The 220358-nt window shown below is 60.6% G+C and carries 251 protein-coding genes and 1 tRNA gene (1 of these 252 cut by a window edge); 71 read left to right on the top strand and 181 right to left on the bottom strand.

What is annotated here, in order from left to right; all coding sequences use genetic code 11:
- Nucleotides 1-80 precede the first annotated feature (80 nt).
- From HWY37_RS18310 to HWY37_RS18230, 17 genes are all read right to left on the bottom strand, one after another.
- Nucleotides 81-377, bottom strand: coding sequence for a hypothetical protein (locus HWY37_RS18310; protein WP_176089461.1), 297 nt, complete (start codon nt 375-377; stop codon nt 81-83).
- Entirely contained in the window at nt 355-1698 is a 1344-nt protein-coding gene (locus tag HWY37_RS18305; protein WP_176089460.1) for a hypothetical protein, read from the bottom strand. Before HWY37_RS18305 ends, HWY37_RS18310 begins: the two co-directional genes overlap by 23 nt.
- A 13-nt stretch (nt 1699-1711) precedes the next feature.
- Nucleotides 1712-2554 carry a CYTH domain-containing protein gene (locus tag HWY37_RS18300; protein ID WP_176089459.1) on the bottom strand — a complete coding sequence of 281 codons (843 nt, stop codon included), beginning with the start codon at nt 2552-2554 and terminating at the stop codon, nt 1712-1714.
- A complete protein-coding gene (locus HWY37_RS18295) occupies nt 2555-2995 on the bottom strand; it encodes a DUF551 domain-containing protein (protein WP_176089458.1) in 441 nt (146 codons plus the stop codon).
- A gap of 11 nt (nt 2996-3006) precedes the next feature.
- Nucleotides 3007-3744, bottom strand: coding sequence for a hypothetical protein (locus HWY37_RS18290; RefSeq protein WP_176089457.1), 738 nt, complete (start codon nt 3742-3744; stop codon nt 3007-3009).
- Nucleotides 3741-4205 (bottom strand): hypothetical protein, encoded by a 465-nt coding sequence (locus HWY37_RS18285; RefSeq protein WP_176089456.1) that lies wholly within the window; start codon nt 4203-4205, stop codon nt 3741-3743. Before HWY37_RS18285 ends, HWY37_RS18290 begins: the two co-directional genes overlap by 4 nt.
- Nucleotides 4206-4215: 10 nt before the next feature.
- Nucleotides 4216-4941, bottom strand: a complete 726-nt coding sequence (locus HWY37_RS18280) for a DUF262 domain-containing protein (RefSeq protein ID WP_176089455.1) — start codon at nt 4939-4941, stop codon at nt 4216-4218.
- Nucleotides 4942-4974: 33 nt separating this feature from the next.
- On the bottom strand, nt 4975-5229 hold the full coding sequence (locus tag HWY37_RS18275; RefSeq protein WP_176089454.1) for a hypothetical protein: 255 nt from the start codon (nt 5227-5229) through the stop codon (nt 4975-4977).
- A 36-nt stretch (nt 5230-5265) separates the two neighbouring features.
- A complete protein-coding gene (locus HWY37_RS18270) occupies nt 5266-5481 on the bottom strand; it encodes a hypothetical protein (protein ID WP_176089453.1) in 216 nt (71 codons plus the stop codon).
- 76 nt (nt 5482-5557) lie between these two features.
- The gene (locus HWY37_RS18265) at nt 5558-6214 is read right to left on the bottom strand and encodes a beta/alpha barrel domain-containing protein (RefSeq protein WP_176089452.1); all 657 of its coding nucleotides are present in this window, start codon (nt 6212-6214) and stop codon (nt 5558-5560) included.
- A 111-nt stretch (nt 6215-6325) separates the two neighbouring features.
- Nucleotides 6326-6874, bottom strand: a complete 549-nt coding sequence (locus tag HWY37_RS18260) for a hypothetical protein (protein ID WP_176089451.1) — start codon at nt 6872-6874, stop codon at nt 6326-6328.
- Between the two features lie 112 nt (nt 6875-6986).
- The gene (locus HWY37_RS18255; protein ID WP_176089450.1) at nt 6987-7295 is read right to left on the bottom strand and encodes a hypothetical protein; all 309 of its coding nucleotides are present in this window, start codon (nt 7293-7295) and stop codon (nt 6987-6989) included.
- Between the two features lie 52 nt (nt 7296-7347).
- Entirely contained in the window at nt 7348-7887 is a 540-nt protein-coding gene (locus HWY37_RS18250) for a hypothetical protein (protein ID WP_176089449.1), read from the bottom strand.
- A gap of 5 nt (nt 7888-7892) precedes the next feature.
- Complete coding sequence (locus HWY37_RS18245; protein WP_176089448.1) at nt 7893-8129, bottom strand: hypothetical protein; 237 nt, start codon at nt 8127-8129, stop codon at nt 7893-7895.
- Between the two features lie 66 nt (nt 8130-8195).
- Complete coding sequence (locus tag HWY37_RS18240) at nt 8196-8867, bottom strand: 5' nucleotidase, NT5C type (protein WP_176089447.1); 672 nt, start codon at nt 8865-8867, stop codon at nt 8196-8198.
- Between the two features lie 20 nt (nt 8868-8887).
- Entirely contained in the window at nt 8888-9424 is a 537-nt protein-coding gene (locus tag HWY37_RS18235; RefSeq protein WP_176089446.1) for a hypothetical protein, read from the bottom strand.
- Between the two features lie 13 nt (nt 9425-9437).
- Nucleotides 9438-9770, bottom strand: coding sequence for a hypothetical protein (locus HWY37_RS18230; RefSeq protein WP_176089445.1), 333 nt, complete (start codon nt 9768-9770; stop codon nt 9438-9440).
- A 96-nt stretch (nt 9771-9866) separates the two neighbouring features.
- Here HWY37_RS18230 and HWY37_RS18225 point away from each other — a divergent pair, with 96 nt between their 5' ends.
- On the top strand, nt 9867-10352 hold the full coding sequence (locus tag HWY37_RS18225) for a hypothetical protein (protein WP_176089444.1): 486 nt from the start codon (nt 9867-9869) through the stop codon (nt 10350-10352).
- A 65-nt stretch (nt 10353-10417) separates the two neighbouring features.
- Here the strand turns inward: HWY37_RS18225 and HWY37_RS18220 are convergent, their stop codons facing one another.
- The 51 genes from HWY37_RS18220 to HWY37_RS17970 form a co-directional block, all read right to left on the bottom strand.
- Nucleotides 10418-11083: a hypothetical protein gene (locus HWY37_RS18220; RefSeq protein WP_176089443.1), complete on the bottom strand. Its 666-nt coding sequence runs from the start codon at nt 11081-11083 to the stop codon at nt 10418-10420.
- 33 nt (nt 11084-11116) lie between these two features.
- On the bottom strand, nt 11117-11509 hold the full coding sequence (locus tag HWY37_RS18215) for a hypothetical protein (RefSeq protein ID WP_176089442.1): 393 nt from the start codon (nt 11507-11509) through the stop codon (nt 11117-11119).
- 10 nt (nt 11510-11519) lie between these two features.
- Nucleotides 11520-12092 (bottom strand): hypothetical protein, encoded by a 573-nt coding sequence (locus tag HWY37_RS18210; RefSeq protein ID WP_176089441.1) that lies wholly within the window; start codon nt 12090-12092, stop codon nt 11520-11522.
- Between the two features lie 69 nt (nt 12093-12161).
- The gene (locus HWY37_RS18205; protein WP_246302348.1) at nt 12162-12737 is read right to left on the bottom strand and encodes a type II toxin-antitoxin system antitoxin SocA domain-containing protein; all 576 of its coding nucleotides are present in this window, start codon (nt 12735-12737) and stop codon (nt 12162-12164) included.
- A 5-nt stretch (nt 12738-12742) separates the two neighbouring features.
- The gene (gene rnhA, locus HWY37_RS18200) at nt 12743-13195 is read right to left on the bottom strand and encodes a ribonuclease HI (RefSeq protein ID WP_176089439.1); all 453 of its coding nucleotides are present in this window, start codon (nt 13193-13195) and stop codon (nt 12743-12745) included.
- A 15-nt stretch (nt 13196-13210) separates the two neighbouring features.
- Nucleotides 13211-13654, bottom strand: coding sequence for a hypothetical protein (locus HWY37_RS18195; protein WP_176089438.1), 444 nt, complete (start codon nt 13652-13654; stop codon nt 13211-13213).
- Nucleotides 13655-13657: 3 nt separating this feature from the next.
- Entirely contained in the window at nt 13658-13828 is a 171-nt protein-coding gene (locus HWY37_RS18190; RefSeq protein ID WP_176089437.1) for a hypothetical protein, read from the bottom strand.
- Nucleotides 13829-13893: 65 nt separating this feature from the next.
- Nucleotides 13894-14106 carry a hypothetical protein gene (locus HWY37_RS18185; RefSeq protein WP_176089436.1) on the bottom strand — a complete coding sequence of 71 codons (213 nt, stop codon included), beginning with the start codon at nt 14104-14106 and terminating at the stop codon, nt 13894-13896.
- A 299-nt stretch (nt 14107-14405) separates the two neighbouring features.
- Entirely contained in the window at nt 14406-14888 is a 483-nt protein-coding gene (locus tag HWY37_RS18180) for a hypothetical protein (protein ID WP_246302343.1), read from the bottom strand.
- 161 nt (nt 14889-15049) lie between these two features.
- Nucleotides 15050-15577, bottom strand: coding sequence for an HD domain-containing protein (locus HWY37_RS18175; protein ID WP_176089435.1), 528 nt, complete (start codon nt 15575-15577; stop codon nt 15050-15052).
- Between the two features lie 11 nt (nt 15578-15588).
- On the bottom strand, nt 15589-16149 hold the full coding sequence (locus HWY37_RS18170) for a hypothetical protein (protein ID WP_176089434.1): 561 nt from the start codon (nt 16147-16149) through the stop codon (nt 15589-15591).
- Nucleotides 16146-16919: a hypothetical protein gene (locus HWY37_RS18165; protein ID WP_176089433.1), complete on the bottom strand. Its 774-nt coding sequence runs from the start codon at nt 16917-16919 to the stop codon at nt 16146-16148. The genes HWY37_RS18170 and HWY37_RS18165 overlap by 4 nt, the downstream gene beginning before the upstream one ends.
- Nucleotides 16920-17011: 92 nt before the next feature.
- Nucleotides 17012-17248, bottom strand: a complete 237-nt coding sequence (locus HWY37_RS18160) for a hypothetical protein (protein ID WP_176089432.1) — start codon at nt 17246-17248, stop codon at nt 17012-17014.
- Between the two features lie 205 nt (nt 17249-17453).
- Complete coding sequence (locus tag HWY37_RS18155) at nt 17454-17714, bottom strand: hypothetical protein (RefSeq protein ID WP_176089431.1); 261 nt, start codon at nt 17712-17714, stop codon at nt 17454-17456.
- A 23-nt stretch (nt 17715-17737) separates the two neighbouring features.
- On the bottom strand, nt 17738-18187 hold the full coding sequence (locus HWY37_RS18150; RefSeq protein ID WP_176089430.1) for a hypothetical protein: 450 nt from the start codon (nt 18185-18187) through the stop codon (nt 17738-17740).
- A complete protein-coding gene (locus HWY37_RS18145) occupies nt 18165-18902 on the bottom strand; it encodes a P-loop NTPase family protein (RefSeq protein WP_176089429.1) in 738 nt (245 codons plus the stop codon). The genes HWY37_RS18150 and HWY37_RS18145 overlap by 23 nt, the downstream gene beginning before the upstream one ends.
- Before the next feature lie 467 nt (nt 18903-19369).
- Nucleotides 19370-19738, bottom strand: a complete 369-nt coding sequence (locus HWY37_RS18140; RefSeq protein WP_176089428.1) for a hypothetical protein — start codon at nt 19736-19738, stop codon at nt 19370-19372.
- A gap of 108 nt (nt 19739-19846) precedes the next feature.
- Nucleotides 19847-20392: a hypothetical protein gene (locus tag HWY37_RS18135; protein ID WP_176089427.1), complete on the bottom strand. Its 546-nt coding sequence runs from the start codon at nt 20390-20392 to the stop codon at nt 19847-19849.
- The gene (locus HWY37_RS18130) at nt 20385-20954 is read right to left on the bottom strand and encodes a hypothetical protein (protein WP_176089426.1); all 570 of its coding nucleotides are present in this window, start codon (nt 20952-20954) and stop codon (nt 20385-20387) included. The genes HWY37_RS18135 and HWY37_RS18130 overlap by 8 nt, the downstream gene beginning before the upstream one ends.
- 253 nt (nt 20955-21207) lie before the next feature.
- On the bottom strand, nt 21208-23352 hold the full coding sequence (locus tag HWY37_RS18125; RefSeq protein ID WP_176089425.1) for a vWA domain-containing protein: 2145 nt from the start codon (nt 23350-23352) through the stop codon (nt 21208-21210).
- A 299-nt stretch (nt 23353-23651) separates the two neighbouring features.
- Nucleotides 23652-24314, bottom strand: coding sequence for a hypothetical protein (locus tag HWY37_RS18120; RefSeq protein WP_176089424.1), 663 nt, complete (start codon nt 24312-24314; stop codon nt 23652-23654).
- Between the two features lie 82 nt (nt 24315-24396).
- On the bottom strand, nt 24397-25077 hold the full coding sequence (locus HWY37_RS18115) for a PDZ domain-containing protein (RefSeq protein WP_176089423.1): 681 nt from the start codon (nt 25075-25077) through the stop codon (nt 24397-24399).
- 113 nt (nt 25078-25190) lie between these two features.
- Nucleotides 25191-25832 carry a hypothetical protein gene (locus HWY37_RS18110; protein ID WP_176089422.1) on the bottom strand — a complete coding sequence of 214 codons (642 nt, stop codon included), beginning with the start codon at nt 25830-25832 and terminating at the stop codon, nt 25191-25193.
- A 34-nt stretch (nt 25833-25866) separates the two neighbouring features.
- Entirely contained in the window at nt 25867-26115 is a 249-nt protein-coding gene (locus HWY37_RS18105) for a hypothetical protein (RefSeq protein ID WP_176089421.1), read from the bottom strand.
- A gap of 168 nt (nt 26116-26283) precedes the next feature.
- Nucleotides 26284-26991 carry a hypothetical protein gene (locus tag HWY37_RS18100; RefSeq protein ID WP_176089420.1) on the bottom strand — a complete coding sequence of 236 codons (708 nt, stop codon included), beginning with the start codon at nt 26989-26991 and terminating at the stop codon, nt 26284-26286.
- A gap of 12 nt (nt 26992-27003) precedes the next feature.
- Nucleotides 27004-27645, bottom strand: a complete 642-nt coding sequence (locus HWY37_RS18095) for a GIN domain-containing protein (RefSeq protein WP_176089419.1) — start codon at nt 27643-27645, stop codon at nt 27004-27006.
- A gap of 33 nt (nt 27646-27678) precedes the next feature.
- A complete protein-coding gene (locus HWY37_RS18090) occupies nt 27679-28632 on the bottom strand; it encodes an MYG1 family protein (RefSeq protein ID WP_246302342.1) in 954 nt (317 codons plus the stop codon).
- A 111-nt stretch (nt 28633-28743) separates the two neighbouring features.
- Nucleotides 28744-30243: an RCC1 domain-containing protein gene (locus tag HWY37_RS18085; protein ID WP_176089418.1), complete on the bottom strand. Its 1500-nt coding sequence runs from the start codon at nt 30241-30243 to the stop codon at nt 28744-28746.
- A gap of 44 nt (nt 30244-30287) precedes the next feature.
- Entirely contained in the window at nt 30288-30800 is a 513-nt protein-coding gene (locus tag HWY37_RS18080) for a hypothetical protein (protein ID WP_176089417.1), read from the bottom strand.
- Nucleotides 30800-31360 carry a hypothetical protein gene (locus tag HWY37_RS18075; protein WP_176089416.1) on the bottom strand — a complete coding sequence of 187 codons (561 nt, stop codon included), beginning with the start codon at nt 31358-31360 and terminating at the stop codon, nt 30800-30802. Before HWY37_RS18075 ends, HWY37_RS18080 begins: the two co-directional genes overlap by 1 nt.
- 13 nt (nt 31361-31373) lie before the next feature.
- Complete coding sequence (locus HWY37_RS18070) at nt 31374-32561, bottom strand: type II secretion system F family protein (protein ID WP_176089415.1); 1188 nt, start codon at nt 32559-32561, stop codon at nt 31374-31376.
- Complete coding sequence (locus HWY37_RS18065; protein ID WP_217706394.1) at nt 32558-34027, bottom strand: GspE/PulE family protein; 1470 nt, start codon at nt 34025-34027, stop codon at nt 32558-32560. The genes HWY37_RS18070 and HWY37_RS18065 overlap by 4 nt, the downstream gene beginning before the upstream one ends.
- A gap of 215 nt (nt 34028-34242) precedes the next feature.
- Entirely contained in the window at nt 34243-35751 is a 1509-nt protein-coding gene (locus tag HWY37_RS18060) for an RCC1 domain-containing protein (RefSeq protein WP_176089414.1), read from the bottom strand.
- Between the two features lie 148 nt (nt 35752-35899).
- Nucleotides 35900-36340 carry a hypothetical protein gene (locus HWY37_RS18055; RefSeq protein ID WP_176089413.1) on the bottom strand — a complete coding sequence of 147 codons (441 nt, stop codon included), beginning with the start codon at nt 36338-36340 and terminating at the stop codon, nt 35900-35902.
- A 141-nt stretch (nt 36341-36481) separates the two neighbouring features.
- Nucleotides 36482-37177, bottom strand: a complete 696-nt coding sequence (locus HWY37_RS18050) for a hypothetical protein (RefSeq protein ID WP_176089412.1) — start codon at nt 37175-37177, stop codon at nt 36482-36484.
- A gap of 10 nt (nt 37178-37187) precedes the next feature.
- A complete protein-coding gene (locus tag HWY37_RS18045; protein WP_176089411.1) occupies nt 37188-37751 on the bottom strand; it encodes a hypothetical protein in 564 nt (187 codons plus the stop codon).
- A gap of 116 nt (nt 37752-37867) precedes the next feature.
- Nucleotides 37868-38314 carry a hypothetical protein gene (locus HWY37_RS18040; RefSeq protein WP_176089410.1) on the bottom strand — a complete coding sequence of 149 codons (447 nt, stop codon included), beginning with the start codon at nt 38312-38314 and terminating at the stop codon, nt 37868-37870.
- A 17-nt stretch (nt 38315-38331) separates the two neighbouring features.
- Complete coding sequence (locus HWY37_RS18035) at nt 38332-38553, bottom strand: hypothetical protein (protein ID WP_176089409.1); 222 nt, start codon at nt 38551-38553, stop codon at nt 38332-38334.
- Between the two features lie 136 nt (nt 38554-38689).
- Entirely contained in the window at nt 38690-39148 is a 459-nt protein-coding gene (locus tag HWY37_RS18030; protein WP_176089408.1) for a hypothetical protein, read from the bottom strand.
- A gap of 314 nt (nt 39149-39462) precedes the next feature.
- Nucleotides 39463-39783, bottom strand: coding sequence for a hypothetical protein (locus tag HWY37_RS18025; RefSeq protein ID WP_176089407.1), 321 nt, complete (start codon nt 39781-39783; stop codon nt 39463-39465).
- A gap of 4 nt (nt 39784-39787) precedes the next feature.
- Nucleotides 39788-40156, bottom strand: coding sequence for a hypothetical protein (locus tag HWY37_RS18020; protein WP_176089406.1), 369 nt, complete (start codon nt 40154-40156; stop codon nt 39788-39790).
- Between the two features lie 36 nt (nt 40157-40192).
- Nucleotides 40193-40987: a hypothetical protein gene (locus tag HWY37_RS18015; protein ID WP_176089405.1), complete on the bottom strand. Its 795-nt coding sequence runs from the start codon at nt 40985-40987 to the stop codon at nt 40193-40195.
- Nucleotides 40987-42549 carry a type II secretion system protein GspD gene (locus HWY37_RS18010; RefSeq protein ID WP_176089404.1) on the bottom strand — a complete coding sequence of 521 codons (1563 nt, stop codon included), beginning with the start codon at nt 42547-42549 and terminating at the stop codon, nt 40987-40989. The genes HWY37_RS18015 and HWY37_RS18010 overlap by 1 nt, the downstream gene beginning before the upstream one ends.
- A gap of 9 nt (nt 42550-42558) precedes the next feature.
- Nucleotides 42559-43191 (bottom strand): hypothetical protein, encoded by a 633-nt coding sequence (locus HWY37_RS18005; RefSeq protein ID WP_176089403.1) that lies wholly within the window; start codon nt 43189-43191, stop codon nt 42559-42561.
- A 142-nt stretch (nt 43192-43333) separates the two neighbouring features.
- Nucleotides 43334-44665, bottom strand: coding sequence for a hypothetical protein (locus tag HWY37_RS18000; RefSeq protein WP_176089402.1), 1332 nt, complete (start codon nt 44663-44665; stop codon nt 43334-43336).
- 195 nt (nt 44666-44860) lie between these two features.
- Nucleotides 44861-45751 carry a hypothetical protein gene (locus HWY37_RS17995; RefSeq protein WP_176089401.1) on the bottom strand — a complete coding sequence of 297 codons (891 nt, stop codon included), beginning with the start codon at nt 45749-45751 and terminating at the stop codon, nt 44861-44863.
- Nucleotides 45752-45910: 159 nt separating this feature from the next.
- Nucleotides 45911-46129: a hypothetical protein gene (locus HWY37_RS17990; protein ID WP_176089400.1), complete on the bottom strand. Its 219-nt coding sequence runs from the start codon at nt 46127-46129 to the stop codon at nt 45911-45913.
- A 62-nt stretch (nt 46130-46191) separates the two neighbouring features.
- Nucleotides 46192-47643: a cation:proton antiporter gene (locus HWY37_RS17985; protein ID WP_176089399.1), complete on the bottom strand. Its 1452-nt coding sequence runs from the start codon at nt 47641-47643 to the stop codon at nt 46192-46194.
- Between the two features lie 129 nt (nt 47644-47772).
- The gene (locus HWY37_RS17980) at nt 47773-49194 is read right to left on the bottom strand and encodes an Ig domain-containing protein (protein ID WP_176089398.1); all 1422 of its coding nucleotides are present in this window, start codon (nt 49192-49194) and stop codon (nt 47773-47775) included.
- A 104-nt stretch (nt 49195-49298) separates the two neighbouring features.
- Nucleotides 49299-49706, bottom strand: coding sequence for a hypothetical protein (locus HWY37_RS17975; protein ID WP_176089397.1), 408 nt, complete (start codon nt 49704-49706; stop codon nt 49299-49301).
- A gap of 74 nt (nt 49707-49780) precedes the next feature.
- Nucleotides 49781-50167 carry a hypothetical protein gene (locus tag HWY37_RS17970; RefSeq protein ID WP_176089396.1) on the bottom strand — a complete coding sequence of 129 codons (387 nt, stop codon included), beginning with the start codon at nt 50165-50167 and terminating at the stop codon, nt 49781-49783.
- 145 nt (nt 50168-50312) lie between these two features.
- On the opposite strand from HWY37_RS17970, the gene HWY37_RS17965 reads away from it, so the two are divergent.
- Nucleotides 50313-50612 (top strand): hypothetical protein, encoded by a 300-nt coding sequence (locus HWY37_RS17965; protein WP_176089395.1) that lies wholly within the window; start codon nt 50313-50315, stop codon nt 50610-50612.
- Nucleotides 50613-50782: 170 nt separating this feature from the next.
- Complete coding sequence (locus tag HWY37_RS17960) at nt 50783-52231, top strand: RCC1 domain-containing protein (RefSeq protein WP_176089394.1); 1449 nt, start codon at nt 50783-50785, stop codon at nt 52229-52231.
- Nucleotides 52232-52247: 16 nt separating this feature from the next.
- On the opposite strand, the gene HWY37_RS17955 is transcribed toward HWY37_RS17960, so the two are convergent.
- Nucleotides 52248-52664, bottom strand: coding sequence for a DUF6283 family protein (locus HWY37_RS17955; protein WP_176089393.1), 417 nt, complete (start codon nt 52662-52664; stop codon nt 52248-52250).
- A 10-nt stretch (nt 52665-52674) separates the two neighbouring features.
- Nucleotides 52675-52938, bottom strand: a complete 264-nt coding sequence (locus tag HWY37_RS17950) for a hypothetical protein (RefSeq protein ID WP_176089392.1) — start codon at nt 52936-52938, stop codon at nt 52675-52677.
- A gap of 185 nt (nt 52939-53123) precedes the next feature.
- Between HWY37_RS17950 and HWY37_RS17945 the strand changes: the two genes are divergently transcribed.
- The 4 genes from HWY37_RS17945 to HWY37_RS17930 all read left to right on the top strand — a co-directional run bounded on the left by HWY37_RS17945 (nt 53124) and on the right by HWY37_RS17930 (nt 55011).
- Nucleotides 53124-53534, top strand: a complete 411-nt coding sequence (locus HWY37_RS17945) for a hypothetical protein (protein ID WP_176089391.1) — start codon at nt 53124-53126, stop codon at nt 53532-53534.
- A gap of 35 nt (nt 53535-53569) precedes the next feature.
- A complete protein-coding gene (locus HWY37_RS17940; RefSeq protein WP_176089390.1) occupies nt 53570-54160 on the top strand; it encodes a hypothetical protein in 591 nt (196 codons plus the stop codon).
- On the top strand, nt 54160-54462 hold the full coding sequence (locus tag HWY37_RS17935) for a hypothetical protein (protein ID WP_176089389.1): 303 nt from the start codon (nt 54160-54162) through the stop codon (nt 54460-54462). The genes HWY37_RS17940 and HWY37_RS17935 overlap by 1 nt, the downstream gene beginning before the upstream one ends.
- A gap of 93 nt (nt 54463-54555) precedes the next feature.
- A complete protein-coding gene (locus HWY37_RS17930) occupies nt 54556-55011 on the top strand; it encodes a hypothetical protein (RefSeq protein WP_176089388.1) in 456 nt (151 codons plus the stop codon).
- Between the two features lie 110 nt (nt 55012-55121).
- Here the strand turns inward: HWY37_RS17930 and HWY37_RS17925 are convergent, their stop codons facing one another.
- On the bottom strand, nt 55122-55415 hold the full coding sequence (locus HWY37_RS17925) for a hypothetical protein (RefSeq protein WP_176089387.1): 294 nt from the start codon (nt 55413-55415) through the stop codon (nt 55122-55124).
- A 115-nt stretch (nt 55416-55530) separates the two neighbouring features.
- Between HWY37_RS17925 and HWY37_RS17920 the strand changes: the two genes are divergently transcribed.
- The 3 genes from HWY37_RS17920 (at nt 55531) to HWY37_RS17910 (ending at nt 57967) form a co-directional block, all read left to right on the top strand.
- A tRNA-OTHER gene (locus HWY37_RS17920) sits at nt 55531-55599 on the top strand.
- A gap of 64 nt (nt 55600-55663) precedes the next feature.
- Nucleotides 55664-57616: a hypothetical protein gene (locus HWY37_RS17915; protein WP_176089386.1), complete on the top strand. Its 1953-nt coding sequence runs from the start codon at nt 55664-55666 to the stop codon at nt 57614-57616.
- A gap of 102 nt (nt 57617-57718) precedes the next feature.
- Nucleotides 57719-57967 (top strand): hypothetical protein, encoded by a 249-nt coding sequence (locus HWY37_RS17910; RefSeq protein ID WP_176089385.1) that lies wholly within the window; start codon nt 57719-57721, stop codon nt 57965-57967.
- A gap of 71 nt (nt 57968-58038) precedes the next feature.
- Here HWY37_RS17910 and HWY37_RS17905 read toward each other — a convergent pair whose 3' ends face one another.
- Nucleotides 58039-58581, bottom strand: a complete 543-nt coding sequence (locus tag HWY37_RS17905) for a hypothetical protein (RefSeq protein ID WP_176089384.1) — start codon at nt 58579-58581, stop codon at nt 58039-58041.
- A gap of 284 nt (nt 58582-58865) precedes the next feature.
- On the opposite strand from HWY37_RS17905, the gene HWY37_RS17900 reads away from it, so the two are divergent.
- The 3 genes from HWY37_RS17900 (at nt 58866) to HWY37_RS17890 (ending at nt 61382) form a co-directional block, all read left to right on the top strand.
- Nucleotides 58866-59237 carry a hypothetical protein gene (locus HWY37_RS17900; RefSeq protein WP_176089383.1) on the top strand — a complete coding sequence of 124 codons (372 nt, stop codon included), beginning with the start codon at nt 58866-58868 and terminating at the stop codon, nt 59235-59237.
- Nucleotides 59237-59554 (top strand): hypothetical protein, encoded by a 318-nt coding sequence (locus tag HWY37_RS17895; protein WP_176089382.1) that lies wholly within the window; start codon nt 59237-59239, stop codon nt 59552-59554. The genes HWY37_RS17900 and HWY37_RS17895 overlap by 1 nt, the downstream gene beginning before the upstream one ends.
- A gap of 88 nt (nt 59555-59642) precedes the next feature.
- The gene (locus tag HWY37_RS17890) at nt 59643-61382 is read left to right on the top strand and encodes an AI-2E family transporter (RefSeq protein ID WP_176089381.1); all 1740 of its coding nucleotides are present in this window, start codon (nt 59643-59645) and stop codon (nt 61380-61382) included.
- Between the two features lie 59 nt (nt 61383-61441).
- On the opposite strand, the gene HWY37_RS17885 is transcribed toward HWY37_RS17890, so the two are convergent.
- Entirely contained in the window at nt 61442-62203 is a 762-nt protein-coding gene (locus HWY37_RS17885) for a hypothetical protein (protein ID WP_176089380.1), read from the bottom strand.
- Nucleotides 62204-62509: 306 nt separating this feature from the next.
- Between HWY37_RS17885 and HWY37_RS17880 the strand changes: the two genes are divergently transcribed.
- From HWY37_RS17880 to HWY37_RS17870, 3 genes are all read left to right on the top strand, one after another.
- A complete protein-coding gene (locus tag HWY37_RS17880; RefSeq protein ID WP_176089379.1) occupies nt 62510-62935 on the top strand; it encodes a hypothetical protein in 426 nt (141 codons plus the stop codon).
- Nucleotides 62932-63345 carry a hypothetical protein gene (locus HWY37_RS17875; RefSeq protein ID WP_176089378.1) on the top strand — a complete coding sequence of 138 codons (414 nt, stop codon included), beginning with the start codon at nt 62932-62934 and terminating at the stop codon, nt 63343-63345. Before HWY37_RS17880 ends, HWY37_RS17875 begins: the two co-directional genes overlap by 4 nt.
- Nucleotides 63346-63579: 234 nt before the next feature.
- Nucleotides 63580-64074, top strand: a complete 495-nt coding sequence (locus HWY37_RS17870; protein WP_176089377.1) for a hypothetical protein — start codon at nt 63580-63582, stop codon at nt 64072-64074.
- 421 nt (nt 64075-64495) lie between these two features.
- On the opposite strand, the gene HWY37_RS17865 is transcribed toward HWY37_RS17870, so the two are convergent.
- The 11 genes from HWY37_RS17865 to HWY37_RS17815 all read right to left on the bottom strand — a co-directional run bounded on the left by HWY37_RS17865 (nt 64496) and on the right by HWY37_RS17815 (nt 71796).
- Nucleotides 64496-65044 carry a hypothetical protein gene (locus HWY37_RS17865; RefSeq protein ID WP_176089376.1) on the bottom strand — a complete coding sequence of 183 codons (549 nt, stop codon included), beginning with the start codon at nt 65042-65044 and terminating at the stop codon, nt 64496-64498.
- Nucleotides 65045-65054: 10 nt separating this feature from the next.
- Nucleotides 65055-66083, bottom strand: a complete 1029-nt coding sequence (locus tag HWY37_RS17860) for a DNA-methyltransferase (protein ID WP_176089375.1) — start codon at nt 66081-66083, stop codon at nt 65055-65057.
- 135 nt (nt 66084-66218) lie between these two features.
- Nucleotides 66219-66668, bottom strand: a complete 450-nt coding sequence (locus tag HWY37_RS17855) for a hypothetical protein (protein WP_176089374.1) — start codon at nt 66666-66668, stop codon at nt 66219-66221.
- A gap of 90 nt (nt 66669-66758) precedes the next feature.
- Complete coding sequence (locus HWY37_RS17850; RefSeq protein ID WP_176089373.1) at nt 66759-67235, bottom strand: hypothetical protein; 477 nt, start codon at nt 67233-67235, stop codon at nt 66759-66761.
- Between the two features lie 87 nt (nt 67236-67322).
- Nucleotides 67323-67685, bottom strand: coding sequence for a hypothetical protein (locus HWY37_RS17845; protein ID WP_176089372.1), 363 nt, complete (start codon nt 67683-67685; stop codon nt 67323-67325).
- Between the two features lie 9 nt (nt 67686-67694).
- Nucleotides 67695-67997, bottom strand: coding sequence for a hypothetical protein (locus tag HWY37_RS17840; protein WP_176089371.1), 303 nt, complete (start codon nt 67995-67997; stop codon nt 67695-67697).
- A 53-nt stretch (nt 67998-68050) separates the two neighbouring features.
- On the bottom strand, nt 68051-68191 hold the full coding sequence (locus HWY37_RS17835; RefSeq protein WP_176089370.1) for a hypothetical protein: 141 nt from the start codon (nt 68189-68191) through the stop codon (nt 68051-68053).
- 1 nt (nt 68192) lies between these two features.
- Nucleotides 68193-68567 (bottom strand): hypothetical protein, encoded by a 375-nt coding sequence (locus HWY37_RS17830; protein WP_176089369.1) that lies wholly within the window; start codon nt 68565-68567, stop codon nt 68193-68195.
- A 163-nt stretch (nt 68568-68730) separates the two neighbouring features.
- Complete coding sequence (locus tag HWY37_RS17825) at nt 68731-70206, bottom strand: Fic family protein (RefSeq protein ID WP_246302341.1); 1476 nt, start codon at nt 70204-70206, stop codon at nt 68731-68733.
- 405 nt (nt 70207-70611) lie between these two features.
- The gene (locus HWY37_RS17820) at nt 70612-71451 is read right to left on the bottom strand and encodes a hypothetical protein (protein ID WP_176089367.1); all 840 of its coding nucleotides are present in this window, start codon (nt 71449-71451) and stop codon (nt 70612-70614) included.
- A gap of 69 nt (nt 71452-71520) precedes the next feature.
- Entirely contained in the window at nt 71521-71796 is a 276-nt protein-coding gene (locus HWY37_RS17815) for a hypothetical protein (protein WP_176089366.1), read from the bottom strand.
- A gap of 205 nt (nt 71797-72001) precedes the next feature.
- Between HWY37_RS17815 and HWY37_RS17810 the strand changes: the two genes are divergently transcribed.
- The 7 genes from HWY37_RS17810 to HWY37_RS17780 all read left to right on the top strand — a co-directional run bounded on the left by HWY37_RS17810 (nt 72002) and on the right by HWY37_RS17780 (nt 74732).
- Complete coding sequence (locus HWY37_RS17810; RefSeq protein ID WP_176089365.1) at nt 72002-72208, top strand: hypothetical protein; 207 nt, start codon at nt 72002-72004, stop codon at nt 72206-72208.
- A 10-nt stretch (nt 72209-72218) separates the two neighbouring features.
- Nucleotides 72219-72482: a hypothetical protein gene (locus tag HWY37_RS17805; protein WP_176089364.1), complete on the top strand. Its 264-nt coding sequence runs from the start codon at nt 72219-72221 to the stop codon at nt 72480-72482.
- A gap of 13 nt (nt 72483-72495) precedes the next feature.
- On the top strand, nt 72496-72903 hold the full coding sequence (locus tag HWY37_RS17800) for a hypothetical protein (RefSeq protein WP_176089363.1): 408 nt from the start codon (nt 72496-72498) through the stop codon (nt 72901-72903).
- A gap of 28 nt (nt 72904-72931) precedes the next feature.
- Nucleotides 72932-73291: a hypothetical protein gene (locus tag HWY37_RS17795; protein ID WP_176089362.1), complete on the top strand. Its 360-nt coding sequence runs from the start codon at nt 72932-72934 to the stop codon at nt 73289-73291.
- A gap of 22 nt (nt 73292-73313) precedes the next feature.
- Entirely contained in the window at nt 73314-73607 is a 294-nt protein-coding gene (locus HWY37_RS17790) for a hypothetical protein (protein WP_176089361.1), read from the top strand.
- Nucleotides 73608-73702: 95 nt separating this feature from the next.
- Nucleotides 73703-74044 carry a hypothetical protein gene (locus HWY37_RS17785; RefSeq protein ID WP_176089360.1) on the top strand — a complete coding sequence of 114 codons (342 nt, stop codon included), beginning with the start codon at nt 73703-73705 and terminating at the stop codon, nt 74042-74044.
- Nucleotides 74045-74147: 103 nt separating this feature from the next.
- Nucleotides 74148-74732: a hypothetical protein gene (locus HWY37_RS17780; RefSeq protein ID WP_176089359.1), complete on the top strand. Its 585-nt coding sequence runs from the start codon at nt 74148-74150 to the stop codon at nt 74730-74732.
- 37 nt (nt 74733-74769) lie between these two features.
- Here the strand turns inward: HWY37_RS17780 and HWY37_RS17775 are convergent, their stop codons facing one another.
- The 8 genes from HWY37_RS17775 to HWY37_RS17740 form a co-directional block, all read right to left on the bottom strand.
- On the bottom strand, nt 74770-75258 hold the full coding sequence (locus tag HWY37_RS17775) for a hypothetical protein (RefSeq protein ID WP_176089358.1): 489 nt from the start codon (nt 75256-75258) through the stop codon (nt 74770-74772).
- A 72-nt stretch (nt 75259-75330) separates the two neighbouring features.
- Nucleotides 75331-75738, bottom strand: coding sequence for a hypothetical protein (locus HWY37_RS17770; protein WP_176089357.1), 408 nt, complete (start codon nt 75736-75738; stop codon nt 75331-75333).
- A gap of 138 nt (nt 75739-75876) precedes the next feature.
- Entirely contained in the window at nt 75877-76887 is a 1011-nt protein-coding gene (locus tag HWY37_RS17765; RefSeq protein ID WP_176089356.1) for a hypothetical protein, read from the bottom strand.
- Nucleotides 76888-77017: 130 nt separating this feature from the next.
- Nucleotides 77018-77359, bottom strand: coding sequence for a hypothetical protein (locus HWY37_RS17760; protein ID WP_176089355.1), 342 nt, complete (start codon nt 77357-77359; stop codon nt 77018-77020).
- A gap of 313 nt (nt 77360-77672) precedes the next feature.
- Complete coding sequence (locus HWY37_RS17755; protein ID WP_176089354.1) at nt 77673-78386, bottom strand: hypothetical protein; 714 nt, start codon at nt 78384-78386, stop codon at nt 77673-77675.
- 20 nt (nt 78387-78406) lie between these two features.
- On the bottom strand, nt 78407-78802 hold the full coding sequence (locus HWY37_RS17750; protein ID WP_176089353.1) for a hypothetical protein: 396 nt from the start codon (nt 78800-78802) through the stop codon (nt 78407-78409).
- 506 nt (nt 78803-79308) lie between these two features.
- A complete protein-coding gene (locus tag HWY37_RS17745; RefSeq protein WP_176089352.1) occupies nt 79309-82137 on the bottom strand; it encodes a preprotein translocase subunit SecA in 2829 nt (942 codons plus the stop codon).
- Nucleotides 82138-82246: 109 nt separating this feature from the next.
- Entirely contained in the window at nt 82247-82798 is a 552-nt protein-coding gene (locus HWY37_RS17740) for an HD domain-containing protein (protein WP_176089351.1), read from the bottom strand.
- Nucleotides 82799-84582: 1784 nt separating this feature from the next.
- On the opposite strand from HWY37_RS17740, the gene HWY37_RS17735 reads away from it, so the two are divergent.
- Entirely contained in the window at nt 84583-85026 is a 444-nt protein-coding gene (locus tag HWY37_RS17735; RefSeq protein ID WP_176089350.1) for a hypothetical protein, read from the top strand.
- Between the two features lie 106 nt (nt 85027-85132).
- Nucleotides 85133-85339 (top strand): hypothetical protein, encoded by a 207-nt coding sequence (locus HWY37_RS17730; protein ID WP_176089349.1) that lies wholly within the window; start codon nt 85133-85135, stop codon nt 85337-85339.
- A gap of 68 nt (nt 85340-85407) precedes the next feature.
- Here the strand turns inward: HWY37_RS17730 and HWY37_RS17725 are convergent, their stop codons facing one another.
- On the bottom strand, nt 85408-86079 hold the full coding sequence (locus HWY37_RS17725; protein WP_176089348.1) for an ABC transporter ATPase: 672 nt from the start codon (nt 86077-86079) through the stop codon (nt 85408-85410).
- Between the two features lie 155 nt (nt 86080-86234).
- Nucleotides 86235-87317, bottom strand: coding sequence for a helicase RepA family protein (locus tag HWY37_RS17720; protein ID WP_176089347.1), 1083 nt, complete (start codon nt 87315-87317; stop codon nt 86235-86237).
- A 350-nt stretch (nt 87318-87667) separates the two neighbouring features.
- On the opposite strand from HWY37_RS17720, the gene HWY37_RS17715 reads away from it, so the two are divergent.
- The 3 genes from HWY37_RS17715 (at nt 87668) to HWY37_RS17705 (ending at nt 95201) form a co-directional block, all read left to right on the top strand.
- Nucleotides 87668-88432: a hypothetical protein gene (locus HWY37_RS17715; RefSeq protein ID WP_176089346.1), complete on the top strand. Its 765-nt coding sequence runs from the start codon at nt 87668-87670 to the stop codon at nt 88430-88432.
- 3053 nt (nt 88433-91485) lie between these two features.
- A complete protein-coding gene (locus tag HWY37_RS17710; protein WP_176089345.1) occupies nt 91486-94725 on the top strand; it encodes a hypothetical protein in 3240 nt (1079 codons plus the stop codon).
- 161 nt (nt 94726-94886) lie between these two features.
- Nucleotides 94887-95201: a hypothetical protein gene (locus HWY37_RS17705; RefSeq protein WP_176089344.1), complete on the top strand. Its 315-nt coding sequence runs from the start codon at nt 94887-94889 to the stop codon at nt 95199-95201.
- Between the two features lie 331 nt (nt 95202-95532).
- Here HWY37_RS17705 and HWY37_RS17700 read toward each other — a convergent pair whose 3' ends face one another.
- Nucleotides 95533-96012, bottom strand: coding sequence for a hypothetical protein (locus tag HWY37_RS17700; RefSeq protein WP_176089343.1), 480 nt, complete (start codon nt 96010-96012; stop codon nt 95533-95535).
- Between the two features lie 479 nt (nt 96013-96491).
- Here HWY37_RS17700 and HWY37_RS17695 point away from each other — a divergent pair, with 479 nt between their 5' ends.
- From HWY37_RS17695 to HWY37_RS17680, 4 genes are all read left to right on the top strand, one after another.
- The gene (locus HWY37_RS17695) at nt 96492-98225 is read left to right on the top strand and encodes a hypothetical protein (RefSeq protein WP_176089342.1); all 1734 of its coding nucleotides are present in this window, start codon (nt 96492-96494) and stop codon (nt 98223-98225) included.
- 169 nt (nt 98226-98394) lie between these two features.
- Nucleotides 98395-98958 (top strand): hypothetical protein, encoded by a 564-nt coding sequence (locus HWY37_RS17690; RefSeq protein ID WP_176089341.1) that lies wholly within the window; start codon nt 98395-98397, stop codon nt 98956-98958.
- A 32-nt stretch (nt 98959-98990) separates the two neighbouring features.
- Nucleotides 98991-99431 carry a hypothetical protein gene (locus tag HWY37_RS17685; RefSeq protein WP_176089340.1) on the top strand — a complete coding sequence of 147 codons (441 nt, stop codon included), beginning with the start codon at nt 98991-98993 and terminating at the stop codon, nt 99429-99431.
- Between the two features lie 62 nt (nt 99432-99493).
- On the top strand, nt 99494-100093 hold the full coding sequence (locus tag HWY37_RS17680) for a thymidine kinase (RefSeq protein WP_176089339.1): 600 nt from the start codon (nt 99494-99496) through the stop codon (nt 100091-100093).
- A gap of 98 nt (nt 100094-100191) precedes the next feature.
- On the opposite strand, the gene HWY37_RS17675 is transcribed toward HWY37_RS17680, so the two are convergent.
- From HWY37_RS17675 to HWY37_RS17635, 9 genes are all read right to left on the bottom strand, one after another.
- Nucleotides 100192-100944 carry a hypothetical protein gene (locus HWY37_RS17675; RefSeq protein ID WP_176089338.1) on the bottom strand — a complete coding sequence of 251 codons (753 nt, stop codon included), beginning with the start codon at nt 100942-100944 and terminating at the stop codon, nt 100192-100194.
- A 162-nt stretch (nt 100945-101106) separates the two neighbouring features.
- Complete coding sequence (locus HWY37_RS17670; RefSeq protein WP_176089337.1) at nt 101107-101778, bottom strand: hypothetical protein; 672 nt, start codon at nt 101776-101778, stop codon at nt 101107-101109.
- 42 nt (nt 101779-101820) lie between these two features.
- Nucleotides 101821-102603, bottom strand: coding sequence for a hypothetical protein (locus HWY37_RS17665; RefSeq protein ID WP_176089336.1), 783 nt, complete (start codon nt 102601-102603; stop codon nt 101821-101823).
- Nucleotides 102604-102797: 194 nt separating this feature from the next.
- Nucleotides 102798-103385 (bottom strand): hypothetical protein, encoded by a 588-nt coding sequence (locus HWY37_RS17660; RefSeq protein ID WP_176089335.1) that lies wholly within the window; start codon nt 103383-103385, stop codon nt 102798-102800.
- A 40-nt stretch (nt 103386-103425) separates the two neighbouring features.
- A complete protein-coding gene (locus HWY37_RS17655) occupies nt 103426-104529 on the bottom strand; it encodes a hypothetical protein (protein WP_176089334.1) in 1104 nt (367 codons plus the stop codon).
- 116 nt (nt 104530-104645) lie between these two features.
- Nucleotides 104646-105014, bottom strand: coding sequence for a hypothetical protein (locus HWY37_RS17650; protein WP_176089333.1), 369 nt, complete (start codon nt 105012-105014; stop codon nt 104646-104648).
- 26 nt (nt 105015-105040) lie between these two features.
- The gene (gene recA / locus HWY37_RS17645; protein ID WP_281372235.1) at nt 105041-106033 is read right to left on the bottom strand and encodes a recombinase RecA; all 993 of its coding nucleotides are present in this window, start codon (nt 106031-106033) and stop codon (nt 105041-105043) included.
- A gap of 174 nt (nt 106034-106207) precedes the next feature.
- A complete protein-coding gene (locus HWY37_RS17640) occupies nt 106208-106828 on the bottom strand; it encodes a hypothetical protein (protein ID WP_176089332.1) in 621 nt (206 codons plus the stop codon).
- Between the two features lie 113 nt (nt 106829-106941).
- Nucleotides 106942-107748 carry a mechanosensitive ion channel domain-containing protein gene (locus tag HWY37_RS17635; protein ID WP_176089331.1) on the bottom strand — a complete coding sequence of 269 codons (807 nt, stop codon included), beginning with the start codon at nt 107746-107748 and terminating at the stop codon, nt 106942-106944.
- A gap of 299 nt (nt 107749-108047) precedes the next feature.
- Here HWY37_RS17635 and HWY37_RS17630 point away from each other — a divergent pair, with 299 nt between their 5' ends.
- From HWY37_RS17630 to HWY37_RS17615, 4 genes are all read left to right on the top strand, one after another.
- Complete coding sequence (locus HWY37_RS17630; protein ID WP_176089330.1) at nt 108048-109157, top strand: YqaJ viral recombinase family protein; 1110 nt, start codon at nt 108048-108050, stop codon at nt 109155-109157.
- Nucleotides 109157-109765, top strand: a complete 609-nt coding sequence (locus HWY37_RS17625) for a Rossmann-fold NAD(P)-binding domain-containing protein (RefSeq protein ID WP_176089329.1) — start codon at nt 109157-109159, stop codon at nt 109763-109765. Before HWY37_RS17630 ends, HWY37_RS17625 begins: the two co-directional genes overlap by 1 nt.
- A gap of 139 nt (nt 109766-109904) precedes the next feature.
- Nucleotides 109905-110264: a hypothetical protein gene (locus HWY37_RS17620; RefSeq protein ID WP_176089328.1), complete on the top strand. Its 360-nt coding sequence runs from the start codon at nt 109905-109907 to the stop codon at nt 110262-110264.
- A gap of 681 nt (nt 110265-110945) precedes the next feature.
- The gene (locus HWY37_RS17615) at nt 110946-111764 is read left to right on the top strand and encodes a hypothetical protein (RefSeq protein WP_176089327.1); all 819 of its coding nucleotides are present in this window, start codon (nt 110946-110948) and stop codon (nt 111762-111764) included.
- A 98-nt stretch (nt 111765-111862) separates the two neighbouring features.
- Here HWY37_RS17615 and HWY37_RS17610 read toward each other — a convergent pair whose 3' ends face one another.
- Together HWY37_RS17610 and HWY37_RS17605 are read right to left on the bottom strand one after the other, a co-directional pair.
- The gene (locus tag HWY37_RS17610) at nt 111863-112480 is read right to left on the bottom strand and encodes a hypothetical protein (protein ID WP_176089326.1); all 618 of its coding nucleotides are present in this window, start codon (nt 112478-112480) and stop codon (nt 111863-111865) included.
- A 98-nt stretch (nt 112481-112578) separates the two neighbouring features.
- The gene (locus tag HWY37_RS17605) at nt 112579-113244 is read right to left on the bottom strand and encodes a hypothetical protein (protein WP_176089325.1); all 666 of its coding nucleotides are present in this window, start codon (nt 113242-113244) and stop codon (nt 112579-112581) included.
- Between the two features lie 267 nt (nt 113245-113511).
- Between HWY37_RS17605 and HWY37_RS17600 the strand changes: the two genes are divergently transcribed.
- From HWY37_RS17600 to HWY37_RS17585, 4 genes are all read left to right on the top strand, one after another.
- Nucleotides 113512-115170 (top strand): Sak single strand annealing protein, encoded by a 1659-nt coding sequence (locus HWY37_RS17600; RefSeq protein WP_176089324.1) that lies wholly within the window; start codon nt 113512-113514, stop codon nt 115168-115170.
- Nucleotides 115171-115263: 93 nt separating this feature from the next.
- Nucleotides 115264-115734, top strand: coding sequence for an aminoacyl-tRNA hydrolase (locus tag HWY37_RS17595; protein ID WP_217706393.1), 471 nt, complete (start codon nt 115264-115266; stop codon nt 115732-115734).
- Between the two features lie 94 nt (nt 115735-115828).
- Complete coding sequence (locus tag HWY37_RS17590) at nt 115829-116368, top strand: hypothetical protein (RefSeq protein ID WP_176089323.1); 540 nt, start codon at nt 115829-115831, stop codon at nt 116366-116368.
- 21 nt (nt 116369-116389) lie between these two features.
- Nucleotides 116390-116983 (top strand): hypothetical protein, encoded by a 594-nt coding sequence (locus tag HWY37_RS17585; RefSeq protein ID WP_176089322.1) that lies wholly within the window; start codon nt 116390-116392, stop codon nt 116981-116983.
- A 99-nt stretch (nt 116984-117082) separates the two neighbouring features.
- On the opposite strand, the gene HWY37_RS17580 is transcribed toward HWY37_RS17585, so the two are convergent.
- Nucleotides 117083-117598, bottom strand: coding sequence for a hypothetical protein (locus tag HWY37_RS17580; protein ID WP_176089321.1), 516 nt, complete (start codon nt 117596-117598; stop codon nt 117083-117085).
- A 90-nt stretch (nt 117599-117688) separates the two neighbouring features.
- Between HWY37_RS17580 and HWY37_RS17575 the strand changes: the two genes are divergently transcribed.
- Entirely contained in the window at nt 117689-118369 is a 681-nt protein-coding gene (locus HWY37_RS17575) for a hypothetical protein (protein ID WP_176089320.1), read from the top strand.
- A gap of 155 nt (nt 118370-118524) precedes the next feature.
- Complete coding sequence (locus HWY37_RS17570) at nt 118525-118878, top strand: hypothetical protein (protein ID WP_176089319.1); 354 nt, start codon at nt 118525-118527, stop codon at nt 118876-118878.
- A gap of 70 nt (nt 118879-118948) precedes the next feature.
- Here the strand turns inward: HWY37_RS17570 and HWY37_RS17565 are convergent, their stop codons facing one another.
- From HWY37_RS17565 to HWY37_RS17530, 8 genes are all read right to left on the bottom strand, one after another.
- Nucleotides 118949-119248, bottom strand: coding sequence for a hypothetical protein (locus tag HWY37_RS17565; RefSeq protein WP_176089318.1), 300 nt, complete (start codon nt 119246-119248; stop codon nt 118949-118951).
- Nucleotides 119248-120267 carry a TrbC family F-type conjugative pilus assembly protein gene (locus tag HWY37_RS17560; RefSeq protein ID WP_176089317.1) on the bottom strand — a complete coding sequence of 340 codons (1020 nt, stop codon included), beginning with the start codon at nt 120265-120267 and terminating at the stop codon, nt 119248-119250. Before HWY37_RS17560 ends, HWY37_RS17565 begins: the two co-directional genes overlap by 1 nt.
- Before the next feature lie 169 nt (nt 120268-120436).
- The gene (locus tag HWY37_RS17555; RefSeq protein ID WP_176089316.1) at nt 120437-121855 is read right to left on the bottom strand and encodes a TraU family protein; all 1419 of its coding nucleotides are present in this window, start codon (nt 121853-121855) and stop codon (nt 120437-120439) included.
- A complete protein-coding gene (locus tag HWY37_RS17550; protein ID WP_176089315.1) occupies nt 121852-122706 on the bottom strand; it encodes a hypothetical protein in 855 nt (284 codons plus the stop codon). Before HWY37_RS17550 ends, HWY37_RS17555 begins: the two co-directional genes overlap by 4 nt.
- 12 nt (nt 122707-122718) lie before the next feature.
- Nucleotides 122719-123774, bottom strand: a complete 1056-nt coding sequence (locus HWY37_RS17545) for a hypothetical protein (RefSeq protein ID WP_176089314.1) — start codon at nt 123772-123774, stop codon at nt 122719-122721.
- 241 nt (nt 123775-124015) lie between these two features.
- On the bottom strand, nt 124016-124333 hold the full coding sequence (locus HWY37_RS17540) for a DUF2274 domain-containing protein (protein ID WP_176089313.1): 318 nt from the start codon (nt 124331-124333) through the stop codon (nt 124016-124018).
- A gap of 83 nt (nt 124334-124416) precedes the next feature.
- On the bottom strand, nt 124417-124797 hold the full coding sequence (locus HWY37_RS17535) for a hypothetical protein (RefSeq protein WP_176089312.1): 381 nt from the start codon (nt 124795-124797) through the stop codon (nt 124417-124419).
- Between the two features lie 200 nt (nt 124798-124997).
- Nucleotides 124998-125555 (bottom strand): hypothetical protein, encoded by a 558-nt coding sequence (locus tag HWY37_RS17530; RefSeq protein ID WP_176089311.1) that lies wholly within the window; start codon nt 125553-125555, stop codon nt 124998-125000.
- Between the two features lie 140 nt (nt 125556-125695).
- Between HWY37_RS17530 and HWY37_RS17525 the strand changes: the two genes are divergently transcribed.
- Nucleotides 125696-126301 (top strand): hypothetical protein, encoded by a 606-nt coding sequence (locus HWY37_RS17525; protein ID WP_176089310.1) that lies wholly within the window; start codon nt 125696-125698, stop codon nt 126299-126301.
- Here the strand turns inward: HWY37_RS17525 and dsbG are convergent, their stop codons facing one another.
- Nucleotides 126302-127156: a thiol:disulfide interchange protein DsbG gene (gene dsbG / locus HWY37_RS17520; RefSeq protein ID WP_176089309.1), complete on the bottom strand. Its 855-nt coding sequence runs from the start codon at nt 127154-127156 to the stop codon at nt 126302-126304.
- Between the two features lie 221 nt (nt 127157-127377).
- Between dsbG and HWY37_RS17515 the strand changes: the two genes are divergently transcribed.
- The gene (locus HWY37_RS17515; protein ID WP_176089308.1) at nt 127378-128640 is read left to right on the top strand and encodes a hypothetical protein; all 1263 of its coding nucleotides are present in this window, start codon (nt 127378-127380) and stop codon (nt 128638-128640) included.
- A 99-nt stretch (nt 128641-128739) separates the two neighbouring features.
- On the opposite strand, the gene HWY37_RS17510 is transcribed toward HWY37_RS17515, so the two are convergent.
- A complete protein-coding gene (locus HWY37_RS17510) occupies nt 128740-130173 on the bottom strand; it encodes a replication initiation protein (protein WP_176089307.1) in 1434 nt (477 codons plus the stop codon).
- 1093 nt (nt 130174-131266) lie between these two features.
- Between HWY37_RS17510 and HWY37_RS17505 the strand changes: the two genes are divergently transcribed.
- Nucleotides 131267-132469, top strand: coding sequence for an AAA family ATPase (locus HWY37_RS17505; protein ID WP_176089306.1), 1203 nt, complete (start codon nt 131267-131269; stop codon nt 132467-132469).
- Nucleotides 132466-133449: a ParB/RepB/Spo0J family partition protein gene (locus HWY37_RS17500; RefSeq protein ID WP_176089305.1), complete on the top strand. Its 984-nt coding sequence runs from the start codon at nt 132466-132468 to the stop codon at nt 133447-133449. The genes HWY37_RS17505 and HWY37_RS17500 overlap by 4 nt, the downstream gene beginning before the upstream one ends.
- A gap of 690 nt (nt 133450-134139) precedes the next feature.
- Here the strand turns inward: HWY37_RS17500 and HWY37_RS17495 are convergent.
- The 5 genes from HWY37_RS17495 to HWY37_RS17475 all read right to left on the bottom strand — a co-directional run bounded on the left by HWY37_RS17495 (nt 134140) and on the right by HWY37_RS17475 (nt 137668).
- On the bottom strand, nt 134140-135960 hold the full coding sequence (locus HWY37_RS17495; RefSeq protein WP_176089304.1) for a phage integrase family protein: 1821 nt from the start codon (nt 135958-135960) through the stop codon (nt 134140-134142).
- 141 nt (nt 135961-136101) lie between these two features.
- Nucleotides 136102-136698 carry a hypothetical protein gene (locus HWY37_RS17490; RefSeq protein ID WP_176089303.1) on the bottom strand — a complete coding sequence of 199 codons (597 nt, stop codon included), beginning with the start codon at nt 136696-136698 and terminating at the stop codon, nt 136102-136104.
- Nucleotides 136699-136762: 64 nt separating this feature from the next.
- Entirely contained in the window at nt 136763-137044 is a 282-nt protein-coding gene (locus tag HWY37_RS17485) for a hypothetical protein (RefSeq protein ID WP_176089302.1), read from the bottom strand.
- A 117-nt stretch (nt 137045-137161) separates the two neighbouring features.
- Nucleotides 137162-137302, bottom strand: coding sequence for a hypothetical protein (locus HWY37_RS17480; protein ID WP_176089301.1), 141 nt, complete (start codon nt 137300-137302; stop codon nt 137162-137164).
- A 57-nt stretch (nt 137303-137359) separates the two neighbouring features.
- On the bottom strand, nt 137360-137668 hold the full coding sequence (locus HWY37_RS17475) for a hypothetical protein (protein WP_176089300.1): 309 nt from the start codon (nt 137666-137668) through the stop codon (nt 137360-137362).
- A 125-nt stretch (nt 137669-137793) separates the two neighbouring features.
- Here HWY37_RS17475 and HWY37_RS17470 point away from each other — a divergent pair, with 125 nt between their 5' ends.
- The 4 genes from HWY37_RS17470 to HWY37_RS17455 all read left to right on the top strand — a co-directional run bounded on the left by HWY37_RS17470 (nt 137794) and on the right by HWY37_RS17455 (nt 140952).
- Nucleotides 137794-138297: a hypothetical protein gene (locus HWY37_RS17470; RefSeq protein ID WP_176089299.1), complete on the top strand. Its 504-nt coding sequence runs from the start codon at nt 137794-137796 to the stop codon at nt 138295-138297.
- A gap of 133 nt (nt 138298-138430) precedes the next feature.
- Nucleotides 138431-139111, top strand: a complete 681-nt coding sequence (locus tag HWY37_RS17465) for a DNA-binding protein (RefSeq protein WP_176089298.1) — start codon at nt 138431-138433, stop codon at nt 139109-139111.
- Between the two features lie 474 nt (nt 139112-139585).
- Nucleotides 139586-140629, top strand: coding sequence for an SEL1-like repeat protein (locus HWY37_RS17460; protein ID WP_176089297.1), 1044 nt, complete (start codon nt 139586-139588; stop codon nt 140627-140629).
- A complete protein-coding gene (locus tag HWY37_RS17455) occupies nt 140629-140952 on the top strand; it encodes a DUF2623 family protein (protein WP_176089296.1) in 324 nt (107 codons plus the stop codon). Before HWY37_RS17460 ends, HWY37_RS17455 begins: the two co-directional genes overlap by 1 nt.
- A 116-nt stretch (nt 140953-141068) precedes the next feature.
- Here the strand turns inward: HWY37_RS17455 and HWY37_RS17450 are convergent, their stop codons facing one another.
- Entirely contained in the window at nt 141069-141344 is a 276-nt protein-coding gene (locus HWY37_RS17450) for a hypothetical protein (protein ID WP_176089295.1), read from the bottom strand.
- Nucleotides 141345-141402: 58 nt separating this feature from the next.
- On the bottom strand, nt 141403-141741 hold the full coding sequence (locus tag HWY37_RS17445) for a hypothetical protein (protein WP_176089294.1): 339 nt from the start codon (nt 141739-141741) through the stop codon (nt 141403-141405).
- A 356-nt stretch (nt 141742-142097) separates the two neighbouring features.
- Between HWY37_RS17445 and HWY37_RS17440 the strand changes: the two genes are divergently transcribed.
- On the top strand, nt 142098-142289 hold the full coding sequence (locus HWY37_RS17440; RefSeq protein ID WP_176089293.1) for a hypothetical protein: 192 nt from the start codon (nt 142098-142100) through the stop codon (nt 142287-142289).
- Nucleotides 142290-142400: 111 nt separating this feature from the next.
- On the opposite strand, the gene HWY37_RS17435 is transcribed toward HWY37_RS17440, so the two are convergent.
- From HWY37_RS17435 to HWY37_RS17405, 7 genes are all read right to left on the bottom strand, one after another.
- Nucleotides 142401-142787, bottom strand: coding sequence for a hypothetical protein (locus HWY37_RS17435; protein WP_176089292.1), 387 nt, complete (start codon nt 142785-142787; stop codon nt 142401-142403).
- A 120-nt stretch (nt 142788-142907) separates the two neighbouring features.
- Nucleotides 142908-143258, bottom strand: coding sequence for a hypothetical protein (locus HWY37_RS17430; protein ID WP_176089291.1), 351 nt, complete (start codon nt 143256-143258; stop codon nt 142908-142910).
- A 29-nt stretch (nt 143259-143287) separates the two neighbouring features.
- Nucleotides 143288-143587 carry a hypothetical protein gene (locus HWY37_RS17425; protein WP_176089290.1) on the bottom strand — a complete coding sequence of 100 codons (300 nt, stop codon included), beginning with the start codon at nt 143585-143587 and terminating at the stop codon, nt 143288-143290.
- A gap of 51 nt (nt 143588-143638) precedes the next feature.
- The gene (locus HWY37_RS17420) at nt 143639-144487 is read right to left on the bottom strand and encodes an ADP-ribosylglycohydrolase family protein (protein ID WP_176089289.1); all 849 of its coding nucleotides are present in this window, start codon (nt 144485-144487) and stop codon (nt 143639-143641) included.
- A gap of 182 nt (nt 144488-144669) precedes the next feature.
- Nucleotides 144670-145800 carry a hypothetical protein gene (locus HWY37_RS17415; RefSeq protein WP_176089288.1) on the bottom strand — a complete coding sequence of 377 codons (1131 nt, stop codon included), beginning with the start codon at nt 145798-145800 and terminating at the stop codon, nt 144670-144672.
- Between the two features lie 356 nt (nt 145801-146156).
- Entirely contained in the window at nt 146157-147452 is a 1296-nt protein-coding gene (locus tag HWY37_RS17410; RefSeq protein ID WP_176089287.1) for a Y-family DNA polymerase, read from the bottom strand.
- Nucleotides 147453-147459: 7 nt separating this feature from the next.
- The gene (locus HWY37_RS17405) at nt 147460-147894 is read right to left on the bottom strand and encodes a LexA family protein (RefSeq protein WP_176089665.1); all 435 of its coding nucleotides are present in this window, start codon (nt 147892-147894) and stop codon (nt 147460-147462) included.
- Nucleotides 147895-147910: 16 nt separating this feature from the next.
- Between HWY37_RS17405 and HWY37_RS17400 the strand changes: the two genes are divergently transcribed.
- Both HWY37_RS17400 and HWY37_RS17395 read left to right on the top strand, forming a co-directional pair.
- Nucleotides 147911-149743 carry an RCC1 domain-containing protein gene (locus HWY37_RS17400; protein ID WP_176089286.1) on the top strand — a complete coding sequence of 611 codons (1833 nt, stop codon included), beginning with the start codon at nt 147911-147913 and terminating at the stop codon, nt 149741-149743.
- Nucleotides 149744-150032: 289 nt separating this feature from the next.
- A complete protein-coding gene (locus tag HWY37_RS17395; RefSeq protein WP_176089285.1) occupies nt 150033-150653 on the top strand; it encodes a hypothetical protein in 621 nt (206 codons plus the stop codon).
- A 49-nt stretch (nt 150654-150702) separates the two neighbouring features.
- On the opposite strand, the gene HWY37_RS17390 is transcribed toward HWY37_RS17395, so the two are convergent.
- From HWY37_RS17390 to HWY37_RS17370, 5 genes are all read right to left on the bottom strand, one after another.
- On the bottom strand, nt 150703-151545 hold the full coding sequence (locus HWY37_RS17390) for a hypothetical protein (protein ID WP_176089284.1): 843 nt from the start codon (nt 151543-151545) through the stop codon (nt 150703-150705).
- A 14-nt stretch (nt 151546-151559) separates the two neighbouring features.
- A complete protein-coding gene (locus HWY37_RS17385; protein WP_176089283.1) occupies nt 151560-151943 on the bottom strand; it encodes a hypothetical protein in 384 nt (127 codons plus the stop codon).
- Between the two features lie 79 nt (nt 151944-152022).
- The gene (locus HWY37_RS17380) at nt 152023-152541 is read right to left on the bottom strand and encodes an ADP-ribosyltransferase-containing protein (RefSeq protein WP_176089282.1); all 519 of its coding nucleotides are present in this window, start codon (nt 152539-152541) and stop codon (nt 152023-152025) included.
- Nucleotides 152542-152679: 138 nt separating this feature from the next.
- Nucleotides 152680-153213, bottom strand: coding sequence for an ADP-ribosyltransferase-containing protein (locus HWY37_RS17375; protein ID WP_176089281.1), 534 nt, complete (start codon nt 153211-153213; stop codon nt 152680-152682).
- A 159-nt stretch (nt 153214-153372) separates the two neighbouring features.
- Nucleotides 153373-154044 (bottom strand): phosphopantothenoylcysteine decarboxylase, encoded by a 672-nt coding sequence (locus HWY37_RS17370; RefSeq protein ID WP_176089280.1) that lies wholly within the window; start codon nt 154042-154044, stop codon nt 153373-153375.
- Between the two features lie 84 nt (nt 154045-154128).
- Here HWY37_RS17370 and HWY37_RS17365 point away from each other — a divergent pair, with 84 nt between their 5' ends.
- From HWY37_RS17365 to HWY37_RS17350, 4 genes are read left to right on the top strand one after another with little or no spacing between them, the layout of a single operon-like run.
- Nucleotides 154129-154536 carry a hypothetical protein gene (locus HWY37_RS17365; RefSeq protein ID WP_176089279.1) on the top strand — a complete coding sequence of 136 codons (408 nt, stop codon included), beginning with the start codon at nt 154129-154131 and terminating at the stop codon, nt 154534-154536.
- Nucleotides 154533-154925, top strand: coding sequence for a hypothetical protein (locus tag HWY37_RS17360; protein WP_176089278.1), 393 nt, complete (start codon nt 154533-154535; stop codon nt 154923-154925). Before HWY37_RS17365 ends, HWY37_RS17360 begins: the two co-directional genes overlap by 4 nt.
- A gap of 12 nt (nt 154926-154937) precedes the next feature.
- A complete protein-coding gene (locus HWY37_RS17355; protein ID WP_176089277.1) occupies nt 154938-155192 on the top strand; it encodes a hypothetical protein in 255 nt (84 codons plus the stop codon).
- A 35-nt stretch (nt 155193-155227) separates the two neighbouring features.
- Nucleotides 155228-155641, top strand: coding sequence for a hypothetical protein (locus HWY37_RS17350; protein WP_176089276.1), 414 nt, complete (start codon nt 155228-155230; stop codon nt 155639-155641).
- A gap of 160 nt (nt 155642-155801) precedes the next feature.
- Here HWY37_RS17350 and HWY37_RS17345 read toward each other — a convergent pair whose 3' ends face one another.
- The 9 genes from HWY37_RS17345 to HWY37_RS17305 all read right to left on the bottom strand — a co-directional run bounded on the left by HWY37_RS17345 (nt 155802) and on the right by HWY37_RS17305 (nt 164021).
- A complete protein-coding gene (locus HWY37_RS17345) occupies nt 155802-156875 on the bottom strand; it encodes an adenine nucleotide alpha hydrolase family protein (RefSeq protein WP_217706392.1) in 1074 nt (357 codons plus the stop codon).
- A gap of 183 nt (nt 156876-157058) precedes the next feature.
- Nucleotides 157059-158261 carry a hypothetical protein gene (locus tag HWY37_RS17340; protein ID WP_176089275.1) on the bottom strand — a complete coding sequence of 401 codons (1203 nt, stop codon included), beginning with the start codon at nt 158259-158261 and terminating at the stop codon, nt 157059-157061.
- Between the two features lie 163 nt (nt 158262-158424).
- The gene (locus HWY37_RS17335; RefSeq protein WP_176089274.1) at nt 158425-158832 is read right to left on the bottom strand and encodes a hypothetical protein; all 408 of its coding nucleotides are present in this window, start codon (nt 158830-158832) and stop codon (nt 158425-158427) included.
- Nucleotides 158833-158936: 104 nt separating this feature from the next.
- Nucleotides 158937-159284 (bottom strand): hypothetical protein, encoded by a 348-nt coding sequence (locus HWY37_RS17330; protein ID WP_176089273.1) that lies wholly within the window; start codon nt 159282-159284, stop codon nt 158937-158939.
- Between the two features lie 134 nt (nt 159285-159418).
- Nucleotides 159419-159931, bottom strand: a complete 513-nt coding sequence (locus HWY37_RS17325) for a hypothetical protein (RefSeq protein WP_176089272.1) — start codon at nt 159929-159931, stop codon at nt 159419-159421.
- Nucleotides 159932-160039: 108 nt separating this feature from the next.
- Nucleotides 160040-160411, bottom strand: coding sequence for a hypothetical protein (locus HWY37_RS17320; protein ID WP_176089271.1), 372 nt, complete (start codon nt 160409-160411; stop codon nt 160040-160042).
- Nucleotides 160412-160531: 120 nt separating this feature from the next.
- Complete coding sequence (locus HWY37_RS17315) at nt 160532-161350, bottom strand: methyltransferase domain-containing protein (RefSeq protein WP_176089270.1); 819 nt, start codon at nt 161348-161350, stop codon at nt 160532-160534.
- Between the two features lie 143 nt (nt 161351-161493).
- The gene (locus HWY37_RS17310) at nt 161494-161946 is read right to left on the bottom strand and encodes a DUF4262 domain-containing protein (RefSeq protein ID WP_176089269.1); all 453 of its coding nucleotides are present in this window, start codon (nt 161944-161946) and stop codon (nt 161494-161496) included.
- Nucleotides 161947-162080: 134 nt separating this feature from the next.
- Entirely contained in the window at nt 162081-164021 is a 1941-nt protein-coding gene (locus HWY37_RS17305; RefSeq protein ID WP_176089268.1) for a helicase-related protein, read from the bottom strand.
- A 109-nt stretch (nt 164022-164130) separates the two neighbouring features.
- On the opposite strand from HWY37_RS17305, the gene HWY37_RS17300 reads away from it, so the two are divergent.
- Nucleotides 164131-164550 carry a hypothetical protein gene (locus tag HWY37_RS17300; RefSeq protein WP_176089267.1) on the top strand — a complete coding sequence of 140 codons (420 nt, stop codon included), beginning with the start codon at nt 164131-164133 and terminating at the stop codon, nt 164548-164550.
- 41 nt (nt 164551-164591) lie between these two features.
- On the opposite strand, the gene HWY37_RS17295 is transcribed toward HWY37_RS17300, so the two are convergent.
- From HWY37_RS17295 to recJ, 8 genes are all read right to left on the bottom strand, one after another.
- Entirely contained in the window at nt 164592-165131 is a 540-nt protein-coding gene (locus tag HWY37_RS17295) for a C40 family peptidase (protein WP_176089266.1), read from the bottom strand.
- Between the two features lie 190 nt (nt 165132-165321).
- Entirely contained in the window at nt 165322-165804 is a 483-nt protein-coding gene (locus tag HWY37_RS17290; protein ID WP_176089265.1) for a hypothetical protein, read from the bottom strand.
- Nucleotides 165805-165923: 119 nt separating this feature from the next.
- Nucleotides 165924-166298, bottom strand: a complete 375-nt coding sequence (locus tag HWY37_RS17285) for a hypothetical protein (RefSeq protein WP_176089264.1) — start codon at nt 166296-166298, stop codon at nt 165924-165926.
- 146 nt (nt 166299-166444) lie between these two features.
- A complete protein-coding gene (locus HWY37_RS17280) occupies nt 166445-166918 on the bottom strand; it encodes a hypothetical protein (RefSeq protein WP_176089263.1) in 474 nt (157 codons plus the stop codon).
- Nucleotides 166919-167045: 127 nt separating this feature from the next.
- Nucleotides 167046-168368, bottom strand: a complete 1323-nt coding sequence (locus HWY37_RS17275; protein ID WP_246302340.1) for a multifunctional CCA addition/repair protein — start codon at nt 168366-168368, stop codon at nt 167046-167048.
- A gap of 534 nt (nt 168369-168902) precedes the next feature.
- Nucleotides 168903-169811, bottom strand: coding sequence for a recombination-associated protein RdgC (locus tag HWY37_RS17270; protein WP_176089262.1), 909 nt, complete (start codon nt 169809-169811; stop codon nt 168903-168905).
- A 72-nt stretch (nt 169812-169883) separates the two neighbouring features.
- Nucleotides 169884-170225, bottom strand: a complete 342-nt coding sequence (locus HWY37_RS17265) for a hypothetical protein (RefSeq protein ID WP_176089261.1) — start codon at nt 170223-170225, stop codon at nt 169884-169886.
- 88 nt (nt 170226-170313) lie between these two features.
- Nucleotides 170314-172104, bottom strand: a complete 1791-nt coding sequence (gene recJ / locus HWY37_RS17260; protein WP_176089260.1) for a single-stranded-DNA-specific exonuclease RecJ — start codon at nt 172102-172104, stop codon at nt 170314-170316.
- A 133-nt stretch (nt 172105-172237) separates the two neighbouring features.
- Between recJ and HWY37_RS17255 the strand changes: the two genes are divergently transcribed.
- The 5 genes from HWY37_RS17255 to HWY37_RS17235 all read left to right on the top strand — a co-directional run bounded on the left by HWY37_RS17255 (nt 172238) and on the right by HWY37_RS17235 (nt 178431).
- Nucleotides 172238-172675: a hypothetical protein gene (locus tag HWY37_RS17255; protein WP_176089259.1), complete on the top strand. Its 438-nt coding sequence runs from the start codon at nt 172238-172240 to the stop codon at nt 172673-172675.
- Nucleotides 172675-174816 (top strand): AAA family ATPase, encoded by a 2142-nt coding sequence (locus tag HWY37_RS17250; RefSeq protein WP_176089258.1) that lies wholly within the window; start codon nt 172675-172677, stop codon nt 174814-174816. Before HWY37_RS17255 ends, HWY37_RS17250 begins: the two co-directional genes overlap by 1 nt.
- Complete coding sequence (locus HWY37_RS17245) at nt 174809-175810, top strand: metallophosphoesterase (protein ID WP_176089257.1); 1002 nt, start codon at nt 174809-174811, stop codon at nt 175808-175810. The genes HWY37_RS17250 and HWY37_RS17245 overlap by 8 nt, the downstream gene beginning before the upstream one ends.
- A gap of 93 nt (nt 175811-175903) precedes the next feature.
- Nucleotides 175904-176218 (top strand): hypothetical protein, encoded by a 315-nt coding sequence (locus tag HWY37_RS17240; protein WP_176089256.1) that lies wholly within the window; start codon nt 175904-175906, stop codon nt 176216-176218.
- Nucleotides 176219-176316: 98 nt separating this feature from the next.
- Entirely contained in the window at nt 176317-178431 is a 2115-nt protein-coding gene (locus tag HWY37_RS17235; RefSeq protein ID WP_176089255.1) for a hypothetical protein, read from the top strand.
- 16 nt (nt 178432-178447) lie between these two features.
- On the opposite strand, the gene HWY37_RS17230 is transcribed toward HWY37_RS17235, so the two are convergent.
- The 9 genes from HWY37_RS17230 to HWY37_RS17190 all read right to left on the bottom strand — a co-directional run bounded on the left by HWY37_RS17230 (nt 178448) and on the right by HWY37_RS17190 (nt 190461).
- The gene (locus tag HWY37_RS17230) at nt 178448-179080 is read right to left on the bottom strand and encodes a hypothetical protein (protein ID WP_176089254.1); all 633 of its coding nucleotides are present in this window, start codon (nt 179078-179080) and stop codon (nt 178448-178450) included.
- A gap of 78 nt (nt 179081-179158) precedes the next feature.
- Entirely contained in the window at nt 179159-179500 is a 342-nt protein-coding gene (locus HWY37_RS17225; protein WP_176089253.1) for a hypothetical protein, read from the bottom strand.
- 63 nt (nt 179501-179563) lie between these two features.
- The gene (locus tag HWY37_RS17220; RefSeq protein ID WP_176089252.1) at nt 179564-179773 is read right to left on the bottom strand and encodes a hypothetical protein; all 210 of its coding nucleotides are present in this window, start codon (nt 179771-179773) and stop codon (nt 179564-179566) included.
- The gene (locus HWY37_RS17215; RefSeq protein WP_176089251.1) at nt 179757-180050 is read right to left on the bottom strand and encodes a hypothetical protein; all 294 of its coding nucleotides are present in this window, start codon (nt 180048-180050) and stop codon (nt 179757-179759) included. The genes HWY37_RS17220 and HWY37_RS17215 overlap by 17 nt, the downstream gene beginning before the upstream one ends.
- 19 nt (nt 180051-180069) lie before the next feature.
- Complete coding sequence (locus HWY37_RS17210; protein WP_176089250.1) at nt 180070-181344, bottom strand: type IV secretory system conjugative DNA transfer family protein; 1275 nt, start codon at nt 181342-181344, stop codon at nt 180070-180072.
- A 134-nt stretch (nt 181345-181478) separates the two neighbouring features.
- Entirely contained in the window at nt 181479-182807 is a 1329-nt protein-coding gene (locus HWY37_RS17205) for an SPFH domain-containing protein (protein WP_217706391.1), read from the bottom strand.
- 129 nt (nt 182808-182936) lie between these two features.
- Nucleotides 182937-184673 carry a type IV secretory system conjugative DNA transfer family protein gene (locus HWY37_RS17200; RefSeq protein WP_176089249.1) on the bottom strand — a complete coding sequence of 579 codons (1737 nt, stop codon included), beginning with the start codon at nt 184671-184673 and terminating at the stop codon, nt 182937-182939.
- Between the two features lie 8 nt (nt 184674-184681).
- Nucleotides 184682-188161 (bottom strand): conjugal transfer protein TraN, encoded by a 3480-nt coding sequence (gene traN / locus HWY37_RS17195; RefSeq protein WP_176089248.1) that lies wholly within the window; start codon nt 188159-188161, stop codon nt 184682-184684.
- A 122-nt stretch (nt 188162-188283) separates the two neighbouring features.
- Entirely contained in the window at nt 188284-190461 is a 2178-nt protein-coding gene (locus tag HWY37_RS17190; RefSeq protein ID WP_176089247.1) for an HD domain-containing protein, read from the bottom strand.
- 293 nt (nt 190462-190754) lie between these two features.
- Here HWY37_RS17190 and HWY37_RS17185 point away from each other — a divergent pair, with 293 nt between their 5' ends.
- Complete coding sequence (locus HWY37_RS17185; protein ID WP_176089246.1) at nt 190755-191081, top strand: hypothetical protein; 327 nt, start codon at nt 190755-190757, stop codon at nt 191079-191081.
- A 76-nt stretch (nt 191082-191157) separates the two neighbouring features.
- On the opposite strand, the gene HWY37_RS17180 is transcribed toward HWY37_RS17185, so the two are convergent.
- The 15 genes from HWY37_RS17180 to HWY37_RS17110 all read right to left on the bottom strand — a co-directional run bounded on the left by HWY37_RS17180 (nt 191158) and on the right by HWY37_RS17110 (nt 209201).
- The gene (locus HWY37_RS17180) at nt 191158-194652 is read right to left on the bottom strand and encodes a conjugal transfer protein TraG N-terminal domain-containing protein (RefSeq protein ID WP_176089245.1); all 3495 of its coding nucleotides are present in this window, start codon (nt 194650-194652) and stop codon (nt 191158-191160) included.
- Between the two features lie 47 nt (nt 194653-194699).
- Nucleotides 194700-196562 (bottom strand): conjugal transfer protein TraH, encoded by a 1863-nt coding sequence (locus HWY37_RS17175; RefSeq protein ID WP_176089244.1) that lies wholly within the window; start codon nt 196560-196562, stop codon nt 194700-194702.
- Nucleotides 196563-196653: 91 nt separating this feature from the next.
- Nucleotides 196654-197814, bottom strand: a complete 1161-nt coding sequence (traF, locus tag HWY37_RS17170; protein WP_176089243.1) for a conjugal transfer protein TraF — start codon at nt 197812-197814, stop codon at nt 196654-196656.
- Between the two features lie 102 nt (nt 197815-197916).
- The gene (locus HWY37_RS17165) at nt 197917-198201 is read right to left on the bottom strand and encodes a hypothetical protein (RefSeq protein WP_176089242.1); all 285 of its coding nucleotides are present in this window, start codon (nt 198199-198201) and stop codon (nt 197917-197919) included.
- 33 nt (nt 198202-198234) lie between these two features.
- On the bottom strand, nt 198235-198891 hold the full coding sequence (locus tag HWY37_RS17160; protein ID WP_176089241.1) for a S26 family signal peptidase: 657 nt from the start codon (nt 198889-198891) through the stop codon (nt 198235-198237).
- A gap of 2 nt (nt 198892-198893) precedes the next feature.
- Nucleotides 198894-199550 (bottom strand): hypothetical protein, encoded by a 657-nt coding sequence (locus HWY37_RS17155; RefSeq protein WP_176089240.1) that lies wholly within the window; start codon nt 199548-199550, stop codon nt 198894-198896.
- A 90-nt stretch (nt 199551-199640) separates the two neighbouring features.
- The gene (locus HWY37_RS17150; protein WP_176089239.1) at nt 199641-202496 is read right to left on the bottom strand and encodes a TraC family protein; all 2856 of its coding nucleotides are present in this window, start codon (nt 202494-202496) and stop codon (nt 199641-199643) included.
- 52 nt (nt 202497-202548) lie between these two features.
- Nucleotides 202549-203355: a hypothetical protein gene (locus HWY37_RS17145; RefSeq protein WP_176089238.1), complete on the bottom strand. Its 807-nt coding sequence runs from the start codon at nt 203353-203355 to the stop codon at nt 202549-202551.
- A 62-nt stretch (nt 203356-203417) separates the two neighbouring features.
- Nucleotides 203418-203840: a disulfide isomerase DsbC N-terminal domain-containing protein gene (locus HWY37_RS17140; protein WP_176089237.1), complete on the bottom strand. Its 423-nt coding sequence runs from the start codon at nt 203838-203840 to the stop codon at nt 203418-203420.
- 8 nt (nt 203841-203848) lie between these two features.
- Nucleotides 203849-205213, bottom strand: a complete 1365-nt coding sequence (locus HWY37_RS17135; RefSeq protein ID WP_176089236.1) for a TrbI/VirB10 family protein — start codon at nt 205211-205213, stop codon at nt 203849-203851.
- The gene (locus tag HWY37_RS17130; protein WP_176089235.1) at nt 205213-206349 is read right to left on the bottom strand and encodes a TraK domain-containing protein; all 1137 of its coding nucleotides are present in this window, start codon (nt 206347-206349) and stop codon (nt 205213-205215) included. Before HWY37_RS17130 ends, HWY37_RS17135 begins: the two co-directional genes overlap by 1 nt.
- Before the next feature lie 39 nt (nt 206350-206388).
- Nucleotides 206389-207024, bottom strand: a complete 636-nt coding sequence (locus tag HWY37_RS17125) for a TraE/TraK family type IV conjugative transfer system protein (protein ID WP_176089234.1) — start codon at nt 207022-207024, stop codon at nt 206389-206391.
- 90 nt (nt 207025-207114) lie between these two features.
- The gene (locus HWY37_RS17120) at nt 207115-207423 is read right to left on the bottom strand and encodes a type IV conjugative transfer system protein TraL (RefSeq protein ID WP_176089233.1); all 309 of its coding nucleotides are present in this window, start codon (nt 207421-207423) and stop codon (nt 207115-207117) included.
- 77 nt (nt 207424-207500) lie between these two features.
- Complete coding sequence (gene traA, locus HWY37_RS17115; RefSeq protein WP_176089232.1) at nt 207501-207875, bottom strand: TraA family conjugative transfer protein; 375 nt, start codon at nt 207873-207875, stop codon at nt 207501-207503.
- A gap of 72 nt (nt 207876-207947) precedes the next feature.
- Nucleotides 207948-209201: a hypothetical protein gene (locus HWY37_RS17110; protein ID WP_176089231.1), complete on the bottom strand. Its 1254-nt coding sequence runs from the start codon at nt 209199-209201 to the stop codon at nt 207948-207950.
- Between the two features lie 178 nt (nt 209202-209379).
- Here HWY37_RS17110 and HWY37_RS17105 point away from each other — a divergent pair, with 178 nt between their 5' ends.
- Nucleotides 209380-211806, top strand: a complete 2427-nt coding sequence (locus HWY37_RS17105; protein ID WP_176089230.1) for a helicase C-terminal domain-containing protein — start codon at nt 209380-209382, stop codon at nt 211804-211806.
- A gap of 30 nt (nt 211807-211836) precedes the next feature.
- Here HWY37_RS17105 and HWY37_RS17100 read toward each other — a convergent pair whose 3' ends face one another.
- From HWY37_RS17100 to recD2, 3 genes are all read right to left on the bottom strand, one after another.
- Nucleotides 211837-212166, bottom strand: coding sequence for a hypothetical protein (locus HWY37_RS17100; RefSeq protein ID WP_176089229.1), 330 nt, complete (start codon nt 212164-212166; stop codon nt 211837-211839).
- A 49-nt stretch (nt 212167-212215) separates the two neighbouring features.
- Nucleotides 212216-212827, bottom strand: coding sequence for a hypothetical protein (locus tag HWY37_RS17095; RefSeq protein ID WP_176089228.1), 612 nt, complete (start codon nt 212825-212827; stop codon nt 212216-212218).
- A gap of 175 nt (nt 212828-213002) precedes the next feature.
- Entirely contained in the window at nt 213003-215411 is a 2409-nt protein-coding gene (recD2, locus tag HWY37_RS17090) for an SF1B family DNA helicase RecD2 (protein ID WP_176089227.1), read from the bottom strand.
- Nucleotides 215412-215660: 249 nt separating this feature from the next.
- Between recD2 and HWY37_RS17085 the strand changes: the two genes are divergently transcribed.
- The 5 genes from HWY37_RS17085 (at nt 215661) to HWY37_RS17065 (ending at nt 218742) form a co-directional block, all read left to right on the top strand.
- A complete protein-coding gene (locus tag HWY37_RS17085) occupies nt 215661-216086 on the top strand; it encodes a hypothetical protein (protein ID WP_176089226.1) in 426 nt (141 codons plus the stop codon).
- Nucleotides 216087-216137: 51 nt separating this feature from the next.
- Complete coding sequence (locus HWY37_RS17080) at nt 216138-216812, top strand: hypothetical protein (RefSeq protein ID WP_176089225.1); 675 nt, start codon at nt 216138-216140, stop codon at nt 216810-216812.
- Between the two features lie 12 nt (nt 216813-216824).
- A complete protein-coding gene (locus HWY37_RS17075) occupies nt 216825-217259 on the top strand; it encodes a hypothetical protein (RefSeq protein WP_176089224.1) in 435 nt (144 codons plus the stop codon).
- 107 nt (nt 217260-217366) lie between these two features.
- The gene (locus tag HWY37_RS17070; RefSeq protein ID WP_176089223.1) at nt 217367-217765 is read left to right on the top strand and encodes a hypothetical protein; all 399 of its coding nucleotides are present in this window, start codon (nt 217367-217369) and stop codon (nt 217763-217765) included.
- 80 nt (nt 217766-217845) lie between these two features.
- The gene (locus tag HWY37_RS17065; RefSeq protein ID WP_176089222.1) at nt 217846-218742 is read left to right on the top strand and encodes a radical SAM protein; all 897 of its coding nucleotides are present in this window, start codon (nt 217846-217848) and stop codon (nt 218740-218742) included.
- A gap of 3 nt (nt 218743-218745) precedes the next feature.
- On the opposite strand, the gene HWY37_RS17060 is transcribed toward HWY37_RS17065, so the two are convergent.
- Nucleotides 218746-219411, bottom strand: a complete 666-nt coding sequence (locus tag HWY37_RS17060; protein WP_176089221.1) for a phosphoadenosine phosphosulfate reductase — start codon at nt 219409-219411, stop codon at nt 218746-218748.
- Between the two features lie 359 nt (nt 219412-219770).
- On the opposite strand from HWY37_RS17060, the gene HWY37_RS17055 reads away from it, so the two are divergent.
- Nucleotides 219771-220358, top strand: the beginning of a protein-coding gene (locus HWY37_RS17055; protein ID WP_176089220.1) for a hypothetical protein. The gene runs 666 nt beyond the window's last position; the window shows 588 of its 1254 coding nt (coding positions 1-588); the start codon lies at nt 219771-219773; its stop codon lies beyond the right edge, outside the window.

Below are 220358 nucleotides of genomic sequence, written 5' to 3'. Positions count from 1 at the left end.
TATTGACAACGTGCATGGGCGCCCCGAAGCTGCATGAAGAAAGGCTGCCGGCTGCCGCCCCCTGCGTCGCGCGCCAGCGCTTATTCCTTGGCGCCCGGCTTGCGAGGAACCTGAAGCGCTGCCTGGCCCTCCTGCGTCAAGACCAGGCGCGTAACCGAAACCGCCGCGCCTGGCGCGCAGACAACCTCCTGGCCGGCGATGAGGCGCGACGCGCGAGCCGACTGCGCTCGTTCCATAGCGGCGATAGCGGGCCCGATCAGGCCCTTCGCGAACGCCGCCTGGTCAACGACGACACCTTCCAGCAGCTGACGGTAAGCGTGGCGGAGGTTGGCCAGGGCCCGAACCTCTTCCTGCTCAGGATTTTGATTTGTCCCCACTTTTTGCTCCTTGGCTGTTTGTCGCACGCAGATGCCACACCGGCATCTGTTCATCATCTGTCAGGCGCCCCCACAGTCGGAACCATCCCTCGACTTGGTGCTTCAGCAGGGCGCTGTTCGTGCCGTCCGCCTGGCTCTCGCACTCCTTCATCATGACCCAAAACCCGTGCTTGAAGTCCTCGAAGTCAGGAATCTTGATCGTATCGGCCGTGGCATAACCCCATTGCTGGACCAGCCGGCGCTGTACAGACTTGCTGCTCAGATTGTCACGGCGCGCCAGCACGAGGCCATCCTCCCTGATGATGGACATCGCCGCCAGCAAAAGCTCAGCGAGCCCACTGGGCGGGCTGGAGAACCCCCGCGACTGAATTTGCGATCGCAAATGAGTCATTGCGTTGACGACCGCTTCAGGCATTGGGTCGCCGGCGCGCTTCGCCGCCGATGTCAGCAGGATGTCGCGCGCCCTGTCCAACGGTGCGATCGCGTCCTGCGCCTGGCCCTTCTCGATCCGCAGGATGGCGCTCGTGATGGCAATCACGGCCGCGGCCTCACCCTCAGTCATCCCTTCGGTAGTCACCAGAGGGCCAGCCGCCGTTGGACCTTGAGGGCTCGACATGCCCGCGTCATTGATCGCGGTACGGGCGATGCGCCAGACCTGCTCCATCACATTCTTGGCAGCGGGGAGCCCGGCAACCAGCCCCATCAGCGATGTGAGACCCAAGCCATCGAGCGCGCTGCCGATGGGGGCCGTGTCGGTCGGTGTCGCAGATGGCGACGGGCCATTCACACCCTTGCCGACACCATCTTCGGGGGCAGCAGGCTTGGCCGAGGAGGAGCTCGCGCGATGGTCCAGCATGGCCGAAGCTGCGCGAGCGTCCGCCAGCAAGTCGCCACTGTTGAGGTCGGGCCCGATCTTGCGGACGAGTTCCGCCAGCGCCAGCACGTACGGAAGCTTGTCGTCGTGCAATGGGTCCGGATGGTCGTAGACGGCCACCCAGTTGTTCATGTCTGTGGGCCGATGGGAAGCCGGGTAGAAGCACTGATTTGACCACTCGCGGCCCTTCAACACATACCCGAACGGCTCGGGTGTGTCGCCCAGCGACGCGGCCACGGATCGAAACACGGAGCCCGCGCGGGCCTCGAGCTCGGCCAGCACAGTCTCCAGGTTGCCTTCCGCCTTGTTCATGATTTCCTGGACGGCCGCCGAGGCGGCCTCAAACAGCTGACCGCGCAGCAGCGCCAGGCGGAAAAAGGGATTGCTCTGATCAGGCTTGATGAAGGGGTCTTGTTCACCCGGCTTCGGATTCTGTGATTCGGTCATACGTTTGATGCTGCTATGGGTTGAAGACGGAATGCTCTTGGTTGAGCAAGCTGGTAGCCAGTGCCCGGGCGGAGTCGGGCCGGAACGCGATTTCCACGTTCGACAGGCCGCGATTGCCGGTGATTTCCGGGCCGAACCAGGTCGGGATCTGAAGCGGATGCGACAACGAGGGCACCTCGATCTCCGCGATGACGAGGCCGGCGGCCGCCCCCTCAAAGACGTCCAGCTCGAGGACCAGGCCGTCTTGCCGTGGGGTGCGATGACGGAGCTTTTGCACGCGCGCCAGGGAGATTGCCATCAGGTCGGTGGCCATCCGAACGGGTATAGCGTGCTCGAGCTCATCCACCCCTTCGGCAGGTTGACCACCGACCGGCGGGAGTGGTGCCTTCACCGTCTGGAAAGCACGGATCGATTGGCTGGCTGCAAACCGCTCGAGGCGAACGCGCACCACGGGACTGGCACCGAGGGCGGACAGGTAGCCCTGCTCGATGTGAGAACGGTTCGCCAGCGCCGCAACCGGAATGACGCCCGGCCGTACCAACCATCGCCGTTCGATCTCTGGCTTGCGTGACGGGGCATCCGCGACAGGGAACTCCCCGGTGATGGACTCCAACACGTCGGCTAGCAGGCGCACCTCCTGCTCGGCGATTGCACGGAGGGCGTCGGTCATGCGCGCACCGTAGTCCTTGATGCCTGTAGAGGCGGGAAGCAGCACTTCGGCGTCCGGGCTGTCTGCGCGGTGCCAGATGGTGGCTACATCGCGCAAGCTGCCATCCTGAACCCAGCCTTGGGTTTGAAGGTAGGCCTGCACTGCGGCCGGGGTGAATGATTTGGGCAGCTCGGAAAAGTTGGGCATTCAGTTATCCTGTGACGAGAGTTGTGTGGTTGCGGAGCTGATCGGCATGTTTCGCCAGGCAGCGTTGATCGCCGGCTGATTCTGTTGGAGCTGAGCCTCGATCGCACGGACACGTTGAAGCAGGCCAGCCATGAACTGCGCTTGGGCCGGATCCCTGCTGAGGCCTGTCAGCGCGGGGTCATGCGGCGCCAGCGGTGAGGGCATCCAGTGCGAAGCGCACAGCCCCAGGCCTGGAACGCTGAAGGCTCCTGTGACGGCGTTGTAAGAGCCACCGAGCACCCTGCCGGTCAGGTGCGGCTGCCAATCCTGGCCATCGACCACAAAAATCACTGCCTGCTTGTCTTCGGGGAGGCGCGTCTGGACAGGAATCCACTGTGGCAACGCCATGGCCAACAGGCTTGCCAGGAAGTGAAGCGAGTCGTCGTTTGCCGGGGTGTTCATGGGATTTATGCTCATGTGGGGTGGGTGTCTGCATGGAATCGCCCGTACCAAGCCCCCGTTGTCGCGCAGACGCGATCTGTGTAGCCATCCGCCCATCCCAAGAAGTGCTCAATGCCGGCCTCGCGCGCGAGGCGCGCATTCGTGCGGCGCACCCCAAGGGGCTGGGCCACGCTCGGGCGGTGAATCGGCAGATCGATGCTGACAAAGCACCCGGTCGACAGGCGTTCGTCGAATTCATCTTTCGGGAAGGAGCTGGTGCCGCGGGGAACGACACCGTGAATTTGCGCGCAGTCGAAGATCACGGCGGTCCCGTACTCGAGGGGAATTCGCTGCTCCAGCTGCGGAAACAACAGATCCAGCCCAGCATCATCTGACAGCCAAACCACCACGAAGGCGAAGTCAGAGAACGAATGGGCATCACTGTGAAAGGAGGCGCCCCGGCATGCCAGCGGGGACATGGTCAGCGTGCGCAACGTATTCTTCGTGATTCCAATGCCTGTCAGCCAGCTGCGCACCATCTGAGGTAAGTCGGAAGGGACGTAGACGCCCTCTTCGACAAGCCCTGCGACCTGGCCAGTAGCGATCTCGCCGCAGCTTGTGAGCATGTCCGACCAAACCTCCGTCGTGGCTTCGTCCATCAAAGGCAGCGCCAGCTTCGTGTGATGGATCTGAGGCCCGAGCGTCCTCATGGCCCCACTGGGCGCTTTGATACACAGACTGCTGTGATGCAGGTTTCGTCCCGTGGTCATGCCCTTCCCTTTCGAGAAGCCCTGCTCGGCATGTTGGCATCGTCATCGAGGACCACGCCGGGGAGGTTCATGCCGAGATCTGCCGTGGCTGCCTGAAGGGCGGCCAGCGCGGTAGGGCCCTGCCAGAAGCGCGGCCCATACATGCCCCGCTTGTCCTGCGGACCATAGGTGGCGCAAAAGGGTGCAACGGCGCGCTTCAGGAACCACACGCGCTCTGGGTCCATCACGTTGTCAGGATGGTTGCGCTCCAGCACCCACTCGCCGGTATCCAGCGCGGCCATGACGATTCCGGCTTCGGACTGAGCTGCCGACTGTGTCCTGGCTACGGCCTTGGCTAGCGCCGTAGTCAGGATGCGCTTGTTGTAGTCGCTGGCGCCGGCCGTCCACCGGACCTTGTCGAGAACGGCGTGCATTGCAGACTCCATAGCGGTTTCGGCAACAGGTGCTTGGCGGATGGTCATCGGTTTTCCTTCAAACGAGCGCAACCGCGCGCTCAAATTCATGCTCGGTCATGGACACCCCGGCCCGGCAGATGTGCAGAAATGCGTCTTTCGCTTCGATCGCGGTAGCGCCTTGAAGCACCGTCACGACCATGCGTGCATTGCGAACATGATTGGCGGCCTCATCGAACCAGGCCAAGGCTGCGTCCTTCTCCGCGTCGGTGTAGCCGGCCCAGCTCGTGCTCCACCGCTCAAGAATCAAGGAATTCGCTCGATCCGAGAGCAATGCGCTGAACGGAAGGTTGATGCCCGGCACCGCTTGTGCGACGGGCTGCCAGAAGACGTCCTTGGTCATGAGGTCCACGGCAAGAAAGCAACGGCGCTGGTCCTCGCCATTGAACCAGGTCTCACATTCTTGCCCGGTGACTCCATCCGGCTTCGCACCTCCCTCCCAAGCCAACCACGCCAGGGTTGCCAGCCTGTTTTGGCCGTCCAAGAGGTATGTGAGGTTGTCACCCGCGGCTGTGGCAAAAATGGGGCCCAGGCGACGAATAGCCGGCCCGGCCGTCGGCTGCCCCACCGGCTGCCAGAGCATTGCGCCACCGAGCGGATAGCCTCGAATGAGCGACTGAGCCATGGCTTGAACATCCGCCTTGCCCCAGACATACGAACGCTGGAATGCCGCCGGCACAATCAGCCCGGCCTGGACATCGCGCAGCATGCCAGTCAGGAAAGGGATGTTCTGGATGATTTTCATGACATTCTTTCTTGTGGACGTTCGGCCATGCGGTTACTCACCGCGCAGCAGCCCTTGATCGTCTTCCTTAGCACCCCCGTCCCCACCGTCTCCGTTGGAGATGTTCAGGTGCGCAAGGATCAGCTTGCGGTCCGCGCCATCGCTTGCACGCAGAGAGCATGCCGAACCCATGAACACCGTGATGCCCAGTTTCTGGGCATCATTGCAGACGCGCATCATCCGGCGGCGAATGGCCTCCACCTTCTTCGGGTCAAGCCCCGCGGCCGCACACTCGTTCTCGTTGACCATGGCGTCGATCTTTCGATGGTTTGTTTCAGCGGCCGATCACCCGGCCCTGGATTCAACGATCTCCGGGAAGGTCAGCTCCGCATCGAGCCCGGCCCCTGAGCTGGAAATCTCTTCCTGGATATCCGTGGCCGGGCAGCCATTAGCCTGATACCACTCGTCGCGGGCGCGCTTGTCGAAGACGACCACATTTTTATCGCCGGTGGTATAGAAGCCCAGGCGATTGGACGGGCACTCGTCGAGCAGCGCCTGCATGTTGTCGATCCATTTGCGTTCTGCGCGGGTGAGTGGCTTGCTTCGGCTTGGCATAGCAGTCCTAGTTCGCAAGCCGTCAGCGGCCGTAGACCGCCTCGCAGACCGCACGGCACCGCGCCAAGTCAAAACGATCCTGCTCGTCACGCAACCGACTTTCCATGTCGATCCAGTAGGTCGAAGCCCGCTGCCCGATATGCTGGACCGCCTGGGCGACGTTCTCTGGTCCGAGTCCACCGGCATAGCCATGGAGGATGCCCTCCGCCGCCGGCGCTGGCCAGGACTCCTGGACCACACCACGGCCGCCACTCTCGTCCAACAGCCATTGGACTTCTTGTGCCGCAGGAAAGCCGCCCCGCGCTTGCAGGATTGGGACCACGCCTTGAGCGCGAGCCCAGGCCTGGATCTGAGCCGGGTCCACCTTCGGATCCGCGGTGTTGATCTGCGCGCGCTGGAAAACGCCAGGCAGCAGAACATCCACCTCGCAGGCCCCCGTCTTGATGAGCTTGCGACTGTAGCCGCCACAGATGTGCGCCGACAGGGTCAACGCTCCTGCCTTCGCGCGGTGGCGCAGCTGGTTGACCCACTCGAACACCGGGTAGCGCCCCGTGCCTTGATGGAAGGGCGAGAACAGGATGCCCCATTCGATGGGGTAACGCTTCGACAGCGCGATCATGCCGTCGATGCACGTATGATGATCGGCGCCGGTGAAAGTGATGAACGCGGGTTTGGTCATGATGAACTTTCGTGCCGCTCGGTTGGCTACACACTAAGCACAGTATAACGCCGAAACGTCATACAGCCTACGGAGAAAATGAAAAAGCCGACACGAATGTCGGCTTCTTGATCAGCCTCGCGGCTTCTTGTACTGGGTGCGGCGGAATCGCTTCCAGTTGACGTCGTCGCGAGAGGCTACCCGATAGTCGTCCCACGCATTGGGGATATTGGCCGAACTGCGGGCGGGGCGCGGTGCGGGCTCATCTGGGTCGACCTGCTGTGCCTGTCGGCGCTCCGCCATGGTCTTCGGGTGGCGGAAATAGTGACCATTTCTCCAGCCGCCCGTGCCAGGGACAGGTCCCTCGCCGTTCCAGAAGCTGAAGCGGTGGAAGTAGCTGCGGCGTGGCAGAAGGTCATTGAAATCGGCTGCCGTGACAACGCGGCCCAGGTCATCCCGAAAGATGAATTCGGCCTCGCGGTACGTCGGAAAGCGGACCCAGCGTTCATTGATCAGGCAACGCTCGTGACCCGTGAATTCACGGAAGTGGGCTCCGACGTTCTTGACGATCCAGTCGTAGCCGAGGGCCTCGAGGGCCGCAGCAAAGGACGCAAAGGCGTGCGACAGGCCGTCACGGCGGAAGAGCGTCACCCCGGTAGTGTGCTCGGGGATTTTGTGCATAGATGACTCCTAGGTTGTTGTACCTAGAAGCCGTCCAGTGCGAATTCGATGGTTTTCGTTTTCATGTGGCCTAGTATATCTCAAATATGCTAAGTCACAATAACCCCAATCATCAGAGGGGATAGGCCAGGACGATCGCGAACGGTCCGGTAAGGCTTGAGATGAGGATGGAGGGCAAGCTCTTCAGCCAAATGCCCTTCATGCCCGCACGATACCGAAGCGGCCAACCAAAAGCGAACAGAAGCCCGAAAGACCACCAAACCGCCCAGGTTTGCCATCTCGATGCAGTGAGGCCGTAACGCTGCATCACGCCATCAAGGCCCAGGAAGCATGCCGCGAGGAATCCCACGAGAATTACGAGCGGGATCCACTCAAGCAGATACAGACCAGCGCCCTTTAGGCGCGCCGCCAGCGTCATCATGTCGGGCCTTTCAAGAGGCCATAATCAGCGCCACAGTTCAAATCCAACATGCTTAGGAGCCCCCGTGCGCACGCAAAGCAGCGTCGTGAACGCGCCGCGTGTCACTCTTTGTCCAAGCTTCGTCAGCATTGTTCTCGAGCACGTCGTTGTACGTCTGAGGCGCACTGAATCCCTCATCGAAAGCTTCACGCAAATCTTTGAGTGTGATAACGCCGCCTCGCACGCCGTGCGCCGTCAGGAAGGGAAGCAAGGCTTCGGCCAATGCCCCGGCACCGAGGCTATGGGCGCCATCGACCCGCCGGATCTCCTGCGCCAGCGCATCGACGTCGAGCTCGGCCGGAGCGGTTGAAAGAACGTGATGGCGCAGTCCCGCATTGACGATGCCGTGTGCCGCTCCCCGAGCATTCACGCCGGCGAAGGCGCGGCAGCGCTGCACCAGTTGCTCCAGCCGGCTGCCAGGACCCAGTTCGCCCGTTCTGTGGAGGCTGTCGACGTCGGCCGCCAGCTCACGGAGGTGTTCCTTGGCGTAGGCGCCCGCTGTGGCCTGGGCGGCCAACAGTTCATCACGGCTGAGATTGTTTGCGGTGGTCATGGCGTTCAGATGTCCTTGATGGTGTCGTGAAATTCCTTGAGCGCTTCGGCAACGAGCACGACGTCAGCCAGCGCAATCTTGCGCTTGGGGACTTCCAGGCTGATGGCCGTTGGCTCGTTCACCAGGAACATAGCGTGGGCAACACGGATATCTTTGTTGCCGATCTGCATGAAGCAGGTAGCTATGCCCCGGACGGTCCCGGACGGAGTATCGAAAACTTGGACTTCAATCTTGTGGCTCATGATGTTCCTCGCAAAGTGCAACTTAGTATACCTTATTTTCTCACTTCTGCGACACCACGAACACAATTATTTGGCTATTCGCGCACTGATTTCTTGAAGTTCTGCCAGCGACTCACGCGCGCTGCGGTGCAGAATTCCAATGCCGCCAGCCTGGCGCCATTCGTCGATATTGCGGCCGAGGTCATCGATCAACACCGCCCGCGGATGGGCGAATGCCGCCTTCGCGCGCCCACTGGGTACCAGGTTCACAGGCACCGCACTGCTCAGGTGCTGCCGCACCCAGGCGAACTTGTCTTGCGGGACAGTCACCAGCTCCCTGGTCAGCTTCGGCATAGCCGAAAGGATCTCCACGCGCATGCCCTGCTCTTGAGCGAAGGCATTCATCCCGTTCCAGAGGTCTGCGGAATCAGGCAGCGGCGCCAGGTCTCGGAACAGGTGCGGGACCTGGTCCAGGATGGCCCATGCCTCTGCACCGCGCATGCTCTTGTAGTCCTTGCCGATCAGCCGTGCCGCCTGGCCGTAGAAGTCGGTATGGACCCCGTCCAGGTCGCAGTAGATGATCCAGGGGCGAACGCCAGTGCTGTGAACTGCTTGCGGCCCAAAGATCGTGGCCAGGACTGCATGGAAGCGAGCGACATCGCCGTCCGACCACACGATCGGCTTGCCAGTGCAGGAGTGTATTCTCGTGCAGCCGCAACGGGAGCAGGCTGAGAACTCGAATTCGGGGCGATCGGACATGCGCATCTTTCTTGGCGGGATCAGGGTTTTCTCAGGACTTCGGCTTCAATGGCCGCTGGCGTCGGCTTCATGGTGGCGAACGCCTTTAGCGCGGCGTCCACGGTGAACAGGTGGGCATTGGCGGGGTCACTGATCGCCGCGAACGGCGCGTACAGCTCGTAGGCAGCCCGATCTCGCCACGCCGCCCAGATGAGGCGTGCCCCCATCATCGAATAGTGCTGGATGGCCGGATCCCAACACCCCGCCAGGGAGATACCGTCCTGCGCCACCCAAGCTTCAAACCGGAGGCGCTCCTCCTCATCCGGAGGAACCGGGATCCTGCCCGCACCGAGTTGATTGGCCAGCTTCAGCAGAGCATCAGAGGGCGCTCGACGTCCTATCGGCCCTGAATACGCAGGACGCGCCAGGCCGCATGCATACCAGGATTGCCAAAGAGCGTTCGGCGTGGCGTCAAGGTAGCGCCTGCGTCGAGCGTCCCAACCCTTGCCGATCGCCCAGCAATGCCCTGACATCCAGGATTCGAAGAGAAGCCGCTCAGCGGCTTTGCTCTGACGCATCTGTGGCCTGTCGCTATGCAGCCGCAAACATCGAGGAGAAGAGGCCAAAGACCACGAAACCCACCAGGTTGCCGAATATAGCCGTGCCCCCCACAAGTGCGAAGGCTCGGAGGCTATCGGTTGCCTTTACACCCCGGTCGGACAGCCAGCAGACCAGGAAAATGGCGCACCATTGGCTGGCTGCGACGCTGCCACTGGACGGCGGCAAGATCAGCGTGAAGACGAAGAAAATAAGGGTGCCGATGAGTGCTGCACGCAGGCCGCTGGCGTAGGTGGGCCGGAACATCTTCACACCGAATGCGGTGATCTGAGGCTCGCTGACCTTGTCGGATGGTTTCTGAGTCATGCCGGCAGTATATCGCGCAACAAGCCGTTTTGCTACATTCAGCGCTTTCAGTATGTTCGCTATACCTGATTGGTATTAACCAACCAAGGAAACAACATGCTGAAGTTCGAAACCAAGATCCCCGTCGTCATGCTGAATGAGCCGGCGAACTACCCTTTCGTCGTCCAGACGAAGAACACCGAAAACTGGAACTCTGTGGGTTCAGCCGTTACGCTACAGGCGGCGATCGACAAAGCAACTCAAGTCCAGAAACAGCATCCGCAGTTGCCGATCCGCATCGCGCATCACACCGGTGGTCTGGTGGTCACGTCCACTTTGCCAGCCTGGACGGCGCCCACCCCCGGCGAGTACCCCTATGACCTCGCGGTATGGTCCGGTGAAGGCAATCCCCCCGACATCGGAGCAACGATCACCATCCCGACCAATGACCTTGGCTCTGGCGTGGTCGCCGGCTACGCTGTGCAGGGAGGTTACCTGGGTGTGATGGTGCGCATGAACGAAGCCACTCGTCCCCTGTGGCACAAGAAGCAGAACCCCGAAAACATGCCTGTATTGGCATTCGGCGCTGAAATCAAGGTCTGATCCGTCCTCTCCCGCCCCGCACTACGCGGGGCTTTTTCTCGACCGATCTCACTAGCCTACCGCGATCAGACCGGCAGCACATCGGGCTGCTCGCCCCAGATTGCGATGAACTCAGGGGTGCCATTGTGGGCTTTCGAGTAGAGCCAGGACGGGCTGTAGCGCACATGCGGCAGATCCCAGATCACCTTGTGGCGATGGACCTGCTCATTCCCAATGAAAATGTAGCTTTTGCAGTTAGCCACGATCCAGGCTTCATCCACCCCGTACATGTTCCCGCCGGCTTCGGGGCGGCGCTCGTCGAACAGGTGGGTCACCCAACATGCGACCACGATATCGGGTTTGTGCAGCCGGACGGCCTGCTCAGCCTCCAGCCGCGCGAGATGCTGGCCGTAGGGGATCAGGGGCTGACCGAGGGCTGCGTAGTAGTTTCGAACATCCGAGCGGACCTGCAAGAAATTGTCGGTGCCCAGGATGCCGACTGCGCGCGACAGAACGCCGTTGCCCGCGCCGATTTCGATAGCCTTCTTCCCCGCCGTAGCCATTTTGAGCCAAGCCACCAATTCGGTGGTGGGAAGCCCATAGGCGCCAATGCGTGTGCCCAGCATGGCGCGCTCGAAAATGGTGGTCTCCGCATAGAAGGACGCAGGCTGGACGGTCAGCTCGCCATTCGCATCCAGCACCATCGGTCGGATGTCTCGAACTTTTCTTGGGTCCAGCGTACGAATGTCCATGCGTGCAGGTCGGTATCTGTAGAGACCTGAATTTTACCGGAGAGCCTGGTGGCCGGTACTTTCCCGTGTTCCCACGGCGCCGGGGAACAACAGCGGATTAGCTGCCGCGACTTGGCCGAGCAGCAGGATGGCGCCCTCGACGGCGTCGCGCAGGCGCGCCAGGCTGTCCTCGGTCGTCGCCGCTGGCATAGCCGACTGGCGCAGCGCGGCCGCAATCATGTCGTTCATGGTCGCCATGTCCGGCATCCCAAACCGCCCCGACTTCGCCGGCTCCAGGAATGGACGCATGTAGGAGACCAAAGCACGATGTCCCTCATACGCCGCCTGGCGCCCGCAGACGGTCATGACTTCCAGCGCCTTGGTGTAGCGCTGGGCAAGGTCGAAAAACTGGATGGGATCGAACACGGGAGTTTGGCTGGCTGACATTCTGTGCTCCTTAGGCGCCGGAGGTCCAACCGGCATTCGGATCGTTGCTGATCTTGCTGGCGATGGGAAGACCATATCCGCTGGTCCAGCCGTCATCGGCACCGGGACCGACCAGCACGTCATTGTTTGCGGCAGCTGGTGCATCATCACACTCGCCAGGAACGATGCCTTGTAGCGCCTGGACGGCGACATGTGCCCAAGCCCGCCAAGCCCCTTCCGTGGAATCCTGGAGATACGTAGACAGGGGCAGGCCGCCCAGGGTTTGCTTGAAGCGTTCGCCAGCCATCGGCGCAAGTTCCAGCGAAAGACCCTGCTTCTTGGCCCAGGCCTCGAAAATCGTCTGCTGCCGGCCGACGAACAGGGCGAGATCCGGCGAGCTGGCCTTCATGGCGCATTCTTCGCGAAGATCGTGAAGCAAGCGCACCGGTATCGAGACCTCGTTGTCTGCCTGTCGCTGCGTAAAGGGGTCCACGAATGTCCGTTCGAAGGGCCTCCCACGGACTTGTTCGGCCGCGTGGAAGTGGTCGACGATGGCGCAGGCTGCCGGGGCTTGAGTATGGGAAGCGGTCGATGCGTTGGTCATGCTGTGCTTTTCTGGCCTGGTTGTCGGCCCACGGACGGATGATGCTGTGCTTGATGGCAGACGGTCAGCCTACGCGGCTAACGCGACCGCCAAGGCTTCGCGCTCGCGATGCTTATCGATGATGGACTCAACCTGCGCGGGGCTGTATTGGAGGGCTTCCAAGATGCGGGCCAGGGGAATCCGCGCTCCGAATGGCTGGCGCGCATTCCATTCCGGCAAAGCGCCGATCAACGCCATGCTGGCGAGCGTGTACACGCTGTAGCGGGCTAGGATTTCCGAAGCCTCCTTCAGGCATTCCACGTCGGAGTCGCTGAGGTGGACCAGCACCTGCTCGATGTCTTCTGCGCCGGCGATCGGCGCCCGCAGACGGCACAGGCGCTCGCCGTCCTGCGTCACCCACGCGGCAATACCGTCCACTGCTCCCTTCCCGGTGCCGTTGAGGATAGCCGAGGTATGCACCTGTACGGGCCCGACGCCCGTAGCCATGATCTCGTCACCCGTCAGAGGCTCAGCATACTGGCGCAGCGACAGTCTCTCCGCGCAGTAGAGGATCCGCAGAAGCTTGTACACAGGCATCGGCCCGCCGCGGTGAAGCAGCCAAGCCAATGCGTGGGCGGTTCGTTGTTCGTTGTACACGCCGATCATTTCGCTCACTTGCGCACCAGGTCCACGCCCATGTTGGCCAGCGCATCGGCGCGCTCGTTGCCGGGGTCGCCAGCATGGCCCTTGACCCAGCGCCAGTCGATACGGTGGCCACCGCCTTGCACCAGGGCGTCCAGGCGCTGCCACAGCTCCACGTTCTTGACCGGTTCGCCGGCAGCAGTGCGCCAGCCCTTGCGCTTCCAGCCCGAGATCCATTCCGTGATGCCCTTGCGAACATACTGGCTGTCCAGGAAGAGGGTCACGGCGCTGGGTTGCGTCAATGCCTCGAGGCCTTTGATCACCGCCAGCATTTCCATACGGTTGTTCGTGGTATTCGGGTCGCCGTCGAACAGTTCGCGGGTGCCGGCAGCAGATTGCAGCACCACTCCCCAGCCGCCCGGGCCAGGGTTGCCCTTGCAAGCGCCGTCGGTGTAGATCGTCACAGGGGTACGGGTCGTCATAGGTTGTTGTCTTTCTCAGGTGGTTGTAGGGCCAATCAGTTTTTCCAGCTGTGCCAGGGCTTCAGCACGCAGATGACGCTTGGCTGGATCCTGAAACACGATGTCGGAGCTATTGAGGAGTGCTGTGCGCGCCAGCGCTGCGGACTGCTCAAGCAATTGCAGGCGGTCACGCAAAGCCTCGACCTCTGGTTTTCCTGCGGCAGTCTCTACGGCGCGCGCATACGCCGCTGATCCCACGTCACTCCGCAGATCTGCTCGCTTTGCCCATTCCGCGGCCTCGCACCAGCCCGCACCGAACAGCGAATCCTTGGCCGCGTCCAGCAGGTCAGCAGCGGATCGCGGCGTAGTGCCGGCTGCGGAAGGCGCCTTTCTGACCCCGCTCGGCGATTCCGGCGGGCACGCACAGCGCGTGAATTGCAGAACGAAAGTCCCGCAGCGAGGGCAAACATCGCAGATCACAGCTCAGGCCTTCAGCGCATAACCAGCGCCGGTCAGTGCGAGCCCCGTCGCCAGGCCGAACATCGTCACAAGAGTTGCCGCCTGCCAATCAGACCCCACGGGAAGAATGAAAAGCAGCGTGGCCATGAAAATGGTCAGGATAAGACCAGCAATGAACAGTGGAGACTTCGGCATGGTGGTATTTAACGCAGCTTTCTTCGCCGCTCGCACAGTATATGCTTTATGTAGCGTTTACGCAACTACTCGAGAAGCAACCCGAGCTGGCGGCCTGCTGTCGGATCACCGGTAACCTGGCAGATCAGCGCCAGCCACCCGCGTTCATGCGCGAGATCGAAGTCACAGACGCTCAGCGTCCCGCTTACCGGCCCCGTCAGACACACCCAGGCGCGACGGGGCTCCAGATCGAATGTGAGAGTGAGCGTCGATTCGTCCTGGTGCTTCCAGGTGAACACCGGGTTTCCTGATCTCGCCGCCTCCACCGTGTCAGGGGTGACGTTGGGCCAGAATTGCGCCAGTTGCTCCGCCAGCCATTGCAGGCCGGCAGGTGACGGGACGCGGCCGTGGCCATTGTCCCAGCCAGGCTCAAGCTCTGCCAGGCCCTGGAGACGTTGTACAGCCGTGGGTGGCGCGCGAAACTCGCACGCTTCGTCCGCCGTCTTTGCTCGGCAGAGACCTTGTACGGTCCCCTCCCCGCAACGCTTGCACCATACTACTTGTGCCACTTGTGCCTTTCTGATGCGGCCGCAGCCGCTTAGCTGAGCGCAACCAGGGGGACGGTCCAGCCCACGAAAACAGAACGCCCCTTGGCCTCACGCACACCATGGGGAACGGTATCATCGAAAATGAACCAGTCGCCGGCCTGCGGTGTGCTCTTCACGCGGCCCTGCTTGAAGGACAGGCCATCGTTGTGCAGCACGTAGCAGAGCAGAGGACCGTGCATGTCGTCTACGTGGGCGTCAACCCCCAGCGTCACCACGATGTCCTGACGCGCCTTGCCGTCGCAGGGCGAGCCCTCACGCAGCTTGTAGCCGCGATCAGCCAGGGCCTGCTTGGGCCACCAGGCCTCCAGCGCCGGCGCCCAGCTGGGGATACTGTGCACTTCAACGGCCTCATTGCTGAAGTCGTTGGCTTCCGCCGAATCGTATTCCTCGCGAGCCAGGCGCGCCGCTGCGGTCACTGCTGCCGGCGGCACCGGGATGTTGCCTTGGATCTCGCCGAATTTGATCTTTTGCATGGTGTCGGGGAGGAAGAAATTGATAGCGTTAGTATATGCGCAATGTGCTTATATAACAACAAAACCCCAAGCAATGCTTGTGGTTTTGTTGTTAGGGGACCAACGGCCAGAGGCGCTCTAAGCTAGGGCCAGGCGACCAGGAAAGGACGAATGCCGGGCGGTCAGCCGCCCGCCATCACCACCTCGGATGCGGCCACACAGGCAGCCTCGATATCCGCGACGATGCGCAGCTGCGTCTTCGTGAGCTTGCGCCGGTCGCGCAGGCGCGCCATAAGGGTCAGCGTGTCACCGACCATCTTGCCCGTGGGCTTGTCGCTGATGTTGTGCAGCCGGTCGACCAGCTTGATCACCAGGCCCCAGCTGGACATTCCGACCATCTTGTTGGTCTGGTACTCGAGCTTGCCGATCCGGGCAATTTCCTTTGGATCGTTGGTCAGCTCCTGCACCAGGGACGCCACTAGCGGCGAGAACATGCGCGCGATGGTAAGGAACGACACGCCGCAGTCTTCCATGACGTCGTGGAGGATCGCCGCGACGATCAGCTCCTCCAGGTGCTTGGACACCTTGTACTTGGCCAGCAGATAGCTGACGGCCACAGGGTGGGTCACGTAGGGTAGTCCATTGCCCTTACGCTTCTGGCCACGGTGGCACTTGTCCGCGAACTTGATCGCCTTCAACACCATCAACATGCAATGCCCTTTCAATCCAACCCGTGCAGGGTACGATAATCACGGTCGACCGTTCGCTCGGAAGGAGCACGATCCACCGGCAGCAAACCGTCATCCAGGATGGCGTGCTCGGCGCCGATGCGCGCCATCATTGCCAGGTCTCCGCCATTCAGGCTGCGGCCGCCGGCGAGCACCTGGTCGCGATAGCTGCGCACAGCAGGGATCCGCAGTTGGGCTACCGCGCGGGCACACAGCGTCGGCTCCAAGGGCACCGGCTCCAGCCAGGCCTGAGCGTCACGGATGACGCAAGTCAGCCGCTCCCACTGGGTCATGGCCAGGATGAGCGAAATGATGCCGAAGATAGTGGTGCCTTCCGGGAACGCGGAGGCCAACGCCCAGAAGGCCAGGCCCACGCCCGCCAGCACCGGGAGTGCGATCGACGCATCGTGCACCGCGGCGGGCGACAGGACTGTTTGCAAGCCGCGGTGGTCGGCCGCGAGCCACTGCTCCGGTGTCATTCGAAACATGGCCCGGGCATGGCGCAATGCTTGCAGGCCGGCGCCCAGATGTTTGCTTGCTACGAAACGGATCACAGATCACCGCCTTTCGGGGCGATATCCAGAACCTGACGTGGCTCACGGACAAGTACATCGATCTGCCGGAGTTTGAATTTTTTCTCCTTATTGCAAGCGGTACGAACCTCACAAATCAGGAGGGACGGGATCTCCGAAAAGAGCGCCGCAAGCGCAGCGCGCGTCTGGGGACAGTCGATGACGCCCTCATCACCATAGCCTTTAGTCCCGATCTGGAATCCGCGATCCTGAAGACTCTGGTACCACTGTGCAGCATTCAATTCATCGGTGACCGGCGTATCCGACATCAGTCCGCCCGGTGGGAAAAGATTGCCCGAGAGCTCGGCGTGCAGGTTGCCGTAGTCATCGAATCGCACATTCGATGCATGCCCAAAACCCCGCACCTTCCACCAGCGGCGAAAGGCTTCGCTGATCGCCCTCACCCCGAGAGACACATCAGCCTGTGCTGCCTGAGTTCCTATCTGGGATTCAAGCTCACGAACGCGACGATTTGCGGCGCGCATTCGAGCGGTCCGCTCTTCGAGCTCGGCAGCGCTCTCACACGGTACACCTGTAGCCTTGGAAAGATCCCGGATTTGCTGCTCGAGCAGACCAAGGCTGGTCACCGTAAATCCATCGGTCAGCGAATCGGTGTGGAGCTGCTGGTACAGCGTCTTGAGCATCAAGCTCGTCGTTCCAAGCTGTTTGAGAAGCACGGCCTTCTGATCGGCCGTCAATTGCACCGCTTGTTCGGAAGTGGTGCGCTGAAGATGGGCAATTGGCAATTCCATAAGCGCAGTATACCTGTTTTGGCGCCATTCGCCCACGAACACCTCGGCCTGCTGGTATCGCCTTGAGGTCTGGCCGCGCCACAGCTCGGCGACTAAGCCTGCGACAGTCTCGGCATTTTGTCGAAATCGACCCCAGTCATCAGACCAAAGAGATCTGCCGGTATCGCCACCTGGTCCGGCCGTAGAATTGACTGGCTGACGTACACCTGATCGGCGTTAGGCACAAACACTCCATGCGGCACGCCGGCAGCGGCGCCAAGCCACATCCGCGCACGGAAATCGCAGTGCCGCCCATCCTCAAGCACGACCCACCAATGCAGTCGGATCATCCCGGCCTCCGCCACGTGTAATGACCCAACATGTACCTGGTGCGGAATGCCATCTCGCAAGAGCATTGCCGATACCAAGCGCGACGCTCCGTCGCATTCCAGCGGAAGCGGATCGACAGCCGATAGCCAGTCGGGGAGGGATTGGAGAGAAGCAGTCACGCCGGCACGATACCCCGCACCTGGTCAGCCTGTCCAGCGACGTGTCTCATTGCTGCTGCGAGGTGCTTGTCGCAGCGTGAGCATCCAATCGAGCAAAGGTCCTGTGCATACGGTAGGCCGGCATCAACGCTACGACGAGCACGACCACAGCAACCGCCACGATGACCGCATACCCGGGCTTGTCGTTGAGGTACCACTGGAAGCCGGCGAGCAGCACCAGGCTGCCGAAGCCAAGCACGAACAAAGGCAATGCAAAGAAGAAGACCCGTGAGGGATGCTTGCGCCAATTGAACAGATTGCTCAGCATAGATCGCAGACTGTCCATCTAAGTCAATCCTTCAGCGGCACGGGGCCAATGCTTGAACGCTCAAAGGGATCTGGCCGGCGCCAGTACCGGTCCTTTCCTTTCAGAGGCATGTCTTTCGAGCGAGTCCGCCCTTCTCGCTGGGCCTCCTCCCACGCAAGGTAGTCGGCCCGGTGTTTCGCCCGCCAGGCCGACGCTTTAGTCGGGTGCAGGCTGACCAAGGCAGGAGCGCTTTCGTGGATGCAGGGGTTGTGGAAAACCCCCCAGAACTGGATGCCAGCCGGGGACATGGTTCCGGGCACGAGAACGCACTCGACAACCTGCGCATGCGGTACTACGTGCGCCGCGTACCTGGCGTTCTCTTCCAGGCTGGATAAAGCGATGCGCTCGCCGGCTTCGATCACGGCGAACGTGGGAGCAGAGTTCAGCCCCTGGAGCACAGCACTGGGCATATCAGAACCTTTCTTGATCGGCACGACCATCCTGCTGCGCTGGCGCGGGCACACCTTCGTGCCCAGCGGCCTCTCCATCAGCTGCGCAGTCATGACGCGGAACCACATAAAGCTCATGCTTGCGAGTTGGATCCAGCACGGCCGCGGTAGCGCCCACGAATACGCGCGGCGCTGCTCGGTACTCGATCTCGATGAGGACCAGCTCTTCAGGCAGAGCGTCAATAATCGGATTAAGGTCACGCGCCGCCTGGCTGATCATAATCACCAGGACTTGACGCTCCTGCGCCCTGAGCTTGAGCGCGCGAAGACCAGCAGTAACGCTTGCAGCGTCGAACTGCCAGACTTCATCAATCACCACGATTTCGGCCATTTCCGCTTGCGCACCAGTGAGGTCGAGATAGCCTGGTGTGGGACTGCCGGCCGGCGGTGGCGATGCGAAATGGACGGTTCCTGGCCAATCGTGCAGGACGTTCGCGATGGTGTAGCTCTTGCCAGAACCCGGCCAGCCGGTCACGAGAACCGCGGCAAATTGGGGGCGATCGCTATCGTCCGGCACATCCTCGACCAAAAGGTCCTTCAGGCGAAGGTGCGGCGGGGCCACATCAATTACCGTCACCGAACCCGGCTTCATGATGGCGTGCGTGTTCGTGTTGGACATTATTGCTTGGACGTCGGCCACCGCACCAGACTCGGAATTTTCGTGCCCACAATCGAAGGGATTGATAGAGTTTTGCTGCATATAACGGCTTGATAACAATAGAGGCTAGATGGTTAGACCGAGGATGGGTACTCGACAGGGAGATCGCATTCGAGGTGGCTCGGGGGGAGCCCTGTTTCGCTCTGGTTGAACAATTCGCACTGATCTTGGCCGATGGGCACCAGTACGAGCGTATGGCCTGACGACGGCCTGAAGGCTATCATTTGCGGTGCTGGGTCACCCTTAAATCCTCCAGTTGCCAAGGCCGCATCCGACACCTCACAGGGCCATCCGTCCACCAGACACGTCACAGCGAGTTGCGGATCAACTCCAGCTTCGAGGAGCTTGCCGACCCATTCGTGCAGCTGCTTGAGATTCATATAGTTTCCTACGAGTTGCGGATTCGCTGGTTTATAGTGCATAACAAATCGCGCATAGAACCAAACACAGGCATGAAAAGTATTCCCTGCCTGAGTCACCAAGCAGCTTGGCGAATTTCATGCTTTCCTTCACTTCGCGGCTCGACGCACGTCACTAATCAAATCGGACAGAGAAAAATTCGGTGCTTCACCATCTTTCAACTTGGCAAATCTTGCAAGGAGTGCTGCACTGACTTCCCTACCGTATTGCTTACGCACTAATGCTGTGTGCGCAATACCAACAAGTGCCGGGGAAAAGAATGCAAATGGAATTCCTAGTATTGAGCTGAACCAGCTCCCGCGCAGTCCATTCTGGTTACCACCGAAATAGACGACACCTACTAAGTAGCCGGCACCCATCACCAAGCCCAGCGTTAAAGCAGAACACATGGGCCAGAATGGTCCACATACGCTTAGCCCGATGAGACGATATGTATTCAATTTGGAGCAATTTGTCATACGCTTTCCTCTACTTCCCGACAATGATCGTGATTGGCTTGTGCCCGCCTTCCGGCGCACAACCATCCGCATATTTCACAGTGCCGAAAAACCACCTGTTCTGAGACCTTATTTACCTGTGTACTGATCGGCGATGCCGCCAGGTTGCAATGGGCAAATGGCGCGGGCATGGCAGGTGCTGCATCGAGGGTTCAACTCCTGAGCGGTCGGGGAGCCAGGCTTTGTCTGATTCCCGTCAAGGAAGAATTGATGTAGCGCATGTGATGCCGCGAGACTGATGATGACCGAAACTGCGACCGGGGTTATTGCGGTAACTATTGGAAGCCCGAATAAATGGATGGCCAGGCTGCTCACCCCACCCAAGGCAATCGCTGAAAGGCCCCATAATGGAGAACACTTAGCAACACCGATAACCATTGAAAGCATCATCAATACAACGAGTCCTGAGTTCACTGCCCAACTTGGAAGGAAAGCCTCCGTTGGATCGTAGAGCCTCATAACGACGTAGGCCACCAGGGCGGGAATTCCAGCTAATACCGAGAAAACAACGGCGCGCTGCGCCAGTTGCTGGGCCCAATGCACGCGCGCTTTGGGTGCAGGCTCCGCGGGAGCACATGCGATGGGAATAGTCTTTTGAATTGAACTTTTATCCACGCAGCAGCGCTCCGATCATGTCGAAGTTTTCAACATTGAGCGAAGTCACAACACCGGGCTCATCGCCGAATACAGCATCGCGAGGCCCATACGAAAACGAGAACGATCGGTTCCTGACCACCTTGATGACCACCAGGGTAGATGGCAAGTAGTCGGCAACCAATTTCAGGTGGGACAGGTTCTGGACGGTCAGAACGGTCAACTGAGCCATGCCAATCCCCGCGCGGAACCTCAGTTCGCCGAGCGCATTCTGGATACTGGCGAGTTCGTAGCCCATCGGCTCTTCGATCACCAACGGGCTGGATGCAGGAGCAGTCGAAAGATCGAGCGCCTCCCGGTGAGGAGCATCGAATCGCGGCGGGCCTCTCCTGGACGCCGTCGTCAGCGTGGCCAGTGCTGTGTTCACGACAACCGACTTGCCAGAGCCCGGAGGGCCTTCCACGATCACCAGTGGATAGTCTCCTGCCTGCGCGGCGGCTGCTCGCGCGAATAGATCTCGCACCATCGGCTGGATGATGCTGTCTGCAAAGGGGGCCAGGCCCCGCGTCATCGTTTGTGTCATATCGATATGGTAGAAAGCGAGCTGTCGCGAAGGCCCGCGCGCTGGCAGTGACCTTTGTGATGTGGCGCTTAGCCGTGGCCCCTCACCTTGAGGAAGATGACCGTGTTGGTGTTGGCGATCACCGCCTGGACTGCGGAAGCGGGCAGCAGGCGAATGGGATTCAGATCTGAGGTAGCGAGAAAGACCGGCATGGTTTGTCTTTTCAATGAGGCCAGAAAATGCCGCCCAGAGATTCCGGGCGGCGGGCGTAGGGTTACAGTGCGATCTGCACTTCCTTGAGCTTGGCCGTCACCGGCACGGGGCCGTACCCGACGACGTTGATGTCCATCGAGCCTTCGCCCATGGTGGTCAGGTCGGAGAACCAGGCGTGGCCCACCACGATGGCGAACTTCTGGCCGGCGAGCAGCTCCTGTGCCTCTCGGGTCTTCTTGACCAGTGCTTCGGTCTCGCTCTTGAGCCAGGCGGCCAGCACTGCGGTGCCGTCGGCCGCGCCCTTGTAGATCGGCGAGGCCATGAAGTCGGCGATGCGCTTGATCGCCGGCGCCATCAGGAACTCGCTCAGCTTGAGGGCCTTGCCCGCGGCGATGGACTTCTCGACATCTTCGACCTTGGGCAGCGACGACAGGCCCTTCACATCGATCTTCAGCTCGGGAGCGATGTAGTAGTCGCCGGACTTCACGGTCGTGCTCAGCGGGCTGAAGCCGTTGAAGGTGGTCAGGCCCAGGCCCTTCAGATACTCGGTCGCGTCCTCGCCGTACAGCATCAGGTACAGGTCGCTGGTCTTGGGCGCGATGCGCTTGCGCCAGTCGTTGAAGACCTTGGTTTCAGCCTTGAGGGCATTCAGGGCGACGACGGCAGCGAAGGTGTCCTTGGCGGCCACGGTGCTCACCATGCTGCGGTTGATCACCGGCAGCTTGGGGAACGTCAGAGCATAGACCTTGCCAGCCACCCAGGTTTCGCCGGCGAGCAGCCCTTGAGCCTGGAGCTTGTCGAACGAGTCCTTGCCCAGCGACACGGGCAGCGTACGGCTGTGAACGATGCCGTCGCGGATGATGGTGTAGTTGCGGAAGATGTGGGTGTCGATTTGCGCGGGCAGCTTGGCCGGGCGGTCATCGGGCAGGGCCACGGTACCGTCGATCTGCACCTTGATGCTCACGTTCGGACGCGTTTCGTTCCAGACCACGCTGGACACCGGGTAGCCCTTGGCCTTGTCCTTGGGCACGAACTTGACGCCTGGTTCCTTCTGCTCGGAAGCGGCACCGATACGCTCGTAGGCGAAGGCGGGGTGGTAGGGGTAGAACAGGTTGTCTTCAGAGCTCGTCAGCTCGCCCAGCAGGTGCAGCACGGTGTAGGCGTCAGCCTTGGGCACGGCCGTGGGGTCATAGCCATCGGCGTAGCGCTTGGAGACGTCGGCAGCGGCCGCCAGCGCGGCTTCCTGGAAGCGGCTGTAGTCTTCCTTGGAGAAGCAGTTCGTGAACTGGTTGATCAGCGCCACGTCGCCCAGGGCGCCCAGGGCCTCGAACACGGAGTTGGCATCGCTGCGGGCTGCCAGCTGAGCAGTGAATGCCCAGGCCTCGGCGGGCTTGTCGGTGACTTTGGCGAAGGGCTCGCCAGGGGCGGAGGTCTGGTAGCTCAGAGCCGACAGGCCTTCGGGTACTTGCACGACGCCGGCGGCATCGGGGGTGAAGTTGAGCAGGTCGGTGCCGACCAGGGCGAACACGGGGCCCACGGCCGGCTGGTCCAGCTTGATGGGCACGCGCTTGGTGCTGCCGCCGAGCGCACCTTCGAAGGCGTCGACGTAGCTGGTGAAGTCCTCGGAGAAGATCTGCTTGCCGCCCAGTGCCTCGGCCATCTTGGCCAGCAGGGGACGGTTGCAGTGCCAGCCGTATTCGACCACGGCGGCGCTGTCGACCAGCTTGGAGAGGGAGGAGCACAGGTCCAGAACGTCCTTCTCGGGGTTCTGGTTCTCGTAGCCGTCGGTCATGAAGAAGAAGTTGACCAGGTGGCCCGGCTCCGCCTTGCGCAGCTCTGCGACGAGCGTGGAGGCTTCTTGCAGGGGTTCCTTGAAGCCGGTCAGGCCCGTGGCGGTCAGGTAGCGGTCGATCGACTTGTGCAGGGCGCTCAGGTCCGCCATGCCGCGGATCTTCATGGCCTTGACCAGGGTGCCGCACTGGCCGCGGCCGGAGAACCAGATGATGGAGACGGTGTCGGCCTCGCCCACGACGGTGGCCAGGCGATTTTTCAGGTGGGTGCGCAGCTCGGGCAGGTCCGAATACATGGATCCGGAGATGTCGATCGCGATCAGGTGGTGAACAGGCGCCGGTGCCGCTGCGGCGGCGACGGCCAGCGGCTGCACGGCGAGAGCGAGCGCGCCGAGCTGGAAAATCTTGGTGGTCATTGATGTGGTCTTTCTAAGAAAAAGGACTGGGGCCAACGCCTCATTTCCTGGGTCTTAGTATAGTTCGCAAACTGCCTTCAGCCTACCGACGGGAAAGACCTTAACCTTCAGTCGGGTACTTGCTTGACGACCACGAAACGCCTGGCCACCTGAACCCGGTAGGGAGCTAAAAACCGAGCTAGTGGATGATTCAGAGTGATGTTCAGTTTTTGTTGTTGTTCAAAAAACATGAACTCCGCACAAAAATGAACAAGCCGGCGTGAAGCCGGCCATCGATAGGGGCTCAGGTAGCTTACCGGTCAGGCGTCAACATCAGCCGGCAGTCCATGAAGTCGACGACAGTCTGCGGCACGAGCCTCGTTCGTCTTCTTTGTGATGAGATCGGCAGCCACCTTTTCCGCAACCTCATAGTCGATCAACAGGATCTCACGTCCATTTTGAAGAATCTCATCACGGAAAGCGGTAATTTCAGGGTAATTTTCTACCAATACAAGCATCCCCGTGCAAGCATCGGGTGTATCGGCGATCGGGTCGAAGCGACGACGATGACTCGTCAAACGCTGAACGACGCTTGTAGCCTTATCAGATGGATATGAGCTACCACCTAAAGCGGCCAACAACACCACGAGCACAAGAACGCAATAAACCAAAGTATCCGAAAGGCCCAGCATCTCAGGGGAGAGCGCATCGTTGTGGCGAAGGATAATTACTGACAACATCACTACCAGAACAATGAACCCAACTAATACAAAACATCTAAGAATCACATCTGAGATGCGGGCCCAGCGCGACTCTCGCTGTGCCGCCAGGTCCATCCTACCTTGCGCCCAGGTACGCAGAGATGCCAGCTCCGACTCGCCAATCCCGCGCAGGTCATCGAGCCCGACATGATCGAACAACTCAAGGTACTTCACCTCCTCTCGCGGATCCGTAGGAAGTGGGTGCTTTTCCAGAAAATTCATGTTGGTTCCTCTCGTACAGACAAGGCTGTTTAGATCCGTTCAAACCTACTATTGAAATCAGGCGGTTAGCTCTCGCATCGGATCAGGCTTCAACCTTGGCCGGCAGTCCATGAAGACGACGACAGGCCGCTTCATGGCTCTTGATGACGTTCGCGGCGAGGAGGTGGTCGCTCAGCTGCGTGACAATCTCAAGGTCAATCTTCAAGATTTCACGACCTGTTCGAAGCACGTCGTCTCGGTAAGCGGCAACCTCTGGGTATTCATCTACCAGCTCAAGCATTTTCATGCACCCGCCAGTCTCACTGAGAGGAGCCAAGCGACGACGTTGGGTATTGAACTGGCCAGCCCTCACTTTAACTCTGTCGTGAGGGATCACAAGGATGAAAAAAACGAAAAATAAAAAAGCGATCAACGCCAGACAACCTGCCGCAGTATTATCCAACCACTGTGCACTAGACGGGCTCTTGAACAGGACCATCACCCAATCCACAGATCGGCTGTGGAGAAACTTCACAAGCATCAGCCCAACGTATCCTGCCAAGGAAGCAACAAAGACAACACCCAGCAAGTTAAAAATGGCATCCAATTGCTCGACACGATGCTTGCTATGTTCGTACCGCTCTTGAAGCCAGGCGCGCAGCCAAGCGAGCTCTGAGTCGCCCAACCCGCGCAAGTCATTTGACTCGATTTTTTCGAGCTGCTCGAGATACTTCTTTTCTTCACGGCGATGCGCGGGAAGAGGATACTTCTTCAGAAAACTCACGAGATGTCCTTTCGTACTGACAAGGCTGTGTAGCTCAGTTGCTACATACTGTTGAAATCCGGCGGTTAGCTCTCGATGCTGAACCAGGATGCAAGACGATGTTCGGTGAGTCTTCAGACAGCATGAAGCTGACGACATGCCTCCAGTTGAATGGCCTTGGCTTGCGCCTCCTCCAACTCATCTCGAAGCTCATACGCCATCTCCAAATCAATCAGCAACAGCTGGCGCCCAACCCCGATGACATCATTTCGGTATGCCAAGATTTCGGGATAGGATCGAACCAGCTCAAGCAGTTCACTGCAACCGTCCCGGCTTTCGTTCAAGGGCCCCAGCCGATCCGCTTGGTTCTTGAACGGCAAGGCACGTCCACGCACCAGCTTCCTCACCAGCGCTAAGCACCACATGAAACTGATTATCGCCGCAATAAGACAACAGCTGAAGCCGATGCCGATGAAAATGAACTCGCCCGCAACACCACCGTGGGGCCGGCCCAGAATCATTATCGTGACGAGTGTGCCGATTAAGGTAAGCGATACCACAAAGAAAGCCCTGAAAGCAAACTCATAGCAGCGAACGAATTGACGTTCCAAGTCGGCAAATTGCTGCTGACGTTGTTGGAGCCAGCCACGCAAAGAGGACGCATCATGATCGTCCAATGTTCGAATTGCATCTGGCCGCACCGTCTTCAACAGCGATAGGTACGCGAGCTCATTCTTTGCTTTGGCAGGGAGGGGGTTGTGTGTCAGAAAACTCACGGTATGTCCTTTCGTCCTGACAAGGAAGTGCGAATCAGTGGGCTCCGGCCATCGCGGTCATCCGACGTGCCTGACGCGTATCAGGCAGCCCGGCCACGAACTTGCGGAACTGGGCCTTGAAGTTGGCCAACGCACGATGGTCGCTGGGGGATCCTGGGATGATCTGCTTGGAGCCGTCGGCGCGGCGGGCACACAAGTGGCGGCCGCCCTGCTCCAAGGTCACCTGGCCCTTGGCCACAGCATCCTTGACCAACGGAGCGAATTCCTTCGGGATGCGGTTCATACAGACATCTCCCAGGTGGTAGGCAGCTCAAGGCGCGATATCGGTAGGCAGTTCATGATCTAGTGTCTCAAGAAAGTGGATAAGTTGAATAAAGTATAGCTATCCAAGCACTTTTTGCCCACTACGGCTCACAGAAATCGGCGAATCTGCAACACTTTTCAGTCGCCGTTAAGCGTAAGTCGAAGAAAATTTGCTGCGAAGGTCATAAATTTTGGCCCTGATGCACATGCCGATAGCATCAGCATGCTGCCAGGGCTTCACCCCGACCTCTTTGGGGAGAAAATACGGCGCGGTCTTACTCAATACGATCAGTGCGACGACTTCGCAGAGCCCTACCGCCAGTGACACTATGGCCCACGTAGCGAGCAGAAATACCAGGGCCTCAACTGGACTGTTGTTCGGGACATCGATATCGCACAAGGACAACCACCAGAAGGTCCCGCTCGAGATCAAGAGCATTGACATCTGCCAGGCTTTCAAGCGCTTTAACACCTTTCTCGCCTTCTGCTCGATCTGATCCAGGGATGCATCGCCGGTCTCCAAACTTAACCGACGTCTCAGGGCTTGTAGGGAAGCCAGAGCGTCGACTTCGGCCCATAACACGATGGCAGTGCAGCCCGCGAGAGCCAAGCCATGTACCTTGGTCGAATACATACCGCCCATCGCCAAGAGTGCGTGCACCAGAGTGGCCGCGGCCTCGTTTATCCACTGAGCCACGCTGGAGACATCAAAGCTGATGTCGGCCATAAGGCGAATAACCAAGTTGGCGCAACCAATGACCGCCGCCAACACGGCCCCAAGGATAAAGAACTTCCTCCGTGCGGCCGCCCTGATTGATTGCTCAAATGGATCCACCGCAAGTTTTTCGTTGGCCATATGCTTTACCTTTCACTGATCGCCATGCGAGACCCGCACTCGAGCCGCCCCTGTCTGCCGAATACGCTGTTCGTTCGGATTCCCGGTCACCGTAAGCGATGCCGATCCAGATGCCGCCACGCCCAACTTGGCCGTGACATGCAGACGGGCCTTCGCGGACCCACTGAGCTGCGCTTGGACCTCGCTCACCGACAACATACCCCCGGCCAGTTGGGAGGAGCCCGACGCCGCCAGCTTCAGGCGGTGGATCTGGCCCGACATCTCCGCCTTCGCGCTGCCCGAGAGGTCGACATGGAGCTCCGTACCGCTGACCGCCAGATGCTCCATCTTGGACGCGCCGCTCAGCTCTATAGCATGGAGCGCCGGCATCGTGATGTCCGCCTCGATGGGTCCAGGGGTGTTGATGTTTTCCGAGATATCCAGGATGAGTTGGCTGCCGACCACCCGAGCAGTAAGGACCTTCAACACCTCAGGCATCGCGCGCAATACAACCTGACACCGCGGGCCGGGAACCACGCTGATCCTGAAGGCACCGCCCGCCTGGATGGCCGTGAAATCCGGAATGTCCATCGGCCGGGAGACAGGCTCTTGCGAGGTGTCCGGCGTGGGGGAAGTGCGGCCGAACCAGCGTCCAATCGCAAGGGCTGAGAACATGCTGAATGCTGCTTTCGGGTGGGTGACGGCTAGTCAGCTGAGAGCTGCCTCGAGTGCCAGGGTTGCCAGGGCAATTGCGCCCTGCTTCGATGCGGCGCCACAGATGAACCGCGCATTGTGGCAGAAGACCGCGTCCGCGACGCCGGTGGCCTGGGCCAGATCCACATCGCGCAGGCCCGCCCAGGCAGCCGGAAGATCACATCGCGCCGTGAACGACTCTGCCGTCACCGGCACAGTCCGGACCTGGTGCTGAGCGTCCGCCGAATCCGGGTAGACCACGAAGAGCACGTCCGGCATGCTCTCGCAAACGACGGGGATCCAATCCAGGCCCGCGGCCGGCAGTACCAGGATGTGCCCATTTCCCTGTTGTTCCGCCTCGAGCACCAGCGCGCGACTGCGCATGGCGTTGTAGGCGTGGGCTGCGCAGCGCTCCAGCAGCACGCCGGCGTGGCGCACTGCCTGCATGAAGTTGTTGTAGCTGCGGCTCTCGAAGATGAAGGCTCGACGCTCGGGGGTATTGGGCACCGCCGAGGCTTCGATCTCCTCACGGGTCACGTTGAAGGCGTCGATCAGCATGGAGAACCCGAAGCGCCCGGCGGCGCCGGCCGCAGCTCCAGTGTCCGCCATGTCCACGTGCTGCACCAGATCGTCGTCGATACGCTGATGCAGCAGATCGAGATCGTCCGCGCTGAGGTCCTGATACAGCGAGTACAGGAAATCACGACCGTGAGCGTCCCATACCAGTCCCGCGCTGGCATAGACGACACCAGATGCGCGCGCGCCCGCAAATCCCTTTTGGTGATGGTCGAAGCGCCCCCGGGCTGAATCCCACTCTCCACCCACATCCACGGCGAAATCCGCCTGCGAGATCTGTTCCGGGTCCCTGGTACGCAGTAGCCTGGCATGAGGATGAAGATGCATCAGGATGGCAACGCCCACAACATCGTCTGCGTGGTGACTGCCGGAATGGGTAGCGATTGTGATCATGCGAGTCGATGCCTAAAATAAGCTGCGTAGTATACCCACTAACGCTCATTTGCCAACACAAGACGATAAAAGGCCGGCGGTGAGCCGGCCATATCTACACCATCCGCAGAATCACGCCGGCGCCAGAACCTCGGTCAGAACGTCAGTGCGCGTTGTCGTGCCGTTGCCCAGCTGGCCGTTGCCATTCGATCCGCGGCAAAGGGTATTTCCGTCTTGAACCAGGCAAAGGCTTCCGTTACCGCCACCCATTGTCGACACCCCTGTCACTCCCGGCATCTGAACAGGTGAGAGCTGGCGACCAGCAACCCCGAATTGACCAGTGCTGTTGTTGCCCCAGCACGAGACTGCACCTTGCGACGTAGTCGCGCAGAAGCCGTCGTACATGCCGAAGATGCCTTGCACTCCTGCCAGACCGTTGACGGGTCCTGGCCCTTCCATAGTCGTTGACGTGCCGCGTCCAAGCTGACCAAGTGCGTTGCCGCCCCAGCATTGAACACCGGTGGCGGTCACTCCGCAGGTGGACGCATTAGCCGAAGCAATGCGCGTCACACCTGATACACCCGGGAGCTGTCGCGGAGATGAAATTGCAAGATCCGTGTTCGTTGGATCCACCTGCTTGTTTGCGTTTGAACCCCAGCACCACACAGACCCATTGGTCAACGATGCGCAGGCGAACGCCCCGCCAAGGGAGATACTGGCGGCAGGGGCGGGAAGGCCTGCAACCTTCACCGGGATCGACGAATCGTTGGTTGCACCATTTCCCAGCTGTCCGTTTCCACCCATCCCCCAACACCAGACGGTACCCGATTGGATAGCACAAGCTGTTGAGCTCATGGCGGCAATCGCTGTAACACCGGAAGTCAAGCCCAGCACCTGGACAGGTACAGGTGAATTCGATGTGCTCCCGTTACCCAGCCGACCGCCACCGCCCCAGCCCCAGCATTTGGCAACGCCATCCTGAACAGCACAACTGAACTGTGACCCCGCCGCAATGGCGGACACCCCAGAACTCATTCCCAGGACTTGAACCGGACGCGAAGCAGGAATGTACTCAATGTTCCCATTACCCATCTCGCCATAAACATTGCTGCCCCAACAGGCTGCGCCGCCGTTGGTGGTGATCCCACAGGCATGCGTATTGCCAATCGACACTCCGGAAGAACGGAAGACCTGCCCGGCAATGACGATAGTGTACGTCTGCGACGCCTGGTGCGTCTTGTATTGAGCCCTTGCGGAGATCTGGGCTCCTTTCAGGTCCTTGACGATCGGCGTCCCCGTGATTGCGCCGTCAGGGCCGATCGAAAGACCCTCCGGCAGCGACGCGCCAGACCAGGAGACGCTGGCCGGTACAAAGTCCGGGTCGCCCTTCACAAACAGGAACGGGCTGAGCTCCGCGCTATAGGGCTTGCCGATCATGCCCTCAGGCAGCGCGCCTGCATTCAGCTGGAACGAGACAGGCTCCATAGGGTTCCCACCGGACTGCTTGCCAGGCAGGGGCGTGACCATGAAGTAATTGGATGCGTGCGCTACGCCAGTGCAGCTGGATACCGCTGCAACGGCCAGGACGGAAAGTGCGAAGCGACCGCGCGATACGAATGATTTGAAGGACATGACAGAATGAGTTGGGACGTAAGCCCCTTGTATAGCTATTTTCTTCAGAACGATGACGCTCTCAGGCCGTTTTCTGCGGCAGCCATGGCTTCTGATCTGGTTGGATACCCCTCGCCGTCCCAGGACATCTGTCCGTCGCCACCCCGATAAGACGTCTCGAACCCTGCGCAGAAATGCTCCCCCTCCTTCACCACGAGCGCGCGCCGCTCCGTCAGGCCGTCACAATCCATCCACCATTCGCCGAAACAGACGATATCGGGCCCCCCATCTTCAAGATGCGCCTGCTGCGATTGAGCCTCCTGGACACCCAGGTGAAACGCTGCCAAAAGGACAGGCTCCTCCGCGAACAGGAGCGGTGGCGCCTTCCCTTCTGGCCAGCAAACACCGATCTCCAGCGAGATGAGCTCGGCTCGTTCCTCAAGAAGCTTCGCCTCCGCCGGGTAGAGTGGAGCCGTCACCCGGGACAGGGCAAGCAGCGCGCGCGCCGTCAACGGCGATTGTGGCCAGTGGAAACAGGGCGTGAAGTCGGGAGCGGCGGGCGCCGGCGCATTCGCCATCAAAGCTGCGCCTCAGGAGCGGGTTCCGGCGCGGTGTTGGTCGTGCCCGGTGGAGGCGGCGGCGGGCCGTCGTAGTGCGACAGAATCAGCCAGACTGTGAGGTGAGTGCCGCCCGCGAAGTCGGCCGTAGCACCGCAGGTGTTACCCAGATAGGCGGATTCCAGCGGCATCAGAGCCTTAATGGGAAGCAAGACGTCCCGATCCTCAGGCGACGCCTGGAGGGGCTTCACACAGACGTAAGCGGCCGGCATCCCGAAGAGGTACCCAGTCTGGGCCTCCCAGGTGAACGTGCTGCGTACATTGGCCGGCATGAAGCCATAGGTGGGAACCAGCAGCGGCAGCATGTTGATGTCGGCGCCGGGGAAGATCACCTTGTTATCGGCGTCCCGGTGTGCCTGGAAGTAGCGCACATTGGCGTTCTGGAGCAGGCGCAGGCCTTTTGTGGTCTCCTTGAACACGACCTGGCGTTGCAGCGCCGCCGCAGGCACATGGCTGATGGAGATTGCCGTCAGCGCGGCCAGCAGCGCGATGCTGATGACGACGAGGATCAGATTGACCATGGTATTCCGCTCCTTACAGCATGTTCATGATCGACGACGTGCTCTGGAGCAGTGGCACGACAGAAACCCCGAACAGAACGAAGCCGGCGAGGGACAGGAAGATGGCCGAGAAGCCCTGAACGACGGGCACGAAGGTCTCCAGGCGCGAGCGATACAGGTTTTGGTACTGGATGGCCAGCTCCTCGATCGTGCGCGCCGTCTGCTCACGGTCCTGGGCTGTGGCCAGCGCCGCCTTGTCGGTGGGGTGCAGCATGTGCATCTCGTAGGGCCACGGACGAACCGTCCCCTTCACGATGGCCTTGAGCGCACGCTCGAGGTCATTGCGCAGCTCACCCTTAGGCGCCCCCTCAATCGTCAGCTTCAGGGCCTCCTCTACGCGCAGGCCCGCCTTCAAAAGCACAGCCAAACCGAAGAACACCATGTAGTTGGACTTGGCCATCACCATGTCCCGGTAGTAGGGAATCTTGGCAATGACACGGTCGACCGCCGCCGGCGCCAGCGGACGCAGTACGACGCCGAAAGTGAACAGGCCACCGACAATGATTGCGGCCGCAACGGCGATCCAGGTCACCACGTTGGCCATGGACATGATCCACCCCACGTTCACCCCGTCGCCCGAGATACTGACCAGGCTGGATTTCATGATCATGGGCGCCACGTACATGGTCGAGCCCAGGATGGTCACAACCCCGGCCACAAAGCCCATCAGCGCGCTCCAGATGCCCTTGCCGGACTCCTTCTTCACCCGGCTCAACTCGCGCTCGAAGCGCGCAGCCTCGCGGATGGCATACGCAAGGTCGCCACCGCGCGCACCGGTACGGATGATGGCCACGGCCACGTCCGGGAAGTACCGCGGCCCGGCTGCTTCCAGCGCATCGGGCAAGTCGTCTCCAGCCTCGATACGGTCCCGCAGGATCCGCGAGGCTTCCCGCACCGTACCCGTGAAGGACTGATAGATGATGCCCAGCGCTTCAGAGACCCCTACCTTGCTGGACAGCATGGACGCCAGGCGCTGGAAAAACACCAGGCGGTCTTCCAGGGACATCCGAGACCAGCCCGGGCCGCCCCCCGATGAATTCAGGGACAGCAGCTGGCCGCGCATGCGCCGGGCCTGGCGCTCAGCGTCCTCCCGCGTAGGCGCCGAGAGCACCGTCTCCACGGTGCGCCCGGAAACCATGTGCTTTGCCTTGAACGTCTTCATGCGGGCACCTCATCCATGCTGATACCGAACACGCGCTCGAACTCGGCGGGCGAAGTGCGCCCGGCCAGAACCTTGTCCCGACCGTCCTCTTGAATGGTTCGCCAGGAGACCTTTCCGTCGATCACGGCCTGCACGTCGTCGGCTGTATCGAAACTTGCCATCTCCGACACCACTTCGCGGCCCTTGTAGCCCGACTGGTGGCAGATTGCGCAGCCCTTGCCTTTGCAGGCGGAACAGTAGGTGCGCATGAGGCGCTGCACCATGATTCCGCGCAGCAGGTGGAGCAGCTCGTGTGGCTGCACGCCGATGTGGATGAGACGGCCGATCGTCACCAGGATCGAATCCGTGTGCAAGGTGGCCACGGTCAAGTGGCCCGTCTCCGCGGCCTTGAGCGCGTTCACCGCGGTGTCCAGGTCACGGACTTCACCGATCGAGATCACGTCCGGGTCGGCCCGCATGAACGCGCGCACGGCCGTCGAGAACGTCAGCCCCACCAGCTCATTCATGTTCACCTGGGTCGCGAACGGAATCAGGTGCTCGACCGGGTCCTCGGCGGTGTAGATGGCTCGCTCCAGGAAGTTCATCTCCCGCAGCGTCGCCGCCAGGGTCGTGGTCTTGCCTGAGCCTGTGGGCCCGCAAATAAGGCACAGGCCACCAGGCTTGCCGACGGCACGGCGCCAGAGATCGACGCGCGAGATGCCCAGCTTGTCCAGCTGCACATGCGCGGAGTCCGGGTCCAGAATCCGGATGACCAGCTTCTCACCGTTGTTGGTGGGGATGGCCGCCACGCGGAACGACACCATGCGCCCGGCGTACTCCATGGAGAAGCCACCGTCCTGCGGCCGACGGCGCTCCGCCATGTCCATCTTGGACAGGTCCTTGATACGAGAGATCAGAGCGACGTACTCGTCAAGCGTGCCCGCGTGCGAAAGCCGCAGAATCCCGTCGAGACGGGTCATCACTGTGTAGACGTTGGAGTCCGGCAGAATGTGAATGTCCGAACACCGCGAACGCATGGCATCAAAGAAGATCTTTTCCCAGGTCAACTGCTTGTTGCCACCCGCAGCATCTCGAACCTGCTCGAGGTATTCGGTGACCCGCGCGGGGTTCGTCGCGGTGAACACCAGCCGATAGTCGCCTGCATACGGCTCGAAGGCCTTGCGCACCATCGTGGGATTGGACAGCGTGCTGACGTAGAGCGTGTTGCCCACCGAAGCAGTGATCATGCTCCGCGTGTTGATGAGGATCTCGGGGGGAATGGCAGACTGAAAAACCGCTTCATCATGAAGCGAGTTGGGATTGATCTCGCGCAGTAGTTCGAAGAGCACGTCCTGGCGGATGAACCCCTTTCGCACCAGGATCTTGTTCAGACGTTCACGGGTGACGGTCTGTTCCATCTCCGCGGCGGCGAGTTTCTCCTTGGTGATCAGCTTGCGATCCAAGAGGAGACGACTGAGTTCTTGCACGTGTGAAGCCTTGATGTTGTGTGAGCACGCATTGCGTACTACTAAATGCGGAGCGGCCAGCCGGCATCGCCACGCTGGTTAGCATCGGAAATTAGTATAGGCACAAGCATGCTTTTTGCCTCCGGCCTATGGCCTCAGGGAGGTTGACCAGGTTAAACATGCGCAGAAAAAAGCCGCACGGTTGTGCGGCTCGTTATGCGGTTACTGACGGTCGTTCACTGAAGCTGGACCGAAACTGGTGTCAGCCTGGTAGCCGTGGTGCCGTCGCCCAAACTGGCACCCGCATTACTTCCCCAGCATTTCGCAAGACCGGACTGAATAGCGCATACGGAGTCATCCCCCGCGCTGAACTGCGAGACCGCCCCCAAACCGACAACGGCCGATGGCGTCTGGCGAACTCCGGTATCCCCTGTGCCAAGCTGGCCGCTTCCGTTTGCTCCCCAGCAAGCAACTCCGCTCGCTGTCGAGGCACACGAAAATCCTGTTCCTGCGGTAACCGCGCTGGGCTGCGTAATGTTCAATTCCAGTGGAATCAGCGATCCCGCAGTTGAGCCATCACCCAACTGTCCCGAAGCATTCGCTCCCCAGCAACGAACCCGGCGTGTATCACGCGGCGGAACGCCTTGGTAGTAGATTGCACAGGTGTGATCGTTTCCCACCGCGACGTAGCGGCCCATTTGCCCCGGGTTGATCGCAGTGGTCGGCGTAAATCGAAGGGCAGTTGTTCCATCGCCAATCTGGCCGGCATAGTTTGCGCCCCAGCACACTACGTTGGTCCCCTGAACCGCGCATGAGTGCCCGGAACGGGTAGAGATGTCCGTGACTGCTGAAGTAAGTCCAACTACCTGCGTCGGCTGCGTACGTCCGGTTGTTGTCCCATCGCCCACCTGACCTTGACTGTTGTATCCCCAGCAGTACGCCGCGCCAGACTGAACGGCACAGATCGTCGATGCGTTGCCTACTGCAACTTTGGTGACTCCAGCGTTCATTCCGGGAATCGACAGTGGCACACGGGATGATTGCGTGGTGCCATCCGCCAGCTGGCCAGCGCCGTTGTAGCCCCAGCACTTCAGCCCGCCAGATTGGATCGCGCATGTATTGGTGCCCCCAACGGCGACAGCCGTTACACCCGACGCCATACCGACGACAGGGACTGGGCTGGCTCGCGGAAATGTGGTGCCATCCCCAAGCTCGCCAGATCCGTTGGCACCCCAGCAGACAAGCCCCCCCTCCGGGGTCACCGCGCATGCATGGGATCCCGCCTTTGCGATCGCCACCGCTTGCAATGGCCTGCCATTCACAATAATGGTGTAGGTCTGGCGGCCCGACTTGTCCTTGTACGTGGCCTGCACTTCGAAGCGAGATCCAGTTGGGGTCGTCCTCGCCGCGGCCGAACCACTTAGAAGGCCATGCTCATCCATCACCAGCGCGGAGGGGAAACTGCCATCCTTGCTAGACACCTCGAACTTGACGGCGCCAGGGTCGAAGGTTGGATCTCCGGTGACCCGTACCAGGTCCGCGATGTTGAAGCTGTAGGGCGTCTGTACCGTCGCAGCCGGCAGCTCCGCCGGGGTCAGCGTGACGATGACATTGGCTTCAGGGGCTTTCACCAGCTTGCCGGGGCTGGGGGTGACGACGAAGAACCCGCCCGCGGCCGCGAGCCCAGGCTGCGCGAGCAAGGCGGAAACGGCGAGACACGTCAGGATACGGTTGATGCGGGACATGATGAATTCGCTAAAAGTGCTATTCCACGTATAGCGATATCGCTTCCTAACCGAGCATTTGACAAATTGCGCCTGGCGCCGCTTACAGTAGGTGGGAGTTGAGGAAGCGGGATGGCCAGGCGTCTAGGTGAGAAATCTCGTCACGCCCCTACCTCTGAGCAGTTTTCACGCTGATCCAGTTTCCATGCACCAGCCGCTCCCCTCCCGACCAGAACGGCGTATCGAGCGGCGGCTTCCCAAATGCGGCGAGGGGAACTGCGGGGTCCCGAAGCACGTACCCCAGCGTCGAATGTCGCTCCGCAACGACCCAGTGCCATATCTCCCGATGTGTTTTCTTGGCAGGTGTATCGTCGATCCGGTGCGCGTCATGAAAGCGGCCGTCCTCCCGCCGCTTGATCTTGAGGATGCCCACTCCCTCCAGGTGTTCCCATCCACCCCAGCGTCGCATCTGAGCTTGATGGCCCTGCCGATGGAGGGCGCGCAGCAGCTGCTTGAAGTTCGAAGAGAATGGATGCTGCTGACGATCGAGCCCGATGCATTCGAACACCGCGCGCGCCGCCTCATAGGTCGTCCCGGTAGCCATCGCCATGCATGCCACCCCGCAATCAGTGGGCCCGCGTTGACGCACCAGGCGCGTGCGGCAATCGGCTTCCCAGGGACCAGTGCTCCAGTCACGATCGGGCGGCTCTGCGATGTGCGAACTCGTGTTTGCGTGGTCCAGCATAGGCCGCTAGACGCCTTGCACCTCGATGCCAGCCATCTTGGCCAGAACGGTCAGCAGATCACCGCCATAGCCGCCCCCGCCCAGACCTTCCTCGATAGGCTCGATGTCTCGGTCCGTGGCCAGCAAGTTCTCCTGCTCCCAGCGCTCATGGCCGTTCGCGGTGGCCTCGCGCTCGGCGGCATATGGATCGCTCTTGTAGAGCCGCCAGGAGTCGTTATCCACGATGGCCACCGCGCCTGGATTCGCACGGATGATCGCCTCGAGGTTCTTGGCCCCGGGCGTGCTCGCGTCGGCTTCGCTTGCGGGCTCCCCCGAGATATCGACACCGAACAGCTCGAAGGCGTAGTCGACGGACCCGCCCACACAGCTGAGAATGCACTGGTCACCGCGGACAACGGCCGCCGCCATCCGATGATTCCCATCCTGCAACGGCCAAGACACGTGGCAGCCGAGCCTGGGAACGCCTACATCGATTTCGATTGCTCCCTTCCATCCGCGCACGGCCAGGAAGGCAATACGCTCGATGTGCATCTGGGTGGTCCAGCCAGCCGAGTTCGAGCACTTGGAAAACGAAGTCTCGCGCAGCCGGTTCTCGGAGATGGCCCGCTTCACGTCCTCGACGGTGAACGGTTCATCAGTCCAGGGATTCGTGAACGGGTCGCAGACCTTGAGAACCCGCGCGATAGGCAGCAGAACGTCCATTGCGTGCCCCTTAAAACAGTGGTTCGAAATCAGGGGCGCCCGGGACGGCCACGGGAACGGTAATCCCGCCGGTGTGCTTTGCCATGAGGGCTTGGAAGAACTCGCGTTTGTTCATGGGCCGGAAGCCCTCGGGCAGTTCTGAGAGAACCTTGTCTAACTCAGCCTTGAGGTACGCCTGGCTGGCGTAGCGGCCACGCTCACCCACGTCCACAGTCACGATACCGGTCTGCTCACCACTGGTGATGTAGATTTCCATCTCCAACGACACCGGGCCATGCAGATCCGTCTCCAGCAGCTCCATTCCTTCCTGGAACGGGACGAACTCGGATCCACCATAGGTCACCGAGGGCTCGCCTGTGAGGCGGGAGAGAAATTCCGGCTTGGTCATTGGGCGAAGCTCGCCACCGGGCTTGATCACTATCGACAGCACCTCCTCGAACGCGGAGGCCTGCGACTGCGGAGTCGGAAATTGCCCCTTCGGGCCCATAGCGAACTTGGCGACGCCGAAGCGCGAATGGTCCTGGGCTGTGACGTACGCGTGAAGCGTGAACAGTACGGGGGCGTGCATCAACATAGTATTTCAATCGTCGAAGTTCGTGTTGGTCTAGTATATCGCCGTTCTTACCATCCGCAACACACCCCCAAAAAAGCAAAAGCGCCCAAAGGGCGCTTTGCGGCAGGGTGCTTGGGTCAGGCCGGAGGCTGTCCTTCATCTGCATCAGGAACAACGCAGCAGCCGGTGAAGTCGGACGGGATGTCCGCGCAGGCCGGCGGCTCATCGGCAGTCAGGCCCAGACGCTTGTTGATTTCAACGCACGAGGAACGGCGCTTGGCTTCGGTGCCGCCAATGACCTGCGAAGCTTCGAAGGCGCTCTGGCTTGGCAGAGAAATGCCCCACCCTTCCGGGATGGCCTTGAGCTCGTATCCGACCAGATCATCGAGGCTTTGCGCGTGCTGCCCCGTTCGAGCCGAATAGGCAACCAACGCGCCCTTGATCTGGCTCACTTCGTTAAGCGAGCGTGCGATTTCTGCCTCTTCACGGCCCTTGGAGAGAGAGTCGTCACCGTAGTAGCTGGTTGCGAACACCAAGAGCGCGACCAGGGCAACTCCGATGACGGCGAGAATCAGATTGAACATGGAAGAATCCTTTTTTCTTAACGCGACGGGCGAGCCATCAGGATCCGACGAAGGATCCACTTTGCTGGCATGAACTTTGCACTTGCAAAGCTGATGACCGCACCCAGGCCCAGGAGAGCGGCCAGCCCAAAGGCGCCGTTCACGGTCAGGTAGACCGCTGCGATCACCGACACAACGCCGAGCACGACGTCCATTCGTTGCGCAACTTTGAAGAGGTCTACAGGGTGCTTTTGGCTCATGATCTGCGTATAGGTGAAAACGTTCGATTTCCGATGTGGTGGCATCGATAGCCCGACAATCAGAACTTCGACCTCACCTCTGGATACAAAAACGCCGGGCCGGCGAAACTCGCGGCCCGGCGCGTCCAGCCCTTGCTTAGAACTTGAACTGGAAGGTCAGCGTGTCGGCAGCGCTGGTGTAGCAGCCGAAAGCGGTGGCCGGTGCCGTGGCGGCAGCGGCCGCGGTCTTGGCGTCGGCGTCGCTCATGCCGGCCGACTTGTTGATGGCTTCGCACACGTCGGCAGCGGCGACACCGGCGGTGACCACGCGGTCGGTACCGTTGGTGCCGATGACGAAGACGTTGCCGTTCTTCAGCGCCGGGGGCGAGGACAGGTACTTGCCGGTGACCAGGGTGGCCACGTCAGCAGCGGGAGCGGCTTCCAGCGATTGGTACATCACGGCAGCGCCGGAGATTTGCTGGGCGCCCGAAACGTAGGCAGCGGCGTCGGCCTTGGCGCGGCCGGTCGTCAGCGTGTCACCACCGTGGTACATGGTGGCCGCGACCAGGGCAACGACGAGAGCGATGGAAACGATCGTGATGATCAAAGAAAACATGGTTCAGGAACTCCTATGGGGTATCGAGATACCGCTGCGGAAACTATCTCCGCTGCGGGGTTGGACTCTGCGTTGTGCATCGGTCACGAACATGTATAGACACAGGTGCCTGGCATGAACGCTGTTTTTTGATATACGACATCAAATTTCTTGCGTGCTAACGAATCTCCCTTTGTTTGCTGTACTTTTTCCATTAACTTTCAGGCGGCGAGCCAGGATTGGCCTGCAAACAGGGCTCGTTTTTCATGTGGTGAAACGAAAACGACCTCCTGGAGCAAGCGGAGGTCGTCATGTTGGCCCGGGCTTGGGCACGGTCAGTCGCGTGATGGCTGAGCTGCGTTTCCAGCGCCTCCTGCAAGCGAGCGGCGGTCATCAAGGGGCACGCCGGAGGCGCGGAGGCTCTCCGCCGCTCGCTGCCAGGTGAAATGGTCGGCGACGGTGCACGACCTACGCCCCTTGAGCTGGATTTCCAGCCGCACCGAGCCGCTGGGCCCTGCCAGCCAGGCTTGCTCGACCTGCTCCGGATGACGCATGGCCTTCGCGAGCACCTGGTGCGACTTGCGACGCGCAAGCACGACACCCGCAGCTAGGACGCCCACAGGGATCAGTGGTAAGCAGAACATCCACAGGGTCATGCCGTCACATCGTCTTGGGGGTGAGGGTGAAACTGATGCCAGGCTTGGAGCAGCCCGGACCGGCGCAGTATTCCTTCAGCCGATAGCCCGGGCAGCTGGCCACAAGCACTCCAGACTGATGCACCAGCGATTCCAGGTTCTCGTTGCGCACCAGGATCACCTGCAAATCGCCATTGGGCCGCTTGGACGGGCTGAAGCCGTTCGTACGCATCGTGGCAAGGCAGGCCTTGTCCGACACGGACAGACCCTCGCTGTTCTTCGTGAGGGCGTCCTTTGCAAGATAGGCGCCCCCACCCAGCAGGCCCACCGACAGCGCGGCGCCAACGATGAAAAAGACCACATTGCTGCGTTGGGTTTTGATGTAGGAACTCATGCTTTATGTCAGGTTCGGTCAGCGGCTCGGCCGCGATCAGGGCTGAAACTCCCAGTTCCAGCCGCGCGCATCCTTGCGCAATACGCGAATGGTCTTACCCTCCTTCTCGGCCGCCTGGCGCGCACGCTCAAGCTGCCAGGCAGGGTTGTCGGAGGCATCCGCCACCACACCCTTGCTCGCGAATGCGAACAGCGCGTCCGGCTCCGTCGCCCCCGACTTGATGATCACGTTCAGGGCCCCAGCCACGAGGAACGCCACCAGCGAGGTGCCCAGTAGCACGCCGCCGAGCGCCGCCAGGCCATTGCGATCGGGATAGATGGCAGACAGCTTGGTATCGCTCACGAACTCAGTGATCTGCCGGACGTCCCCTGGCTCACGCAGGTCGCTTTCCTCGTCGTCGTGGTGCACGAGCGAGAACAGCTGGTCGTGCGTCTGCTCGATGGCCAGGTGTTTTCCGTCGGCCAGGGCGATCCGGACCTGCTCGCCGTTGGCCAGCGCCTCGGCGACCTTCGCCGCGATCGAAAACTGCGGGCCGCCTTCGTGGATCTCGTAGATGATCCGGCCGTGATCGCGATCGTCGTACACGTGGATCCGGCCGAGCTCGACCGAGGTCAGGAGCTTGTCCGCCAGTCCTCGCGCATAGGCTTCGGCGTCCTTGCGAGAAGCCCCCGACAGCGAGCCCACCATCAGAAAGATGGGCAGGCCATCGGGCTCTTCGCCCTTGCCTGCGCCGGCCGCAGCTCCTCCTGCCTGGTCAGCACCAGGAGTCGCACCACCGAGAGGATCAGGGCGCGCCTTCGTAAAGGGCTTCCAATTGCGAAAAGACTTCATTACTTGCTCTCTCCTTCAGCTGCGGAGACCGGATGCGCACGTGCGCCTACCGTGAGCGGCATCGGCCGGACGTTGAGAGTCGTGTCGCCCACGGTGACGGTGGGACGCAGGACGATGAACATCTGGTTGCGGGAAATTTTCTCGGCCTTGGAACCGGTCGGCAATTTTTCCATGCCCGGCAGATTGTTGTAGTTGTTCGTGATCTGGTCGTAGGTAATGCCACCGGCGATCACCGTGTCGCCCAGCGCCAGGCTGCCAACGTTCTTGAACTCCATCTTCTGCATCTCAGGCTGGCTCAGCGTGCCGAGGTTCAGACCCGCTGGCAGCTCACGGAAGCCCACCAGAGACGAAAGATCGACAGCCACTTCAGCCGTCACTACGCGATCTGTCGCGTCATACAGCGGCGTAATCTCGATCTTGAGCCCGGACTGGATGATTTCGGTAGTGGCCGAGCCTGTAGTCGAGCCACCGGAAGCCGTGGCCGATCCGATCGACTTCACGTAGGGGATGTCGTTGCCAGACTTGATTTCAACAGGCAGTCCGCTGATCGTCTCCAGGATGACGTTCTGCTCGGTACGCGCGTTGCCGTAGGTGGACAGGGCCTTGATGGCGGCCGTAAGGCTGAAGTTGCTGTTTCGGAAGCGATAGATGAACCCTTCGCCGCCGGAGAACCCGCCCATCGTGCCAAGCGCCACCTTTGCTGCCTCGGTGACCAAGTCGGTACCCGTAGTGCCCGTGCCAGTACCGGGGACAGTGCCCACACCGGTTGTCGCCTGTGGATCCAGGTTGCCCAGGCCTGTTCCATTGCCTCCAGTGATGCCGGGCGCCATCCCGCGGCCGCCGCCCTGCACAGCCAGTTGCGACCAGTCGAAGCCCAGGTTCTTGTCCTTGTGCATGGTCACGGTAAGCACAGCGACTTGGAGCTTGATCTTCGCCGCATTTCGCGCGAAGTTGGCGAGATACTCCTCGAGATACTCAGCGACATCCGGCTTTGCAAAGTACACCACTTGTCCGGAGAACACGTCGCCCCGCACGTTGGTGCCCCCCATCTGCTTGACCGCCTCCTCGATCCACTTCATGTAGTCCTTGTGCTGAGTCAGCGTCGCGGCATAGCGGCTGCTTTCCGTGATGAAGATGACGCCATTGCGGAACTCGAAGGACACGTTCTCAGTGAGTGTCAGTTCGTCGATGAACTCCTTCAGGGTCCCGTCGAAGGAATAGGTCAGCCAGGTCTTGCCCGCCGATTCCGTCGACAGGCGCGAGACGACCCGCAATCCTTGAACGCGCAGGGCAAAGAGGATGTCGTCCAGCGTGAAGGTTTCACCCGGCCGCAGGTCGATCTTGACCTTGTGACTGGCGACCTTTTCAGGGATGTCATTGAACTTGCGCACCACCTTGCCCGCCTGCGACGGGTACGTAGTCAGCGCAGGCAGCGTGTTCCAGCCATCGGGCATGTTGTCCACGACCTCAGGCATGGTCATGCTCTTTTCGTAGTTCTCCGGGAAGGCCGAGCAGCCGGCCAGTGCAGCAGAAATGAGTACGGGGATCAGGAGTTTCTTCATGGTTTGGCCTTACTTCTTGGCTGTAGCTGGTTGTGTACCGGGCTTTGTTGTTGCGGCAGGCGTAGCAGCAGCGGCAGGTTTGGCCGGCGGCACGGGCGCCTGGCCAACGCGAGAAGTTGGTCCGACGGCTGGCGGCGGAGTTGTTGGCTTGCCAGGGGCCGAGGCAGCGGGAGCCGCGTCGGGCTGGGCGGCCTTTGCCAGCGCGCGTTCGGCCTCCTCTTGGTCGAACTGTTTCAGCTCCTCCGCGGTGAAAAGCATCCGGGCGTTGCCGGCCCGGACCAGGAAACGGCCATTGACCTCGCCGACAACGCGGTAGGTCTTGGGGACAGATGCCTTCACTTCCGGAGGCTCGGGTAGCGTGAGATTGCCCGGGCCGGCGGCGCCCGGCGCTGCTGGCGCTCCGCCGCTTTCCTTTAGTAGACGGATGTCCTGCTCGAGCTGGCTGAGCCGCTGGCGCAGCTGCTCGGTGTCCTTGCTGGCGCTCTGGCCGCCGAAGACGTCTGCATGAGCCACCGACCCAAGCGTGAAAAGAGCTGCTGCGATTGCGCCGGCGCAGAGTCCTTTGAGCGCACCCGCTGGGCGAGACGGACCGCGCCGCGCGCGGGAATCCATGGATGTGGTCACGAGAATGAGGCCCTTCAAACTGAAAGAATCCGAGCATCCTCTCGGGCAGCTCGGCATGCGATTTTTAGTATAGGTAGAACAGGCCTTTTGGCCGAAAGCCGGTTCTGAGGAAGACTGTGGAAATGAAAAACGGCCCAGCATGAAGCTGGGCCAGAGGTGCTTAGTGAACAGTCTTGGTCAAGTCGGCGACCAGGCTCAGGATCGTGTCCTCCATTTGGGAATCTGCGTCGGTACTGCCGAGAATTCCCCAGTCTTCGACGTCGTGGTCGTCGATCTTCTCGCCGGTGTGGCGATCGATCACATACACAACGACACCGTAGACCCACCCATTTGCCCAGTTGTTGTAGCCGTCGAGCATGGCGCGCACGTAGCGGGAAGCCTCCTTGCGCATAGCCTGATCGACGGCCTCACCCAGTTCAGGCCTAGCCAGCTCCAGAAGAGCCGCCTGTGCTTTCGCGTAGGTGGGGAAGTCTTCGCTCCAGGTGACACCGCCATCGAGGCTGTAGCAGGCACGGAGGGGATCCGATTCACTGCCGCAGGCGCCGAAGTATTTCACCTTGCCGAAGCCCAGCGCCTCCAGCACATTGCCAGTGATGTTTGCCACGGCATCGGCATCGGGGATCCAGACCGCTGCGCCACCAGAAGTGTCCCAGCGGCACTGCATCCCTTCACCCGAGATGCTGTAGCTCACAGCACTGTGCTCGTAGATGTCCAGCATGACGGCCAATGGATTGCCGATCTTGCCTTCGTCCAGCAGGCGTTCCCAGACCTTCTCGACCTCGTCTTCGCGCAAGGCGTATTCGAGATCGGTGAACGGGTCACGCTCGAGGCCGCTGACGCGCGTCCAATAGCGTTCATCGAACAGCTCGCTGGCCAGCTCGTCCATCGCATAGGCCCAGCCGGCGCGCAGGAACATGTCCTTCACGTAGGCCAGGATGTCCACCCAGCGGCCGGAGCGGCCACGGGCGCGACAACGATTTGCGAGCGACGTCATCGCCGAGCGATCCTTGCGGATCACCGACAACGCGTTCTCGACTGCCGCGAGCTGGACTTCATCCAACGTCAGGTCCTTGTTGCCATCGGAGTCGCGGCCCAGCGCTTTGTAGAACTCGCGCTCTTGGGCTGCATCACCGCGACGGCGACCACGATGGACGATCTTGCCATCGCCATTGCCGTCGATCGGATTGTCCGCACTGGAGTCCTGGTCGCTGATCACACCGCCGACCACAATGTGGCGGTCCGTTACGACCATCCGAGTCTCGAACTCGGGAGTCAGCGGCATGAGGTCCTTGACTTCGATCGAATCTCCCTCCGGATGGATGGAATCCACATCGGATATGGAATGACGAACGTCGACAACGCCAGGCATGGCCTGGGCTCGCAGCTCGAACGGTATGCCTTCCGCGCCGAGGATGGTCTCCGGGCGCAGGTTCGACAGTGCCAGCACACGGGCTTGGTTCTTCAGAGAGAATGCGCTCAGGTTGCGGTTCATGGTTTCTACCTTTCAGATTTGCCTTGTCACGGTCGTGAACTTCGGCGGGGGTTGATGGATTTCCTCAACCTCGTATAGGCAAGCTCGAGCCCAACGCGCGGGCGCCCACGGCCGCCACAGCTTCACAATATGAAAAGCCTCCATCCTGTTGGGGACAGAGGCTTGAGGGGGCCAGGTCAAACGTCCTGGCAGATATCACTCGGGCTGGGCTTCAGGCTTCCACTCAGCCAGGCGCTTGTCCAACTCCGGCAGGGCGTGGTTGATGGCGCCGATCTCCTGCTGGATCTCGGCCACATACCGCGAGAACAGCCGGGACCACATCGGATCGCCACGAGAAATTTTCTCGAGCGGACCTGTGCGTTCGCGGCGTGCCATGAGGTACTCCGGCTTTGACGCGCGATCCCTGTAGGCCTGTTCTTGCTCTTCAAGCCGCTTGCGCAGCGAGCCGATCAGCCACACGAGCCCCGCATTGGAGACTTCCAGCGGCGGAAAGATGACTCCGTTGCAGCTGGCCGTCTGGTATCCCATACCAGGTCGCTGGTAGCCATGGTGTGCCATGGCGCCGTTGACCACTGCGATGGGCCGGAAGCACACCGGGCAGGTCTTGACCACCTTGTTCGGGTTCACCGGCTTGGCCGGGGCCGAGCTGGCTGCGCGCCCCTTGACCACCTTCCCTTTCAGGTAGGCGACCGCTTCAGCCAGGGGCAGGACTTCCTTGCAATAGGCGCGCATGGCGTCCACGGCAGGATCCTCCACCTTGGTCTTGGCGACCTTCTTGCCGGTGGCAATGACGTCATGAAGGCACATGAGCGAGATGCTCCAGAACAGCTCCTCGACCGCCTTGGGCAACTCCTTGCCTTTGCCGTAGATGTGCGGTTCGCAGACCTGCTTCTTCCATGCCTCCTCGACGATGTTCCCCAGGGTGAATTTCACCTCCTGGAGAACCACGTTTCGTATGCTGTCGGATGCCAGTCCTTCGGCGACCTGATCGATCGCCTCGTCAAAACGATGTGGATTGCTTCGGACCGCACGCAACGTGGGGAACTGCTCGGGCGTCATTGGTGCCTGGGTGTGGGATTCGCTCATGGTTTTTCCTTTCGGGTTAGCCGGGCATGAACTGCCGCTGGCGCTGGTTTCTGGATGTCCTCCTTCGGGTATAGAGTCGTGCGGCCGTCGCGCGGCAAAAGAAAAAGCCCCTGGTATGGGCCCAGGGGCTTTGGTCAGGTGTCGAACGGAGCCGAGCGCTTAACTCTTTTTGGCGAACAGGCGGCGTGACAGCGTTTCAATAGCCAGGCCGGTGCCCTTCTCCTTCGCGAAGTCGGTGGCTGCTGCCAGCGCAGTCGCCGGGAGCGATTGGAGCTTGGCCACCGCGCGCAGGTACAGCCAGTAGCCGACGATGGCCACAACCACGAAGCCCACGATGGCTCCAGCGGCAAACCCGCTCAAGAATCCAAAAATCTCCATCTCATACTTCCTTTCTTCAGATCGGCTGACCAGATGCGGAGCCGAATTCCGTGTTGATCCGCTTAGCGCCGGACGATGCCCTGGAAGATCTCGTCCGGTTCTCCATGGAGCATTGGGTTGACTGGGCCGCTGGATCCCATAGGGAGCTGAGTGACGGCTGACCCCCGGTACTCCACCGGATCTTCGAGGGAGTATTGGCCGCCAGGGACCATGTCGCAGATCCGCTTGGCGATTTCTTCAGGGTCTCCCGCCAGCAGCGGGTTGTAACGGGCCGCGTCCTTTCGCTTGAGCCACCCCATGAACTTGCCCAGCGTGGTGGCTTGCACCAGCAGGCTGAAGATCACCACGACATAGGTGATACCGACGATCGTGTCGCGGCCGTCCAGCGACATGGGCAGCGACAGGGCCAGTGCGATCGAAATACCGCCGCGCAGGCCGCCCCAGGTCATGATCTCCACGGTGTTGGGGCTGGTGCGCTTGCGGAAGTTGCTCAGCACCAGGAAGGGAATGCCGACGCTGACGGCGCGGGCCACCAGGACCACCGGTACCGCGAGCAGGCCCAGCCAGATGACGCCCCAGTCCATGGTCAGCGCGATCACTTCCAGGCCGATCAGGCCGAACAGCAGCAGGTTCAGGAGCTCATCGAGCAGCTCCCAGAACGAGAACAGGTGCTCACGGGTGCTTTCGGACATGGCCTGCTTGCCGAGGTTGCCGATGACCAGGCCCATGATCACCACAGCGAGCGGCGCGGAGACGTGCAGCTGCTCAGCCAGGCTGAAGCCTGCGGTGGCCAGCGCCAGGGTGATCAGGATCTCCACGGCGTAGCTGTCGAGCTGGCGCAGCATGAGCGTGGCGCCGTAGCCAACGATCAGGCCGAGCACGGCGGCCCCGATGACCTCCTTGGCCAGGGACAGGGCAATGGATTCCGCACTGAGGGTCGCGGTGCCCGTTGCCAGGCCCAGCAGGGTCATGAAGGCCACCACAGCCGTCCCGTCGTTGAACAGCGCCTCGCCGGCGATCTTCGCCTCGAGCTCCGGCGCGACCTTTGCCTTCTTCAGCACGCTCAGCACCGCGATCGGGTCCGTCGGGGAGATCAACGCGCCGAACATCAGGCAGATCAGCAGGCTGACAGGAGTGCCGAGGGCGCTCAGGACGAAGTACAGTCCGCCGCCGACCACCGCGGTCGAGATCAACACGCCAACCGTGGCCAGCAGGAAAATCGAGAGCTTCTGCTGCTTCAGGCGCGTCAGGTCAACGTGCAGGGATCCGGCGAAGAGCAGCAGGCTCAGCAGGCCGTGGAACACCACGTCGGTGAAGTCAATCTGCTTGATCGCTGCTTTGGCGGCCTCGGTCATCCCAGGATGCTTGACGCCTACTGCGGTCACGATAGCGGACAGCGCCAGGCCCACCGCCGTGATGCCCAGGGTGTCCGGAAGTTTGACCCACTTGAAATTGATGAAGCCGCACAGCGCGACGACCGTGAATAGAATGCCAATGCCCTGGAATACAGACATGGTGAAGCCCTGCTCGGTGTTGTTGTAAAAAGGAAGGCGTCATTTTGCGGAAAACAGCAAAACGACGCCTTTTAGTATACCTTATTTCACGTTTTCAGCAACACACTTGCATGTAATTCGCGCCGCTTTTCACCGGAACCACATCAAAATGCCGTTGCCCCAGTGACCGTCGGCATAACTGTCGGGCCAGGCGTTGTCGTTCATGTTGCCCGTAACGCTACAGAATCCGCCGACGGGGCCCTCAAGGGATCCGTGCACAGGAAAACTCGTACCCGCCAGATAACCGTACTTGTTCAAGTCCACACCCCACATGAGGAACGTGCCGTCGGCCATGACAGAGAATGGCTGGCTAGTGCAGTTTGCGGTCATGGCAACGTCAGTGCAGGTGACAGAGGCATCGGGTTCCGTCACGTCCATTTGCGACCAGGTGCGCACGTTGTTGAGAGTCAGGCCCTTGTAGTAGGTGGCGGTGACTGCGGCGGCGTCACCGGCGACAACGGTGATCTTGGCCTGCTTGAAGGGGAACGCGTTGTACCAGCGGCCGACACCTACCGACCCGAACTGTGAACTGCTGACGGGCGTGAGTACCGCCGGCAGGTTCACGCCATCCCGGAAGCGATTCACACCGGTCGTATTCCGTCCCGAGTTCATCACCAGAGTCCACCCGCCGCCATCGGACTCCATGTCGCAGTAGACCTCGGTACGGGCACCGCCAGCACCGGGCTGCACGGTGTAGACGCCGGAACCCGTCGAACCGGCATATTGGTACGGCGCCGTGGGATGGCGGTAAGCATCACAGCTCTCGGCATAGGTGTCATTGCTCCAACGACGACCAGCGCCGTCGACCACAATCACAGGATCGGCTACCGTGATGGTGTATGCGGCCGAGGCCTGGGCGTTCGCATGCGTTACCTCGGCCGTGACCGCTTTCGAAGCGGCCGCTTCAGGGGTACCCGTGATTCGCCCTGCCGCGCTGAGGGTGAGGCCCTGGGGCAGCGTACCAGCTCCCGTCAACGTCCACACGAGCGGCGCATACGGTGCGCCAGTCAGGTCCAGGTAGCCTGCGAGGTCAGCCGTGTATGGTTTGCCCACGACCGCCGGCGGGAGCGCGGCGCCGCGCAGCGCCAACTCAACCCCTAGCACGTCAAGGGTGTAGGCCTGCTGAGCTTCCTTGCCCTTGTAGCGGGCACGCACCTCGATAGATGATGTACCCGCGGAATCCGGCCGCCCTCGAAGGTGGCCATCAGCCCCCAGGCTCATGCCGGGAGGTATCCCTCCGCTCGCAGTGAAGGCAACCCCCTGAGGATCGAAGGCGCCATCGCCAGTCACCTGGAGGTTCTCCAGGAAGCGATGAGAGTAATCGAGGCCCGCATGCCCAACAGGAAGCGAACTGGCCGACAGGCGGATTTGAACTACCGTTGCGGGTCCAGTGCTCTTGGCTGGCAGTGGCACGACGGTGAAGTACGCTGCCGAAATTGCTGGTGGCGTAGAGCCAAACAGCGCGGCCGCGGCGAGCAGGAAGGCGGTGGAGCGTAGTCGGATGCGCAACATGGTTAGAATCCGCAGAGATGTAGGCAGAATTGCGTATAGCGCCGACCACGGATTCTGGGAGCCAAACAGCGAAAAGCCCGGCAGTGGCGCCGGGCTTCAGAGATTTACATCGGTTTGACCACAAGGGTGTGCCAAGACTCACGTCCGCACCCGTCATGGCCATACACCAGATCAGGCGTCAGACCATTCTCTTGCGCCCACCCCTGGAACTCGCTCCACACGAAATGGTAGGGGTGCGACGGCTTTGCCATTCCATTATTGTCGTTCCAGCGATAGCTCTGAACGAGGCTGCCCACGTCGGACGGCATCTTCACGCCTTTCGGGGCCTTCCCGTGCTCGATGGCGCTGATGATTTGGCTCTTGCCTTGCTCGAAGAAGCTTTGCACTTTGAGCAGATCCGCGGCCGCTTTCGCGTCGCGCTCTGCTGCATCACGAGTGGCTTTCGCCACGCGCTCGGCTTCGGTTTGAGCATTGATGGATTTCAGGCGTTCTCCCAGAGAAACTGCGGTCATGATGTGTCCTTTGAAGTTGATGGGTCCGTCTCTGTATAGGGCGCAGGCAAGGTTCGCATCGAGCCCGGGCCGGCTCAGAGCTTCGCGGTCCCGAACGTCTGGTGCAGCGCGGTGACCAGCTCAGAGCGGTAGAACCCATAGGGGAACTCCTGCGCCGCCTTGCGCAGCGCCTGCTTCTGGGCTGCATCGGCATTTGCCGGGGTGCTGCGGATTTGCTCCAGCAGGGCGAGAGCGTGCGGCGCCAGCAGCTTGTCCTGCTCTTCCTGCAATTCCTTCACCCGCGCTTCCAGTTGGTGGGCGCGCTCCAGGGCGGCCTGCCGTTGGCCGTCTTGCCGCGCGGCGTGCTTGGCGGTCTTGGCGCGGGCGCGCCGGGCCGCCTGCGGCTGATCCGCCGTGCGCCGGTGAATGTCGTCGCCGGCCCAGGTACGGCCCTTGTTCGTGTCAGGTGTGAGGGGTCGCATTTCAGTGTTCCAGTTGTTGCTGGCAGTATATATCAGAATGCACATTACTCCCACAATGTCTGTGTTTGAGCTAGAGAGAACTTAGCTTCCTGGTCAGCAGACTGATGGCTATACGTGATCAGGACATTCAACACTGGAGGACACCATGTCAGATCACACCCGCCCTTCCTGGACCTTCGAGTTCTTCAAGCAGAACATCAGTCCCCATACGGAACTCACGCCGCAGACTTATGCCGCAATTCAAATCGTGCCGGAGCAGGTCCCGATTGAAGCACGGCGTAAAGGAGTAGGTGCCGAGTTCGTCATTTCGGGCGCTACTCGCCGCGAGTTAAGGCCGACCGTGGAGCGAGGCCTCATGCTTCGAATCACTGCGATCAACGACAGTTGGGTGTGGGCGGTTCCTGCCACCTACGTAGACCGATTCTGGGAAGCGCCTGGGTCTTAACAGGCTCATCACCTCTCAAGCACTCCGAATCCGGAGTGCTTTTTCATTGGAGCTTAGGCAGCAAAAGCCACTTGAGAACATTTATGACAGTTCTGTGACAAATAAGGCCTTTTTCGCTCAGATTGCTATACAAATATCAACAAATTCGATTGCCGCTGCGTTCTGTTCTCATGAAATTTCTCAAGCATTGTTTGCCTTTGGTAGCCGCCGCTGGCCTGGTCTTCGCTACCAGCGCCGCTTCCGCCGGCTACTTCGTCGTCACTCCCAGCCTGGGCAAGAAGGTGTCGGTGATCCCTGAACCAGAGATCACGGTCAATCTCAACGCAGGGACTTTGCCGCTGGGGACTCGCAACGTCCCCTTCAGCTACGCTCTTCAACCTCTTTTGGACGTCAAGGGCGATCCATCCTATGACGCGAGCAAAGCTGTCTTCTCCACGTCGACCGCCCTGCCCCCTGGTATGGCTCTTCAGCCTGATGGAACCCTGGGTGGGACGCCGCTGAAGCCCACCGCTTCGGGGATCTCGATCCAAGTGACAGCGGCCTACAAAGACAAGACGGGGCAGCAGCTCTACCAGCTGGTAATCAACGGCGTGCCGATCACTGCCTCTCGAATCTCGGCAAGCATGGGCCACGCGTGCGTGGTTACCCCTGAAGGAGCCGCGAAATGCTGGGGCGAAAATTCGTCCGGCCAGCTGGGTGACGGCACCTTCACGAATCAGGAATACCCCGTCCAGGTAGCAGGGCTTACCAGCGGAGTGACGCAGATCGAGGTTGGGTCCGAGCACACCTGCGCAGTCCACAACGGGGGCGTCAAGTGCTGGGGTTACGGTGACGACGGGCAGCTGGGCAACGGTGCGTACGGGAGCAGCGCGACCCCTGTGCAGGCTATCGGCCTGACAACCGGCGTGACGCAGCTAACCGCCGGCCGCCATCACAACTGCGCCATCGCCGCGGGCAAGGCATACTGCTGGGGGGTGAACGATGAATGGCAACTCGGCACATCTGCCTCCGGAGGCGCTCAAAGCCAACCGCAGCAGGTGTCCTGGTCGCCTACTGTGGGCAATGTGACCGCGATTGCCGCAAGCGCCTGGCAAACCTGCGCGGTTGCCGACGGCGCGGGGTACTGCTGGGGAAACACGGTCATGGGCAACTATCAGCTCCCCACCAAGGTTCCCGGTTTGACCACGGTATCGAAGATCGTCCCGGGTACCGGGGTAACCTGCGCAATTCAGGGCGGCGCGCTGCAATGCTGGGGCAACAACTCCTACGGCGGTGTCGGTGATGGATCGCTGACATACCGGCCTAACCCGACGCAGGTCTCGGGAATGGTCTCCGGGGTTTCCCATGTAACAGTGGCTGGGACCTTCACCTGCGCCGTCCAGAACGGCGGAGCGTTCTGCTGGGGATACAACGGCGGCGGACAGCTGGGCAATGGTTCGAGGACCAACAGCTCCACCCCCATCGGCGTATTTGGTGCCGCGTCGAACATCGCTGCGATCACTGGGAACGAAGAGTATGCCTGCATTCTTCAAGGGCAAAGGGCGAAATGCTGGGGCGACATGTTCCCTGGGAACGACGGCGCGCAATCCAGCGCGGTGCCGGTAGATTTGGAGCAATGAGGCATACGGCCTGCCGTCAACGGCAGGGCTTGAGCACGGGATCTTCCGGATCGACGCCATTCGCCACCGCCATGTCCCGATAGCTGTCATGCAGCTCGCAGCCCCCATCGGTGACGTCACCCTCAAGACGTCCTGACATGTAGGCAAGGCGGACAGCCAGATTGTTGTCCGCGCCACGTAACAGGAAGCCGGCGCACGTCGCCGGCTTCTTCGTTCCAGAATCGTGGCAGGCGAAGACGTGGTCGCTCATGTCGTAGGCCGTGTTGGCGGAGTGCCGGAAGCTTTCCGCCGGAAACTCGCCGACCGCGTCCGTGCGCCAGGGACATTTCGGGCACGGCTGACGCCGATAGCTGCCTTTCCCGCCCACCACCGTGACCACCTGGTGCTCCGGGCCGGCGGGGCGGACGTCTACGATTCGCGGCGCTTTCGACATTGCCGCCCCCTCAGATCGTGATCAGGTCCACAGGGACCTCGATGTTGTAGTGCTCCTGCATCAACGCGCAGAACTCCAGCCATTCAGCCCTCGCCGGCGCCTGGTGGGTGCAGCGCAGGCATTGGCCGGCGCCGGCGAGCTGGGCGGTCAGCGTGGTGTGCACGTCCATGCCAAAGACCTTCGAGAACCGGCCCACGGTCGAGCCGTCATCAGCGTGAACCCACACCGTCTTCCCGCAGGCGCTGACTTGGATTTGGTCGTTTTCGATGATCATGTTCGAAGGCTAAAAAACTGGTGGCCTAAGCATAGCGAGGTTCTCGTGCAAATGGCGAAAAATCCCAGCAAATACTGTCGGTTTTTCGTGCAAAACTTGCCGGCCTTGCGACAATATATCCATCTTGATGCACAATGCCTACATCAGCATTTCATCACCTCGAAGCGACAAGGACGATCACCACGATGAACCGCCAAGAAGTCATATCCATTGCGCATGCCGTCGGTTGGCCGATCGGCGAAAACTCTGAACTCGTCGAGTCGATACAGCGCCTGTGCCTGGAAGCGCAGACCCGTGAACGGGAGCGCATTGCAAGCGATTGCGAGATCGCTGCGATCCGCTTCGAGCAGCAGGCCAGCAGCACGCCCTCCACTGGAACGCATGCGGCCGAAGCGCAAGCGCTTCGAGCCTTCGCTGCAAGGCTGCGCGCCGCCGAGCCGGCCATCGAGCCACCCACCAAGGAGGCCGAGTTCGACGACTGCGCGAAGTCGCCTACTGGTAAGCACTGCGAGAAATGGTTCGCCAACAACAACTGCACGCATTGCGGCACAGGCGAGTGCGGCTCCGAAGTGATGTGGATCGAAATTCAACCCTAAGCGCCTGCTCTCTTCATTGAAAACTGAAAGACGCTATGACTCACCCCACCGGCTACACCTGCAAGACCTGCAACACCGCGCACCTCTACCCGGCATACGTGTGCGCGCACTGGGACGAAAAGCTCGACCACATCTGCGGCACCTGCGGCGCCAAGCACACCATCCTGAGGGGTGTCGCAACACAGCGCCAGCAGGGCACCCTGCCTTCCGAGCCGCCTGCCGACCAGTTCCGTCCCGGCGACGTCTGGAACAACTCCCGCGGCACGCCCCACCGCGTGGACACCGTCGTGCGTCGCGGCCGGGCCCACATGACGAATCTGAAGACCATGCGCACGGTCAATCGAGCCTGGGATGACATCGGATGGAAGTCCGGGAAACCCTGGGTACGCGTGAGCTGCGGTGCCGCTTCCGGCCAACCCCAAGGCAGCTACTACGTTCACTTCAACGGTGTATCGGTGTTCGTGAAGGAGGCCGAATTCTTTGAGCAGCAAAAGCGTGATGAGCCCTCCTGGAACACGTCCAGCTGGAAGGGCCCGATCTGCGCCGACAGCATCGAGCAGGCCAGGTCGATCGGCCAGCAGATGGCGGAGCGCGGGGAATGGATCGGCACTCGAAGGTTCGCGTAATGGCGAAGCGAAAACCCATGACGCGCGCGGCGGCGCTCGCCGCCCTGAGCGGAGTCCGGTTCGAGATGGCCTGCTTGAAGCACAAATCCGAGCATCCGACGCTTGGCACTCTGACCACCGAGGAGTGGTACGTGGTGAATGATCAGGCCGCCGCCGACAAGGTGCGCGACTTGACCGGTGCCGCGCAGGTGCTGTTCCACGTCACAGGGTCATTTCGTCCTATGGGCCAGTACCCGTTCGACATGCTCACCGTGGTCCTGGCCCCAGATGGCAATGTCCTGAACGCGTACTACGGCCCTTGACCGTACTTGCCGGAACGCGACGTAGCGGACACGGCATCGAGTGGAACTATCCGTGAGAAATCGACTCCAGCGAAGGCAATTCCGAAAGACCAAATGTTCACTCTCGTATCCGTCACAAAAATCCTGGACACCATCGCTGGCTGTGCCCGTAGATCACTGGCCCCCTCCGGCATTGCTCGAAAGGCTGCGCAGCCCGGCATCACGGCAGCTCAGGTCACGCAGGTCCTGCAAGTTTTGGAAGCATTGCCCTATGTGAGAGTGGATCGCACGCCGTCCGGCCGCATTTCAGGCTACGGGGCCAAGTATGGCGCATCTGGTAGTTGCTCCCGCCTGTTTAGCCGCAGCTCCCCTGGTGAGACAAGGTACTTTTACGAAACCCGCCTCGTCGAGTGCGTCCCGGAGCGGGACTATGCCGACGACGTAAAAGCCCGAAGGGCAATGGAAGCCTATGCGAAGGAACATGACCTCCCCATCCTGGACAACCTCGGCTGGACCACCCCGAGCATCGCGCCCTACGTCCTGCGTGCGTTGCTGACCCAAACCTCCTGACCCGACATCTGACCGTGCTTGCCAGATCGGCAGCCGATAGACCAGCGCCTGCTCAAGCAATGAAAAGCCGGCAACCATGAGGTCGCCGGCTTGAGGGGGATTATGCTGGCCTACCAGCGACGAGTGTTGCGCGGCGCCTCTGCGAGAAGCCTTTGCAGCACCGGATCGTCTGAAACGTCCAGTTCCAGAACGCCAGGCGGCAGTTCCTGAATCCAGTGCCCGCCAGGATTGGCGTGGTTGCGCCTCAGGTGTTCGCAGGCCTCGTCCTCGGACGGAAAAGGACCGTAGGCGCTAGCATGCTCGCGCCAGTCCCAGGCGTTCTGCGGTGCATGGCGATCCTCCAGGATGTAGAACCAGCTGTCGGTCTTCGTCTGAATGATCTGGCATTCGCTGTTGTTGCTCATAGGATGTGTCCTCCGGTAGTGATGTGCGTTGCACGATGGTCTCAAAGGCGTATAGACCTGGACTCCAGTCGGGCTTTGTGGGCGATTCGCAGAAATTTCGATATACTGTAATCCTGACCTCATAAGGCCTGGGCCTGGACTCTAAATCCTCCGCTCGGGAGTTCGATTCTCCCTGGGGTCGCCACTTTTATCCTGGTAGACCCGGTATCGCTACCAGGCGTTGATTCAGTCCGCCCAACCGTCCTCACATGCTCAAGCAACTGTCTCGGCTTCTCGCTCAACGACATCATCGTCCGCAACTGTCCAGCACGGGCGCGTCAGGCATCAGCGAACTGAGCTACGGCCGAGAACGATCGAGTCCGATTCTTGTAGGGGTATGTCGTACCGCGCCTGACCTGAGTCGTCTTCACGACACTGTCTCCACCGTTGGTCTGGGCTTCCATGTCACATTCGAGACAGCACAAGAAATGCTCGAAGAGCAAGCCATGGGCGAAACTCAGGGGCTCGCCGAAATGCGACACCATGCGGCAGCTTGCTATGGCTCTCGCACGTCCCTCGATATTCGTCGATACTTCACGGCCCAGCCATCCAGGCCAATGACGGAACCCGTCGACCTGGAATCTTGGAGCCAAGAGGTGCAATTTCTCAGCTTTGGCAGCATCGACGGCGATAGCTTTTTGGTGCCCAATACGCACCACGCTGAGGTACTGAAAGCCCGCTTTGCTCGTGCTTTCCAAGGAACGCACTTCCGTTGCCAGCTCCCCGCTCGGCCCTCGGCTGAAATTGACTCACCGCTGAAGTCGCTCTTGCTACGCGCAGCCATGGTCTCTCGCAACGAATTCTGGATGTGGGTGTCATTGATTCCTCACTGGGACCGTTTGACCGGGAGATTCGCCTGGCGGGCATGCATCGACCTCTGGTTCCCCTACCATCTGGTTCTTGCCCAGATTGCATATTGGGATTCGAAACGCGACGGTGCCATAGTGGAGTTGTCCCGTCGGGAAGCCAGCTATCCTCCTAACGAAAAGGAGATGCCTGATCACGAGAGCGAGTTTGTCTTCCAGTGGGTCAACGAGCTGTATCCAATGAGTTTGCTCGCACTGAAGGGCCGGCAAAACGATCAAGAATCAAGCGATATCGCGGGCCCTATCGTTTACAACTCCTTGAGCGAGCCTTCGGTGCTTGCCTTCAACCGTCATCTCCTGCCTTACGGAATGAATGGAGCCATCATTGGACTTCCGGGCACAGGCAAACACTACCTTGCCAACGCACTGGTATTCCACCATGTTGCTGGAGGCAATCCAGCGTGGATTATCCAAGCAGATGAGACCCAAGTGGAGGCCTACAGGGCCGCTGGCGTCAGGGTCGTTGATGCTGAGCATGGATTGAACCCCCTCGCGGACCGGAAGTATGCGGCCGAGTCCCCGGAGGTACTGGCAAGCTGGATCTTGGCCATAGCTGAAGTGGTGCCTCGTAACGACTGCACCCACGGCATCCTCCAATCTGCCATTCGGCACTTGGCTTCTACTGACGAACAGCTCAGTCTCTCTGCTGTCCTCAGCTACACGCGGGTGCTTTGCGAGCACTTCGTTGATGACCCCTCTGAGCTGCTAGCGAAGAAGCTTCAACCATTTCTCGAGGATGGGGAGTTCGAGCACTTGTTCAATGGACAAGCCCTCGATCTTGGCGATTCTCGACTTACAGTGTTCCCCGCTTACATCGCTGGCGTGCCCCAATCTCTTAGGGCCCTTCGAGATCTGAGTATCGCTCTTCTTGTCGACCAGCAATGGCGCCGTCAGAACAATGCTGCGGCCACGCCGCGACTTGCCTACATGCGGGGTGAAGCCGCCGACCCCGGGCCGTACGGCCAAGAAGTCTGGACATGGATTCTTCGCCGGAGCCGGATGGCTAATGGCGCTTGGCTGCACAGAATCAACTACGAGAATGTCGCGGTGCAACGCCAATGGATCACGCGGCTGATGGACAACGTTGGGTGGTCTGCGATCACTCAACTCCCTCCCGACGCAGATGTACCAGGGGTCAGTCAGGGTGCGGCCCTTATGGCGTCTACCATCGCCACAATCCCATACCGCGAAAGCCAGTTTGTGTACCAGGGGAACTATCCTCGAGCCGGTTTCGAGCAACATGGGATTTTCACCTTTCCAACACGGACTCTGCCATACCGCAAAAGCCAGTTTTAGAAGGGTCGGGCTTCGTCTGAATGATCTGGCATTCAGCGCCGAGGTCGCGCAGGCCGTGCTCGCGAACACTACGACTCGCATCATTCTTACGCATAGGGTTGCATGAGCAAACGCAGACATATTGGCAATGTTGTCGTCCTCAATGATGAGGATGGCACTGCGCCGTACCTCGGCCGCATCGATGCTCTAGGTGCGGAGCGCGGAGATATTTGTCCGCATTGCTTTCTTGAGCCCGACCACGACCAGGCCTGCACTGAATGGCCGAATGTTCAGGTGCTGGACCAAAATCTACAGCCCACTGGGGAGTGGGTGTACCACGTCCCGGAATGCCAGATGGCAGATCCAAAGTAGCGGAAGGCCAGCACACCTAGCCATGCCCGCCAACGAAAAAACCTCCCTGAAACAGGGAGGTAGAGACCGCGTCAGTAGGTCAAGTGCGACAGGCGGTTATAGGGCTTATTGTGCATGGCCAGGACGTATTCCATCTCAGCCAGACACTGCTCAGTGCCCCCACCACAGATATCTACATTCTCGACCGCCAGCATCGATTGAATATCAAAGGCGGGCAGCATCAACGGTGAGACTGGTGGCAAACAGTGCAGAGCATCCTCATCAAGTACCGATGTCAGATCGAGATTTCGAGAATCATTGATACCATTCTTGAGCAGGGCTCGTCCCGTTTGGATGATGATGTCGGGCTCCACGCCCCAGTCCATCCATCCTCGCAGAAATCCGTAGTCCTTCTCGATGAATCGGGCCTCTGCCAGGCGAGATTGCGTCGCGCCATTTCGCTCCAGGTACCAACGAACCGTATCTTCGGTATCGTCCGTGAGCCCTTCTCCGACCCAATAGATCACTAAAGGGCATCGAGAGCGATTGATCTGCTGGGCGACTTGTTTTGCTATGCAATCGCAGAATGAGCGATATGCCGGCTGAACATCAACGATGACGAGAGCTTTAGCCATAAGGGACCTCCAGATGTGTTGTTTCCTGCGAACGTATAGCCACAACACATCCAGGCCCTGGCAAGACGCCGGGGCCGTAAGGCGTCAGCTATTACCCCCACCCCAGATAGGGCTATGTAGCCTTGTGCAATTTTCACGCTATACTAAAGCCACATCAACCCAACTGCTGATCGCCATGCAATAGGTTTCCATCATTCGCCGTCAGATCGTCCCGATTCGGGGATCGCCTTGCTGTGCCAGACCTCACCTTCTTTTTTCTGTCTGACACACCCAAGGATTATCTGATGACGCAAATCTCTTTCTCCCCTCTCTCCGCCGAAGAACGCAAGGCCGTGCGCCTGAACTGGGTCAACCTGCATGCCCTGTCGACGGCCAGCGACTACATCGTTCGCGCTTTCCTGCTCGGCACTCCGCTGTCCAAGCACTTCTCGCCGATCACCAACGGCACCAAGCTCGCAAATGGCGCCAAGCCGTATGCCGGCGCCGAGAAGGCTGCGCAGCTGCTGCGTCGCCGCTTCAACGGCCAGACGTACCGCCAGCTGCTGGGCCTGAGCCAGCGCCAACTCGAGAACGACCCGGTGCACGCCGACCGCATCAAGGCGATGGAAGCCTGGAGCCGCGGCATTACCGACACTTCGCTGCCGGATATCCTGTGATGAGCGCTCCGGCTTACCTCTACGTGCTCGTGCGCAAGGATCTCTCCCCCGAGCAGATCGCGGTGCAGGCCAGCCATGCAGCGTTCGACGCCGGCAAGCAGTTCGGCGCCGGGCTGGACCCCTACCTGGTGCTGTGCGGGGTTGACGGCCCCGACGAACTTGCGGCCGCGCACGATCATCTCCTGGAGCACGAGCTGCCCCTTTGCCGGTTCTACGAGCCTGACAACGCCACAGGCTACTCCGCCCTGGCAAGCCTGGCTGTGGGCCAAAAGCAGCGCAAGGCATTCCGCCAATTCGAGCTGTATCGCGCGGCTTGATCGACCATGAATAGTAGGAGGCGGATCATAGGATCCGCCTTTTTCGTTTTGAGGCGGCATTACATCGCTTTATAAATATACTATTTCCATGAAAACTCTTCTTCTCATGGCCGATGACGGCCTGTCCAGCAGCGTTTGGCTGCACATGGCCATGCATCACCTCAACCAAGGGAAGGGAGTCCTCACAATTTCGGATCCTGGCAGCGGCCCGTACCCAGACGCGATCGGCACCGGTGACGCCCTGCCCACTTACGCGTCCGGGCTTGCGGGCCATCCACGCTTTCACTCGGTCCGCCTGGCAGATCCCGCCGTGCTGCTCGCCGTCTTGCTTGATCAGCGGCCCGACACGGTGCTCATGTTCGACATGGATGTCTTCGTGAAGGCAGAGAAGGATCCTCGCTGGCTCGAGGTGATCGCTTTCTGCGCACAAAGCGGGCACGACATGGTCCTCCCACATTACAACGGGCTGCAATGGCGCTATGGGTTGGCGGATCTCATGAAGGCACCAGACGGGGGAGTGGCCAACATCGCAAGCATCGCCTGGGATCGACTTGCCGGCCGTGACGTCGTCGCCGACAACATCGAGGCCGTGCGCACCTTGGTCCCTTCGCTCGCCGACCAGATCGAGCGTCCGGGCATCCGAATCCCGGCCTCGGCGGCCGGGCACCAGCCGGATCACCTCGGTGACTTCTGCTGGCAGAGCATCTCCAGGAACGGCAGCGTCGAATGGCGCATCCCCAAGCACTATGGCCCCAAGTTGCACGACCTCTCGCCATTCCCTGAGCTATGGACTGACCAGGCACCCGGAGGGCTGTCGACACCTGCGCCAAGCTCACTGGCAAGCCCATTCGACCTCAGTGCCGCCGGCATCGTCCTGGCGCTGCTCCTGATGGTCCTCCTGTTCGGTTTGATGCCGGGACTGCTCGCTGGCCTGGGCGCGTTCTCCCTCACCAGGTGGCTGACCAGGAACCGAGTGGTGCAGCGGCTCCTCGGGCGTCGCGCGGGGCCGCTGAGCGCCATGCTGGTGATCCTCCTTCCAATGCTCGCGATCGGCGTCGCAGGCCTGGAACTGGGGCGCTTCGTGGCCAGCGCTCTCAACAACGTGGCCGCTCTTTATGACCATGTGATGGGTGTGCTGCTGAAGTGGGGCGCAATGCTGCCGGCGCCATTCGATGATCTGCTTCCTTCGGACGCGGCCGGCTTGCAGGAAAAGCTTGCCGGCGCCGTCCAGGTCCACGGCCTGCGCCTGGCCGGAGTCGGCAAGACATGGATTGGTGCTCTCATCTTCGTCGTCGTGGGTGTGGTTGTGGGTGCACTGGCGGCGATCAGCGTGCCAACCAGCACCGGCAAGCTGGCGTTGGCCATGCGCGCCCGCGGCGCGCTGCTGCTCGCGGGATTCACGAAGGTCGTGATGGCCCAGGTATGGATCGCGGCCGTCAACACCCTGTTCACGGCGACCCTGCTGTTTGTCGCATTCCCCCTTATCGACGTGCACATTCCCTACGCCGCCTGGCTCGTCCTGCTGACCTTCGTCGCCGGCCTGCTGCCGATCGTGGGCAACCTGCTGTGCAACATCGTGCTGACCATCGCAGGCCTGGGCGTGGGTCCGCACATCGCGATCGCCTGCCTGGTGTTCCTGGTGGCCGTGCACAAGCTGGAATACTTCATCAACGCCAAGGTCATGGGCTCACAGATCAAGACGGCCGCATGGGAGCTGCTGATCGTGATGTTCGCGTTCGAGGCGGTCTTCGGAGTGGTGGGCCTGGTCGCGGCGCCGCTCTACTACGCCTACATGAAGATGGAACTGAGCCGGCTGGGATGGGTTTGACGTGTGAGTGAGACGAATGCCACGCGAAAAAGCCACCGCAATGCGGTGGCTTCGAGGTATTAGCCGGCCATCTTGTCGATACCGGCTTCGTTGATGTCGACCACACCGTCATCCAAGAGTCGGCGAGCGAAATCCTGCACGTCATTGCTTTCAGCAAACAGCACGTTGTCTGCAAAGTCCAGCTCCGCAGTACCACCAGCACCCCGCAATACCGAAACCAGATCATGAATGTAGACCGAAGTGGTCTGCACCGCGCAGTTCAGGTTCTTGGGGTAGCTCACAAAATGGAACTGAAAGGCTTCAACGACCAGCTGAGCCACGCCAAGACGCAGATGTGCCCCGTCGTTTTGCCAGGAAACAGGCCAGGCCGTGCTCAGGGTTCCCGAGAAGTTGCCCGCCTGATGCGCAGTGCCCTGCATCTCGAAAATCTTCTCGAGCAGGTCGCGCGTGAGCGTCACCTTCGCGTAGTCCGGAGCGATCGGCGAATCGTCGCCGGTCACGCCAGCGCCCAGGTAGAAATCCACAGGCTTTGCCAGCGCGTTCAGCGCGAGCTCGAAGTCGTCAGGTCCTTCCGAGGAGACCACGTCAGCCTTCAGCAAGCCGCTCAGGGTGTCCCAGTTCGAGTGGCCGAGCATGTGGCTGACTGCCTCGTAGGCCTTACTCACACGCATGCCCGGAACGTGGTCTCGCAGCGTATGGGCCATTCCAGCGATCATCTTGCGAACCACCTCGGGGGCAGACTGCGCACTGATGCTGGGAACGTCCTTGCGCAGGGATTGAGCCATGCTGGTAACGCGGTTCTTGTTCAGTTCAACTTGCATAATTAACTCCTGGATTATGAGGCGAAGCCCCGGTTGTTTCCTCGATGCACCCATTTCGATTCACCGCTTCGCCTAACAGGTCGTTAAGTTTTGTGGTGTACAGATCTGCTTTCACCATTCCCCTAAGGGTGGGTGCGACAGGCAGCAGAAGCCTGATTTCGTATAGCGCTGGTGCGCGCCTATGACGAAGCCACTATCTGGGAACTGAGCCGGCTGGGGGTGGGTTGGCCGCTGCATGCCTGACTACAGCGCAGGGGCTTTCTCCGCTACTTCGCCTTCTGCAACCACGACCATAGAATTCAGGCCATGACTCCTCAACAGAAACTCAAATGGGCCATCCTCCAGAAGTTGGCCAGCTGGCGAAAGCTGGACCTCGGGCCCATCACTGCGGCTAACGTCGACGAGCTCTACGACGAGCGGGACAGTGACGGCAGCGGTGAGCTCCAGGATGCGAGGAATGAGATCCGTTATTCCGGCGAGGATACGGGTCTCCCCGTCCAAGGGGTAGACCACATGCTGACGCGCCACTACGACTCCAAGTCCGTTGCCGCCATGATGCCGGACGGCACCTGGGTGGGCTGGATCTTCTGGTACGGCGGCGGAAAGTTCGGCGACCCTGACTCGATCAACTGGATCGACGGCGCCTACGATGTCAACTGCACCGAGAAACCCGTGACCGTCATCCAACGCTCGTTCCAGATCAAGTCGGCGCCGGCCGGGGTTGCTGCATGACCAGGATCCTGAAGCCGACACCTGGCCCGTGGCGCGTGGTGGCCCACAACAATCCCACCGTCCAACCCAACGATGACTGGACCGTGCAGGGCCCCAATGGCGAAGCCATTTGCTTCGAGGGCAAGGGGCTGCCGGAAGACGGCGATAACTCCACCCTGATCGCAGAGGCCGGCACCGTCCACCACGAGACCGGGAAATCGCCCCGCCAGCTGGCGGATGAGCTCAACGGCCTGGAGGCGGCACGGATCGCTTATGCCAGCGAGTTCCAGATGAACAGCGATTGCGAGCCGGATGTGGGCAGCATCCACGCGAACATTCGAGCGCTCAAGGCAGAACGTGACCGACTGCGTGCAGAACGGGATCAACTGCGTTTGGATCTGAGGCTGCACAATCTTCGATCAGATCTTTGAACCGGTTGCGACGTAAAACACTGATTGCGTCCAAGGCCAGGCGCACAGCCGGGCTTGTGCATTGCGGCGTTGAAAACTTGACGAGCGCTTTGTACGCCCCTAAAGCGCAACGCTTCTCTGCCGCGCATCCCGCCATAATGGAGATATAGCAGCAGTAGACGGCTATACAGCGCCGCGACCTATACCTACCAGGAACTCTGTAATCAATTTAGGCCATCACCTGGAGGAAACATCATGTCCGCAAAAAGCTACTTTGTTGAGAGCCAATTGGAAATCCGTGCGCGTCGTCCAGGTATCACCTCGAACAGCCGCACGAAGCCTTGGGCTAAACGTGCAACCAACAAGGCGACCAGAAAGGCAGAGCAATCTCGCCTGGACTCCGATTTGCAGGCTTTGTGCTCCACAGGCATGCCCATTCAGGGTCTATCGACGGCGGAGTTGGACGCACTAGCTGACCGTTTCATTGTCCTGGCGGCCCCCGCACCGGCGATGGTGGCGGAAGATGATCCGTTTGACGACGAGGGACAGCTGGACCTGCGCACAGAGGGCGATTTGCCTACTGAACTGCAAGGGGGTTTGCCCGACTGGATGCTGTCTTTTCTCGATGCGGCAAAAGGCAACGCCTTTGACTACCTGTCGTTGTTCGAGACCCGACAGGTGCCGACTGCTCGAGCCATGCGTGCGGCCAGTGGTTACTTGGCCGAAGAAACGGAAGCGTTCAGCCTCTGATCGCCTTCCACCATTGCCGAGGCCAGCGCCTCGTCTCTCCAAGAGCCCCTCCACCGGGGCTCTTACTTTTTCAGAGCTACAAGCAGGCGAGTGCCCTCCCCGACTAGGGGCCATGCCCGTCCTAGATAATTACCGAGAGGGTCTAATTAGATGGAGTTGAAGCGTCTGAGCCGGCGGCCTACGCTGCGCGACTAGGTATTAAGCTGTCCGGACTTTATCAAAAAAAGCTCCCACAATCCGGGGTGCATCTCTCGATCACCGGCCTCCCACTGCTGCCAGGTGCGCAGTGCGCTGTAAACGAGCACGCCGGCCTCAGTTTGGCTGAGCTTGCAGGCCTTGCGCCTGGCGACGATCTCAGCTGGCGCTGGAGGTACGCCAGCACCCTCGTTTGTCGGCTTTGCCACTTCGCGTGTCTTTCGCTTCATCGCCCTTCCCCTTCTGCCAGGCCGCTCGACCGCGCGGGCGCCCTCGGTGCACTTGCCGGGGCTTGCAGCGGGAAGTTACTTCCCATCGTCGCCGGATCACTGCGAAACAGATGCAGGAACGCGCTCGGCCGGCAGTTTTTCCTGGCCATGGCTCGGTCCTGAGCCGCAATGCGCTCCAACAGCTTCCCCGTGACGACCGCGAAGTGCATCGGGGCGCGGCCACGCCGAGGCGCGCGAGCCAGCTCAAGCTCGTGGCGATACAGGAACTTCTCCATCAGCAGCCGCGGCGACGCCCGGTGAATATGGCGATTCACGTAGCAGAGGCAGTCGGTGAACGCCGACTCATCGAGCACTGCACCCACGGCCGCCGCTCGCTCGATCAGGCAGTCATCGTGCAGGAAACCTCTCCCGCCCTCTGGGTGAACCTGCGTCCACACGGAGTCGGTCAGCATGTAGTCGTGGTGCGGCGTCCGTTCGAGCGGCAGGCCACAGTGCGTGCAGGTCGGCACGCGCCCGGCGTAGAAAGAAAGGTGGTCGTGCGGCATTGGTACCTCCTCAGGCGCCCACCAGCATGTCAAGCTCCGCCTGAGCGCTGAGCGGTGCAGCCGGCATCTCCACCCGCCGCGCCTCCGCCTGCCAGACGGCCACCGACTGATCCGTCACGCCCGGGAGCATTGTCACGAGCTCAGGCATCACCTTGGCCAGCCGGGCCCTGCGGGTATCCTCATAGAACAGGTCGGCGCCTACGAAGCCCCTCCCCGTCAGGACGCAGCCCTCGTGGGTCGAGCCGCTGCCCGAGAATGGATCGCAGACCAGTGCGCCGGCGTTGGTGTACAGCAGAATCGCTCGCTTGACCAGAGCCACAGGGAACTGGCACGGGTGGTCCGTCTTCTCTTGGTGGTTGGCCTTCACCTGGGGGATGTCATCCCAGACATTCGACGGCGCTGCACCCAGCGGGTGACCAGAGAGCCGACCTCGGTTCGGACCCTTGTAGGCCCGCTTGCCAGGCTGAAGCTGCGGCGTCCGTGCAGCGTTGGCATTGAAGGTCTGCTGGGGCCCCTTGGAGAACACCAGGATCGTCTCGTAGCGCTCCGACAGGCGGCGCTTGGGGGTGAGCCCATGCTTGAACGTCCAGACGATGCGGCTCTGGAACGTCAGGCCCATGCGGCGCAGGTCCTCGAACAGCATCACGTCCATGGGATACAGTTGATCAGTCCAGTCCCGCGTCTGGCCAACATTCAAGAAGAGCGTGCCGCCAGGCTTGAGCACGCGCGACATCTCGCCCAGGCACATCACCAGCCAGCCATAGAAGCGGCTGAAGCGCATGGCATCCACCCCGCTGTTGCCATAGCGCTTGTCCAGGTTGTAGGGCGGAGAGGTCAGGAAAAGGTCTACTGTGTCGTCCGGCAAGCCATCCAGGAAGTCCAGCACGTCCATGCGCGCCGTGGTGCCCATCACCTCGGCCAGGAAGTCCGCTTGCATCTGGGCCTTGGCCTGGGCGCGCTGGCGGATGCGCTGCTCCGTCTTGCGCGCGCCAGCATTGCACGCCAGGCGGTAGATCCGGCCGCGGGACCAGCCGGTCATTTCGCTCACCTGCTCGTACGTGTGCGAATTCAGGAGCTCGAGGACCGTTTGCTCAGTGATGTGTGTGGTATCCATGCGGCAATTATACGCTCATTGAGCGTATTTAGCGCGCTCGCCCGCAGCTGGCGGGGTGCGCTACGTCGGCCGAGGCCTGGTCATGAGTTCCGTCAGTCCTACCGACATCCGATCCAGGACTGTTTCATACTGGGCCTCCGAGAGCGATGCCAGGTGCTGACTGCCGAGAAACTGCCGATACTTGAGCTGCAAGACGCGGCTTTCCTTGATCTCGAGAAAGAACACCTGGTTGAATGGCAAAACCTTATCGGTAGCCTCACGCAGGTCCAGGCGGCCGACGGCAATCCCATTCATGACCTCACGCAGTTCCGACGTCACCTGCACATAGGTCAGCGGCATGGCGTCACGGAAGAACTGGGCCCGCGCACTACTCGCTGCCGTGACCGAACTGGGTACAGCAAGATACAGGTGTGTGTCGGGCACACGCTGCCTGTGGTCAATGCGTACGACCAGGGTACTCAGCATTGAAGAAACGGCGTCTGGGGAGAGTTTGGATGGATTTGATTTCATGGTAAGGCCTTCTCCCGATTATGCCGTCAAGAACAGCCTGGTCGTGAAAAAGCCCAGCATAGAAGCTGGGCTTGAGAGCGTTGCGTGATGTCAGCGCAACGAAGACGCTTTCACCTTTTCGTGATGCTTTTTCAGCTCGTCGGAGAGGACATCGGTCAGTTGGGAGATTTGCTCCGCACTGAGCGTTCCGATACACCAACTTCCGATGATCTGACTGTACCTGACGAGTACCCTGCCATTGCCCAACACCTCCAACGAATAGTGGTGGCCCAGCGGGGACGGAGTCAGGCTACCTTCGCGCCGCGGCTCGGAACCATAGACCCCGCGCCGGGCCAGAATTTCAAGCAGTTCAGGAGTGGCTTCCACATAAGGAAGCGGAAGCGTCTTGAAGTCGCGATGTAGAGCAAGACCAGCCTTCAGGAACACGTCGCTGTTCAATTCATGAGACAGCGCCAGATAAAGGTTCTTCAGCCCTGGAGTCACGCTGGCGTCGCCCATGTAAGTAGGCTTGCTCACCAGGTTCATGAGAGCTTCGATGGTCAGTTGGTTTGCTTGGGATTGGTGCATGGTGTCCTCCTTTGAAATGTGTCCTTGCTATTCGTATAGGCAAAGGAAAGCCCAGCACGAATGCTGGGCAGGAGGATGGTTGGTGCCTCAGTGGAGTTGCTGAGCAACGACGTTGCCTTGCTCGTCCAGGCAGGATGCCCGGCCGGCGATGACTTGGTCGTACAGCACCTTGGCGTGTCCGCTGATTGCGACCATCTTGTTCAGGTCCTCGAGCGTGAAGCGCCCGTGGATCATCACCAGATCGTCAGCCATCTCGGGATGGGGACCAGCCCGCAGACTCTCTTCGGCGTCGGCCAGCCAAGATGCGACCATCTTGACTTCGCCATGCTTGTGCCTGGTACCCGATGCCTTGTCCAGTGCGATCGCCACTTCGTCGAGGGGCGCGCCAACCGGCTTGCCATCGCGATGCAGCACATACTGGCCGCAGTTCAACTCATAGTGGATGCCCATGGTGTCACCTCACTCGGGCCAGCCGCAGCGCTTGTAGAACTCAGCGTTCGAGTGGTCCATTTTGGCTTTCGCCGCCGGCGAGAGGTGGTCGTACCAGAGATTGTCCATCGCCTGCACGCACGCACCTCGCGCCGAATGCCGCTGCTTGTTGTCCGGTCCCGAGTATTCGGTACTGGCCTTGGCAGCAGCTGCGCAGATTGCCTGTCCTGCCGCTATGGCGGCCGCGTAGCCGATGGTTCCGCCCTTGACGGTTTTCACCGCAGGGGTGGTGGCCTTGCGCTTGGTCGATTGCGTGCTTTGAACTTGTTCCATGGTGATCTCCTTCAGTGGGTCCTAAATGGTGCGGATTGCCTCGCACCTCGATTTCAATGAGCGTGGCGAGCGACATAGTCGCCGGCCTTGCGAATGGCTTCTTCCTGGGTGTGCCCGCTTCCGATGATGAGCTCGGGGCGCGTCGGGTGATGAACCACCCAGCGCTGGTGCAGCGGTGAGTAGGTGGCTTTCATGTCAGGCTTCCGCGTCCGCAAGGTCCTGATCGATCGCCTCAGCCGGACGCAAGCCACGAAGGAAGTACGAACGGAACGCTTCCTTGCGCTCATCGCTCAGGCCGCCCTCGGACTCGAAGTAATGAGCAAAACTGGCGATCCACGGCTCGAACGCAACACGCGCGTACGCGCCGTCCGTACCGAGTGCTTCGGGCAGATGCACCTTGGCCTCGGGCTTGACCGTAATCGTGTAGACGTCGAACGGTTCCGGATCGACCGAGAACCAGCAGCTTTCGACCATCAGATCGGAAACGATCTTGATCGCTTGCCACTGAGGGTATTGCTCTGTGACCAGCTCGGTGACGTCAGTGATGTTCAGGCGGGGCTCTTGGTTCATGATGGTTCCTTTCGGGTGGTAAATCTGAGAATGTCCTCCCTGTCGTATAGGCACGCCGGCGCAAATGAAAAAGCCCAGCGCAGTGCGCCGGGCTGAGTGGGGGTTGGGTCTAGATTTGATCGACTACGGGTGATCGACGGCGCAGTGCGCCTGATGCGAAAGGCTAAGGGAACACCAGGCGGAAGTTGCGCAGGTCTTCCTCAAAGGCGTTGCAGCGCTTGAGCGCTTCGTACAGATCGGATCGCGGCTGGGAATAGTCGAAAGCGGCAGTCCAGTCCTGGATGCGGGTCATCGCGCGGATGTAGGGGGCAGCGTCCGCGTGGTTGGACAGACTCTTGAGCGGCAGAAGGTAGTCCTCCCGGTAGACCGTCGGCACGATGATGCGCGATCGGCCAGCTGCACTGAGCACACAGTTCATGGCCAGACGCGCGGTACGGCCATTGCCATCCTTGAAGGGGTGCACCTCCGAAACGACGAACATCGTCATCAGCGCACGGGCAAGCGGGTCTTCCAGCGCTGCAATCCGATCAAAGCCTTCCCGCAGCGTCCCTTGCACGAGCTCGTGGGCCACAAAGAGCGTTGAGCCGGCCTGGTTGTTCTGATCCTTCCACTGGCCCGGGTTCTTGTCCAGGCGCGACTGCATGACCAGGGCATTGACGCTTTTGAGCCAGAGCAGGAAGTCGTCGGCGGTGGCCGCGGGCTTGTCACGCCAGTGGCTCTGCATCGCCGCCTGGAAGGTGCCCAGGATGTCGTGGGAGTCTTCCGGTCGATTGGCGATGAGCTTGCCTTCAAACACGATCTCCTCGGCTTCACTCACCAGGAACGTGGTGCCCTCGATGTAGTTGGAGAAGTACGACTCGAAGAAGGCGAAGTTTTCGCGCGCTACCCCGGTGTCCGCCGTGGACATCACCTCGGGCCAGACCTGCGAGCGCAGGCTGCTAAAGAGCGTGTCGAACAGCGCCAGCCGGGCCGGGTCATAAGGCCTGCCGGCCGCCCGCGCCAGCGCCTGCTTGCTATGCAGCTTCCGGCTTTCGTGCGTACCCAGCATGGCGCCCATGATGCCATCCAGGCGCTTGAACTCTTTCTGCCGGTCCAGCTTGTCAGCGAGCTTCCGGCAGGCGTCCCGGACCTCGTTGAAGCGATACTCCCCGCGAATGGTCAGCAGCTTGTCCAGCTCAGCCTCGATCACGTCCTGAGGCAGCACACGATCGCCGCCGGCGCGGCCTGTTGCCATGTTCTCCAGCAGCCATCGCGGCTGGCTGGCTAGGAACAGCTTCTTGTAAGGCATGTCGCCTTCTACGGCCCCTGGCCCTGGGATCACCTTTACGGACAGGCCAGGCAGCTCCAGCGTTCGCCGCGTGCTCCCGCGGGTCACATAAAGCCGGCCGTCGACCGGCTTGACGTCGCGCCCGCTGCGATAGCTCAGAACCGCGTCCGGAAGCAGGTGGCCCACAATGTTCAGCCAATGGCGATGAACCACCGCTTCAGGAGGGCTGCTCAGATTGCTGGTGTAAACCCCCTGATACAGCTTCAGCAGCTGCCCGGCGGCAGCTAGCCGCAGGATCTGGCGATCAAAGGCGCCATCCCCCTCGCCCGTAAAGACCACCTCAGGTAGCGTAACGTCGGTTTTTTGCTTCATTACCACGCGGAGCCCTCGCTGTTTGTCTGAAAACTAATCCATTGTACAGCTATTTGTCTGAAAAACACTCAATTACTTGTGTGCGCGATCTGTCGGATTTTGCTCTCAATACTGCTCGTCGCAACCCAGTTTGTCTTAAAACCACTCGTTTAGGTGGTGGTCTTGTCGGTTTTATACGCGATCGCACGTTAGACACCTATCTCGGACTAGGTCAACCTCCCCCCTCTTCGCACCCAGCTCGCTGGGGGTTTACTTTGCCTGCAACAAATTCTCATCCAGCGCTGTTAAACATGCTCGACACACAATAAAAAAGCCCAGCGCAGTGCGCCGGGCTGAGTGGGGTTGGATCTAGAGTCGATCGACTACGGGTGATCGAGGGTGCTCCTGGATGTCGCCGCGGTCGTTTCAGCGCTCACGGTCGACCAGCAGCAACTGCTCGACGTCCTTTGCGGCCGCCAGTTGCTCATTCGTCAGCAGCCGCTTCAGGTACCGCCGCTTTGCGGCGGTCAGGGCGCGCTTGGTGGCGTCATCCTCCCGCTTCATCATCGCGAACTGGCCAATGGCGCTGAAAACATTCTTCTCGAAGTCAGGGAGTGTCTTGAAGAACCTGGCGGAGACGAAATTGTCAGCTGCGCGATTTGCTCGTTCATCAAGCGTCGGAACATACGGCTCGAGTTCAGCCCATGTCGGCGAACGCTCGAACGCGATGTACCTGCCCTCGAATTCGAAGGTGAACGGCAGCCCGGACTTGTTGTCCAGGGCCTGGTCCCACGCCTTCTTGCGAGCATTCCACTCCCGGCGCGGTACACCCTCCTCCGGATCGACGTTGTTCCAGTAGCCGAAGCGCTCAACGATCTTTCGGTCCACGAGGAACGTCAGGACCAGGTCGCTCATCTCGCCACCCACGGCGCCAATGATGCGGCCGGCGGCCTTCGACTGCCAGCATTGCAGATTGATCTCCCAATCCACCGCTGGATCACGCGCCTGGGTCGCCCGCAGTCTGCGCAGCCGATCGGCTATCTGACTTTCGACACGCCATCTGGGCGCCTCCAGCCTGGCATTGCGGCTGCTCAGCTTGGACGTGCTGCTGCGGTCCATCAAAGACACCAGCATCGATGCATAGACCTTGCGGTAACGCTGACGCTGCATCTCCTCGATTTCGCTTGCCACCTTGGCCAGCACCTGGGTTACCTCGCCCAGGGTGGCGGGGATGAATTTGAAGCCTGTGTAGACCTTCGTGCTCATAGGGGTTCTCCTTGGTTGTTGCCTATGGCACGTATAGGGTTGGACTTGCGATGCCCGAGGATTGGAGGCTTAAACCGCACGATCTGGCAGCTTGGCGCAGTGGTAGACCGTGTAGGAGGTGCCCGGCACGACCAGCGCTTGGCACTCATGTTTCTTCACGAACGCATCAAGAAGCTGCACTTGCAGAGCTTGGTGCTCCGCAATGAGCTGCCGAGATCGCATCGTGCTTGAAAACAGGAATGAGCCTGAAACAAGCAAGAGCGATGTGGACATCATCATCAGAACAAGGCCCGGTGCTGCGTTGCCACGCTGAGTCCTTTTCGCGTCTGCGCGTTGGTGTTGCATGCATGTCTTTCGATTGGAGATGCACCGATTATCCGTATGCAGACAGGACCACCCTATTGACCAAGAAAAGCCCCGCGTGAAGCAAGGCTTTTGAGATTGACAACCTCGGTCAGTTGGCCGCAGCAACTGCGGCTTGTCGAATGTGACTTTCAGCTGCTCGGCGTGCCTATACCCATTGAGGACAACACACTGAAAGGACCTTCAAATGGCAACGATGTATGTGACAGGTGAACAAAACCTCTTCGTTCTGCGTCAAGCGCGGTTCAAAGACGCCCTGGCAAAGGGCACTGAACATCCCCATGACGTCTGCGCTTATGCGTATTCCGTGCCCGAAATGCACGAGATGGCGGATCGCCTCTGGCCCAACGACATCGACTACTCCCAAGTCGAGACCCCCGCAACTACCCACTGAGCGAGACACCATGGCACACGCAAGCACCCAACAGGATGCCGGCAAGCCGGTGCTCCACTACAGCACGGGCAATGGCTGGGCGACCCTCGGCTACGCGAAGTCGGTGAAAGGCGCCGCGGCCATCATCCGCCGGCACCTGAGCGACGCCTCGAAAGCCCTGCTCGAAAAGGCAGGCTTCTCGCTGAACGTCTCCGAGCGCACCGACCTTCAGATCGAGCTCAACGGCGGGCCGAAAGGCTACGTCTGGTCGATCGGCAAAACCATCAAGACATGAAAGGGACCATTGCATGAAACACGTTACGGCAATCGTCGAATTTCAGAAGCACGCGGCACGCGCCTTCTTCGCATCCGCCTGGGCTGACGCCGAGGAAGAAGCGGGTCAGGCTCGTTCCGGCGAGATCCTGGACCGCATACCAGCGGAAACGGATCCTGCTGCCTGGAACGCGGCTCGCACCCTCGTGATGGGCATGGAGCTGGGCAACAAGAATTCGATGACGGAGCTGATCCGCATTGTCGAAACCCAGGGCAACGGCGACAGGCCGAACACCCTGGAGTTCTTCGGCCACTACGCCGCCATGCAAGCCATGGGCCACGGCGTCGGCCTGGCAGATGCCTTCGGTGCAGCCGTGCACGAACAGGTGAAAGTGCCCTACATCGAGTTCGGCGCCCACTCCCTGTCCAAGGACTACTTCTAAAACCTGAAATCTTCCAGAGGAACACACCATGGCCACAACCAAGAACCCCTGCACGCTGTGCGGCAAGCCCGGTATCCCCGGTCTGATAGCTGGCGCTGGTAAATGCCAGTACCACTACAACGTGGGCCAGTTTGGCCGAGAGTGGGCCGACCGCGTGAAGGCCTCCGACGAAGTGCGTGAGCTGGCCCGCGTTGACGCGGAAAAGGCTCAAGAACACGGAGTGGACATCAACCCTTTCTCCACCGATGGCGCACGCCACCGCTGGCAACAAGGCTGGAATGGTGAACATCCGGAGCTGCTGGTCGTCGGCTCTACCGATTGGCGTCAATGGGAACGCGGCCGTCAGGCTCGCATCCTCCACGACACGACGCCCAACGCAGTTTGCTAATTGAACGACAAAAGGAACGAAAATGGCAACGATATCGAACCTCAAGCCCGGTCAGTCCTTGTTCAAGCTGGAACGCCGGCGCATGGGCAACACCACGCTGAGGACCACCGCGGTGATGCGCGTACTGATTCACGAGGTGCATGAAGACCACGTGATCGCCAGCGTCAACAGCAACACCCCGCGCAAGTATCGCTCGTCCGAGGTGTCCAAGTGGAAGGTCAACAAACCGGTCATGATCCAGTTCGCAATGGGATTTCAGCGCCCGGCCACGCGCGCTGAGATCGCTGAGATGAAGTCCAAGGCCACCACGGCCTGACAACTTCAGCTTCCCTCAGAGCCCCGCTTTTGCGGGGCTTTTCTTTTGGAAATGCCTATACCTGAAATGGAAACAACACTTTGAAGGGAATACTCATGTTCACGTCCAGCTCACCTGAAGTCATGGCAATGCAGATCCAGCAAGCGGACGCCCGCGAAAGGCTTGGCGACGCTATCGATCGCCACAGCTCAACGCCTGAATGGCGACGCCACCCGGAGGTCATAGCCAGTCAACGTGCCTACGACCACACTGTCGAGCAACTTGTTCAGATGCTGGGTGAGAACGCCCACTGCAACCTGGTCGACATCGAGCTGTACAGCAGCTTTTCCGATCTCCATAGCTCACAACGAGGATGCCGGCCGCGGCAATTTGTGAGCCGCATGGATTGCCGTGCTTATATCGAAAATGAAAGCTGCAACCCCTGCGCGAAGGAATAACTCCAACGCGCCCTCAAAGCCTCGCATTGCGGGGCTTTTCTTGTCTGGCCAATCGACGGACCTATACATCAGCAGGAAACAACCAATCGAAAGGAACCACACCATGGCCAAGCTTCAATGCAAAGACATCTGCGACTTGTCGGTCCTGCGGCTGCTCGCATCTCTTGCAACGCCGGCGACCCTCCATGAGGGCTACCCTCATAGCATCCATCCCGGACTGCCCAGCGAGGTACCGCCCAAGCTGCTGCGCTCGAAAATGGATTCGCTGATCCGCCGTAAGTTGGTCGCCGGGTGTGCCTGCGGCTGCCGAGGCGATTTCACGTTGACCGACGCCGGTCGAAAAGCGTTGGTCGACCGCCAGAACCCTGAATCTGCTGAAGTGAAAGCTTTGCAGCATCGACAGCGCGTTTGCTACCAGGCCGTTACCATCGCGATCAACAACGGCTTCGAGCGCGATCAACCGGAGTTCCTCGAGCCTCAAGCTGACTACGACAAGACGGTTCGCCAGCTGGTGGCGCTGCTCGGCGACGACGTGGCTTGCAGCCTGGTCGACTTCGAGACTCACCATCGATTCGAGTCTATTTGCAAAGAGCGGGTTGGCTTCGTGCCGAAACGCATGAATCGGCCGTTCTATACGCGGAACGAATGCTTGGACTATCTGAAAGACTCAGCAGACTACCTCATCTGAGTCTCAACCCCTCCAACGCCCCCTAAAGGGGCGTTTTTCATTGGGCTTTAGCCCGCAGCTCCAGACTAGCCTGCGTATCCACGTTTTCGAGGGCAGTTCTGCACCAGTAGCCACCTGCGCCAGCCCAGGTCACCACGGGCTGGCGAACGGTAGGCTCGACACAGCTGCGGTCAATGTAACCCTCGTCGATATAGTGAATCGTCACCACGCGCTTGCGCGTGCTCACCGTCGGCTTGCCGCGGGTACTGCGGATTTCTGAACCTGCTTTGATGACGACACGCTGGCCCTTCTTGAAGTAGATCGTGCCGAAGGGTCCGATGTACTGGGCGCTGTCCTGGCCACTTCGTACAAGCCAGTCCCGAGCAGCAGACAGAAACTCCACCATGTCGCGGGCTTGGTTGCGAGCTTCATCGTAGGTGCCAGGCGGAAAGAGCGCCAGCCTCTCCTTGTAGGTCGCCTCGTTTTGGGCGATCGCTGCATCCAGCGACGCCAGCGTGATGGGAGATTGGATGTTGGAGGGGTTCATGGCGCTTCGTCTGTTGGTGACATGGTCCGTCAGTACACCGGTACTCTGATCAGCGGGCACACTCCGGCCGTTTTACGACCGAACGGGCAGCCCGTCCGTCGTGCAGGCGTACGTGGACTGGGTGGTCTCACTTGTGGGGGATGCAATGGCCCCACCCTTGCTTGCGATCGGCACCAGCCCATCCGTGCGCCACACCTTGTGAGCACAGACACCGGCCTCGGTGTTCCGCGTCAGCAGTTCGCCCGTTTTGACGTAGCGATCCTTCTTCACGTCACATTCACCTGGCTTCACACTCGCAATGTCGATCGGCATCGTGCAGCCTTCGATTCCGCTGACGCTGGACGTGTACTCGTCGTACTGCCGGGTGTCCTTCAGGACGACAACGCCATCGGCCGCCATGGCGGTACTGAATGTCGAAGCGGCGATCAGGGCCGCCAGCGTCGAAGAAATCTTCACAAAGAGTGCGGTCTTCAGTTTCATGGCTAAATCAACTTTGGTTAAGGATGCATTCAGTATATCCATGTAATGCCATCCGTCAACTACGCTAACAGGTCGGCAAGTCCCCGCAATAAAGCAAGGACCTTGCCGCACCTCATCCCCTGGTCAGCAAATCAGTAGCTATGCCTGTACGGCAGCGCGCCCGACAAATCGCATCTGCTTACCGAAGAACGTGCGGATGTAGCGGTCCACCGACGGGTAAGCCGCATCGCCCTGCTCGCACCAGGCGTCCAGCCGGAACGGGAGATCTGGATCCTCGCAATCCGGATGCAACGCCGCCAGCAGCGCATGACCACGATCGGTGACCTGCCACATCCGAATCTGCTGACGATCCGGAGGATACAGCAGGCCCAACCAGCAAAGCGTGTTGACGATGTATGCCGATGATGAAGCACTCCCCAAGTGCTGAGTTCGCCCGTAGCGCCCTGTGCCTCCCCAGTTGTACATCTGAGAGATGATCTGCCCATCGCTCATTGGGGGCTGGTCACGAAGGAAGTACAACACCTGGAGGGCGTACTTCGAGAAAAATGGTGCATCGGCCGGCACTCCGACGGCACTCAAAACAGGACTCAGGATCGCACGGGCATTGACGACCCAATTCCAATCGAAATATCGCTTCACCATGCCGGCCGTAGCCAGGGCCTTCAGTGCGCTTTCACCAAAGGGCGTCATATGCTCGAACGCCCGTTCGACCGAATCCTTGTCCAGCGCAGGGATGATAAGCGCCTGGGCTGAGTCGACCCGATCGGCACCGAGAACCTGGGTGATAAACAGCGCGAAGCTGCTGGCGCCACTGCGGTCCGGATCTCCGCCAAATACGAGCAGATCGGCACCGGTGACCAGATCAATCGTCGTGGGAATAGGCTCCAGCTGCCCAGTCGGCCCTACCTTCGCAGCCACAGCGTCAGGGTACCGCGAGTTATCCCAGAACGCCCGATACTGCGGTTGGCGCACTACCGGGAAGCTCTTGTGCTTGAGCCCTCGTGGCAGCTTGGCTTCAAGCCCCCAACCCACGCCCACGTAGGGGCAAACATGCAGGAAGCTGACTTCATCGGCTGGCCACTTGCTTCGCGCGGCGGAAGCCAGTGCTCGGGATACCGAGGCCTTCTCGGTGATGATCAAGATTTTCATAGCTGATCCGTACTCCTGCAAGGCAGGAAGGTAGGTTTGCACGGCTTAGCCGTGGACTGGGCGCGGACCTATTCGGCCACGAATCTAGTATATCTGCATATATGCTTTCGTCAACTCTCAGCCACCTGAATCAGGTCGTGTGAGAGTCTGCCGTCCTTTGAGCCTTCGGCCGGGTCTCCCAGACCTGCAACTCCCACCAGGGACAACGCACCGCCCAGCCCCGCCCAGCGCCAGGTCGACTGCGCTTTCCCCAGGGCGACAGGTTCGCCGGCCGTCGTTGTATGTCGATCATCCAGCCCCTGCGATAGATCCAGGATATGCTCAGAGCGATCGGAATAGCCACCAGTACGCATGGCCACAGCAGCGACATCCAGAAAGCTCCGCGCACCTCGAAATTGTCCAGGTAAGCGATCCACGCCAACAGGACGTAGCCCACGGCCAGATAGAGGGCGATTCCAGTGATGATGCTCATTTGCGATTCTTCACGGTTTGCGTCACGACCTGTCGAGTCCACCATGGGCAGGACGTCACCCAGGTACGTTGGGTATGCCGGCGAGCGCCGCGGCCGCGAGGCACATACAGCGCGGGGCGATGCGTTATCCCCCGCAACCAGCCGTTGCTCTCCATCCGCATCCACTGCCTCAAGGCCGGGAAAAAGATGATCGCCAGCGGCCACAACGTTGACAACCAAAATGCCCGCCGAAGCGCAACCGTGTTTCGGTATGCCAGCCACGCCATTGTGATAAAGCCTACAGCGGTATACGCCACCAGGCCAGTAGCGAGGCTCATGTCGACCGCCGATTCCACTTCGCCATTACGTCATCTTTGCTGTCGCCGGCCACCTGTGCGCCACAACCGCCATAGGTTTCTGGGCAGTGCATCGTGTACACGGTTCCGTGCGACTCCCGCTCGTCGTCGATCATCAGGTAATGCCGAAGGCCGTCGTCTTCGCGCCAGCGTCCGGTTGGATAGAGCGTGTCGTCCCCGTCCATGTCAGGCTTCCTGCCGCAGAACGGGCACGGCGCCGGGTTTTCGGAGCTGTAGGCGGGCAACGAGCCGCCTGGGCCAGCATCCCCCGACTCGCGGGCCCCCAGCTCCTTGTAATGCCTGGCCACGCTGCCAAAGGCACAGAGGACGCCAGGCCCTGCTTCCCTGGGCAACGACGTCAGAAGGACCCTGGCGCCGGCCGCATCACGACGCCACAAATGCAGGAATTCGGATTGATCGTGTGGGGAGGTCGCAAGCGATACCTCCCATCCGGTGTCAGGCGTGACGATGGCGTTGATTTCGTCAACCGTCAGCCCAGGTACCCCTTGCATCAGCGTGCACAGGAGTTCCTTCTCACGCGCAGCCCGGGCTCGCAGGTCTGCGAGTGTCATCTCCACCAAGTATCGATGCGGAGACTCGGGATTCGGGCCCTGAATGATGTGCGTGTACAAGCCCTCGTAGAATTCGAGCAGTTGTTGGCCGGCGAGCGCCTGCGGTACGATTTGAGACATAAACCTTGCCTTTTCTGAAGTCAACGAAGACCAGACGCTCCGAAAAGCAGCATCGGGCCGAAAACTACCAGGCCCACTAAGCCGATAAATACGGCAGCCAGCCAGAATGCAATTTCCCGGCTCTTCGCCTCCGCGAATTCCTTCCGATCGCACACAGCCGCCACATCGATTTTTCGCGCTTCCTCGCCCTGGCCGGCCAGCGCCATTTCGGCTTGCTGTTTCATGATTGCGTCGCACGCGCGCCGATCCGCCTTCTGCTCGGGGGTATTCCCTGACAGCCGATCTGCACGTCGAGCTTCTTGAGCTACGCGAGCCTCTTCGAATTGAGGATCAACTTCCGTCCAGAGCTCCAGAGCGCCAAGGCCAAGCAGCGCAGCGACGAGAAGTGCAACGCCCCAACCATTCTTGCGGTTCATCGTGGATGGCATGTCTGCTGCGGCCTTAGCCGGCCCTGCGGCGGATCAAGTAAGACGCCGCCGGAGCGAGTGCCGCGCCGACAGCCAACACAACAATCGTGATCGAGATCCAGTTCACCTCCGTCCGCACAGGCGAATGGCGATCACACGTCAGACCGGCATCCGAAACCCGAGGACTCTTGGCCTGAGCTGGGACCAGGCTAGCCTGGTGCTGTAGCATCCGAATGCAGTCTGCGCGCTCGCGCGCAAGACGCTGCTGTGCCACGGCCTGGCGGTTTGCTTCAAACCGAGGGTCCACATCCGTCCAGTAGTCGACCCCGGCCAACCCGGTCACAAAAACCGCGGTGGCGATACTCGCAACCCAGGTTCTACGGGAGATCGTTCTCAACTTCGCTAGCATGGCGGTTTCCTCAATTTGGCATTATGCAACTTTCATAGTATAACGAAAGTCGCTGGAAGCAGCTACCGCGCGGGCCGGCGCTGCCGCACAACCCGCTGCCCGGATGTCACACCGTAGGTGCCACCGCGGCGCCGTCCTTCCAGGTCAGGACCCGAGTGAGGACACGGGAGTGCATTTCAGCCAGGAACGTCTCGAACAGGGTGTACGCGTCCTTTTCGAAGACGATGTGCGGGTCCTGCTTGGCGTGTCCGCGCAGGTGGATGCCGCGACGCAGCGCTGTCAGCTCCTCCAGGTGCCGCGACCAAGCTAGATCCATCTCCGACAAGACGAGGAACCGCTCAAACGTCGCGCGATCCTGCTCGGCCACCGGATTCAGGGCCTCGCGATGCTGGTACCGCAACCGGTCGGCAATCAGCACGTCCAATTCGAGCTCGTGATCCATCCGCTCCAGCTCATCCAGTGTCACCATGGGGACATCCATGCCCTGGACGCGTGCCGCGAACTCATCCACGACAACCTGGGCGCCGCGGGCCTTGAGCACCTGGCCCATTTCCTGCGCGAAGTCCGCGATAAGCCGGTCCACAAAGGCTTGCGCGCCCCCATCGTCAAGCAGCACCTGCTGGCGGATCTCCTGGTACACCTGGCGATGCAACTCCAGAGCAGCATCGAACTTCACCAGCTGCTGGCGCGCGGCGGCGGCCCGGCCCTGGGCGATACGCTGCTCCTGCATGATCATCTTGCGGCAGAGCTTCTCCTCCAGCGGATCCACGGCCGGCGCTGCTTCAGTGTCGCAGTCGCACGCAGGCGCGCCCCCGTTTTCTACCGTGGCCTTGTTACCTACCATGGCCAAGAGACGACGCAGCTCTTCCCCCGATCCGCTGTCGACCAACAGGCTGTCATCCAGCGATGTGAGGAACAGCGTGGTCCCTGGATCGCCCTGGCGCCCGGTGCGGCCGCGCAGCTGCTGGTCCGCGCGCTCGGACTCAAAGTGCTCGAAGCCGATGACGAAGAGCCCCTGCTCGTGGCGGAAGCGCACTGCGTTCCGGGCCCACACCGGAGGTGTGGAGATGAAGCGGGACAAAACCTCGCGGCCGGCAATCATCTGGGGTGCGTCCGCCTCGAAGTAGCGCAGCACGCAGGCCAGCTCCGCGGCATCATCGAATGCCGAGTACATGTCGCGCGCGGCCTGGCCCTGGCTCCAGTCGATTTCATTGCCGATGGCGACCACCGAGCCCAGGAAAACGTCGAGCGCGGCCGTCAGCTCCACGGCCCGGCTGCGCTGGCGCTGGCACTCATCCGAACCGACCTCGCCCAGGGGCAGCTCGAACATCTGCCGGAAGAAATCGAACATGGCCCGGGCATCGCCGCCCAGCTTGATGTCCACGCCGCGGCCCGCCAGGCTGGTCACCACGGTGATCGCCCCCTTTTCGCCGGCCCGGGCGAAGATCTCGGCCTCTTCCGCGTGGTTCGTCGCGGTGAGCACCCGCGGCGCCATGCCCCGCGCGCGCAACGCATCCGCCACCTGCTGCGCCTGCTCGGCATGGGAGACCGCCACCAGCACCGGGCGCCGGCTGGTGTAGGCCTGGCTCACCGTCTGCGCCAGGTACTCGAGCTTGTCGGCCTTGGTGCGGCAGAATACGTCGGGCAGGTTCTCGCAGCGCGACGGGACGTTGCGCGGCACGGAAGCGGCACGCAGACCATAGACTGCCAAGAACTCCTCTGCGTCAGCCATGATGGTGCCGGACATGCCACAGATCCTGCCATAAAGCTTGAAGAAGTTTTGCAGGGTGATCCGGCCCATCACGATGCTCTCGTCCGAGATGGCCAGGCCTTCCTTTGCCTCCAGCATCTGCTGCATGCCAGAATCCCAGCGCCGCCCGGGCAGAAGGCGCCCCGTCAGCGCATCGATCAGGACGATCTGTCCGTCCTGCACCGTGTAATGCACGTCACGCTTGAGCAGCTCGCGCGCCCCCAGGGCCCCAGTCGCCAACAGCAAGAGATGCTGGTGCTGTGCACCATAGTCCGGATCGGCCGGCGCCAGCAGCTCGGCGGCCCGCAGCGCCGCGGTCACAGTCTCATATCCGCGCTCCGTGAGCACGGCGGCCTTGTTGTCCAGGTCGAGCCAGAAGTCGCCATCCTCGCCGGCGGCGCCGAGCGCCCCCGGTGCCGCGCCACGCTGGAGCGGCTCGACCAGCCCGATCAAGGTCTGAAACGCGCTGGCATCCGCCGGCACATTCGTCGAATACACCACCGGGGTCTTCGCTTCGTCGATCAGCACCTGGTCGGCTTCGTCGACGATAGCGGTGGTTTTCGCCAGGCCGCGCGGATTCAGCCGGTGCCCAGGATGGACCACAACCTCATCAAAGAGCTTGTCCAGCGCGAATACCGTGGCCGTGCCGTAGACGACATCGAACGTGTAGGCCTGGCGCTTGATCTCGATGGCCTGCCCCACCAGGGTCACCGCGACGCTCAATTCCATAGCCTGGTAGACCGGCAACATCTGGTTGGCGTCGCGCTGGGCGAGGTACTCGTTGGCGGTCACGACGTGTACGGTCCCGCCACGGACCACCGTCAACCACGCAGCCAGCGGCGCGACCAGGGTTTTGCCCTCGCCGGTGCCCATCTCCAGCAAGTAGCCGTCAGCGAGGGCAAGGGCCGCAATGAGCTGCGACCGGTAGAGCTTGACGCCCATCGCCTGGTGCACGATGGCCCGGTAGTACGCAGCGGCAAACGTCAAGAACCCTTCCCTTAGAGTCTCCTCGGGTCCACCAGCCTGCGCCCGAGTTCGCAGCTGCTTCAGGTAGTATGCAGCTGCGCCCGGCAGCAGAGTCAGCGTGGTGTAGGACTCGTGGAAGGCAATGGCCTTGTCCGCGATCGCTTCATAGGCACGCAGGCGGTTCGGGAGGAGGTTCTTCAGGATCGAGGAGATGGTCATGGCCAGGCAGGGTATGTGGGCAGAAAGGCAGGGCCGGCGGACGGCCCGCAGCAATGAATCGCCCGGGAGGCTGACACAATCCAGCTCCCCCGGGCGATTGCCGCAGATCTCAGGCGCGCGCGCGGCGCAGTGCGGCAGTCAGGCGCTCCAGCAGCTGCGCATTACCGCCCGAGAGGTACGGCAGCAGGGTCGTCCAGGCTTCGAGGTTGTCGATGCTGGCGGACAGGCGGTTGGCCGGGATGGCGCAGAGGTGGTCCAGCACCGACACGATCTTCACGGTCTGGGCCTGGTAGCCCGCGGCACGGATGCGCTCGCCATACTCCTTGAGCGCCTCGGCCCCACGCTGGTCGCCCGGCGTCAGCGCCTGCACCAGGGCCAGGACCTCGGCGCCGAACAGCTTCTCGATCGTGGCCGGCTTCAGGCTGGTACGGCTCAGGGTGTCCTCCAGCACTGCGGCCACCATGGTGGCGGCAGGCAACTGGTAGTCCAGCAGCAGCGCCGCGACCGTGGACGGATGGCTGATGTACTTGATCCCGGTGAAGTCGCGCTTTTGCTTGGCGTACAGCTTGGTGGCCAGGTTGTAGGCCTCTTCGAACGGTTTGTGCTGGCGCGCGTACGCAATGAAGGCTTGGGTATTGATGGGGCCGGAGACTTTCTGCATCAGGATCTGTAAGGTAGGTAATGAAAAATGCCGCAGGCAGACCACGACAAACACGGAATAGTATAGCGCTCAAGCTGCCTATTGCCTAAATCGTATCCTCAAGACCCGCAACCCTCACAGGTACCGCACTACCTGGCGCCGGCTCCGCCGGCTGATTCGAATGTGGCAGCTCGTGCTTCATATTGATTTTGGGTTGACACATACGCCCCGCTTCGCGAATCCCCACGCGCGGCGACGTCCTTGTCCCCGGACCGTGTACCCCACGCGTACATGCGGTGCCTATGAGGCACCGCATGATTGCCTAAAGGCACCGAGTCATGTGAGTCCCCGGGAGTCATTGAAGCCCCGGAGAGTCATTAGTCCCCGACGAGTCATCCAGCCCCGAGAGTCACCCGTCCTCGCCGGCAACCGCCAGCCTGGAAACCTCGACGCTCCCGCACAACTGCCCACCTGTATCCCCAGCCTACCAGCCACGACCCTATCGCCTCCAGGCGAACTGAGGGCGTGAGCGCCCAGTTCGCCCTTGGGCGCCGGCCGCACTTGCTCCGCGGCTTCAGTGCCGCGACGGCTTCCCGCTCGCAAGCTGAAATCCCCAGCCTTGCAACCAGTTTCCGCTCTTGCGCCTGGCTTGTGCAACACGGTACGACGCCACACCTCCCGAGGAATTCCTCCCCCCAAACACCTCCATGTCTGGTAAGCCACCTACGCGGGAGGGAATGAATCTACTCGTCATTCAACCCTCGTGCTGATTGATCGCAGCGTTTGGTGCCTACCCTTCCTGGCCGTGCGGTAGCGCGGACGCCATCTACCCCCTTTCAATTCGAGAATCTCCCACGCCCAAGCGTCCCACTATTGAAGCCACCCGGGGCGATAGCATCCTGACTGGTTCTCGGCTGAGTGGCTCCCGCATCCCCTATTCCCATTACGGTAAGCGAGAGAGCTCCTCCACTCTCCTCTGCTGAGCTGGCGCAATCAACGTCCACTCCTGATCAAGCTGGCATAACGATGCGCCAGCATTCCATTTACTGCTCGCCAACACAGATGCTGCGAAATTCAGCTCCGCATACTGGACGGCACCCCTCCTGCATGGCCAACGTCCGCCAGCGAGCATGCCCTGCCCGACATGCTCTCGCTTCAATGGCTCCAGCAAGCCACTCCAGATCACGGTGCTTGCTCGAGGCCGGTGGAATAGCAGACACGGGGGGATGGCGGAACTCCACACCGGAGCATCGCTCAGGCTTAACCCACACCAGCGGGCTCTGCGCTAGTCCTCGCGGCAGCAGATCCACCCAAGCTCGGTTAAGCCATTCTTGAAGGGGCTCGCTTTCGATGAAACCAGCGCCCAGGGAACCGGGGCCGACGGACCCCGGGCTCCCGACAGGCGAGTGACGTCGCCACGCGTGGAAATCGCGAAGCGGGAGGTATGTGCTGCACACCCGAAATTATTACGCGCAGATGCCACATTCCAGTTCCATGTGAGTGCGTCAGGCGAAGATCGTTGAAGCCCCAGAAGCTCCATCTTCATCGCTCGAGATACGCTATCTAAGGATTCCTGAAGAGAATCCTTAGAATCCTGAAGAAGGCTGGCTTTTGCTACACACGGGCTGGCTTATGCGACACGCCCCTGGCTTTTGGTACACGCCGTCTGGCTTTTGCTACACACCCACCCCGAGTTTTTCGGGTGTCGCCTGGCTTTTGCTACGCACCTGAGATTCCCGTCCCCGTCACGGAATGGCCGTTGAAACGCTATACGAGGTGTCATTACTCCAACCGAAGGAAATATCATGTGCCAAGACAAATGCGCCGGCGGCCTGCCTACCTGCAATCCCCATGCCTGCACCCAGGGTGCGGCTGGCGACCTGAACAAGGGTGTCGTGGTCACGATCCACAAATCTCAAGGGGCCCCCGCCTATGTCGACTTGGTCGATCTGGGCGAAAGCTCGGAAGACCATTGCATCGTCGATCTGTCCCCGGACGCTCCGATACGCTATGAAGTTCATATCATGCCGCTCCAGTGGGCGTCTGACAGCATCAAGCGTTTGGTGACCTGGAACAAAGGTATCGCCGAGCGCTGTGCCCAACGCCTGGCCGACAGCAAGCCCACCAGTGTCGTCATGCTGGAGGCCTACAAGGTCGCCACCGACAAGCTGCTCAGTGGCGTGCGTGTGAGTCCCAAGGGCGCTGCGGCGGCCGGCACGCTGCGTGAACTGCCCGCAGTCTCCAACTGACCACCAGGCAATACGCCTCCCTCCCAACTCACCGTCTCCTGGCGGTGAGTTTCTTTTGCCTGGGAGCTATACCCCAGCATGTCAATCAGAACGGAAAGGATCAGGAATGGTTGCAGAAGAACGCGGAGACTTCCGCTACGAGGTGCTGATCGAGCAACCACACGGCTGGATCCCGGCCTGGCCCCAGTCGGAGTTCGAGACCGACTCCGGCGCAGTGCTCCTGGCGCAAGGCCTGCGGACCGATGGGGAGATCGTCAAGATCGACAAGTACCACGCCGCCACGAACATGCACGTGGGCCAGGTCTCGTTCTGAGCAGGTCCTGAAAGCACGAAGCCACCTCCTTGAGGTGGCTTTCTCATGCCTGGGTGTCGACTCGGCGATCAGATCTGGTCTGCGTCGTCGTAGACCAGTACCCGGTCCCCCTGGACCATGATGCCCAGCGTCGCCAGCTGGTCCTTGCAATTGCGCACCTCGCGCCGGCGATTGCGGATGGACTCAGAATCGTTGCCGGCGCCGACAGCCTGGATCAGGGTGTCCAGCTGCCAACCCCCGGTTGGCGCATTCCGATGGGTCAGAATGTGTCGGGCGATCGCCTGGGCAACGCCTGAGTCGATCTTCGCCAGGGGCGCGGGATCGTAATAGAGATGCAAGTCTTCACGCAGCATCACAGCGAATGCCGGGTCGAAGGTGACCCGCCACAGCGAGCGAGCCTGTTGGGTCAGAGGATTGATTCGCTTGGCGGGAGACTCCTCGACCCGATCGAGGATGCCGCCGAGCACCTTGAGCTGCTGGGCCGGCACATCCAAGATGATCGAGGTCTCCCGCAGCTCCCGCAACATCTTCCACAGTGTGTCGCGCGAGTAGGCGGTCCCGCCGCCGACCGAAACCCGCACCTTGTACGGATCGACGAGCACCTGAAGGTGTCCCGTCGCAGGGATGATCCGGTGATCCTCCGCATTGCGGCAGATCGCTTCAACGATGTCGGCGTGCACCTGGCCGATCTTTCCCCGCACTGTCGCAGTCCCCCAAGGCGCGGTGATCACCCTTTCCATGTGCTTCGGCCGGCGAGTAGGCTGGTACAGCTGTAAGCGAGCCTGGTGTGCCGTGCTCGTGGGGATGGATTTGAGCAGTCCTGGCGCCGTTGCGGCAGGCTGCATCTCAGTGGTACTGGTCATGCGAAAGGGAAGATTACGGAAAGCACAGGGGGTCACCAGTTGCCTCCGTTTACATTGTTTGCCGAGGGCAGCAACACCAGAGGTGCTGCGCTCGGTTCGGGTGTCACCGGATTAAGGACGGCAGCGGGGGTATCTGCCGGTGCAGGAACCGTCGGTTCGGCCGGCGCAGCGAGGCGCACACGCTTTCGCATGTGTACGGCCTGGAGCACGCCGTCATGGCGGCGGCGATACCAGACATCATCACGCGGCGCGACATAGTTCTGCTTGCTGATGTTCCAGCGGACATACTCAGCCGCTGAACCCTCGATATCGAATTGCCGGGCTTCCTGCTCCGTCATGGGAGCGAGGAATGCCGCCCACCGAGCATTGTCCACCAGCACGCTCGAGCCGCGGGCGGCCTGCTGCATCGCGCCGGCGCCGCTCATGGCCGCTACTTTGCTGGTGTGGTGCACGTAGAGCACTGCGGCACCGGATTCTGCTGCCAGGCGTTCCAGCTGAGCCATCAGCTTCTTGGCGTCGAGGGTGGAGTTCTCGTCGAGCTGGTGGAAGCGGGATAGTGTGTCCAGGATCACCAAGCGCGCGCCTCGCGAAGCTTCCAGGAGCTGGGCAAACCAGTCTTCCACCATGATGTCGACATTCAGTCCGACGCAGTCTCGGTAATCGAAGTTCCGACCATCGATCTGCGCGTCACCCAGCACGGCCTGCACGCGGGAGGCCACGATCTGCTGGGCGTCTTCGGCTGCGAACAGTACCACCCGCCCCTGCTCCGGCCGCAGGTTCGTTAGGTTGATTTTCCGATCGAGGCGCTCGAACGTGCTTCCCACTTTCACGGTGCATGCGATGGCCAAAGCGACTTCCAGCGTCCAGTACGATTTGCCCACGCCGCCGGGGCTCACGAGGGCGCCGACGGTGCCCCGGACCAGGCCCGGAAGCACGAAGTCGATGTCGAGCTTCAAGGCCAGCAGCGACGCCAGATCCGTGCGCGCCGGCAGCTTCGCAACAGGGCGTTGACCTGCGCCAGCGGCGGAGGCAGTTTGTGCGGAAGCGGTTCGGGTTTGCGAGTCAGACACGAGGCGATGTAGGCTAGTTGGCGCACGGAAGTATACTTCAAACACGTCTTTTGCCTACATGAAATTTCCTCGACACACCCCCGCCGGCAGGCACAAACCACGCCGCGCGTGAGGAATCGCGAAGCGGGGCGTGTGTGTACGCAAGCGCTTGATATGAGCACTGGAGCGCCACCTACCATTACCTGTGCGTGCATCTCGAGGGGATGGAACACGTTGCTGCGTCGCAACGTCCGTACTCGTAAATTGCAACATACGATGATCTGGCTTATACTACACACAACCGTTGGGCAAAGACCCGATGGAGTAAGACAAGAAGATCAGTGTGCGGAAACATCATCAAGGACGTAACATGCTCATGACTCGAGTGGATATTGAAAAGAATTGGAATGACAATCATGGAAAAGGACAAAACAGTCGCACGTCGCGACCCGCTGCGTGAAGTTGTAGATTACGAAGATCTCGTCATCGCACGGGATCTGATCGCCCGCGGCCAGAACGTCGTTTACTGGTTGCGCTACCCCAAGCCGGCAGCTCCGCTGGGGCATATCCGCTACGAAGGCACGCGTCAGATCGCGACCTTCCTCCTGCCGCTTCTCCTCATGGCCGCCGGCGTGTTCGCCTGGGGCTGGGCCACACTCTGGGTCACCAGCCCCCTCGGATTGGCCCTCGGCTATGCGATGGACCGTCGCCTCCAGGCCGACATCCGCAAGACGCGTGCTCGCGATGAAGCCATCGACTGCGGCCGCTACCGCGCGGTCCAAATCCTGAGCGCACATCTCGGCATCCCCCCCGAAGAGATCACCCTGGAGATGGTTCAGAAGATGGCCATCGATTGCGTGAAGTTCGAGAAGTTCGTCGCTCAGCGCCGCAAGGAGCGTGAGGACGCCGAAAGCCGAGCCAACATCGCGCGTGCGGGCCGCCAGGACACCGCCCGTTCGTGGGCCCAGCGCGGTGGCCGTACCGCAGGTGCAGCGGCCGCTGGGGTTGCAGCCGGCTCGATCGCGTCGCATGCCGATGCAGATGGTGTGATCCCAGACTATGCTCTCGAGCAAAACATCATTCCGGCGGTCAATCCGGTTTCGGGACTGCCCATGATGAACGGCCCCTTCGGCGTCGACATCCACGGCAACGCATACGGCACCAACGGTTTCGACAACTGAACCACCTGCTCCAATAGCAGGCTTAAAGGCCTCCGCAGCTTCAGGCTCGGAGGCTTTTCTGTTCCTGGCCACTCTCCTGCGTACGGCAAGTAGTGCTTACCAAGAGGAAGGTGTCGCGCGCGAGTGGGTGCTGCACGCTGAGGGAGTGTCGTGCCAGCGGGAGTTGTGAGCTGCTGGGCGCCAAGCTGGATGAGAAAAGTCGGGCCGCGGAGTGGGGCTCGCAGAGCCGGCAAGTCCACAATGAAGATGAGACAGGACCCGAAGATGTTGAATCAAAAGTGCACGCCAGCGCCAGGCGAATCCAGTTTTCCTCTGGATAACTGGATGTAGCGGAGCGGAATAGATCTCAGACCAGGTGGTAAGAGGGACTCCAGGCCCGGGTGAAAATGCTCAACGGACTTGCCGCACATAGAGTGTCGTCACACCAGCATGCGCTCCAGGCTGGCGCCGAGGGGAATCGGGACGTCAGCACGATTCGCCGGACGCGATTCGCTTGCCCGCAGTCCGGGCCGGATGGCACGGATCTGCGTAGTCTAAGCAGCTCCAAGCTGAATCATTCCTCCACACAGCACCATTCAACTAGATCGTCTGGAGACACTCCAGGCCTGGGCGCCGTCCGGGTAATCCGGAACCTACGCTCAAGCAAACCCATGCCAGCAGTCCACTGTGAGGAACTCCGCGCGCGGGGCCACCTCAGGCCCCGCAGTCTCAGGGCCGACTCCGGCCCGGTGTCTCGCATTGTCGATGCACTTCCGGTCTGTCCAGGATCCATCTCGGCCGCCACCCTTCTCCGGTCGAAGCCTGAATTCAGGGCTCTCGCCCGCCCCCGAGCCAGGCTGGCGCAACACAATGACAGGTGAGTCCAGCGCCTAGCGATTTCGCCTACCCCAGGGCGAAATTGCGGAGCGGTTCGCAGCGCAAACAAGCAGCAGGCGGGACGCATTGCTCGCGCATTGCGAGATGCATACTCGCACAACTCCAGACGAGCCGGCATGACCGGGGTGGGCCTGAAGCGCCAGGCGAGCCATACTGGAGACGTGCAGGCCCTGCATGCGGGAGCAGCACCACGTGCGCCAGGCGCGAGGTTGTCTTTCATGTACGCCAGGAGCAGCGGGAACACGGCATTCCATCAACGATGGATTCCCGTGGGCACGCGGAGCGATGAGGTTGCAGGCCAGCGGCAGTGTAGTGCGGGAGGGTGAGCCCCCGCGGCCGCGGGGGCTGGGCCCAGACCTGAGCGATGTTGCGGGTGCCATGCGGGAGCGCGCCGGTGCATACCGGGGGGATGCGGGGCCGTGCGTGCTGGGGGGTGTGGGTCGTGCAAGCTCGGGGGATGTCGGGCCGCCAGCGCCAGCGACCGATACAAACCCGGGTCCTGATGGACCACGCTTCGAGTTGCCGCAACGGCCGCCGGCCCGCCCCGCCCCCCACGTACCTGTCGCGGGTCGCAGCCTTTCTCCACACAGAGCGGGAACGATCGCGCGACGCGCGATCGGGCCGAGCGGTTGAAGGCGGAGGGGATGATTTTGACGGGATGGGGAAGTCGCAGACTTCATCATGCCGGCGAAATTATTCCTGGAGCAAACCAGCACCAGGGGCATATGCGCGCCGAGGTTTCAGGCACACGACAAGGCACCGTGTAGCAAGCGCCAGCGCGCAGATGCAGTTCCACGCCGCCTGGGCCAGGCGCCATACACGCGCATCCGCATGCAGTCCGGCATGTCCGTAACGGGGGCCGTCAAGCGATACGCCTCCCCGCGCGATCATGTGCTCGCATTGCACACCCAGGCGACGCTGCGCCGTGCAGGCTGGCGCTTGTCTGCACACCATCGCGCCAGGTGCTTGCTGGCGTTGAAGGTCCCCAGCGGGGAACCTTCAACTCTAGTGAGACCAGCGGCGCGCAGGCGCCATGCCAGGAGATGCAAACCCGCACTTGAGGACCCGCCGCGCGGGGCCGGTTCCATGCGCGCGCAACTGCATCACCACGCCGGGGCGACGCTGGGCCTGGTGCACGCCCGGGGGAATGTGGGCCTCGTGCATGCTTGGGGGAAGGTGGGCCAGGCCCACTCGCGGATGTGGGGCCCGCGCCTGGGCGAATGAGTCTCCCATCCCTTCATTCTGCTGCTGCATCCACTCCGGTTCGACCGTAAGGCATCGGGCACGTTAAGCCGCCCATCTCACTGGGCCTGTACATCCATACAGCGCCAGCCTCCCGCAAGAGTTCCATCTCCTCCTTTCCTTCCCTTGCCCACGGCAACGTTTTTCTGGCGCAAGCAACGGACCGGTGTGCTCCCCTTTAGCTGGACGCAAACCTATCCTCTTACCCACCCAGCGAAGCGCCGTTTTTCTGTGCACGCGCAGCGGCTTCATGCGGTCGTTTCGTGCGCGGTTCCTGCCGCGTTTTGCGGTCGGCGTTTCGCTTGCCTGGCGCTGTGTGCGCTTGGAGCGGGTGGCGTCGTGCGTTCGCGGTGCCGGCGCGTTGCGGGCGTGGCTCGGGCTGTTCGCGTTCGCGGCGTCGTTCGGTGCTCGCGCGAGGTGCTGTGTGCCCGCGTTGCCAGGCGTTGCGCATCGCCTCGACGGTCATGCCGTATGCAGCCCCCTTGCGGATGGTTTGCGGCATTGCGCGATTCGAGGAGGTGGGGTTGGAGGGCTGGTGCGGCGCAGCTAGAGACCGCCACGCGTGGGCCTCGCGAAGCGGGGCCTTTGCGGCCGCGAAGCAAGAAATATAGAAAAGCTGAATCTGCCACATCCCACTTGTGCCGCCGCAGGTGGAGTGAGTCGGTCGAGGGGAGAAACGACCTGAGGGCACCGACGACGAAGACGCAACGAAAGGCGAGATCGAGGACCAAGCAAAGCGTAGGGTCCAAGACCTCTCCGACGTTAGAGTAGAGTCATGCAGCCGCTGGACGCTACCCGACGTTGTAAAACGGGCACAAGTGGGATGTGGCAGATTCATCTGGCACAGCCGTGCACGGCGCCAGCCGTGGTGCCGCCGGAGGCGAACGAAAACGAGGCTCGATTCCTATACTCAGGATCACCTCGGAGCACTTTTCATGGATAGCCTTTTCGACGACCAACACCTCCAGCCTCAGCCGCGCAACAACGACCCTGACTATCTCTCCAACACGCTCCACGATCTGCGGCTTGAAGACGACCGCCGCGGAGCCGAGCAAACCCGCATCCACGAGGAGATGAAGCTCGAAGGTTGGATCCGCGACCACTCCACCTCCGCCATCCTCGTGGAGGACGCGCAGACTCGAAAGGAGCTGCTCGACTTTCGCGACGCCGCCACAAAGGAAGAGCTCGACCGGGTGACCCGCCAAGGCGTTGACGCGTCGACTACTGAAGCAACTACCGAGGCGCCTGGCCTGGAGTCGCACGAAGACGCCATTGCACGCACCAAGGAAGGCGTTGATGACTTCACGCCAGGTGATTCCAATGTCGAGAAGGCGGACAAGCTTGCTGCCTCCGCGGAAAAGCCTACCAGTCTCGAGTCCTCGCTCGCTGCCATTCGCCTGAGCCCGGATCGGCAGCAGCGCCTGGTGATCACCGGCAACGAGGACGTCAAGCGCAAGTTCTATGAGCTGCTCGCGAAGGACGGCAAGGTGTTCTACCAGGGCGGCACCCCCATTATGGCGGTTGACCGGAAAGAAGCCGCTCAGTATCTCGCCCAGGCTGCCGAGAGGGTGCCGGGTATGCAGGTGGTGCACTCGCTGTCCGTGACGATGGACCGGGATAAGCCTGGGTTCATCGGCGCGATCACGTCCGGTATCGCCAACCGGCTCGGACGTAAGCACGAGATCGACTCTTTCGTTGTCGGTAACGAGAAGGACATCGAGGCAGGCCTGAAGGACGTCAAGGACTTCGTGACCACGCTCCAGAGCAGGCACGTCATCCCCAGCGGGGACGCTCCCCGTGGTGAATCGCTGCTGGGCTCCCAGGCCGACACCAAGGATTCGGTCAAGGTCAGCGCCAGCGCCGATCGCCAGCCGATCCGGCTGAAGGACGTCTCCAGCCTCTACGACTTGCTCGAGTCCCCGCTCGACAAGGTGGCTTCTTTCCGCGCTGAGCAGGAGTCCAAGATGGCATCGCGCCGGGAGTTTCGCGAGCAGCGCGAGGACGCCGACATCGCGAAGGCGAAAGAGAAGGCCGCCGAGGCTGCTGCTGGCGGCCAGGATGAGAAGGCTCGACCTCCGCACCAGCGCACGGTCGAGCTCGCTGAATCTTTCGACAAGCACTTCCAGACGCCATCCGTGCTGGGCACCGACAACGGTCACCGTCAGACCTATGCCGAGGCGATCGCTCGGCAGGCCGCAAGCATCTCGGATCCGGTCAAGCCGGAACTCGCCTCGTTGCCTGTTGAGCAACGCCAGAAGTTCGTCGTGCAGATGGCTTCGCTGCTCGAGAAGATCGGCGACAAGGAATTCGACAAGGGCGCCAAGAAGCCGAGCCTGGAGTTGGCCGGTGAAGGCGCCAAGGTGCGCGAGCGGTTGACCGACCTGGTGAACCAGGAGGTCGCCCGCGATGATCAATTTGCGGCGAAGGTCCCTGCCCTGCTCAAGGAGCTTGTCCACAACAAGGCGATCACTTCCAACCAGGCCGAGAGCATCGAGAAGAAGGTGACTGAGATGGCGGCTGAGAAGGCGCCTGAAGTCGCCTCCGCAGAGAAGCCTGCGCCTGCGCCCGCCGCGCCGGTGGCCGAGGCCCCTGCCGCCACCTCCCCGGTAGCGCAGCCGGCTGATACCGCCGCGCCAGCGGAGAAGCCGGGGGCTGAGGTAGTTACGGCCAAGCCTGAGGCGCCAGCGCAGAGCCAGGAGGTCCTCCCCGCCCGAGGCAAGCTCGAAGCCAAGATGGCGGAGATCTCGGCGCTCGAGCCAGGCAAGGTGTCTCCCGACCAGGCGATGTCCGTGCTCGCCGAACTGGATGCCAAGCAGACGAAGCCGCTGGCCGCCCTGGGTGCCGGTGAGGGTGCTGCGTCGACGACGACCGTGACCCGCCTGGAGGGGTTCCTCGAGAAAGCGGAAGCTGGCGACTTCGGATCTGAGGCGGCCGCCTATGCTGGAAACCTGAAGGACGCTCTGGCGCGCTGGAAGGAGAACGACCTCGAGCGCGCACAAGGCGCAGGCCTGACTGCGGAGCAGCACGCTGGACAAGTCGCGCAGACAAAGGCGGCAGAGTCCGCTTGGCACGACCAGCCGGTGGCCAACGCTGCGGTCGAGAAAGCGGCGCCAGCAGCGGAGGCAGAAAAGCAGCACACGCCCGTCGCAGAGGCACTCGCCCCGAACCCAGTGAAGGAACCTGCCGCGCCCACACCTGAGCAGCTGGCGAAGGAAGCCGAGCGTATGGAGGGCGTGCAGCGTCTGGCGCAGACTGAAGTGGCTGCGGGAAAGCTTCAGTTGATGATGGAAAACCCGGCCGGCGTACTCACCAACCGTGATAAGAGCTGGAACGAGCGCGAAGTACAGAATGTCGCCGACAAGGTGCTCGCGCTGGATCCAGACTCGATCAAGGGGCTGTCTCCAACCATGCGCGAACGCACTGTGGTGAACGCCTTCTGGGTGGCAACGTCCGCGCGCGACGGCAAGCTCCCGGGCTTCGACACGCCGGAAGGCAAGGAGAAGGTCCAGCAGATGCTCGACAAGGTTGCCGCGATTGTCGAAAAGGTACACGACGTCCAGGCCTCCGCGTCCGTGCTGGAGAATCTCAAAAAGGCGGACGCCGTGGTGGATCGCATGGCCCAACGCGAGAAAGCCGCGGAGCTTAGCTCAGTTGCTATCCGGGAACCCGCATCGGCACGCACACCGGACGCCGGCAGCGGCTCGGATACCGCCCGCGCGGCGCAAAACATGGCGCGCGACCTGGTGCACGTTGTGTATCGCAACGGATCGGTCAGCGAAGCACAGGTCAAGCACATGCTGAAGAACGCCGGCCGCATGACGCCACAGACCCTGAAGGGGCTGGACCCGTCGACGCGCGCGCAAGCTGCGGTCGCCCTCAAGACACTCGTGGCTGACGTCCGTGGAGGACTGCTGGGCGACTACTCGACGCTCAGCCCGGGCATTAAGAAGCTCGTCGCCAGCGCCCAACAGTCCTCCGACATCCTGCATTCGGCGCTCTCGAAGGATTCGTCTATGACTGTCGAGATGATCAAGGCCGTGGAGCAGCTGAAGGCGCCCGCCGAGCACCTGGACAAGAGCAGCACGCAGACGACCAAGGGCCTGGACAAGGATCCGTCGATGGCACAGGACGGTGGCGGTCGTGTCGCGCGAGGAGGCTCGTCTCTGGAGCGTTGATCGCAACCTTCTCGGCTACGCAGCAGCCCGCCATCCCGGAGGGCTGTTTGCCGTCACCACTCCGCGGCCTGGTCAGCCACGGCGCGCGCCAGCCGGCGCGTCGAGTTGGAGCCTAATTTCGCACTATACGAAGTGAGGCTATTACCCACTGGAGTGAAACTATGGAAAAACTGCAAGTGCAAGACCGCGTCGCCGATGAACTGCCCCACAGCCGTTTCCCGAACAAGGAAGCTGCTCGTGTGGTGACCCTGAGCGATATTTTGTGGAGCCGCCCCGGATCAGCCCGCCGCTCGAAGTTGTTGAACTACCTCCGCAAGGAAGATCGCGGAATACCCATCAACCGCAAGTGGCAGTTGCGCGACACCGATCCGGACATCAAGCAGCTACTGAAGAAGGGCCTGGCTGTCCGCAAGCGTGTTCACGCAACACGCAGTAGCGGTCAAACGTATCTTCGTGCGACTACGCTTGTCGCCTAACACCCCTCAGCCGCCCTCAGTGGGCGGCTTTCTGGTCCCAAATGCACAATTCTTGGGATCAAAAGGCCCAATAATGGTGCATAACGTATACCGAAATGTAAGACACCTTTGCACCTACTTGGATTGTGGCACCAGATATGGGCAATTGGCGGCTTTCTATCGGCTTTCGTGAGGACCGACAACATCGGTCAGTGGGCATATGGCGCACATCACCGTCAGTTGGTCTGATGGTATTTTGACTTCAGAACAAAGAAATTGCCGCCCGGGTGGGCGGCATTGTCATTTTGCTCGGAACTTCTTGGTGATTCCTGCCGTGCCCAATACCGCCTCATCACGGAATGAGGCTGCACACGATGGTCGGATATTTCGAGTGGCAGAAGGCGCTGTAGGAGCCTCCGCCGAGGACAACGTTAACCCATCCACTTCGAGAATTTCGCCCGTTATCAAGAGCTTTTTGACCAAACCGGGCTCCTGCGTCATCGACCAGCAAGGTAGCTGACTTCCCCTTGAATGTGGGCTGCCCTTGGTAGAAAAGGAGTGTCCCGCTGGATGTGTCAATAATCCAAATGGGCTGCTCTGGAGCAAAGCGTTCGATCTCCCCAGACGCGATCTTCTCTACAATGGTCATGACGTTTTCCGGCGGAACGCCATCGAGAAACGCCGTTAGTCGGGTGGTGTTCTGGATGGCCCGGGCGTTCTTGTCTTGCGCATGGGACACGGGTGGAAACGCCAAGATGCCGCACGTGAAGAGTGCGGCGCTCGCCTGCGTAAAAAGACGCAAAATTCGATTGGAAAAAGGCGAAATTGTCATGGCAAACCTTGACGAATGTATGGTTTCTAGCTAAATTCCCGCTCGCTGCAAGTGATTCTAGCTTTCGATAGCAGTCCCCATGTGGTAACCTTGATAGTGAAGCAAGCATAAGACGTTAACAATCAACGTTTCATATTCGCTGCTCGAGAACGCTTCTGACCATCAAGTCATGCGTAAAAGGATACATCTGAATCCATCCTCGAACGATTCACCTCCCAGCTACCTGGACTGGTGAACACCTGCGCCATCTGCGCCAGGTGCTGTAGAACGTATAGCTCAATTTGAGAAATCACCCCCAACTAACGCGGTTTATGAGCGGCTTTTTTGAACGTCCTGATTTACAAAGGAACCCGTCTGTGAAGGCTATGGGCGCTAAAGATCATGGAGGCGGCCGGCAGTCGACACTGGAGCACCGCCCTGGGAAGGCGAGACGCTCTCAGCGTGCCACCATTCTCGGAAAGCTAGAGTTTGAGATGGGCTTGGACATGTTGGCCGCTGCTCTCGGGTTGGAGGATGAGTCGCTCAAGGCGATCATCCAGGGAAAGCTCCCCGATGCGGACACCCGGTACTTCCCCCATATCTGTTCCCGACTTGATAGTGTAGGTATCCCCTCCTCGATTCTCGATGGCCTAGCGCCCGTCACTCCCCTGGTTCTAAATAAACTCAAGCAGCTTGCGGCCGGAGCTAAAGACCGGACGCCGCTGAGACGCAACAACTTTAAGCGGCTGGCCAAGGCGTTTGGCGAGAAGCTTGAGTTGTTGGCGGACGCGCTGGACATGCGCTTGAGTTCCATCACTGAAGTTGCAGATGGCCGGCTCAAGCTTGATGAGGAGCGGTTCGGTCATCTAAATCCGCGCTTGATGCGTGCGGGTTTCCCCAACGGTTGGTTGAATGAGGCCGAGCCAGAGCTTCCTCAGAAGCTCATCGATGGCTTAACGGCCTTGGCAAGGGAGGCCTCTGAAGAAGAGGCCGCTGAGGAAGCTGCTGTTGCCGAAGCTGAGGCAGCGCGCATCCTGGCTGCGTCCCCGGCGCCACAGGCGCCCCCCGCACCGGAAGCATCACCCGCAGTGCAACCGCCAAGCTCGGCGCCTCCGGATTTGAGCTTCGGTGGTCTTACCAAGCAGCTAAAAGGCGCCAAGGCCCCAACAAGACCAAAGACCTTTGAAGAGATTAAGAAACCCGCGATGGAGAAGGATATGAGTACCTCAAAGAAGAAAGCCGGGGGTGCTTCGGCCCCCGCGGCTACTGGTTCAAAGCTGATCGGTTCGACGTTGCTTACGCCTGCCGGCGCGGCCGCGAACCTCCCCCGTGGTGCCCGTAGTGCTGGCCGTGCGCTTACTGGGCGCCCAGCACCTCAACTTCCAGCCGAGTCCGGCGCCTCTGGCAAGCAGGCGGCAGCCCCTGAAAAGCAAGGTCTTCAGGGTATGCCCGCGCCAACACTCCGTCCGGCAACTACGGCCAAGCCAGCCGCCAATGCGCCGGCAGCCGCGAATCCCCAACAGCCGCTTCAGCGGCCAGAGCTAGTGGCGGCCGTACGCCAGGCACAGCGTCGCACGGAAAGCGCGGAGATCTCGCGTGAACAGTCAATTGCGCGCGCAGACGCCCTAGAGAAGTTGCTTGAAGGATCGCGCCGTAAGACAAAGGTTACCTTGTGGCGGGATCTATTGGGCCGCAGCTTGCCTTACTGGGGCAACATCCGCCGCGGTGGCATCCTGTTCAAGGACGATCTTGCCAATGACGTGATCAAGGCCTTGGGACTGCCAGAGGGCTGGCTCGACAACCCAACCTATCCGCCCGCAACGCTGTCGCCCTGGGTGATGGACCCTACCGTTCCGTTGCCCACTGGGGCCAATGACAGCAGCGCAGACACCGCCGCAGCCAAGAAGACCCCTGGAGCTAAAAAAGCCGCTGGTACGAAGAAGACTGCGACAAGCAAGGTACAGGAGACCGCTCAGCAAGAACAGGCCACGCAGCCGCAAGCTGCCGCTACGCCGGCTCCCAGCACGCCGGCCGCCGCACCCGCACCGGCCCCAGCTGCGGCTCCTACAGGTGAGCCGGGCTTTACTTGGACGCCCCCGGCCAATCCCGAGGCCCTTTCCGCGCCGGGACCGATCGCTCAAGCCCTAAGCCAGACCATCCTGAGGTTGTCCGAGGAGGGCAAGCTGCTCGAGCAGGACGCAATGCGAGCGCTGTACTACCTGATGAACCGTTGAGGCATCACCGCCCCGCCTAAAGAGCCCGCAGTTTGCGGGCTTTTTCATTTCAGGGTTGTCGGTTGTGCAAAGATACGCGACAACTCGCCATATGCCTATCTGATTTTCGCTAGTCCTTTCTTGCCGCCTTTCTCGCTATACGAGTTAGGCCATAACCGAAAGGACAATCATGCAGAAATCATTCGCGCTTTGGCACGGAGGTATGCGTTGGGACTCTGATCCCGAAGTGCAGGCCCCGCGCGCCGGCCGCTACGAGTGCGGACCCGGCATCTACCTGAGCACCGACTATGAGGACGCATACCGCTATGCGCGCGGAGGCAAGGTCACCACCCTGGTGACGCTCACCTCCGAGCTGAGCCTACTCGAGAACACCCGACTGCCGTTGGACACTGTGGTGGACTTCGTCAAGGGCCTCGAGCGCCTCAAGCACCGCAAAGAGATCCTCGCCGATCTGCACGCGAACGTTGCCCGCAAGGTTGACGCTCACGTGGTCCGCGCAGAGATTAATGCCCAGGTTCTCGTGAACCTGTGCGTCAACTACGAGGCCGTCGCCGGCAAACCCGGCGTTGCGCTGGCCCGCTGGCTCGCCGAGCAGGGCATCGATGCCGCCTGGCATACCCCGAACGGCAGAAAGCATTGGCTCGTCGTATTCAATCCCAAAGTGATCAAGTCCTACAAGGTCATCCGCGCCGCGGACGTGACCCTGGACATGCGTCACCTGCCCAAGCACTGAAATTCTCTCATCACAACCCAAGGAAATACATCATGAACAAGCAATTCCAGCAAGCCGTCATCGTCCTGAAGGCCGCCCATGAAAATTTCGCCGCCGGCGCCATATCGTCGCTTGCGCATAGCCACCAGCGCGAGTCGGCCCTGGCCGGCGCGCTCCATGCGATGGCGGCGTCATTCAGCGTCCAGCTCAAGGGCTACCTGCACATCAACGCGCGCGGTGAATTCAACATTTTTGCCGAAGGCAAGTATGGTGAATTCGCTCAGTGGTTGAACAAGGCCAATCCGCGATGCGGCATTTACCCGCCCGCGATGCTGACGCCCGATTCGTCGTGGTGCTACATGAACCACTTTGATGTGGAGCGTATGGTGCTGGCCTACTTCGCGGCCGAAGCTGTGAAGCCCAAAGCGCGCAATATCCTGGCTCGCCGGCTTGCTGCGGCCCTGGCCATGCCTTCGGCAATGGTGATGGCCTGATCGAGGTTTCCCCGCGTCCGCGCGGGGAGCTATACAGAGAGACTTTTCCGAGAAAGCACACTATGTCGAAGCTCTATTTTCGCTACGCCGCCATGAACGCGGGCAAGTCCACGCAGCTCTTGCAGATCGCTCACAACTACGAGTCCAACAAACGGCTCGTAGCCCTGTGGACGGCCAAGGTGGATGTCCGCTTCGGCGAGGGACTCGTCACGTCGCGCCTCGGCGCACAACGTGTGGCCCCCGTCTTCGATCGCGACACCGATTTCAAGGTGGCCGTGCGCGATTTCGGCCTCAAGGCCGGTCAGAACGTCGGCGCTGTGCTCATCGATGAGGCTCAGTTCCTCACCGCTGAGCAGGTCCAGACACTGCACCTGGCCGCGCACCAGTTCAACGTGCCGGTGATGTGCTTTGGTCTGCGTACCGATTTCCAGGGTCACCCCTTTCCGGGGTCTGCCATGCTGCTCAGCCTGGCGGAGGACATCGAGGAGATCCGGAACACATGCGAATGCGGCTCCAAGGCCACAATGAACATCCGTACCGACGCAGAGGGCAATCGCTTGCGTCAAGGCCCCAGGGTCCTGATCGGCGATGCCCAGTACCGCGCCGTCTGCGGCGACTGCTTCCACGACGTGGTGAAAATTCCGCGTCGCCTGGCCGCATAACGCTGCACCTCCAAGGCCGCCCTTCCCGGGTGGCCTTTTTCACGCCCATGAAAAAGCCCCGCCAGCATAACTGGACGGGGCGTAGAGGCTTGGTGCCCTTACAGCGACTTCAACACAGTGGTGTACTCCAGTTCCGCGCGCGCCGCAGCGTCGCGGGACGGGAACGTAAAGTCGCCCGGTTCTCCCAGGCCAGCACGGCGATCATCGCAGACGATGCGCCACTTCTTGTCGGCGTAGTTGTTGCTCACGCAGCCAATGCCGCCATTGAGGTGGCTGACGTTGCCTACGTAGTAGCCACCATGGCGCCAGCGCGAGAACGACGGATGCCACGTGAAGATGCCGATTCGGCGCCGGCCGGAGCCGTCCGCCACCGGAGCAGATTCCACCAGCACCACGAACTTGCCCTTGAACGCGTCGCGCAGCGCTTCGACGTCCTGGACCAGTCGCTCCTGCTGAAGCGAATAGCCCTTCGGGACCACTTTCGGCGCGGTGCCGAACTCGTGGATCTTGGGGCGCCCCGGGCGCTTGTGCGGCGCCACGGTCGGGCCAGCGGGCCCGGTGCTGGAGATCGAAGCATCGGTGACCTGGAGCCGGCACGAAGTTGCTCCTGCTGGCGCATCGACTGGCCGAGCGCTGGGATAGTCCAGAAGGACATCCACTCGGCCCATGTCTATGGCGTTGTGGCGCAGGCCGATGATAAAGGCCGCGCTGGGGTTTCCGATCACCTTCGCCAGGTGGCCGACAGTGAAACCGCCCAGCGTGTCGCCGGCCGCCATTCGCCACTCTTGATCAGTCGGTGCCGCGCAGGCTGCGGTCAAGGCAGGGGTAACAGTGGTTTGGGTGTTCAGCATGATTTCTTCCTTGTGGATGGCAGTGAGGTACTGCCGAAATGGCCTCACTGCGTATAGGCCGGTGAAGGAAGCGCCGCGCCGCCCGAACTCTGTGGTCTGGTCAGCCGGTGGCATGCTCCGAAATGAAAAAGCCCCTCATAGAGGGGCGGAGGGGTGTCGTGCCTATGCTGTCGTTTCGGCCAGGTCGAGAGCTACCACGATCTGCTTGCGGCAGTAGGACTCGTACTGATGGCGAGTGCCCGCCTTTTCGGATTCCTTGACGCCAGCTAGCAGTGTGGCCAGCGTCAGTTGGAATACCTGGTTGAGATCGGGATTGAGCGCCTCGACGAGGGCCTTGGCCGCAGAGACGATGCTCGCGTCCGCGTTGCCATTGTTGATGCGCTTCTGGAGCTCGTAGTTCGCTTGCGCGGCGGACAGAGAGTCTTGCGCCAGCTTCCTGGCGGTCCGCATGATTTCGTCACGATCTGTCGATTCCGTCAACCATTGCAGCATCATATTCATCGCCAGGGCTTGGCGTTCGTCTATGAGCTTCTTGCTTGTGGGGAAGGCCATCGCTATAGCGACGGACTGGACCACGGAATGGTACGGGGTTTTGCAGAAGAGCATGAGCGCCTTCAGCGTGATTTCCGTACTGCACACATCCAAGACGGCCCGCATCGGTATGTCCGTCTGCGGATAGCCGGCCTTCTCGGCGTGGGCGGTAAGTGCTGCGATGTCCGAAGCGGAAAGAATCGATTGGAGCTTTTGATAGTGGATTTTCATTCTGACTTCAGTGTTTCCTCTGGCGACATTGCCTTCAAGGTATAGCGCGGCGGTCAGCATCGTGCTGAGCATGAAAAAGGCCCAGCATCGTGCTGGGCCTGGAGGGGGAGCCGCTTAGAGCTCGCCGGCCTTGTGCAGTGCCGTGAGTTCCTGGGCGATTTCGTCGTAATTCACCTCTTGACGGTACGGCGCGAACTCCGGGAACGGGTCCGTGAAATAGGCGTCGGCCGGGACGGCTTTTTCTATCCAACGTTCACGCTTCGCCAGCTGCATGAGCTTGGCCGTCGTCAGCTGTCCCTTAGCGGTAACCGACGTTTTCAGCTGAACGCGCACCTGCTGATCGCTCAGCAGAAAAAGCGCCAGGCATGCTGTGGGCCGGTTAGACCATTCGTCGCAGGTCTGATCCAACGCCTGATACTTCGGATACAGGTGCTCGTAGGTAGAAATCGAATAGTCGACGTCTGCCACAGGCTCTTTGCCGTTGCCGGCATCGAGCACACTCAGGATCTCGGCAGGTACCGTGCAGCGTAGGTAGCGTTCCAGGAACGTCTCGCCGGGGCTCTTGTCGATCCGTGCCAGCGATCCGTCTTCGTTGGTCAAGACCACTGCAAGCTTGACAGCTGCATACCAGCGCTCCTTTCCAGCATTGATCTGCCGGCGGGCGTTGCGCTCGAGCTCGATGCCCAGGCGCTCGTTGTAAGCCGAGTTCAAGGCTTCGATACCGATGACCCGGTACTTTCTGCCAGCGATCGCGTGTGCGACATAGTCCTCCAAGTCTACCTTGTAGCCAGGCTCCGGTGCGAGTGCGACGAGCGCCCCCAGACCTATTGCGTCGCCATCGGCAGACAGGTGTTGAACCTTGGATTGCTCGTCGAAATGGGTAATGTAGATAGACATGTTGCTTTCCTTCCAAATAAGTTGATGACCTGTTCACGTATAGGCAGAGCACCTCCGCTCATGCTGACCAGACGGGAAGCGCTCGAGCCTGGTCAAGAGGTTTGCGCAGCCGGCAGCCGGGATGCGAGAGCTGCGTCCGGAACGCCATAAAAAAAGCCCCTCATTCACGAGGGGCTCGGGCGGAAGGACAGGCCTTACTTGGCGGGACGCAGCTGGATTGGCGCCGATTCACGGCCGGTCTCGAAGGTGCGCGCCACGCCGTCGGTGATCACGGGCTTGTACACCGACAGGTCTTTCTTCGGATAGCCCATGGTGCGCATCAGGAAACCCTGCGGAATCTGGTCCAGCGCCGTCTCGTAGACGCGCTTCTGGTCGATCAGGCGGGTCTGCGCAGTCTGGAATTCATTGCGGCCAGCCTCGATGAGGGTCTGGATCTTGACGTACAGCTGTTCGGACACCACCGGGTTCTGCTCGGTGATCATCTGGAACACCGCCTTGGAGCCATCGGCACCGTAGCGCCCTTCGAGCGCCTCGCGCGCGACCTTCACCAGATCGTCACGCATCATCTCGGGCACTTGCACGGCCTCGAGGAGCTTCTGGGTGTAGTTGGAGAGGATGTTCTGGTTGTTGGTCCAGGTGGCATCCAGCGCCTTCTCCAGCCGGTTGGCCGTGTTGCCTGCCGACACGAACATCATGATGACCGTGGCGATGACTGCGGCGATCACCCCGAGGACGATCAGGGCAATCACGCCGGCGCTGCCAGTTTGGGACTTACGATTCATAGAAATCTCCTAAGAGCGATAGGTAGTTGAAAGAAAAGGACTAACGGAAACGACGGAAACGTCGAGGGGCACCGGACACGCCATCGCGGGCGAGGTAGAAGGACAGGCCGACCGACACGATCACGGAAACGACGAAAAGCAGCACCAGCAGCCAGGTGGGCGGCTCAATCAGCGTCTTGAGGTACTCGAAGTCCTTCATGCTCTTGCGTTCGAAGGCGCGAGCGATGTGCTGTTCGAGCATGTCCACCACGGCCGGCGCGGAGGCCTCTTTCATGGCCGTGGTTGCGTCCCGCAGTTCCACCTTGAACGTATGGTTGTCGGTCCAGCTGATGACGCGGGCCCAGTCGATCTTGGGATACTCCGGAGTGCCCAGCACCAGGACTACATCGTTCTTCTTGCCCCCCAGCCAGGCGGCTTCCAGGGCCTCTGCATACATCGAGTCGTGCTTGGTCATCACGATGATCGCGTTGACCTGCTTGCTGGGCCCCAGCTTGCGCAGGGCGAGCGCCAGCCTCATGTTCCAGTCGCCCACATCGGGCACAGCCACGTTTACGGGCAGAACGCGATTCACGTAGTGGTAGTCGTAGACGTCTGCTGGGTAGGCCGGAATGTCCGCGCGATAGCGCTCCAGCGCGTCCTGGCCGGCACCCTTGTTGAACAACGACTCGGGGGCTGCCTTGATGTAATTCAGGTGCCAATGAGTCTGAGCCACCGGGTCGCCGATCTGGGCGCGCTTGAAGCGTTCAGGCACGATCAGGCCTTGGCGGTCTTCACGACGGATGTCGATGTCGCCGACAGTCGTATAGAGCGTATGGTCGATATCGTAGAGATGCTCGTAGCAGGTGTCGCACGTCGTGGTGCAGCTGCGGCTCGTACCCGAGCCTGAGCAGCTCTCGCGGCAGTTGCAGGTGTAAGAATGCTCACAGGAGACCTGGTGGGATTCCTTCCGGTGGACCTCCCCGTTGAGCAGCTCGGTGTCGGCCGCGGTGATGTACCGGCCGCCGAAGAATCCGATGGTCACGACCAGGCACCCGACGGCCAGGTTGATCCCCAGCTCACCGAAAGTGATTTCGTGGCCAAAGATGCGCTTGGCGACAAAAGGCCAGGCCAGGGGGAACACCAGCAGCAGAAGAAGATAGTGCATGGAAGTTGCGTAATGGCTGCTTACGCAGCATAAAATCGTTTAGCTTTCAATCACGGCCAGTGGCAATAAAGCCACGCATGAGCGTAGCTTTATGTACATACGAGTCGTCGATCGGATCAGTTGTTGCCAGCTGTCTCGCCGGGCAGTTCCGTCAGTTCGCGCACAAACCGCGCGGGCGTCGACTTGGCGTGGCGCGCAACCCACTCCTGAGCTTCGGATTTCCACTCGAAAGAGGACTCGATTTTGAGCTCATGCACGCCCTTGTTGTGCAGGACCATCAGGCGCAGTGCCTCGGCCATCCAGGCGATCGCGGCACGCTGGTCCAGGGAGGCGTATTCAACGACGGACGCGCTGACGGTCCAGACGTCCACCTTGCCGCCTTCCTTCAGCGTTTGCATCCGCGCGGTGGCGTAGTCGATCGCCGTCTGGCATTGGCTGATGTCCAAGCCGGCGATGTAGTCAGGGATGCTGGTGCGAATGGTCATGGCTATAAACAGCAGTCGATGATCGCTCAGAGAGCCAGCTTGGCCTCGATTGCGGACATCACGTCGGGATTCTCGCGCAGGAATTCGCAGGCGTTGTCGCGGCCCTGGCCGATCTTCTCGCCCTGAAACGAGAACCAGGCGCCAGCCTTGTCGATCACCTTCTGGTCCAAGGCGATGTCGATCAGCTCGCCGGCGCGGTTCACGCCCTTGCCAAACAGGATGTCGAACTCGGCGGTCTTGAACGGAGGCGCAACCTTGTTCTTTACGACCTTCACCCTTGTTTCATTGCCGATGGCCTCCTCACCCTTCTTGATCGTGCCGACGCGACGGATGTCCAGGCGTACCGAGGCATAGAACTTGAGCGCGTTGCCGCCAGTCGTGGTTTCGGGGTTGCCGAACATCACGCCGATCTTCATGCGGATCTGGTTGATGAAGATGACGATGCAGTTGGTCTTCTTGATGGTTGCGGTCAGCTTGCGCAGGGCCTGGCTCATAAGGCGGGCTTGCAGGCCGGGCAGCGAATCGCCCATCTCGCCTTCGATTTCGGCTTTCGGGGTCAGCGCGGCGACCGAGTCGATGACCACCACATCCACAGCGCCGGACGAAACCAGCTTGTCGGTGATCTCCAGGGCCTGCTCGGCGTTGTCGGGCTGGGAGATCAGCAGATCGTCGATGTTCACGCCGAGCTTCTGGGCATAGCCGGTGTCCAGCGCGTGCTCCGCATCCACGAAGGCACAGGTGCCGCCCAGCTTCTGGGCTTGGGCGACCACCTGCAACATCAGGGTGGTCTTGCCCGAAGATTCAGGGCCGTAGATCTCGACCACCCGGCCTCGCGGAAGGCCGCCGATGCCCAGCGCGCGATCCAGCCGGAGCGAGCCGGTGCTGACGACTTCGACTGCGGACTGCTCACCCTCACCGAGCCGCATGATGCTGCCTTTGCCGAACTGCTTCTCAATGTGAGCCAATGCAGCGGCCAACGCCTTGGACTTCTCGTCCGAGACCTTCGTGTCTTGTTCCATAGGGATACTGCTCCTTCGAACATTAGTATACCTTGAAACATTCATTTGCACAACACCATAGCCCGGCTGCGCAGACATCCGCGAAGTCCTCCCTCTCTGGTCAGCACTCCGCATGGACGTGAAAAACCGCCCGGAGGGCGGTTGAGGATTGAGCGTGGCCTGAAACCTGTAGGGTCAGATCTTGACGACCAGGAGAAGCGCATCGAGCCGATCTGCGTGCGCCAGCAGCGCGTCTCGGACATGCCCAGGACCCGCCCGTTCTGCCAAGGCTCGCAAGCTGTCATCGCCGTGATTGGCCACTTTATCCAAGTGTCGGCCATTCGCTAGCTGGTCGAGGACGGCCATGACATCGGAGCCGGCGCGCAGGGCGGCATTGGTCTGGGCCTTTGCTTCGAGTGCTTTGCCTTCCTCGGTACAGAGGTCTCCGTCGTAGGTCAGGATGTCCGGTTCGTCCTGGAGTTCGCCGAGCAAATAGCGGAGGCTATCCGCGCTGTAGCGCACCCGATCCTTGTACTCCGAGCGACTGATAGTGAATCCTTCGGAAATGCACTGGCCTTTGCGGCGCAGAACCGCAGTCCAATTTTCCTTCCCGTTGGATTCCGGCATGGGGCCGTACCAGACGTCGAGCTCGTGCTGGGCGCCAGACGCCGGCGGCAGGCAGTCCGCAAATTCAGGCCGGGCCATCAGCTGGGGCACGATGTCCGCCGCGGTGAGGTTCAGTCGCCTGGCCTCGGCAAAGAAGGTGGCCGCGAGTCCTTGTGCGCCGTGCGGCGTGGTCTTGGTGTCGGTGGTCATGGTGTCCTTTCTGCGCAACTGCGCTAGTTGTGGTTCCTGCACCCGTATAGGGCCGCCGACCGGGCTGAAAGCAAAAGGCCCCGCTTTACAGCAGGGCCTTCGTGGTGCGTGGGCTATTTGAGGTCGCGCATCGGCCAGGCCTTGGCGTCTGCTTTCTCCAGCAGCTCATGGATGATGGCTTGTTCGATGCGTGCCTTTTCCTTGACAGGGACCACGATGCGCACGAGAACAACGACCCTCCCCTCGCTCTCAATGTGCAGCCGCGTGCGGGGCTTCACATCCGGCGCATCGAGGCCGTGGTCACGCTGTTGGGTGCGCATATGGGTTTCGGCTGCCGCGAACAGATGCTGGCAGTGCCTGGTGGCGATCTCACCCAGCAGCTGCTCCGCGCGCAGGGCTTGGGCGTGCTTGGGCAGCGGCACCTCGAACGTGTGGATGGCGTAGGCGCCCGTGATGTTCTCGACCGTCAGGTTGGCCATGATCATCCGAGAGTTCGGAACGTGAACAATCCGTCCGGAGTATGCCAGCTCATCTTTGCCTGCGCCGATCTCAGCCAGACTCGTGGTCAGCCAGGTGATGTCCAGAACGCGGCCACGCACACCCTCCACCTCGATGATGTCGTTGAGGCTGTAGTGACGCTTGATCACGCGAATCCAGAACGCCAGGAGGGACTGCCACTGCTCCTTGAACCCGATGAGAAAGCCCGCGGCCGCCGCGCCAAGGGCGACCAGCACCGCCTGAAGCTCCTTGATCCAGATGATTCCCAGCCCCAGTACGAATGCTGCGGTGGCGGCGTTGCGAAACGTCAACGCCCAGAAACGCCGGTTATCGGCGGTGGTGCGCAGATGCACGATGGCTGTGGCCGTGCGCGCCAGCCCAGCCAGGATCAGGGCAAGAAGTATCGTCTGGAACCACTCCATCCGGAAGATGGCTCCGACTGTAGGGGCCCAAATCATTCATCACCTCGAGAATCAGCAGCGGTGAAGCACGGTGGCGAACCACCATAGGAGAGTAGAGAAAAGCTAAGCATGAAACGGAGGACTGGTAGACGCGGTAACCATGGGACGAAGCCCCGTATAGCAAAGAAAAAGGGCTCTTCTTGACATTGGCTATTTGCAGGTTGATTACTATACTACATCGCAGGCAATACTGCGTCTTAGATGTATCAACCCAAGGCAAACCGCATATCGCGCAATGCCATTTTTGCAAGGAAATAACCATGGATCGTCTCAAGGTAGCACCACGCACGCCCGAATGGCACGAGGCCAGGAATGATGCCTGGACCGCGTCTCTAGCGGCGATGCTCGCAGTCCCGGCGAACGCCGCGCTGCTGCAAAAGTACGCGGCGGACAAGGGAGTGACTCTGCACATTGATGAGCTCGCCAGGGCTGGCGTCACCAGCTTCTTCGGCAACACGATGTGGACCATCTGGGCCGACAAGTTCGGACGCATACCTCGCTTCAAGGGGAATGTGGACACCGAGCGCGGTCAAGTCAACGAGGAGAACGTCATCAAGCTCTTCGAGCGCGAGAAGATGTTCATCGTGGAGCGCGAGGTGACCGCCTATGCGGCTGGCACCAAGTGGCTCATGGCTTCGTTTGACGGTGTGGTGCCCCAATCTTCCGACATAGGGGTGCGGGCGCCGAACGGGTTTCCACTGGAAGCCAAGTGTCCCGCCTTCCAATCGCGCAGGAAACTGTTCGAGTCCAAGAAGAGCGGTCAGCTGGCGATTATGGGCCTGCCCTACTACTGGTGCCAGGTGCAACATCAGATCGCTGTCGCTGACGCGCCGTATGGCTGGTTTGCGGCAGCCGGTTTCGACGAGAAGACCGGAGCGATGGTGTTTCCCATAATGGAGAAGGTTCCGCGTGACGATGTTTTCCTCGATCAGTACCTGGCCGCGGCCAAGTTCTTCTACGATGAATTCATCTACACGGGCGCGGAGCCTCCCCGTCTGCCCTCCGACGAGCAGGTGCTGGCGGACCTGGCCGAAAAGGCTGCGTTCGACAAGGCGCTCATGGAAGAGAACCTGGAAGCTGCTTCCGAGCTCTATCTCGCCAGCCTGGCGACTGAGAAGGAGGTGATCGAGCGCCGCAAGGCTCTCGAGAAGAAGCTGGTGGAGGCCGCGCGCAAGCGCCGGCTGAAACCGGACGAAGACGAAGATGTCGAGTTGGATGGCCTGTTCAAGGTGTCCTTCGCGATGACCTCATCTGTCTCGTGGCAGAAGGTGGCGGAATCGCTGTCGCCTGGCGGCATCGGTGAAGCAACCATAAAGGCTTGCACTGGCAAGCCGCGGGAATCGGTAAAGGTGAAGCCTCTGGAGGTCTGATGCTGAGAGCAAGTGTTCTATCTGGCCAAGTCTACGGAAAAGTGGACTGGATTACGGCTGATGGACGCGAACTCGGCATGTTCTTGCGCACGTCTGAGCGTGAAGCAACGCGATGCGTCGTGCGAGGTCCTGAGGTTGAAGCCCTGCTGAGCAACCGGATTGTCCAAAAAGGCATGATGGTGACGGCGTTCGGAGAGTTTTCGGCGCGCATTCAAAAGCGCACCGACGACAACTCCGTGATGCCAGAATTGCTCTGCACGGCCGCGAAAGTCGTTGCTGAGTCTCCCCGTGAGATGAGGCTGCGAGGATCGATCCACGCAAACCTGAAGGGCGTCGTGATGTATTGGGATGCCCAACGCACTCAGATCAAGACGTTTCTGAATGCAGGTGAGATGGGACGGACGGAGCAGGTTACCTGCAATGTTCACCTCCTCAACTGGATGCGCGGGCTCACACCCGAAGGCAAGGAAAGGCTGATCGCCTCCATCACCAAAGGCCGAGAGTACACGCTCTCAGCTCTGGCGGAAGTCACGTACTACCGCGATGGCACCGGCAAGCTGGTCCCCACCCTGTCGCTCCTACCTCTCGATTTCAGACTGCAAGGCTAGGCCTTTTTTCCGTCTCAGCGAAAAACTGTGCATAATGACGGTTTCTCGCTATACTATGCAAGGAAACACTGGTATCAGCGTACCAGCCTGGGCAATTCCGCCTAAACCGCTCATGCCTACAATTCGGAGGAAATCCATCATGGCAAAGAAGATCATCATCGGCAACGCATCTGTTTCGGGCTACGTCAACTTCGTCGACGGCAACCGCTTCGTGCTGGGTACCGGCTCCTACACCCCCCAGGGCGGTGAAAAGGTGTTCAAGGAATCCATCACGGTGTTCGCTGACGACAAGTTCGATGGCGCCATCCCGGCCAAGGGCGACTACGTCCAGGTCAACGGCGACATCTCCATCCAGCCGCGTCGCGACCAGCCCGAACAGCTGAACTCGACCATGAACGTGCGCTTCGCCAACCAGGTCGTGAAGAAGGAAGCCCCCAAGAAGGCCAACGCCGACGCCCCTGCCGCCGCTGGCGCTGGTGGTGACGGCGCCGACATCTAAGTCGGCATCACGCCAACTCAACGACCCACACAAGTGTGGGTCGTTTTCTCGTCTATCAGCAACTTACCTGTCACCATGAAACACACCCCTCGCTTGCTTTTGGCCGTCGTTCTGAGCCTGTCATTCGTTGGACTGTCTTCCGCCTCCGCGGCGCATGTGTGTGGCGCAGGCGAGGAGCTTCCCGGCTGTGCAGCTAAGGAAGCCGGCGCGCCGGCGCGCTCGGTAGCCATCGCCAGCACCGCCCTTGACGAGACCATCGTCAGCCCACGCCGACTCTCGGTACGTCTGGCGGGCACCCCGGGCGTAACTGCTTGCGTCGCCTTCGCCACGCATAACGCATGGATTCCGGGCTGGGGCGGCGGTCGCTCGCAGGAGTCTGACCGTATGAAGTGTGTACAGCTCGACAAGCGCGGCCATGGAGAAGTGGTTGTGGGGGTTGACCCCACCGGCACGAATCCGGTCGTCATCGCGAATGCCTTGGTCCTTGGCGAGCTCTTGGACACCCGCGCAGTCCCCCTGCCCATAAAACCAAGGCGATAATATGGCGGAGGGCCCTCGCTTGGTTGTCTCCGCCAACGTGGTGCGGCTTCATCTGTAGCCCCACCCTCAACGCCTCACGGCGCTATACGTTTTTGCATGAAAAACTCTTCATGTGCATTTCTTAACATAGAGAGGAAACAGATGAAACTGCTCAACTATGCCAAGGTCTTTGGCGCATTCACGGACGCGCATCAGCTGATCGTGTTGCCGCTGAAGCCGGCTCCGACCGACCGTGCCGGCCAGAAGATGCTGGAGGAAGCCCGTCGCTTGCTCGACGCCGGCTGGACTCGCCGCCTGGACTGGCTGACCTCGCGCAAGGAAAAGCATGACGAAGACTTCGATCTCGAGGTCGAGCGCGCCGCCTTCTTCCCGAAGGAAGCGGACGGCAACGTGCACATGCCCTTCCAGTACGTGATGGACTACATGGTGCGCAAAATCGCCGCGTTGCAAAACAACGTGTCGATCCACAACACCAAGGAAGTGGCGGAGCTGCGTGAAGTGTTCGACATCTACGGGGTTCAACTGATCCCGCGCCTGGAGAACATCGAGTTCAGCCACATCAACTGGTCGGCCCGCGAAGGCCAAAAGCCCAAGCTGATGGTCCATGGCAAGGATGCCGATGGCGACATCTGCATCCGCTTCGAGGCCGCCGGCGAGCTGTGCCAGAAGTTCATGAATGCCATGCTCGACCTGCACCTCCAGCCTGGCCAGCACTTCAACCTGGCCGTTGAAGCGGTCGATCCCGCAATCGAGCGCAACAAGAAGGCTGGCAAGAAGGTCGCTGACCCCGGCAAGTACGTGAACCACAACATGACGCTCACCGTCGTGGAAACCGGCGTGATCCACACGGGCCATCCGCCCAAGGGAACACGCTTCGTGCAGAAGCCTACGATCGAGCAGCTGGAGCACCTGTTCCGCAAGGCACAATCCGCTACCCTGCCCGCCCGCGCTGCCGCCTAAGCAGCCGGCAACCTCAAGCCGCCAGGATTCTCCTGTGCGGCTTTTTCTGTCTGGACATGAAGAAGCCACCCTGGATAGGGTGGCTGAGAGGTGCAGGCTTACGCGCTAGCGCCAGACAAAACGATGTCGTCAACGATCATGACCATCTCCGCAGAGGCGATCAACTGAAGCATTTCAGTCAGGGCTGACGCATTGTCGACGGTCACCCCGAATGACGCAGCCCACTTGAGCGCGCGGTCGAACTCCAGGCGAAGCGACTTGAACCGTTCACCAGGATTTTCCGTCTTGGTAGCGGAGAACATCACCAGATCACATAGGTCGATCAGCGCCTGCGTGGCTTTGGCCGGTCCGCGCGAAAATGCGATGTGCATTTTGTTGGGATTGCTGTGCCTGTGCACAGGATTGGCGTGCAGTTCGGTCATCAACGCCTCACTGAGCGCATTGGCTTCCTGGCTGGCCAGCGAGAGCAGCTGTGCGCGGCGCGGCGCCACGTCGTATATGCCGTCGTACGTGGCATTGTAGCCGCTCTCCCAGAGGTAGGCGCCCATGATGCCGTACACCTGGTTGAGCTTCGCCCGAACCATTGCGCCGGTGCCCAGCGAGATCTGCTCGCGACGGAAGTAGGAGCGGCCGCCCTCATTGAGCTTGGTCTTGCGGCAGACGATGACCCGGGCCTGATCGTTGGCAGCCAGTTGAGCAGCGTATGAATAGGTCATGAGAGTGTTTCCTCGTTTCGGTTATTGACATCACCGTATAGAGGAAAAGCCATCCAGTTCGAACTGGATGGCTTTGAGGGCGGTTTCGATACTATTGCCTAGGCCTTGAACATCGCATCAACCGTGACAGACTCTACGACCACCAGATGGCGCGCCTTTGTCAGCACTTGCGTGAAGTGACTCAGCTCGTCCGAATTGTCAGGCTCCATGGCCAGTCCTCGGGCCCAGGCAAGGGCATCGAGAAGGCGCAGATGGAGTGCATTGAGGTTGCGTTGCAGGGACTCCTCGCCGACGTACGGGTTGGAACCCATTATGAGCGTGGTGAGGGAGAACCAGCCGGCGTGCGCTCGAGCATTGGTTTGGCTGAGCGCATCGCGGCCAAGCATGGCTAACGGTCCAGTTCTTTTCGCAAAATCGTCCCAGTATTCGTTGTCGCGCATCAGCGACGTCAGCTTCAGGATGTCCGTGCTTGTGTTGGAGCTACGGCGGAAGCCCATGCCCAGGTAGTGGCTCTGAAGCTCGCCCCTAGTCAGGGATGGCATTTCTTCAGGCGAGATGAAACACTTCTCGGTGGCGTGGGCCATCACCAAAGCTGCAACCTGAGCCAGAAGACCCTGCAAATCGCGCACTCGGCCCAGGCGGACGAGCTTGGGCATGGTAGCGCATGACTCGACCTGTAAGGCTTCTATCATGAAGCACTCGCATTCCATGTGCTTCTCGCGTTGTTCAATTGTGTCTCGAGATTGATCTTTACGCTTAGCCATGACTTTTCCTTTCAGTAGAAGTTGAACCTCCTTCGTATAGCCAAGAAAAAGCCACAGTGATGGCAGCTCCTGCGGCGGCTCGCCGCGTTGCGTCCGAGTGGGCGAAGCAAGATTGCTTGCACCGTATGCCGCCGGCGCCTCGTTCGGCGCGGAACATCCGAGCCCGATGGTTGCATAATGCTATTTGCTGGCTATACTAGGTGCAGTTCACAAGCGTCGACTTGGGGCAATTTTGCCTGCTGCATTCAACGTGAGGACACAACCATCATGAATTTTCTGAAGAACCTGAGCGCCAACATCCCTGCAACCGAAATCGCGAAGAAGGGTAGCCTGTCGTACATCTCGGCCGCTACGGCTGTGGCGCGCGCAGATCGCCCGAACTTCAAGTTCGTGGAATTCCCCGACGAGAACGGCGCCCTCCAACCCTACCAGGCTTTTCTGGGCGGTGCGGTGGTCGCCACCGACGTCGATCTGAGCAATGGCCAGAGTCAACGCGTGTATCTGCCGGTCATGGACCGCGACAACTACGCCGTATCGATCGCCAATATGTCGCTGACGGACGTGAACAACAGCCGCCAACGCTGCCTCGTGAAGGCAATTGCCGCCGTTACCGGCGTGGGCATGTCGGTGTTCCTGGGCCACGACGGTGACGGTGCCAAGGCTGCCAAGATCCTGGGTCTGGAGGAATCTTCCGACCTGGCGACTGCCAACGCTCTGATCAAGACCCTGGCAGAAGGCGGCGCGCCGTACATCGAATGGACGGCTGGCCTGTCCGCTGCACGCATCACCGACGAGAACTTCTTCTGGTCGATCGTGTGCTACGACGGTCTGCCCTTCCGCGAGGTTCTGGGCGGACTGCAAGTGGACGTGCTGACGGAATACAAGGGTCGCTCGCAGACGATCGGACTTCCGATCATGGATTCGGCATTCAACGTGATCCCCGCCGGCAAGGCCACTGTCCTCGACTGGAACAAGACGGCGATGCGCGTGCTGGCCAAGGGCATTGCGTTCAACAGCGGTTACGGATTGCCCGTGTATTCGGACGAAACGATCGCCAAGGCGGAAGCCGTGGCACGTAGCGGACGCAAGCCGACCAAGGCAAAGGACGAAGGAGCCAAGGCTCCGGCCCCGGCTCCGGCGCCGACCAAGGACGCCGCAGTGGAGAAGGCGCAAGACCCGGCCCCCGCCGAGACGACCGCTCAACCCCCTGCTGCTGCCCCGGCGCCGGCCGAAGCTTCCGCACCCGCGGCGGCTGAGGCTCCGGCCCAAAGCCAGGCTACTGCCAATTCCGAGGCTTCCGCACCCGCGGTGGCTGAAGAACAGGCTGCGGTCGCAAAGGCAGATGCTCCTGTCGCCGAACAGGCACAAGACACTGCTTCGGCGCCTGCCGCGGATACGTCGACACAGCCCGAAGCGGCGCGAGCTGCGGAAGGTTCGGCCCCCGAGCAGGAGTTCACGCCGGATCCCGTGCGCCAGGAAGCCGTGGAACGTTTCCAGCGTGTGATGCGCGAGCGCAACGAGAAGTACGGCTTCGAGGGCCTGATCTCGGTGTTCCGTGCTCTGGCTGTCAGCGACAAGTTCCGCGACGAGGACAAGCCGGTCTGCTTCGTTGCTCTGGTGTCGAACGTCGCGACGCAAGTCACGCCGGCTCACATCAAGCAGGTGCTCGACGAGATCGGCGAGTACAGCGTCGCTAACAAGCTGCCCGAGCCGACCCGGCGTCTGGTGTCGGTCCGTCTCACGACGGTCGCCATCGAAGCCGCGCTGCCCAAGGGTGACCAGGCCGTCGTCGAAGCGGCTGAAGCCATCGTGAAGTCGGGCCTGGCCGAGGACATCTCCGAAGTCTTCGAGTTCTCGCAAGAGGGCGAGCTGGCTCCGGAAACCAAGGAGTACCTGGCTGCGGTGCTGGACCACCAACCCGCGTAAGGCAAGACCTTTAGCTCGTAGCTGAGCAACTCTGAATTCCACAATCGAGCAATCGATTGTGGAATTTTCTTCCACCCAAAACTCCCATAGCGCATGACCATTCCAGCCGAATTCGATGCCGCGCTCGACGCAGAACTTGACCACATGATGGCTGAGAGCGAGCGGACCATGGCGGACTTCACCCCCGACTACCGGCCACTGAACATGTACGCCATCTATCGGGCCGATCTCGACATGCCCCCGGGCAAGCTCGCAGCCCAGTGTGGTCACGCCTATGTGAAGGCCTGGCGTGTCGCCGAGCGGATGCGCCCGGAAATCTGTGCCGGCTACGAGGGTACCGGCAACGGAACGAAGCTGGTGATGTACGCCCGCAACCTTGGTCAGCTGGTGCGTGCCTGGAAAGAGGCCCGATTTGCTGGCATCCCTTGCGAGCTGATTCGAGATCGTGGCCACATCCTGCCACCCCACTTCACTGGACGGCCGATCGTCACGGCCCTGGGCATCGGACCGGCCTACAAGGATGAGGTCAGCCACATCACAAAACGCTTCACCCTGGCACCGTAGCAGTCTGTCTGCCGGCGTTGTCGGCGCTGGCAGTCCCGACACCTGGTTCTCCTTCCGGCATCCCTATACGTGGTGTCAACAGGAGGAAACACACATGAACCAGGCACTGATGGTTGTCGACGTACAACCGGCATACCGCAACTGGTGCGCGCCTGTCGCAAGACAAGTGGCCCAGCGCATCAACAATACCCGCAAGCCCGTCATCATATTCTGGGTCGGCGATGAGATCACCGACGACACGGAAGCCGAAGTACGGGAATACCTTCGCGAGGCCGGAGCCTACGGTCCCCGTCTCGAGCAAGCAACCTTCGTAGAGAAGGGCTACGGGTTCTTCAGAGGCTGGATGGACAGCTGTGTTCGCAGCGATATCATCATCCAAACCGGAAAGCAACTGCTGGCCCGCAACCTGCGCTCGAGTGAAGACCTCGACCTTGCGGACCTTCTTGGTCTGCCTGAGAACGAGTTGCCCACCTACGACCACATTCACCTGCCCCAATTCGATGACTCCAGCCTGCTGTCCTTCGACAGCCTGGAGACCTGCGGTGGGGGCTCGCGAGCGTGCCTGGCCGAGATGGAGCTCTATCTGCAAATGCATGACAAGCCGTACAAGCGGCTGGAGCATTTGACGTACTGATTCACAAGAAAGGAAAGACAGGTGGCTCATCTAACCTATGACCAGCTCCGGGCAAACTCGGACTGTGCGGGATTCCTCGATGCTCTCGGCATCCTGGATCATCCTGGCCTGCGATGGGATGCTCGACGCGAGGGCTACAAAGACTTCACCTTCGGGTGCAGGTCCGGCCCGGGCAAGGAAAGCATCCTCGATTTAGCGCACGAGCTCGCTCATGCTGTCCAATTCGGCCCACGGAAATTCAAGTCCCGCGTGAGAGCAAGCGGTTTTGTATTCAAGGTCCCACACGTCATAGTCGCTGGCCAATGGTGCGCGGATGCCAAAACGTCAGAAGCCACGCGTCGCGAGCTGGAGACGTTCGCACTCTCGGCGCACCTGCTCGAAATTGCCGGCCTATCGTTCAATCGCATAGAACTGTTCGATCACGGGGCACATCTGATGACCAGCTTCATGCATGACTGGTACCACATACCAGGCGAGGGTGACGACGGTCGCAAGCAGTGGTGTGTGGGCCGTACCGAACGCTACTACGCCCGCCGCGATCAGAAGTGGGTGATGACGCGGCTCATTGGATGGTTGAATCTAACCGAGGCGCATATCAAGCGCAGGTGCTGCTGACCAGGCAGCGAGCTGACTCAAGGCCCCTTGTATTGCAAGGGGCCTTTTTCGTGCTGTGGACGCAAAAAAGCCAGCTCGTGGAGCTGGCTGAGGGTGCAATCAGGCGAGACATGCCTCCTTTTTTGGCGCCGGCATGAACGAGGTGCCAGCATAGTAGAACGGGTGGATCAGGTCGCAGACAGGGTCCATTTCGGATTCTGTCATGCCGCCTTCTATCGCCAGTCCGAGCGAGTGACACAAGTCTGGCGTTACGCCGGCATTCTCGAACCAGATGAACGCCTTGTAGCAGGCCTCGCCATCGTGGCTGGTTGCACGAACCAGACGGGCCACCAGCGGCCGCAGGATAGAGTCTGCATCCTCATCCAGGTAGGCATGGCGGACCAGGCGCGCCGCGTTGTGCTGCGAAATGAGTTCCATCAAGTTGCCCAGATGACTATCAGGAATGCGCGTCACGCATGCTGTGATCAGCACGCCGTAGCACAGCGGCTTGACGCGATCGCTGAATTTCGTCGACTTCTTCAGCAGATCGAACAGATCCAGCAACTGGCCGACCGACTTGCGGGCCGCCACTACCGATTCAAAGCGTTTGATCTCGTCCTTTACCGATTCCGACATAACAGTTCCTCCAAGAGTTGATTACCTGCCTGCGTATAGGCGAATCCGAGCCTGCGCTAGGCCTAGGTTGGCTAGGGTTATACGAAGGTAGTGACTACTCTCGAAGCTCATCGCGCACTGTTGCTTCTTTACGCACCCGATCAAGATGAGGCAGCACAGAAATCAGCACTGCATTCCTATACTCAATTCCAATTTGTAGCCTCACGGCTGACGGTATTCTCGAAAGGTTCTGACATGTGGCCGTTCTTGCTGATTCTTGCCATCATCCCAATGATCTTTTTCTGGTCGGACTCGGTGCAAGAGCTGTTTCCCTCTCTGGCGCAGTACCTGCCGGACAAGGATAAAAAGACCGAAGTGGTGGCCATGCAACCTCAAGCCACGTCAGCAGCGCAGGCCGGCGGTGATCCCGGCAAATGGTATGTCTCGAAGTCAGAAGCCGGCTATGTCGCATGGGTAATCTCCGAGGATGGCCTGCATCGCCTGGCCGTGGGCTGCTATCCCGACACCCCCGCCACCCTGCAAGTCACGCATCTGTCCGGTAATCCCCTTCCTGACGGCTTGCTGCTCAACTACCAGTTCGGGACGCTGCCACTGACCGCCGGCGCCTATTCGGGACCGGAGCTCATCAACGCGGCGGCCCAGCTCAAGGATGCGTACCTCCAATCGCGAGCCACGGAAGTCCTCGCGCAGTTCAAGATGGCCGGGCCGGAAAGCAACTCCGTCGCCCGTAGCCTGAGTGAGGCCTGCCCCGCGACCGGGGACGCTCAATGATTACCCACAACCCTGAAGGATCCGTAGTGAGCGATGCCGTTGATGCCCCCGTGCCCACGCTGAAGACCCCACCCGAGTCGGACGCCGCTGCTGCCGCCCCTCCAGCGTCACCGCGCCGGGTTCATTCGCCATACCTTCCGTCCGAAGGGATCAAGATGACTCTGCTCGAGGAAGGCCTCCTGAACGGCGCAGGAGTGCTCCAAGGGGGGAAGCCTGCCATCGAGGCCTACGGGCTCACAGAAGGCGCCCTGGAGCTGTTCCTGGCCGTCGCCAGCACGATGCCAGAGGGCCTAACCCGTTCCAGGGTTCCCAAGCATCTGGCAAAGGCCTTCGAGGAGCACCTGGTGCTGCTCGAGATCCAGGATCTCGTAGAGTGGCAGCGTGACGCCCGCGGCCGGCAGAAGAACCTGGTCCTCAACTGGAAGGGCCAGGAGACGATCGACGCTGCCCGGCCCAAGCCCGTAACTTCATGGGCGGCCCGGCGCCGAGCCCAGGTTCACACGGGATGAGCACAGGCTGACGACATCGATTGGCGCAAAAAGGGCCCGGGAATCGAATCCTGGGCCCTTTTGTTTCGCGTCAGAAGATCAGGCGAGTCAGCCCGACGAGGCAGTAGGTCAACGTGATGAACGCGAACAGGGTAGCTTCACGCTCATCGAGTGCCCACAGGTGGAGTCCGAGCAGACCAAAGCCCGCAGCAACACCGAAGTCCCCCAAGGCCAGCAACGTACTGGATACGGGGAGACCCAGTACAACCCGGAAGATCTCCCCTTCGAGGAGAGAATACGGGACCGCCCACAGCGCGATTGTGACGGCGGCCAGAGACAGCAGCCAGCTATTGGCGAACAGGCGACGTGCCGGCAGTTCAGCGCTGCTCATCACAGCCCCAGCCCGTGGTCGATAATGTTCTGTAGCTCACGGCGGTAGTCCGGGTCATCCTCGCCATCCTGGCCGAATGCCGGGCCATAGGGGCCGCGCTGGACGTTGTCCGTGGCCAGCATGCTCTTCCACTCGCGCAACACGTACTTGGGCAGCATGTCGAGCTTCAGGTTGTCGGAGACCGGCTGCATTTCGTTGCCGATTTGTGGCTGCTGATTGCTGAGATCGGAGAACACGTTGCCGGTGCGCTCCTTCAGGCCCTCGCGGAACGGTGCGAGCGATTCCTTGGCCAGACCCGCCTGCTCGAACCGGTCGAGAACATACTCCAGCTTCAGGGCCCCGGCGATCTTGTAGTAGGAGGACTCCGGCACCGGAGCGCAGACTGGCTTGTTGACGGTCATAGGGACGTCGTACGGGCCCATCAGCTCGATCTGCGGCACCTGAGTGCCCTCCGGCAGATCGGAGCAACCGGCGCCGATGTCATCCAGGCCTACGCGGTTGGTCCACACCACGGTGGGCACGACTTTGACCTGGAACATGTCGAAGAGATTGGGGTTCACCTCCATTCCCGCCATGTGCTGGCCGTCGGCATTGTTGAAGTCCGCAACCGTCTCCTCGACATACTCCTTGATCGTGTCGCCTTTGCGCACGCCCTTTGTCACCAGCGTCGCGCCGGTGTACAGAGCTTCAACCGCGTAGGCGCGCAGCAGGGGGATGGGCATCGAGCGAGACACGAACACGTAAAGCCTGCCCTGGTTGCCCGGCAGCGTACCGTCGCCCAGGAGGAGCGCGGCGCCGCGCGCGCGGTCGCGGGGGGGCATGGCGGCCACATATGCTTCTCGCGCCAGGTGCTCGAAGTTCTCCGCCTGTCGGCGTGTGAACTCGATGGTCTGAGGTGACGCCGCGCTCAGGTTCGAGCTCTTGTTGGCCGCCTCTGCGCCGGTCTCAACGGCGCGTTGCGTTCCTGCCGGCATCGCGGTGACGTCGCCGGCTTTGATGGCGTCGAGGATGCCCTGCATATGCGCCACGCCAGAGCGGTTGCTCGGCACGGGTGAGGATGTCTGTGCGTGTGCGGCTGACAAGCCGCATGTCGCAGCGATTGCCAGGCTCAGGGCAAGGGGCCGCCAAGCTCCGGTGATGGTGTTTCCAGTGTGTTGCATGCGTGCTCGATTCTAAGCGGCAAGCCTACTAGCTGCCGATGCCCATGGAGTCGGTAATGCCACTCGTGATGTCCTTCATGGTCCCGGTCAGGCCCGTGACGTCCGCGAGGTTCGTGAGCCCTTCACCAATCAGATCCCCGATGTAGCCCAACGCAGCGCCGAAGGGGTCTGTAACGATCTGATAGACGGTATCAATCAAGTTGTACATGTCATAAAGTTCCTTGAGCAAGCCGTTGCCCATCGTGGCGATGTTCTCGATGATCATCTTGATCACGGTTTCGATCGTGAGGACCATCAAGCAGCACTGACGGGCCTCCCAAACCTGCATGTAACCAGACTCTTTCGAAGGGTAGTTCAGCGGCTTCGGCAGGCTCTTGACCAGGCGCTCGGCCATGCCCAATGCATTGTTCGACGGCTTCTCGTTGGGGTCTACCGCGGTCATGTCTGCAAACTGCCCGGCGCTGTCGCCAAGGTCCATCATGTTCGCAATTCCGGAGGTGTCCTTGATGAACATGCCCCAGCGGATCACATCGATGTTGAAGCGTGTCGACACCTTGCCCGGGAAAGCCCATTGGTAGCGATGCTGGAACGGGTCGTAGAATGGGGAATATTTTGGGCGGCAAGTCGCGTCCTTACCCATGGTGCGCATGGTCGTACCAAGGATCGCGGAGCGCGTCAGATACTTCACCGTGATATCCATGTTCGACACCTGAGCCGAGTCCTTGGCAATGGTGTTGCCGCTGAGCGGCATGCGCGAGCCCTTCCACCCGCAGACGCCCCAGTCCTGCCAGTCGCCGAGGGTATTGGCGATCGATTCATAGGCGCAGGTCATTTGCGCCAGCAGCGGCACCGATGCGAGCAGCGCCACTTGAGGTGTCATGATCGCGGAGTAGACGTCGTTCTGAAAGATGAAGTCTGGCTCGGTGAGGTAGGCAATCTGCATCGACCCCGTCACCGCATTGCACTTCTCGAACAGCGCCTTGCCTGCGATCGCAGTCACGTCCGCGTACGCCCAGTGGATCTGCATGTTCGTCACGCCGTCCTTGCCCGGGACGTGGTGGTTGTACTCCTGCCCAGAGGACTGCGACATGAAGCCGGGAAGGATGTTGATGCCATTCAAAAAGCCCAGGCAGCCGGCCTGGCGCGCCACGTCGTTGATGTAGGACGGCATCCAGAAAGACAGGCCGAGACCGAAGCCAGTTTGCAGACCATCCTTGCAAAAGCAGATGGATTTCGGCTTGTGATTGGGCGGCTCACCCAGCGCGGAGGGCGCCGACATGAGCTTGATGCCCATGATCTTGATGCCGCCCATCAGCCGGAAGTCCAGGTCGCCGATCGGGTTCCACATCTTGCCCACGCAACCGGGCGTGCCGGCAAAAGAGGCGCCCGCCGCCAGGGCGAGACCGGCGGCCAGCAGGGCTGAACGGAAAAACTTGAGGATATTCATGGCGTGGGCTCCTGCGCCGCGGCGGGCTTGACGGAGCTCGAGTTGGTCTTGAACTCCGCGGAATGGCTGGTGCTCACCGGCTGGAAGTCGGTGATTTCATTAGGCGTATAGCCGCTGTACGGCAGGCCGAACCACGCGCTCTTGACCTGGTCGATGCTCGTTGGCAACTTGAACTGCGTGACGGCCATGTGCCCCTGGTGCTGGCCCTTACCGAACCCGATCAGGGTTGGCACCGCAGTGACGTGGAAACGATCCAGCATCGACGGTGCCGGGTGATAGATCGGCCGGTTCATCTCCTTGGCAATCGGGCCCAGGTCGCCGGCGACGATCATGAAGCTCAACTGCGGGATGTTTTCCACCATCAGCGCGCGCGCCAGCGCCATCTGCTCGGGGTCGGTGGCGTCGAAGACGAACAGGCGCTCGATCGCGGCCGCGGGCATTTCCGAGATGGGGTTGAGGTAGGTTCCGGCCTTCACGGCCAGTACCTGCTCAGGCTCGAATACGGATCCGGTCTGACCATCGACCCACGGAAGGGTGATGTCTTCAGTGGTGACGATGCCCACGTCCTTCCAGATGGTCTGGGTTTTGTCCGCGCGCACCACGAAGTAGCTCGGCAGGTTCTTTGTGTAGTCACGCGCCGACTCTTCGAGCGCCTCTGCGTGCTGCGTCCAATCCTGGCGAGCAAGAAGGCGCATCAGCATCACACGGAAATCCTCTTCGATGGGCTCGTAGATCGCGCCTTCGATGCCGAGATCTTTTGCTTGCGCGGACAAATGCATGAAGGCCCCGGCGCCGAGCAGGAGCGTGGCCACCATGGCCAGGGGTGTAAAGCGAGACAACAGGGATGGCATGGGGTCTACAGCTCAAGCTGCGAGGGTGGTTTCGGATTCCAGTTCGGCTGGCTGTTCGATGCGCAATGCGGCCAGGCGTCGCGACGCCGCCCGCCCTACGGCAGGGGTCTCCGGCTCTTCGGAAGCGGCAGACGTACCCTTCTTCGTTCCAGGCTGCGAGGCCTTGGTTCCTGTTGCGCTCTTTTCCTTCGAGCCTTTGCCCTTCATCTTGCTAGCGTCAATGGCAGTGAGCTTGTTCGTCACCTGGTTCAGCAGGCGCTCGACGTACACGAGCTGCATGTTCAGCTCGTGAGCGACCAAGTCGGCGGGCTTGCGCTCCACCAGGGTCATGTACGCGACTTTGCGTTGCTTTGCTGTGAGGTTCAGGGAGGCGGTCCGTTCGGCAAAGAACGCTTCGCTGACGCGCGACAGGTGTCCCGCTTCATCCACGTTCACCGACAGCTCCATCGAATCCTTGAAGTCATCGACGTCTCGCGGATTGATCGCTGCACCGATTGCGCCCATGAAGGAGGTGTCGCGACCAGTCCGGAACAGGGCTCCAGGGATGACGACCACCGCGCCGATGGTACGACGCAGCTTCAGTGCGGCGTGCTGGCCAGAGAGGTAAGCGTAGTTTGCGAGCTGGTTGCGCTGGAATTTCGGCTTGACCGTCAGCCCGGCCCAGGCCGTGTGAATTTCCTGGGTGGCGTCTGCACGCAGGTGCCATGGCACACCGACCTTCACGAGCACGATGTCCGTGATCTTGCGCAGCAGCCCATAGTCCGAAAGGCGTTCGAACACCGATACTGTCGTCCCTTCCGGAATGGGAGGCAGCTCGGCGATTGCGGTTGCGCCCTTGGGACGTCCACGGCGCGGCTTGGAGAGTTTGTTGCTGACGTCTTCATCGTCTTCACCTACCAAGCCATCGAGAAGCTCAGTCTCACAGTCCAGGTCTGGCATTCCCTGAGCGCCAGGGCTGTGGGTGTCTTCATCGGCGCCTTCGGCATTGAAGTTGTGGTTGGCCAGAAAGTGGTCAACAGCGAGTGGTTCGTCGCCGGAGGCAAACGTCGTACGGGTGCGGGCATTCATCGGCTACAGTGCTCAGGCAAATGAGCAGGCCTGCGCATATACTTAATTGGCGCAAAGCATGCTCTGAGGTAACGGGAAAGACTTCACGACCACTCGCCGTGGGGAGCGCGCACCCTTGTGCACATTTGCCTAAAACACTTACCGCCAAGACGGTCTATATAATCACTGTGCCGCCATGGGCAATCGGTCGCGAGGACCGAAGAATGTTGCCCGGCTCGAGATCGGCCGGGCGGGAACTACATCAGATCGATTGGGCTTGGGAGCCGCTATCGTCATGGCGTGGAGCCGCCGGCGGCGCAATGTCCTGCCGAGGCGCCGTAGCCGGCTTGACCGGCTTCGTGGACTTGTCATTCAGGTACCGCTGGAAATCCTTGTCGCCATTCATGAAGTCGATCAAGATCTGCTCAGCGATGTCCTTGAGTGCGACATCTTTGGGATCCAAGCCGAACTGATCGCAGTACATCTGGTGATAGGCTTGGAGGTTGTTGGAGGTAGAGGCCTTCAGGCTAAACGAGTGCTTGACGGTCTGCTCCGCTCCTGGAATTCGGGAGAGCTTCATGGGATCCTTGGGGTACAGCTTTGACTGGGCGTAGTATATCGGATAATGCGTCAATCGCCAACATAAGTTGGCAACTGTTACATTCATCCTTGCTTGACCTTGCGCAGCTTGTCGAGGATTGCGGGGTAGCGACCGAGCAGCAGCCCGAACGCAACGCCGAGAGCAGCCCACATCCAGAAAATCACGGGATTTTGCAGGCCTGTGAAGGAGGTGAAGAAGAGAATCACGCCGAGGAAGATCAGCGTCAGTGCGGCCAGGTGAGCGCCATACTTGCCGCCGGTGCGCGCGTCTTCTGCCAGAACGGCGCGGGCTGGATGATCGACTCCGCCGAAGAACTGATCGAGTTCCTTAACGTCGAGCGCGAGCCAGTGGTTGCGACTGAGCAGCTTGAGCAGCTTCAGGGCGCTCGGGTCGGCGAGCAGAGTCCGCTCTTCGCTGGTTGCAGGGGTGAGTTGTTTGGTCATACGAGCTCCTTGTCACGCCGAGGAGCCCTGTGCGGCCTCAACGAATCACGGACCGGCGGTCGGCTGTGATCTTGTTGATCACCCGCACTCTCGACTGCGCGGCCAGCAGGCCGGGGCCCAACAAGGGTCGGTCTGCCATACGAAAACGCCCGCTCCCGGTCATTGACCTGCGCGGGCGTTTTGCGTATAGCGTGAAACGCTTATTTTTGTACCGAAGGAGCGCCGGGCATCCGCGTTTTTCCATCCTGGATGGCCTTGAGCAGGCGGGCCTTCTCGGCCTCGGCTTCCGCAGGGGTCATGCGCACATAGGTCTCCACCGTCTGGCCGCCGGCGAACGCCATGGTCAGAGTCTTGGCGCGCTCGATCTTGAACGTGGACTCGCTCACTGCGCCGGCGGTGTTCACCATGCGCAGATTGCCTGTTACCACGGTACCCTCGGTTTTGACGTTGCTGACCGTGTATTCAGCCTCGATGACGTTCGAACCCAGGGGCTCGAGCACCACCTTCTTTGCCTTGCCGTCGAACCGGATGGTGCCAGGCCAGCTGGGGGCCGACGCATGCCAGGTGTCTCCGGCGAGGGGATCGGTCTTTGCCACCGTGGTCCCCTTTGCTCCCTTTGCTGCCGCGACGCCAGTCAGCAGCTGTGCGTGAGCCGTCAGCGGCGAGGACACGCTGAAGCCGGTGATGGCAGCCACGATCGCCACCGCAAACAGTGGCCGCTTGAACGCAAGCTTGGTATTATGGGCTGAGAACATCATTTATATCCGAGTTAAGTTAATACTTGGAGGAACAATTGGAACTTAATGAACTTGAGAGCTTGCTGCGCCAAGGCTCGATCGCGCAAGCTGTGTCAATCGCGAGAGCGTGGGTTCACGCCGCGAGCCCAGGAGACTTGGAGATGCACCTGATGCAGGTCTCTGAGCCCATGCGGCTGAAGGTCGCCACGCTGCTGCGCGATGTGATGACGCACTACCCCTACACTGTCCAGGGATGCCCGGTAATGCTGTACGCCGAGCCGGAAACCGAATACCAGCGTGCGCTGAGCTTTGAGTTGCCGGCGCCATCGGATGCCTATTTGGAACCGTGCGAAGGCTTGCGCTTTCTTCGCTGGACCACCGTCGACGGCCCCATACCCCTACTGGACGCTGAGCCGATCGAACTGACGCCGACACCGCGCGCCCCGCTGCTTCGCATGGTGTGTAAGGTGGCACTTTTCGAGTGCTCCCTTGACGACCATGAAACGCAAGACCTGGAGATACCCAGCATGTGGTGGGCGCGGGTGTTGTCGTCAGTGGATGCCCAGCTCCACGTGTCAGCGCGCGCATTGATGCCATATCCCGACGCGATAGAAGCCGGGCGCTGCGCGCAATCAGCAGCCCAGGGCCGAAACGTTCCAAAGCGTGGCTTCTTTCAGTCGGATACGTCATGGTCCTGGGCCTGGAATGAAGGCGTGCTATTCAGGGAATCATGCCGAAACGTTTTCCCGCACGCCAACTTTTCCTGATCAGTTCAGGTAGCGGGACAGGCTCGGATCTGCCTTGAGCTTGTCGACCTGGCCGCTGATGCCCAGGCGCTTGAACAGTTCCATCATGTTGGGCACCCCGTTGGCGATGAAGATCGTGTCGTCACCGTCGTGCTTGCCCTTGTACAGCACGGTCGGCGTGCCGTTGAAGCCGTGCTTGCGCATCAGCTGCGTGTTGCCCGTGACCTTGGCCAGCAGTGCCTTGTCGGAAGACGTGGTCATGCCGCGGCCTGCGGCCGCCGCGTTGATCTCGCTCAGCGGGTCCTTGGCGGCCAGGATGCCGGCGGCCTTGATGTCGGAGTCTTGGCCGAGAATGGCCACCGGGACGTAGCGTACGCGCAGCTCACCGGCGTCAATCGCCGGTGCAAGCATCTTGTGCATCAGCTTGCAGAAGCCGCAGTTGGCATCGAATGCGACGGTGATCTCGGCCTTGGCGTTTTTGTTGCCGACGAGCACGCTCGGCGCCGACGTGAAGTCGGAGAAGGCGGGGGTGTAGTCCGGAGGCGGAACGTGGGTTTCGGTGTACTCGGCCGTCAGGTTCTTGCCGCTCTGGTCGATCATCATGCCAGCCAGCATCTTGGTCCCATCCTTCGTGGTGTAGATGACCACGTTCTTGCCGCTGGCCTTGTCTTTGACCACCCAGCCGTCCAGGGCCCCTGGGGCAGCATCAAACTTCTTGTAGACCTCGAGCCCGGCCGAAGCGTTCGCGTACTTCAGTACGGTGGGCAGTTCGCCCTTGTAGAGGGTCAGGGGCTCGGCAGCGTGCGCCATCGAGGCGGCCCCGGCAAGAGCCAGGGCAGCGATAGCCGCGCCCAGCAGGGATTTGGTCTTGAACATCGATCAGGTACTCCAGGGGTTGGAAATTTGGCGATTCCGAAAAATCCCGCGCATGGGACAGAATGGGAAGTAGTATAGCGTAAAACGGTATTTGTGCAATACCCTGTAGTTTTACAGGGGAACCTCGCATCTTTCTTTGCGCCAGGCACCTTCCAGGCTATACCACAGCAGGTCATTCACTCAACTGGAGGTTAATCATGGGAACTTGGAACTACGGCTGCATGGCCAGCAATCAGATGATCGGGGCGGCGGCCCGCTGCCGTGTGGTGGTTCTGTCACAACAGGCGGGTTACGACCCTCTCGACGTCTCTCTTAGCGACGGGAGGCAGATCTCGGTGGCTCAAATCGCCAAGCACAGCCATGGCGCAGAGGCGTACTGGGAGCCAATTTCGGGATTCATTGAGGCCACGTACTGCGAATACGGCCGGTTCAAGCTCGTGTTCACACGCAGCGTGCGTCGAACTCTTGTCTATCTGCTGTCGGTGCTCGTCGAGGGGGCTTTGATTACGCCTGGTGGAGAGCATCGCAGCGATTGCGGGCTGAATGTCGCCGAATTTTTGGCTACGACGTGCCCTGGCGTTGCCGCTGTCGTGAAGACTCGCTGGCATGATGACGTGGATATCTGGGCGCGAGCAGATCTGGATGAAGAGCTGGCGCAAGCGTGGGATCATGTGGCCGGCGCGCTCACTGCTCATCGAGCTTTCTATGCGCATCCGATCTGCCACCAAGTGCGTCCGTTGGCGCTGGGGGTCGTGCATGAAGAGGCGTACCAGGGCCTGGTCGACTTCACGATGAACTTTTCGGACTTTCGAACGAGTTCCTATCAGTGGAAGGATTTCATCCTCGAAGTCCGAGCGCATATGAAGGAGACGTTGCAGCGTTTCGGGAATGTCGGTGATGATCCGATCCAGCAGCTCTCGCACTCCTTTCACAAGGCATCTGCCTTGTTCGAGGCGGTTCATGTTGTTGCCGGTCTCGATTCATCGAGCTTGCGAATGTTGCGGCACTGGCTGGGGTCAGTCTCCAGCACGGCGCTCTACGATGCGGATGAGGATGGCTCTGCGATGCTCGCCGAGCTCACGCCGGTGCTGTCCGACGTCTACGCGCTGGTGGCCATGCGGGAGATGAACATCATCTTTTCCCCAATGGTCTCGATCGTCACAGACGAAGGCACATTGCCTGGGGAGCGCTATGCGAAGTTCGTCAACAGCATCAGTGCTCGCGTCGTGCGCGCCGCGGACGAAGTGGCATTTGGGCCATTTCAAAAGTACCGTGCTGAGTTCACCTCTCCTGCGCATTTGCGACAGGTGCTGGACCAGGCCGAATCGTGGGATGTGCGCGCGCATCTGCTCGAGGAACATTGGCATGGTGCGCCTGAGCCCTTCGCGGTGTTCGAGGTGACTATCGATGATCTGGCAGATGTTCGTCGCATGCTGAAGGAACTGGGCGACAGTCAGGCGGCCGCCAGCGTGCAGGCTGTTTGATCTCTTCCAACTCTCAACCGTGGCACTAGGGTGCCACGGTTTTCCTTTTTCCAAGCTGGAACTCGCGATTTGCAAGGCCTCCGTCCACGGCCTGTTAGCTCACGCTTCACTTGGTGTGGCTTGGTCTCTACTCTCACTCAGGCTGGCTTGGCGAGAAAGTCGTTTTGCTTGCAGCGCCACGAAGGCGCCTAACAGTTCCCGTACCTCGTGGTTGTCCTGGTACATGTCCTTGAGGTCTGCCTTTTCCACCATCATTCGTCGGGCCAGAACGGCAGCGGCATTGGATGAGCAGAATGCAGTGAGTATGTCCTCTTGCTCCTGGGGGCTGAGAGATGCAAAGGCCTGGTAGCCGATATTTGCTTCGCGCTTGCGACGGTCTTCCTCTGCGATCCGGATGTGCTCGGTTGTGGCCTTGGTCTGCGCTTCTTTAGAGCTCTTAACCTCCGCGGCTGTCGTCTGCTGGGTAGCGATCGTCTTCATGGCCTCGCCGAGGGTGTAGTCGCCCTTGATGGCCTTCATGAGATACCCAGCAGGGAGCTTCACTTTGCCCTGTGCGATGTAGAAGCGCGTGTACTCGATCGCACGTTGAATACGCTCGTCTGTCCACTCCTCGCGGTTATTGATGATCTCCATCAATTGGGTGCCGTTCAATCCAAACTCATCGCGAAGTACGACATACATCTCCTTCAGCACCTGCATTGGGGCCTTGGACGCCTCAAGCGTTTTAAGCGCGTGGATGCGGAAGCAGATGTGGCCCACTTTCTTTGACCCTGGAATGTTCTTCGTTGAGAAGGACACTTCGAGATCCGTGACCTGGGATATCTGCTGTACGCTGGGCTTGATGATGCGCGAGCATAATCGCTTGAACTCGGTGTAGGAGTCTGGCTCCAGGCAGAACCATTTGCGCAGTTCTTCGATGCTGACCCAAGGAGTTACCTCGATGTGGAGGTGTGGTAGCAACTTGTCGTAGAGGATCTTCGCGTAGAGGTTCTTGAAAACGTAGCGTAAGCTCAGAAAGTGCGAGCTTGATGGGTTCTTGATATGGGGCTGAAGCTGCCGCGGTATTTCAAAGACGACCTTACCGTTGGCAATCCCTACTGGTCCAAGCAAGGGTACAGACACCCAGCGATCTCGGCCGGCGTCCTCACCTTCAATGTCTTCGACTTGAATCGCGGCCTTTTGCCCTTCCCGTAACACGTGCTTTAAGTGCTTGCGGTTGTTGCTTCCGTAAGCCATCAGCCACTTGAAAAAGTGCAGATCCGTCTCGTACATGCTGCGGACTTCAGGGTCTTCCGCTGCGATGAAGTAGGCTACATCGATAGCCCGGCGTGCAGACAGGCTAAGGTCCGCTATGTCGATGAAGATGTTGTTGCGCTGAAAACCAACCGATGGCGGAGCATCTTCGACACCGGCACCCGCGGGAGCAAGTTCAGCGAACAATGCAAGGGCCAATTGTTGACTCGTCTCGCTTTCGTCATTGATCGTTTGCACCGATGTATCGATGCTGGTTTTGCGAGGAACGCGGGTAGTCATGAGGTCGATATCCTTTCTGGAACTCCTTCGCACGGCACGGTTACTGTCGAGTAGCTCAGCGCAATTATTGCACCCAAAAGTCCCATGGTCAAAACAAATAGTGGGACTTTTCTAGTGAGTCTCTTTCTTCCTCCAAGTGTCTTTAGCTTGTTCTTCCGTTAGTAGGTTTTCTTAAATAAACAAACAAACCAACTAACAGGAAATGTGAAAGGCCCGCTTAATCAGTGACTTAGGGGCGAAAAGTCCCATTGCTGCGGCTTATGGTCCCTGTTTATGTTGGATAAGGTCCCCGGAATTGTTCTATGGTCCCCAGGATTGTGCTCGGAAGGTCCCACTTTTTGTGCTGACATCTGGTCAGGCCAGGCAAGGTCCCTGTATATGTTCAAAACAGGGTTAAAGGCCCGTAAACAGTGGCTCTCCGGAGCGAGCGACCTGGCTAAGGTCCCCAAAATTGTTCCAAATACGCCACAAAGGTCCCTGTATATGTCCTAAGGGGATAGAAAGCCCTTCTGCTTTGGTGGTGTGCCAGATAGCTGGCGCCAAAAGGTCCCACTTTTTGTCCTGCCATCAACCTAAGAAAGTGGCGCTGTGGGTGGTTCCCGGGCCCCACGAAGGGAAAGTCTCACTTTTTGTTCTGTTGCTGCGACGAGACAGAGAGAAAGGTCGCAGTTTTTGTTCTATCAAGAGTTTGCACGCGAGAAAGGCCCCACTTTTTGTCCGGTCTGCTCTGGCTGGTGGAAGGTAGGTTCATTGAGTGAGGCTAAGGTCCCAGTTTTTGTGCGAAATGGCCTCCTGTTGCGCACAAAGACCGATTCGAGCTGCCCATAACTGCCGGTTTTGACCAGTTTTGCGCTTTGATCTGATCCGCTGAAGCGTCAAATCGGTCATTTTGGTCAATTCGATCCCCTATAGCGCACGGACCTTAGCGGCACTCAGGTGGAATCAAACCAAAAACTGGGACCATACAGATAGCCCGGCAACATCACTGCTTTGCGCATTCATCAGTCCATAGCTTAATACGCAGATATCGTGCAATTCAGCAGAATTTACTTTAAACTTGCATTTTATGTTTAATTGCGAAGGGGAACGGACGATGTCGGTGAGCTCAAAGGCACTTATTGATAGGAGGGTAGGGCTGGCAGCAGTTGGCCAGTTCTCGGAAAAACTCAAAAAAATTACTGATGAGCTGCGCGATCAGATCATCGCCCCAAGACCGCGAAAGAATCCTCCCACATTTACCTCCTCCCAAGTCGCCGCGCTCTGCGGAATTGATCGGAACCGATTTAATTACTTATTCTCCAGGGAAGGATCTACGCTTCCTCAGGGGGCCGGTCAAGGCAATCGACGCAGTCGTGTTTTCACCTTAGCTGAAACGCGGGAGTGGGTGCGACAGGTTGCGGAATTCCCGAAAACACCTCTCCAGACGAAAAATGCCGGGGAAGGAAAGGTGATTTTGATCAGTAACTTCAAGGGGGGCTCGACGAAAACGACCACCGCCATGAACCTGGCGCAAGGTCTTTCGTTACGTGGTCGGAAGGTACTGATCATGGATCTCGACCCGCAGGCCTCGATCACTGAGCTATGCGGTTTATATGCCGAGAAGGATGTCACGGAAGAGGATACCGTCCTCATGCACATCTACGAGCCGGATAACCATCCACTTGAGAACGTTATCCAGGAAACGTACTGGGATGGTGTCGACCTGATTCCGGCTCACACTGGGCTCTTCTCCGCTGAGTTCCACCTGCCTGCAATGACGTCTCAGAATCAAGGCTTCCGTTTCTGGTCAGTCCTGAGCAAGGGCATCCAGCCGTTGCGGGCCAAATATGACTACATCATCGTTGATTCGGCCCCGTCGCTGTCATATCTCACAATCAACGCACTGATGGCGGCAGATGCGCTGGTCATGCCCCTGGTGCCTGAGAGCTTGGACTTCATGAGCTCAGTGTCCTTCTGGAGTCTGTTTTCGGATATGGCGAACTCGTTCTTGGAGCGTGGCGAAGAAAAGTCTTACGATTTCATTTCAGTGCTGCTTTCGAAAGTGGACTATGGTTCCGCGTCCTCCTCCTCCGTGGTGCGCTCCTGGGCCCAGCGCGCGTATGCGGATTGGATGCACACCATCGAGATTCCTGCCAGCTCTGTGGCCAGCAGCTCGGGCCTTGCCCTGGCAACGGTTTTTGATATGAGCAAGGGCGACGTACCCGAGAAGTCTCTGTCGCGCGCAAGGGATCCAATGGCAGATTATTGCCGCTGGCTGGACGAGCAATATGCTGACCACTGGAGGAACACGCAATGAACGCTCAGAAGAATTTTCGGCAACGGATGGCTGAGAAGACAGCAGGCATGCGGTCGACCTCAGAGGTGTCAGATGCCGAGCTGGATACTTCTACGCCGAAAGCCCCGCGTACGGCGCCGGGCGCCTTGAGCGCTCTGGCCAATGCACAGATCAAGATTGCTGAGTTGGAGAAGCAGGTCTCCGGGTCAAACCTACTGCTGGTCGAGAACATGTCGCCCAACCCGTGGCAGCCGCGTCGGCGGTTCACGGCAGAGGCAATGGATGAGCTGGCGAACGGCATCCGCGAGGCAGGCCTGATCCAGCCGATCATCGTTCGGCCAGACCCGAACAATCAGGGGCATTACCAGATTGTCGCGGGTGAGCGTCGTTGGCGCGCGCACAAGATGTTGGGCCTCACTGAGATCAAAGCCTTCATCGTCGACCTGTCGGATGCGGAGATGGCTATCCACGCGATGATGGAGAACCTGAATCGCGAAGACCTCACGGACTACGAAATCAGCCTTTCCATCGCTCGCATCCAGGCAGAATTCCCGAGCCGTACCGCGGCCGCGGAAGCGCTAGGCATCTCGAAGGCGCAGATGAGCCGGCTGATGTCTTACCCAAAGCTGCCGGCATTCATTATCAAGGATCTTGAGGATCGGCCCGAGCTGCTGGGCGCCAATGCTGCGGCGGCGGTCGTCAGCGCCTATTCCCAGAACCCAACCGCTGCGGAGAAGCCGCTCGAGGAACTGTGGATCATGCTCAAGCAAGGCGAGCTGGACCAAGCCAAGGTCGCCCCGCTGCTTATAGACCGAGTTACCCGCAAGGTCCAGGTATCGACTCGTCGTCACGTACGATCCTTCTACGCTGGTGGCGCCAAGGCCGGCGATATCCGGCGTGACGCCTCGACCTTTACCATTCGATTGAAGACGTCGGTATTGACTGAGGATCAGGAGAAGAGGATCAACGAGTTTATGGATAGCCTCTTCCCCACAGATTGAGATCCGCAGCACCTGTCTCCAAGCCCCTTTCGCAAGGGGCTTTTTATTGCGTGTTTTCTTCGTGACTGTTCCTAGTAGGAACACCACTGCCGGCAATTGACCCGCTCTCTGTGTTCCTACTAGGAACGATTCCGCTCCACGGATAAGAGCAGGCTTCCCAGTTTCTGTGTTGCTGTGTTATTGGCTGCGAAGGATTTCAGCATCGTTCCTACTAGAAACAAATGCGGCTGAGTCAAATGTCCTGGTTGGTCCTATATCAACAGCCGCCTTCGAGACCTAATCTATTATCTGTGCTTCGATCGGACTGTTCCTAGTAGGAACGCAATGAGACGTGTCAATGGCCGTTGGAAGTGTTCCTAGTAGGAACGATCCAGCACCCGGGTTAAACACGCGTTATCAGTCCACTGGTGCAAGGCTGGGGGCATCGCGCGGAATTCTAAATTCCTTCCTGTTAGGCACAGACCCTCAACTAGGCAAGGAGTCGATCCTAATAGGGACGGTCAGCTCCTTGGGGAAATTTCAAGGTGGGCGCCGAGTACGGGTGATGAATCCGCGAGGGACGCTGCTTCGTTCCTAGTAGGAACGATTCCCGCGTTTGCCCAGCCAGGTCGTCGCGCGCAGTCTGAGATTCGTTCCTACTAGGAACAGCGCCCCGTTGTTCGTCAAAGTGTTCCTAGTAGGAACACGGAATCAGCCAATGTCGTTCTGACCGAAGAAGTTGCCCATCTCCTTGATGCTGCGAGTGCGCTCGGCGCGGACATAGATGGACGTCGTCTGCTGGGAAACGTGGCCGAGGATTCGTTGCACCACGTCCAAAGGCACATCATCAGCTGTCGCCCGCGTCGCGAAGGTGTGGCGTAGCGCATGGGGCGCAGCCTGGAGAAGCATGGTGCGGGCCTCATCGGAGAGGTCAATGCGCTCATCCCTGGCTAGCCGAATCAAGGTGGTCTTCACGACCTGGTACAAGCCATCCGGAGAGAATCCGTTCCCCGTGAGCTCTGCATACTCATTCAGATGCTTTGCACGCGCGGCGGGTGTGGCGGGGATGGCAACCGGTGACACCAGCGCGAGTTCGCCCGCAGCAGGCGACTCGAAGTCGTGGCCCCGGTCTTCCCAGTGGCGGCGAATCAGCGATACGACATAGGCCGGCATGAACACCGTACGCCATTTGTTGCGTTTGCCCAGCACAGCGAGTTCCCACAGCCCATTTGAGTTGGCCTTCAATTTGGGGTCGCGGACCTGCTTGAGGTTACCCCGCACTGCGCCCGCAGCCTCCTCTCGACGGATACCGGTTGCCCCGATCAACTCAATAGCAGCATGGGCTAGCCGGTACTGGACGCTGTCCAGCGGTGTAGGGGCCAGGTCTACAGCAGTCGCCAGCACGCCAGCCGGACCGGTGAGCGCCTTCCATAGATCGTCAGGGAGAGCCTTGTCCAAGTCTAACGGGGTCTCCTTCACCGAGGCCAGGGGGTCCGCGACGGTGGCCCACGGGTTGCCGCCGAGGTATCGAACACGCACAAGCCAATCAAAGAATGTCCTTATTGCCTGCACAGCGTACTTCTGCGACTGAGGCGACAGCGGCCGCTCAAATGGCTTCCAACGGGCCGATGAGCGCGCCACCTTGACGCCCATCCAACCAGGGGCGGGTGCTGCAAGAAAGTCCTTGTAGGCCTCGCACTCCTCCAGTAGGACGCTGGATAGTGGCATGCGGCGTACGCTGACACACCACAAGAGGAAACGTTCAAGCTCCTTACGGTAGGCACGCAACGTCTTCTCGCTGCCCCGGTAGCGATACAGGTAGGCCTGCACGGCCTCAAGGTCGTTGCGTGCCGAGATCAGGCAGAACGTGTTATTGCGGTTTCGGCCCTGACTGCCATCGAGAGCCGTGACCACGGAAGCGATGCGCTCGAGGGGTATGAGCTGCGTGGATGGACTGAATTGGACCAAGCCCGAGATCGGCTTGTCGGAAGGTTTGGTGAAGCCTCCAACGGTGTTGGCGTTGGCCGACAACCAGCGCTCAATCGCCAGTGCCTTGCCGCGGCCGATGCGCGGGACGGGCCGGTACCAGCCATCGCCTCGCAGCTCGATGGTCTTCTTCAGGTCGGAGACGGTGACAATGCCTTCGGCGGCCAACGGGCGGCTTACCAAGGGTCGCAGCCAGATCGCCAGAGAATCATTCGGCATCGGGTCTGCTTGGTCTCGCTCCCCGGCCTGGATCAAGAAATTGATGGTGCCCGCGGGCCAGGAGTTGAAGGTGCGGGCGTCTTCCAGGTTCTTGGCAATGAGCGGGTTAGCGCGCCGGGCCCGCTCGATCAGGTTGTCGCGTAGGTCATCGAGCCACGCCTCGAGCTTTGCGTCCGTTTCGATTCCGCGCTCAGATAGACAGTCCTCAGTGAACAAGCGATCACGGATGAAAGATATAGGCAGCTTATTAAAGCGGTAGCGCAGCGCAGCGAAATCCAATCGCGTGTAGCGTCGAACTGGTGCCGCCACCTGATTGTTCTGAGCCATTGAGAAAGACCATAGAAAATGATCACCATATTCTACGGAGGCCCCGAGAAAAGCTCCAATCATTACGACTGGAGCTTTAGGAGGATGTGAATTTCATGCCTGAGGTACTGATTAAACTGCTACTACTACGCTTGCGCCGGATCACTGCTCTGCTTTGTGCTCGTTGTCGGCTTCCTTGCCCGGAACAACGGCGCCGTCGGCAATGCCGCGAACGAACGCTATTTCCTTCTTGCTGGTTTCCAGGAACTGGGCGGCCGTCGGATTCGTCGGCGCCAGTCTCTCCACCCGATCCAATGCTTGGATCAACCATTTGGGCTGCTGATCCTTACTGGTGGCCAGCATGTCGGTGGCCATGAGGGAGTGCTTCTTGAAGAAATTGTTGCCCTCTGTCAGGCGGTACTTTTCGCCAGCGCGGAACAGGATCTCGGTCTCTTTGCCCTCGCAGACCTTTTGGTTCACGAGGAAGACCATGCCTGCGGTGGTTTCCGGGGCGGCCTTCAGCACCATTTCTTGGCCATCTCCCATGGGGCGGATGTCATCCCAGTCGCGGACGAAAGGCACCATCACGCCCTTGAACTCACACTTGCCCTGACCGTCTTCGCGGTAGAACTCACGGTGCATGCTCACGGAAACGATGCCGTCTCGCTGCGGCGGGGCCTTGTAGTCCTCGCTCGAGTAGAGCTGAACTTGGGAGATGGCGACGCCAGCGGCGAAGACGAGATTGATGATGTCGAACATGGTATTTCCTCTTAAAAGTTGATGGATAGCGCTCTACGAGGGCCTGCCTCGTATAGCTGTCTTGTCACAAAGTGGAAAATTTCCCTTCGCAGTAAGGCGAGATTTCTCCCCACCAGGGCTTGTGAATGTGCTGCTCATCGTTGAATACGATGCAGCCCTCGGCAAAGTTGGCCACGACCAGGCCGTCCGGAGCCAACAGTTGGCCGAACAGGAAAGAAGGGGAGGTGCTCACCTGGCGCGCAAGACTCATTGCGGTCCGCAGGTGGAGACTTTCTTCTTGCTCAAGGACGACTCCATGCAGGTCGTCCCGGCGCATCCAGATGACGGTGAACGATACGGTGCCCATCCAGGCCTCTTTTCGACAGCGGCGCTCGCCGCAACACGTCGTATAGCCAAAGACAGGGTTTTCCTAAAAAGAAACAGCCGGCATATAGCCGGCTGTGGGAGTTGAACCTGTTATGACCTAATTGCACAGTCGTTTAAGCAGTTTTCCGATCCAACGGCCGAGCTCGACAGTTGGGCTGAAAAACTCGCGGGTTCCTGATTTGATGCCGTCCATGATGGCTTTTCCAACCAGGGTCAGATATGAGTGTGCTTCATTCATGATTGATCCTAAAAAGTGCCTAAGGCTGGGCGAAGTCCATTTCGCCCAGGACTCTCGTCAGTGCTTGCTGAACAGGTGTTTCAACCCGCTCTTTACAAGGCCGAGAAGTGCCAATCCAAAGAGGACGTACTTCGCACTTTTAGCCATGAAGCCCAGCTCAGCCGCGGCATGAGGCATGAGTTCACCAAGGTAGTGCAGAAATTCTGCGGCAAACATGGCAAACGCAACTACAGCAACAAAGGCCACGACGCTGGTCAGCTCCGCCACCACCATGAACAGGTAGTGGAGGAAGTTGGCCTTCATCAGCTCGAAAGCTGCGTCAGCGTGTGGGGTTTTCACTTCGGGGGATTTGTTTTTCTCAGACATTGGATGGTTCCTTTCTAGTTGTTGTCTGGTGACGTATAGGCAACAGAAAGGAAATGCCTGGTGGTGGGCTATACGGGGTAGGTCAGCGCGATTTCCGCGCACTACTACCCTGAAAGGACAGAACCATGAGCCCCCAAGAAATGAAGACCGTTCCCGTTCGTTCGGCCCAGCAGATCGTGGATCAGACGGAGGAACTGGCAGCCCTGCTGATGAAGGAGGTCTACCAGCGTCATGGCGAAGGAATACGGTTCCATGAATCCCAAAACCCTCGCGCGCAACACATGTGGCGCCTGGCCTGCCAAATCCAGGAACTGCTCACGGATACCGACCCTGAAGACGCTCTGATGGAGCTCGAGGATGAACCGGAGGTGCCGGCTAACCCGGAGGTCGCTCAAGGCTTCCTGGTCCTCCAGGAAGGTGGGTCGTCTGCCGAGATGTACGCCCATGGCTTCGATACCATCGAATCTGCGGACAGCTACCGTGAGTCGTGCGTGAAGGATGGCTCGTACCGCACTTCTCAGCCGATCCCCATTCCTCAGGCACTGCTGGATCACCCTGACTTCTGCGAGGTGGCACAGGACATAGCAAAGGGTGCGGTCAACGTCGACTACCCCGAGGTCAAGGACTGATATTCACCCCTCCCAGAGCCCGCTTAGTGCGGGCTTTTTCTATGCCGGCGATGCGCGTATCATTACCGTAATTACGGTAATTACGATAATTATCATTATCGAATAACTTAGGATAATTCGAGGGAGCGTGACTATGAGCAGACCGATCGCTACACCGGAGGCCATCGACGCCGCCATCACGGCCATACTGACTGAAGGCAAGGAGCCGTCAATCATTCTGATCCAGGAACGCATCGGAGGTGGCTCATTCAGCACTGTGAAGCGTGGTTTCGACGCCTGGAAGCAACGACGAGCCCGAGATGCCGCCTCCGCGCCGCCGGCGCCAGCAGAAATCGTTGATCGCGGATTGGGATTCGTGCAAGAGTTATGGGCGAATGCTCACCGGCAAGCTCAGCGGGATGTCGACGCGATTCGCGCCCAGACAGAGGAACAGCTCGCACAGGCGCGCGCGGAAATCGATGAGGCCACCCAGGAAGTCGCTCGACTCGAGCGTGTTGAGTCGGACCAGCAGGAACGGCTCAGCGCCTTTGAGGCGCAGTTGAGCGCCGCTCAGCAGGCTTTGACCGAGGCAAAGGTTCAGGCGGCTCGCGCGGCCGATCTGGAGCGCGACCTGGTTGCGGCACGTGCTGAGTTGGCCGCCGCGCGCGAAGCTGCCCAAGAGAGCGGCGAACTGGCGGCCAAGCTGACCGGCGAGCGGGACGCAGCGCTGGGCCAGGTGCGGGAGCTGACCGCCGTGCTGCGGGCGCCGGCGGCCTCGCAATCGATGGACGACCAGCCTCAGGCGCATGGAGACGGGCCCAAAAGTGAGACTTAAATGCCAGGTACCCCAGAAAACCCCCAATAATCCTTACCTGATAATAACAATTATCAGGTAAGGGTGCGTGGACATGGGGGGTTGCGGCTGGTTCAGTTCACGGTTTGGAGGTTGCAGCGGCACTGGAGGCCGCTGAGGTGATGCGGCCGCTCTTGTTCGAGCACCGTGGACTCTACGCTACGCCGATCTGCGATCAACCACAAGGCGCGGCCCCATTTGTCGGCCAGATCCGTCTGTGTCCTGATGGAATGGGCAAAGAAAATCCGCACCTGGACGGTACGGCAGTTGGTTCACCTGTGCGTATAGCGTGAGCGGCCTACCCTACTCAGGCTCGACTCTTGACCTTGCGATGGACATTCGTGTAACGTTTCGTCCGAGTCCTGCGTCCATCGGCCTATCGGCAACGCGATCGTCACCCTAGCCTGAAGTCACGCTGGGGGGCTTTTGTTCAACCGATAATTTGATGGATACACGATGAAGATCGTTTACAAAAACACCAAAATGGCCGACCGCACAGCTTCTCGCTTGCCGCGGTTCTTGCCCGACATCTCCCCTCTCCCGCCTGAGTTCCATCTCAAGGACGCGACCGCGTTTGTCCTCGGTCACGATAATCTGGCCGCATTCAAAGAGGCGTGCTTCCCCGAGGCAAAGTTGTCCGCCCTGGACGAAGACTGCAATCCGGAAACGCTGGCAAAGCGCCGGGCCTACCAAGCGCAACGCCTGGAAGAATTCTGCGCTCGCCTGGGGCTCGTTGTGGATGGCCCCAAGGTCATCGATGCCTGGCGCCCGTCTGCACGACATCCGCAAGAGAACACCACTGACATTGTCCTGGTCGAAAAGCAGCGTGCTGAAGGCCGGCCGAAGCGTTGCCTTTTCTTGTTGATGGAGTTGGAGGCTTCGGGTCGTACACCAGTGCCGGAGGAGGTCGATTTCATCACCGGGTCGTTCCGCAGCTGCCGCGGCGTGAATCTGGAGCTTGTCGAAACGTTCGCTGCCCCGCTGGCCATCCGGCTGATCAACAAGAAGGAAGGCGCCGAGCCGCCGATCGGCTTTCGTATTCTTGAGGCCCTGGTGGCCGCCGGCTGCGAGTACGCGATGGCGTCGCTGGCAAAGGCCTTGCACCACGGCTGGGGCGGAGGTGAGAACTACCACCGAGCCCGCTCGCTGGTGTCTGCGGTGTTGGCCAAGGTGGATCGGGGTGAGCTGGACTTCCTGGAGCCGGTGTCCTACGCCGAGCTCTATTCCCTGGGGGCCAAGCTGTGGATGCACGGCTTGGGCGGTGCCATTGATCGCAAGAAAGCGTATGAGCTCTATGTCAGTGCGGCCAATATGGGCCACGGACCGTCGTCGCTTATCGTGTCGTGGTTCCTGACACCGCCGCGCCCTGAAGATGAGCCTAGCGTTTACACGGGCGTGGTTGAGCCGAACTTCATGCTCGCCGCTGCCTATTTCCTTCAAGCTGAGCGCGCCGGCTACAACCGCGTGACGAAGCAGTTCAACCGTTCTGAGGTACTGTAATGACGAACAAGGCTTTATTCGATGCTGGTTACAAGGTCGGTCTGATTACGAAGGTCGCACCGGAAGATCCTTACGAAATGTCGACTTTCCATGATGACTACAAAATCGGGTTCATCTTGGGACATAGCTATTCGCAAGGCGTGCAGGCAGCCAGCGGGATCATGGACGCCATGACTGCTGGAGAGTTGGCTTTCCGCTATCACGTCCCCGTGCGTCAGGTGCTGGATATGGCGGGCTATGACGGCGAGCAAGTGCGGATCTTTGAAGATGCGTATCGCCAAGCACATGAGAACTATCTCGAAGCGGAAGGCAACGAAGACTGAAGCCCAAACCGCTACGTCGAGCCGCCTTCGGGCGGCTTTTTCATGTGCTGCTCAAACCCAACCAGGTAAAAGAAAGCCGCCCGAAGGCGGCTGTAGAGTTTGGTGATCCCTTCGGTTCAGTGGGCCACTGATGTGACGCCGCGTCGCGCCAGCTCCGCCTCCATGGGTTCGAGGCTTCCGATCACCTTCATATCTGCGATGGCCTGCTCAGCTGCCAGTTGTGCATAATCACCCATGCTGGATGGTATATGGGCCGCGTAGAGCATCTCATCGGGGGTGACAAACCCTTTGCGGCGCAACATGCGCACGGTGTTTTGGAGATGCTGCGTCGTCATGTCGACGATGGCCAGCACGCGGCCGTCGCGGCAGGTCCAGGTGGTTTCAGAGTGCACGGTGTGTCCTTTCAACGAGTGGTGGTCCTTTTAGGTATAGGACTAACCGTTACCTCGATCAGCCCAGAAATTGCATCATTTCCTGGGAGAAGGCGCCCGTGTCGTCAAACACGTAGATTTCGTCCTCGTCCTCGGTGGTGAGCACCAGGGGCCAGGGTTGTCGGCTGTTCAAGGTTCGATAGAGCCGGCAGGCGCGGCCGCGGACCATCAACGTCACATTGGCCAGATGCAGATCACCGGAGCCTGGATCGCGTTGAACGTCGAAGGCCTGGCCATCATGGATGAGCTCTACGCCCACCACGCCGGCAGTCTCCAAGTTGACATAGATCTGGCCGTAGCATTTCAGCAGATTCGCTTCGTTGAAGAGATCGCGGGGGATGACGCGTTGGTAGTTCATGGTGGTGCCTTACGTAGTTGGTGGTAACCGGATGGTCACACATAGGATGCCCTCTTCCCGGTATAGCGCCCCGGCCGCAGGACGTCCTGCTTGACGATTCGATGCATGCACGGTCAAATTAAGGCTCCCAGCGATAGCAGTCCCTCAGCTGCTATGCGCGCCGGCTCATCGCACGGTGAGTCGGCGTGCATTTCCGGACGGAAATGTTGGATGGTGCCGATGACCTCCCCGTGCCAAGGGAAACACGGCTAGGCTCCCAGGCCGCCCGTAAGGGAAACTTGGTGCGAGGCACGCGCGGGCGACCTGGTACGCCAGGTCGCCATTTCCCCTCGATCCATTCCTGCCGTGTTCCCATTATGAGCATTATCGTGACCCGTACTGGCGATGAACTACATATCGCAGCTGGCGCCCGCCGTCTTGAAGCGCAGCTTCAGATGCATGGCGAAGCCAAAGCTATGCTCGACGGCACGGAGATCAGCATCGTGCGCGATGCAAGCGGTAAGCTGATCGTCGTCCCTGTCGCCGCAAACGAGGCCTCGACCGCATAGCGTCGACATTTGACGCTCTGCTCTGGCCAGCAGGGTCATTAGACCCTAAAGAACCAACGCCCCCAGATGATCTGAGGGCGCTTGAGTGTTTCGGTTATGTTGGCCTCGCGCTTATGCAGCGAACACCGAAATAGCTTCACTGTTGTCGGTGAGGACCATTCCGTTGTCGCCAGCTTTTCCGCTGGCAGTCGTCATGATCTGGGCTTTGAGCAACAACAGCTCTTCGCTGTTGAGCTTGTCTATGAAGGACCCGGTGGCCAGGTGCGAAAAGTAAGCGCCGCTGGCATGTGGGCCACTCATGTAGACGCGGCCATCATCCGCAGCGCCGTTGCGCAGGAAGATGATCCCGATGCGGGTGTCGCTCTGTATGGTCACCTTGGCGCCGTCGCTTCCCGCCTGAAGTGGGTAAACGTCAAATTCTTGGCTTTTGCGCATACCCGCAAACTTGCCATTGAAGCTGATCGTGCCCAGATTGTTCTTGTGGATGTTCGTGATCATGTGTTGCCTTTCTGGAGTGTGATTGGACTGTGAGTCAGGTCCATTCACGTATAGCGACCCGCATGGCTCCCAATGAGAATCGCCCCCAGCTATGCTGAGGGCGAGTGAGTCGTTCAAGGTTTACGGCGTGCGAGGATCGAAGACCGTCGCGGAGCCGAGGACGACCAGGTGCAGATGTTCATCGTGCTCTGGCTCGTAGGGTTCCTCAAGCATGCCTTCAAACTGCTCTGTACTGGGCATGGTGCCCTGTGGCACGAGAAAGGCATAGTGCGAATCGCCGTGCTTATGCTCATGCTGGCCCAGTATCAGGACCTGGTCCAGTTCTGCCAGAGCCTCCGCTTCCTTCATCACCGCAGCCAACGCATTCGCGTCGATCACAGTCAGGTCACCGTCACAACCCTCGCTGCTCGCCGAGTTGTTGAGGTCAATCAGCAGGGACAGGAGAGTTGTGAGCTGGCTTTTTGCGTACATGGTGTGTTTCCTTTCTTTCGGTTTCTGGATCAATCGACGTTGGTCAGGCGGATCATGATGTGGTCGCTCGCGACTCCACGCGCCGGCTTGAAATGCTGCCGACAGATTTCGACGAGTTTGTCCCAGATGTGCTCAGGCATGTTCGATTCAGGACCTTCGCCAGTCAGGCCCGGATCGACCAGGACCACGACGTCGGACCATTCATCGGGAGTGCCGCCCTGGTGCCACGTGAACTTGCGTTCGCCGTTGTTGAGCCAGGCTTGGAACTCGGGATCCGCGAAGATCTCGGGTGCATTGATCGTCAGCGCATTGGTCACATTAACTTTCATTGGGGACTCCTTTCATAAGTGATGGCCTCCCCTCGTATAGCTCGCCAGGGATCAGCTGCGAAAGCTAGCCAGCAGTTTTTGCCAAAGGCTTGGCGCCGGCGGCGCATCAGCGGGCATGGGATCTGGAATGGCCATGGGCACGCCGGCGCGCTCGTACACCGCCCGGACGATGGCTCGCATCTCGCTAGGCACCCGGGCCAGGGTGTCCCGGGCGTACGACTCGAAGAGGCCAAATCGAGCTTCGGCGATTGCAGCCGCCATCGATGCCGTTGTATCCGTATCGCCACCGATGTACACCGCGCGGCGAATGGCGTCATCGAGCGAGCTGGCGGCCAGGGCGCAGTCGATGGCGATGGGCACGGTTTCGGCGGCGTCGGTGCCGCCGGGGCTCAGGTCGACCCAGTCCTGCATTGAACGCCCAAGCTGGTAGCCCTCCGCAGCGATCGCTTGCTGAATGGTGCCTGGCGCCATCCCTTGGCGCGCGAGCCAGATGGCGGTGGCGATTGCGCGCGCGCCTCGGATGCCTTCAGGATGATTGTGTGTTACCGCCGCGGTCAGGGCCGCCAGGCGTTGCGCTTCTGCCAGTGAGGGCGCGAGCCAGGCGCACGAGGAGCAGCGCATCGCACCGCCGTTGCCCCAGCTCTCATAGGGGCCCATGCTGGGCCGGTAGACCCAGGAATTGAACATTGATCCGTAGCCCATGCCGGGGTATCGCCGGCACCACTCGCGCAGGGTGTCGGCGATCGGCAGGCCATGCAACAGGGCGTCGGCGATGGCAACCGTGCATACCGAGTCGTCAGTGATCTGGGCGGAGGGATGGAACATTATGAACTCGGAGTCGCGACAGTAGCCGCCTTCCCAGGGTGACCCACAGATGTCTCCCATGATTGCGCCAAGCATTGATATCCTTTCTTCACGGCTTACCAGGAATCAGTCGAAAGCTGTCCCGGCAGCGCAATGTATAGCCCGCATTCGCATCTGTTTGGCGGTGTGCTGTGGACAACCATGTCTATCCTGAGCGCGTAACCCCCTCATGAGCGGTAGGCTATGAGAGGGTATGGTCCAACAGCTTGCTGCGGGAGCTATTCGGACCACTTAAGCACGATTCCGCCCATGGTGCCGACGTATCCGATCCCGCCTTCTGCAATCCCCGCACCGCCGTTATCCGGGTCGTTAACATTGCCTGCTGCCGTGCCTTCTCCCGGAGACTCGGAGTAAAGGATGAGGCCCGTAGTAGAGACATAGGACGACGCTCCACCTTGGGCTGGTGCAGTCCCGGTGCTGCGGCCGCCACCGTTCGGGTAGCCGCCTCCTCCGGCCCCCAAATAAGCACCGTTGACAGTAGCACCGTGCCCGCCGACGCCCGATGCGCTTCGCGGAGCAGCCAAGCTGCCTCCACCAACACCTGGGAGGGGCTGCCCAGTGTCAGCCGTGAACGAACCTCCGCCCCCGCCTCCCGCGACGACGAGCAACGTCGAGCCTTGGTACACCGCAGCCGCCGCGCCACCGTAGTTGTTCAGCTGGCCCGTATTGATTCCGTTGCCTCCGGCGAATGATCCATAGGAAGTAACCTTACCGACAGGAGTAGCAGCCGTCAGAGCGGTGCCAGGCTGAATCCTGAATAGTGCTCGCACGGCGCCACCTCCACCGCCGAATGCCACTTGTCCTGTGGTGGGATGGACAGCTTTGCCGCCGGCAGCGCCCCAGGCCTTAATCTCCAGCATGGTGCAATACTTGGGCATCGTGAAACGGCCAAAGCCACCGCTTCGATATTCGACTTGGCCAGGTTTGCAGGAGCCCTTTTCAACGGCAAGCTTGTATGTTTGGCCGACCTGCTTGTCCTTGTAGGCAGCGGTGACTTGAATTTCAGCCCCGTCACCAGTGGTCGGTGTTGTGGGTGTGCCAGTCAACGCACCGTTGTTGAACACAAGGCCGTTCGGCAGCACTGAGGCCATGGACCAGATGACATCGGACTTCTGGTAGGCCGCGTCACCGGTGACGCTTAGAACTTGATTGAAGTCAAAGCCCTGGTAGGCTTCGTCCTCAACTCCCGTGGGCAGTGCGAAGCTATCCAGCGTTAGCACCACTTCGGGCTTGGGCGCAATGCTGGTCTCCCGACCTGGCAACGGGACAACTGAATAGTAGGTTGCGGCAATGGATGCGCTGACTGGCAGGGCAACCAATAGCCCAGCGATTTTTTTCGTGACGTGCATGTGAGACCCTTCAAAAGGCATACGCGCCTGGGCGGAATGCCTAGCGGCGTATCACGTATAACGAAAACGCAAACCAATCGTGAAATCATCTGCCAATAGAGCTGAATCTTGGAGATGGCGACGCATTCTCGAACATGCCCAGTGGGGCTATCCGCAGTCTTTATTGGAGAGTGGCGCCCTTCTCAGCAGGACCCCGAACATGCCATCAGACGTTTGAATGCTTCTGAAGCAGGTGCTGGCTTCGTCGGCTGTCCGGCACTCTCTGGGCTGCGGAAGCTGCGAGACTACGCATCGCCCGGACCGTCCAGTCCTGGGAGACTATCGTTCAAAATAGAGCGCTACGCTCAATAGAGACGTCAGGCGTGAACGATAGCCAGCTCTTTCCAGTTGGTGGTGTAGGCTGGGGTTCGCCGCTCCTGCCGCATTTGCCAGTTTTTCTTCTGCTGTGCTGTACCCGCGCTTGCAATGCTGATGGTCCCGCGCCCGTACTTGCTGTTTACCGCGTCTAACGTCGACATGAGGCAGGATTGATCCGAGTCCTCCGCGCCCAGTTCGAGAGTGCCTTGGGACACACTGTCAGATTGCAGATCAAGCAGCATCACGCCCGCTTTGCTTAACTGAAATCCGGGCTCGAAGATTCGGCGAATGCCGGCGCTGGCGGCGGCTACGAGCACACGAGTATCGGCTGTTGGCTTTGCCAGCGGAACGACGCTACTACGTGAAAATCGAGGTACCTTTCGGAAAGGCGACGTGCTGGCAAACACCATGACCTGGTTGGCCAGGCTGCGTTGGTCTCTCAATTTCACGGCAGCGCGGGTCGCAAACTCGGTCACAGCTTCAAGCAGCTGCGATAGCTGCGTTACCGGAGCGCCAAATGACCTGGTACACGCGATTTCTTTCCGTGTCGCAGGTTGCTCATCGAGCGACAGGCATTGTGTTCCCTGGAGTTCACGGACCGTGCGCTCAAGCACGACCCCCCAGCGTTTGCGAACGGTGGGTACATCCATTGACACCAGGTCGTGGACAGTGCGAACGCCAGCGTCGCGCAACTGTTCTTCGAGTCGGCGCCCGACCCCCCATACCTCCCCGACATCCGTTGCCGCCATTAGCTCCACCAGCTGATTTGGCGGCATGACGCCCAGGTGGCAGACCTGTGCCAACTCTACGGGGTAGCTGCCAGGCTTGCGATCGGCGCTCTTGGCAACGAAGTTGGCCAGCTTGGCGAGAGTTTTTGTGGGCCCGATACCGACACAACAGGGAATGCCCACCCACTGAAGAATCCGAGCCCGGACGCGCCTGGCACGATCAACCAAGTCGCCGGGCACTCCATCCAACCCGATGAAGCACTCGTCGATCGAGTAGATCTCCTGCGTGGGGCCAAGCCCAGCCGCCAAGGACATCATGCGATCGCTGATGTCGGCATACAACGGGAAGTTGGCGGATAGCGCGACCACCCCATCAGAATCCTGGAGATGGGCAATCTTGAACCACGGCGCCCCCATCTTGATCCCGAGATCCCTCGCGGCGTTTGACCGCGAGATCACGCACCCGTCGTTATTCGACAGCACGACCACCGGTAAGCCGGCCAGCGACGGTCGGAACACCGTCTCTGCGCTCACGTAGTAGTTGTTGCCGTCCAGGAGCGCTATCACCGCGAGCTCACGTCGGAAACGTCTTGATCGCAGCCGTGACCACACCCCAGACCTCGATGGTTTGCCCTTCCTTGGGGACGATATCGGGATACGTAGGATTGCCAGCTCGAAGCTTTACCCGTCCGTGGATCTGGTAAAGCTGCTTGCAGGTGAAATCACCGTCCACCACTGCGACGACTATGTGAAGGTGGCGCGGCACCACGGCGCGGTCAACGATGACCACGTCGTTGTCGAAGATGCCGAACTCACGCATGGACTCTCCACGGACTCGCATCAAGAACGTGGCCTGAGGGTGAATGATCAGCTGCTTGATCAGATCCACCCGCTCCTGTGCAAAATCCGCCGCGGGCGATGGAAATCCCGCACGGATGTGCCCCACCATCGGCAATTCAATGCCGATGTCTGAAGCTTGAACAGGAAGGTCCGTTAAAATACTGTACATTTCCACAGTGTACCGTATGCCCAGCCTTCCGGAAGGAGGGCGCCGCGGAAAGAGCTATACCTTCATTTCGGGTTTTTCTTTCACCATGACGATCTTGCCTCTCTTTCGTGGCTCCTTGATGGCAGGCTTCCTGCTGACTCAGGGCGTGGCCGCGATCGCCAGCGACTTCTACGTCGTCACCCCCTCGCCCGGCAAGGGCACCACGCTGCCACCTCCGGAGATCACAGTGTCGTTGTCGGCCAGCGAGCTTCCCGCGGCCAACCTGTGGAGCCCATACGCATACAACTTCGCACCGCACGCGACCGTGACGGGCGATCCGACGTTCGAGCCCGGGACCGTGATCTTTTCCGCCCAGGATGTGCTGCCCGCGGGCATGACCTTGCATACGGATGGAACACTTTCGGGAACGCCCACGGACAGCGTCGGCGCAAGCACGATCAAGGTGCTTGCGAGCTACCGGGGTAAGACCGGGGAGCAGCTGTATGTGCTGTTGATCGGGGAAAGCCAGGTCGTCGTGCAACTGGCGGATGCCACGCTTCCGAAAGCCCGTGTCGGCCGGGCCTATTCTTTCGACTTCACGAGCCTGCTTACCGTGGAGAATGACAATGGCCCCGCCAGCTCGAAGGTATGGGCTCTCAGTGGCGTGCCCTCGGGCCTGAGCTATGCAAATGGTTTCATGACTGGCACTCCATCGGTCGCCACCGATGCCGCCGGCGCTAAGGTCCGCCTGAGCGTCAGCTACAAGGGAGCGGTGGGGACAAAGGACTACCAGCTGATCGTCGCAGGAGGAGCCCCCCTTCAGGTGACGCATGTTGCAGCGCGTGAAGCCTACAGCTGCGCCATCACGACCGCCGGCGCAATGATGTGCTGGGGGCAAAACTACCTCGGCCGTTTTGGCAACGGCAGCTTCAGCGGACATCACCCGTTGCCCGTCCAGGTCTCCGGGATGGGATCTGGGGTTACCGCGATCGCCCTGGGCGACTCCAACGCTTGCGCAGTCCAGTCGGGCGCGCTGAAGTGCTGGGGAGATAACACCTTTGGCCAGGTCGGAGACGGCACGAATGCCATCCGCTACGAGCCCACCCAGGTCTATGGCCTCACCTCCGGTGTTTCCGCCGTGACTATCGGACGGGAACACATCTGCGCCGTGCAGAGCGGCGTGGCGAAATGCTGGGGAAGCAATGGCGCCGGCCGCCTCGGGGATGGTTCTGGTGCGAATCAGTCCCGGCCATCGACTGTCTCTGGACTTACCTCTGGCGTGACGGCAATCGCAGCGGGATTCGCTCACACCTGCGCTGTACGTTCCGGGGCGGTTCGATGCTGGGGGTTCAATCCAGACGGTCGGTTGGGAGACAATTCGACGCTGAGCCGAGCAACGCCGGTGGCCCCCACTACAGTCACATCTAATGTGACGGCGCTGGCTGCCAGCGAGGCGGGAATGTGTGCGCTGCGCCTGGGCTCCGTTTTCTGCTGGGGCAACAACGGCTACGGGCAAGTAGGCAAAGTCGGGGCAAGCGAGTACCGAGTCCCCACTCAGGTGGCAGGCTTGACCAGTGTTTCGGCGATCGGCGCGGGCCAGTATCACAACTGTGCCGTGCAGGCCGGCGCCTTGCTCTGCTGGGGGTCGAACGACCAAGGTCAGCTCGGAGCTGACAGCCCTTACAAATTTGATGTGCCCACGGCGGTGTCCGGGCTTACCACCAGCGTGACGGCGGTTGCTGGCGGCTCCAGCCACACCTGCGTCAACCACGGAGGCGTAGCCAAGTGCTTTGGCGAGAATAGCCTAGGCCAACTCGGAGATGACAGCAACGAGCCCAGATCTACACCCGGGCCCGTACTGGCGGACTGATTGGGTGAGCGCGGAATCCGCGCCGCGCCCAACAGTTGAGCTGCACCTGGTCGAAGGCGGCCAGGTGCGTTTATTTTGACCGGCTGAGGCAACCTTGACTCCCATCCGCTCCCGAATTTCACAGGGGAACGGTGACCTGGCCCTTCGATGTGAGGTTGGCAATGACAGCCATGATGAAGTCCTCCCGTATGCCAGAATTACGCTTTCAGGTACCGTACTACGCTCAAGCCAGCTTGGGCAAAGCTGCACCCGGCGACACCCCTATAGCACAGATACCGAAGGACATTGCTTGAAGCCGAAATCCATCGAAAAATTGCTCCAGAACCACCTGAAGACCCGCGGCTTTCTGACCAGCATGACGCTGAGCGCCCAGGGTTGGAACACCGAGTCCTTGGACCCGAAGCAGCTGGTCGGGCCGCAGGTTCATGTGTATGCAGCCGACTACCCCACTCGGTGGTCCTGGATGGCCTGCATTCAGCTGGAGGCATTCAAGATGATCGCCAGCCGATTTCACAACTCCAAAGCCGAATGGCAGCTGGTTCGCAATGGTTTGGGCTCGCACATCAAGGATGCGGCTGCGCGGGCCCGAGCAACGGGCGCCGCGACGACTGCCGGCCATGAGCCAGCGGCCGCCTCGCGCCCTGGTGAGCCCCAGGAGTGGGAGCAGCAGATGGGTATGCTGCTCGCAGCGTATTCGAGCACGACAAAAACAGGCACTGCGCCAGGCGCTATCACGGCAGGTTGCCACTTCGTTGTGCTCCGCTACCAGACCCGCGCCGGTGAGACCATGCTGCGCCCTTTCATCTCAGGCGCTGAAGGACTTGGCGGCCCGCTGCATGCTGATCGTTTCGACGCTATGGTGTCCTATGTGATTGGGCTCGATCAGCAGTCCCATCCTGAGTGGTTTTAGAAAAAAGGCCTCCAGCAAGAGCTGAAGGCCTTCAGAGACAGGTTACAGATCAGAGGCCGAGCATGAGCGCGATGTTCTTCGCGGCGGCGCCGGCCGATCCCTTGCCCAGGTTGTCCAGCACGACGGCGACCGCGGTGCGGCGAGTGCCAGGCAGTGCTGCCAGGTGGATTTGCAGCCCGTTGGTGCCATTGCATGCTTCGATCGGCAGACGAGCTTTGTCGTCAGGGCCGACGATGCTGACCTGGATTTCAGGATCTTCCTCGTAGCTGGTTTGGTAGCGATCGTAGACGGCCTCGATGGGGAGGTCGACAGTCGCTTGCACCAGCATGCCCTGGTACCACGGGCCCACGGACGTAGTCAGTGTCGGATCAGGCAATCCGAACTGGCGGATCTCCGGCAGGTGGCGATGCTCCTTGCCGAATTGCGTCAGGCGCGGAACCGCGTCCGCGCGCGTGCCGCCGGCCGAGAAACCTGTGATCCCATGGAAGTCCATCGCGCGCAGGCCCAGGGGCCGCGCGGCCAGAATGCATGCCGATGCGAAGCAGCCAGGGTTGGCCACCATTTTTGCGCCGGCGATGCGCGCAGCGCCACACAGCTGCGGCAAGCCATACACCCAGTCCGGATTACAGCGATGAGCTGCACTGGCGTCCAGGATCTTCGCACGATGGTTTGCACGATCTACGCGCACTGCGGCGTACGAGGCTTCTTCGTCAGGGACGCACAACACGACCAAGTCGGCATCTGCGTACGCGTCTCCGCGAACAGTTCGATTGCGGCGGTCATCTTCCGGTATCTCGATCACTTCGAGGCCGGCATCGACCAGGCTTGCAAGTCGTTCCTTCAGGGCCAGGCCCACGGTGCCATAGGCGCCATCAATGAAAATGCGGGGCATAGTGTTTTTCCTTTTCAGTAAGGGGTAGAACCATCGTTGTTGGCGTCCCACATGGCGCGATACAGATCGCGCATGCGTTGGCGGTCGGCGGGAATCGGCCCACGTGACGAGTCCCAGTGCACGTATTGCCAGCTGGCCTGCAAGGCAAACAGAAGGCTGAGGCCGTATTCGCGGGTTTCGCTGACAGGCATAGCCAGGGCGTCGTTGACCTGCCATTGAATCGTGCGGATCGTGCCCTTCATCACGAGGGGCGCAACCTGCTCCAGCAGGGTCCGCATGTTGCGGTTGGTTTGCTCCGGGGTTGCGCCCGGAAAACTCACATCTTTCAGTGCGGCCAACACCGTATCGATGCGTGAGGTGGTGCTGTTGGCCGGGTTGGTGCCGTTGGCTTGGACCATGGTTTTCTCCTTTGAGTGGTTCCTGCTGTCGTATAGGCGCGCACGAAAGAAAGCCTCCGCAAGGGAGGCTTTGAGAGGATCAGGCATAGATCTCGGGGTTGGAGCCATCGAAGGCTCCACAGTTGTAGCGCGAGCTCTTGATCTGCTCCGGCTTGAACACGATGTACTGAGTACCCGTGCCCAGGCCATCGCTCCAGTTGTGGATGATGACGCCGTCAAATGCCTTGCGGCAGGTCTTGGCCCAGGTGATCACCCGTGCCAACAAATCGTGGTTGTGCTCGGACACACCCAAGGTGCGGCCGTCGACCACCAGCGGCTTGCGTATGGCCAGGTGCGCAGCGATCGTACGGCCCCGGCGACGCAGATGCGGATGCCAGGCGTAGCAGTCGGCTTCGCGCTTTGCAGCAGCGAAGAAAAACCCGCAACGCGACAGCGCGCAGTCGATGGTCCGCCGTATCGGCGTATACGAAAACGCACGGAAATCACGGTTCGGAGTCCCGTGATAGACAACCAGGGGCGCGCCATCTGGCTGACCCGAGTCGGTGATGACGCTGCTCTCGAACCAGGCCTGGAAGCCGGCGGTGTGTACCTTCTGCATGGAGTGCTCCTGTTGATGTTTCCTGCCCATGTATAGGCGGAAAGATCACGAAAGAGTGCCGCCAGGAAGACGTAGGTGGTTGTTGACGTGAGCACCTGATCGAAGAAGACCTCTCCGGCAGGAGAGGTCTGGAGTGCGTCAAGCGCAGATACAGGGATTGTCGGGATCGAACAGCCCGAGGTTGGCGACCGCGCTCTTGATCTGCGTAGGTTCGAAGACCAAGAAGTCGGAGCCAACGCCCTCACCCCAGGTGAAGATCAGACCGTCATGGCCTTCGGCGCGTGCGTACTTTGCGAGCCTGGCCACTTGAGCAGGCGATAACGCTCGAATGCGCCTTGTCACCAGCGGGCGCCGGATCCTCAGGAAGACGGCGTACACATAGGCCGAATCGCCATGGCCGCAGGCCTTGGCTTCTTGAGCCGCAGCCCACGCTCGGTCTTTGTCCGCGGTGAACCAGAATCCAACCCGCGAGTCGCTTGACTCGGTGACCGCGCCGAGATATTCGCGATCAAACACGGTGAATGCGCCGCGCGGCAGCGCACCGGGCGGTGCATCAAAGGTTGTGCCCGAGACGGCAGTGCCGTGGTAGACGATCCGCGGTCTGGCGGCGGCGTCCACTACCTGGCTTTCGCCAAACCAGCTAAGAAACGCTGGCGATTGTTGAACTAGCATGCGTGTGCTCCTGAAATTGTGTCCTTATCTGGGTATAGCCGCCGGGAGTGCGGCGCGCACCTGACGTGGGCCTCCGGGCGCCAGGCCAGCAGCTGCATGGGTTCATAGAAAAGCCCTTCAGTTGTGAAGGGCTTTAGAGGGTGGGTTCGACCAGGTTGATCAGCTGACGCGGTGATTCAGCGTATCCACCAGCCAGTCCATCGTGTCCGACCGCGAAGTGCCGTTGTCGGGTGTTCCGACGTTGCCGTCAGAGCAGATCAGCATGTTGGTCCGCGTCACCGTGTCGTTGACCCATACCAGGTCCACGCCGGTTTCCTCGATTTGGCGCCAGGCCTTAGCAGCCTGTTCCTCTTCACTGTCGCCAGCGGTGGTCTTGAAGCCAACGATGAGGACGTCCGGCCGCAGGCTCCTGATGGTCTTCAGCACCTTGTCGGCGGGGGTGAGGGTGAGCACCTGTTGACCATCGCGCGAGGACAGCCGGGTGGCATACTTGCCCGAAGGCACGTCGCCAATCTGGCCGGAGTAATCGCACAGGGCCACGTTGAAGACGATCGCCCGGGTTTCCGGATCCGCCAACACGGCCTTGACCCGCTCGGCGACGTCCTCGTTCGTCTCCATCTTCGAGTGGCGATCCGCCATTTTCGTCAGATGCAGCTTGACGCTGCTGCTGACCAGGCCGAAGCGGCGACGCAGCGAGGCGAGGATCCCCTTGCCTTGTAGCCGCTTATGCAGCTCGGTAGCGAACGTGCCGTAGGCTGGCGCGCACAGCGCGAAATGGTTGCGAACGTGCTGCACGGTACCGCCGCCGAAGATGTGAATGGTTCCAGGCATTTGTCCTCCAAAAGGGTTGTTGTTCCAGTCCTCGTATAGGGCAGCGGCTATACGAAGTAGGCCAACTCATTGAAAGAGGAACACATGGATCGATTTGAACTCAGCCATCGCGCGCAAGCGCGCATTGGAACCCTAAGGGGCGCCGGGCTCCACCCGCGCCAAATAGCCCGCATCCACAGTCTTGCTCAGCCAGATGTCCTATCTGCGCTGGATCTGAACTGGGGCCGTTCGCTGGCGGAAGCCATCCTGGGTGGTTACTTCGTCTCGGAAACGGAACTTGTCCGGGTGACCCAACTCGTCAGCCACGACAACGAAGGCTACCTGTACTTCGACGGCATCCGAGGCGACAACGCTGGTGATGGTGTCGAGCCGTACTCGTACGTTCGCGGTCTGGAAGCCAAGGCGGATGCGTTCGAGCAGAAATGCATCGGCGCGCTGCTTGCCGGCCGCACGGTGCAACAGCGCGATTTGCCGGAGGCGGAGCCCGCATGAGCGAGTACCACTCCGACTACGAAAACGAACCGATCGGTGGGGGCAATCCCTACTACAGGTGCGTGCATTGCAAGCTGTCGGCCCCGGCGATCAACGGTCGCATCAATGGTCATGCCAGCGACTGCCTTTATCGCCTGGCGAAGGAGCTGGGTACGCCCTACCCGCCCACCGAAGACGTCTGTAGCTTGTTGTTCACGGACGGTTTGCCTTGGGATTCCAAGGATTCAAAGGGATGCCGCCTGCCGGAAGGACATGCTGGTCACCACGAGTTTGTGACGCCTGACGGCCGCGTCTGGTGCTGGGAGACCGATTTCACATGTACGTGCGAGCACTGCATGCGTTTCGAAGGCGACTACTGCGTGACTTATTGGGAAAAGAAAGAATCTTGAAAGGATGAACCGATGATTGACTTCAAAAAACTGATGGATCCTGAGTACATGGCTGAAGCCCGTGCCGAGCGCGAGGCCGAGGACCGCAAGCAGGAAGAGAAGGACAAGGAGATCCGGGCCTTGGTCAACAAGTGCATGGAGCATATTGAGACCCTGCCGGAGCGTGAGCGCAGCTTCATCCGGAGCTGCCAACACCGCATCAACACCTATCGCCTGCTGACCGAACCCCAGGAAAAGTGGCTGCGTGACATCGCGGGCCGATTCTGAATCAACCCTACCTGGACCACATAAAGGACCAAATCATGAGCGATCTGCATCTGGCCATAACACCTACCCCGGACGAGAAATTCGCTCGCGCAACCCTGAAGCGTGGCGAACAGATCCTGATCGATATCGAAAGTGACGACTGGATGCTGCTGGCGGCCGCGGTGCTGATCGGCGTGGGCTACGATCGTCTTCGCATTGAGCATCGGACCGGAGAACGTGTCATCGAGGTGATGGATGTCTTGTCGGTCTGGGATCGCCTGAACTTCCAGTTGGTTTTCCAGCCGCTGCCGGTGACCCTGGGCCAAGTGACCCTCGTGGAACGGTACAGCGACGAACTCGAGGAATTCCGATATGACGTGTTGGTCAATAGCGTGCGTGTCGAGGGCAACCTGGATACGCGCGGCCGTTGGAAGGACATTCAAAATCTGCTGGTGATGCTCAGCGCCTGACGGCAACGCATCTGATGGCCGACAATTGCCGGACATTGCCTCCCTGCGAGCCCCAATCACTGGGGCTCGTTTTCATTTGCGCTTCTTCGGCTGAGCACCGCGCGACGCAAAGAACCCCGAGCTGTGACGCCCGGGGCTGTGAGAGAGGGATTATCCTCGATCAGGTAGGTCCAGAGGTTTCGCCGAAGGCGCCGATGGGGAGCGTCCACGTTGCCGGATCCAGGAGGATAGGCAGGGTGAACGAGGTGCCCATGGCGATTTCAAGCCAAACGCGATCGAGCTCAGGGATCACGCCCTTTGCCGCGATCTCCTCGATCGTCGCACCACGCTTGATGGTGACGCCGAACTGTTGCTCATAGTCCGAGATCTTCCTGAAGTGCTTGGCCATGTAGTGCTTGAGCATGGCCCATTGCTGAGGGCTGCCGAAGATGCAGGCCATGCAGCTGGTGCGGCTCAGACCCAGATGGTATGCAGGATGGGGATTCACGCCGTACTTGCGCATGATCTCCCACACCTGTTCCTCCGACCAGCTGTGCACCGCGCGGTAGACGTCGACCCAGCGCTTGACGCGCGCACCGTTGCGGTTGTCCGAGCGGTGAGGCTCGAAGGTCTTGTACTTTGCGCGCGCAGACGACTCCTGGGCCCGTTCACCGGTGAGTACGAGGGTTTTGCCCTCGCGAAACACTGGGTCGTTCACGATGTAGGACTCGCCCACACCGATCTTCAGGTAGCTGCTGCACCAGCGAACCGAGAGGTCCGCGGACACCTGCGGGAACTTCTGCCGGGTGTTCAAGGGGCCTGAACCGCCGATAACGAGCTTCTCGCCCGCCTGGTTGTAGAAGTGCACGGGTGCCGTGGGGGCGTCCTTGCGCAGCATTTCGCGCTCGAAGCCGCCTTCCTTCCAGGAGAACGTCGTGCGAACGCCGAAGGCTTCACCGAACTTCTTGCAGTAGTCGCTCGTGATCGGCCAATCCATCAGGTCAGAACCTTCGTTGCCATCCACCAGGTGATGGTGCAACTCGATTTTTTCCATCTGAATGCCCTGATCAAGCAGCCACAGGAAGCAAGCGACAGAGTCCTTGCCACCTGAAAAGAAGACTATGAATCGGTCGTAGTCAGAGAGGCAAGGTTCGAGAGCCACCTCCCCCTCGGCAAGCAGAGGTAGTGGTGCCCGGCAAACGGGAGCCTCAAACGGAAACAGGCTAGCTTGCGCCGGCAGCATATCAGTGGTCATGGAATGTGTCCTTTCTCGAACAGTTGCTCGGTGTTGTCCTGTCTGGGTATAGGCAGAACATCGCCTTCGACCATGCCCCTGGCCGTCAAGGCCGCCATTCGGGGGTGCACGGCGTGCGGCCAAAGAAAATCCAGCCCTTGGGCTGGATTCGTGGGTTCTATTAGGAATAGCGCCGTGCTTAGTTCACTTTGGCGCTGACAACCTTCCGTGAACGGTAGCGGAATCGCGAACCAGATGAAATTCGCCTTGTTTATGCCGAGCGACCTGCTTAGCGAGGAGGGAATAGTCTTCGTCGGGCATACCGCGGGTGCCGATCGAGTCCGAGCCGAAGAACAATTTGGATGACGTGTTCTCCATGAGATTGCGGCTAGCGTCAGCAGGACAATCGTGGACTTCATCCAGTGAGTAGGCTCGAAGAAGGAACGATATCCTCAGACCTCGGGCCAGCATGCGGGGCTTGTTGCCCAGTAGCGCTGAAGCTGCGCCTGGTTGGTCTGAGGCGATGATGAACGGCATCTCGTTCGCGCGAACTGAGTTCGTGTCGAGGGCCGTCAGCATGGCGCTCTCGAGGTGGGACGCCAGCATGCGTCGCAATGCCTGAGCCAGCGAATGGGCACACGAAGGCATGAACTTGACCAGCAGCATGCGCCTGTTGGTCACGACGTCATCCAGATCAATGGTGGGCTGCGTTGCATTCAGGACCATTCCCAGTTTGCCCTGCGCCAGCTGCGCAATTCGGCCCGAGATTCCGCCCAACAACTGGGCCACCTTGTCGCGATCGACTCGAATTACTTCATTGCGTCGAGACTGGAAGGAACCGACCAGGTTGAGCAAGTCATGCTCCGGATTCAGCTCATGGATACTTACTGCCAGGGCTTGGAGCTGCTGTGGGGCCGCCAGGAGCTTTGAGAGGCTCAGGGCTGTCACAGGTTGACCTGTGTCTTGCAATGCGCCCAGGATCGCTGTGAGTGCGTGGCGAGCGGTGTTCCTGTAAAAGTCGGCCCCAGGGGAGTCCGGCGCGTCAGGCAGCAGTTGCAGCAGGTGTTCTGCCATGTCCGCAGGTCGGCCCTTGTGTACCGGCGAATAGGTGCTACCGTCCGGATGAGAGAAGTCCAGAGCCTGGAATTCCTTGGAGCGGCCCGCAGACCTGGCGGCCGACTCAAGGCCCTCCACCAGCAGGGAGTTTCGCACATCCGTCATGACCACCCAGCCACCACCGCGAGCAGTCTGCTGTTGTAGAAGGGATGCGGTGAGATGTTCGGCGCCAGATGCCTGGTTTCCTGCGATCAGGATGTGCCCCAGTTGGTCTTCGTCAGTCAGCCGAAGAGGAGCCTTTCGCAAGAACTGGACACTCTTGCCCAGCATCAGGGGGGCGTGGTGGTTCAAGGTCGTAGGCTGCCCTGCTGACGTAGAAATGATCATGAAACAGTTGTGATAGTTGCTATGCCGACGTATAGCGCATTTCGACAGAAATGAACTCCGGACCTGGCCCAAAGAAGCCCCGCACATCCGAAATCAGTGGATGGCAGGGCTGGAGTGACAACCGCTGTTACGCAGCTGTAGTGACGGTGCTAGTGAGCTCCTGGAGCCAGTCATGTACGCGAGGCAGGCATGAAGTGAGACTTTCCAGGTGTTCAGGGTTTCCGAAGAAGACTTCATCATGGCCGAGACCATCAAATTCGTGCTGTTCGGTGAGATCGATGATTTTCTGATCGACAACGTTGTACTGGTGCGCGTGGCACCCTTGGACTCGGCCGCCGAAGGCAAGCTTCACCAGCAAACTCGCAAACTTGCACGCACCCGAAAGGTCTTCGGGCTCCGGCAGCTCACGCTCCCTGGCACGATCCTTCCAGCCCGCCGTGAGTACGGCCTTGGCGACGGCCAGGTTATCGGCAGTCAGCGGGATCGCGCCGGGAGTGTTACGCAACAGCCATTGACGAGTGATGATGGTTCGCATGAAGTGTGTCCTTTCTCGAGCAAGGCTCGTTGTATTCCTGCTCCTGTATAGGGCAAAAAGTGAGCCCCGCACATCCAAAGATGGCGGGGCTCAGGAGACAGACGTCAGTTCTCTTCATAGAGCGCGTCACGCTCAGCGTAGATGCGGTCGAAAGCTTCGGCCTGGTTAGCACGTGCAGCCCACCAGGGGTGAGACGACACAAGCTGATGAAGTACCTCAGGCTTTTGCTGTCCAAGGGAGTAGTACAGTCCGAGCTGGATGCTTGGCAGCTCCAACAGGCTATCGGCCCCCGAAGGACAAGATGCGTCATAGAAACGATCTTGATAGGTCAGCCAGACGTGGTTGATCGACACACCCCATTCAACCAACTGCGCCATCGTGACCCCTTCGGGGGCGATGAAGGCACACTGGGTGTCAAGGGTGTCATCGAAGTCGTGGATTTCCGGTTCCACTCCAAGGTCTCTGCATTGGTGGAATGCGTAATCTGCAAAGATGCCGCATTCCCCAGACCATGCGAATGACTTATGACCACGCCAGCGATCCAGGGTTAGCTGGACTGCCCGGGTCACAATTTCATGCGCCGGCGTCATTCGTCTCGCGCGCGGATGCCTTGCATCACGTCGCCCACGATGAATCGCGCATTCTGGCGCTCGAACCAGTGCCACACTTCAGTCAGTGGAACACCAGGCCCGAAGAGCAGGAACGGTGCGTCCAGCTGTTCGCTCGGCGTCACGGGCACGTCCGCCAGCTCATCCCAGAGCTTGTACAGCTCGGCAAGACTGCGCAGCGGGGGTTGGGCACGTTGGCGCATCAGAGCCTCGGCATACGCAACGCCGGCGTAGTCGCCGCGGGCGATGCCATCCAGCAAGCTAACGGCGACCCAGAAGCTGTTGTCCGGGCTCCAGACTATCTGGCGTGGCTTTTCCTTCGTCGGCAGCAGCTGCTCCTTGTTGATGGATCGCTCCACCTGCTGGAAGTACAGCTGCGATGCCAGGTGAGCGGCTTGCGATGCATTGGGCTCAACGTGCTTGGCGGATATGCCAGTGACCTGGCGGTTGGTAGCGAACTTGGGGCGACCCCATTCGACGATGGCTTTCATGTGTGTTTCCTTCAGGTGCGCGGGCGCGCGGATATGCCTGAAGACGTATAGGAAGTCGCCGGAGTAGACGCGAAGAAAGACCCCGCATAGCGGGGCCGGGAGGATGCCTTAGTTCGGCACGGGGATCTTGAGCATCGAAAGGATCTTCTCGAAAGCTTGCTTCTCGTTGGGGCCAAAGTTGTCATCGGGCCCAGACAGGAGTCGCCTCAGGTCCGACTGGATGGTGTCTTCGACCGCGAGGATGACGGAGAGGCCGTTGTCGACGAGTTGCTTGGCAAAGGCCTCGCGCTCCGCATCGGTCTCGCACCCTGAGTCTCCCGAATCGGCCATCATGCCAGCTATGGCCAACTCGGCTTCATCCGGCGTCTCAGCCCAGACTGAGTCTTCGTATGTGCCCAGCTCCGATTGCGCGGAATGCCAGGGGATCATCACCGAGAAGAGTTTCAGTCGGGGCGTGGGTTGGGTTATGGATGTATTCATGGGTCGTCCTGGTGGTGTGCAGCTGAGGGAGCTGCGGATATGCCCTCGCTTCGTATAGCAATGCGCCGGCGATCAACACGAAGAATGCCCCGCAACGGCGGGGCATTGAGGGCATGGAGCTTAGGCCAGGCTGTACATTCCTTGCCCGGTTCGCGTGAAGCTCTCCGGGTAGCGCGCAAGCGTCTGGCGCACCTTTTCCTTCCACTTGGCATTGGCCGTCGGGCGCTTACCCTGCATGCGGTCGTAGATCGCCTGCAAGGGAGCGGAGCCGCCCAGGGCGCGCAGCGTGTCCAGGAGCACGTGGCGCCACACCGAGCCAGCCACCCGAGTGTCCTCGAGCGCCTGGCGCGTGTCGGCGGCCATGCGGCGGATCTCCTGGGCCTGCTCATAGAGCAAGAACCCGAAGAGCTGACGGTGCTCCTCCTTGATGAACTTGGCGAACACCAGGGGCAGCTTCAGGCCGGGGAACAGGTTCCGTGGCAAGAGCTGCTGCTGGATCGAGAACTGCTGAGCGAAGGTTTCCACCTTGCTCGAGGTCTGGATGATGTAGGCCGGCAGGATGAAGCCCGCAGTGCCGCCCTCTTCCAGGATCTCGTGGCAGCGCGTCAGGAACGACGCGACCAGGTCGCTCTGGAACGGCGGATTGCCGATCACCGCATGCACCTGGCCCAGGTGGGCCAGCGGAACGCGGGTGAAGTCGCCAACCAGGATCTCGCGGCCGCTGTGGCGGCGCGCCAGGGCCGCCTGCACGGGATCGATCTCCACGCCGACTGCGCGCACACCTTGCGGTATCGCGCACAGGAACGCGCCATCGCCACACGATGGCTCGATGACGGTATGGCCGGGCTTGAGCCAGGAGAACTCCTGGTCGATGATGCCTTCCGCGGCCCAGGCCGGTGTGAACCACTGCCCCAGGGCGGGGTTTCGTTGATCTGACATGTGTATCCTTTCTGCGTAATGCGCGAGTTATGGTCCTGCTCGCGTATAGCGCTGGCGCCAGGCCGCGGCCGATGAAAAAGCCGCCATATAACTGGCGGCTGGAGAGTGATCGCTGAGATCAGCGGGGCCTGTGCGGAGCTTGTTCAGACTGGCGCGGTGCCGAGGATGGGATACATCTTCGGATCACCGCTGAAGCCGGATTCCCAGGGAAATTTTCCGGTGCGGTCCGGGATGCTGATTTGGCGGAATTTCGCCTTGCCTTCACTGCGAAAAATCGCACGCGTGGCATAGTCCGAAACGTCTTCAACCGACACTTCCCTCACGTAAGCGGGAAAGTTGAAGTTGATGTCAATGGCGCCAAGGACGGTAGGTCCTCCCGCCTGTTCTTCGCGCAGTTTTTCGATGATCGCGGTGATCATCATGTGCGCAATCTCGGCGGGAAGCGCGACCACGATGAGCTCGGGAAGTCCTGCATCCGCCAGACCGATGGTGTAAGAGAAAGACGGACCGCCTTTCTTCTCCACAGGGAAAACGTATTGCGTCATCCAGCCGTGGCTGGCGATGATGTGTTCAGAATGGTTGTCCAACTTTTGCATTTCGGTTCCTATGAGGTTGATGTCCTACCCCTGTATAGCGATTGTGTGTAGCCTGGCCGCCAGCATGAAAAGCCCCGCCCGGATGGGCGGGGACGTTACGCGGAGCAAAGCCGATCGCGCCGAGGCTGCACGGGCTACATGGGGGCAGCGCGATACCAGGCGGCCTTCCCTGGCTGGCGGCTGGCGCCTTGGCGCCGCGTGCCGCGAAGGTGGTTGTCCACGGCGTCTACCCAGGGCGCCAGCTCGTCGCGCGCTTGTTCGGCCTGCATGAAGTTGGTCGGCAGCCGGTAGGACAGCCACAGGTAGGCCCACAGCTGCTGGACCGCCATCTCCGCCGTCTCCAAGGATGCCTCCGCCGGGCTCTCCCGCAGGAAATCCAGGCTCACCACCTCGTTACGGTTCACCTTGCGCACCCAGGTGGTCCACGTCGAGGCCAGCACCTCGTGCTGCGTGCTCAGCGGCGCCAGGGCCAGGATGTGCTTGATGGACAGAGGCAGGTTGAGCATCGCATCCAGCATGGCGGCCCGATCCAGCATCTCCTGGGGCACGTAGGCCTGGAAGAAGCCGTCGCCCTGGTCGGCGTGCTGCTCGTACGCGGCGAGCAATGCCTCGAGGCGCTCCGTGCCTGCCAGCTTGGCCAGCCGCTCGAGGTAGTCCTGGCTGGGGGCGATGAGGAAGCCGCGATCAGCCAGCGGGGGCTGCTTGGCACGCATCAGCTGAGCGACGACAGTGTGCTCGTTGGGGGTCAAGCCCACTACCACCCCATCCTGCTCGGACTGGTGGCCATAGCGTCCCGCCCGACCGCCGATCTGCTGGAGCATGGGGACTTCGAGCTGCTGGAGATCCACCCCATTGAACTTGTGAATGGCGGTGAAGACCACGCGCTGAATCGGAAGGTTCAGGCCCATCCCGATCGCGTCGGTGGCCACCAGGATGTCCGCCTCCCCTTCGGCAAAGCGCCGGGCTTCGCGTTCACGCACTTCCGGCGTCAGCAGCCCGTAGATGCAGGCCACCGTCTTTCCGCGCGCCAGGAAGTCATCGCGCAGGGTGAGCGCGTTGCGCCGGGAGAACACCACCCATGCGTCCCCTTTCTGAGCTTGATCCAGGCTCGCCAGAGGCGACGCTGCCAGCGCGCGCGGCGCCACGCTCAATGGATGCTTGCGTTCCTTGTACCGGATCTCCACTTCGAGGCCCAGGCGCTTGCCCAAGGCGCGGATGGCGGGCTCAGCCGAGAGCGCCCCCAGGAGCCAGAGCTCGGCCGCGTTGGCGCCAACCACCGCCTGCGTCCACGCCCACCCACGGTCGGGATCCAGCAGCATCTGAATTTCGTCGATCACGGCCACTTCAACCTCGCGATCGGGGTTGAGCATCTCAATTGTGGAGGCGGTCACGCGCGCACCCTCGGTGTCCCGCCGGTCCTCGCCGGTCAGCAGCGACGTCGGCACGCCGAATTCGTCGTTGAGACGGTTGTAGGCCTCCAGCGCCAGCAGGCGCAACGGGCCCAAGTAGACCCCGTCCCGCGCGGCCGCCAGGCGGACGAACGCATCGTAGGTCTTGCCCGAGTTCGTGGGCCCCAGCACGGCGATGATCTTGCGCCGGCGCACTCGCGCCAGGAAGGCGTCGGGGTAGTCCTGAAGGCGCACGGCCTGACGGATGGCCTGGCCCATGGCTTGCCGGTCCTTCTCCGCGCGCAGTGACGTCAACGAATTGGCAAGAATTGCTGGCAGCTCGTCCAGGTGGATACCAGCTTCGAGCTTGCCGGTAATGGCGTGAACCAGGTGCAGCACACCATCGCGATCCGCCGCAGCAAGGAAGTCTGCGAGCTTCTGGGCGCCGGCCATCAAGGCAGCTTGCAGCGCCGGCAGGAGCTTGCGAGAGGCATCGAGTTTGCGCTGGGAGCGGTGTTTGAGAGTGAGGCGGGAGAAGGTGGCGCTGTCGCCCAGGCGGGTCGCGTCGTTGTAGCCGCAGAGATGCCAGAGCTGGTCTTTGTAGGGGACCTGAGTGCGAGCCGCCAACCAGGTGGTGCGCGGGCCAATGAAGAGCGTGGCGGAGCCAGAAGCCTGAGATGCGGGCATCGAAACCTTTCGTAGAGCAGAGGCCTATCGGCCGGCATTGAGTATAGGGATGCGTGGCCTGCGCCAGCCTATACCCCTGTGTGAGCAACAACCATTGAAAGGTCAAAGCATGTCCCAAGTTCTAGGCGCGAAAGGCCGACCAGTCAACGTCGGCGAGTTCATCGCGTTCAACATTCCCCTGGTCATCATAGAAACCGAACGCGGCGGACGCCCCCACCTCCAATGCTTTTCCGCCCGGAGCGGGTCGCCATTCGCAATCCTCAGCGAGGACGTGCCGAGCATGCGACTTGCGCACGGCGAGGTCATCATCCGCACGCATGGAACCAACAAGCCGCTTCGAAGCCCGCTGCTGTCGTCGGGCTATTTCAAGGACACCGGCAAGCGCGTCTCATCCGGAAGCGATGAGCTGGAAGTCTGGGCCAGAACGAGCCCTGCGCCTCTCAAGCTGGAGGATGACTACTTCCCGCCGAGCAAGGTCCCGTACATTGCGCCAGAGCGCCCGGCGGCAAAAACCACTCGTAAGCGCTAAGCGTAACCACTCAAAAGCCAGGCATGCCTGGCTTTTCTTCTTCAATGCAGCAGGGTTCGCGCTTCCTCAAAGCGGGCGGCATAGTACCGATCGCTCAGGCGGTTGATTCGGATCCCCGTGCGCGAGTTCTCTGCGTGAACGAATTTGTCATTGCCCACATAGATGCCAACGTGCGAACGGGGGCGGCCGAGGGTGTTGAAGAAGACGAGATCTCCAGCCTTGAGATCCTTTCGAGTGATGCGCCGGCCCTGCAATGCCATGCTGCTTGCCGATCCTTCGACGGACAGGCCCAGCGCATTGTCATAGACATGGGAAACCAGTCCGGAGCAATCGAGCCCGGTCTCAGGGCTCTTGCCCCCGAATCGGTACTTAGACTTCAACAGGGTGAGTGCGTGCATCACGACCTCGCTTCCTGGCGAGGATGCGGTTTCACGGTCGAAGTTTGTAATGTCTGTCTCGCTGTGCTCGAGCGCTGTCCGATCGTGCAGAATGGATGCCGTGGGCCGAGACGGGTGAAGTGGTGTGCAGCCTGAACTGACAAGCACCACCAGAAGCATGAAAAGGCGTTTTGCTTGGTGCATGTGTGTGGGCGTCATAGACGCTTATGGTTATTGACCTGGATCCGCTGAAAAAAGGCAAAGCCCCCATGGCTGGCTGCCGCGGGGGCGAAGATCCGAACCTTGGTGTATAGGTCGCAAGGGTGAAGTTTTGAAAACCCCATGAGATGGGCGAAGAAAGGCCAGCAGTTGCATGCTGGCCTTGAGGTGGCGTCTAACGGCCGCGATAGAAATGTTTTGCCTGCTTTTTCTGTCGTAGCTTACGGCGCCAGTCGGTGAAGACCTCCGTCGCATTCTGCGCGCACGTCAACCTTTCCTTCAGCACTTTGTGGTGTGCCTGGCGAACGATTGAGCGGACGTTCAGGACGATGAGCACGACTTCTATGACAAATGGCGCGAGCCAGAAATCGTACGGCGGTGTGCCTGTTGCGTAGCTCCAGAGGCAGACACCCAAATCGACGACCGCCGAACAACCAAACGCACTCAGCGTGGCAATGTCCAGGATGTCTTTCTTCGTCTGTCGGTCAGGAGCGAACCGCACCACCGCGCTAAGAACGCCCTGGACCAAGACGAAAGCCAGGATCGCCCACACCAGGAGTGTTCCCAGAGCGGACAGGAAGCTGCCTAAGGATGGATCCTGTCGGCCGAGGACCAGGTGCCGCAGCAAGCCGGCGCCCAGGAACATGATCAGAATCATATTCTCGGCACGTTGGTTGTTCCCCAAGGTGCCGTAGACGGGCCTCGCAAGAGCGATGCGCCACAGGTGCCATATCGTTGCCGAAAGACACAGCGCAGCGGTTTGAAGCGCTCGCGACATCAGTGCAGCCCTACCGGTTGGCCGAGTAGGAAGGTGACGGAGCCTTTGTCCATGAGATCGTGTGCGAACGATTTCACGGCATAGTCCGGAAACCACCAGACGCGACCGCGGACCTTTTCCTTGCCGTCGTCTTCGATGTCCACGTCATCCGAGAACATCGGAGCGTCGGTCAGGGCGCCGACCGATGATGCTTGGATTGGCCGCAGAACACCGTTGCCAATGTAGCCGTAAAAGTCGAGCATGCTGCTGAGCACGCTGTGGTCGATGTTGTTAGCACAGCGCTCGGCCTGGTCGATCAAATTCTCGATGTCGTCACGATCACCCACTTCAAGCACGAAGGTCAGTGCGCCGTTGGCTTCAAAGTTCAATTGCATGGTCGTTTCCTTTCGATGATGATGAATTGTTTCCTCGCAGAGCGATTACCCCGCCTCTCGTATAGCCGCAACGGCCTTGTCTTGAGACGAAGAATCCGCCCAGTGCCGTGAGGCAATGAGCGGATGGGAGAGATGCTGGAGTTAGATCAAGCAAATATGAGTTCAGGCATCTCAGTAGAAAGCTCAGCCGGCTCATTGGACAGCCGCTTCTGGGCCTCTCGGCCAAGGCGGTGGGCCTCTTCCGCTCGGCGCAGCTGCTCGGTCAAAAGCGACTTTTGGCGCGTCTTGCGTTCGATAAAGGCCGCGAGCGCGTCCGTCCTGTGCGCGTGCGCGAACTTGCGCTTGGCACTGTGCCGTATGAAGTGCTTTCGAGAATTCTCTCGCAGGGCTGGCATGGTTCCGGCGGCCTTTCGCACGTCCCAGGGCCTGGCGATCCAGAATCCCTTCGGGGTTATCTTGAAAACTACAAAGGTGTCGAGTTCGAGCTCCAGCCGCGATCTGAAGATGTCACGGTCAGCATCGACTATCGAGGAGTACAGCTGATCTCGGTAGCGATAGAAGAGGTCTCCCAGCGCTACAGCTGGAGTTTGTGATGGCTTGGCCTCAAATGCATGGGTCATGGTTTTCCTCAGTTGTTGGGGGTATTGCCTGCCCTCGTATAGGTCTGACAAGGCGCCGATCCCACCCAAACAAAAATAAAGCCTCGACACTCCGCAGAGTTGTCGAGGCTTGAGGGGCACATAGTGCTCAGGTGCTAGCAGTACCTTCACGTTTCGCGTACTCGTCCTTGCGGTTATGGGCCGTAACGGCTTGCACCGCGCGGACACGCTCACCCAGGATTCGTTCCGGGATGTGCTGCGGCTTCTTGCAGGCCAGGGCCACGGCACCGGCATTTACGCTGCGCGCAGCTTCGAAGGCGGTGCGCAGGTAGGCTGCTTGCGGGTAGTCACGGTCCTCCAGGCCCAGTCGGCCGCGGGCATCGCATTCACATGCTTCCAGCAGGCTTTCCAGGTGTTCGGGGCGGTTGAACGCTCCGGCACGCATGAACAACTTGATGACGCTCGACGGACGCATGACCAGGGCACGGTGCACATGCTGGTGTTCCTCGCAGACCAACAGCGCGAACTTGCGCATGTCGGCCGGAGCCTTCCAGCGCTCGCACAGTTTGCGGACCAGGGGCAGGCCCAGGGTCTCGTGGTCATGGTGGCTCGGATGGTTCTCCGCCGGCGTGACGCCCTTGCCCAGATCGTGCAAGAGCGCCGCGAAGCGGACCATGAGCGGCGCCTTGCGACGCGCGGCCATGTCCAGGACCATCATGACGTGTACGCCGGTGTCGACCTCCGGATGGTGCTCGGGCGCCTGCGGGATGCCCCACAGGTTGTCGAGCTCCGGAGCGATGCGCGCAAGCGCACCACAGGCCCGCAGGACGTCGAACATGCGCGAAGGCCGCGGTTCCATCAGCCCCCGTGACATCTCCTTCCAGATGCGCTCGCCCACCAACTCGTCCAGCAAGCCCGAATTGGCCATGTCGCGGCAAAGCTCCAAGGTTTCGGGAGCGATGGTGAAGTCGCTGTAGCGCGCGGCGAAGCGGGCCAGGCGCAGCACGCGAACCGGATCCTCCACGAAGGTGGAGGCGTTCACATGCCTGAGCACCTTGGCATCGATGTCGGCTCGCCCTCCATAGGGGTCTATGAAGGTTTGCTCGCCCGCGGAGTGCAGGCGCAGTGCCATCGCATTGACGGTGAAATCACGGCGGCCCAGGTCCTGCTCGATGGTCACAGAAGGGTTGAAGTCCACGGCAAAGCCTTGGTAGCCAGTCCCCACCTTGCGTTCCGTTCGAGCCAGCGCGTACTCGTCGCCCGAATCCGGGTGAAGGAATACGGGGAAGTCGGCGCCGACCTGGCGGAAGCCGGCTAACAGCATTTGCTCCACGGTAGCGCCAACCACACAATAGTCTTGATCAACGCAGGCGCGGCCCAGCCGCATGTCGCGCAATGCTCCGCCAACCACATAGATCTTGGCTCCGGCCGTCACCAGCAAGCTATCAGCATCAGGTCTGTCGGTCATCATAAATATTTCCTCCGGTTATAAGTGCGCGCCAACATGGCGCTACCACTACCAGGTATAGGGCCGGCGGGGCCTAACCGAAGATTGCGTGAATAGCTCGCGCCAACCGACCCTTCTTGGGTTCCGGCGGGCGTACCAGGCCAAACCACGCACGAGTTTGCCTCAGGGTAAGCACGGCATAGGGATCCCGCTCCTGAACTTCTGAGGCGAGGCGCTCAAGGACAGCATTCGCAAGGTCGGCTTGCGCGCCACCAGTGATCATGAGGATTGGTGCATGATCAGCACCAAGCTGGCGCAGCCGACTGCCTCCAGGCACTTGGATTTCGCAGTCGAGACGCCGTAGCTCTTGCACAGCATGGGACAAGACCGGAAGCACAAGGCCCATCTGGGTATGCGTCAGATGTCGAGCGACCTCATGTTGGAGCGCCGCCACGGGGGAGGCATCTGACGGAAAGCGAATGCGGAACTCAGGACTTTGCATGGTCGCGGCCAACTGCGGCCCCGTGGCGCCAGGTACACGGGGCCGCAGTTGGTAGCTCAGCTCTGCTGGTCGGCGTAGCCACCCAGCGCCTTGACCAGGTCGGGCAGCACTGCGCTCAGCGTGCCGGTCATGATCGACACGTCGGCGTCGAAGCTGTCAACGCCGGAGTCTTCGGCACTGCCGTCGGTGGCGTCGATCAGAGCGATCTTCTTGATGGAAAGGTCGTCACCCAGGACGAAAGACATCTTGTTGTCCCAACCCATCGCCAGACGCTTGGGGCGCATGCCGGCCGTCAGTTGATCGCGCACGGCGCCAACGTCCAGGTTGTGGCGGTCGTACTTCACCGTGGCCTTGGTTTCGTCGGGAGCGTACAGCTCCAGCGTGCGCTCGAGCGCGAAATTCTCGGGCGCTTCGTAATCCATGAGCCAGCTGGTCATGGCGGTGGCCGGCGAGCTGTTTGTATCCACAGGGCTGATGGTCAGGTCCGTCAGCACAGCGTGCAGATTTTCGATGATCTGGCTCACGATGAGGTCGCACGTGCTCTGGCTGGCGGTGCCGACGACCAGCAGACCTGCGGCGCGGTTGATCCAGATGGTGGTCGTGCTGGTGCGGCTGAATGCACGGGGCAGCAGCTCGAGCTCGGCCTGCTCCTTCAGTTCGCGCTTTTCCTTGCGGCCTGGCTTGCGGCCTTCCTTTTCTTCGATTTGACGGCATTTTTTATCGACGGCCTCGCGCAGGGCAGAACCCGGAACGGACTTCTTTTCGATTTGCAAGCGCAGAATCCACTCGCCACCGACGTTCTCGAGCAGCGAATCATGTTCATTTCCGCGCGGCGGAATCCAGCCCACCGACAATTTCTGCGTGGCACCGCATGCCGCGAAACGGGCTTTTGCGAGGGCAGACTCCACCGCAGCAGCGGGGTAGGAGTTGGCGGACAGACGATAGAAACGCACTTGCTTGAACATGGTGTACCTTACTTCGTTGAATCGGAGGACTGTAGTATACCTACAAACGTGCAAAACGCAATATTCCGAGTTTTATATGGTGTCTTTTTGTTTGGGCGGGCTGAAGATGCGCTGCGCTCCCTCGTCCAGATGTCGCAGATAGTCCGATAGAGAACCGCCAACATGCCGGCGACACGCGAGGTGCAAAATCCATTGGGCGCACGCGGGCGCGCTGTAATCCCCTTCTGGCGCCAACTTGCCGGCAAACAGGCGCTTGCACTGACCGTCCTCGACCTGGGCCTGGAGACCGTGGACCAATAACAGCACCAGAGTGCGGCATGCCACCGGATGAACCTGTAACAGGAGCGTCTCGAATTCCGGCGTGAACCGGAGCACGGGCGTGTCCAAACCGGGACGAATGGCGTGGGTCTTCATTAGGGGGCTCCTTATGATCACAAAAACGGCAGCAAGACCCCCTGTATAGGTGCGCGTTCCTACTAGAAACGCAATGCTGATGCGGGTTTCAAGCCGAAAGGACGTGGTCCAACAGGAGCGAAACGGCGTCATTGCCCTGCTTGTCGGCCTTGAGCTGAAGCTTGTAGACCAGGCGAACTGTGCTACCGATTTCAGGCACCGTGCCTTCATGTCGGAAACGAACCGCCTTGAGTTCTACCCCGTCTCGCTCCACCACCATGGCCAGCTGGTCTTTGCGGGCGCCTCCGATCTTGGACTCGAGGACGCGGAATTCGTCGCAAAAGGAAGGCTCGGGGAACATTTGGCCCCACGCGGGCCCCCGGAGTTCGTGCGCGGTGGCGGGACGCAGCTGTGACCCCGTCAAGGACCCGTCATATTCCACCTGTTGATCGAGCAGTTCGGCCGGCAGGGTGCGCCGGGCCTCGGCTTCGAACGCGTCCCTGAAAGTCTCGAATCCGCCTGGGCGCAGCGTCAGCCCCGCCGCCATTGCGTGGCCGCCGAACTTCACCATCAGACCAGGATGCTCTTTGTCGACCTGATCCAGGGCGTCCTTCAGGTTGAATCCCGGGATCGAACGGCCAGACCCCTTCATTTCTCCAGAGTCGGGATCGGTCGTGATAACGAAGGTTGGACGGTACCGCTTTTCCTTGATCCGGCCTGCCACGATGCCGATGACGCCCGCGTGCCAGTCCGGGGAGTGCACGCAAAGCGTGCGGCGCTCCGCACCCGCGCTGGCGCCGTAGGAGGAGGCAATGAGCGCTTCAGCCTGCGCTACCGCCTCGAGTACGGTTTCGTGCTCGATGTCTTTACGGGTTTGGTTGATCTCGGCCAGCTCCTGCGCAAGCGCAAGAGCGCGCTTCGGATCGTCTGTGGTCAGACACTCGATGCCAATATCCATGGTTTCGAGCCTGCCCGCCGCATTGATCCGCGGCCCGATGCCGAAAGCGATATCCGACGTCACGAGCTTCGTCAGGTCGGTACGTTCCGGCCGCAGTGGCTGACCAGGGAAGCCGTTGGCGGCGAGCGCTTCGATGCCAGGATAGGAATTCCCCTCCTTGATGCGAGCCAGGCCCGCATGGACCAGGGCGCGGTTGTTCATGTCCAGAGGGACAACGTCGGCGACCGTGCCTACGGCGACCAGCGACAGCAGCTGGCTTACCTTGAACCCGGGCGTGGCTGGGGCCAGTCCGCGCGCACGGAACTCGTCCTGCAATGCCCACAGGACGTACCAGATCACACCCACCCCGGCGAGCGCCTTCGACGGGAAAGGGCAACCCGGCTGGGATGGATCGACAATGACGCGCGCCGGCGGGAGCGGTTTTCCTTTTGCGGGAAGGTGGTGATCGGTCACCAGAACATCCAGGCCACGGTCAACCGCGGCTTGCACCCCGGCGTGGCTGGCGACGCCGTTGTCTACCGTAATCAGCGTATCCACATCAGGATATCGCTCGCAAGCCAGGGCAACGACGCTGGGTGTGAGGCCGTAGCCGTGGATCATCCGATCGGGCACCACGTACTGCGCATTGGCGCCGAATGCCCGCAGGCCGCGCACGGCAACCGCGCAGGCAGTCGCCCCGTCGCAGTCGTAGTCGGCGATGACCACGAAGCGGCGGCCGTCCGCAATGGCATCCGCGATATAGCTCGCAGCCGCCTGCGCGCCCAGCAAAGCACTGTGGTGCGCCAGCACGCCGAGGCTGTAGCCCAGTTCCGTCTGAGAGGTGAGGCCGCGACCGGCGAGTACCCGGGCCAGAAGAGGTGGCACACCTTCTCGTGTGAGCGCGTAGGCACTGGAAGCGGGATAGCGGCGGGGTTCAATGGTCAAGGGGCGGGCGGCTGTCATGTCAAAAGTATATCAAGAAACAAATATATGGCAATAAAATAAGTAAGTATTTTGTCTGCCTCGTTGCTTAGATAAGTGCACAATGCGCTAAACTACAGTATAATCAAATCATCGCTTCCTACAACTTCACACAATGACCGCCACCGCCCAAACTCAGACAACTCCCGCTTCGAAGACCATGGCGCTGTTCGAGCAGCAAAACCGCCGCATCGAAGACCTCAACAAGCGCCGCAATGCCGTGCAGGTTCAGCTCGAGTCGGCCCGCCAGCAGTACGAGCAGGCCGTCAACGACGCCAAGGCGGCCTACGGTACGGCAGACCTGGATGAGCTGCGCGCGCAACTGCGTGCCGCCGAGGATGCCAATGCCTCGGCCGTGGCTGAGTTCATCACTGCCTTGGACACATACGAGGCGCTGGTCACGCGCATGGAGCGTGCGTTGTCGGACCCTGAAGCCCTCAATGAGATGCTGCTTGAACTCGGCCGCAAGTCGGCGGATCCTGCCGCGCCGGTGGTTGCAGCCTCCCCTGCTCCCGCAATGGCTGCTACCTTCCACGATTCGATGGATATCTGATGACAGTCACCATGTCCAGCATTGACGTGGATCGTCTCGATCGTCGGTTCGAAGGGCTGAAGATGCGCACAGCCGCGCTGCAAGGGCAGTCGCGGGAGCTGAGCGCGCGCCAAGCCAAGCTGGCCCGCAGCGTGTCGCTGGCGAAGGCTCGCCTCGAGATGGCTCCGCAGGCGACGTCCGCGCTCGAGTACCTCCAAGAGAAGGCCCATGCCAAGGCGGTGGGTGAGTTCGAGGAGCTGCTGACTGACTTCGTGGAGGACGTTGTGCCCAACGAAGGCAAGATTCGCCTGGAGCTTGGTACCGAGCGCGGTGCGCCGGCGCTCGACATCCTGCTGGACAACGGTGGCGACCTCGAAGACATCTACCATGGCAATGGTGGCGGTATGACGAACGTCGTGGTGACGGCCCTGGGCTTCTCCGCCCTGTATCGGACCCGCAACCGGCAGCTGATGCTGCTGGATGAGCCGGATTGCTGGTTGAAGTCGACCAACGTCCCCGCCTTCACCCGTGTGATCGCGGAGGTGTCGAATCCGCGCGAGGTTGCCGGCGTGCTTCAGCCTGGCTGCCAGACCCTCATGGTGTCGCACAATGATGTGAGCCTGATGGATGACGGCGCCCATATCCAGAACGTGCGCGTCGACTATGACCTGAAGGCCTTCGCAGATCGCATGGGCGCGCCTCTGCGCTACGTCGGCGATCCGACGGAATGCGCGTATGTGGTGTGGGTGCCGGCCGCCGCCGGCAAGGGCCACATCGAGGTCCGTTACCGTCCCGCCCATGAGGGCGACGAAGAACAGAATGCGTTGACGAAGGGATATGCCTTCATCGAGAACCTCAGTGGTGCGCGCTCCTGGGAGGAATCCATGCCGGGCCTGCGCTGGATTGAGCTGGAGAACATGCGCCGCCACATCAAGACGCGCCTGAACCTCTCCGCTGGCCTCAATGTGGTGACGGGCGGCGTCAACAGCGGCAAGAGCACGCTCCTCTTCACGGCCCTGCGCGCCATGGCGTACGGCGAATCCGATGACTCCCAGATCCGTCATGGTGCCGAAGCAGCAGTCGTGCGCCTCGGCCTGGAAAATGGCGTGATGCTGGAGATGGTTCGCAATCGCAAGGGTTCGCCGAAGGTTGTGTATCGGCGTTACGTGGACGGCATTCAAACCAATGAAGCCGCGCAGGAAAACCGCAATAGCGTGCCCGGGTTCATCCGTGAGGCCTTGCGCATCGAGCGCGTGGACGGCATGGACGTACAGCTGCGCCACCAAAAGGAGCCGGTATTCCTCCTGAACGAGCCGGCATCGCGTCGCGCGCGCCTGCTGTCCATTGGCAAGGAATCCGGCACGCTCCAGTCTGTCATCGAGAAGCATCGCCTGTCGATGCGCCGCGATAAGGAGCTGATCAAGCGCGAAGAGGTCGAGCTGAACGAGGTCAACCGCACGCTGACAGTACTTGCTCCACTGGCCAGCCTGACCGGGCTTGCAGAGATCCTGGGTGGAATGCTGACGGACGCAATGGCCACAGCGGTGAAGCTGAACGGTATGCGCTCGGTGGTCAGTCGGCTTGGCTCACTTCAAGGCAGGGCCCGCCTGAGCATCGTCTATGGCGGGGAGCTCGACCAATCGATCCTGGTTCCGAGGCTCGCCGACACGGCGCCGATGCTGCGAACGATTACGCTCCTGGCCGCCAACGAAGGCAAGGCCCGATTGCCCGATCTGACATTCCCGCCGAGCGCCCCCAAGGTCACGACGACGGCTCCCCTGGAGAAAGCCATCGCGATCCTCGCCAGCACGGCGGGCAAGGCTCACCTGCCCATGCCGGGCGATGTGCCTCGTACCCCAACGCTCCAAGATACCCGAGAGCTGTCGATGGTCATTGGGCATCTTTGCAACGGTCAGAAATCTAAAATCGCCGTGCTTCTTGGTGAGATTCCGGCAGCACCGCAGTTGTGCAACACCACCCCGTTGCGCCAAATCGGGATGACGCTCGCCAAGGGGCAGGACACGATCACGAAGCTGCAAGGCGACGAGGCGCTGCTCCAAGCGGAACACGCAAGTGCCGACTCTGAGCTGAAGCTGCTGAAGAGCGAACTGGGCGTTTGCCCCCTGTGCCACCACGCTTTCGACGGACATCAACATGGTTAAGCATTTCACCGGCTATGACGGCATTCTCTTCATCGGCGACGTGCATAGCACCAGCCGCGCGCCGGCCCGCCGCATCGATGACTATGCCGAGGCCAGCCTGGACAAGTTGCGCCAGTCGGTGAATATCGCCCTCGAGCGCAATCTGCTCGCCGTGTGCCTGGGCGACCTGTTTCATCGTCCGCGCGAGAACGATCTGACGCTGCTGGTGCGCATGATGGACGTCCTGCGGCCGCTTCGCGAGCGCATGATCCTGCTGGGTGGCTCTCATGACCATACCGAGACCCTCTACACGGAAAAGGACGCCTGCAAGCTCTTGGAGCAAGGTGGCGTCTTGCACCTGGTAGACAAGCCGGGCCTCGTCGCTACGCTGGATATCGCCGGCACGAAGGTGAACCTGTGGGCTACGCCTGCGGGCTACAACATCCCCGACTTCGTGGATGGCCCGGGCGCGCGCAATATTATGATCACGCACCACGATCTGGACTTCCGCGGCCCCTACCCTGGCTGCCACTTCCTGAAAGAGATCGAGAACTGCGACATCCTGGTGAACGGCCACATGCATACGCCGGCACCTATGGTGCTCAAGGGTCGGACCGCCAACCACAATCCAGGCAGCATTACCCGCCCTTCGGTGGATTTGCGCAACCACAAGCCGGTGGTGTCGGCCTGGGCGCCGGAGTATGGCCTGACCCTGGAGGCTATCCCCCTGGTTGTGGCCGACAACGTTTTCGACCTCACCGGCAAGGAAGCCTACGCGGCCGATGCCCGCACGCTCAAGGAAAGCCTGCCCAAGGGGCTGCGCCTTTCTCACTTCGCTGCGCGCCTGCGCGCTGGCGAGGATTCGCTGGAAGCCGAGCGAACCACGGACGGCGCCGTCCTGCTCGAGGAGATGCAGCGCTACTTCGAGATCTTCGACAGCCCTGACAATCTCCAGCGCTACCTGAAAGGCCTCGTGGCCGAAGTGGTGGAAGAGCAAGAAGCAGCGGCCGCGTAACCGGGTTGGCCGAAAACGATGTCGATCGCACTGCGCTAATCAAGGCCATACAAGCAAATTTCGGTTGAAAGAGCCCGGTAACGGAGTACCTAAATGGGATGGAACAAGGGTTACGCGATTTTCGAGTCCACTGTGGTAGGGGCATACAACCTTGGGAAGCTCGACAAGGAGTTGCTCACGGTGCTGATGGAGCCGTACCGGGACTCCGATATCGACAGCGGAGGCAGCAAAGATCTGCAAGCCAGTGACGGTAAGAGAATTGAGCAAATCGTCATCGAAACTTGGGGGCTGCCAATGCCGTTGCGTCCCGTCGCTGACCGGGCCCAAGATCCAGATGCCTGGGATGACTACGACGACGCGGTCTATGCGCAGATGCGCGTTGTGACCGGCCATTTTGGGTGGTGCTAGCAGAACCCTACACGGCCTCGTCCACGTCCACACGGACTCATCCGGAATAGGCCATTCAACTCGTTAGTCCATTGCGCGTTTAAAGTGAAGTACCTGCCATGAGCGAAATCCTCAATCTCCTGTCCCGCGGCGTCAGCTTGTACGAGAAACTGGTGGGCGTGTCCCGGTCGAAGACTACGGGCACGTTCCGCCTGGACGAGTTTGACGCTCGGCGCCAGCTGGAGGACCTGGACGAGGCATTGTCCTTGGACCCATCTGGCGTGACGGCCGTCCTGCTCCTGCGACACTTCACCGAATCGACCGTGGCCAGCAAGAGCTTCACGTTCCTGGACCTGCTGCGAAAGCCCGAGCTGGCTCAGCAGCTCGATCTGCCGCGGGAAATCCTCTCCCTCGTGGAGAGTCCGTTGATCTCGGAAGCGCATGAAGCATTCAAAGGCCAGCTGGAGCGCGCCCTTCACCACTACGACGCACTCAACCGTGCTGAGGTCCAGGCGCTGCTCGCGGACCCCGCCCAGCTGGCTTATCTGCGCCGTGATGCCCTTCGCTCGATCGAAAAGCTCAGGGTCGACCAGTTTCTGGATGGCGCGCCGGAGGAAGCGGGATTAACTCCCGTCTATGCGAAGGTGGTGCACGCCTGGTGGAACATCAACTCGCTGCTGGAGAACACGATCCGGCTCCCTGCCGGCGTGTCGTTGAACCTCATCCGCGAGCCCGACTCCTATTCTTCCTATTTTGCGTTCGCAATCCGCAATGGAGGCCGAATCTTCGTGCTCTCGGACATCGAGCCGGTCACACATCCGTTGCAGAATATGATGTCGCGCCGGCCGGAAAGAACCCTGGAGCGTCGAATGGCGCGCAACTGGTTCCCTTACGACCTGATGAACATCAAGGTCAGTGAAGACGGCACCCAGCTCTACATCGATGAGGTCAGCAAATGCCGCTCGCTGGCCGCCCGCCAGACCGAAGCCCTCCCTATGCAGGCAATCTCCGAGCTCAACCCCGAAAGCCTCGTCTGGACGCTCATGATGTTCGAGCTGATCGTGGAGAAGTTCTGGCGCCATGATTTCCGGGCGCCGGAGTTGTCCTACACAGGCGAGATGGTCAAGCACGAAGCGGCGCTGCTGACGGCCGCGAAGGCAGCTGGACTGCCTGCGGTGGTCCACCAGACGCTGGGGTTGACGCCGCTGACTGTCGAAGCCGTCAAGCAAAGCGACACCAGTGATCTGGCCGGCGCGCTGGGCAAGACGCCCGATCACCCCAACATCTGGATGATGGAGCGCTACGGGGACCAGGCCTCGGAAGAATCGATCAACCTGCTGTCGGGCAACGCCGAAGTGTTCTTGCTGGGTAAGGACGGCGCCGTGAACTCCCATACCGGGGCAGCACTTGCCAAACTGGGGCACTTCGATCGGCGGGAAGTCGAAACTTCGATGGCTCGCCTCCATCAGCTGAAAACAACCGCTTTTGGCACGAAGCAACAACTCGACGATGATCGGGTCTGGCTGGCGCGTTATAACTGGGCGACTCAGGTGCAGCTGGCTGCAAACAAGGAATTCGAGGAGCGCAAGGATGAGGTCCTGGCTTGGTTCCGTGATCGGGTACGCCAGAACCTTCCCACCTTGCTCGAGGCCGTAGGCCACCGCGGGTTTGTGCGCAAGGTGCCCGGCTCCCTAACCTTCGGTCCCAGCATCCGGACACCTCACCCCCTCGTCGTTTCACGGGAAAGCAAAGACTTCGAGCGCTGGCCTGGCAAGGTTGACCCAGAAGGGTCCACCTACGTCGCAGTCATGCATACGAAAACGCGCGAGGAATACAAGGAGCACCAGACGCGTAGCGGCTGGTGGGACGGGTATGCGGTGTCGGGACTGAGCGACCGGCAAGAGCCCGTATGTGCCTACACGGGCGCCAAGACGATCAATGCTGTCACCACGTTTTACCCCTTGGTTGCAGAGGATCTGGCGTGGATGGCTGGATGCAAGGTGGCGGAGCTGCCCGACGTGCTCCAACACTTCAATGGCGTGGACCCCTATACCGGCAATTCGATCCTGAGCCGCATCGATCCGGCGGCATCGAGGCTGGAGAATCCCTGGCTCAAGCTGAATCTGCGCGTTCGCATCGGCACGTCGAAGCGGGGCTGGGACCAGGCTGTCAAGGCTCGGACGGGTGACGCACTCCAGCTCTACGAGCCGGAGTCATCGCACGCATTGAACTGAAATGGGGCAGCGGCCCCTACAGCATTGAATTCGGGCCCATCACCTGAGCGTCCGGATTCTTCATCAGCAGGCGTGCAGCCTGCACATCACTCGCATCCAGTGCATACGTGCTGTCCAGGAGGCTGAGCATCGCCGGCTGAGCGTTGTAATGGAACGCGACAGGCGCGGCCGCGCGCGCAACCTCGGAATAGGACTTGATGGCCTGGACCGGGGCCAGCAGGAAGTCGGGGCACCAGTCGACCCGCGTCGTACCACCATCGAGCTCGTCGAGCTGCTGGGCCTTGAGACGCAGCTGGCAGGTGGTGAAGTCCAACAGCACGCCGTAATCAGGCAGGACTAGCCAGGCGTGATAGGCCATGCCCTTGACGCCAGGAGGCACATAGCCCGGTACCGCGGAAGTGTGGGCAATGACGTCACTGTCGCCCGGGCCGACGCGCCAGGCCGCATGACCTACGGTGATCTCTGCCTTGATCCCTTGGTCAGCCAACAGCACCTGGCCGAGCTTCGCGACCAAGAAGCAGTCCGAACCGAGGTTGGCGCTGGCGGCTTCGGTCAGCCGGCGTACGGTATGGGATACGGCACTGGCGGCGGCCTGTAGTGTTTCAAGGTTGGATTGCAGCATCTGGCGCTTGCGGCTGGCCTGACCCATTGGTATCTCGCGAAGGTGAAACAAACAATTTTAGCGGAATGGCGCGAAAAAAGCCGACTTAACAGTCGGCTGGAGTTGTCATTTTGCTACTTTGTTGGGCAACCATTTGCGGCGCAACGACGCAATGGCACTCGCATGCAGGGATCCCGACCGTTCCCACTCTCCCACGGTCTCGCTGATCCACCAGTTCCGCGTAAAGTACAGCAGGAAGCAGAAGATCAGTAGTCCGCCGCCGATGGCGTAGAGAACCAGGTCGTTGTATTCGCCGGAAGTCCAGATGAACTCCAGCAGAAGGCGCGAGGTGAGGACTATCGCCGTGGTGGTTATCAGCAGACTTCCACCCAGGATGTAGCCGACACGATGCAGCCAGTGCAGGAAAACCAGACGGATGATGGCCAGAGTGAATTCGATGCGGGGCATGTGTCCTCCAAAATGTTTATGTACCTGCTGCTGTATAGGCACATTCGCCTGAGGACGTGAATCTCACTTATTCTTGGCGAGGAATTCTGACATCGCCTGCCGGGCAATTCGTTCGACGAACTTGGCTCGCTCGGGAGTCAGCGGTGTGTAGTTGCCATTGGCATAATCGGAAATTCGCATGCCTTTGAAAGCGCGCCGAATGCGTTGATTTTGCTGGTAGGATCGCCAGGCATCCCGCAGCCGGCCAACCAACCGATTAGTCCATTGCTTCATCGTGGTTATCATCGTAGCCCAGAGCCTTACGGCGGATACTCTGAGTGGGGTCAATGGTGTCGCGCGACTGCATAGCGTGCTGGAGTACGCGGAGGTGGTCCGAGACCAGAGTCTTGATGAGCCAGATGACGAACGAGCTCTTGTGCTTGAACAGTTCCGTGGTCATCTCTACCAGGCCCTTGAAGATCGCCTCCGCAATGATCTTGACCCCGGGGATGATCAGGCAGACGAGCAGGATCGCAAAGCCGATGCCGATGTAGATCAGGTACTGGTTCATGGCGCTCTGAGTAGACGTGTTACCGATCGAGGGGGCGCAGTCGGCCGCGATCTACTTTCTGTTCCTGGGCGCCCGCCTCCCCTGGGCGCAGCACGATGAAGTCGCCGATCGGCAGACGCGCGACCTTTTGCGAAAGGCCTGGAACAGCGAATGCAGAAGGGGCCGCACCAGCATCGATGGCGCTGCCGCTGAAAAGGATCTTTGTTGCGGAATTGGCCAGTACGCCCTCCATGTCCAAACCGCGGCATGGCCCATGCAGGTTGGACCAGAGCGAAATTCCGAATGCGCGTGCTTGCGCCGCGACTGCATAGAGGTTTCGAGCGTATACGGCAGGGTCCTGGCACATGATCAGGAACGGCAATTGATTGCCCCGTACTGGCGAATCTGCTTTGGCGAGTGCGTACGCCGGCAACGAGCACTGGAGATCGTCGATCAGCATTTTCAGCAGCATGATTGCAGCCACGTCATCGCTCATGACTGGCGCGCCGATGTACAGCATCTTGTTGTTCACCAAGGTGTCGAACATGTTGACAGTTGGCGCGGAAGAGTCCAGCACGTGCGCGAAGGGGGCAGTGAACGCCGTGATTCGACCAGCCAACCCCCGAGTCACCTGGGCCAGCAGCTCGCCGTCAAACACTCCCTTGCTCTGTGGGAAGTACCCTTTTAGCTCTGAGACTTCGAGCGCCAAGGGGTGGCTTGCCGGCAGCCCCTCAACAAGGCAGGTCAGGCCCGTTGGCTGGGACAGCGCCTCGGTGATTTGCTGAAGTGACAGGGGCTGGCCGCCGGACCGAAGAATACCGATCACTGCCGTGAGCACGCGGAGCCCCATCTGGTGATAGAACTCGGCGCCTGGCGCGGATCCGGAGGGGGCAGACGGGGTGTGCAGCAATCGGGCGGCGACCTGTTCCGCGGTGCCGTAGGACACCAGGGAGTACGAGCTGGTGGAGGGACCATCATCACTTGGCTGCGTGTCGAAATTCAGGCAGGCGAAGTCGGTCTCACGCCCCGCCGCGATAGCGTGCGCTTGGAGCTGCTTCGCGGTCTCTGGATCCGCTCGCGAATCAAGGTAGATCCATCCCCCGCCTTGCGCGGTTTGCTGGCGTAGCGCCTCCAGCATCAGGAACGTGGCGCCGGCGCCAGGCCGGCCCTGGATGGCCACATGGCGACACAATTCGAAGGGCGACAACTGAATGTCGCGCTTGAAGATGGATGCCTCACGGCCAAGGGTCAGCCCGTTATGGGACCCGGCGTTGTTACGTGGGGAAAAAATGCTCAGAGCTTTGGACAGAATCATACTGAGGGTATAGCTCGGCCAGTGCCACTAAGCTTAGAGTCAGAAGCTCCTTTTTGCTTCGGCGCCCAGAAAATGAAAGAGCCAGGCACAGGGTAGCCCCCCCCTGCCTGGCTCTTTGTGGCGAGAAGAACCGCTTACTTCTTGACGTTCAGGTCCAGCGAGAGGCTCTTTGCCTGGTTGACCATCAGCATCTGCATCAGGCTTTGCACTTCGGTGTTGCGGCCCGTGCCGTCATGACCGGAGCCGCCCATGACGATCTGGGGAACGGGTGCGACCTTGGCAGCGTCCGCCCAGACTTGCTGAGCCTTCACCCAGGCTTCCAGCTTCTGCTCGAGCGCGCCGTTGGCCTCGATCACCACCTTCTTGGCGTGCGCTTCGGCGTCGGCCAGCAGCTTCGTACGCTTGGCTTCCAGTTCTGCGGTCTGCAACTGCGTGGCAGCGGTGTCCTTCTGGACCACGGCCTGTTCCTTGAACTTGTTGGCTTCGATCAGGGCAAGCTGCTTGTCGGTTTCGGCTTGCGTGGTGCGGTCGATCTGGTCCTTCAGCGAGAGCTGACGCTTTTCTTCGACTTCACGCTCGCCCTTGGCGATCACCAGGATCTTCTGCTCTTCTTCGCGCATGCGCTCCTGGCGTGCCAGAGCCAGTTGCGCCTGGGAGTCCTGGACCTTCTGCATGCGCACCTTGAACTTGTCGTTGGGCTCCATGTCCGTGATACGAGCTTCGACCACGCCCACGCCCAGGTCGCGGAAAGGTTGGGCCTTGCGCAGGAAGTTGCCCGAGGCGGGGTCCTTCAGCTTGACGATCTCGAACTGGCTGCGGCGAACTTCGGTGCCCTCGCGGCCGCTCACCGCGGCTTCATCATCATTGGCCGTACGCGCCCCGGTGATCTGCTTTTCATGCCGGCGCACGTGGTATTGGCCGTTTTGCAGCTGGTCGTCGAAGGTCGTCGAGAATTCGCTGCGGCCGCCGGCGAAGTATTCGTCAGCCGACATCATGCTGGCCGTCGTTTGCAGGGTTTCGCGCACGGCAGGGACGATGGCCACGGCGAAGAAGTTCTCAGGGGTGCGGTATTCCTGAGCGATCTTCAGGAACTGCTCGCCACGAGGCATGCGAAAGCGCGTGGAGGCTTCGACCGCGGCATCGACGTTGCCCAGGAACGTGACCCGGAAGCCTTCGACGTTCATGGCATCGTCAACCGCTTTGGCCTTGCCCGCCGTGAACTGGATGGTCTGGGCTTGCTTCCACGGCGTTGCGCGACCGAAGCCCTTCCAGGCGTAGCCGACCTCGGTAGCGACGCTTTCGTGGCCGTAGATCGTGCGGATGTGGGTCTGGTAACCGGCTTCGTTGTACGTGAACCCGCCGAAGAACAGGACGGCCCCGGCGACGGCACCCAGCACCAGCTTCACGCCCATGTTGGAACGGCCGGCGGATCGACCCTTGTTGAGGATTTCCTTGATTTGCATTCGATGCCCTTAAAGCTTAATGAAAAATAGCACAGCGAAATGCTGGCCGGCCGTAGTATACCCAGAAACGTGCGATACGCAACAACTAACTGCACTACGCTCGGCAGCGCAGTGCAGTTAGAGGCAACTTTAGAGAGGCTCCATCGCCGGCTCCTTGGCGCTCTTGGATTCCGTGGCGAGCCCGATCAGGAACTGCTCGTACTGGCCTTCCAGGTCCAACGTGGACCATCCCGGTGTCAAGCTGGTCGGATACTTGTTCTTCTTGAACTCGGGCACTGGTGGGAATTCGATCGCTTGTGTGGAAATGTGGAACGTGCGCGAGCCGGAGCAAACCACGCACTCCCCTACGCCCATCCGCGTGAGCTTGTCCGGTGAGATCCGGTACTCTTCTGCCTGCCGCCAGCTTTCGCCGATACCGCCTGATTCCGATTGCGACGACTCCGGCGTAACGCGCAAGGATTGCGCTGACGCGCTTTCCGATTTACTTGCGGAGACCGAGTGCATGTAATTCATTTCTTGGCCAATGAGATCCGCAGCTTTAGTGGCGGAGTCCATCGAGCCCAGCTTGAAGAAGCATTTGGTCCAGGTATTGCCGATAATCATTTCTTCGAATTCCGGAGAAACCGAAGCCAAGTTTGCAAATGTCTGGAAGGCGGGGATCATCATTACGCCAGCCGAGCGAGCCTGTTCAAAAACCCGGCTGATACCAGGCATAACATATGAGCCCATCTCGTCCGCAAAGCAAATGAATGGCGGGTTCGGGCGCTCACTTTTTGTGAGCCCCTGCATTTCCGCAACAGCGGTCCGCAGGTCAGACAACACCATTTTCCCGAGATTGAGTGCGGCCGTGTCTTTTGCCATCGTGGGCAGCATCACGTAGCACATCTTGTTATTCCTCACGATATCCGTGAGGTCAATTTCGGGAGTGGTGGTGTTAAAGACCTTTCCGAATTTGCCTTGAGCAAATTGCGCAATACGGCCGGACATACCGCCCAGGATCTGCTTGAGCTTGTCTGTATCAACCTGGACGCCGTCCTTCCCCTTCTTCTTGAACGTGTCGAGAAACACTTGCAAGACCATGAAGGCCTGGCTGTCGAGGGGGACGAGCGTTTCCACCTTGCCAATCGCTGCCGCCGATTGCAGCATGATGGCCAGGTCCATGAAGGTGTACCGCTTCTTCGCCTCTTGCAGCGCGCCCACCAGCACAGTCAAGGCGTAGTTGGCGGACTGCTTGTAGAAGTCTGAGCCCGGGTTGTTGTCGCTCGAGGGCAAGAGATTGAGCAAACGCGACGCAATTTCATCTGGGTCGCCATTGAGCAGTGGATTGTAGGTGTGCGAGTTTTCAGGATCGTTCACGTTCATGACGTAGAACTCATCTTCCCGGCCGAACACGCGTGCCATGTAGGCCAGCTGGTCTCGCACATCCTTGTCAAGCTTCGCGTCAATGAAGAGCCAGCCCCCTCCCCGTGCAGTCTGCTGCCACAGCAGATTCATGCCGAGAACGGTCTTGCCCACGCCGGACTGGCCAATGATGGCCAGGTGACGCATGCATTTGTCGTTCTCGATGTCGAGAGGCAGATTGCGGTCTTTGGTGAAGCCCAGGCGGAGACCGCCCAGGCCCACATTTTCCTTAAACACCTTGTCAGAGGGCAGGACGAACTTTTCCGCTGCGTCCTCGTCGACCGAGCGCAGCCGGCGCCGCGCCTCCTCTTCAAAGAACCGGTAGGAGCCATAGCCGGCGGCAGCGGCCGCCGCCAGGGCGATGGGAGCCCCCGCCAGGGCGGGGTGGCTGGCCGCGAGGCCCGCGGCGACTGGGACCGCTACTGGCCAGAAATCCTCTCGGCCAATCAGGGAACGTACAGGCATCTCTATCCTTATTTTTGTTGTGGCTTGACGATCTCATTGCCCTGACGGTCGTACTGGTCGCCCATGCCTGGAGCGAGCGTCTCGAGGTTCTGAGGCGCCTGGTTGATGCCGCCCACCGTGTCCGAGGGGTGGTAGTTCGCTTGCGACTTGCCGACGCTGCCAGGGTTGTCGAAGTCCAGATCACCCTTGTCCGGCAGGCCACCCTGGTTGGGGATCAACGTAACGTAGGTCGTCAGGCGCTGAGGGCCGTTGGCCGCCGTGTCCAGGGTCACCTCGATCTTGTAGCGACCAGGCTCGAGATCGCCGTAGTCGTGCTCCTGGATCCAGGCCTTACCGTCCTTGTGCTTGATCAGCGTGCCCTTTGCCGACCCATCACCCCAGTCCACTTGGACATTGGTCACCGGGTTGTTGTTTGGCTGATCGGGGAACCAGTTAGGCCAGTTCGCCGGCACCGCGATTTGCAGCGTATAGGCCGCGAAGTCGTAGCCCGACACCTTGGGCAGCGAGTCTGCGCTGGTCACCAGCGCCTTCGTGCCAGGGGTGGGGTTGTTCATCGACTTGTTGTCCTTCATCGCGCCATAGAACGCGTTGGCCGAATCGAGGACCGAGTCACTCATTGCCTGGGCAGCCTCCGGAGACATGTCCGCGGTGGCATCCAGGTCCAGAGAGTTGATCCACTTGGACAAGTCCATGCGGTCGAAGTCCAGCGCAGCCATCTGTTCGATGGAGAATCCCCAGCAGCGCGGCTCCTTAGCGGTACCCCACGGATGGCGAGGCACGTTCAGGTCCACCTCGACGGTGTAGTTGCACCACTTCGAGTTCGGATTGCACTGGCCAGAGAGGTAGAAATACTGGCCGGGCTGCGACGTGTTGCCATAAGGGTAGAACCCAGGGGTGCCCACCGGCAGCGAGGTCGGGATGGCGATCGGCGAGAAGTCGTTCGCGGGCTTAACCACATCCTTTTTCTTCGTGGCGTGCTCCACCAGCAGCTTGCTGTGGATGTTGCCGTCAACAGGCTTGCGGATGTAGTGCGGGTGGAAGATGAAGCGTTGCGAGCTCACCTCGAGTGTGTTGCCCAACCCGCGGTTCGGATCGTTCATGTACGAGGTCATGTCGAAGTTGCCCGCCTTATCCATGTAGTCGATACCTGGCCACGCCGAGTTCGGTACGACCGTGTAGAGCGGGAACTGGACATAGTCCTTCGTACGCTTGCGCACGCCCAGGCCGCCGTTGGCAGTCTTGTCCGACACGGCGAAGTGGTACAGGCACTGACCCGTCAGCTTCTGGCAGGAGCCAACGGCCGTAATGTGCTCGTTGATGCTGGCGCTGACCGCTGCGAAGTTCGGATTGCCGGGCATCGTCGCAGTCACGCCATAGTCGCCGGGCATGTAGAACGAACGGGTCTGCTGGACGTGCCAGTTGACGTCAGATTGCGAGACGTCAGCACCGGACAGGTCCACCTCGACGCCCGTAGGGCTCGATGGCAGGCGCGACGCATCACAGTTGTCATTGGCCGCGCCGCAGGTCAGGAACGACATCATGCCGGGCGTCGGAGCGCACTCCTGGAAGGGCTTGATGTCCAGCATCTTGAGCAAGACACCGGTGGCCTCCTGCTTGGTCATCTTTTCGGGCTGAATGCCCTTGATGTTCGCGGCAGCATTGAGCTCCGTGGTGTATTTATCGTACGCGGCGGCCTGGAGCTGCTGGTTCACACAGTAGCCCGGGTACAGCCAGGTCCAGACCTGAGACTTATTCTGGGTGACGCGCTTGACCCAGCGGCCGCGGTCCAGATAGCCGGAATACTTGGGCACGGAGGTCGGATTGATGTAGGCGTCGAACAGGGTGAAGCTGGTTGCAGCGCTTGTGGTTGTCGTGGCTGTGTCTGCCATGGCAATCTCATCGAGCTGCGCACGGCCCTGCTCGTTCACCACCAGGGCAAGCATGTCGTCGAACACACAATACGTCTTGGTCTTCTGGACGCACTGCTTGATCGGAAAGCCAGACCTCTTCGAGCAATACTCGCCCAGGTAGTAGGTCAGCCCCTTCTGCTTGGACACCGAGAGCTTGATCTCGTCGGCCGAGCACTCCCGCAGCTTCCACGGCTTGTCGGACCCCTCGATGTGGGCCGTCTCGCGGCAGCAGTTGCCCCCGAAGGCCTTCGAGTTCGGGGCGTCACCGGCAAACGCCAGTCCGGCGGTCACAGCTGCGGCCACCATGTTGGCTTGGGCTGCCGCCATACCCGCTTGCATAAGCGCTTCTGCCAACAACCCGACAGAGGCACCACCTGTTGCCACAAAGGTAACGGCGAGGACGGCAATCGCAATGAAGGTGTTAAGGAAGTTGCCCACTGCGTAGTGGCAGCGCAGATCCTGGCCGGAGAAGATGTAGGGATCGTCGTTTGCCAAGCCTTTGTCGATGCCTTCCAGACGCGACATTGCTTGGTTGTACTCGCCCAGGCCTTGGCCAACCTGCGACGCAATTGTCAGGTTGTCCCACCCCCACGCGTTCGCATGGACGCAGCTGCTAATTTCCGACAGCTGGGTGCAAGTGCGGGTTGTGTTCGAGCAGACGTACTTTTGCTCTTCGGCAGCAGCAAATCCGTTGTCCTGGATCGCCGCAGGGCTCGTCTCGGACAGCTGGCAGTTGTCCTTTGTCAAGCACTTGGGCGTCTCACCTGCCTTGCAGATTTGCTGCTCGGTGCTGTTGATGCAGCGGCCATCCGGCCCGACCGCCATGTTGGCGTTCGGTGGGTTGGTAGACGTCACCGAGCCATTGCAGTACGACGAAGTCGTCTCGCACTGGTTGACAGGGGAATCGCAGGGCTTTGGTACTTGCTTCAGGGTGCCCGTTGCCGGATCCCTGACAGTCTCGTAGCAGGTCGATGAGCACGACGTAACCGGCGGCGAGTAGCAGACGTAGTCCTCGGTGCGGGTTTCCTTCGTTGGGGTCTGGGTCGTCAGGCCTGTGGAGCCGGGGTCCGCGCCCTGCGGCGCCGCCGGGACGTAGTCCGAATACTGGGTGTCTTCACCAAGCTTCACGCACTCCTTGTTGACGGGCAGCTTGTCGTTGGTCGTCGGAGCTCCGAAGGCGCAGCGATAGGTGTAATCGGCGTCAGTGATGTAGTTGATCGAATTGATCGTGACCGTAGACTTGATCGCGGCGGCAGTCAGGTTACAGTCCCGCTTGACCGTGGCAAAAGGAGTACCCGAATCACACCACAGCTGAGGCTCAGTCTCGATACACTGAAATTTGCGGCTCCAGTTCCAGCAGGCGCTGGGATAGCCGTCGATCACGGGGGCCGGAATGGATACATATTGTCCCGGACCGATGTTGATTTGCCGGGGGCCGCCATCTGTGCAGGTACGAGCGGACATCCGCTCCTCGCACTTGAGAGCGGCTTGCGCGGGCAAAGACAGCAAAGAGCCTGCCACCAGCGCAAGCGTGGCGGCAACTCCTGCTACAAAGTTGGAGTTGAGGAAGCGTTTCACAGTGTGGTGTCCGGAACGCCCACTGATGTATGGGCTTGCGATAGTATAACGATAAACGAGAATAAAGCCGACTTGGACGCCGGCTTCTGCTCGCCAGGCGGGCAGCCGACGCTGCCCCGACCTCAGCTGTACCGACGCACGTTACGCCGCGGCCCGGACTCGGACAGTGAAACCGCGTTGTTTTCCTTGTACTTGCGGCCGGCAGGGATGGTGCCCTGGGTCACGGCGGGCGCCGCCTCGGTGTAATACTTGTCGCCGACCTTCAGCTGGGGATACTTCGTCACCGCCTCGGCATCCGCGATCGCCAGCCCGGCCTTGCGTTCCGCCCGGCTGAGCTCTGGGGCCGCCGGAGTTGGTGCCGCCTTGGGGGCGGCGGGCGCGGATGCCGGCGCCGGATCCAGGCCTGGCACCAGAGCCGCCGGCGGTGCCTGCGGTGCTTGCGCGTCTGGCGCGCTTGCAGCTGGTTTGGTTTCAGCGGGCGCGGGCTCATCCGGCGTGCTGTTCACGTCTGAAGGCGTAGGGAGCGAGTCCGCTGGTGCCGGTGGCGTGTTTTCGGGAGTGGGCCCTGCTTCTTGGTCAGCAGGTGGCGCTGGCCGCTGAGGCACGGGCTTGGCGGGCGCCGCGGTCAGTCCGAAAATACTGTCCTGGGCCGGATCCGGGGCCTCCGTGCGGGAGGTCGCGCGGGGCCGCGTCTTGGGGTTGCGCGCGACAGGAGGCGGAGCGTCGCCGGTCGCACCGGGCGCCGGCGCCACCGCCAGGCCGATGTCCGCCATCGCGGACGCGGACGTGATGTCCAGCTTGAGGCCGTCGTTGACTTCTGGCACACCGCCGCCGGCGGAGGTGTCCGCCTTGGGCGCGGTGTTCACCCGGCCATCGGCGTCCGCGTTCGGCGCCCGGATCGTTACCGGGAACGGTGATTTCACGCTCAAGCGGTAATTGAGTTTGGTCCAGAGAGGCTCCGCCTTCAGGGCCAGCACCCCGCGGAACACAACAGCCTTCTCGCCGGTACCTGACTGGATATCCCACAAGGGGTTCAGCTCAGTGACGGACATCTCGCCGTGACTATCGAGGAGCAGACCTTCTTTGCGCAGTCGCTCGACCAGGATTCGGGTGTACTTGGCCAACTTGCCAGGATCTCGACGCGTCAGGTCCAGCGCCGCAGCCACCTCCGGAGGAAGTCGCTTGACTGCCGCATCTCGCCACGCCGCCTCGTAGATGAAAAGGTGCGCGCTGTCTGGCGGATTATTCACCATGTTGACGGTGCCCTTCTTGCCGCGGGTCGCGATCGGGGCCTCCCGCAGAAAGTCGACGAAGTCCTTCCAGAGCAGATCCTCGGGCTGGAGGCGCTCGAGGTGGCGATCCTTCTCCTCTGCGGTGGCAGCTCGGTCTGCCTGAGACAGCGCGTTGATGATGCGCAAGGCCAGCATGCTGGCTTCACGGTTACCGCGCAGGTCGGGCATTTTGTTGGGGGCGTGGTCGTACTTGACGGCCAGCAGCAGGGCGTCCTGGTGCAGTTCAGGCAGCTCTCGAAAACCAGGCAGGGTCACAAGGATGCGGGCACTTTCGCGGGAGTGCAGGCCCCTGCGCTTCCATCCGCCGTTGCCATCGGGTTGGAAGGTCACGAGCTTTCCGATATCGTGCGCAAGTGCGCCGAGGAGCGGCAGCCGGAATTCTGGAGTGCACTTGGGCGCCGCCTGGGAGGCGACGTTGAGGGTGTGTTCGAGCAGGCCGACGCCGTGGCCCAATCCCGCATAGTGATCGGGATGTTCAGTGAGTAGTTGGATGAGCTGTTCGCACAGCAGGCGCTCTCCCGGCGTAAGCATCTTCACTGCATCCGCCACGGCTCCCTTGAAATTGACGAAGCCTTCCCCGCGCTTTGCGTCGGACTTGGACAGCGCAATGCGGCTGCCGACCGCTCGTGGCGTCGTCGCTTGAGGGAGTTGACCAAGAGAATAGGAGGCGACCGTGACGCCACCAAACTCTCCATCCGGCTTCAGATTCTTGAGCTGACCCTTCATCGCCACCTGGCAGCGGATCTCGGAGATCGCAGCGCCGAGCAAGATGGCCACCAGCCAAACGCCGAGCACGGGCACCGACCAGTACGTCAGAAGCTGCCACTGGATGTTTGCAGCAGAGCTCAAGCCCTCGAGCTCAAGCTCCGGCACCCAGGGGAAAAGCTGCGCCAGCCGCAGGTAGCCGCTTTCCGCCCAGTCCGGATGTCCCAGGAACAAAACGAGCAGGCCGGCGACGTACCAAAAAATTGTGACCCGCGTGAGCGAGTTCGTGAGTGAACTGATCATGGCTGACCCGAATACAGCGACCTGCTGTATAGCGAAAAACGTGCCGTGTGGCGAAAGCTACAAAAATTCCTCGTATCCAAGGGTGAAAATTGACGGAATGACGCTTTGGTGGTACAACATCAACAACGACGTACCACTAGATGTAGTGTGTCGGAAAGGTGCCGGACACTAGATGGTGTCCATGATCCACCAGCCCAAGGCCGAAACCCGGTCAGGCATAGATGGCAGTGTTGGTTAAATGTCAAAATAGTGGGAAGGTACAAAATGATACGGTAACGAAATGAGTGACGAAGATGACTACGAAACTGAACTCCACGAAGGTCCCTTTTGACCCCCCTCCTCTCAACCGTCGGATCTATGGCGGCCTGAAGGCCTGCCTCACCGGCCCGTTGAAGGGACTGGTCTACCTCCTCTCCAGCTTGAAGGTGCCGGCCGTTCTCGCCGTGCTGGTGACCCTGTTCCTTATCGTGATGGACGATCGCAAGACTGGGTGGTTCTTCTCGACTGCCCCAGGCTTTGGCTGGACGGTGGCAACTTTCCTTGCCATGATGGTGGTATGCGCCTGCATCGGCTTGGCCCTGAAGTTGCTAGGCTGGCTCTGGGTTTCGTTGTTCCGCTAAGCGCGGCGTTTTCGTTATCGTAAAAAAGGCTCCTAGGGTGTAAACCCCAGGAGCCTTTTTGTTGGCTGGCATTTGGCTATGCCGAGCGGGATCCGGTAATTTCCCGGGCCTGGTGGATGATCTCCAGGTGTTCGCTCTCGGGGCGCGAGTCTGCGGCCATGAGCATGTTGTCGGCGTTGCGCATCTGGTTGTCCAGGCGCTCAGCGCGCTGCTCTGCGATCTGCACCTGGGCCTGAGTCGCTCCAGGGGATTGTTCCGCCTGGCCCGAGAACGGGTTTGGCGTCGCAGCCGGTGGCATCAGACCCTGCTGCGACTGAGGATCAGCCACCGGCGCCGGCGTCACCATGGCAACTTGGGTAGGGGCTTGAGCGACCGTCGCTGGCTCGGGCTGCTGCACTTGAGGCGCGTTCATGAACCCAATTACGGGTGCCGGGCTTGCTGCTGCGACGGCGTTCTTCTCGCGCTCCTGCTCGTCTGGCGTCTTTCCGACCTGAGAGCTCTGCGGTGTGCCTACCTTGCCCTGTGGTTGCGTGCCTGGTGCGTTGCGCTGCATCTCTGGGGCCGCGTCACCGTTGCCGGCTGGCTGCGGTGTAGCAGGATTCGTACTCGCCGAAGCCTGGTTCCGCGGGAGCCCGCCACGCGGAGGCACCCCGAAGGCTGCTTGCTGGGTTTGCTCCGGTGTTTGAGGCAGGCTCATTGCGGCGCGCTGTGCGTTGACCAGTTGCTCGCGAGGCTGTTGCGCGTCAGGCGCACCATGCAGAACCTCCTTGCCCTTCTCAATCAAACCGCTACCCTTTTCGAGCAACTCGTCCTTGGTCTTTCCCATGAAGGAAAGCGCTTGAGCGGTCTTGTCCCCAGCGTTGCTCCAAGCGTCCTTTGCCCATTGCGGAGCATGGGAGCCCAGGTCGCCGAAGACTTCCTTGGTGGCGAGCGCCGCTCCCGTGATCGCACCACGCTCCACCTCGGCGCGACGCTTTGGATCGTTGACGAAGCCGCTGGCCGCACCACGTGCAGCGTCACCTTCGTCGCGGAAGCGCTCTGCCTTGGACTCGGCGGTAGCCTTCAACCGAAGCGCTTCAGCGTCCTGGGTGTCCAATCGCGATGACACGTCGCCCTTTGCCGCAGACACGGATTCGGGAACGGCGCCTGGCGTTGCCAGCTGGTCAGCCTTCTGTTCGATCTCGGTCCGAGGTTGAGCCGGGCGAGACGTGCTCAGATAGCTCGTGCCGAACGCGGGTGCATCCATGCGCAGCTGCGCGTTGAGGAGCTGGTTGCGATCGAATGCCGTGGCGCCCATCTGGATGCTTTGGGTCAGGCCGGATTGATAGCCATCGTTTTGAGCAGCATTTTTCGTCGTGCTGACTGTGCGGCCACCGTTGTCGATATTGGTTCCCGTACGGGAATCCGTACCCGAAGTGGATGTGTTGGCACTTCGGCCGTGAACGTTTGCGACAGTGTGCTGACCGGATACGCCAGTCTGAAGCGTACCGCGAGCATCAGCGCTGCCCTTCACACGCGATTCGCGCTGATCCAGTACCCCCGGAATGTCGCCACCGGCGGCGCCGCCCACGGGGCCAGCTCCCGTGGGAACTGTACCGTTGGTGCCAGGCACCGCCTCGGCCCGCGAGCCTGGACGCCCTGCCCCACTGAAGCCGCCGCCGGCAGAGAAACCTGCGCCAGCGCTGGTGCCGTGAGTGGAGGTCTCACTGGTTTGCAAGTTCTCACTGACCGCACCAGCGGTGGTAACGCCCCCCGCCCTGGCCGCAGTAGTCGAGTTTCCACCTTGGGTCGCATCCGCGGTTGCTTGCCCCACGTTTCCGGCCTGGCTTGTGCCCGTAGTGGCTCCGACCGTCATGGACGCTTGTTGTCCGCCGACAGCCATGAGGCTCGAACCGCCGCCATCCAGCTTGCGCCCCGTGCTGAAGTCCGAGCTCGAGAAACCGGAACCCCACGCTCCCGAAGGCGCAATGGAATGCTTGTTGGACGTAAACGAGTCCATGGAAGCCTGATTCAGGCTGTAGTTGCCCGTGCTGATCGTGCTGGCGGCCTGGTTAGCCATGCTTTCACCCATGGCGGATCCGATGAAGCGGCTGAAGTCCATCCCGCCCTTTACCAGCGCCCAGGTCAGAACCGGTACCATCGTGCCCAGGAAGGTGGCCGCGGCACGCAGGTTTGCAGTCTTCTCGGAAATGATCCCCATGTTCGTCAGGGTGAAGCCATAAGCGCCGGCACTGCTCATCGCTCCGCCCAGTTCCGATTGCTGCATCGACAGGACGAGGAAGTTTGCGATGCCCAGCATCGGCTGCCACAGCGTCAGCCACAGCAGGATCTGGCCGAAGTTCTTCAGCAGCGCAAGCCCAATCCCGGGAAGCACTGCCGCTGCAAGGATCAGCGGGGCTGCCGCGTAGACGAATACCTGGAGTACGGCATACACATACCCCATAGAGCGGTTGAATACCTCGGCAGAGGTGATCCAGCCGTTCACCTGGGTCTCGTGGGCCTGGTTCAGGGCCAGGCCCGTCAGGAAATCGGAGTTCCCTGTCGCGGCAGCGGTTTGGCGATAAGCGCCCTGGAATGCAGACAGCATGGCGGCCTGCTTGATCATGCTGGCGCCGTTTGTGATGCCGTTGTTTGTGGCCCATTGCGCAGTGCTGTCAGCAGCAGCATTGACGACCGACAGAGCCGGGGTACGCGACCAGGCAGAGGCGCTCGACAGCATGGACGATGCTTCGGTGAAGCTGTCTACCTTACCCTTGATCAGGGACCAGGCGTCCAGGCATGTCACGACAGCTGGTGAGCCTTCGGGACTCTTCAGGAGCGTGTTCACCATGACCGAGTTGTGGGGGAACCGGATGTCGTTGATAAAGTCGGTCGAGTTGAGCAGCGTCTGGGCCGACAACGCGCCAGAGGCGACACCCATTGTGAAGCAGTCCTGCACATAGTAAGCGAGCGAACTGGCCAGATTGGGGTCGGTAATCCGTGCGCGCGATGTGTCGCTCAGCATGGAAGCCGCCAGATTGAAGGGCGCACCGTTGCTCAGCTTCAGCTCATCGGGAATCGGAAAGCTTGCTTCGATCTGCTTGGTAATCTGATAACCCGCAGTTGAGATCAGCGCCGCCGGGATACCGACCACAGCCGGCACCGTCACAGGGGCTTTCCAGGTATTGTCGACAGTGTCGATCACTTCGACACGCACGACCAGCGGGCCGTTGTTCGTGGCGCCGAACATCACATAGGCCAGGAGGAAGACGCCGACGATGTAGCCCATCAGGCGTTTTGCCTGGGCGGAATTGAATCCGCCTGTTAGACCTACCGTGAGGATGCCAATCACCGCCATCATGCTGGTGATGCTTTGGAAAAGACCGGAGGAGGTGAAGTTGTAGATCGCGCGGAACGCGTCAGAGACTGCCTGAGCGTTACCGAACGCATACACCGTCCACGCGCTGCCCCCACCCATGTTCGGGGCGTTGATCATGTTCCCGGCGGCCACGGCGGGCCCCGCCCAGGCCGTGGCCAGGGCGAGCAGTGCCGCCACGGCTGGCACTCGATACTTGCGAAGAGAAAGCGACATGGGTTACTGCTCAGTGTTTTGGATGTTGTTGCTTTGCACGCGGGTCATCAATTGCCGCTCGCTTGCCGCTTGATGCTCACGGCCAGGTCGGCGTTGCCGTTGAGGCCTTGCGAGATCACTTCGGCTTGGATGGCGCGGTTGACCTGGACGATGTGGTCGACCAGCGTGCGCTTCTCAGCCAGGCGCGACAGTGCCTGCGACTTCCGCTCCTGGCCGTCCTTGACCATTTGCATGATCTGCTCCCGGATGACGGACATGCTCTCAGGGCGCAAGGCGCGACTGATTCGCAGATCGATCACAGGCTGAGCGCCCAATCGAGCGACCTTTGTCATCGTGTCAATCGCATAGTGTGTTGCGATCGTCACGGTATAGATTTCCAGCAGTTCCTGAGCCGAGCCAGGGTACACGGCGGCCATGTTCAGAATGCGGTACAGGGGGTAGCCTGATCCGTTCAGGATCGCGATCGTGTCGCTATCAAGCGGCTGGTTCTCGCGAACCTTCACCACGCCTCGCGACAGCGCATCGCCAACCATCCAGGCCAATCCGGTGTAGCCGTTGTAGGAGAGATCACCGGTCGCAGAGTCGTAGAGCATCTGCGACGCACGCTTCATCTCAGGCTTCGTGCAGTCCATGGTGGTGTCCGTGCCATTACCTTGCTTCACCTTGTTTCCGCGGCACGAATACATCATCGGATCTTCGGATGCTTTGTTCGACGCCTTACCCAGGCAAGTCGCGCCCAGAGAAGTCGATTTCAGCTTGGCCAGTGCGTCGGCATCGTTCGGCCCATAGTAGGTGCGTGCATAACGCAAACCTTCCTTTTGAGGCTCGAAGCCACAGATCAGCTTCTCAGCGAGATTGTCCATGCCGGTGATGATCGGCGGCGCATAGCAGACCGTGTTAGAGGTGCTGGCGCCCCCTGTCGGATTTTTCGACGGGGCACTGCTGCCATCCTGCGGCGTTTTTGGCGCGTTCGGGTCTTGAGCTCCGATCAAGTTGGAGCCCGTAGGATCGTTGAATGCGTAATCCGCCGCCGTCGTGGCCTGGATGTTGCCGAACGCCTGCTGGCAGCTGGTGCCAGGCTTCGCGTACATGACGGTCATGCCGATGGTGGACAGCAGCATGTCCTTGATGAAGCCGTCCTCGTAGCCAAGCGACGTCAGCGCCTGGTACGTGACGTTGCCGGTCAGTTCGAGCTGCTCGGCCGACGGCGTCTTGGTGTTGGATTTGTTGCCATTGGACAGGAAGTCGTTCACGGAGTCACCGACCTTGTTCAGTGCAGTTTCCGCATCGGACAGCAGGCGGCAGGTCGATCCGGCGACACCATCCATCCAGCTGCTGGTCTTGCCGTCCTCGGCAGCGTACTTTGAGCAATCCGACTTGCGGCCGGCGGCGGGGAGCAGTCCGAACGAAGCGAAAGCGGAGCGGGTCAGGTTCTGGGCGACAGCACACGCATCCGCGCCTGCATTACGCATCTGATTGGCAATGTCACGCAGCTTTGCCATGACGGCATAGCACTGCGGGCACAGGGTCTGCATGGCCAAGTCAACAGCCACCCCGAGCGACGCCTGAGCGACTGCTTCCACGAGCTGGCGGATTTCGTCCAACGAAATGAAGGCGAAACCACCAAAGTGCCACGAGATCCCGGAGCAACCCGCGGAGAAGGATGGAGGGTCTGCCGACAACAGTGAGACCTTCTTGCCCTGGAACGACACCTGGCCTCCACCGAGGCTATAGATCGAGCGAGCTTGCGAATGGATCGCGCCACCAGAGTCGATCGTGGCAGTCCCGCCGATCGACTTAAAGATGTTGGCTGCGGTGGGACTGGGTCCCGCGGCATTCGCGGTCATTGACGAAAACAGCATCGTCGCTGCCGCGAACAGCGAAAAAATGGAAAGGAGCGCTTTACGCATGGCAATTCCTCGTGAATAGTTACGAGTATAGGAAGGACCCTATCCTCAGATAGTGGTTAAGTAGGCATTTGGCATTTTTAATGGTGATGCTTCACTTCGCGCGTGTGCTCGCGTCATATCCGAGCAGCTCCATGAGGCGGCGCTGATCAGGTCCGTTGGCGGCACTTGTCCCATTCGCAGATGCGGTGCCTGTCGGGCGTGGGTTGAATTTCGGGTCGAACGAAACCGACGGGCGCGAGCCTTCGCCGTTGTCCAGGCCCTGGATCATGGCGGCACGGTAGGCTGAGAAAAAGTTGACGGTATTTGCCAGGATCTGGTTGTCAGCCACCACCCCGGTCCCCAGGCGGATCCAGGTGTTCGAGGGTACGTACAGGTAGATCGCCGGCACGATCTTGACGTCCAGGATCGCCGCCTGCTCGGGCTTGATGTTGTCGCCGCAGTTGTCGCCCTCGAACCCTGGCAAGCACGCGCCATCCAGGGGGATGTTGATCAGCTGCAATCCCATCGTGTGGGCCACACGCTGGGCGTACGGCGCCTGATCATGGCAGTAACTGCAATCGTTGCGGCTGAAGAAGAACAGGACACCACCCTCGTCCTTGATCAACTTGAAGTATTCAGTCTGGCTGGCCTGCGTGACCCGAGTAGCCAGCGCGATGCCAACCTCGGAAATCGGATTCTTCACGGTTGGGTCCAGGTCGGGGTTCTGGACCATGTTGAAGTACCACATGTTGGCAGCAGCCGAGGCTTTGCCGACCACCCATTTCATGTATTGCTGGGCGGCCTCCACTGCTTTCGGATTGTCTGGGGTCAGGCTCATCATCTGGAGCAGTTCGTCGCGCTGCTTGGCCTGAAATTCGAAGTCCGCCCCCGGGTCAATGAAGCCGCAATCGTGCCGCCAGGTGTCCTTTTCCTTGCAGAGCTTTTCCTTCTCTTCCTCGGTCATTGGCTTGGGCTTTTCCGCCTTCTTGGGCACAACGACCACCGGGCCCGGATCAGGCTTCGGTGGCTCCTTTGGCTTGACGGCCGGGGGCGGTGGCTCCGGCTTGGGTTCCGCCTTCTTGGGATCCAGATACCAGAACCAGCCTTGGCGGGCCGGTTTTGTATGGAGCTCACTTCCTGGCGCCGCAGGTCCATCGTTGGATTGAGCAAAGGCGGGGAGGACGGAGCACGCGGCAAGCGCGGCCGCGCAGCCGAGGCGCGCAAAGAGAGATACAGGCTGGGGCATGTGCTTGGAGCCGAAACGAGTGATCACGAATCACGGGCACTCAGGCACGTGATGAGAGGATTGTAGTATATCTCAGAAACAGCAAAAAGCCCACTAAAGCGGGCTTTCGCTTTTCGAAGAGCAACCTCTCTAGGCCCGGTTGGCGTCGATCCAGGCTGACAATTCTTTTCCGCTGACCAGGACCGCAGGCGGCAAGTCGAGGCCCTTCTCGTCGGCGATCTTTTGCGCGAAGGCAATCGCCTTGGGGGTGGGCCGAGACAGATATTCGTCCAGGAAGGACTTGCAGATGTCGAAATTGCGGTCGTAGTCCGACGGCAAAGGGACGTTGTGCCGGGCAGCCGCGGTAACGGCCGCCGTGATCATCCGCTCGGTGGGCATCCCCTTGCGAGGGGTGTCTTGGGTGGGTTCAGCCATAGGGGTATCTCCAAAGATACCCCTGTATAGCGATTATTTGATCTGATAGATCGGCGTGGCGTGGGCCTGGATGTTTGTCATCGGCAACGGACCGTAGTAGCGGGAGTCGAGGCTGCGGATGTTGGGGCCGTAGATCCACACCTCCCCCGCCTTGAGCTCGTATTCGGCATCAGCCGCCAGCCAACCAGTCATGGGCCGGTTGGCGCTATCGAAAGCACTCGGCCTCCCGATAGAGCTGCATTGCATGCCTGCGCGGGTCACGGCGCTCGCCGACGGGATCGGGGCGGTTACGTCGCGCGGGTCGAGCTTCACGCAGGCAAAGTAGTTCTGCTCCGCATCGGCAACGATCAGATCCCCAGCCACAGCACCGATGGTCTTCGTGTGCCGGCGGGAGTCTGCTTCTCGGGCGTAGCGCTCGGCGATCCACGGCTGGGGTGGCGTGAAGTTGAAGGTCACGTACTGATGCCGCTGGACTTCGAACGGGCGCGGGTCTTGCCAGTAGACGCCCCGGGGAATGGAGTCCGTCACCACAAAGATCAGCTCTCCGGGGATCACGCGCCCGAGTGCCACAAATACGACGAAGGCGCCAGCCATCCAGAAAAACATGCGTTGCAATGCCTGCCGCCAGCGTTGGACGTTGCGCAGGTTCTCGCGCCAGGACGCTGGGGCGCCGGTGTTGGTGTTGCTCATGCTCATGGGAGTACGTTGGACTGACTCTCGCGAGATTCATTTTGGTCGGCAATACGGGCATTGCGCTCGCCCAGCTGGAGCAGATAGTCCTCGCGGAGCTTGCCGTTGGAGAAGGTGCTGTCGGTGGGCGCCATGTACTCGAGCGCCTCGGCGGCTTCGCCTGGCTTGACGGTGACGGTCGGTACGTTGGTTGGCAGGCCGAACCGCAGAAGTACGGCGTCGGTGATGTCCGGAATATCGCCGGGGATCACGACGGTCTGCTTGACCAGCACCAGCGCGCCGCCGGCCTCTTCCTCGATCACAGATTCGGCTCGCTTGGCCACCTGCGTCATGGTCAGCGCGAGATCCGCGTCTCGGGTGGATTGCAGGACGCTGACGGCCGCGCGCTGCGCGTTGGAAAACTTCACGGGGTCGAAGAGGACGATCGAATGGCCGCCGAACGAGAAGCCACCCCCGGGTGGTCGGTAATGCGAAACACCGAAATAGGCGATGACGCCGGCGACCGCCACGCCGAGGAAGACGAATGGGGCACGTGGATGAGCAATCCAGGATCCCATCTTGGTAAAGATGCCGGACGGCGCGGGCGTGAGCGCTTCGGGATGATCGGTGGACGGCTCAGCGGCCTGAGCGGTCGCGTGAGGTTCGGTGGATTGATCCATGGGTGTGCTCGGTTGACTTTTGAGGGGTAGTATAATGCAAAACGTGTCAAACGCCTCGTAGACGAGGCGTTTGAGTTATCGGCGACAGCGTCAGGCGGCTTCGGCCAGTGCGGCTTGTTCCTGGTTCTCAATGAGATCGCGAAGCAGGCTCCCTTCCTTGGGGCGGAAGGAATGGCGGCGCTGGATGTAGTCCTCGCGGGCCAGGATATCGACTGCTGCGATCAGATCGCACTGGTGTGCCCGCTGGGTAGCGGCCAGCCGTTCGAGGTCGGTCGGGTTGGTCGTGTACATCCAGTACGAGTGCCGGTCAGTGACGAACCGGTATACCCCTTGACCGCCCTCTCCGCGCACGAAGATCTCAGAAAAGCCCTGAGCGCCGTCGGAGTTGACGGTCTTGAGCATCCCGATGAGCGTTTCGTCCTCGGGGATCCACTTCTTGCTGACGGCCAGGTCGATCGACTCGGGCTTCTGCTTGAGCACGAAACTCCAGGTGGCGTTTTCCAGCGCGGCGCGGGCCGCGTCGGAAGCCGCGAAGTCCGAGTAGGACTGCGTGATCGCGCCGGCACTGCCGCGGTACTTACGCACGGTACGGAAGGCCTTGGCGATGAAGCCGCCGGATTGCTTGTCGCCCAGCAGGCGCCAGCCTTCGTCAACCATCAGCAGCTTGGGACGCTTGCGCTCGGGGTCCGAGAGGTACATGTCCTTGGTGATCTGGTGGATCATCAGGGTCATGACTACGGCCTGGAGGTCGGGGTCGACCTCGAGGTCTTCCAGCTCTACGATGATCAGGTCGTTGTCGAGCTGAACCTGACGCGGACCGTTGAACCAGGCCGCGTAGCGCCCCACCGCGTAGGAGTGCAGCTGGAACGCCAGGTCCTTGTAGCGGGGATCGTCCTGGTCGTCCATCCAGAGGTAGACGTCCTTGAGGCCGGTGTTTTCGCGCGCATCTTCCCAGGCCGCCGTGATCGCCTTTTCAATGGCAGCGTACTGCCAGTTGTACTCGGCTTCGAAGCGTTCATCGTCTGTCAGCGGATAGGTCATCTGCCGGATCAGCGACTTGAGCATCGGCATCAGCTCGAAAAGGTCCGCGTGCTTTGTGATGCCAGAGAACGGGTTGAGCGACACTGGATGATCGGCGCTGAATTCGAGAACCGTTCCTTTGTTCTCCTGCGCGAAGCGCTTGTAGGAGCGGCCCACGTCGAAGATGCGCACCATTCCGTTTCGCGACAGGAGGTCGCCGGCGATCTCGTTGGCGAAGAACGACTTGCCAGAGCCCGACTGAGCGATGACGACGAAGTTGTAGTTCGTCGAGGAGTCGAACAGGTCGATCGAGGCCAACTGCCCACGCCGCGAAATCAGGAGTGGGCCGCCGCGGTGCGGAGCGCTGCCATTCCAGTCGCCCTGCACGTGCATCAGGGTCGCAGCATTGAAGGAATTGACGCTGTTGGCGCGTTGCAAGCCACGACCGGGCTGGTCCGTCGCTGGGTCGTACATCAGAGGCAGGCCTGCGAGGAAGACCGGCAGGGAGATGTAGCGCTCAGGCGAGCAGCGGAAGCCCGCCTTACGCCACAGGTTGGCCACGTACTCGGTTTCGCGCTTGGAGCGCTCAGGCGCGTTGTAGAGCACCACACCAGACCAGACGCGCATCGGTGCATGCCCGTGACGAGCCGCTTCCATCAGCCCGTCCAGCTCATCTTTCTGCGTGTACAGGTGGCCCATCATCGACCGATACCAGGGGCTCTCGGACATCATCTGCTTGTTGAGCGAGCCCAACTTCATGGTGATGCGGTCCTTGGCCTTTTCGGCGTGCTGCACCACGATGGTCGTGTGCATCCAGAACGGGCAATTGATGCGGTCGTCGCGGGAAAGTGGGTGGCCCAGCAGCTTCGATGTGTTTGGCAGCCAGCCCTCGACAGGAGGAGCGTCCATCGTCAGGACCGTAGCCACGATGTCGCTCGCGCCATCCTTTTGCGAGGAGAACAGGATCGTGCCATCGGGATTGACCGAAATGCGAGCGTCGCGCTCGACCAGGCAACCTGGCAGCGGCATGCCCGAATTGGCGCGTTCGCGGCGTTGCTCCGGGGTGAGCTGTGCATTCAGGAGCTCATTCATGAGCATCTCGAACGCGGGACGGTCCAGCACCTGGCTTTGAATCGAGGCGCCCTTCAAACCACCTTCCAGCGTAGCGCGCAGGCCGAGAACGCCCTTCAGGAAGATTTCCATCGCGTTTTCGTCGTCCGGCGCGCCGTTGAAAGGCAGAGACACCGAGATGTAGTAGAAGAACTTGCGGGGCTGGAAGTTGGTGCCGCCGTAGGTCAGGGATCCGTCGTGCTGGGATGCTGCGGTGAAGAATTCAGCCCGGCGCAGCGCCAGCTCAGCCAGGTTGGCGTGGCGGTTCTGGTGCAACCGGGCGTGGAGCCAGGCATCCAGCGTGTGCTGCGTCTGGCTTGACGACAGCACACCGACCTGCACCACGGTTTCTGGCGGGCAGTTGATCAGCACGGCCTCGAGCTGGCTCTCGATATCCGTGCCTGCGACCAGCAGCGGCGCGAAACCCAACATGAACCCCACGCGGAACGTGTCGGCTGAGGTCAGGTAGATCAGCTTGTTCTCGTCGTCGAAGTCGCGATATCCCAGCCATTCGTGGAACGAGACACGCTCGGCCAACGCCTGCGCAAGCTGAGTAGGAATCGGCAGATCGCCAGGAGGCTGAGGACGCAGCCAGTTCGTTGCCTTGCTCACCAGGCCGTCGAGCACCCGCGAGACACGCGAGGCGTTGGTTTCCTCGTCACGCGCAGTTTGGACCCAGTCCAGGATGTTGCTGCGCTTGACGGTTTGGCGGACGGAGGGATCCACATCCATCGGCGCTTGCACCAGCGCCGCCGCGGTAGCCTCAGCCTGGAGCTGAGGTTCAATACGGTCAGCCGCGTTATTCACATCACTCATGAAAAACCTTTTCTTGCTTGAAGCCCGGCTTTTGGCCGGGCTGTCTGGATGCTTAGTTGCTTCCCAGCTGCACAGCCGGAGCGGTCACGCCCGGAGCGGAACCGGGCCAGCTTGGTTGGCCTTGTGCCTGAATCTGGCGATTGGCGGCGTTGGCGTTTGCGGCGGCACTGTTGGCCGCGTTGGAAAGGTTCTGGAGCGCCGCACGCTCGCGCTGCTGATTGCTCATCGCCTGGGAGGCGCCGGCTGCGGTGTTGACAGCAGCGGCCTGGGCGGCGGCACTGGGCGGCGTCGCGCGGGTTTGCTGCCCACCCTGCTGCGGATTCACGGCCAAGCCCGTGCGTGGATCGACGGTCAGGATGCGACCTTCGGGGCGATCAGACGGCCGCGTTGGCCCCATCATGTTCGCGCCAACGTTGGTGCTTCGATCCATCGTGCCGTAGGCCCAGCGCCCCGGCGTGGAGAAATAGGAATGGTGGCCATCGTGCAGATTGCCGTTCGCGTCCTGGAAGCTCTCGGTGTAGACCTGGAACACCTTGGGCGGGATGAAGGCTGGCGAGCCGGTCTTTTCTCGAAATGGTCCCTTAGCCTGGTCGGGCAGGGGGCGCACCGGCGTCTTGGACAGCAGCTCGGGCGGAATCAGACGGCCCTTCTCGTCCATCAGAACCGAAGTCTTGTTGCCGGTCCCGCGTTTGGCGCCCGCCATGGCGTCCGACATGCTCGCGCAGGCGGTCACCTCGTCCGGGGAATCCGTTGGGTCCAGGGGGCAGCGATAGCCGATGCTGGAGCAAGCGCTCAGCGTCGCCAGCCCGGCCAAGATGCCAGCCAGTTTCAGCTGACGGGCGTAGATGTTGTACGACATGTGCGGTAGGTCCTTATTCGCGAGTCAACGTATAGCGATAAATGGGCTTTTTTGCGATGGCGTCAGCGCATCAGTGATTGCCGCTGGGCGTCATCTTCAACAGGCGGGGGCGGCGTCAAGCCTGGAACTGCTTGGTCTGGATAGCCAGAGCGGTCTTCGATGGCTTGCTGGAGCTCCTCGCTGTTGTCGGCCGGCGAGCCGCGGTGGGTGTCCAGTGCGAACGTGAGGAGGAGGAAGCGGCCGGTGGCATCGGTGTAGACCACCTTGCCGCTGGCCATCTGAACCCGGACCAGGCCGCAAATCTGCGACGGCTTGGCATTGTCAAAGGCTGTGCTCGGGAGGCTTTGGCGCAGGCGCTGGAACGCGATTCCTGCCTCCTCCTGAGTGAGCAAGCGGCACTCAGGCACGGCCTGCGCGGAAAGTGCCGCCATCGGCTTGAGGGCGGCGTTGTGCACGTCTGCGGGGGGAAGATCGACCGGGAGCATGGGCATAATCAATCAACCTTCCTTTCGACGCGGAGCTTTTCCTTCGGCGTGGTACGGTACGAGTCGGTTGTCTCGAACTTCAGCGCCTTGGACTTCGTGAACAGCACGGAAACCTTGCGGCCGGCGTCGACAGCGATGACGGGCATCGTCGACTCCGCCTGCTTCAAGTAGAAGTCCGCCAGCTGCTCCGCTGCGGTAGCGGCACCCTGGTAGGCGCCCGCTTTGGGAATGTTTTTGCCCAGGATCGCGCTGGTGGAGCCCAGCGCCGTGTTCGTCACGGTCGACTGTGCCTGGCCGAAGGCCGAAGACACACCTTCTGCGAAGCCAGCCAGCAGCGAACGAGCCAGCTTGGCGCCCTGGCGGTCTTGCAAGGTTCCGCGGATACCGTTCTTTCCGTCAGAATCAACCAGAACACCCTCGACCTCTTCAGACAGCACGAGACGGTTCTTGGCGTCTACGCAGGTCAGCGTTGCCAGACGCGCGTAGACGCGCTCGGAGCTCATATCCCCCCAGGCGGAGACCAATACGTGGCAGCCCTTGATCTGATAGTTGGCTGCATTCGGCAACACAGCGTTGGAATCGAGCCGTACCACCATGGGCTGGGGTTGCGATTGCGCGGTGCCGCCCGTGAAAGCCTCCACGCCCGAAATCAGTGTGGCGTTCGAGAAACTGCCACCAGGCAGGAAGCCCTTGCGTTCATTCGGGACGAGGTCTTCCGTGGTAGTGGGGTCGGTGGCCGAAGCCTGCGCTTGAACCGTCGGAGGGACGAAGGATCGCGCGGGCGAGCGCCCTGGCGCCTTGGCGGGGGCATCAGGCGTTGAGGCGACGGTGGCGGCCGGGGGCGGCGTCATCGGCGCGGACGCAGGTGGTGCCTGCACAGTGGCTTGCGATGGCACAGGTGTGAGGCTGCGAGGTGGCGTGGGCGGTGGCGGCAGATTCAGACTCACGCGGGGCTCGGCATTCTGCGCAGCCGGCGTGTTGGCCGGGCGCTGCTCGAGCTGCTTCTTCAGGGCAGCCAGATGCGCATTGGTTTCTTCTTGTGCTGCGCGTGCATTCGCGATCTCGCGCTTGAGCGCTGCGACTTCGGCGCCGGTCTGAGCACGCCAGTCCTTCTGGCTCGACAGGCCCTTGGGCGAGGTTTCAACCACCGAGCTGTTCGGCTTCGCTGGCTTGTTCGTCGTGGTCGAATTGCCGCTCATGAACATGGTCATCAGCGTGAGGCCGCCTGCAATGCCGCCCATGACGATCAGCCACCGCTTCTTGGTGTCTTTCGTCATGCCCGCAACCAGCTCATTGGGCTTGAAGCTGCGCTTCTTTGTCCCGGTCGTAACCGAGATGTCCTTGTTGGACGAGGAGAAATCTGGTCCCGCCATTACTGGGCCTCCCCTTCAACGCGCTCGAGCATAAAGAGAATCGCCGGTTCGGCATTCGTGATTGTTTCTCGGTCAAGGGCGAGTGCCTGGACCGTTTCATGCCGGAATAGCGCGGGACTGATGGCGACCGGAGTTGCGGTATGGGCCACGATCTGGAACATGTGCGCGCGCAGCCCTGCTTCGTTATCCCAGCTGGCCATCTGGATGACGTCGAACAGCTCGAAACGAACCGGGCGTCCGCTGACGTTCACCGGCTCGAATCCAGCAGGAAGGTCGCCGCGCGCAATCCGCGACAACAGCTCGACGTTTTGCTCTGAGGCGGTCATACCGCCTGCTCCCTGGGCGGCGCCCGCAGGCGACGTAGCCTTCGCCAAACGGGCATCGGAAGCACCGTCTTCCGCACCGTCGACACGGATGATGGCGCCAGGGCCGGGGGACGGCATCAGGTTCAGCGTAACGATGCGGCCGGAATGCAGGTGGGTCAGCATCTGCACGGGCCCCTTCGCGCCTGCGCGCATTTGCAGGAGCATCATTCGCTTGCCGTTGAGGAACACAGGCTTGCAGGGATCCTGAGGCGCCGCGTCGGCCGGGCACTCGGGCAGCGGCGCGCCTTCCTGGAAGTAGACGCCCTCGATCGGCTCGGGAAACACGAAGCGGTTGAGCTGCGAATCAGACACAGGGGTGCCAACCAGTCCGGAGAACGGGTCGAGGGGCTTCTTGGGCTTCTCGGCGACTGCTTCCTTTTCGGGCTTGCCCTTCTTGTCGTCGGTCGCTTTGGACGACTTTGCGGACGCCGTAGGCGCGGCTGCTTTCGGTGCCTGGGGCGTCAGCACACGCGCCGGCTCGGGCTTGGGGGCCGAGGGCAGCGCGATGTCGATCAGGTCCCCGGGAAAGAAGCTCTCCGACGGCGCGGCAGGGGCTGACGCAGCTGGGTTCAGGCTCGAGGTCGTAGCGGGTGGCAGGACGGCAGGGGCAACCTGCGTAGCGGCTGCGGCCGGTGTGTTGGCTGGTTGCTGCGTGGGCGCGGGCATTGCTGCGCCAGCCGGCTTGGGAGGAGGCACGACGGGCTGGGCATAGGCAGCCGTGACACCGGCTGCCAGCAAAGCGGCGAGGAGGCGGTTGACTTTCAGGTGCATGGTGATCCTACTGTCTCTATAAATCGGAGGTGTTCCTGGTTACTGGGCGCTGGCAGGCTTGGTGCCAGGCTTGCCCCTGCTTGCGCTCTCGATCGCGCGGTACTCTTCCTCAGAGGGCTGATGAACGCTGGTGATGTTCAACATGCCGCTGCCATCGGCGGAGTAGGCGAACGAGTAGGCGGCTGGGCCACGGAAAACTTCCTTGCCACCCATGGAGCGCACGAGGATCCCGTGGAGCGTTACTTCGCCGCCGTTGACGAAGGTGCGGGAGCTGTAGAACGACTGCGTCAGGCCCTCTTCCTTGTGGGCTTTCGCTTCAGCGAGAAGGTCACCCTTCTTGGCGTCGTACTGCGCTGGCGTCAGGCGGCTGAGGAACAGGCTGTACTGCGCTTCAATGGTCTCGGGCGTCCAGCTCAGCAGCGCGTAAGCGTCTCCCTTGGCCAGCGCCGTGATGTATTCCGGGGTGAAGGGCTCGCCAAGGTTGATCGAGATGCCGGCCTTGCTGGCAGGCAAGCCTTGAGGGATCAGCACCACGGTGCGTTGCGAGGCCATGTGGATCATCATCATCGACTGAGCGATGAAGACTCCGATCATGATCAGGGCGACAGACCGCCACGCTTTCGCGCTCTGAAAGAGGTTGGCCAGAAAATCAGGGTAAGTAGAGGGAGTTTTCATCTTGACGACCCGGAGGGCGAAACAACGTGCATCCTGCTTTGAATAGACAGGCTGCGTTAGTATAACGAAGAACGTGCGTTTAGACTACGTTCACGGAATGAAGTCGTTGTCCCACGCTTTGAGCTTCATTCGTCCGAGACCCTTATCGATGTTCAGGCCCATCGCCCACAGCCAGTGCTGGGCGGCTCCCCGCTTGGCACCCTTGCGAAGCTTGGAGGCGATTGTCAGCGTCACCGCACAGCCGAGGGCGCCGAACACGAACATGTTCAGCGCCACGCCCATCCCGAAGATGGAGAGCCCGGCAATGAAGTCGACCGGCTCCCAGAAGAGAATCGGAACGGCGTTATCGGCGGTAAGGGGAATTTTGCGAATCGCTCGTTCGCTGCGCTGTCCGCTCATGTGCAATCCTTGAGGTAGTTGAGCAGCGAGTGAATACGCCGCCCTACGGCGGCGTATTCACTCGCTCGGCCAGCGCCTTAGATCAGCGCGCCAGGCAGGAGCTTCGTGATGATGCCGGGACCCCAGTTCAGGAACGCAGCGCCTGCGATGCCGGACAGGGCGGGCATCGGGCTGTTGCGGGCCACGCCCATGCCAGCGCCGATCAGCATCATGGTCACGGCCAAGCCGGTGCCCAGGGGACCCTGAGCCCAGTCGACGACCATGTCCCGGAAATTCGAGAACGTGTTGTCGGAGCTGTTGGCCATCGCCGCTCCGGACATGGCCAAGCCCATCGCCGCAACCGAGGCACGAGCGGAAAACGCCTTCAGCTTCGAAGGCTTGATGAGGGAAGTCGATTGTGTGGAAACCATGGAAAAAAACCCTTCGTTGGAAAATGACAGGCCTGCGGTCATTTCGCTAGTGCCTGAAAACGTATAGCGTTGCGTAACCGCATGTTTTGTGATACACGCGAAAAATTCTCTGTTTCAGGCTGTGGGTGTTGGCGCAGCTCCCTTCCCGCCGCTCCGGCGCGCCCTGCGGCGAATCTTGAAAATGACGAAGAGCCCCACCAGGACCATGAGTCCGAACACACTGAGGCCGGGGATAATGCTTTGCGGCTGTTCGCGTGCGGCCGGCGCATCAGGCGCTGGAGCGGGTTCCCGCACGGCATCTCGGGCAGATTCCGCGAGGGACGGCGTGAGGGTGGGAGCGGAAAGGTTCGATTTGGCTGCTGGGGCGCTGTGGATTCCCTCGCCGCCCTGCTGCGGCACGGGGCCTGCGGGGCGCGCCGCATAGGGGTTGGCGTCGAGGTACGCGTCGATGGTGGCGAGAAGGGTCTGGTCCGCGCGCTGGACCTGGGCTTGGTATAGCGAGAAGCCTTCCTTCAGCTGGACCAGCACGTTGTACCAGGCCATTTGCAGCTCGTAGTTCGGCATGACCTCGAGAAGCGGAGACAATTCTTCGACTGCGCGCTGGATCTCGCGCTGCATGAGACTGAGGTCGGGCGCAGCCTGCCCGACGACCTTCTCGCGGTAGGCTTCGATCTCGCGGCGAGATTCCACGCTGAATTGGTACTTCTCCCAGTCGTCATCCTTCGCGCGGGCGGCTTGCTGGTTGCTGTTTTCAATCCAGCGATTCAGCGTCTCCAGCTGCCGGGCCCGGGCCTGGGCCGAGATGCCAATGGAATCCGTGATGTATTTGTTGACGGTGAAGCGGGCCCGGTTCGCTGCATCGGCCGCCATACCCGGCAGCATGAGCTTGGCCTCGCGAGCGGAGGGCGGCGAGAGGTACAGCGTGCCCAGTGGATTGGATGGCGTGAACATCAGAGTCCAGGGACGATTCTCGCCGCGCAGAAGCCAGGGCACCTCCTCACGCCCAGGCGATCCCTTCAGCGTGAGCTGTGCCGCATCCTGGGGGGCCTTGCCCTCCACCATTGCCTGGATGGCCGGATCCAGCGCGCCGCGGGGGGCGGCGGCAGTCGGAGTGCTCGCCGGCGCCTGCGGAACAGCGCCGGCAGCCGTCAGCTCCCGATGGCTCTGCCCTGAAAAGAGCGGAGGTGGCGGATAGACGTCGTTCTGCTGGGCGCTGGCTGTGCCTGCTAGCGCTCCCAGCGTTACGCCAAGCGCCAGTGCAATGGGCCCCGCGCGCCACCGTGGGCGCTCCTGGGAAGCCGAATGGCCACGCCGAGCGTCGGACGTGGCGGGGTGAACACGCGCGGAGCGCATGGACGAATTGAGCATGTCATACCTTTGCTATATGCCGGAAGAACCAGGTCCGACGGGTGGCCGAGCTCTGACTCGCCGCCTTGATCGGACAATTGCCAAACGTATAGCTGCAAAGGGTTGATATGCCACCTGGTAGCCGCTGGCTTCCATGGCCGTCGGTAGCCAAGCTCTATACTTTCTAGGTTGCCGAAAGTTGTCTTCCGAGGTGAACTATGCGATAATTTCTGAACAGTTCACGGCAACCGTCGAACAACGAATCCCCAAGACTGCCTACGACTTATCGCTGGCGGTTTTCTTCTTTACCACCATGACGCTGCCAGCCACTCTCCCCGCTTCTGCCACAGGAGCGCCTTCGTTGATCCTCCCCTCCGTCACTCAGATCTTTGCCGCCCTGACGAGTGCCTTCGGGCTGTCGCCGCGCGCCTCGCAGCTGGAGTTGGCTCAGATAGTGGAGAGCACCGTGCTAAGCGGGGGCATCAGCTGCGTCGAGGCGCCAACTGGCACGGGCAAGACACTGGGTTACCTGGCTGGCGCTCTCGCGGCGCAAGCGCGCATGGCGAACTTCAAGCCAATCGTGGTGGCCACGGCTACGGTGGGCCTGCAAGAGCAAATCCTGAATGACGACATTCCACGCCTGGAGACGGCCGGCTTGCTGGATTCTCGCAAGGTGGCCGTGGCCAAGGGTCGCGGACGTTACTTCTGCCCGCGCACCGCTGCGCTGCTGGAGGACAAGAAGGCTCAGGACAACCAGTTCGATATGTTTGATGGCGAGAAGCAGGTCGCGGATGCCGGCGTGCCGATTGCACTGGACATGCTGAGGGCCTGGCGCACGAAGGAGTGGGATGGGGACAAGGATTCCTGGACTGGCACCATTCCCGAGTGCTGGGCTTCCGCCTGCGGCGCCAGCAGCGACACCTGCGTGAACCGTGCATGCGAACACTTCGAGTCTTGCCCCTACATGGCGTCCCGTCAGCGATTGGCGACGGCTCAGTTGATCATTGCCAACCACGATATCGTCCTAGCGGATCTCACGCAGCGCTCGGAAGAGCAGTCCAACACGGTTCTGCCTCCGAAGTCGTACGCGCTCATCTTCGACGAGGCGCATAACCTGCCGGAAAAGGCCGTCTCGAAAAAGATGGCTCTGGCTCGGCTGTCAGAGACTGACTGGCTGCGTAAGCTGGAAACCTATGGCGAAACCTGCCTGAACACACCCAGGATCGCCAAGGCAATGTCTCGCGCTACCGACTTTGGCATGGACGTCTTCAGTGTCGGCGCCGCGACGCTGATCGCGGACCTCGACGGGCTGGCTGCGGTGCTGGGCACTATTGAGTTCAATGAAAGCGGATTGTTCAGCTGGGGCCTGAAGGAACCAGAACGGGAGCTGCTTGAGCAAACGCTTTTCGTAGGTGCGCAAGCCCTGAAAATCCATAGCGCGCTCCAGACGACGTCAAAGGCCTTCACCGAATTCGCGGAGGAGGCCGTCGGCGCCGAGAAGACGTTCGCCATCCGGATGCTGGCGATGACGCATAGCTTTCAGCGTCATGCCAAGGAGCTGTTCTCGGGGTTTGAGCTGTTCTGCTCCAGTGACAAGCTGGTCCGCTGGGTCAGCCGTAAGTCTGACGGTTCGCTCGCCCTGCACACTCAGCCACTGGAAGGTCGCGACGTCCTGACGGAACTGCTGTGGAGCAAGGACATCACGACGGTGCTGGTGTCCGCAACCCTTCAGATCGCAGGCTCTTTCGATCGCTTCCGCGATAAGTCTGGCTTGCCAGGGCATGCGGTGACGAAGGCGCTGCCGGCCGTGTTCGACTACTCGCGCGGCTATCTGCACCAGCCAGAAATGGAAACCGTACCCGGCGATCCTGCGCACGAGAAGGAGTTGGTGCGCAAGCTTGAGCTGCTGTTCCGCCAGGATGTGTCCCCGGGAATGCTGGTCCTTTTCACGTCGCGCGAAGCCATGCGACGGGTCACCCGCGCTTTGCCTGACGACATGGCAGCCGTCATGTTGACGCAAGATCGGCGCCCGGTGCCTGAGCTCGTGGCGGAACACAAGGCCCGTATTGCCCGCGGAGAGCGCTCGATTCTCGCCGGCCTGGACTCCATGGCGGAAGGGTTGGACCTTCCTGGCAACAACTGCGGCCACGTGGTGATCACCCGCCTCCCGTTCGCAGTCCCTGGAGACCCCGTGGAGGAGGCTCGCCGCGACGCCCTGGGCAAGGATTGGTTCGAACAAGCGTACCTGGCTGACATGCTTATCATGCTCATCCAATCCACAGGCCGGCTCATTCGCCGGGAAGCGGATCATGGCGTGATTACGGTCCTGGACAAGCGCCTCTGGACGAAACGTTATGCTTTGACCGCCTACTCCGCTCTGCCCTCCTTCTCGCGCGGCCCTAAGCTGCGTGGGTACTTCGAAATGCTGGCGGCCCGGGGTATCTCGCCGGCGCTGCCCGCAGGCAAGGGCGCGCGAGAATCGAAGCCGGCTCGCCGCTTGAGCCTGGTGCCGCCGCATCCGGCGCCGACCGTTCCCGAGGCAAAGCCCTCAGTCGAGCCGCGCGCGCCGCTGCGCCTGTGCTCGGTGAGTGAAGATGATCAGGACTCCGACATCCCCTTTCCATGAAAAAGGCCCTCCAAAACGGAGGGCCTTGAGTCACTTGGACTTTGCGACCAAGCGATAACCGAGCTTGTCGGCGGCTTCCTTAAGCAATCGCACATCGCGATCAGCATTCGACTCGTTCTGGCGCCACATGCTGTGGGCCAAGGGCGAGAATCGATAGCTGTCGAGGACAGCGATCGTCTGAGTGTCCGCATGCGCGCATTCTACGACGGCGCCAAAGTTCTCCAGGCGAGCACCGTCCTTGTCGCCAGCGCCGCCAACCGCAACGTTAGCCGCACGGGCAATCATCTGCCCCAAGTCCGGACACTTTGACCAATCGCCCATGTAGTCGTTGTACAGCAGGACAGTCGTTCGAAATCCCATGATGGTTCCCTTCTTGAGTAAATCAATTGTAGTTGCGGCGAGTCTGCGTTCAGATCCGCTTCAGCGTATCCGGGCAGTAGACAGGGTCATTGAAGACCAGCTGATCTCCGCGCCGCATAGTGTTGCCCCTGGCCAGGCCGTCAATGCGGTAGTTGTAGTCAGCGCAGAAGGTACTCAGCTTGGTCCCGAATTCCTCCAGTTCCGCGCAAAGCTCAGGGCGCTCTTTCTCCATACGCGTCACAAACGCTTTGTCCGCATCGGTGACGGTCGTTGGTAACAGGTGTGGAAAGGTTCGCGCCGCGTACACGAAGAGCAACCTGCTCTCCGGGCGTGCGGCGCGCCCAGCGATTGCCAAGCGCTCGAGCTCGACCACCCGCAGCGGCGATTCGCCGTCGATGAGCTCAGCGTTGAGCTCGTCGAAAGAATCAACCACTTTCGGAAAGCAGTCGAAATCAGAGAGGTGGTAGGCCCGCGCCCCTTCCCCGAGATAGCAGTAGCCGGCCGGGTCACTGGTCAGCTTGATCACGGTGTTACGCGACGCATCCGGATGTGCGAACACGGCGCTAAATGATCCGCGGCCAATAGCAGGCGCTCTCGTCAAACCCAGGCGCGCGCGCAAACGCACTACGTTGAAATCTCTCAAATTGAAGCTGTGAGCCATGTAGTCCTCCTATGTTTGTCCTGCCTTCGTATAGGAAAGCCGTCATGAGGCGGTGCGATCTCTCGCGAACAGGCGGATCCCTTCGAACACGCTGGCTCGCACGTACTGGCGTTGGGCGAAAAAAATCCGACCACAACGAGGTGGCCGGATTGAGCTTGTTGAGAATGGTTCTCAGTTAAAAGGGAACGTCCTCTTCAACACCATCGAACAGCATTGCTGCTGCCGCGGGGCTAACGCTTTCCTTGATGGCGGATGCCGGTGCAGCTGTGGAGGTCGGGATCGGACCCTTGCCCACGGCCGCAAATGCAGCCTGGAGCTTGGGCAACAACGACGTCCGGCGGCTGCCTTCAGCCGGCTCGCCCTTGCGGACGGCACGCGTGAAGGTCGTGAACGACGAGAACACCATGACCTTGACCTTTCCGCGGGTGATGCCGGTATAGACCAGAGCCCGTGTGAGCATGAAAGTCGCTTGCGGGTCCAGTGCCAGCAGAATGTAGGGAGCTTCAGCTCCTTGACTCTTGTGCACCGTGATCGCGTACGCCAGCTTCAGGTTGTTGGTCTGACTCTTCTCCATGAGCACCGGCTTGTCGCGGTCGGGCAGGCCCAACTGCGTCTTGCCAGTGGCCGAATCAATGCTCTCGATGTAGCCAACGTCGCCGTTGACGATCTTGAGTTCCTTGTCATTCTTGGTTTGAATGACGCGGTCATTGATGCGGATGTCACCGTCGTCGCGGCGCAGACGCTGCAAGGTCTTCGGAAGTCCGGAGGACTCCGGATTCAGCAAGGCCTGCATCGCCTGGTTCAGCGAAACGCAACCGGCATCGCCCTTGTGCGTGGGAGCGAGAATCTGGATGTCATCCGGATTCACCTTCTTTGCCAGCAGATCCTTGACCGCCTCGATGAGCGCCTGAGCGGGTGTTTCCGTGTCGACGAACGTGAACTGTCCGTCCGCAGTCGACTCAGGAACCACACCGACCCTGACCTTGCTGGCCGCTTCAGCGATACCACCGCTGAAGCGACGCGCCTTGGTCAGCCTCGTGACTGCGATCAGACCCGAACGGATCATGTCGCGCAGCACTTGGCCAGGGCCCACAGACGGCAGCTGATCCACGTCACCCACAATGATGATTCGGCAGTCGTTGTCGCATGCGTTGAGCAATGCGGCCATCAACTCCGTGTCCATCATCGAGGCTTCGTCAACCACCAGGTACTTCGCCGGCAGCGGGCAATCCTGATCGAAAGCACAGAGCTTTCCACCAGAGAAGCCGATCAGTGAGTGCACCGTCTTGGCCTCACGGCCAGTCGCTTCGGAGATACGCTTCGCCGCCTTGCCCGTTGGAGCAACTTGGAACCCGCGCAAACCTGCACTCACCATGCTACTCGCGATACCGGGCGACACCATGACCTTCGCGCCTGCGGCGTCAAAGGTCTTCAGCAGCACCTTCAGCAGGTAGCTCTTGCCGGTACCCGGACCACCAGTAACGATGGACACGGGGTGCATCAACGCGGTTTCCACCGCAAGTTGTTGCTCCGGCTCGAGCGCATAGCCCAGCTCGAGCGCCTTCACAGACACCAGCGGGACCAGGTCGGGGCGAGGTGCCGTATTGAACGCCGCCAGGCGCTCGGCGATCAACTCCTCGGCTTCCACCAAGGGGCGATACCAGACGACCAACTCGCCCTTTTCGTCTTCTGCCTCGATCAGTGCCCGGGAGAAGCTGCACGGCTTGCCGGTGCCCTTGACCATCTCTTCGATCATCTCGAGCAACATCTCTTGCGAGATCTCCGGCGTGACGCCGGGCGCCAACTTGCGGCGGTTGTTTTCGACGATGGACTCGTTCACCAGCGGCATGGTCTTGTCGATGAGCGTCTTGCGGCGCACACCAACATCGCCATTCACCGTAGCATCGCGAATCCCGGTCGACAGCGCAGCGCGAAGACGGATCGGATCCTTCTTGGTCACGCGTCCCACCTTCATGGCGATCTTGTCGGCGGTCAAAAACGAAACCCCGTCCAGCGTCACGATCAACCCGTAGGGGTCGCTCTCGACACGTTCGATGGCGTTCTTGCCGTACAGGGCCACGAGCTGGTCTGCTTGCGCAGGTGACAGTCCGTAACCGAGCAGGGGCGAGATCAGGTCCGCAGCCGGCTTGATGTTCGGCCATTCCGCCAGGAGCAGATCGACCTTCTTCGCGTTCCGGGTACCGACGCAGTCGACGAGTTCTGCCCGCTTGTTCTTGTCCAGCATCTCTTCCAGATTGAGGCCGTCCTCCTTGCACGCAGAGACCAAGGCGCCTATGACGCCGTCGCCCACTCCCTTGCCTTTCATGGCAATCACGAGAAAGCGACCCAGCGAAGCCGGATCCGGCGGGGTTATGGCCACCGCCGACTCGAGGACGAACGAGGGGCCATACCGCTCGTTCTCTTCCCATTTGCCATCGCCGCGGTAAAAGTAGCCGACTTTCGCGAGGAACTTGCCCTTCACGGAATCGCCGCTTGCAGTACGCACGATGTGGAAGCCATCCTTTGCGAAAAGGATGTGTTGGACTTGAAATGTGTATTGTTCAGTGGTTGCAGTTGTAGCCATGATTTCCTCTACTCCTTTTGCGGATGTGGTTGACGGATTACTAATGGGCGCTGATGTGGCAGCCCTCCTTCGAATGTGTCCGTCTTGGTATAGCGCCGAAGTAGGCAGAAAGTATGAAAACCGCTATACTACGCTCTAACTGGGCCGCATAACAGCGATCCGGACCGTCATCAACCTCGTCCAGCATGTTCGGCTTTCCAGGCCGGCTGCCTGGTGCGTACATACGCCGTGAGCTAGAAAAATATGCAGATGAAGGAAATCCTGCTGGGGATCCCAGTCCTCGGCTTCATCTTCTGGATCATCATCGCGCCATTGCCGCAAGACCGGATTGCCCGGACCTGCCAGCCGATCCACTGGGTCGGCAATCTCGCCACGTCCACCACCGCGCTCTCGGTGGACAAGCACACGACTACCGCGGCCCGCTGGAGCGACAAGCTCAACTACAGCTGTCAGTACCTGATCTGGCGTCTCTTCTACCAGGACGACTACAACAAGGCGGTGTCCGAAGGTCGTGTCAAGGTCACCGACGAGGACGTGAAGGTTCTCGAGAGCCCGGACAAGGACAGCGACGCCGGGCCGGATCGGGATCCGTCGACAGGCGAAATTCCTGGCGCAGCGGTGCCGAAGGACCCTCGCAAGCAGGATTCCACGGCGGCAGAAAAGGCCGGCAAGTAACCCAGGCGCGCGGTGGCCATTTGCCGCGCAGCCGCTTCCTCGGACGCACTCATGAATCGTCGCCTTTTTCTCACCCGCACCGGGCAGCTGGGCGCTGCCCTCAGTATCGGACTCCCAGCCCTGGCTGGTGCCCAGACCCGCTATGGGTCATCTCCTGGCCAGGCGCCGAGCCCCACGAACGTGGTGCTGCTTGAGCTGATCAACTTCCATTGCAGCCGCTGTCGGACCGTGAATGACCATGTGGATCGAATCCGCGTGGCGGCCGGCGAAGCGGGCATCGACTTCCGGGTCGCACCTGTGGCCTGGGAACGGCAATCACTTTGGCCTGTGCGGGTTTACTACGCGACCCGCGACGTGTTCCCCGAGGCCGAAGGTCTGGTGCGCAATGCGATTTTCGAGGGTATCCAGCGCGAAGGCATGGCCTTTGAAAACCTCGAGCAGACCCTGGCCTACCTGGAGCGGCGCGCAATCCCGCAGCGCGGCCAGGCGCTATACAGGAACTTCAGCCTTGTGCCAATCGCCGAACGTGCGGTGACGGAAGCCGTACTGTTGTCGGATGCCAAGGCCGGCCGCCTGCTGGACATGTCCGGCGCGCAGGAGGTCCCCGTGTTCCTGTGGATCAAGGGAGGAGACATTGTTCACATGGTCTCCCCGCAAGACGCCAATGACCCGGGATCCCTCGTGCGGGTCGTCGTCCAGACCCTCTCTCAAATCAAAAAGTCGTAAAGGGCTCCGTCCATGAATCTCTTCCTCCGTAAGGGGCTGCTCGCGGCAGCCCTCGGCCTGGTCAGCCTGATGGCGCAAGCACAGCCCGTCATCTCGCTGGCGCCGATGCCAGGTGCCGCAGTGCCGCCGGCGGACCCGACTGCAAAGTTCGCCACCTCTGCGCGCCTGACCGGTAACAAGGTACGGGTCATCGAGCGTACGACGAAGGGGGCTAAGGACCTCCTGGCGTCCGCAGAAGGGCCTGCATGGCGTGTTTTGCAGGTGAAGGCCCCGACCTGCACGACCCAAAAGGGGAGGGAATGCCGGCAACTGAAGGCTCAATGCCTGACTGCTGAAAAATTTGTCAAGAAACATGGTGGGCATGCCGCCTGTTCTGCGCTATACGCTACGACGACAGTCTTGCTCTCCAACGATGCACAGAATCCGCTGAGCATTCTTGGGAAGTGAAGTAGGCGTAGTGCCCGGTAGCACTCACCGGCAGGCAATCGAGGAATACCGACCCTGTGGTGAATGTCCGGGCGAATAGTGAGCCCCCATCGATTTAGGAGTTTTAGATGATCAATACTTTCGTGATGTCCGGCGAAGTCAAGCGCGTGGACGTGAACAACAAGCCGACCAAGAAGGGGCCTGCTGCGGTGATCATGGTCCAGTACGGCCCGAACCGCCAGCGCACCGAGCAGCCTGTGCAATTCCTCAACATCGCGCTGATCCGCGTCCCCCCGTTCGTCTACGAGCGCTGCAAGAACAGCCTGAAGGTCGGCGAAGTGGTCGACGTCACCGGCCACGTGCAGGGCGTCCTGAAGACCCTCATCGGCTCCGACGGCTACGTGACCAACGAGCTGGTCGCTGACCGCCTGCAAGTCGTGAACGACGAGCAAGAAGACCTGCCGCAGGCCGACGGCGACGCCGCCGAAGCGACCGCGGTCCCGGTCCCCGAAGCCGCTGCGGCCTGATAGCCGCTGTGCCCGGAAAGAGCCTGCTGAGCGCAGGCTCTTTGCTTTTCCTCCCCTTACGCTTTTCCGGCAGTAGTCCTATGTCGATCATCACCATCTTGCGCTCGCAACAAGACCAATCGGTCAACTTCGTTCGTTCCGACATGATGGAGGCGCGCTACGTGCGACGTGAGCGGGACTATTTCATCGCTTACCTGTCCTCGCATACCGGCTGCAACAAGGCCTGTCGGTTCTGCCATCTGACGCAAACGGGCCAGACTGATTTCGTGCCGGCGACGTTCGAGGACTATGTCCACCAGGCCCAGCAGGTGCTGGCGTACTATGACGCGGATGGAATCCAGCTCGGCGGCCGCGCCAGCCGTGTGAACTTCAATTTCATGGCCAGGGGCGAACCCTTGGCCAATCCCATGTTGCTGGCCCGGGCGTCCGCGCTCTTTGATAGTCTTTCGGAGCTTGCTGACCGGCGTGGCCTGGCGGCGACGTTCAACATCTCCTCGATCCTGCCTGATTCGCTGGAGAGCCCCGAGGCGCTGGACAAGCTGGCGTGCGCCGCGCACGACCAGGTGCTGTACTACTCTCTGTACAGCGTGGACCCCGCATTTCGCAAACGCTGGCTCCCAAAGAGCCTGCCGGTGGACCAGGCCCTGGCAATGTTGCGGCGCTGGCAAGACATTACGGGCCAGCTCGTGGTGATCCATGGCGCCTTCATCGAAGGGCAGAATGATTCGCCAGCGCAGGTGGATGCCATGCTGGACGCCATCGAGCAACATGGTCTTCGCGCCAAGTTCAACCTGGTCCGCTACAACCCCTACTCTGCCGCCCAGGGCCGGGAGAGTCCTGACGCCGTCATCCAAGCAAACTTCGATCGCATCCAAGCCCGTCTTGCCCATCCGTGCTCGCGCATCGTGCCGCGTGTCGGATTCGACGTGGCGGCCAGCTGCGGCATGTTCGTGACGCCGCAGGGCCTGGCGGCGTAGCCGTTAGGCGGCCTGGGCCTCGTCCGGGACCGTCGCCCAGGAGAAGCGCCGGCCCAGACCTTCGGCGGCGCGCTTGCCTTCCGCGCGGCGACGGTCATGATAGGGCTTCGCGCCCACCTCCATGTCCAGCGCGCGCTGGTACTTCTCCGGCTCGTTGCGGCGCAGCCAGACGATCTCGTGCTTCTTGCTCGCAGGGCAGTGAAAGCAGGCGCTCTTGACTGGAGCGGGTAGTCCGGCGGCCGCGATCTCAGCCTCGCAGCGCTCCCGATCCCAGCCCCACTCGATCAGCGGGAACCGGTTGGTGAAGCCCGGTGACTCCTTTCCCTCCGCCTTGTACTGGCGGCACGAGTCCCGCGGGCCCGCGTCGTAGCCGATGCAGGTGACAACCTTCATGCCTGCCGCCCAGGCGTCGATCGCCGGCTGCCAGGCCTTGATGAACTTGTGCTGTGGATCGCGCTTCCACACCAGGGAGCACTGGTGCATGCCGTAGGCCAGCGCCGGCAGCGTGCCCAGGCGAAGGCAGGATTCGGACAGCGACTTGTCGCCAGACTTCGGCCGAAGATTCTTGACGACGGTGACCTCTGGGAAGCCAACCTTCCGCAGCCACGCGTTGATCACCGGGAGGTAGTCGTAGGTGGCCTGCTTCTCGTCGCCCGTGTCGGCGAACAAGATCAGATCCGGCCGTTCACCGCGCTGCTGCATTCCCACGAGCACTGCGGTGCTGTCGATACCAACCCCATATGCGACGACGACAGGTGGCCGCGCGCCAGACGGCACTCCGAAATCACAATTCATAGTCAAATACCTCTTTAATTACTGCCAGTATATCGACAAACAGCATATCGGACTACTGTGCCGACGGCATTACGCCTATACCTCTCAGACGCTCCTGGCTGCGCACCATCCGGTGCATGGAGAGTCATTCAACCCTGTAGGTCAAACCATCCAACTTGTTCTGACATAGCGCAGAGCCCTGTTGGCAACGCAGCCTCCCACTACCGCGGCTCTGCCGTTGAAAGGACATAGACATGAACGCAAATGAACTGAAGGCTCGCGCTCAGCGCATCGCCAACCGCCTGAATGCCCTGGGCTTCACCAAAGGTGGACAACCTATGGTCATTGACCAAGCCTACGAGCTGGTCGCCGCCGAAGAGGGTTACCGGAACCAGCACGCGCTGCGCGCTGTACTGGCATCTCTGATCCTCAAGCCCGGCCGGCACGAGCTGCTCGGTATGGACCTGGATGACCTCTCCGCCCTGGCTGATGGTCTTGAATCGGGATACGAAAAGACCGTCAACGTGGGTCCTGCTATCGAGCAAGGTATCGATGTGCTGATTGATAGCTCAACCACGGTAGCTGCGCGGTTCATCCGCCAGGCTATTGCGGAGGCGCGCAAGCAACTGGCCTATCCACTCGCATTGCACATTCCGCGCACACTCGACAAAGCGTTCGCTGAAGCCGTGCTGGTTCAGCGCGATCCTGATGAATCCGATCTCGAAATGGCACATGAGGCTTGGCGGCTGATCGTCGAAGAAGCTGAGAAGCGCGCCAGTCGGACTCCTGTAACGTCGGAATCCGAACAGGAGGCTGAACAGCTCTGGACGCAACTGTGCACG

Origin of the sequence: Achromobacter anxifer (genome assembly GCF_903652925.1) — a bacterium.
GTDB classification, from domain to species: Bacteria; Pseudomonadota; Gammaproteobacteria; order Burkholderiales; family Burkholderiaceae_B; genus Achromobacter; species Achromobacter anxifer.
The sequence above is the reverse complement of the archived record's forward strand: the minus strand, read 5'-3'. Positions and strand labels throughout refer to the sequence as shown.

Bases quoted from the DNA above. Each gene is read 5' to 3' on its own strand.
- HWY37_RS17510 (WP_176089307.1), bottom strand. From the start codon at position 130,173: ATGACTACCCGCGTTCCTCGCAAAACCAGCATCGATACATCGGTGCAA.
- HWY37_RS17215 (WP_176089251.1), bottom strand. From the start codon at position 180,050: ATGAACCAGTACCTGATCTACATCGGCATCGGCTTTGCGATCCTGCTC.
- HWY37_RS18155 (WP_176089431.1), bottom strand. From the start codon at position 17,714: ATGCTGAGCAATCTGTTCAATTGGCGCAAGCATCCCTCACGGGTCTTC.
- HWY37_RS17265 (WP_176089261.1), bottom strand. From the start codon at position 170,225: ATGAAGACCCACGCCATTCGTCCCGGTTTGGACACGCCCGTGCTCCGG.
- HWY37_RS18025 (WP_176089407.1), bottom strand. From the start codon at position 39,783: ATGACCCTGTGGATGTTCTGCTTACCACTGATCCCTGTGGGCGTCCTA.
- HWY37_RS18290 (WP_176089457.1), bottom strand. From the start codon at position 3,744: ATGACCACGGGACGAAACCTGCATCACAGCAGTCTGTGTATCAAAGCG.
- HWY37_RS17565 (WP_176089318.1), bottom strand. From the start codon at position 119,248: ATGAGCAGCGCTGAACTGCCGGCACGTCGCCTGTTCGCCAATAGCTGG.
- HWY37_RS17185 (WP_176089246.1), top strand. From the start codon at position 190,755: ATGACTACGAAACTGAACTCCACGAAGGTCCCTTTTGACCCCCCTCCT.
- HWY37_RS18270 (WP_176089453.1), bottom strand. From the start codon at position 5,481: ATGCAGGCGCTGCTCGACGAGTGCCCGTCCAATCGCCTGGGCTTCTAT.
- HWY37_RS17275 (WP_246302340.1), bottom strand. From the start codon at position 168,368: ATGATGACCGACAGACCTGATGCTGATAGCTTGCTGGTGACGGCCGGA.
- HWY37_RS17110 (WP_176089231.1), bottom strand. From the start codon at position 209,201: ATGCTCAATTCGTCCATGCGCTCCGCGCGTGTTCACCCCGCCACGTCC.
- HWY37_RS17540 (WP_176089313.1), bottom strand. From the start codon at position 124,333: ATGAAGCTCTCCCGAATTCCAGGAGCGGAGCAGACCGTCAAGCACTCG.
- HWY37_RS17840 (WP_176089371.1), bottom strand. From the start codon at position 67,997: ATGGAACAAGTTCAAAGCACGCAATCGACCAAGCGCAAGGCCACCACC.
- HWY37_RS17570 (WP_176089319.1), top strand. From the start codon at position 118,525: ATGACTCTGCTCGAGGAAGGCCTCCTGAACGGCGCAGGAGTGCTCCAA.
- HWY37_RS17380 (WP_176089282.1), bottom strand. From the start codon at position 152,541: ATGCAGAAGGTACACACCGCCGGCTTCCAGGCCTGGTTCGAGAGCAGC.
- HWY37_RS18275 (WP_176089454.1), bottom strand. From the start codon at position 5,229: ATGGTCAACGAGAACGAGTGTGCGGCCGCGGGGCTTGACCCGAAGAAG.
- HWY37_RS18210 (WP_176089441.1), bottom strand. From the start codon at position 12,092: ATGACCAACGCATCGACCGCTTCCCATACTCAAGCCCCGGCAGCCTGC.
- HWY37_RS17480 (WP_176089301.1), bottom strand. From the start codon at position 137,302: ATGAATGAAGCACACTCATATCTGACCCTGGTTGGAAAAGCCATCATG.
- HWY37_RS17865 (WP_176089376.1), bottom strand. From the start codon at position 65,044: ATGCCGCACGACCACCTTTCTTTCTACGCCGGGCGCGTGCCGACCTGC.
- HWY37_RS17370 (WP_176089280.1), bottom strand. From the start codon at position 154,044: ATGCCTGGAACCATTCACATCTTCGGCGGCGGTACCGTGCAGCACGTT.
- HWY37_RS17630 (WP_176089330.1), top strand. From the start codon at position 108,048: ATGGATCGTCTCAAGGTAGCACCACGCACGCCCGAATGGCACGAGGCC.
- HWY37_RS17820 (WP_176089367.1), bottom strand. From the start codon at position 71,451: ATGAGCACGAAGGTCTACACAGGCTTCAAATTCATCCCCGCCACCCTG.
- HWY37_RS17125 (WP_176089234.1), bottom strand. From the start codon at position 207,024: ATGAAAACTCCCTCTACTTACCCTGATTTTCTGGCCAACCTCTTTCAG.
- HWY37_RS17985 (WP_176089399.1), bottom strand. From the start codon at position 47,643: ATGTCTGTATTCCAGGGCATTGGCATTCTATTCACGGTCGTCGCGCTG.
- HWY37_RS17545 (WP_176089314.1), bottom strand. From the start codon at position 123,774: ATGAATGCCCGCACCCGTACGACGTTTGCCTCCGGCGACGAACCACTC.
- HWY37_RS17975 (WP_176089397.1), bottom strand. From the start codon at position 49,706: ATGACCGCAGTTTCTCTGGGAGAACGCCTGAAATCCATCAATGCTCAA.
- HWY37_RS18040 (WP_176089410.1), bottom strand. From the start codon at position 38,314: ATGTTCAATCTGATTCTCGCCGTCATCGGAGTTGCCCTGGTCGCGCTC.
- HWY37_RS17515 (WP_176089308.1), top strand. From the start codon at position 127,378: ATGGCCAGCAATCAGATGATCGGGGCGGCGGCCCGCTGCCGTGTGGTG.
- HWY37_RS17555 (WP_176089316.1), bottom strand. From the start codon at position 121,855: ATGAATATCCTCAAGTTTTTCCGTTCAGCCCTGCTGGCCGCCGGTCTC.
- HWY37_RS18205 (WP_246302348.1), bottom strand. From the start codon at position 12,737: ATGATCGGCGTGTACAACGAACAACGAACCGCCCACGCATTGGCTTGG.
- HWY37_RS18010 (WP_176089404.1), bottom strand. From the start codon at position 42,549: ATGAAGAAACTCCTGATCCCCGTACTCATTTCTGCTGCACTGGCCGGC.
- HWY37_RS17750 (WP_176089353.1), bottom strand. From the start codon at position 78,802: ATGAACCGCAAGAATGGTTGGGGCGTTGCACTTCTCGTCGCTGCGCTG.
- HWY37_RS17135 (WP_176089236.1), bottom strand. From the start codon at position 205,213: ATGGCGGGACCAGATTTCTCCTCGTCCAACAAGGACATCTCGGTTACG.
- HWY37_RS17965 (WP_176089395.1), top strand. From the start codon at position 50,313: ATGTCAGATCACACCCGCCCTTCCTGGACCTTCGAGTTCTTCAAGCAG.
- HWY37_RS18000 (WP_176089402.1), bottom strand. From the start codon at position 44,665: ATGAACCGCAACCTGAGCGCATTCTCTCTGAAGAACCAAGCCCGTGTG.
- HWY37_RS18035 (WP_176089409.1), bottom strand. From the start codon at position 38,553: ATGAGCCAAAAGCACCCTGTAGACCTCTTCAAAGTTGCGCAACGAATG.
- HWY37_RS17250 (WP_176089258.1), top strand. From the start codon at position 172,675: ATGACAGTCACCATGTCCAGCATTGACGTGGATCGTCTCGATCGTCGG.
- HWY37_RS17600 (WP_176089324.1), top strand. From the start codon at position 113,512: ATGAATTTTCTGAAGAACCTGAGCGCCAACATCCCTGCAACCGAAATC.
- HWY37_RS17650 (WP_176089333.1), bottom strand. From the start codon at position 105,014: ATGACCATTCGCACCAGCATCCCTGACTACATCGCCGGCTTGGACATC.
- HWY37_RS17190 (WP_176089247.1), bottom strand. From the start codon at position 190,461: ATGATCAGTTCACTCACGAACTCGCTCACGCGGGTCACAATTTTTTGG.
- HWY37_RS17345 (WP_217706392.1), bottom strand. From the start codon at position 156,875: ATGACCACTGATATGCTGCCGGCGCAAGCTAGCCTGTTTCCGTTTGAG.
- HWY37_RS17870 (WP_176089377.1), top strand. From the start codon at position 63,580: ATGTCCGCAAAAAGCTACTTTGTTGAGAGCCAATTGGAAATCCGTGCG.
- HWY37_RS17350 (WP_176089276.1), top strand. From the start codon at position 155,228: ATGAGCGATCTGCATCTGGCCATAACACCTACCCCGGACGAGAAATTC.
- HWY37_RS17360 (WP_176089278.1), top strand. From the start codon at position 154,533: ATGAGCGAGTACCACTCCGACTACGAAAACGAACCGATCGGTGGGGGC.
- HWY37_RS17550 (WP_176089315.1), bottom strand. From the start codon at position 122,706: ATGCCATCCCTGTTGTCTCGCTTTACACCCCTGGCCATGGTGGCCACG.
- HWY37_RS17675 (WP_176089338.1), bottom strand. From the start codon at position 100,944: ATGCTGAACACCCAAACCACTGTTACCCCTGCCTTGACCGCAGCCTGC.
- HWY37_RS17815 (WP_176089366.1), bottom strand. From the start codon at position 71,796: ATGCAACACCAACGCGCAGACGCGAAAAGGACTCAGCGTGGCAACGCA.
- HWY37_RS18050 (WP_176089412.1), bottom strand. From the start codon at position 37,177: ATGGACGTTCTGCTGCCTATCGCGCGGGTTCTCAAGGTCTGCGACCCG.
- HWY37_RS18145 (WP_176089429.1), bottom strand. From the start codon at position 18,902: ATGCAGCAAAACTCTATCAATCCCTTCGATTGTGGGCACGAAAATTCC.
- HWY37_RS18285 (WP_176089456.1), bottom strand. From the start codon at position 4,205: ATGACCATCCGCCAAGCACCTGTTGCCGAAACCGCTATGGAGTCTGCA.
- HWY37_RS17320 (WP_176089271.1), bottom strand. From the start codon at position 160,411: ATGAATACATCCATAACCCAACCCACGCCCCGACTGAAACTCTTCTCG.
- HWY37_RS17420 (WP_176089289.1), bottom strand. From the start codon at position 144,487: ATGCTTGGCGCAATCATGGGAGACATCTGTGGGTCACCCTGGGAAGGC.
- HWY37_RS17890 (WP_176089381.1), top strand. From the start codon at position 59,643: ATGAAAACTCTTCTTCTCATGGCCGATGACGGCCTGTCCAGCAGCGTT.
- HWY37_RS17910 (WP_176089385.1), top strand. From the start codon at position 57,719: ATGAGCAAACGCAGACATATTGGCAATGTTGTCGTCCTCAATGATGAG.
- HWY37_RS17895 (WP_176089382.1), top strand. From the start codon at position 59,237: ATGAGCGCTCCGGCTTACCTCTACGTGCTCGTGCGCAAGGATCTCTCC.
- HWY37_RS17205 (WP_217706391.1), bottom strand. From the start codon at position 182,807: ATGCAAATCAAGGAAATCCTCAACAAGGGTCGATCCGCCGGCCGTTCC.
- HWY37_RS17165 (WP_176089242.1), bottom strand. From the start codon at position 198,201: ATGGCTGAACCCACCCAAGACACCCCTCGCAAGGGGATGCCCACCGAG.
- HWY37_RS17255 (WP_176089259.1), top strand. From the start codon at position 172,238: ATGACCGCCACCGCCCAAACTCAGACAACTCCCGCTTCGAAGACCATG.
- HWY37_RS17710 (WP_176089345.1), top strand. From the start codon at position 91,486: ATGGATAGCCTTTTCGACGACCAACACCTCCAGCCTCAGCCGCGCAAC.
- HWY37_RS17915 (WP_176089386.1), top strand. From the start codon at position 55,664: ATGCTCAAGCAACTGTCTCGGCTTCTCGCTCAACGACATCATCGTCCG.
- HWY37_RS17095 (WP_176089228.1), bottom strand. From the start codon at position 212,827: ATGGCTCACAGCTTCAATTTGAGAGATTTCAACGTAGTGCGTTTGCGC.
- HWY37_RS17465 (WP_176089298.1), top strand. From the start codon at position 138,431: ATGAGCAGACCGATCGCTACACCGGAGGCCATCGACGCCGCCATCACG.
- HWY37_RS17745 (WP_176089352.1), bottom strand. From the start codon at position 82,137: ATGACCATCTCCTCGATCCTGAAGAACCTCCTCCCGAACCGCCTGCGT.
- HWY37_RS17175 (WP_176089244.1), bottom strand. From the start codon at position 196,562: ATGCGTAAAGCGCTCCTTTCCATTTTTTCGCTGTTCGCGGCAGCGACG.
- HWY37_RS17535 (WP_176089312.1), bottom strand. From the start codon at position 124,797: ATGACCAAACAACTCACCCCTGCAACCAGCGAAGAGCGGACTCTGCTC.
- HWY37_RS18105 (WP_176089421.1), bottom strand. From the start codon at position 26,115: ATGAACCGCATCCCGAAGGAATTCGCTCCGTTGGTCAAGGATGCTGTG.
- HWY37_RS17690 (WP_176089341.1), top strand. From the start codon at position 98,395: ATGCAGAAATCATTCGCGCTTTGGCACGGAGGTATGCGTTGGGACTCT.
- HWY37_RS17530 (WP_176089311.1), bottom strand. From the start codon at position 125,555: ATGATGTTCTCAGCCCATAATACCAAGCTTGCGTTCAAGCGGCCACTG.
- HWY37_RS17295 (WP_176089266.1), bottom strand. From the start codon at position 165,131: ATGCACCAAGCAAAACGCCTTTTCATGCTTCTGGTGGTGCTTGTCAGT.
- HWY37_RS17405 (WP_176089665.1), bottom strand. From the start codon at position 147,894: ATGTACAGTATTTTAACGGACCTTCCTGTTCAAGCTTCAGACATCGGC.
- HWY37_RS18245 (WP_176089448.1), bottom strand. From the start codon at position 8,129: ATGAGCCACAAGATTGAAGTCCAAGTTTTCGATACTCCGTCCGGGACC.
- HWY37_RS17290 (WP_176089265.1), bottom strand. From the start codon at position 165,804: ATGATTCTGATCATGTTCCTGGGCGCCGGCTTGCTGCGGCACCTGGTC.
- HWY37_RS18230 (WP_176089445.1), bottom strand. From the start codon at position 9,770: ATGACTCAGAAACCATCCGACAAGGTCAGCGAGCCTCAGATCACCGCA.
- HWY37_RS17955 (WP_176089393.1), bottom strand. From the start codon at position 52,664: ATGTCGAAAGCGCCGCGAATCGTAGACGTCCGCCCCGCCGGCCCGGAG.
- HWY37_RS18130 (WP_176089426.1), bottom strand. From the start codon at position 20,954: ATGACACAAACGATGACGCGGGGCCTGGCCCCCTTTGCAGACAGCATC.
- HWY37_RS17780 (WP_176089359.1), top strand. From the start codon at position 74,148: ATGGCCAAGCTTCAATGCAAAGACATCTGCGACTTGTCGGTCCTGCGG.
- HWY37_RS17300 (WP_176089267.1), top strand. From the start codon at position 164,131: ATGTCCCAAGTTCTAGGCGCGAAAGGCCGACCAGTCAACGTCGGCGAG.
- HWY37_RS17200 (WP_176089249.1), bottom strand. From the start codon at position 184,673: ATGCCTGTACGTTCCCTGATTGGCCGAGAGGATTTCTGGCCAGTAGCG.
- HWY37_RS17945 (WP_176089391.1), top strand. From the start codon at position 53,124: ATGAACCGCCAAGAAGTCATATCCATTGCGCATGCCGTCGGTTGGCCG.
- HWY37_RS18240 (WP_176089447.1), bottom strand. From the start codon at position 8,867: ATGTCCGATCGCCCCGAATTCGAGTTCTCAGCCTGCTCCCGTTGCGGC.
- HWY37_RS18140 (WP_176089428.1), bottom strand. From the start codon at position 19,738: ATGACAAATTGCTCCAAATTGAATACATATCGTCTCATCGGGCTAAGC.
- HWY37_RS17905 (WP_176089384.1), bottom strand. From the start codon at position 58,581: ATGGCTAAAGCTCTCGTCATCGTTGATGTTCAGCCGGCATATCGCTCA.
- HWY37_RS17790 (WP_176089361.1), top strand. From the start codon at position 73,314: ATGGCAACGATATCGAACCTCAAGCCCGGTCAGTCCTTGTTCAAGCTG.
- rnhA (WP_176089439.1), bottom strand. From the start codon at position 13,195: ATGACGACCCGTACCCCTGTGACGATCTACACCGACGGCGCTTGCAAG.
- HWY37_RS17925 (WP_176089387.1), bottom strand. From the start codon at position 55,415: ATGAGCAACAACAGCGAATGCCAGATCATTCAGACGAAGACCGACAGC.
- HWY37_RS18070 (WP_176089415.1), bottom strand. From the start codon at position 32,561: ATGAAGACGTTCAAGGCAAAGCACATGGTTTCCGGGCGCACCGTGGAG.
- HWY37_RS17150 (WP_176089239.1), bottom strand. From the start codon at position 202,496: ATGAGTGATGTGAATAACGCGGCTGACCGTATTGAACCTCAGCTCCAG.
- HWY37_RS17425 (WP_176089290.1), bottom strand. From the start codon at position 143,587: ATGAAAGTTAATGTGACCAATGCGCTGACGATCAATGCACCCGAGATC.
- HWY37_RS17640 (WP_176089332.1), bottom strand. From the start codon at position 106,828: ATGACCACCGACACCAAGACCACGCCGCACGGCGCACAAGGACTCGCG.
- HWY37_RS18015 (WP_176089405.1), bottom strand. From the start codon at position 40,987: ATGAAGTCTTTTCGCAATTGGAAGCCCTTTACGAAGGCGCGCCCTGAT.
- HWY37_RS17725 (WP_176089348.1), bottom strand. From the start codon at position 86,079: ATGGAAAGGGTGATCACCGCGCCTTGGGGGACTGCGACAGTGCGGGGA.
- HWY37_RS17455 (WP_176089296.1), top strand. From the start codon at position 140,629: ATGACGAACAAGGCTTTATTCGATGCTGGTTACAAGGTCGGTCTGATT.
- HWY37_RS17500 (WP_176089305.1), top strand. From the start codon at position 132,466: ATGAACGCTCAGAAGAATTTTCGGCAACGGATGGCTGAGAAGACAGCA.
- HWY37_RS17210 (WP_176089250.1), bottom strand. From the start codon at position 181,344: ATGATTCTGTCCAAAGCTCTGAGCATTTTTTCCCCACGTAACAACGCC.
- HWY37_RS18280 (WP_176089455.1), bottom strand. From the start codon at position 4,941: ATGAAAATCATCCAGAACATCCCTTTCCTGACTGGCATGCTGCGCGAT.
- HWY37_RS17800 (WP_176089363.1), top strand. From the start codon at position 72,496: ATGAAACACGTTACGGCAATCGTCGAATTTCAGAAGCACGCGGCACGC.
- HWY37_RS17960 (WP_176089394.1), top strand. From the start codon at position 50,783: ATGAAATTTCTCAAGCATTGTTTGCCTTTGGTAGCCGCCGCTGGCCTG.
- HWY37_RS17705 (WP_176089344.1), top strand. From the start codon at position 94,887: ATGGAAAAACTGCAAGTGCAAGACCGCGTCGCCGATGAACTGCCCCAC.
- HWY37_RS17310 (WP_176089269.1), bottom strand. From the start codon at position 161,946: ATGCAAAAGTTGGACAACCATTCTGAACACATCATCGCCAGCCACGGC.
- HWY37_RS17430 (WP_176089291.1), bottom strand. From the start codon at position 143,258: ATGTACGCAAAAAGCCAGCTCACAACTCTCCTGTCCCTGCTGATTGAC.
- HWY37_RS17385 (WP_176089283.1), bottom strand. From the start codon at position 151,943: ATGGTCCAAGCCAACGGCACCAACCCGGCCAACAGCACCACCTCACGC.
- HWY37_RS17885 (WP_176089380.1), bottom strand. From the start codon at position 62,203: ATGCAAGTTGAACTGAACAAGAACCGCGTTACCAGCATGGCTCAATCC.
- HWY37_RS17680 (WP_176089339.1), top strand. From the start codon at position 99,494: ATGTCGAAGCTCTATTTTCGCTACGCCGCCATGAACGCGGGCAAGTCC.
- HWY37_RS18300 (WP_176089459.1), bottom strand. From the start codon at position 2,554: ATGCCCAACTTTTCCGAGCTGCCCAAATCATTCACCCCGGCCGCAGTG.
- HWY37_RS17240 (WP_176089256.1), top strand. From the start codon at position 175,904: ATGGGATGGAACAAGGGTTACGCGATTTTCGAGTCCACTGTGGTAGGG.
- HWY37_RS17080 (WP_176089225.1), top strand. From the start codon at position 216,138: ATGAATCGTCGCCTTTTTCTCACCCGCACCGGGCAGCTGGGCGCTGCC.
- HWY37_RS18165 (WP_176089433.1), bottom strand. From the start codon at position 16,919: ATGGAATTGCCAATTGCCCATCTTCAGCGCACCACTTCCGAACAAGCG.
- HWY37_RS18160 (WP_176089432.1), bottom strand. From the start codon at position 17,248: ATGATCCGACTGCATTGGTGGGTCGTGCTTGAGGATGGGCGGCACTGC.
- HWY37_RS18255 (WP_176089450.1), bottom strand. From the start codon at position 7,295: ATGATGACGCTGGCGGCGCGCCTAAAGGGCGCTGGTCTGTATCTGCTT.
- HWY37_RS17445 (WP_176089294.1), bottom strand. From the start codon at position 141,741: ATGAACTACCAACGCGTCATCCCCCGCGATCTCTTCAACGAAGCGAAT.
- HWY37_RS17655 (WP_176089334.1), bottom strand. From the start codon at position 104,529: ATGCACTATCTTCTTCTGCTGCTGGTGTTCCCCCTGGCCTGGCCTTTT.
- HWY37_RS17995 (WP_176089401.1), bottom strand. From the start codon at position 45,751: ATGAGCGAATCCCACACCCAGGCACCAATGACGCCCGAGCAGTTCCCC.
- HWY37_RS17860 (WP_176089375.1), bottom strand. From the start codon at position 66,083: ATGACCGGCTGGTCCCGCGGCCGGATCTACCGCCTGGCGTGCAATGCT.
- HWY37_RS17440 (WP_176089293.1), top strand. From the start codon at position 142,098: ATGAGCATTATCGTGACCCGTACTGGCGATGAACTACATATCGCAGCT.
- HWY37_RS17935 (WP_176089389.1), top strand. From the start codon at position 54,160: ATGGCGAAGCGAAAACCCATGACGCGCGCGGCGGCGCTCGCCGCCCTG.
- traA (WP_176089232.1), bottom strand. From the start codon at position 207,875: ATGACCGCAGGCCTGTCATTTTCCAACGAAGGGTTTTTTTCCATGGTT.
- HWY37_RS17770 (WP_176089357.1), bottom strand. From the start codon at position 75,738: ATGAAACTGAAGACCGCACTCTTTGTGAAGATTTCTTCGACGCTGGCG.
- HWY37_RS17590 (WP_176089323.1), top strand. From the start codon at position 115,829: ATGAACCAGGCACTGATGGTTGTCGACGTACAACCGGCATACCGCAAC.
- HWY37_RS18260 (WP_176089451.1), bottom strand. From the start codon at position 6,874: ATGCACAAAATCCCCGAGCACACTACCGGGGTGACGCTCTTCCGCCGT.
- HWY37_RS17315 (WP_176089270.1), bottom strand. From the start codon at position 161,350: ATGTCAGATCAACGAAACCCCGCCCTGGGGCAGTGGTTCACACCGGCC.
- HWY37_RS17685 (WP_176089340.1), top strand. From the start codon at position 98,991: ATGAACAAGCAATTCCAGCAAGCCGTCATCGTCCTGAAGGCCGCCCAT.
- HWY37_RS18225 (WP_176089444.1), top strand. From the start codon at position 9,867: ATGCTGAAGTTCGAAACCAAGATCCCCGTCGTCATGCTGAATGAGCCG.
- HWY37_RS17120 (WP_176089233.1), bottom strand. From the start codon at position 207,423: ATGAGCGGACAGCGCAGCGAACGAGCGATTCGCAAAATTCCCCTTACC.
- HWY37_RS18175 (WP_176089435.1), bottom strand. From the start codon at position 15,577: ATGTTGATGGTGTTGAAGGCGATCAAGTTCGCGGACAAGTGCCACCGT.
- HWY37_RS17155 (WP_176089240.1), bottom strand. From the start codon at position 199,550: ATGGATCAATCCACCGAACCTCACGCGACCGCTCAGGCCGCTGAGCCG.
- HWY37_RS17740 (WP_176089351.1), bottom strand. From the start codon at position 82,798: ATGCAGAAAGTCTCCGGCCCCATCAATACCCAAGCCTTCATTGCGTAC.
- HWY37_RS17775 (WP_176089358.1), bottom strand. From the start codon at position 75,258: ATGAACCCCTCCAACATCCAATCTCCCATCACGCTGGCGTCGCTGGAT.
- HWY37_RS17595 (WP_217706393.1), top strand. From the start codon at position 115,264: ATGACCATTCCAGCCGAATTCGATGCCGCGCTCGACGCAGAACTTGAC.
- HWY37_RS17980 (WP_176089398.1), bottom strand. From the start codon at position 49,194: ATGTTGCGCATCCGACTACGCTCCACCGCCTTCCTGCTCGCCGCGGCC.
- HWY37_RS17180 (WP_176089245.1), bottom strand. From the start codon at position 194,652: ATGTCGCTTTCTCTTCGCAAGTATCGAGTGCCAGCCGTGGCGGCACTG.
- HWY37_RS18095 (WP_176089419.1), bottom strand. From the start codon at position 27,645: ATGTTCTCAGCCCTTGCGATTGGACGCTGGTTCGGCCGCACTTCCCCC.
- HWY37_RS18075 (WP_176089416.1), bottom strand. From the start codon at position 31,360: ATGGTCAATCTGATCCTCGTCGTCATCAGCATCGCGCTGCTGGCCGCG.
- HWY37_RS17490 (WP_176089303.1), bottom strand. From the start codon at position 136,698: ATGTTCGACATCATCAATCTCGTCTTCGCCGCTGGCGTCGCCATCTCC.
- HWY37_RS17805 (WP_176089364.1), top strand. From the start codon at position 72,219: ATGGCACACGCAAGCACCCAACAGGATGCCGGCAAGCCGGTGCTCCAC.
- HWY37_RS17065 (WP_176089222.1), top strand. From the start codon at position 217,846: ATGTCGATCATCACCATCTTGCGCTCGCAACAAGACCAATCGGTCAAC.
- HWY37_RS17485 (WP_176089302.1), bottom strand. From the start codon at position 137,044: ATGGGCACCGTATCGTTCACCGTCATCTGGATGCGCCGGGACGACCTG.
- HWY37_RS17855 (WP_176089374.1), bottom strand. From the start codon at position 66,668: ATGAAATCAAATCCATCCAAACTCTCCCCAGACGCCGTTTCTTCAATG.
- HWY37_RS17830 (WP_176089369.1), bottom strand. From the start codon at position 68,567: ATGAACCAAGAGCCCCGCCTGAACATCACTGACGTCACCGAGCTGGTC.
- HWY37_RS18305 (WP_176089460.1), bottom strand. From the start codon at position 1,698: ATGACCGAATCACAGAATCCGAAGCCGGGTGAACAAGACCCCTTCATC.
- HWY37_RS17365 (WP_176089279.1), top strand. From the start codon at position 154,129: ATGGATCGATTTGAACTCAGCCATCGCGCGCAAGCGCGCATTGGAACC.
- HWY37_RS18090 (WP_246302342.1), bottom strand. From the start codon at position 28,632: ATGATCACAATCGCTACCCATTCCGGCAGTCACCACGCAGACGATGTT.
- HWY37_RS17670 (WP_176089337.1), bottom strand. From the start codon at position 101,778: ATGCTCAGCACGATGCTGACCGCCGCGCTATACCTTGAAGGCAATGTC.
- HWY37_RS17525 (WP_176089310.1), top strand. From the start codon at position 125,696: ATGCACCTGATGCAGGTCTCTGAGCCCATGCGGCTGAAGGTCGCCACG.
- recA (WP_281372235.1), bottom strand. From the start codon at position 106,033: ATGGAACAAGACACGAAGGTCTCGGACGAGAAGTCCAAGGCGTTGGCC.
- HWY37_RS17270 (WP_176089262.1), bottom strand. From the start codon at position 169,811: ATGTTCAAGCAAGTGCGTTTCTATCGTCTGTCCGCCAACTCCTACCCC.
- HWY37_RS17390 (WP_176089284.1), bottom strand. From the start codon at position 151,545: ATGCCCCGCATTTTCATTGATGGCGCCTATGGCACCGTGGGCCTGGCC.
- HWY37_RS17305 (WP_176089268.1), bottom strand. From the start codon at position 164,021: ATGCCCGCATCTCAGGCTTCTGGCTCCGCCACGCTCTTCATTGGCCCG.
- HWY37_RS17355 (WP_176089277.1), top strand. From the start codon at position 154,938: ATGATTGACTTCAAAAAACTGATGGATCCTGAGTACATGGCTGAAGCC.
- HWY37_RS17225 (WP_176089253.1), bottom strand. From the start codon at position 179,500: ATGCCCCGCATCGAATTCACTCTGGCCATCATCCGTCTGGTTTTCCTG.
- HWY37_RS17145 (WP_176089238.1), bottom strand. From the start codon at position 203,355: ATGTCGTACAACATCTACGCCCGTCAGCTGAAACTGGCTGGCATCTTG.
- HWY37_RS17660 (WP_176089335.1), bottom strand. From the start codon at position 103,385: ATGAATCGTAAGTCCCAAACTGGCAGCGCCGGCGTGATTGCCCTGATC.
- HWY37_RS17435 (WP_176089292.1), bottom strand. From the start codon at position 142,787: ATGATCACGAACATCCACAAGAACAATCTGGGCACGATCAGCTTCAAT.
- HWY37_RS17825 (WP_246302341.1), bottom strand. From the start codon at position 70,206: ATGAAGCAAAAAACCGACGTTACGCTACCTGAGGTGGTCTTTACGGGC.
- HWY37_RS17845 (WP_176089372.1), bottom strand. From the start codon at position 67,685: ATGGGCATCCACTATGAGTTGAACTGCGGCCAGTATGTGCTGCATCGC.
- HWY37_RS17140 (WP_176089237.1), bottom strand. From the start codon at position 203,840: ATGCTCCCGGTCGATCTTCCCCCCGCAGACGTGCACAACGCCGCCCTC.
- HWY37_RS17850 (WP_176089373.1), bottom strand. From the start codon at position 67,235: ATGCACCAATCCCAAGCAAACCAACTGACCATCGAAGCTCTCATGAAC.
- HWY37_RS17635 (WP_176089331.1), bottom strand. From the start codon at position 107,748: ATGGAGTGGTTCCAGACGATACTTCTTGCCCTGATCCTGGCTGGGCTG.
- HWY37_RS17475 (WP_176089300.1), bottom strand. From the start codon at position 137,668: ATGTCTGAGAAAAACAAATCCCCCGAAGTGAAAACCCCACACGCTGAC.
- HWY37_RS17220 (WP_176089252.1), bottom strand. From the start codon at position 179,773: ATGAAGCAATGGACTAATCGGTTGGTTGGCCGGCTGCGGGATGCCTGG.
- HWY37_RS17230 (WP_176089254.1), bottom strand. From the start codon at position 179,080: ATGGGTCAGGCCAGCCGCAAGCGCCAGATGCTGCAATCCAACCTTGAA.
- dsbG (WP_176089309.1), bottom strand. From the start codon at position 127,156: ATGTTCAAGACCAAATCCCTGCTGGGCGCGGCTATCGCTGCCCTGGCT.
- HWY37_RS17460 (WP_176089297.1), top strand. From the start codon at position 139,586: ATGAAGATCGTTTACAAAAACACCAAAATGGCCGACCGCACAGCTTCT.
- HWY37_RS17625 (WP_176089329.1), top strand. From the start codon at position 109,157: ATGCTGAGAGCAAGTGTTCTATCTGGCCAAGTCTACGGAAAAGTGGAC.
- HWY37_RS17755 (WP_176089354.1), bottom strand. From the start codon at position 78,386: ATGTCTCAAATCGTACCGCAGGCGCTCGCCGGCCAACAACTGCTCGAA.
- HWY37_RS17400 (WP_176089286.1), top strand. From the start codon at position 147,911: ATGCCCAGCCTTCCGGAAGGAGGGCGCCGCGGAAAGAGCTATACCTTC.
- HWY37_RS17990 (WP_176089400.1), bottom strand. From the start codon at position 46,129: ATGGAGATTTTTGGATTCTTGAGCGGGTTTGCCGCTGGAGCCATCGTG.
- HWY37_RS17160 (WP_176089241.1), bottom strand. From the start codon at position 198,891: ATGAGCAACACCAACACCGGCGCCCCAGCGTCCTGGCGCGAGAACCTG.
- HWY37_RS17875 (WP_176089378.1), top strand. From the start codon at position 62,932: ATGACCAGGATCCTGAAGCCGACACCTGGCCCGTGGCGCGTGGTGGCC.
- HWY37_RS17715 (WP_176089346.1), top strand. From the start codon at position 87,668: ATGGAAAAGGACAAAACAGTCGCACGTCGCGACCCGCTGCGTGAAGTT.
- HWY37_RS18085 (WP_176089418.1), bottom strand. From the start codon at position 30,243: ATGTCCTTCAAATCATTCGTATCGCGCGGTCGCTTCGCACTTTCCGTC.
- HWY37_RS17075 (WP_176089224.1), top strand. From the start codon at position 216,825: ATGAATCTCTTCCTCCGTAAGGGGCTGCTCGCGGCAGCCCTCGGCCTG.
- HWY37_RS18080 (WP_176089417.1), bottom strand. From the start codon at position 30,800: ATGGCGAATGCGCCGGCGCCCGCCGCTCCCGACTTCACGCCCTGTTTC.
- HWY37_RS17940 (WP_176089390.1), top strand. From the start codon at position 53,570: ATGACTCACCCCACCGGCTACACCTGCAAGACCTGCAACACCGCGCAC.
- HWY37_RS17335 (WP_176089274.1), bottom strand. From the start codon at position 158,832: ATGCGAACCATCATCACTCGTCAATGGCTGTTGCGTAACACTCCCGGC.
- HWY37_RS18215 (WP_176089442.1), bottom strand. From the start codon at position 11,509: ATGTCAGCCAGCCAAACTCCCGTGTTCGATCCCATCCAGTTTTTCGAC.
- HWY37_RS17505 (WP_176089306.1), top strand. From the start codon at position 131,267: ATGTCGGTGAGCTCAAAGGCACTTATTGATAGGAGGGTAGGGCTGGCA.
- HWY37_RS18045 (WP_176089411.1), bottom strand. From the start codon at position 37,751: ATGTTGATGCACGCCCCCGTACTGTTCACGCTTCACGCGTACGTCACA.
- HWY37_RS17950 (WP_176089392.1), bottom strand. From the start codon at position 52,938: ATGATCATCGAAAACGACCAAATCCAAGTCAGCGCCTGCGGGAAGACG.
- HWY37_RS17900 (WP_176089383.1), top strand. From the start codon at position 58,866: ATGACGCAAATCTCTTTCTCCCCTCTCTCCGCCGAAGAACGCAAGGCC.
- HWY37_RS18235 (WP_176089446.1), bottom strand. From the start codon at position 9,424: ATGCGTCAGAGCAAAGCCGCTGAGCGGCTTCTCTTCGAATCCTGGATG.
- HWY37_RS17760 (WP_176089355.1), bottom strand. From the start codon at position 77,359: ATGAGCATCATCACTGGAATCGCCCTCTATCTGGCCGTGGGCTACGTC.
- HWY37_RS18220 (WP_176089443.1), bottom strand. From the start codon at position 11,083: ATGGACATTCGTACGCTGGACCCAAGAAAAGTTCGAGACATCCGACCG.
- HWY37_RS17285 (WP_176089264.1), bottom strand. From the start codon at position 166,298: ATGCAATTGAACTTTGAAGCCAACGGCGCACTGACCTTCGTGCTTGAA.
- HWY37_RS18120 (WP_176089424.1), bottom strand. From the start codon at position 24,314: ATGAATTTTCTGGAAAAGCACCCACTTCCTACGGATCCGCGAGAGGAG.
- HWY37_RS17100 (WP_176089229.1), bottom strand. From the start codon at position 212,166: ATGGGATTTCGAACGACTGTCCTGCTGTACAACGACTACATGGGCGAT.
- HWY37_RS17280 (WP_176089263.1), bottom strand. From the start codon at position 166,918: ATGACCCATGCATTTGAGGCCAAGCCATCACAAACTCCAGCTGTAGCG.
- HWY37_RS17785 (WP_176089360.1), top strand. From the start codon at position 73,703: ATGTTCACGTCCAGCTCACCTGAAGTCATGGCAATGCAGATCCAGCAA.
- recD2 (WP_176089227.1), bottom strand. From the start codon at position 215,411: ATGGCTACAACTGCAACCACTGAACAATACACATTTCAAGTCCAACAC.
- HWY37_RS18055 (WP_176089413.1), bottom strand. From the start codon at position 36,340: ATGGCGATGGCTACCGGGACGACCTATGAGGCGGCGCGCGCGGTGTTC.
- HWY37_RS17130 (WP_176089235.1), bottom strand. From the start codon at position 206,349: ATGCACCTGAAAGTCAACCGCCTCCTCGCCGCTTTGCTGGCAGCCGGT.
- HWY37_RS17470 (WP_176089299.1), top strand. From the start codon at position 137,794: ATGAGCCCCCAAGAAATGAAGACCGTTCCCGTTCGTTCGGCCCAGCAG.
- HWY37_RS17560 (WP_176089317.1), bottom strand. From the start codon at position 120,267: ATGCAGGGCATCCTCGACGCCATCAAAGCCGGCGACGTCACCGCGATG.
- HWY37_RS17325 (WP_176089272.1), bottom strand. From the start codon at position 159,931: ATGAAAGCCATCGTCGAATGGGGTCGCCCCAAGTTCGCTACCAACCGC.
- HWY37_RS18190 (WP_176089437.1), bottom strand. From the start codon at position 13,828: ATGCCGAAGTCTCCACTGTTCATTGCTGGTCTTATCCTGACCATTTTC.
- HWY37_RS17700 (WP_176089343.1), bottom strand. From the start codon at position 96,012: ATGACAATTTCGCCTTTTTCCAATCGAATTTTGCGTCTTTTTACGCAG.
- HWY37_RS18265 (WP_176089452.1), bottom strand. From the start codon at position 6,214: ATGACCAAACCCGCGTTCATCACTTTCACCGGCGCCGATCATCATACG.
- HWY37_RS17605 (WP_176089325.1), bottom strand. From the start codon at position 113,244: ATGGCTAAGCGTAAAGATCAATCTCGAGACACAATTGAACAACGCGAG.
- HWY37_RS17245 (WP_176089257.1), top strand. From the start codon at position 174,809: ATGGTTAAGCATTTCACCGGCTATGACGGCATTCTCTTCATCGGCGAC.
- HWY37_RS17735 (WP_176089350.1), top strand. From the start codon at position 84,583: ATGTGCCAAGACAAATGCGCCGGCGGCCTGCCTACCTGCAATCCCCAT.
- HWY37_RS17085 (WP_176089226.1), top strand. From the start codon at position 215,661: ATGAAGGAAATCCTGCTGGGGATCCCAGTCCTCGGCTTCATCTTCTGG.
- HWY37_RS17610 (WP_176089326.1), bottom strand. From the start codon at position 112,480: ATGACCTATTCATACGCTGCTCAACTGGCTGCCAACGATCAGGCCCGG.
- HWY37_RS17930 (WP_176089388.1), top strand. From the start codon at position 54,556: ATGTTCACTCTCGTATCCGTCACAAAAATCCTGGACACCATCGCTGGC.
- HWY37_RS18060 (WP_176089414.1), bottom strand. From the start codon at position 35,751: ATGTCCCGCATCAACCGTATCCTGACGTGTCTCGCCGTTTCCGCCTTG.
- HWY37_RS17070 (WP_176089223.1), top strand. From the start codon at position 217,367: ATGATCAATACTTTCGTGATGTCCGGCGAAGTCAAGCGCGTGGACGTG.
- HWY37_RS17795 (WP_176089362.1), top strand. From the start codon at position 72,932: ATGGCCACAACCAAGAACCCCTGCACGCTGTGCGGCAAGCCCGGTATC.
- HWY37_RS18100 (WP_176089420.1), bottom strand. From the start codon at position 26,991: ATGGCCAACGAAAAACTTGCGGTGGATCCATTTGAGCAATCAATCAGG.
- HWY37_RS18125 (WP_176089425.1), bottom strand. From the start codon at position 23,352: ATGACCACCAAGATTTTCCAGCTCGGCGCGCTCGCTCTCGCCGTGCAG.
- HWY37_RS17810 (WP_176089365.1), top strand. From the start codon at position 72,002: ATGGCAACGATGTATGTGACAGGTGAACAAAACCTCTTCGTTCTGCGT.
- HWY37_RS17765 (WP_176089356.1), bottom strand. From the start codon at position 76,887: ATGAAAATCTTGATCATCACCGAGAAGGCCTCGGTATCCCGAGCACTG.
- HWY37_RS17880 (WP_176089379.1), top strand. From the start codon at position 62,510: ATGACTCCTCAACAGAAACTCAAATGGGCCATCCTCCAGAAGTTGGCC.
- HWY37_RS17730 (WP_176089349.1), top strand. From the start codon at position 85,133: ATGGTTGCAGAAGAACGCGGAGACTTCCGCTACGAGGTGCTGATCGAG.
- HWY37_RS17235 (WP_176089255.1), top strand. From the start codon at position 176,317: ATGAGCGAAATCCTCAATCTCCTGTCCCGCGGCGTCAGCTTGTACGAG.
- HWY37_RS18250 (WP_176089449.1), bottom strand. From the start codon at position 7,887: ATGACCACCGCAAACAATCTCAGCCGTGATGAACTGTTGGCCGCCCAG.
- HWY37_RS17970 (WP_176089396.1), bottom strand. From the start codon at position 50,167: ATGCGACCCCTCACACCTGACACGAACAAGGGCCGTACCTGGGCCGGC.
- HWY37_RS17495 (WP_176089304.1), bottom strand. From the start codon at position 135,960: ATGGCTCAGAACAATCAGGTGGCGGCACCAGTTCGACGCTACACGCGA.
- HWY37_RS18020 (WP_176089406.1), bottom strand. From the start codon at position 40,156: ATGAGTTCCTACATCAAAACCCAACGCAGCAATGTGGTCTTTTTCATC.
- HWY37_RS17665 (WP_176089336.1), bottom strand. From the start codon at position 102,603: ATGTCTATCTACATTACCCATTTCGACGAGCAATCCAAGGTTCAACAC.
- HWY37_RS18180 (WP_246302343.1), bottom strand. From the start codon at position 14,888: ATGCAAAAGATCAAATTCGGCGAGATCCAAGGCAACATCCCGGTGCCG.
- HWY37_RS17375 (WP_176089281.1), bottom strand. From the start codon at position 153,213: ATGCTAGTTCAACAATCGCCAGCGTTTCTTAGCTGGTTTGGCGAAAGC.
- HWY37_RS17415 (WP_176089288.1), bottom strand. From the start codon at position 145,800: ATGCACGTCACGAAAAAAATCGCTGGGCTATTGGTTGCCCTGCCAGTC.
- recJ (WP_176089260.1), bottom strand. From the start codon at position 172,104: ATGACAGCCGCCCGCCCCTTGACCATTGAACCCCGCCGCTATCCCGCT.
- HWY37_RS17620 (WP_176089328.1), top strand. From the start codon at position 109,905: ATGGCAAAGAAGATCATCATCGGCAACGCATCTGTTTCGGGCTACGTC.
- HWY37_RS17615 (WP_176089327.1), top strand. From the start codon at position 110,946: ATGAAACTGCTCAACTATGCCAAGGTCTTTGGCGCATTCACGGACGCG.
- HWY37_RS18030 (WP_176089408.1), bottom strand. From the start codon at position 39,148: ATGTTTTCTTTGATCATCACGATCGTTTCCATCGCTCTCGTCGTTGCC.
- HWY37_RS17580 (WP_176089321.1), bottom strand. From the start codon at position 117,598: ATGTCGGAATCGGTAAAGGACGAGATCAAACGCTTTGAATCGGTAGTG.
- HWY37_RS18295 (WP_176089458.1), bottom strand. From the start codon at position 2,995: ATGAACACCCCGGCAAACGACGACTCGCTTCACTTCCTGGCAAGCCTG.
- HWY37_RS17835 (WP_176089370.1), bottom strand. From the start codon at position 68,191: ATGAAAGCCACCTACTCACCGCTGCACCAGCGCTGGGTGGTTCATCAC.